This is a genomic window from Clostridium sp. LIBA-8841, from assembly GCF_057782475.1.
Map to the genome: position 1 here is coordinate 2,847,544 of NZ_CM173488.1, position 230,686 is coordinate 3,078,229.

A 230,686-nucleotide genomic window follows, 5' to 3' on the forward strand; every position below is an offset into this window, starting at 1 on the left:
TATTTTATCAAATACAGTATTTTAAATATCCTAACAGTAATAAATGTAAGGGATAAAATATATAAAATGTCCATTTAGTATTTTTACTTACCCCTAATTTTCCATTATATTGAGCTAGTAAAGGAATTGTAAGTAATAATCCTAACTGATAAAGTTCCCACCACCAAAGACTATTATTAATATTAACAAAACTTATGATTGGGCTACACAGCATACCAATTGAAACTATTAAAAAACCTATAATTTGGTTTTTAAACTCTCCATGATTTGCCCCAAAAACTAAAGTCCATAAAACTCCAGTATATCCCCAATCCCCTCCTATTGAAAATATACATATGATAAATATAAAAATTAATTTTAAGCATATATTGATTTTTTTATTATTCCAAATATTAAGAGCAATTAGTCCTAAAAGAAGAGTAAATATAACACTAGTGGGAAATTGTATTTGTATTCTTATACCATCATTAAAAGAAATGGGTGGCACCCCCGTTGCAAAAAAGAAAAAAGCATAATGAGCTATTATTGTAAAAATTGAAAGCCTCAATATATACCTTCTTATATTACTAGTTTTATAATATCCCTCTGCTATAAAATAACACATAATAGGCATTGTAATTCTTCCTATTCCATACATTAATTGCCCCATAAAACTTTCTTTAGGAACAAATACCACTGCAGTATGGTTAAGTACCATAGCCAAAATAGCTATAAACTTTAAATTATTAGCACTTAACCCTTTAGATATATATCTCTCATTTACATACTCCATAATTACCTCCGCATACCTTTTGTATTTTTATACAATTATAACTATATTTTCTAAATAAAAAACGAAGATAATTCTAAAGACTTTCTAAAGTTTTTTTAAATTTAGTATCTGTTTTAAACAATTATATACTATTGTGATATAGTTGTTTATTAAACTAACATAATGAATAATCTAACATTATGACGAACTAAAGTCCAGCAAGGATTGTTGCTGAACTTTTTATTCTAAAATACAATACATATAGATTATGTTATAGGTCTTATTTTTAAATAGTTTTTATAAATTTACTCTTGATAATCATATAGTTATTTAGAAACGCAATTTATATATAGTTAGCTAAAAATTTCAATATTTATAATTAAGCTAAACTTTAAATTCTACTGCATCAAGTTGAAATTGAAGCCCCTCTTATCCTACATAATGAGAGCTTTCTGTTTGTATTGATTTTCGTGCTGGATACTCGCCGTTAAATCTTTCCTTGATTGCTTTTTCCATCACATGTATATTCCAAATATCTCTAAATAAGCAATCAATCTTTACCACAGATTCTAAAGTTAAGCCGATTGCTTCCAGTCGTTCATTTAACTGGTCTAAGACACCATTAATTTGATTTTCAATTGGTTGATCAATGTTACCCACACAATAACTTATGAAAACAAAATCGCCAGCTTCAATAATTCCAAAGTTCGTCCACTCCTCATTTACATCACTTCTTACAAAGTTTCCTTATATAGTTTTCCTCCTTATAAATACAGCCTAAATTAATGAATCAAAGAGCTTTTAGCTTTATTAACTTCTTCATTTGAAATAATATCTTTTTCTTTTAGCATAGTAAGGTTTTCAATTTGCTCTGTAAGGCTAAATCCCGTTCTTAACTTTTTAACACTCTCTTCTTCTCTTTCCTTTGAAGTTTTAATCATTGAAAATATCTTTCTAAGAGATGACTCAGTTATTTCCGCAATCTCTAAGACCACTTCCTCGGAACATATTCTTATTTTTCCATAGCCAAAATCAAAATCACTCTCTATGTATTTAATTTGACTTAAAATAATTTCTTCTTGCTTTGTTTCTCCATAACGTTTCTCCACATATATAAGTCTTGAAGTCGTAAAAATTATCAACACATTGCTGTCCCCATATAAATCTGAAATAAAGTGTTGAACATTTTCTCCTTCCGGAAGCCCTTTTTCAAATTCTTCTAGTTCCTTATTGCTCTCTCTTCTCTTAATACTCTCAGTAAAGAAATCTTTTTTTGATTCACTCTTCCTTAATCCCTCTCCAAAACTTCTCATATCACAGCCCCCTTTTATTAACTATTTATTAACCATTATAACATTATATGGAATTTAACTGAAATACTTCATTTAAATATAGCTCACTATTAATGTTTATTCATTAGGACCTATTTATTATTTCTAAACCCTAGGCTTATATCATTTTTCATTTAATTCAAAAAGTCTTTGTGTTGGAAGATTATATTTAAGCTTAACAATGCCAGTCCTTCCATCTCTACACTTTGCAAAGTTAAGTTCTAAAACATCTTCATTTGAAATTTTCTTATCCTCTTTAGATTTATAATAACCCTTTCTAAAAAGTTTAATTATTATTTTTTTTTAATAGATTAATATTTGGGTTAAGCTTTTCAGTAGAACAGGGTTCCTCATTTGAGCTCACCCCTCTTTGCTTTTCAGCAGACTGCTTTTTTCTATTTGAATCTAACCCCATTTCTAAAGCCTTTTTTTGATTAAATCCTAAATAATTAAACTGCATAATTTTCCCTCCCAAAATAACACCTAAAAAATTTATACATTCTTATGTTAAACTCTCTTTCACTATATAAATACTTTTAACTTTGCCTTTCAGCTGTAAAAATCTTAAAAAAATTTATTTTTGTGATTTCTACCAAAAAAAATTCTGTAAAAATAGTCACGCACAAACTACTTTTACAGAATCTTTACTCTCTGAATTTATAATTAGCTTTACATAAATAATTCTTTTTTCTAATATATATGAACTTAAGTATTAGTACTATTGTTCATAATGCATTATAATAACATTATGAAAAAAATTACATAAGATTTAAATCTTAAGGAGAAAAATATGAAAAGAGTTAAAATCAAAGATGTGATGAGCATTTTTAAAAATGTTCTTTTAGGAAACAAAAGAAACATATTTCTTATATGTCTTTTAAGTTATTTTATACTATATGTATTATCAATAGGATCAATAAAAATAGCTAATTTAATTTTCAATCTTTTCGTTATTGCACTTACTATTGTAATAGATTGTGGTGTTATAGCTTCAATAGATAAGTGTTCTAAGGAAGATATTAAATTAAGCTTTAAAGACATTTTTATTTTTAGTAAATCTAAATTAAAGTTAGGGTTATTTTGGTATATACTTATAGCATTTTTAAATTCTATGTTAGGAGTTGTAATAGCAGCTCTACCATTTAAACCTACAATAATGGTCTTAAGTTTATTATATTTTTCAATAACTGCCATAATAACTCCACTTATGATTATATCAATATCAGGACATACTATAGTAAATAAAAAGAACTACATTTATGTTATTTTTGCAATGATATTTATTATTTGGGTTAATTTCCTTCCTTTTGTAGGAGAAATACTAAACTTTTTAATAAAACCTTTTATAATTCTTTATTTAATATCTTTATCTGAAGCAGAAAAAAAAGCTATAAATAACCTTTAAATTTAATAAATAAGGTATTATCAAATTTTTAACTTTTGATAATACCTTATTTTTGTTAATCTATAAATTAAAATAATAAATAAACCGAATATATTAAAGCTAAAATACCTAATACCTTTAAATAACTTTCATACATATCAGACATATTATCTCCACTAGAATCTTTTAAAGAAAAAACATGTTGAATTTCAAAAACAAATCTTGTAAATTTCACACAAAGAATTCCTATAATACTTAACGCTATTATTGCAATAACCTTAGAAATCATTAACTCTTTGAAATTCAAAGCTCCTACAATTAAAAGAATTAAGAAATATACTGCTAAAATACCTATTTCTAAATTTTTCTTTAGCTTTTCTTTATTTCTCAAGTTAATTTTCACATCATTACTTACTTTTTTATAATCATCAAATTCTCTACTAAAACACTCTGCGCTTTTACAGATTAAATTTTTATCTTCGTTTACCTCTCCACATCTTCTACATACTTTCATAGAACCTCTCCCCAATCCACTATATACCTAAATTTTATAATATAAAATTTAGTATATGTTTCTCTATCTTTTAATTTAACAATATATTTACACACTTGAAATTAGGCCATATCTTAAACTAGTGTTAATAATATAGTATATAAGTATTGAATTGTAAAATAAAAAATATCGTATATTCTCTTTTGAATAATACGATATTTTAATTATATTTAATGAGTATTTTTCAAGTTAGTTTCTATGCCAATAAAAAGTATAATGTGAATGTTGTTTAAAACCTATAGACTTATAAAAATCACTGTCTGAAATAACATATGCTTTTTTAGCTCCTAAATTATATGCTCTTTTTAATCCTTCCATAAGAACCAACTTAGCAATCCCCCTATTACGATACTCTGGAATTGTACATATAGGCTCAACATAAACATAATCAGTTTTCTCGCTATACCATAAGCCACAATATGCAACATATTCATCACGTTCATTTTTAGCTATTACATGTAATAAAGAATTTAAATGTGGTGCTGATAACATTCTCTTTTGCTTATTGATAGTTTCCTCATGAAGTGGTGCCTGTCCTTCATGATTAAATCCTTTCCATAACAACTCATGGTGTTTATATAAATCATTTTCTATATTAATATTTTTTAATTCTATGCCCTTAATTGGAGTTAAATTAAAATCCATATCCTCTAATGTGAGTTCAAGTATGTTTTCAGTTTCTTCACACTTAGAAAAACCATAACTTTGTAATAAATTTAAACTACTAGTATCTGTATTATTTACAGCAATACCAATTCCATTTTCATCACTAAAAGTTTCAATACTATATTCTAGCATCTCTTTTTCTAGCCTCTCAAACCCAGATTTCACTCCAAAAAATCCTTCTCCTAAATAGTGGTCATATGTTGCCACACCTATTAACTCTTCATCACAAAACCATAATCCAATCTTGTCTACTAAATTATTATTAAAGTCTGGATGATAAAACATCCATTCCCATCTTGCCCAATTCCAATTTATATGTATGAGATTATCTTGAGATAACTCAATGAAAAAATCACAGACCCTATGGTAATAAGTATCGTCAAATTTTCTAAAACTAATTTTCATCTTATCATTCCTCTCATCTAAAATAACTAAAGAGTAAATTTAAAAATAATTCTATACCATACAAATTCCTATATATAACCTAATTAATTATACCATTATTTTAAAATATATCCTGTTTTTTCTATTTAAACAAACTGCTAATTTATGCAATAATTTCAATATATATGTTAACAAAAATAAAAGTGATTGTATCAAAATAACTTATAAATAAAACTTATAAATAGTATGAAGAGAATATCTGAATAAGCTTTAGAATTTAAGCTATTACGTAGAAGATTTTACGTTAAAAAGCGAAACTGTTTGACCGAAGGGAGTTTTTCGCTTTAGTAAAATCTTCGGAGTAATTGCTATAAATTCTTAGTGAAATTCAGTAATTCTCGGAATATATTTATAAGTTTTATATTAGAGTTTTGATACAGCCCCTTTTATAGTAGTTGTCTACAGTATTAGCTATTAAGACTTAGCCAAACTTCCATAACTTTTTCTAGCTCTTCCATTAACTCTTCTTTTCTAGAATACAATCTATCAAGTTCTTCATAATGTATTTCTGGGTCAGCCATAGTTAAGTTAATTTCTTCAATTTCTTTTTCAAGTGTTTGGGCCTTTGCTTCAATTCTAGCTTTTTCAGCTTCCTTCTTTTTAGTTTCATCTATGATACTTTGCTTCTTAATCTTTTTATTATCTTCATTCCTCTTTGACTTATTAACTTTTTCAAGTTTATTTTTAGCCTGATTTTCTGCATTTATTTTTAATTCTTCTTGAAGCTCTTTATAGTAATCATAATTACCAGCATAGCTTTTAAAACCATGATTTTCAATAGAGACTACTCTTTTACTAATTTTATTAATAAAATATCTATCATGAGATATAAATAAGATTGTTCCTTTAAATTCTTCTAAAGCCTCTTCAAAGGTTTCTATTGAATCTATATCAAGATGATTTGTTGGCTCATCTAGGATTAATAAATTTACGTCCTCATATAGAAGCATAGAAAGCTTTAATCTTATTCTTTCCCCTCCAGATAAATTCTTAATCTTTTTAAAAACACTATTTCCAAAGAACATAAACTTTGACAAGTATTCACGAGCCTTTCCTTCTAATATAAAAATATCATCTCTAAAGGCTTGAAGAACAGTAAGATCCTCATTGTTAAAGGTAATAGCTTGAGGTAAATATCCTACTTTTACATTAGAGCCAAATTCAACTATACCTTTATCAGGAATTTCTTCCCCTAACAGCATTTTTAGGAAGGTAGTTTTACCACTTCCATTAGGTCCAATTAAGGCTACTCTTTCACTAAAATTTATTAATAAATCAACATCATTTAAAATAACCTTATCCTTAAAGACTTTAGATAGTCCTATAGCCTTTATGGCCTCATTACCTGATCTTTCACTGTCTTTAAAGCTTAGCCTCACAGTCTTTCTTTCAAACTTTGGTTTTTCAGTTCTTGCATATTTACCTCTAGTTCTATAACTACTATTTCCTTCAGTATCACTATTTTGCATTTTCTCAAGCTTTTTTTGTAAACTGGCAGCTCGTTTAAAGAATTTATTATTATCTGCCCTCATTGCCCAATCTCTAAGATCCTTTATAGTATTTTGTATATTTTTAATTTCCTTTTGCTGTTCCTTATATTTATGAACTTGCTCAAGGAGATCTTCTTCTTTTTGCTTTACGTAATCAGAGTAATTACCTTTATAAGTCTTACTTTCCATATCTTCAATTTCTATAATTTTTGTTACTACATTATCTAAGAAGTATCTATCGTGAGATACTATAATTACAATACCATTATAGCCTTTAAGATAAGCTTCAAGCCACTCAATAGACTCCATATCAAGATGATTTGTAGGTTCATCTAGTAGTAATATATCTGGTTTATCAATTAAAAGCTTCCCTAATATAACTGTAGTTTTTTCACCACCACTTAATAAATTAAATTCCTTATTTAAAAAGCTTTCAGTAAATTTTAATCCAGTGCAAATCCTAGCTAATTTCTCTTCAGTATTATATCCATCCTTAACCTCGTAAACCTGTACTAAGTGACTATACTGCTTTAATGCTTTATCTAGGTTATCCCCTTCTAAATACTTCATTTCTTCTTCTAGTTCACGCATCTTATTTTCAATGCTATAAACTTCATGAAAGGCTAGTTTTAATACATCAATAACCTTTATACTATCTTCATATTGAGGGATTTGCTCAAGATAAGCACAAGTAGCCTCCCTAGGCTTATTAATAAAACCTTCATCATATCCTGGACTTGTAGCTCCTGGATATCCCACACAATAATCCATAGGTAAACTTCCTGCAATTAACTTTAAAATAGTGCTTTTCCCACTTCCATTAACTCCAACTATACCAACCTTTTCCCCCGAATATACTTGAAAGTTTATATCCTTAAGCACAAGAGTTGCTTCCATATATTTTTTCACATTAATTAACGACAATTCAAACATAAATATTCCTTCTTTCATCCATTTTTCTTTAAATCTCCAAATAGATAAGGAAAGAAGCTTCCTAAACTTTATAATTTATTTATCTTAAAAACTAGGTTCCAAATTAATAACTATAAAATCATAAAACTATACCAAGGAGCTTAACCCCTTGTTTATTTACACTATAAAATTCTATATTAACTATTTATTCTTTTCATATTTCAATTATTTGATAAATAAAAAACTGTAAGAAGATTAAATCCTCCTACAGTCTGAAAATACATTATTATCCTATTAGTTTTAATGATAAAGCTATATCCTTATTAATTTTAGTTCTTAAAAATTATACATCATAGTATAAACATGCTGTTTACACTAATGCATAATTAATACAAATACACAATTAATAAAAATATCTATTAAAACATATATACTATAAACTATAATGCCTAAATTCAGTAAAGTAAGTTACCTTCTAAACGCCTTATTCCATAAAGAGCATCACAATAAAGCCTAAATAACTAGGCAAATTTTTACTCATTATAAAATACATATTAAATTAAAATAATTTTAAATTAATATTAGTAATTAGCTGGTGTCATAACTTACTTTCCCCTTTCAACATTTTTTCTCCATTATACCATATATTGTATAATATTGAAATAATTTTTAGCAATTGTTTTATCTAAGTCTAGCCCTATTCTTTCTTCTTTATTAAAATCATTTATAATTTCCATATCTTCTTCAGTTAACTCAAAATCAAACATATCAAAGTTATATTTAATTATATTTAAGCACAGCAATTCCTGAATAATCTTTAATAGTTTCTTTGTTTAATTCTAATTCTGAATACTCTTTTGCTTTTAGTCCTGAAGCCAAAATGAATTCATCAACCTTAGCAAACAAATGACCTTTTTCTCCTAAGGCCTCTGTTCTGTAGTGCATAGGTATAACAATTGTTGGCTTTAATTGCGACCTTACTTCCACAGCATCAAAAGGATCAATTGTATATCCTCCTCCAACAGGAACAAGCAATATGTCTACATTTCCTATTTCCTCTACATAATTAGAATTTAAAATATGTCCCAAATCACCACAATGACAAATATTAATTCCATCAATTTTAAAGTTATATATAATGTTTTTTCCTTTTTCGGCTCCTAAAACTTTATCATGAAATGTTTCCACACCTTTTATCTCTATTCCATGTTCTGAAAAGCAACCTTTTTCATTTATATGTACAAAATTACTATTTACTGCGTTTATATTATTATGATCACTGTGATCGTGACTTGTAGTTACTATGTCAGCTTTAATTTCCGGCAATCTATAATCCAGCATGTTATTATATGGATCTGTTAGTATTTTTGTCCCATTTTCAGAAGTTATAATAAAGCATGAGTGCCCAAACCATTTAATTTTCATTTTAAATCTCCGATCTTTTTAAATATTTTCTTTTCTATTCTACTACTAATTACTCATAAAATAATCGTATTGTCGTTAAAAGTATATGTAACATTTTTTTCATAAATATACCTTCTTTCATTAAATTAACACACCTTATTCATAGTATTTATTGGTATTTCTCAGAATGTTTATATGTATTATTTGCACAAAACCCACATAAAATAACTTAAATGGTCTTGTATATTATTTATGTAATATTTTTTATTTAATGAATGGGAGGTCTTGTATGAATTTAATAGCTTGTATTATTTCTTTATGTTGTTCTTCATGGATGTTTATTTATCTTTATGGTTTAAGTGCAACAAGTTCTTCTGCTTATAACCCAGTACTTTATATTTTCCCTTGTTTATTTTTAATCATATCTCTTTACTTATTTTATAAAATAGCCATAAAAGATGAAAAATAAAAAAAGAGTGTTTAAAGAAATTTCTAAGGATTTTAAACTTTGACTTTATTTTAAACTAGCTAAAAGTCAACATTCACCTAAAACAGAGCCTAAACTTTTATTAGTAATCCTTATATTATTTTCTTTAATCACTCTACTATTATCACTTAAACCTATATATTAATTCTCTAATTAAATAAGCTTTTTACTAAAAACTCCATCTAAATTAAGCTGAGATACTCTCTTTTGAATTTCTTCTTTATCCATAGTATAAAGACCCAACTTCTTCATTCTATCGAAATAAACTGAACCTGCAAAAGTATATCTAATTTTCTTTCCTTCTCTAGATTGTGACTCTTCATTAGCGAATGCTATTATATCTCCTAAAACAGTGGCTCTAGGAAGTATTAAAGAAGGCATACCTAGATATTGTCTTACTGCATTATGGCCTGCTAATGTTCCTGTAACCATGGCCTCTGTATGACCAACAAAAAGCCCTGATTTTTCTCCAGCACAGAATAAATTAGTAACACCTTTAACCTTCATATTATCATCTCTTGGTGCTACTGATAAATATCTTATGGAGTTACCCTTTCCACCTGCATATGGATCAATATATTTAACATTTTCAAGGCCCTTAATCTTTCTAAGCTTTTCAAGAGGATAATAAGTAGTCATAAGCTTAGCATGTCCTGTATCTAAAAGCACAACATTTTCTGCAAACTCTTTAAGAGCATATTGCTGACAAACCTTTGCATTTAACTTATCGTAATTTACATCTTCTTTTGGAACTTCAATAACTACACATCCCTTTTCATCAAGCTCTTTTCTTATTTCTTCTGAAAGTGTTTCCTTTGCTAGTTTGCAAGAACCACTAAATGCACCAAGTTCATCTCCAACTCTTTCCCCTTGAATATCCTCTACTCCACATCTAGCACTTATACTAATTCTAGGTCCAAAGGATGGACATCTTAATATACACATTGAACATCCATTTCCATATCTCAAACAATTCCCCATAGGTCCTGTTGAACCTGTTGCTTCAATAAAGATATCACCAGGATAATATTGACCATCACTAGTGTATATACCTAAAATCTTATCTTCCTCCTGTTTAATATCAGTAACTCTAGAAACCATCTTAGTTTCAATGCCTAAACTTTCTACGTATCTTTTAACCTCTCCTTCTATAAGGTTAACATCATAAAGCCAAGCATGCTCATGTCCTGGGAAAGGTATATTCTTATGCCTACTACACTTATCAGTTATTTCTATTAAATCTCCCCCTCCCATAGCTATAAGTTCTTCCGCAGCTGTATACCTTCCATTGTTTCTCATTATTCCTCCTACATTACCAAGACCTAGGAGTAAATCTGTTTTTTCAAAAAGCATTACATCTGCTCCCATTTTTTTAGCTTCAATGGCAGCTGCAACACCTGACCATCCAGCACCAATAACAATAACTTTCATAAAAACTCTCCCTTCTCTAAATAAGTTTTTTTGAAGTTCCCTAGCTAAAGTTCTTTAAAACCATTGAAACTTTAAGCTAATATAAATCAAAGTTATTTCATAACTTTCAACAAATTAAACTTAGCTTCATTAAACTTTTTTTAAATTCTTTAGCCTAATTCATTTATACATTAAATTTCAAACCGAACATTTTTACTTAGATTCTATTTTTAAATAGGTCTGAAAGTTTATCTAAAAATCATCCTTTACTTAAACCTATTAAATAAATCTTCTGTCTTCAAATATCTTTCTAGGATCACTTTGGGTCTTGCAAAGCCTCTTTACTTTATGTCCTGCAAATCTAGCTGTGCAGCTTCCACATACACCTTCTCCACAACACATCTTTGCATTATTACAACAAGATACCTTAGTAGTTTCATCACCTAAATCATTTAAATATTCAATAAGATTATAGGTTAAAATATCCGCTCCTGCACAATGAATTAAATCCGCTCCCTCATTTTTAATAAATTCTTTAGCTTCATCTGATATTTCACCTTTTGTAATTAAATTCATAGGTAAATATTCAACATCGTATTCCTCTAAATATTTTTCTATATGACTATTCTCAAAAGGTGCTTTATCTAAAAGAATTTTAACCTTATTTCCCTCATTGACTAGCTTTTTAATAACAGGTACTGCTGGTGCTAGTCCGATTCCCCTACACAGTACAAGGGCCTTCCCGTTCTTAGTTGAATCTATATTTTTAATTCCAAAAACTCCATTAAAATAAGGCCCTCTTATTGTTATTTCTCCACCAATCTCTGTATTTAAGAGCCTTTTAGTTTTTATTCCTCTAACTTCAATAAGTACTTTTATTATATTTTTATCTGCATCAGATTCTAAAACAGATATAGGTACATCAAAAAATGGATTATCCTTAGTCCTTATAAAAATAAATTTGCCCGGTCCAAGTAAGTCAATACAAAGTTTATGCGGTGCACTGAACTCAATAAATAAAAGTCCATCCTCAACTTCTAAGGCGTCTATAACCTTACAGATGAAGGTTTTTCTCCCTTCCTTAGCCTTAAATCCATTACTTGCAAATTCTTCATATATGCAAACTCCCTTCCAGTTTACACAATCACAAAAACACTTTCCATGAAGCTGCGAACAAAGTATGCACTCCCCTTCTTCTGCTAAGTGACAAGGACAAAATTCCGTACCAGCATCTATACAATCAATTACTTCATAATCCATAAAAACCCTCCCATATAAGTTCTTGCTATTAAAATATCCAATTGTATTAAAAATTGTTACAAAAATCCTATAATAAATATTTAATTCTTAAAATATTTTCCTAAATTTATCTAAAATTTGAAACTTTGACCTTTACATCTTAAAGGTTTTAACTGTTCTTTGTTATAATGAGAATAAAAGGGGATGATGATATATGAGAAACAAATTAATTATTGTTGAAGGGCTTCCTGGCTCTGGAAAATCAACCACAGCTAAGACTCTGTACAATATTCTAAGAGAAAAAGGAATAAACACTAAATTATATGCTGAAGGTGATTATAATCATCCAGCTGATTTTGATGGATTCGCTTATTTCACAAAAAAAGAATTCGTTAATCTTATAGAAAAATATAGTGATTATAAAAAATTATTAGATAAACTTAAAAAGGAATTTTATCATGGATATCTTATTCACTATAGAAAAGCTATTGAAGAAGATAATGTATATATTCCTAGTGATTTGCTTAATGATATTAAAGAAAAAGATATATATAATTTACCTTTAGAACTTCATGAAAAGCTAATATTAAAAAGATGGACTAACTTTGTTTCTTCTAGTAAGGATAAAGATGAAATAACAATTTTTGAATGTTGCTTTATTCAAAATCCAGTAACAGTTACTATGGTTAGAGATAATGCCAAAAAAGATGTTACTCTAAACTTTGTAAAAAAACTTGAAAAAATAATAACTCCTTTAAAACCAATTTTAATCTATGTAAATCAAGAAGACATAGAAGATGCACTTAGTAGAGTTATTGAAGAAAGACCAGAAGACTGGTTTGAAGGATTTAAAATATACTATACAGAACAAGGATATGGATCATACTTTGAACTTAAAGATTTAGAAGGTACTTTAGAAATACTTGAAACTAGAAAAGTCCTTGAGGATGAAATTTATAACGAACTTTCCCTAACTAAATATAAAATAAACAATTCAACTTTCAATAAAGAAATATTAAATAAAGAACTACAATGTATTTTACAAGAACATTTATAACAAACTTTAAAACAAAAATGGTGTTATATCAAAGCTTTATCTTAAGTTACTCTTGATATAACACCTTTTATTTTAAGAATAATTTTCTTTTACATAATTATAAATCTTTTCAGTAGTTTCCCATCTAGTTGGACAATTTAAAACAACTATAATTATGTTTCTTCCATTATGATCTACTGAACTTACTAAGCATTTTCCTGCTTGGCCAGTATAGCCTGTTTTTCCTCCATTGGCATTTGGTAATTTCCATAACATTTTATTTATGTTGTTGTAGTTTCTAGTAAATTCATACTTTGAAGCTTCAACTTCCTTAGTTCCTGATATCTCTCTAAAGAATGGTTCTTCCATAGCCTTTGCCATTAAAACAGCTAAGTCATAAGCAGATGAAAAGTGCATTTGGCTGTCTAATCCATGAGGAGATTGGAAATTCGAATCTTTAAGACCAAGCATTCTAGCAAAATCGTTCATAAGTATAGCAAATTCTTCTACGCTACCTCCAATATGCTCTGCAATAGCAATAGCTGCATCATTCCCTGATTTATACATAAGACCAAAAAGAAGTTCTCTCATAGTAACCTTCTCTCCAGCTCTAAATCCAACTTTAGATCCTCTAATACTTGCTGCTGTTTTTGATATAGTAACTTCTTCATCTAAATCACAATAATTTATAGCTACTAAGGCTGTAAGTATCTTGGTTGTACTAGCCATTGGTACATTTCTAAAAGCACTTTTTTCAAATAAAATCTTTTTATTTTTAGCATCATAAGCAATAGCAAAATGAGCATCTCGAGCAATATCTTTACAGGGTTTTCCCTCCCCATCTTTAACATCTAACGTTTGTATTGAAACTTTCTCAGGAATTTCAATTCCTTTTCCAAGAACAATAACATTAGTGTTCATAGATATTGCTATAAAAAAAATCATAAGAATTGAAATCTTCTTTTTCATGAAATATCCCTCCTTAAAACTAAGCTTTTTTCTCTATCAAATCTTCTTTTATTAGTTTTCCAAGTTATAAATTTAATAACCTAGTATATTCTTGGATAATTTAAGCTATTATTGACAATAATGTATAGATGTTAAGGAGGTTCATGGCGTGCTGAAATTTTTTTTATTTTTTATATTATTCCTACTTCTAGTTCTAATATTTTGTCCAATTAAAATTAAAATAAAAGTACTTGCTTCAGAAGAAGATCTAAATATTTATTTTTATAAATTCAAAGTATTTTCTTTACATAGATTTATTAAATATAAACATAAAAAACAGTGTAAAGAATACTGTGAAAAATCTCCTTCACAAAAATCTTCTAAGAAACCTTTAGATGAAAAAAAAAGGCTTTTAAAAACCGATTATGGAATAAATGTAACTAGATTAATCAAATCATTGATTGCAAATAGATTTAAACCTTCTTTTAAATTTTCATTTGATTTAACATATTCAACAGAAGATGCTGCTTTAACTGCTTTAACCTATGGATTTATACATCAAATTTTATCTTTATTATTTTTAATTTTTGATTCATTTTTTAACTTAAAAAAATTTTCTAAAGATATAAAACCTGAATTTAATGATAATAATTCCTTATCTTTTGAAATTGAAGGTATAATTACCACAAATTTCGCTCAAATTATATATATATGCTTTATATATTTAATAAGCTTAACAAAGTAGGAAATATTCTATTTTTAAATGGCATAAACTCAAAATATATTTTTGGAGGTTTTTAAAATGACAAACTCAAATCACCCAATAGAGAATTTAATGGGCACAACAATGGAAAATCTTCGTGACATGATAGATGTTAATACTGTGATTGGAGATGCAATTGAAACTAAAGATGGAAGCTACATAATTCCAATCTCAAGAGTATCTTTTGGTTTCGCTTCTGGTGGCTCAGAAATTCCAAATAAAGAGCAAGAAAAGCAAGAAAATAGATTTGCCTTTGGGGGAGGTTCTGGAGCTGGTGTTAGCGTAAAACCAGTTGCATTCTTAGTTTTAAAAGGAGATTCTGTAAGACTTCTTCCTGTAAATCAAACTAATACTTATGACAGAATAGTAGATAGTATACCACAAATAATAGAAATATTTAAGGACATAAATTATAATAAAAAAGATTTTAAAAAGGAGTCTTGTGATTGCGATTAAAGCGCCTGCTATAGCTTTATATAACTCACTAAATAGTTTCTAATAAAATATTCCTGATTTTATTTAAGAGTTCTCTATTATAGATAAATACCCTCTAATATAATAAAATCAATTAACCAAACTCCATAATAAAACAACCTAAAACCTAAACTTCTTACTTCGCAGGGAGTAAGAAATTAAGAAACTTAATAATTTAGTGAGTTACTTTTGCTATTAAAATACTAAAAGGTAGAGAAGTTTATTTCTTCTCTACCTTTTAAATTTATTCTTCTGTCGCTGCTACTTCATCTTCTTCATCACTAAAAAGTTCTATAGATGGAAGATCACCTAAATCATTTAAAGCAAAATGTCTTAAAAACTCATCTGTAGTTCCATAAAGTATAGGTCTTCCTGGTACTTCTAATCTTCCGGTTTCTTCAACTAGGTTCTTTTCAACAAGCCTTTGTATAGCACTTTCACTCTTAACTCCTCTTATTTCATCTATCTCTACTCTAGTGATAGGTTGCTTATAACATATAATAGCTAAACTTTCTAAAGAAGCTTGAGATAATGATTGTCTAACATTCTTTTTTAGAAGCTTTTGAACATGCTCACTATTTTTAGTTTTAGTAACAAGTTGATAAGTTCCATTTAAACTAATAAGCTTTATCCCTCTTGCTCCATCTCCATTATATATATTCATAAGCTCTCTCATTAAATCTTCTACATATTTAAAATCTTCTTCTACTATTCTACATATATCTTTTAAAGCTAGTGGTTCACCACTAACAAATAAAAGAGATTCTATAATAGACATAAGTTCATCTTTTCTAGAAATCTCGCTAAACTCTATTTGGTTTATATCACTCATTAACTATCACCTTCTCCATCATAATCTCTCCAAAGTTTTCATACTGAACAACTTTAACTTCACTTCTTTTAATGAGTTCAAGCATAGCCATAAAAGTAACAACTACTTCTAACTTACATTCACATTGTGGTATAAACTCAGAAAATCTAATAACACTCTTTTCATTTAGTTTGTCCCTTAGGAAATTAATTTTATCAGTAATCTTATACTTATCTACACTTATCTTTTTTTCCATGACATTTACGTTTTGTTTTTCACCGTAAATTCTCATTAAATTATTATAAAGCTGATAAAGATCAAGCATAGTTATATTTTTAAAGTAATCTTCATCAAGTTTGTTGTCCACTTCAACCTCAATAATTTCAGCTTTCTTCGTAAATACTTCTCCAGTAGAAAGTTCTCTTTCTCTTAAATAAGCACTTATTTTCTTAAACTTTTTATATTCTTGAAGTTTTTCCATTAACATCTTTTGAAGGTCTTCCTCATCAACCTCATCCTCAACTTTCATCTTAGGAAGTAAGGACTTAGATTTTATCTCTATTAAAGTGGCTGCCATAACTATAAACTCTGAAGTTATCTCTAAATCAAGTTCCTTCATTAAGGCTATATATTCTAAATACTGTTTTGTGATTTCATGAATCTTTATCTCAGTAATACTCATTTCATTCTTTTTGATTAAATGCAAAAGCAAATCAAAAGGTCCATCAAAGTTTTTAAGTTTGATAATTGGCATCTCCATAGTTTATTTTTTCTCCTACTATTCAAAACTTCACATAATATCATAACAACTATCCCCTAAAAAAGCAATGAACATCACTGATAAAGCTAAAGTTACCATTAATAACCTTATCCTTTTTTAATCTATTAATATACCTTTATATAGTTTACTATATTTGAGGCTAGTGTTGATTTTTAGATAGAACTGTAAGACCATCTTAATGAGCATCTAGTATTGCATTCATATACGTAGGAATAATAGCGTTAAGAAGCTTTTTCTGTTTGAGCGTAGCGAGTTTAAAAGCTTTAGCTATTATTCTGGAGTAGATGGTTGCAATACTTTGCAAAATTAAGTAGTTCTGAAGGGCTATCTAAAAATCAACATTCACCTCAAATATAGACTTATAAAAAAACAACTGGCATAGGTAGACTATATGCCAGTTGTTACTCTTTTTAGCTAATGAATATTTATGTTTAATTCTAAATCAAACCACTCAAAATGTCTAATAATTTAAAAATCTAATTATTTTTATTTGTTTTACTTTTATCTTTTGCTCTCTTATTCAATAATTCAACTAAATTTTCAAGTTCTTTTCTAGTTACATTTTTATCTTTCATAATAATTCCCTATCTTAATATAACTTAAATATATTTTTAGTCTTCTTCAGCATTATTTTTTTCGTCTTGTTTTTTATCATCTGTCTTTGCATCTCTTATCTTTTCTGCTTTTTCTTCTTTAATTTTTTTATCTTCTTTTTCCATACTTGGAGCATTTGCTTTTTCTTCTTTTATATCATTTTTATTTTTAGACTTATCATTTTCTACTTTTCCGTTAGTCTTTTCATCTTCTTTCTTCTCTTCTACTTTATCTTCCTCTTCACTATTAAAGAAATTCTTAACCTTAAATTTAACACTGTCAATAATTCCACCTTTTTTCATGTCTCTATCTGAATATAGATCCACTTTACCTAAAAGTTCTCCATCTAAATAATATTCACAGTATCCAACAGTCTCAAATTCCTTAACCTTTGTCTTGCTTTCATCTAAAACAATTTTCTTTTCTACTTTATCACCCATGCCCCTTGGATAAACTATGGTTAAATCATCTTTAGCCTTTCCTATGATAAACTTATCACCAGTTTTACTCATAGGGATTTGTTCAACGTCACTGTCTTTTTTAGCTACTTGCTTACTTTCAAATTTAGAAAAACCATAGTTCATAAGCATACTAGCATCTCTATTTCTGATTTTAAAGGTTGGAGCTCCCATTATTACGGAAAGCATTCTAACTCCATCCCTAGTTGCAGTAGCTGAGATACAGTATTTAGCATCATTAGTGAATCCAGTTTTAAGACCATCGCATCCCTTAAAGAATCTAACTAATTTATTATGGTTAACAAGTTCAATAGGGGATTTTCTTCCTTCTGATATAGTTTCCATATAAGTTCCTGTATATTTTAATATAGTAGGATGTTTTAAAAGTTCTCTAGACATTATAGAAATATCATATGCAGTTGAAAGATGTCCATCAATAGGAAGTCCTGTGCAGTTTTTAAATGTAGTATTTTTCATTCCAAGCTCTTGAGCTCTTTTATTCATCATTTCAACAAAGCCACTTTCACTTCCACCTAAATATTCAGCCATAGCCACAGCTGCATCATTACCAGAAGCAATACCAATTCCCTTTATAATCTCCTCAACAGTTCTGATTTCTCCAGTATCTAAAAGCATGGTACTTCCACCCATTTTCTTAGCTGTTTCACTAACTGTGATTTGATCTGAAAGTTTCATTTCTCCTCTATCTACTTTCTCCATGGCAAGTAGCATTGTCATGATTTTTGTTACTGAAGCAGGTGCAAATTTTTCATTAGCATTTTTCTCATAAATTATTTTCCCTGTACTAGCCTCCATGAGAAGTGCTGATTTTGCTTCTACATCTATTGCTTCTTCAGCTTTTACGAGAACAGAAGAAAACATGCTAAATAAAGATAAAAATATTGCAAATGCTGCTATTTTTCTTATGTATTTTTTCATAATATCTCCTCCTTTCCTGCTTATTTTCTCCTAAAAGAGATAAATTATAAGCAAAAAAGAAAAAGTTATCCTATACTAAATTCGTATAAGATAACTTTTATGAAAAAATCTATAATGAGCATCTAAAATTTAAATTTCTACTCCTCTTAAAACTATTAAATATAATAATAAGACTTTTGAAATTTATTTATATAAAGCAAGTTGGGTTCCTTGTTAGATATGGTTTCAAAGATTGTGATGCGTAACTATAATCTAAGCTATACCTAACAAGAATCCAACAAGCTTTACAGCTATTTTATTAACTAAATACTATTTAACTATATCGTATATTAATGGGATATCTTTTACTGAATCTGAAATTTCATAGTTAGCTAGTATTCCATCTACTGCTTTCTTACCTTTTTCTTCATCATCAGCATGAATATATGCTATGATATCTCCTTCATTAACTTTATCTCCTCTTTTCTTTTCAAGAACAATACCAACAGCTAAATCTATTATACTTTCCTTAGTAGCTCTTCCTGCTCCAAGTTCCATAGCAACTAATCCTATGTTCTCAGCATGTATTTTGCTTACCACTCCTGATTTAGTAGATTTAACTGGAATTACATATTTAGCATTGTGGAAGTTTGATATGTCATCAATAACAGATGCATCTCCACCTTGAGCTGTTACAAACTCTTTTAATTTTTCAATTGCTTTTCCTGAAGTTATTGTTTCCATTAACATTTTTCTAGCCTCATCAGTATCTTTAGCAACACCTGCTAAAACAACCATGTTGCTTCCAAGTGTTAAACAAAGTTCTAAAAGATCCTTAGGACCATTTCCTCTTAATGTTTCTATAGCTTCTTTAACTTCTAAAGCATTACCTATAGCAAATCCTAAAGGTTGATCCATATCTGAGATTATGGCAACAGTATTTCTTCCAACATGTTTACCTATACCAACCATTTCAGTTGCAAGTTCTCTAGCTGCCTCTGGAGTTTTCATAAATGCTCCATCTCCAACCTTAACATCTAGTACTATAGCATCTGCACCTGCTGCTATCTTTTTACTCATAATACTTGAAGCTATTAATGATACATTATCAACAGTTCCAGTAACATCTCTTAAAGCATAAAGCTTTTTATCAGCGGGAGCTAAATCTCCTGTTTGTCCACCAACTGCTAACTTTATATTATTAACATTATTTATAAACTGATCCTTAGTCATTTCTACTGAGAATCCATCAAAACTTTCTAATTTATCTATTGTTCCACCAGTATGTCCAAGACCTCTTCCTGACATCTTAGCCACAGGAATTCCTAAAGCCCCAACCATAGGTCCTAAAACTAAAGTAGTTGTATCACCAACTCCACCTGTTGAATGCTTATCTACTTTTATACCGTGAATTTCACTTAAATCTAATATATCTCCTGAATTAACCATAGCCATAGTTAAGTCTGAAGTTTCTCTCTTATTCATTTTTTGGAAGTATATCGCCATTAATAAGGCTGCTACCTGATAATCTGGTATTTCACCATTTGTATATTTATCAACAAAGAAATTTATTTCCTTTGTACTTAATTCTCCGCCATTTCTCTTTTTTAATATTAAATCATACATTCTCATAAGTTTTTCCTCCATATCATCACATCATGGTAACCTTTTCACAACTTCATTTTATCAAAGAGAATCCCTATTTACAAGTACTTTCCCGTATTTATTTATAATATATTTTTAAACAATTAATCAATTATTCTTTTTTTAATTATAAAATCGTAAAAATTTCACAAATTTATTTATCAAATACCAATTTAAATACTCTAAAAATTACAAAAAGAAAAGACTTTTATGAAAGCCTTTCCTCTTTTTACTATTACTTATCTAATTCAGCTTTAGCTGCACTTGGCACCTCATCAGGTTTAACTTCTTCATAGCTAGTAATCTCATTTACAGAATTATCTTTTACATCTTTAACCCTTATTTCTAAATAGGCATCTTTTCTCAATTGCTTTTTATCTGATGAAAATCTAACCTTTATTCCTTTTCCATCTTTATCATAAGCACTTACATCTTCATATTGATAATAAATGAAATCCTTTTTTTCACCATCTCTAATATATGGTTCTTTATGCTCTTTACCATCCTGTATTATCTTAACATAAAATTTTTCAGTATTTATTTCATTAAGCCTTGTACATCCAATCATTCCTGATAACATTGATACTGCAAAAATACCTATAATTAATCTTTTTATGTACTTCAAACCTCATCACACTCCTTTAATAATTCTTCTTTGAAGCATTTATCTTAATCACTAAATTCATTATAAATTCAAAGTGAAAATTTTAATATTTATCTTTATTACATTACTCTTACATTTTTGTAATTAAGAATAAAGTATATCTAATAAAATATTTATCCATAAATTAAAGCAGTTATCTATTATAGATAGCTTTTTAACTACTAAATAATAAATAACTGCATTAAATTTTTATGCTCTAGGGTGAGCCTTTCGATATATATTATTGATTTTTTCATTATTTATAATATCATAGTACATATCTATATAAGTCATTACTTGATTTCCAAGTAATTCTTGTACTACTTTAGCATTAGCTCCATTTTGTAATAAGTGCACCGCAAAAGAATGTCTAAAGGTATTTAAATTAATATCTTTACCAATATTTGCAATTACAGCATATTCCTTAACAATTCTCCAAACTCCTTGCCTAGTTATAGGCTCTCCACTCATATTTAAGAAAAGCTTGTCTGATCCCTTAGAATTATCTTCTCTAACAACTATATATCTTTTAAGAGATTCCTTTGCTGCCTTTCCTATTGGTATAAGTCTCTCGTATCCTCTACTATCTCTACAATTTACAAAAGATGAATCCAAATTGACATCTTCAACTCTTAAAGATATAAGCTCTGAAACCTTCATGCCAGTTGCATACATAAGTTCTAGTAAAGCTTTATCTCTTATCCCCTTTTCAGTTAAAGCATTTGTGGAGTTCATAATTTTGTTTATCTCGTCAACAGTAAGAACTAAAGGTTTCTTCTTTTCAACTCTTTCTTTTTTCATAGTCAAATTTGGAACCTTCTTTAAAAATTCTTCTGCCACTAAGAAATTATAAAAATTTCTTAAAGATATGATAGTTCTTTGGATTGATGATGGAGACTTGTGACTCTCTTTTAGATGTTGTACATAAGATACCAAAGGATATCCATCCTCATCTACCTTAAGCCCTTTTTCCTCTACAAAATCTAAATACATAGAGACATCTGTAATGTATGCACTTACGGTATTCTTTCTCTTTCCTATTGATTCTAGATATACTTCGTATTTGCTTACTAAATCTTTCATATTAACTCCTAACCAAAATGTTATTACATAATTATTTATATTACAGAAATCACCTACTAATTACTAATCTTATTAAATTAGGTGAGATATATGTTTCAATTAATATTCCTGATATGATAATTAGGCTCAAAAGTCCTTGAAAGTTTAAATATGTCTTACTAATATCAAGTTTTATTCTGTCTCTAGCTCCCCCCATTTTAAGCTTAGTCATGGAATGTTTTATAGCTAAAACACTAATTAACATTATTATTGGAATAAAAATTAAATTTTGAATCATTAAACCTGATAATACTAACATAAGTCCTTTGCCACCTAAGATGCTAACTATTAAAGAAAAGGTAAATCCAATAACATAACCTTTTGCCAAATCCATCATAAGAATTACAGGAATTCCTACAGCTGTATAACCTAATAAAATTATTATTACTACCATTGGTAAAACATTCTTAATACTATCAGCAAGAATACTTGTATAAGCCACTGAATTTCCATTTAAGAATCCTAAGAAGTTATTAAAATAATTAGTAATCTCAACCCTATTAAAATCACTCATGTAGTAAACTGTATAGGACCCTAAAACTATACCAACTAAAAAGAATAAAAGTACCCATAAAAAAGTGATTTTATTTTCCTTTAATGACTCCATAAGCCCACTTAAAAACATCCTCATAAATCCTCTCTCCCCTTCCATTAAGCTATCTATTAAAGAATATGATTAACATAATAAAAAGATACGTACTTTTTAAAATTTATTTTTAGCCTTATAAAAAGCTAGCTAAAATATTCTAACTAATTATTTTATTAGAATATATTTTTAATTTAGTCTGTATATTTTAATATAAGATTTAATAGGAGTTATTTATATTGAAAAAAAGATTATGTTTCATATCTATTGGCATCCTAACTATACTTTTTAGCAATAATATTTATGATTTTTTCTATAGTGGTTATGGTGAGACTTTTAAACTAATAAAAACTTTTTCTTTTATGCTAATTGGCTTAGCATTAGTTTAAATTGGTCTTTTTTTAGATTTTAATTATTTTATGAAAGAATAAATTCTAAAAAAATAAGAACTAAAGTAAATTCAAATACTTTAGTTCTTATTTCTAATTATTTTATATTTTCATAGAAAAATAGGCACGCTATTGTTTTAGCATCAGTTATTTTTCCTTCTATAATCATCGTTTTAACTTTTTCTAAGGAATACTCCTTTAAATTTAAAAATTCATCATCATCAAAGTTTGTTTGTCCTTTTTTAAGTTCATGGGCTTTATATAAGTGAACTACTTCATCACAAAACCCTGGTGATGGAGCTATTTTCCCTAAGTATATCACGTTATTAGCAGAGTATCCTGTTTCTTCTTTAAGTTCCCTTAAAGCTGCCTCTTCTAAGTTTTCTCCTTGATCAACCTTTCCTGCTGGTAATTCTAAAAATACTCTATCAAATGGCTTTCTAAACTGTTCTACCATAAGAATATTTCCATCCTCATTAAATGCAATAACACAAACACCATGTGAGTGTTTAACAATATCTCTTTCAACCTCATTGCCATCTGGTAACTTAACTTGCTGTTTAATAACCTCCATAAAGGAACATTTAAATACACTCTCTTCATTTAAAGTTTTTTCGTATAAATCCATAACTCTCACCTTATTATAAATATTTTTGACTCTGTTTTAAGCTAGATCTGAAGAGCTAACTTAAAATCAACATTTCTTTAAAACAGAACCATATTTTTAATTATTACTATATTTTAAAACTGTTATCAAATTTCTACTCCTATGAAATTATAAATCTCCAAATGATAATTGAGAAAAATCACTATTCATAGTATTATCAATTTTAATATTTTTTCTTCTTAACCTTTTTCTTTTTCTCATAATCCCATTAGGACATCCTTCAATGTGCTTATTCTTAGGTAATGTATAAAAATATTTACCATCTCTTATCTTTTTTACTTCTCTAAACCCAAGTCTTGCTTTACATCCATCTATTGGACAAGATAAGTTACCCTTATATATTTTTTCATACTCCGACTTAGTTATACAATTAGCCAATATAATTTTCTTTTCAACACCTTCTATATATAAGGCTTTTCTCATATTAATCCCCTCCTATCTATACGTAAAATTTATTTTTAATCAAGACTATATCTTAATAAAAAAGTAATTTAGGATTATTTAATATGACTACTTCTTGTTTCTACAAAAAAGCACTTTTTACCACGCAAGAACTTAGCTGATAAAAAGTGCTTTTTCTATGAATATAAACATAAAAACTATATTTATACTAAAGTTAATTCTAATAAATTTTTTATATTATGATACTTTATTTTTAAGTCTTAATTTATCTGCAACCATAGCTATAAACTCTGAGTTTGTTGGTTTACCCTTATCATTGTGAATAGTATGTCCAAATATTTTATTTATAGCATCTATTTGGCCTCTTCCCCAAGCAACCTCTATAGCGTGTCTTATTGCTCTTTCAACTCTACTTGCAGTAGTGTTGTATTTCTTTGCTATTGAAGGATATAACTCCTTAGTTATAGCTGATAATAATTCCATATCATTAACAACCATAGTTATAGCTTCTCTTAAATACATATATCCTTTTATATGCGCAGGAACTCCTATTTCATGGATTATACTAGTTATTTCAACCTCTAAATCCATTGGCTCCTTGTTATCTTCTGAAACTGACTCTTCATTTTTTTTGCCTTCAAGAACACTCATTGTTGGCTTATTTGGAGCAGTCTCCTCTGAAATTGTGCTATTGAACATTTGTCTTATTCGTTCTGTGAATACATCCATGTCAAATGGTTTAACAACGTAATAATCAGCTCCTAAAGTTATAGCTCTCTGAGTTATCTTATCTTGTCCAACAGCAGATAATACTATTACTCTTGGTGCTTTTTCTAATCCTAGAGAATTTATTCTCTCAAGTACCCCTAATCCGTCTAAATGTGGCATAATTATATCTAATACAACTAGATCTGGTTGTTTTTCTTCTATAAGTTTTAAAGCTTCTAATCCATCCTTTGCTATTCCCGTAACAACAATATCTCTTTGACTTAATAAATAGTCATTTAGAATATTGCAAAACTCTTTGTTATCATCAGCAATTAATACAGATATTTTTGATTCTTTCATGCTTCCCTCTCCTTAAACAATTCACTATATCCATTTTTTTACATTCTTTATACCTTAACTATATTCGACAAAACTTATTTATTTCCTTTTTAAAAAAAATAAATACTAAAAAATTCAGTTAATTTTCTAGTATTTATTATAACACATATTTACATTAATCTCACTTATTTTCTATTGTATAATTTGAGCATCTTTTAACATCCATTCTATATATATCCCATATCCAATTTCCGGCTTGTTAACTAAAACATGTGTTACAGCACCAATTATCTTATCACCTTGTATAATTGGACTTCCACTCATACCTTGAACAACCCCACCAGTTTTCTCTAAAAGTCTTTCATCAGTAATTCTTATGATCATACTCTTAGTACTAATAGTATCTTGTTTATTAAGTTTAACTATTTCAATGTCATATAATTTAGGTCCCTCTTCATCTATAGTTGTAATTATTTGAGCTGCTCCTGGTTGAATTTCATCTCTCCATCCAACCTTATAAGTCTTATTGTTAATATTTTTAGAACTTTCTTTATTCATACTACCAAATATTCCACACTGAGTATTTCCTGTAACATCTCCTATAGGTGTTTTTTCATTAGAAAAAATTCCTCTTAATTCGCCTGGATTACCTTTTACTCCTTTTTTTATGCTTATTATTGATGAATTTAAAAGATCTCCATTTTTAATTGATAGAATTTTATCTGTTTCACTATCTGTTATTGGATGACCTATTGCACCATATTTCCCACTTTCCTTGTCATAAAAAGTAAGTGTACCTACACCGGCAGTAGAATCTCTAACCCAAAGACCTATTTTATAATCTCCATCTTGATTTTTTGCTAAACTTATATTTTTGGTTATTTCTTCACCATTTCTCTCTAACAATATTTCAACATTTTCAGATTTATTTTCATTAATTTTTTTTGATAGATCTTTTGAACTCTTTATTTTCTTTCCATTTACAGATAAAAGTCTATCACCAATTTGTATGCCACCATTTTGAGCTGGACTTGATACTTCTCCATTAGCTGTTGTTAAATCTGAATACCCTACTGCTAATACACCATCTGTAGACACCCTTACACCAACTGAGTTCCCTCCAGCGCATAACTCTATATCTTTTTTTTCTTGTTCCTTATTTACTAGAGCTACGCCATATCTGTTCTTAAACTTTTCATCCTTATTATTTGTTCTAGAACTTAAAGAATAGAAATTAGTACTTGCAAAAACATTATTACTTCCAGAATAATCCCTTGCAAATAATACAGAGGATAAAAGTAATATTAAAGAAATCATTATTATTGATATACTTTTTATTCTTTTATTAATATTTTTCATTAACTATCTCCTCCTTTTCTATTCTTAATTTGCCCCTTTCAAAATCATAATATCCTGTATTAACTTTGTTATTGTAGCCAAATCAAATTAAAATATACTAAAATTCTCATATTATATACTAAAATTCTCATAATAGTTTTAAAATAAAAAAAAATAGAACTGTTTAACAGTTCTATTTTGTATTAAAAACCACATTATTATGTATGAAAAGTCTTAATTGTTTCTTTTTTTGTATTTGCTAACTCTATCATTTCTTTAGCACTCAGTAATGTATTACTTGTCATCTCAACGCCGCCTAGCATTTTACCAACTTCTTCTATTTTTTGCTCGTAACTTATAGGTTCAACCTTTGAAAAAGTTTTATTATCTATAACATTCTTTCTAACCATGTAATGATTATCAGACATACTTGCTATTTGAGGAAGATGTGTTATGCAAAAAACCTGATGCTTTGTAGATATTTCATACATCTTTTCTCCAACAGATTGCGCTATTCTTCCACTTATACCTGTATCAATTTCATCGAAGATAACAGTAGGAATCTTATCTTTATCAATAAATACAGCCTTTAAAGCTAACATTATTCTTGAAAGCTCACCACCAGAAACTATTCTTTCCATAGGCTTTAAAGGTTCACCTGGGTTTGTTGATATAAGAAACTGAACCTTGTCCTTTCCTTTGGAATTAAAAGTTTCATCCTCTTCAATAAGAACTTCAAACCTACATTTTCCTAATCCAACATAAGCTAATTCCTTGTGAATATTCTCTTCTAATACTTTAGCAAGTTCTTCTCTTTTTACATGAATTCTACTTGCTATTTCACCTAAGACAATTTCAACTTTGCTTTTATTATGTAAAAGCTCTTCAATTATTTTTTCTGAATTTTTAATATTATTTATTTGAGATGAAATATTCTTTTTATACTCTAAGATTTCATCTATGCTATTTCCATATTTCTTCTTTAAAGTAGCTATTTTAAACATACGGCTATTTATATCTTCTAACTCATTACCATCATAAACACTTTCATCACATATATCTCTAAGTTCTCTTGCCATCTCTTGTATTTCATAATACATTTCCATCATCTTAGAATTTATGTTTTTTATTTTTTCTAAATGTTCTTCAACATTTGAAAGTTCTCTATTTACTACTGATAAGGAATCTAAGACACTATTTTCAACTCCATTTAAAAGGTTATAGGAGATCCCTAATGAATTTTTTATTTTTTCTGCATTAGATAAAACATTAAATCTTTCAGTTAATTCTTCCTCTTCTCCTTTTTTAAGTTTAGCCTCTTCAATTTCATTTAACTGATATTCTAAATAATTTAAAAGTTTTTCATCCTTACCTTCATTACTTAACTCACTGATTTGTCTCTCAATTTCTTTAAGCTCTGAAAATTTTCCGCTATATTCCTTTAAATCTCCACTTAGTTTATCATCTCCAAAATCATCTAAATATATTATATGATTTTCTTTATTTAATAAATTTTGATTATTATGTTGACCATGAATATCTAGGAGTGTACTACTAATTTTTTTTAATGTAGTTACTATTATACTCCTACCATTTACTTTTATATTGCCTCTACCATTAGTAAAGGTTTCTCTAGAAATTATTAAAGTATCATCATATTCTATTTCTAGTTCATCTAAAGTCTCTTTTAATCTCTCATTGTCATCTATAGAAAATACAGCCTCTACAAAAGTCTTTTCTTCTCCAGTTCTAATTAAGTCCTTGTTAAACTTACTTCCTTGAACATAATTTATAGCATCTATAAGTATAGACTTACCTGCTCCAGTTTCTCCTGATAAAATAGTAAATCCTTCTTTAAAGTCTAAAGATGCTTTTTCTATTAAAGCAAAGTTATTTATAGTTAATTGTAAAAGCACACTTCTCCTCCTTATTTACCCTTCTATCATTTCTAGTATTCTAGAAACTAGATTTTCTGCTTTCTCTAAGCTTCTAGCTAATATAAATATTGTATTGTCACCAGCTATAGTTCCTGCAATCTCTCCTAAATGAAGCGTATCTATAGCCTCTGCAGCAGCTGGCGCTGATCCTGAAAGTGTTTTAACAATAACCATCTTATCAACATTTTCTGCTGAAGTTACAGTGTTAGCTAATATATTGCTTAATCTATCGCCCATTTCATTTTTTTCTTCTTCTATTATAGTGTATCTATAACGTCCTTTATTATCTTGTTTTTTAACAAGCTTTAAGTTTTTTATATCTCTAGATACTGTAGCTTGAGTAACATCAAAACCAGCTTTTTTTAATTCTTCTGCTAATTCTTCTTGAGTTTCTATAACTGTTGACTTTATAATCTCAATTATCTTAGAATGTCTCTTAGATTTCATTTCAACTCACCTTCATCTTATTTATTCTATCTTAAACAATTTTTTTCTTAGAACCTTAAAATAGCTCTTGTTATCAAAAGAAATTATTCTAAAAAATTCTTTTGCTTTTTTTATTAAAACTTCATTATGTTTTTCTAACTTTAAAGCTTTTTGTCCATCTATTGTAACAAAGACATCTGATTCATTAATGAGAGGTTTAACTCTTATTGTATTGTTTCCGTCTATTATCATAGGTCTTGAATTTGGTGTATGTGCACATATAGGAACTATTGATATTATTTGCAAATCTGGCATTATAAGAGGTCCTCCAGCTGAAAAAGAATATGCTGTTGATCCTACAGGTGTAGAAATTATGACCCCATCTCCTTTAAAGGTAGCATAAAGTTCATCATTTATAAAGACCTCATATTGTGCCATTCTAGATAAAGTACCTCTAGCAACAACAATATCATTTAAAGCTCTCTCTTCTGAACAGGTTGCACCTTCTATTGTACAAGAAAGTAACATTCTCTCTTCCACCTTATAATCTCCGATTCTTATTCTATATAAAGCTTCTTCTAACTCACTGATTTCAGCTGTCACTAAAAATCCTAAATTTCCAATATTAATACCTAAAATTGGAGTATCTATAACTGTGGAAAATTTTCTAGCAACTCCTAAAAGTGTTCCATCTCCGCCAAGAACTATTAAAAGATCTAAAATTCTTAACTTTTCATAGTCACCCTTATAAAACTGATCTATGACCCAAACCTTATCTGGTTTTAAATACTCTTCAACCTTAAACATGACTAAGTCTAAAATTCTATTTTCTTTATCTTTTTTCTTATTAATTATAATTCCTATATTTTTCATGCCCCAAAACCACACCTTTACATTCACTATGTAATTTATTTAAAGAAATTATAAAACTAAAATTTAATGTATAATAACTTATTTCTATAAATCACTGTGAGACTTATCAACTACTTCATCTATAATACTATTGTCAAATTCTTCTACATTATTAGTTTTCTTTAAGTATATTAAATACTCTATGTTTCCCTCTGGTCCTTTTATAGGAGAGAAATCAAGGCCTAATATGTTCATCTTATGAGATAAGGCAAAATCAACAATTTTCTTGATTACTTCCTTATGTGTAGAAGCTTCTCTTACAACACCTTTTTTACCTACTTTTTCTCTTCCTGCTTCAAACTGAGGTTTAATAAGTGCCATAACTTCTCCATCTTCTTTTAAAAGATTAATTACAGCCGGTAAAACAGTTGTTAAGGATATGAATGATACATCTATTGATGCAAAATCACATGGTTCTCCTATTTGCTCTGGAGTTACATATCTTACATTAGTTCTTTCCATACACACAACTCTTGGATCTACTCTAAGTTTCCAAGCAAACTGTCCATATCCAACATCAATTGAAAATACTTTAACAGCATCATTTTGAAGCATACAGTCAGTAAATCCGCCAGTTGATGCTCCAATATCTAAGCATCTTTTTCCTTTAAGATCTATTCCAAAGGATTTAACTGCCTTATCAAGCTTAAATCCCCCTCTACTAACGAAAGGTAACTTTTCTCCTCTAAATATGATATTTGAGCTTACAGGAACTTTTTCTCCTGCTTTATCAACTCTCTGTTCACCTATAAATACCATTCCTGCCATTATATATCTTTTAGCTTTTTCTCTTGACTCTGCAATACCTTGTTCAACAAGAAGTACGTCAAGTCTTTCTTTTTTCTCTTTTTTATCCGCCATAATGTTCTCCTTTAAAGTAATTCAATCAACGTGTTTTTTATTCCTTCTGCATCTAATCCATTGATCTTATATAAAATATCAGGCTTACCATGTTCTATAAATTTATCATTAAAAGCTAAAGTTATAACTTTTTCTTCATGTCCAATTTCATTTAAATATTCTAGAACACCTTCTCCGAAACCGCCTTTTTTAATATTATCTTCAATGGTTACAATCCTAAATCCATTCTCTGATAAAGATTTTAAAAGCTCTTTATCCATAGGTTTTATAAATGTTGCATTTATTATTAAAATATCTACGTTCTTTTCTTCTTTTAGTTTTTGTGCAGCTAACATAGCGTGTTGAACCATTTTCCCTGTGGCTACCACAGCTATTTTTTCTCCATCTTGTATCTTCTCCCATTTACCATACTCTATTTTGCTTAAAGGTGTTAAAGGAACATCCATATCTCCACCTCTAGGATAGCGTATAGCTAGAGGTGCATTAAATTCACTTGCCCATTTTAATATAACTTCCATCTCATCTATGCACTTAGGTGCCACAATAGTCATATTAGGTATTGGAGATAAGTATGAAATATCAAAGACACCTTGATGTGTTTCTCCATCTTCTCCAACAATTCCAGCTCTATCTAAACAAAGAGTAACAGGTAACTTTTGTATGCATACATCATGTAAAACTTGGTCATAAGCTCTTTGTAAAAATGTTGAATAAACTGCAAAGAAAGGTTTTAATCCCTCTGCTGCCATTCCTGCTGCTAAAGTAACAGCATGTTGCTCTGCTATTCCAACATCAAAGAATCTTTCAGGAAATTCTTCTCTAAATTTCTTAAGCCCTGTTCCATCTGGCATCGCTGCAGTAATTGCTACAACTTTTTCATCATTTTTAGCTAGCTTAATCATTTCCTCTCCAAAAGTAGATGAATAATTTCTACTTGCAAATTTAGAAATCACACCTTCTTCTAAATTAAAAGGTGATACTCCATGATACTTATTTGGATTTTTTTCTGCTAACTCATAGCCTTTTCCTTTTTTAGTTACAGTATGTATTATAACTGGTCCCTTTCTCTTCTTAGCTATCCTTAAAACTTCGTTTAGTTCCTTAATATTATGTCCATCTATAGGGCCAAAATATTTTAAGCCAATATCCTCAAAATACATACTTGGTACAACAAACTTTTTAACTCCATCCTTTAATCTAGAAAGAGATTGTTTTACACGCTTTCCAAAGGAAGTAGTCTCTAAAGTAGAACCTATATCTGACTTTAATTTGTTATAACTATCGCCCATTCTAAGCTTATTTAAGTATGTGGCAAGACCACCAACATTTTTACATATTGACATTTGATTATCATTTAATATGATTATAAGATTATCTTTTCTATATCCAATATCATTTAATGCTTCTAAGGCTATTCCTCCAGTTAATGCACCATCACCGATTACAGCAATAACTTGATTATCTTTCCCAAGTAGCCTCTGCGCTCTGGCCATACCTGCTGCTGAAGATAATGATGTACTACTATGTCCTGTAGCAAAGAAATCATATGAGCTTTCCACTCTTTTTGGAAAACCACATAATCCCCCATATTGTCTTAAAGTATCAAATTTATCTTTTCTTCCAGTTAAAATCTTATATGCATAAGATTGATGACCTACGTCCCATATTATTCTATCTTCACTAAAATCAAAATTTTTAAAAAGTGCTACTGTTAAATCAACAACTCCTAAATTTGAAGCTAAATGCCCTCCAGTATTCGAAACACTTTCTATTAAAAACTCTCTTAAATCCTCAGATAATGCCTTTAATTCATTTTCATTTAAATCCTTTATTTCCTTAGGATCAGTTATTTTCTGTAGAATTTCACTCATTTAAACCAAATCCTTCATTATTAAAATTTTCTCTCTAAAAGCCCCATAGTTAATTCCTTTAAAGGCTCTGTATTTCCTTCTATTGAACTTAATATCTCTATACATTCCTCTGTTAAGTTCACACATTTATCTTTGCACTCTTCTAATCCAAAAATGGTTATATAGTTGTTTTTATTACACTCTTGGTCTTTGTGAACATTCTTCCCTAAATCTTCTGCATTCCCTACTACATCTAATATATCATCTTTTATCTGAAATGCTAACCCTAATTTATATCCAAATTCCTCTAATTTTTTAATATCCTTATCTGAAGCTCCTGCTAAAACTCCTCCAGCCAGTATTGAAGCCTTTATAAGCTCCCCTGTTTTCTTTAAGTGCATGTAATTTAATTCATCTAAAGAAATTTCTTCCTTTTCTTCATTTATTATATCAACAATTTGGCCACCAATCATCCCGTCTGATCCAGCAGCATCAGCAATTATCTTAGTTGCTCTTAAAGCATCTCTTCCTTCCTCTAAGGAATAATCCACTAAAACTTTCATAGCTTCATTTAAAAGAGCATCTCCTGCTAAAACAGCAATTGCTTCTCCAAATACTTTATGATTTGTTGGCTTTCCTCTTCTTAAATCATCATTATCCATACATGGTAGATCATCATGTATTAAAGAATAAGTATGTATCATCTCAATTGCCATCGCTGGTGATAATACCTTCTTATAATCACTCTTATATATATAATAAGACAAAAGCATTAATATAGGTCTAACTCTTTTTCCACCTACATTTATGCTATATGCCATTGAATCATATAAAACCTTATTGTATTCTCTTTCTCTGTCAAAATAAGCTTTTAAAGACTGGTCAACTTCCTCTTTTAAGCTCTTAATATTCATTGCTGTATCCTCCAAAGTCTTCCTCTTTTTCATCCTCAACAACCTTTATTTTTCCTTCTAAAGTGTTAAGTTTTTTATATAATTTATTTATTATTTTAACACCATTTTCATAATTCTTTATAGACTCTTCTAAAGTCAACTCTCCATTTTCAAGCTGCTTCACGATTTCATTCAATTCACTAACCATACTCTCATAATTAGTTTCTTTTCTAGCCATCTCTCTGCTCCTTACTCATTAATAATTTTTATATCTATATTAACGGAACCATCCTTCATTATCACTTTTACCATATTATTCTTTTTTAATTCACTTACTTCATTGATTACCTTACTGTTTTTATCCATTATAACTGAATATCCTCTTCCTAAGGTATTTAAAGGATTTAAGGTCTGTAATATGCTATTTAAAGCAACAAGCTCATCTTTAGCTTTATCAATTTTTCTTTTACCTAAAAAATTAAGTTTTTCTTCTAATCTATTGACTTCCTTAATTCTCTTTTCAATTATGCTTTTAGGATTATTACTTTTAAGTCCTTTATAAAGTAAATCCACATTATTTTTTGCATTTAAAAATTTTCTATCTACGGCTCTTTGTAAAAACTCTTTTTTATTTAATAAATCATTTATCATTTCCTGTAATGATGGAGAAACTAATTCTCCTGCCGCTGATGGTGTAGGTGCTCTCATGTCACTTACAAAATCACTAATAGTAAAATCTACTTCATGACCAACAGCTGATACAGTAGGTATTCTACTATTAAAGATTTCATATGCTAACTCTTTATTATTAAAAGCCCAAAGCTCTTCAATAGATCCTCCACCTCTACCTAATATTATAACGTCAACTGATTTTTCATTATTAAAATATCTAATACCCTCAATTATTGACTCAGCTGCATTTAATCCTTGAACCTTAGCTGGATATAATACAATATCTAAGGCCTTATTTCTTCTTTGTATAACATTTATTATGTCTCTTACTGCAGCTCCAGTCCTTGCTGTGATTATTCCAATTCTTTTAGGATACTTAGGCAAGGCTCTTTTATATTTTTCATCAAAAATTCCCTCTTCACTAAGCTCTTTTTTTAATTTATGAAACTCTTCAAAAAGCTCTCCAATTCCTGCTTTTTTTATATTTTCACAATAAAGCTGATAAGTTCCTTCTTTATGATAAACACCTAATCTAGCCTTTATTTCAACCTTCATTCCCTCTTCTAGTCTAAAATCTAAATTAACTGCATTATTTTTAAACATAATGCAGTTAATCTTGCTATTTTCATCTTTCAATGAAAAATAAATATGACCACTTGAATGGAATTTTAAATTAGATATTTCACCTTTGACATTAAGATTCTTTAATATAAAGTCATTTTCAACTAATTTTTTAACATAGTTATTAACTTCACCAACAGATAATGTCTTTAGTTTCATTCTAATCTAACTCCTTACAAACATTTTTCAAAAGAAGAGTTGTAGTTAAAGAACCTACCCCTCCTGGAACTGGTGTAATAAATGATGCCTTCTCATAAACATCATCAAAGTTAACGTCGCCTGTTATCTTGCCGTCAACTTCACTAGTTCCTACATCAATAACAACCGCTCCTTCTCCAACATAAGAAGAATCTATAAAGTTAGCTTTTCCAATAGCTACCACCAATATATCAGCTCTTCTGCAAACTTCTTTTAAGTTCTTAGTTCTTGAATGACATACAGTAACTGTGGCATTTTCATTTAAGAACATTTGAAAAAGAGGTTTTCCAACGATGTTGCTTCTTCCAACAATAACAACTTCTTTTCCCTCAATCTCAATATTATAAGCCTTTAAAAGGGTTATTACACTGTTTGGTGTACATGGCAAGAAACATTTTTCACCTTTATAGAATCTACCAACACTAATTTCTGAAAGACAATCTAGATCCTTATTTGCATCTATTAAATTCGTAACAGTTCTTTCATCAATATGTTTTGGCAAAGGTAATAAAAGCATTATCCCATTTACACTTTCATCCCTATTTAGCTCTTCTATTTTCAGTTTAAGTTCATCCTGTGAAACATCTTCTCTTAACTTTATTTTATCAAATTCTATGCCTAAATTATTAGCTAATTTTTCTTGGAAGTTTTGGTAATATACTGAGCCTCCATCATCCCCAACTAGTATAGACGATATTTTTAAAGTCTTTCCAGAAGCCTTTAATTCCTCTGTATAATTCTTTATTTGCCCCTTTATGTCTATAGCTACTGTTTTTCCGCTTAAAATTTTATCCATTACCTGCCCCTCCAAATCTTCTTACTCTAGTAAATATAAACTTTAACTACTAGTTCATGCTCTTATATATTTTATCTAAAACACCATTTATAAATGAAACTGATTTGTTATCAGAATATTTTTTACATAATTCAATAGCTTCGTTTATTGATACTTTTCCCGGAACATCTTCTGCAAATAACATTTCATAAACAGAAATTCTTAATATTGATAAATTAACCTTTGATATTCTGTTTAATTTCCACTTTACAAGTTGAGCTTCTATTAAAGAATTTAACTTTTCTTTATTTTTTTCTATTCCTAATAATCCTGCTTTTATGTATGCTAAATCTAAATCGCTTTTAAGAATCTCTTCATTCTCCACAAAATCATTAAATGTCTGTAATGCAGATTCTGAAGTTATTTCCATTTGATAAGCTAATTGTAATAAATGTTCTCTTGATTTTACTCTATTCATTATATCCTCCTATGTTTTGAAAATACTCTATTTAGTATTATTGTCTTAATTTATATTATTAATCATATAATTAATGATTTAACACAATGAAACACCCTCTGAAATCAGAGGGTGACTACTATTTTTTTCCTATTTCATTTTTATCTTCTTCTTTTAAGATAACTATGTTTTGCACATATATGTTCACTAGTGCCACCTTAAGTCCAGTTATAGCTTCAACAGTCCTTCTTACGTTTTCCTGCACTTGAGAAACTACATCAGGAATTTTAATTCCATATTGAACTGTAACGCCTATTTCAATGATAGCTTCACCGTTCTCTACATTTACTTTAATTCCCTTGCCTAAACTTTTCTTTGAAAATTTATGTCCTATTCCAGTGCTATTATTATGATTTATCTCAAGTATTCCATCTATCTCAGATGCAGCTATACCAGCTACGACACCGATAACTTCATCAGATATATTAACTATACCTAAGTTAGCTTCATCTCTATTCAATTCATTCATAAAGCTGAACCCTCCTACTAATTTTCACGAAACTTAATTAGTTATAGGTTCATTATAGCAAATAACTAATTACAATACAATTAATTATTTTTTTTCTATATCAACGTCATAAACTTTTGATACATTCATAACTATATCTTGAATTTCAACCATTTTCTCTTGAGTTAAATCTTCGTCAGTTTTAACTACAACCTTAGCGTTATCACCATCTATAAAACATATTACATCTTCATAACCTTTACTCTTTATGCTAAGTTCTATTCTTGTTTCATAATCTCTTGCCATAGTCTTTTCAGTTAATTCTTTCTCAGCTTCTTCTTTTTGCTCTGCTGATGTGTTCTTATCTTCTACTATAGCTTTTAAGTTATCGATAGTCTTAGAGTCTTTTTGTTCTCTTAAGTTTCTTGACTCATAGAAGTAATCTGAAGATGTTTCTGTAGCTTTTTCATCATTTTCTCCAAAAGCAGTTGGAACTTCTCCCATGCTCTCTTTTATTTGGTTGTTAACTCTAGTTGCCAAGACGCCAGTACAAACTATTAATGCTAAAAGTGTTAAAATTATCCCTGCTTGCTTTTTGTTCATAATGAACCCCCCATAAATTTAATTATTTATTTTTCCATAGCCAATACATTTACCTTATCTACACTTATGTTATATAAGCTTGATACTGCTTTTGTTATTTCATATTTTATTTTGCTATCTTCTGCACCTTCAGCCACAACCATGACTCCTATAACATTTGGTTTTTCTGTCTTTAATATAACTGGTTCACTTCCATCAGAACTGTTTGACATAACAATCTTATCTCCATCAGTTTCTTGTGAATTAACCCTTGTTCCTCCTTCACTATCAGTCTCTTCTGTAGTACTTTTTTGAGAAGAATTATCTACTGCTGGTACCTTGACCTCACTACTTTCAAAATTTATTACTACATCTACTGCTCCCACTCCACTGATCTTTCCTAATATCCTCTCTAAATTTCCCTCTTGTTTTTCTTGATAACTTAAAACTTCTGAGTCCTTTGGACTCTTATTATTCATATCTTCTTCAGATATTTTCTCTGAATTAGTCTTCTCACTTTTAGATATATTGTTTACTCCTGTAAAATATGACACAACTAAATAAAACATTATGACTAGCAAAAGTATTATTATTAAGTTGGCAATATTCTTTTGTTTTAGAACTTTAGACATCTTGTCCTTTAAATCCTGTGACCCCATACTACCTCCTAAGCATATGAAACAATTATATTTTCATGAGAAATTTCAAGTTCTTTTTCAACAAACTTTTCAACCTTTTCTAAAAAAGAATCTTTTTTTTCCTCTTTATTAAGCTTTTCTTCTCCAACAACAACCTTCTCTACCTTTTTTACCTTTTTTTTATCTAAAACCTTAATTTCTGCCTCTTCAATATCTACCATAACATCATCAAAGTCCACTTTTCCTATTAAATTAACCTCAAATTCATTTTCATAAAATTCGTCCTTTAAAGCCTTTTCTAAATTTCTCTCTACATTTTCTAAAATGGCTTTTTCCTCATATAGTGATACCTTTTCCTCTTGATTTTCCACAGCTCCATCTATTTTGTTTTCAAAAGCATTTTCATCTATTTCCTTATTAAAATTTAGTAATCCTATTATTGGAGATAACATTACCGAAAGTATTATTAATGAAAATACAAACTTAACATGCTTTTTCACCGATGAATTAGGTAAAATTATGTTAGCAATAGATATGATGACTATTACAACACAAAGAGTTGAAATCCAATTTTTTAAAAGATCCATCATATTTCTATCCTCCTACAATAAAATTACCTGCCGTGGCCATCATAGCAGCCATAATAAAGAACATAATGCTTACACTTATTATGCATGATAAAATCATGAACAATGCTTCTCCCACAGTTTCAACACTACTTGATATTTTAGAATCAACAACAGGTTCAATAACCGCTGCTGTAAGTTTAAAACAAATAGCCATAAGTCCTATTTTTATTATTGGATAAATAACAATCATCACAAGAACTATTACCCCTAAGGAAGTTATTACACTTTTCATAGCTAAGGAATATCCAGCCACAGTAGTTATTGCATCTGAAAATGCTTTACCTACAATAGGTACAAAGTTATCAACTGCGAACTTAACAGTCTTAACTGTCACTGCATCTAAGGTATCTGCCGTCATTCCTCTTAAAGTCAATATTCCAACAAATACAGTTAATATAAACCCTTGAGATATAATAACTATCTGTTTTATGAACTTACACATCCTATCTATTTTAAATTCATTAGAAAGATTATTAACAAACTGTAAAGTAAAATAAGCTAATATTAAAGGAAATAAAAAATATGTGTAAATTCTAGGTGTTAATGAAACAGCTCCTAAGACAATAGGATCTATGGTTACAGCTGAGGTCACTCCCCCTGAAGTTGCTATAAGCATTATAATTACTGGTACAATAACATTCATAAAATCTATAATTGAAGCTAAGACTTCTTTTCCTAAATCAAGTGATATAAAGAAACTCTTAGTCAAAAGCATTATTAAAAGAGCATAACAAGCAAAAAAGGCTACTTGAGTCACTCCCTCTTCTATGTTAAAAGCATCTTGCAAATTCTTAAGCAAAGCACTTAAAAGAGCAATTACTAATATTGAGGCAATAAACTTTAAAACTATGTTAAGTTCTCTAAACATATAGCTAAGTATTGAAGCCCCTATTTTCTTTAAGGTTATTGGATCTTCTCCACTTTCTAAATAATTCTTTATATATTCCTTAGCTGACATATTGCCTAGTATGTCCTCTTCTGTTTCTAAATTATTTATATAATCATAAAATCTTTCTACTCTTGAGTCATTTTCTATTTTTTCCTTTGAACTCTCTAAATTCTCATTTGCCAAAACATTTAAGTTAAAGCAAAATACAAAAGTAACTGATAATAATATTATGTTTATTAACTTTTTCATATTTTAGCCCCTACATTATACTTAAAATGGAATTCAAAATATTAACCATTATTGGTATAGCTAATAAAAGTATCATAATCTTCCCTGTAAACTCTACTTTTTTACCCAATACGGTAACCCCAGCATCATTACATATATAACTACAGAAAGTTGAAAGGTATGCTATGGCAATAATTTTCATAACTATGGCAATATAGGATGAATCCATTCCTGATTCTCTCGCTATATTCTGCATGAAAGTTATTATTTCATTGACATAAGGCATTACAAAAAGAAAAATTATAATCCCAGCTACTAAAAGAAGCATAACTGCGAAAGTACCTTTTGTTTCCTTTAAAAATAAATATAAAAATAATGTTATTAAAGAAAAACTTATTACTTGCATCAATACATCCATTCTTGCTTTTGTCAGAAATCTTCAAAAATCAATAATTTATTTCTTATTGATTTCTATAGATTACTGCCCTAGTTCACCTCCTCCTGTTCTAATTCATTTTTACTATCTTAAAATAATCTTTTTAAATTAATATGTTACCCTAGATATGAAATCCATCTAAAATAAAAACATTGATCTAACAGAAGAAAATAATCTACTTATAAGCTGAATCATCATAGTAAGTATTATTACTATACCAACGATATTGGCTAAGGCTGCATACTCTTTCTTGCCACTTTGGTCAAGAACTTTATCAAGTATAACCAGCACTATTCCTACTCCTGCAATTTGAAAGATTAAAGATAAATCCGACATATATGGCCTCCCCCTAAAATTCTAATCTTATTAAATCCCCTTTTTATAACCTAAAATCCTTTTTATGATTAACTATTATGAAAGTCTATAAATTAAACAAGAAAAATGGCTATCATTGCTCCTACTGAAACACCTAAGTATCTATAAACCTTAGTATTTTTATTACATTCATCTTCTGCTATTAATAACTCAGAATCTAATTTTTCTTTAGCTAAATTAAAAATTTTGATTTGTCCTTCTACGTTTGTCTCTCCTAAAGATTTTGAAAGATCTAATAAAATTTCAAAGTCTTTATCTTTTAAATTCATTTCTTTCTTATGTTCATTTATACTTTCACTAAAAGCCATATATACATTTTTAACCTCATTATTTTTCAGTTTTAAAGAAATTGCATTTAAAAACTCACTAATTGGACTTTTAGCTTTCAATGCTATACTCTCTATACTCTCTGGCAAAGGAGTATAGGTATAAACAATATCATTTTCAAAATCTATTAAAGCTCTTTTAAGTTCTCTAAGCTGATTAAGTCTATTTCTAAAGCCTTCTCCATATAAATATCCAATTAAAGAACTAAGTAGAACTATAATAACCAGAAAAAAAAACCTCATTTTCCTCCTCCTTTTTACACATTATTCTTTTCTTAACTCTTTATATTTAGGCCCTGTTTTAAACATCATAAATTCCTTCTATTGTTCCAACTCCTTTTTTAGCACTAAGAATTACAACTTTATCTATGACATTATTCTCTACTATGTCTCTAAAAACTGGTCTTCTATATAATTCTTCTATATTTCTTCCATGTAATGTAGCTATAATGCTTACTCCAGAGTTATATGCCATAATAAGACCTTCCATGTCTTTATATGTTCCAATTTCATCACATATAATAACCTCAGGAGAAAGTCCCCTAACTGCCATCATCATTCCATCACTTTTAATACAGTTATCATATACATCTGTTCTTATTCCTACATTCATTTGGGGAATTCCATTATAACAAGCTGCAATTTCACTTCTTTCATCAATTACAACGGTCCTTTTTCCTTTTAACCCAATTTGAGATACTCCATTGGATATATTTCTTGTTATATCTCTTAAAAGTGTTGTCTTTCCACATTTAGGAGGAGATATTATTAAAGTATTATTTACTCTATTATTTTCAGCCAAATGATTCATAAGACTATTAGAACAGCCTATAACTTCTCTACATACCCTTATATTTAAAGAAGTTATATTCCTAATAGTTTTAATTGAATTATCTTCTATAACGCATTGACCAGCTAATCCAACTCTATGTCCTCCTTGAATAGTTATATACCCTTGCCTTATATCTTCCTCGAAGGCATACAAGGAGTAGTTACTTATCTTTTGAATTATTGCTTTAACATCATCTCTTGTTATTACATAATTAAAAATTGTTTCATTGTTATCCATAACAATACTAAGAGGTTTTCCAACCTTAACTCTTACTTCTTGGAGTTTATTTAAATTACTTCTATCCTTTAAATAAGAATTTATCTTTTCTGGTAATACAGCAAATATTTCTTTCAAAGTACCTCCTCTCCTTTCTATTTAAATCTATTAGTTTACATAAGAAATTATTCTAATTATTTTTAAATTTATTAATTTTAATTTTGGGCAAAAAAAATAAACCGTACCCTTATAGGCACAGTTTATTAAACTTCAAATTCATTTCCACAATAAGGACAAGGTATATTTTCAGATCTGTCTAATATATCTTTTTCTATGTATATAGGTTTATGACACTTATCACAAACTACCTCACAGTATTCATCATCGTATTCTTCAAGCTCTTCTAAAGTTAGCTCTTCAAAAAGTTCATCCTGTACTCCACTTAAATCATCATTTAGTAAAGTAACATTTTCATCTAAAGTTTCAATATTCACTTGTAATTCTTCAACCTTCTCAACTAAAGATGAAATTACATTAAGTAAGGAATCCTTAAATTCTTTATCTAACTCAGTGTTTTTATCCATAGCCTTAAGTAAGGTACTAATGTTGTTTTTAATATCCTTCACTGAAATCACTTCCTTATATTAAATATGCTAAGCTTTAAAAGCTTAGCATAAATTTATTTTATCTAATATTTAATAGATAAATTTAGCTTAAATCCAAGTAAGAATAAAATTCTTTTTGAATTAAGTCTAAGTTTTTATTAAACTCTTTCCATGTACTCGCCAGTTCTAGTATCTATTCTTATAGTATTTCCTTCTTCAACGAACATAGGAACCATAACTGTTGCACCAGTTTCAACAACAGCTGTTTTCATAGCTGTAGTAGCAGTATTTCCTTTAACACTTGGCTCACACTCAGTGATTAATAACTCAACAAAGTTTGGAGCTTCAACTGAGAAAGCTTCTCCTTTGTAGAATTTGATTACAGCGTTCATGTTCTCTTTTAAGAATCTTATAGCATCTTCAACTTTTTCATGGTTTAAAGGAATTTGCTCGAAAGTTTCTTGATCCATGAAGTAGTATAATTCTCCATCTGAGTAAAGGTATTGCATTTCTTTTCTTTCGATTATTGCTTCTTGTAATTTATCAGTTGGGTTGAAAGTTCTGTCTGTAACTCCACCCATTATAACGTTTCTTAATTTAGTTCTAACGAAAGCAGCACCTTTTCCTGGTTTAACGTGTAAGAAGTCTATAACTGTATATACTTGTCCATCCAGTTCAAAAGTAGTTCCTTTTCTTAAATCACTTCCTGATATCATTAAGTATCCCTCCAAAATCTATTAATTCATTTTATATTATAACCCTTTAAGATAAATTAATACCCTCTAGAGCTACCTTGTTACTTATTTACTATTAAAGCTTAAAACAACAATCATATTTTATCAAATGCTAATAATAAATGCAATTATTTTCATTAAATTTACAAGACTATACAGCCTTAATCTCCAAAAAGCACTTTAATTCTCCTGCTTTTTCAATTTTATAATTTTTTACATAAATATTATTCTTTTTTAATAAATCAACATAATTAACTAAACTTTCTAAATTCCCTGTAAATAAAAGATTTCCTTTCCATACATCCTCATATTTCATCTGAAGAATAGTGCAGTTTTCCTTTTCCACAATTTTAAGAATCTCATCTAAATCCTTACTATAATTTTCTATAGAAGTTACAACAGGGATCTCATAATTTTTTAAATAAATAAGCCCTGACCCTTGGAATATCAATAAAAATAAAGAAACACTAATTAAAACCATGTCTATCCTAATCTTTTTCATTTAAGTACTCCCTTTATGGTATTAATATTATCAACCTCATTTAAATTTATTTCTTCTACAATTCCATTTATCTCTTTAATTTCTCTAAGTACAATTTCCTTATAATCATTATGAATTTCTATTGTAAATTCATTTCTTTCAAGATTAAACTTTAAAACTTCTTCATTCTCCAATAATTTTTTCAAACTATTTATTCTATTTATAAATTCTTCTCCTAAGGATTTCTCAACCTTAATCGATTTATTTTCATTTAAATATTTTTCAATTCTATTATTCTCTTTTATGATTTCTGCATAAAACACTAAATTAAATAACAGTAAAAATAATATGTAGATATTAATTCTTTTTTTAACACTTTTATTGTATGGTTCAACATACTCTACTGGTAAAAACCTTTTATATTTTTTGATATAAATTATCCTCACCTCTAATCTCACTTAATTTAGCATCTTTGAAACTTTCTTTTAATTCATCAGTTATATATTCTTTGGAAATAATGAGATTAAAACTTTTTATTGATATATTAAAAGTTTCTTCTAAATTTTTAATTTCATCCTTTATATCTTCTATAACACTCTGCTCTTCAATATTTCTTAATAAAATCAACCTTTTTTTAAAATAAACCTTTATCCTAGAATTTCTAAGAACAATTTCTACTTTGTTAAAAATATAAAAATTCTTCTTTTGAAGATCATAAGGTATTAAAGAAAATTTTTTTCTTTCACATAGTAATTTTTTAAACCTTTCATCGCACCCAATAAAATATATTATTAAAAAAAGTTTTCTTCTGACTCTTAATTTCTCATAGTGTACTAAAGGAATATAATCAGAAAACATATCTTTTATAAGCTCTTCTATTTTTTCTTCAATATTATAATAATTATTAACCTTAAGTACTTTTATTAATATACTTTCATTTAGAAGAATTATTTTTATTCTTTGATCCTTTGATTCTTTCAATTTTAAAATATCATTTGTATTATTAAGTACTAAATTTTTAGTTAGTAAACTCATAACATCTCCTTTTTGATAAAGTAATACTTTCATCCTCACTGAAAGCTATATCATAATAGGTATTTTTTAAAACTCCAGTCCTATTATTCTTATTTTTAATATGTAAAACATCTTTAGTAGAATCATAAGTTACACTCATATTATCTAAGTTAAAATTCAACTCTTCTATTTTCTCCTTATTTAAAATATTTTCTTTTATAATATATTTTAAAAATTCCTCTTCATCTTTAAACATCTCTATATTATCTTTTATAAGACCATAACTTCTGTTAACTTCTTTCCTTCTTTGAAATGAACTATCCATAAGAATTGTAACAATAATGCTACATGCTAAAGAAATCAGCATAACTTCTATTGAGGCAAAACCTTTACCCTTTCTCATAACAATAAACCCTTTCATCTTGATTCTTAACTTTTAATCTTATATAAAACAAATCTCCTTTTTCAATAACATCAAATTTTTCAATATTATCTAACAAAGCATGCGAATAGTATTCACCATACCTTATAAAACTAAGACTTAATGTATTTTTTCTTTTTTCTATTTTATCCTCTAAAAGTTTTTCTTCTTCCCAAAACTTTATACTTATGTAGTCCTTATGAGGATTTACAGTTACTTCCTCAACTCTTCTATTTAAAAATCTATAATCTAAATACATCTCTGCATTTAACAAATAATTAAATTCTTTTTCATTATCCAAAAAACTCTTATACTCTTTAACATAAAAAATTAAATTCTTTGTTAGACTAAGAGTTATAATGCCTAAAGCGCCTAAATAAATACATAATTCAATTAATAAATATCCTTTTTTCTCTATTTTTGCATTATTCATTCTAAAAATTCGTATATTTTAATCTCCTCACTTTCACTTATAAAAGGAAAATCATTTTTATAAAAAATATTAACTTCACTTTCATAATCATCAATGTGGTTTATGGTTATACTCCATCCCAATTCATTTAAACCTGGATTATTTAATTTAAGCTCTTCTCTTAAAAAATTATTAATTTCCATACCTATTAATTTATTTATGTCTAAATCACCTAATCCATATTCTCCACTTGGAAATGACCTTATATCACCAAAAGCTATATTATGCTTTATTTCCATTACTAAGCTATTCATACTTTCTCTTACTTCTACTTTTTCCCTTGTATAATGTTTATTCTTAAGATAAATGCTATAACTCTTTCCAATACCCAGAAAAAGAATAGATATTAAAGCCAAAGCTAAAACCATATCAACTAATAAATATCCCTTCTTAGCCGAGCCTTTATTTCTCATTTTTTCTCCTTTTCCCTTAATATTTATTTAATATAAATTTCCTTAGCTTTTTAATTAAGCTCTGTTTTAAACTAGTTTTAATTTTTAGATAGAACTGTAAGACCATCTTAATGAGCAACTAGTATTGCATTTCCTATAGCTAGTAACTCTAAGATTCCAGCTTATCCAAGCTGTCATCAAGAGTTTCTATGCTTTAGATAAATTCGGCTAAAATTCAGAGTCCGTATTAAGCTCTCTCTGAATTAAGTCTCATTTTATCTACGTAAGAATAATAGCGGTAAGAAGCTTTTTCTTATTTTTATAAGGAATACAATCTCACCATGTTCAATTGTATAAGTTCAAGATACCAAATTAAAATTTGGACTTTCACTTAACCTTTAGCTATTATTCTGAAGTAGATGATAGCAATACTTTGTGAAATTAAGTTAGGTCTGAAGGGCTAGCTAAAAATCAACACTCACCTAAAACAGAGTCTTATTTAAAATGTCACTTAACATTGATTTTTCCTAAACCAACAGTTATTGTTATTTTTCTCTGATTATTATTTTTATCAGTTATTAATATGGTTCCTGCATTATTTATCATTCCCATATTACTTATGGCAATAACATTATTCATATTGTTACTTACCTTCACAGCTTCAAGCTTTAAAAATGAATTGCTAATTTTATTTCTATATATTAATGTATTTTCTAAATTATCAAAGGTTATTTCTCCATAAGAATTATCCTTTCTAGATAATTGTTTTGCTTCCATAAGAAAATCATGAATTGCATTTATTTCACGTTCAACTTTTAACTCATAAGTTCTTTCTTTTATCAACATAAAGGAGGTTGGTAAAGCTAAAATTAAAGTTGTTATACCTAAATATATTATTATTTCACCAAGAGTAAATCCTTTTTTCTTTTTATACATACTTCATTCCCTCAAAAGTAGGTATTAATACTAAAAGCATCATAGCTGAAATTACAAACCCTAAGACTATAAACATTGCAGGCTCTATTTTCCCAACTGTTTTGTTTAGAGTTCTATCAAAATCTTTTTCCCTTATTTTTAATAGTTCCTCTATATTTTTATTAAATAAGCCACTTTCTTCTCCTGTAATTAAAAAACCTTTTGATATATGAGAAATTACATTTATACTTCCAATGCTATTACTTAAAGTTTCTCCTTTAAGAAGCTCTTCATTTATCTTTCTAACATATTCTCTCAGCTTTTTATTACTTAAATTTTCTCCAAATATGCTTAAAGCATTTGTAAGGGATATACCACTTGTTATTATCATGTTTATTAAAAATAATATTCTAATTTCATAATACATCCTATAAATTTCTACCTTCTCTAGCATTTTCTCAAAATTTATTATTTTAAAGATTAAATAACCTGCTATTAAAATACAAAGAAAGTAACAAAAAGCTATTACCTCCACATTATGATTATCTTCAATAAACCTAATATAAGAGTTTAAAACAGAAATTAATTTAGATGTTTCCTTATCCCCTAAATCATACATATCAACAAATTGTGGAAGTATGTAGGTTGCATAGCAAAATATCATTAATAATAGCCCTATAAGAAGAGAAACTGGATATCTTAAAGATTTAATAACCTTATTTTCAACTTCTTTTTCGGCTAATATATTTTTTGCACATTTTTCTAAAACTTCTTCTAAATTCCCACTTTCTTCCCCGATCTTAATCATATCCACCATAATATCTGGATATAAATTTCTTTCTTCTTTGAAAGCCTTAGACAAACTTTCTCCCTTAAGAACTTTTTTCTCAACTCTTTCTATTGATTCCTTATATTTTTTATCTCTTACAGTGCCTTTTATTAATTCTAATGAACGTCCTATGGGCATTCCCGACTTTACATAAGTACTTAAATTTAAACATATATAGGAAGCATCATCCTTAAAACCAAACATCTAATCCCTCACATTCCTTTAAAAGATAGTATTCTTCTAAAGCAACTTCTCCATTTGATACTAAGGTAAAACAAGATTTTAAAAGTTCTTCACCCCAAGAAATCTCCTCTAAATTTTTATATTCCTTGGGAAATATTATTTCACAAATTGCTTTCCTTCCTTTTGTGCCTGTCCAATTACACATATGGCATCCATTTCCCTTATAATAAGTGTTTAATTTGAATTCTTCTTTCTTTACCTTTTCAACTAATTCATCTTCTAAATATATTTTTTCTCTACAGGCTTCACAATTTTTTCTTACTAATCTTTGAGTTATTATTACACTAACTCCCTCTTTTACTAAATAGCCTTCTGCTCCCATATCCAAGAGCCTATCATATATTTCCTTTCCACTATTAGCATGGATTGTTGAATAGACTTTATGACCTGTTATAGATGCTCTTATAGCTATTTTAGCCGTCTCTTCATCTCTTATTTCTCCAATCAATATTACATCAGGGTCTTGTCTTAAAATATGCTTTAATCCATTAGCAAAAGTTAACCCAACCTTCTCATTAACATTTGTTTGAGTTATACCTTTGATTGTAAATTCAATAGGATCTTCTATGGTGCTTATGTTTACTCCATCTTTATCTATAGAATTTAAAAGTGCATAAAGAGTTGTTGATTTTCCACTGCCTGTAGGTCCATTTACAACAACCATACCATGCTTCTTCTTAAGAATCTTATTAACCTTTTTCTTTTGAAATTCCATTAAGCTTAAACTATTAATATTTATAAGTTCATTCTTTTTGTATAATATTCTAATTACTAACTTTTCTCCAAAAACAGTAGGAATGCTAGAAACTCTTAAATCAAAATCATTTTCTTCATCTTTAAATGACAACTTTCCATCTTGTGCTCTTAATTTATCACTTATATTCATATCAGCCTTTAATTTAACCTTATTAACTAAGTTTTCATAAAGATTCCTTTTAATCTTCTTCATAAGTATTAGTGTTCCATCTATTCTAAATCGAATATTAGCCCAATCTCCTAAGGGTTCAATATGCATATCACTAGCATTCTTCTCTATTCCTAATGCTATTAAACTTTTCAACTCTTCTTCTGTGAATTCATCCTTAGAAAAATTTTTACCACCATAACAGTCTTCTATTAATTTTTTTATTTCATCCTTATTTCCTAAGATGAAACTTATTTCTTTATCTCTAAATAATAAAGATAAATAGTCTTTTTTATCTTTATCTTCACTACTCGTATGAAACAATATCTTTCCTTCATTATCTTTTAAAGCAATTAAGTTCATTTCTAATGCAATTTTCTTAGGTATCTTTTTCATAAGTCTCATATCAATATCTTTAATACTGTATTTCACACTTTCACCTCCTTATAAATAATAATTGACAAGCCACTTATTTTTTAAACAAAAAAAGTTCTAGATTATTAAAAAATTTTAACAATCTAGAACTTTTAACTATTCTATAATAATATACTGCCCTTTGTTACTATCTATAAGTTTAATGCTTCTATCATTTGGATCATACATATATAATGCATTTTTTTCTTTATTGTCATTAAATCCAGTAAAATATATCTTACCATCAATCACTATTAAACTTGATTTTTCAGATATATTTTTAGGAAAATCAAATACTAATCTATGAAGCTCATTATTAGTAGTGTTTATTGAATATAAGCTTCTTGTTTCATTACCTTTTGTACCAATAAAATACACCATATCACCTATTTTATGCGATGATTCTATCTCTCCTACTTCATTAGATATAAGAGACTCTTTTTTACTATCCAAATTATATATATAGCATTCTTTCTTTCCGTCAATACTGCTTTGAGTGTATAAAACAACTTGATTTTCTATTAAATCAATATAGTCTATAAAAGCTTTGACAATTTGCTTCTCTAAAGTGTAACTTCCATCCTTTATATTGTATAAGAATATTCCACTTTTTTTCTCATTTAAGTCTACTCCATATAGAACTAATTGGTCTTCATTTGCGAATTTAACATTCTCCCCAGAAATAGCTAAATTCTCGTTAAAATCAAATTCCTTAAAATTTTGTAAGTCTAAAACCTTGTATCCTATTTTATCACCAGAACTATATTTATATAAAAGCTTAGTCCCACCAGGACTCATAATCAAGTCTTCTATATTTCCATCTACTGATATTTTATGTTCTTTAACCCCATTTGTAATTATTAAGTCAGTTCCCTTACTAGTAAATTCCCTATAAATAACTAAACCTAACTCCTTGCTATAAATTTCCATATGACCTTTTATATCTAAGTCAAGTTTCTTTAGCGATTCCCCTTCTATTTTGTAATATTCAACATTATCCTCTGAAATTGTAGACACAATATTCTCAGAAAGTTCTAACTTTTTTCCCTTATGATCTTCTCCATCAGTTCCTTTATTGAAATTACATCCTACAAGGGCTATTGATAAAATAACTAATACTAAACTTAAAGCAGCAGCTTTCCTCATTTACTTACTTCCCTCTCTAAAATAAATATGTGCCATCACAAATAAATGATGCATCTCCTATCATTTTTACTCCATCATCTTCAATATTAACTTTTAATTCTCCACCTGGAACTATTACCTTTACTTCATTATCTACTAATCCTAACTTATTAGCAGCTATAACTGAAGCACAGTTTCCTGTTCCACATGCTAATGTTGGACCAGCTCCTCTTTCCCAAGTTCTAACTTCCATAGTGTTTCTATCAATCACCTTGCAGAAGTTAACATTTGTTCCTTGAGGAAATAGTTCATACTTTTCTATACCTTTACCACATTCTATAGGATATTTTTCCTCTTCAAAGATAATAGTATGCGGAACACCCATAAGTAAAGATGTTATTTCATACTTTTCATTTCCTACACTTATTTCTTTTTCTATTATTTCCTCATTACATAATGAAGGTATGCTTTTAGGATTAAAATCTCCAAATCCCATATTTACATTAATGGTCTTTACCTTATCATTCTCAATCTCTAAGAAAATTCTTTTAACTCCATCACCAGTTAAAACATCTAAAACATCCTTCTTAACTATGCCTTTTTCATAAACATACTTAGCAAAACATCTTATTCCATTTCCGCACATAGCAGCATAAGAGCCATCTGAATTTATTATTACCATCTCTATATCACAATTTTCGTTCTTCCTAACTATTAAGATTCCATCTGCACCAATTCCAAATCTTCTATGGCACATTTTTTGAGCAATTTCTCCCTCTTTACCTAAATACTCATTGTTTAAATCTTCTATAACTATAAAATCATTTCCATTCCCATGCATTTTTGAAAACTTCATATTATCACCTCAAATTACCTATTATTGATACTTTTTATTATAAGATGTATACTAACTGTAAGTTCAATCAATTTAGAAAGGAAAGAAAATCATGGCTTTAGACGGTATTTATTTATATAACTTAATAAATGAACTAAAAGGTTCATTAATAAATTCTAGAATCGACAAAATAAATCAACCTGAAAAGGATGAAATAATAATAAATGTACGTGGAAAGGAAAATAAAAAACTTTTAATTTCCTCTAGTTCCAAATACCCTAGATTACATTTTACTACAATAAATAAGAATAATCCATTACAACCGCCTGTTTTTTGCATGGTATTAAGAAAATATTTAACTGGTGGAAGAATAATAGATATACATCAACAATCTACTGATAGAATTGTTTCAATAGACATAGCAAATAAAGATGAACTGGGCTTTGATAGTGTATACACTTTAGTCATCGAAATAATGGCTAGACATAGTAATATATCTCTTGTAAGAAAAAGAGATAATAAGATTATGGAATCAATAAAGCATATAACAGCAAATAAAAACAGCTTTAGAGTTCTTTATCCTGGTGTAAGCTATGTGTTTCCTCCTGCTTCTGAAAAATTAAATCCTTTTGACTTTTCTAAAGAGGATTTAAAAAATGCATTAAGCAAAAATAACAATGAACTAGATGAGAAGATTTTTTCCAAACTATTAACTGGTGTGGGCAAAAGTTTATCTCTTGAAATGTATTCATTATTTACAAAGCACTTTGGTGATTCTTATGTTTTTGATGATATATTTAACTTTATCTCTGAATATTTCAAAAATATATTTAATGACATACAAAATATTATATTCTATAAAAACGAAAAAATTATAGATTTCTATTTTAAAGATTTATCTACTTTAGATAACTGTACTAAAGAACTTTATGAAAATAGTAGTGAGCTTTTGGATGCTTTCTTTGCTAACAAAGATAAACAAGACAGACTTCATGCTAAAAGTGCAGATATACAAAGATTAGTAAACACAAACATAGATAGATGCTTAAAAAAGATTAAAGTTCTTGAAAAGACTTTAGAAGAATGTGATAAAAAAGATGATCTTAAAATTAAAGGAGAACTTCTAACATCTTATATTTATAGTGTAAAAAAAGGTGATAAATCCGTTGATGTTTTAAATTATTATATTGACAATGAAGAATATCTAACTATTCCTCTTGATGAAAATAAAACACCATCTGAAAATATCCAATTTTACTTCAAAAAATATAATAAGCTAAAAAAAGCTGAAGAATCTGCTTTAGAGCAACTAGCTATAAATGAGGATGAACTTAAATACTTAAACTCAGTATCCTCAAGCATACAAGTTGCAGATAACTATGAAGATATAGATGCAGTAAAAAATGAGCTTATAGAAACTGGATATGTAAGATTCAGAAGAAATAACAATGGTAAAAAGAAAGAAAAACAATCTAAGCCTTATCACTATGTTTCTTCCGATGGAATAGATATTTATGTAGGTAAAAACAATATTCAAAATGACTATTTAACTTTAAAGTTTGCTGATAAAAACGATACTTGGCTTCACACTAAAGATATACCTGGTTCTCACGTAATTGTTAAAAGCTCAGATGTTCCAGATAAAACTTTAGAAGAAGCTGCCAACTTAGCTGTTTTCTATAGTAAAGGAAAAGGTGGAACTAAGATTCCTGTAGACTATACATTAGTTAAAAATGTAAAGAAACCTTCTGGTTCAAAACCTGGAATGGTAATCTATTCAACTAACAAAACAGTCTATATGGATTCACCAAGAGAAATAACTCTAGAAAAACTAAAGTAATAACTTATTAAGGCCTATAGCAGAATTTAATAAAAAACTTATAAATATATTCCGAGAATTACTGGATTTCACTAAGAATTTATAGCTATTATTCCGAATATTTTACTAAAGCTCAGAACTCCCGTTGGTCAAACAACTTCGCTTCTTAACGTAAAATCTTCTCCATAATAGCTTAAATTCTAAAGTTCATCCATATATTCTCTTCATACTATTTATAAGTTTTTTTAAACTATTTTGCTTATAGACCTTTTTTGCTGTTAAGCTATAATTAGATTATTATCTCTTACTAAAGATAAATTCAACTTTTATCTAGTATAAAAATCCTACAAATAAAAGCTTATTGACTTCTTCTATTTATAGGATGTTATTTAAATTAGACTATGTTTTCAACTAATGTTGATTCTTAGATAGAACTGTAAGACCATCTTAAAATCAATATTCACCTAAGCCAGAGCCTTATATTATTTTTTTAAGTTATTATCTAAGTATTGGTAGTAGTAACATAGAATTCTACCATTATAAAGTTTTCTGTTCTTAGTAGCTTTTCTACTAAATTCTTTTTGGAAGTCTGGAGAAGCTGTTAGGATATTAAAATCCCAAGTATCTAACTTTTCTTTAATTTCTCCGAAATGCTTATTAAGTTTTGAAACAACTTCTTTTTCACCTATTCTCTCACCATATGGTGGATTTGTAATCATATATCCATACTTTTTCTTAGTTGAAAAATCAAAGAAGTTTCTTTTTTCTAATGTTATGCAGTCAGTTAATCCTGCTTTTCTTACATTATTTTTAGCTGTACTTAATACCCAACTATCTATATCATAACCAGTTATATCTAAAGGAATTTTCTTAATAGATCTTTCTGCTCCCTCTCTAACTTGATCCCATATTTCTTTATCCATTGAAGGCCAAGTTTCAGAAACAAATTTTCTATGTAAACCTGGTGCTATATTTCTAGCTATCATAGCAGCCTCTATTAATATTGTTCCTGAACCGCAACATGGATCTATAAGAGTTTGCTCACCTCTCCATTTTGATAATAAAACCATAGCAGCTGCTAGTGTTTCTTTAAGTGGAGCTTGCCCTGAGTGCTCTCTATATCCTCTTTTATGTAATCCCTCTCCAGATGTATCTATTGTTAAAGTTACTACATCCTTTAAAAGACCAACTTCTATCTTATAAACTGGACCATCTTCTGTGAACCAATCTTGACCATAGCTTCTACTCATACTCTTAACTACAGCCTTTTTAACTATTGATTGACAGTCTGGAACACTGAAAAGTTTTGACTTAACAGATTTACCAATAACATGCATCTTACCATCTACAGGTATATATTGGCTCCAATCAATTTCTACAGTTTTATTAAATAACTCTTCAAAGCTTTCAGCCTTAAATTCAGCCACTTTTATTAAAACTCTATCGGCAGTTCTAAGCCAAAGGTTTGAAATTGCAATATCCATTTCATCCCCTTCAAAGTGAACTCTTCCGTTTTCTGTTTTTAGGTCTTCATAACCTAATTCTTTTAATTCTTTTGCAACTACAGCTTCTAATCCAAAAGTCGCAGTAGCTATTAAATTATAATCCATAGCTTTACTCCTTAGTTTTCATTTTCATATATTTCAACTGAATCAACACCATCAATTTCATTTATTTGAACTCTTATTATTTCATCCTTTGATGTAGGTATATTTTTACCAACATAATCTGCTCTTATTGGTAATTCTTTATGCCCTCTATCTACTAAAACAGCTAATTGAATGAATTCTGGTCTCCCTTGATCCATTATAGCATCAATAGCAGCTCTAACTGTTCTACAAGTATATAAAACGTCATCAACTATAATAACTTTTTTTCCTCTTATGTCAACATCTATTTTAGGATCATTTAAGCTTGGTTTATCACTAATATTAGTTAAATCATCTCTATATAATGTTATGTCAACACTTGCAACTGGAACTTTTACCCCTTCAAATTTTTCTACAAGTTTTGCTATTCTTTCAGCTAACGGGTATCCTCTTCTTTTAATTCCAACAAGAACAATATTATCTACGCCCTTATTTTTTTCTATTATTTCATGTGAAACTCTTGTAAGTGCTCTTCTTATAGCATTTTCATCTAATAAACTTGCCTTAAGATGCATTTTAGCAACCCCCTAATTTTTCTATAATTTTTTCAAAGTACTCTGGTAATTCAGAATTAAATTCAACATATTCTCCAGTAGTAGGATGAATAAATCCTAATGTTTTAGCATGAAGAACTTGCCCTTCTTGACTTAACTTCTTTTGCTTTTTTAAACCATAAACAGTATCTCCAAGTAATGGATGACCTATAAATGCCATGTGAACTCTTATTTGATGAGTTCTTCCTGTTTCTAAGTTACATTTAACAAGTGAACATGAATTAAAAACTTCAAGAACCTCATAATGAGTTACTGCTCTTTTTCCTTCTTTAACCACAGCATACTTTAATCTATCTCTATGATGTCTTCCTAAAGGCGCATCTATTGTGCCACCTTCTTTTTTAAATCTTCCCTCAACAATAGCATAATATTCCCTTTTTATACTGTGATCTTTAAACTGCTCAGCTAACTTTTGGTGAGCATTATCATTTTTAGCAACAACTAATATTCCAGAAGTGTCTTTATCTATTCTGTGCACTATTCCTGGTCTTATAACTCCATTTATACCAGATAAATCATCACAATGATGTAATAATGCATTAACTAAAGTACCTGTATAATTACCTGGCGCTGGATGAACAACCATTCCCTTTGGTTTATTTACTACTATTATATCTTTATCCTCATAAACTATATTTAAAGGTATATCCTCTGCTTCAACTTTTAATTCCTCTGGTTCTGGTATTTCTACCTCAACTTCATCTCCAACTGAAAGTTTATATTTTCCTTTTTCAGCTTTTCCATTAATTAAAATTTTTCCATCATCAAAAAGGCCTTGTATAAAGTTTCTTGAAACTCCATCTATCTTTGAAGCTAAAAACTTATCTGCTCTTATGCCTTTTTCTTCCTCTGTTATTTTTATCACTTCTTTATTTAAACTCATAGTTTTATTTGCTCCATTCTAAAGTAAATATTTAAAGCTATACCTTAAATATTATATAATAACATATTAAATTTCAACAATTAATTAAACAAAAAGAAAAATCTCACCTTAAATTAAAGTGAGATTTTCTAATAACTAATCTTCAGCAAAGAAACTCTTAATTTCATTTACATCATCAAAATGTGTTTCTTCTTCATAGATGTCCTTAAGCTCAGTTTGTTCTTCTTCATTAGAATCAACTTTTATTCCTTGCTCTTCTTCATCTTCTGGTTTAGTTATATTAAAATTCTTTACGAAATCTTTCTCTAAATCATCAAAAGTATCTATTTGGAAGTTCATAAAACTTCTAAACTTAGCTCTGAATTTTGTAAACTCTTGCTTAACTCTATCATACTCATCATTGATTTGTATAACATCGTTATGAGCTTTATCTAGTATTCTTTGAGCTGTATCATTAGCACTCTTGATTATTACATCAGCTTCTTTTTGAGCATTAGCTTTTGCTTGCTCCGCTGTGTTTTGAGCTAATAATAAAGTATTTTGAATTGTATTCTCAATTTTACTATAATGCTCTATTTTATCATTAGAATTTTCAAGCTTCTCTTTTAATGAAGTGTTTTCTTTAAAAAGAGTCTCGTATTCTTCGACTATTTCGTCTAAGAATTCATCTACTTCCTCTGGACAATAACCTCTTAAAACCCTTTTGAACTCCTTGTTGTTAATATCCATTGGGGTCAATTTCATATAATCACACTCCTATGTATACTTAAATACTGTCAATTTTAATCTACCACTCTTCGTTGTCCCAAAAATATTACTTATCTTAAATTTTCCAAGGCCTCTTATTGTAAGCCTAGAATTTTCGGAAACTTCTTTGCTCTTATCTTTTGTTACTCTATAGTCTAGAAGAACACTTCCTGAACTTATTGCATCTAAAGCCTTACTTCTTGATATGTTCCCCAAGGCTGCAACTATACAATCTAACCTTTTAGAGGTTACTATTACACTTTTTTCTTCATAGCTAGGTTTAGGTATCTCTTCTAAATCATAAATGATTTCACATTTACAACTTAGATTTCTTATTTTGTTTAAATTATTAACTAAAAAATCAATTATACTGTGATGAACAGCAACATAGCAGCCATCTTCTTTTAGAATTAAGTCACCTATTTTGTTTCTATTTATACCTAAAGCCATAATAGATCCTAAATAGTCCTTGTGCTCTAATTTTGAAAACTTAGTATTGCATTGAATCTTTAAAAGACTTATTGGAAACTGGTCATACTCCTCTTTATTGAAGGCGATAACCCGTCTTTCTCCATCCTCAAAAAATCCAAAACTCTCAATATTTACATCAAAGAAATTAATTTCTTGAAGAGTGCTCCATACATCTGGAGTATAAAACTCATCAGTAAACACTGAAATATTTTTTGTCCTAGCTAAATTAAATCTTTCGAAAAGTTTTAATGCTTCAAACTCTTCTAAATTTAATAAATTTATAAATTCTTTTTTATTCATATTACTTTGAAGCCCAGTTGAACATTCCTTTGTTGCTTAACTCGCTCTTTAATTCATTGCTTACTTCAACGTTTGAAGGTGATACTATAAATACTCCCTTTTCAACTTCTTGAAGTTCTCCACATAATGCATAGCAAGCTCCACCAACGAAGTCTATTAATCTTTGAGCTGTTCTAAGTTCTAATGAAGTTGTGTTTATAACAACTATTTTTCTATTTTTTAATGCAGTACATATTTCAGTTGCATCATCATAAACTAATGGTTTAGTTATCATTAATTTAGCTGTATTAGCTGTATGAATATTTACAACTTTACCATTTTTCTTAGAAGATAATACTGGAGCAAAAGCTTCTTCCTCTTCCATTATCTCTTCTTCTTCCATTACTTCATCTTCATCTTCAAATTCATCAAACCCTAAAAAACTCTTCATTTTACTAACTACTTTAGACATAATCATATCCTCCCAATCTTATTTATATATTCTTTCGCCAAAAATTCCTTGGCCAACTCTAACCATATTGCTTCCTTCTTCAATAGCAATCTCAAAGTCACCTGACATTCCCATTGAAAGTATATCCATTTTTATGTTTTTAAAATTTCTTTCTTTTAAGCTACAAAAAATCTTATGTGTCTTATGGAAATAATTTCTACATTTTTCTTTTGTTCCCTTTGGAATTATAGTCATAATACCTAAAACATTAACATTGTTACAAGCTTCAATAGCTTCTATAAGTTCATCTAACTCTTCTTCCAAGATACCATATTTTTGTTCTTCTCTTCCTATGTTAACTTGAATTAAAGTATTGGCAATTTTATTATGTTTACCATATACTTTTTCTATTTCTTTTAATAATTTGACACTATCTAATGATTGTATAAGATGTACTTTATCAACTATGTATTTCACCTTATTAGTCTGAAGATGTCCTATTAAATGCCATTCTACATCTTGATGAAACTCGTCAAATTTTCTTAATATCTCTTGAACTTTATTTTCACCAAATTTTCGAATACCAAACTCATAGGCTTCTTCCATCTCTTCAATAGTTCTTGTTTTAGATACAGCAATAAGTTGAACGTTAGCTGGAATTTTTTCTGTAATTTTTGTTAAATTTTCTTTAATATCCACTTTTACTGTCTCCTTTAATTATATATTACATTATATTCTTCTCTATAGGAATAGAAAATCCTTCTTTTTTGTACAATTTTTTCACAAAATTTGTTTATTATTTCCCACTAGATTTCATATATTTAGGATTCATATCACTTATATATGCCGGCATGGTAATATCGTCACTTTTTGTTATTTGAACCTTTATTCCTCTATTCATAAGAGTCTTAATATAACTTCCATCTCTCATAATTTGATTTTCTATTTTTTCTGGATCACCTATAACATTAACATAAAATGGAGCTGGTATTTTAACACCATTCATTCTTAAAAATTGTCCTCCACAATATATTTCAGTGTTATATATGATTCTTTGGTTATTTATAGATATGGCTTCAGCCCCTGCAGCTTTTAGTTCATTTATGACCTTAATCATATCATCATCATGAATAGTTCTTAAAAGTCTCATAAAGTCATCAACTACTTCTCCATTAAAAGCTTCTCCACCATCCTCTAAGACGATTTTCAAACCTGATCCTTTAACATCTGACAAACCCGCAATCATTAAGTTATTGTTTAATTCTTCTACCATATCATTAGAAACCTTAATACTAGACTCATCACTTTTAGAATAATTATTTATTTTCTTTTGTAATTCTCTATTATTCTCTTTTAACTTTGATATTTCATTATAAAGACTGTTCCGTTTATTATAAGCATCCTGATATTCTTTAGCATTTAATACCTTAGTGGTTTCTGTACCATCAAAATTTATATTCATAGATATTAAAAGTCCTACTATAACAGAAGCTATAAATATAAAAATAGTAAATTCTCTATTTTTCAAAGCCCCACCTCTTTATCGCTCTTTGCTCTTCTCTAATAATATCCTTCTTATAGCTGCAAAGTTATTAAATATTCTACTACCAAAAACAATAACAGCTGCAAAATATAGTGGTATTCCTAATTTATCTCCTAGGTATGCTAATAGAGCCGCTAAAGCTGCATTTCCAAAAAAACCTGATATAAAAACATCTGCTTGAAACTCTTTTTTCAAACTAGCTTTTATAGCCCCAAACACAGAATCTAAACAAGCAACTATTGCTATAGATAGATATGGTGAAAATTTATCAGGTATGCTTCCTGGAAATATAACGCCTATTATTATACCTGCTAAAAGCCCAATAAATACTATCATTCAATTGCCCTCCTAATCAACCTTTTTTAAATACTCAGAAGATAGGTTTTGAGTGGTTTTAGGTATTGTAATTGAATCCTTCTTCTCATATTTATAATCATAATTACCGCCTAATACTCCATAGTCCATTTCTCCTGGAAAATCTATTCCCTTTATTATGTTATCTTGGTTTCCTATAACCTTTATTGTTAAACTCTCCTTTGGAGAAATTCTTTCATTATTTCCTATCCATATAAAGTTACTTGCATTTTTTATTCCTGTCTGAGGAGTTATTCTAATATCATTAACTGCAATAGCTTCTGCTCCTGAGAAAGCTAATAAATTTAATATATGAATTATCTCCTTTTCACTTATATATTCAGGATTCTTTGAAGTAAGTAATGGTGACTTTGGTGTTATTGATAAAATTATTCCCGGTCCATTAACCTCTTCAGTTCCTAGTATCATTCTAGTTTCATCTAACTGTTCTTTTATTTTATTATTTACATCACCTTTAGATGTAGCTGCATCCTCTATCTCTTTTAATCTTTTATTTAAAGAGTCATTATTTTTTTGAAGCTCTTCTTTTTCTTTTTTAAGTCCATCTATTTCAGCCATTATGTCATTTTGATTATAATTTTCTATTATATTTTTTTCTTTATTATTTATCATTTTAAATTGATAAGTTAATAAAAAACCTAACAAGGCACAAACTATTCCAATGATAATTTGTGAAGACAATTTTTTCAAAAAACATTCCTCCTTACTTTTCTTTGTATATTACAGGGTTCCCATTAAAGCTTATGTTTATATATCCTTTTTCAAAATTTCCTGCTGGGTCATTTAATATATTAACCATCTTATTTAATTTTTCTCCTAATTCATCTGTTCCCCCTAGAAGTATTTGAACCTCACCTTTATTCATAACAATATTGTTAAGGTTAGATACATCTATAGAGTTAACTTTTACTTTGCTTTTATTTAAAACTTCTCCTATTTGTTTCAAGACTTCAACTTTTTCTTTGTCAGTACTCATAGGTTCTCCTAAGAATCTATTTTCAACATTTAATCCAGTTACTACTGGTAGTTGTAACCCCTCTGCAGAATTTTTCTTTTCCATTATAACCAGATTTTCATTTAACACATAGAAATCTGCACCATCATTTACGATGAAAGTTGCATTTCTTTCTTCCACCTTTATTGTCAATTCGTCTGGAAGTTTTCTTGATATCTTAACATCTTTTATATATGGATTACTTAATATTTTCTTTTTTAAAGCTGATGTGTTAAGTAAAAATATATTTTGATTTAAAACATCATTTTCTTGTATTACCTTTTCTTTAGTTATAATATTATTGTTGTTTATATTAACCTTTTTTATATTGAAATAAGGTGTTTTTAGTAGAATTAAACCTAATACAACAATAAGTATTATACTAATCAATATGACCTTTTTTCTAATCTTTTTTCTTTTCTTTTTTAATATATAATCATTTATATTTGTATTCATAATTCTCCTTAATACTTTATTTTGCATTTCAATATCAATAATATCATTTTACTGGATTTTTTTCATTAATTTTTTAAGAAAATATTAATAATAATAAAAACATTACTGTAAGAAATTCCACATATTTTCCCCCTATTTTTCTAAAAAAAATAAAGGCGTATAAAACGCCTTTAATCAATCTTTTTATTTCCCTGTCTTGATATATTAAGTAGAATTCCCATAGCCATAAGGTTAAATACTAAAGCAGTTCCTCCATAACTTATAAATGGAAGCGGAACTCCTGTAACTGGCATTGAACCTGTTACAACGGCTATATTAATTATAGCCTGTACTCCTATGATTGAAGTGATTCCTACCGCTAATAAAGTACCATATTCATCTTCAGCACTCATAGCTATTTTTATTCCTCTGTAAACGAATATAACAAATAATAAGATTACTACTGTACACCCTATTAATCCTAATTCTTCTCCTATTATTGAGAATATAAAGTCATTGTGTGGCTCTGGCATGTATAAAGTCTTCTGTCTAGATTGACCTATTCCAAGCCCAGTAACTCCACCTGCTCCTAAAGCATAGAAAGATTGAATAAGCTGATATCCATCACCAGCAGGATCTTTCCAAGGATTTATAAAGTTCATCATTCTAGCTACTCTATAAGGCTCTATTAAAGCAAAGAATAATCCTGCTACAATCATTCCTGGTGCTATTACACCAAACATAAATCTTTTTCTTGCTCCAGCCACAAAAACCATTATGAAAGTAACAAAACCTGTTACAGCTGCTATACTAAGGTTCTTTTGTGCAAGTATAAGAACTGCAAAGAATCCTCCAACTAAGAAGCATGGAACTATTCCCTTCCAAAACTCCTTAATCTGCTCCCCCTTATTGGTAATCATATAAGCAAGTATTATAACTACTGCATACTTAGCAAGCTCAGATGGTTGGAAAGATAGTGGTCCTAATCTTATCCATCTTTGAGCTCCCTTTACTGCTGGGAAAGCATAAACGGCCACTAATAATACAGGTGTTACTATGATTAATGGTACTGTAAGTTTTTTAAGCTTATGGTAATCAAAGTTTGCTATTACAAACATAGCTATTAATCCAATAATAGCGAAAAGCCCTTGTTTCTTTAAGTAAGCCATACTATCGCCTTCATTTACCATAGCGAAATATGAACTTGCACTATAAACCATAATTACACCAATAGCAAGTAATATAACTATTGTGTATAAAAGACCTAGGTCCATTTGACCATATCTAGATTTAGTAGTCTTTTTTTTCTTCATTTAAAAACCTCCTATTTAGGGATTTTCTAAAGTGAAGCAAAAGCAATGAAGCAAAATACCACTGTTATTATAGAGAATACAGAAACTATCTTTGTTTCACTCCAACCTAATTGTTCAAAATGGTGATGTATTGGAGCCATTTTGAATATTCTTTTACCTGTAAGTTTGAATGAAGCAACTTGTAATATAACAGAAAGTGTTTCTATTACATATATAATTCCTATGAACACTAATATTAAAGGCATTTTTAATATTAAAGCTATCATTGCTACAGCTCCTCCTAAAGCAAGAGAACCTGTATCTCCCATAAATACTCTCGCTGGAAACGCATTAAATCTTAAGAATGCAAGTAATGAACCAGCTAAAGCAACACAGAATATTGCTAAACTTATGTGTCCTAAATTATAACTAACTATTCCTAAAAATGTTGTTACTAAAACAGTAACTGATGTAGCTAACCCATCTAATCCATCTGTTAAGTTTACTGCATTTGTTACCCCAGCAAAATAGAATACTACAAATGGTATATAGAATAATCCTAAGTTAAGTTGACCATCTAAGAATGGTATGTTAATGCTAGTTCCTATATATTTATAAGCATACCAAGTTAAAAAGCCTGATACGATTAATAGTAAAATCATTTTTTGTCCTGATGTTAATCCTTCATTTTTCTTCTTAATTATCTTTAATAAGTCATCTAAGAATCCTACAAAACCAAATCCTATAAATGCATATAAAGCTACCATCGCTTCATCTGTTGGATTACCAACCATAATAAACATTGTTATAATAGTTGCAAATATAAATATTAGTCCACCTATAGTTGGTGTTCCAGCTTTTTTAAAATGACTCTTTGGTCCCTCTGTTCTAATGTTTTGTCCAAATTTTAGTTTATGTAGTAGTGGAATTATAATAGGTCCTAGTATTGATGCTACTATAAAACTTATCACTATTGCCATTACTATCTTGGGATCTATCATCGACTTCAAAATTTCCATAAAATTCTGCTACTTAAACCAGTAAGCAGCTTCACCTCCTTAGTTACATTTACTTCTCTAATAATGCTTTAGTTATTTCTTCAAATTTTAAACTTCTTGATGCCTTAACTAATATAATATCCCCTTCGCATATTATATTAAGTAAAGTGCTTATTAATGCTTCTTTATTTGGATATACAGTACATCCCTCTCCATATCCCTCTTTAATGTTTTCTGAGAACTCTCCACAGCAAAGTATTTTATCTATTCCATTTTCCTTTGCATACTTACCTACTTCTTCATGAGCTTCCTCTGATTTATGTCCAAGTTCCTTCATCGTTCCTAAAACTGCTATTCTTCTTTTGCCTTCTATATTCTTCATAACATCTATAGAAGATTTAACAGCTACTGGACTAGAGTTATAGCAATCATTTAGTATTGAAAATCCATCTTTTTTAATAAGTTCTAATCTCATTGATGTTGCCTCAATATTGTTTAACCCTCTCTTCATTTCTTCAAATGAAAGGCCTAACTCTTTTGCTATAGCAACTCCTAGCATAAGGTTGCTTATATTATGTTTCCCTGGCATATCTAAAGAAAACTCTATTTCTTTATCACCGTCATATACTGTGAAAGTAGATGAAAGCTCTTCTAAAGCTATATTCTTAGCTCCTATTTCAAAATCTTCTCCAACTCCAGTTTTAACTATTTTATACTCTGCCTTAGGTAAAGCCCCTAGAAAATCATCATTTCCACAAACAACAAGAGTATTATTCTTATCAAAGAAAGTTGTTATTTCCATTTTAGCTTTTAATATGTTTTCTCTAGTCTTTAATATTTCTATGTGAGAAATTCCTATATTAGTTATAATACCTAAATCAGGAGATGCAATTTCTGCAAGTTCTCTAATTTGACCAAGACCTCTCATTCCCATTTCTAGAATAGCTACATCATATGTACTATCTAGCTCTAAAATCATAAGAGGTAATCCTATTTCATTATTGAAATTTCCCTTTGTCTTAAATACTTTGTATTTATCACTTAAAACAGCAGCAACTAAATCTTTAGTAGAAGTTTTTCCTGCTGATCCAGTTATTCCAACAACTTTTAATCCTAATTTTTCTCTATAAAATTTAGCTAAATCCATTAAGGCTCTTCTTGTATTTTCAACCTTAATTAAAGAAACTCCATCTTTTAGCTCATTTATATCACATTTAACTTCATCAACTATAGCAATCTTAGCCCCTTTATTGAAAGCATCTAGAACATAGTTGTTTCCATTGAAATTTTCACCCTTTAATGCAATAAATAAAGTTCCTTCTTCTATCTTTCTTGTATCTGTTGATACTGCCTTTATTTCTTTTACATCAGCTTCTTTTAATAAAGTTCCTTTAGTGGCTTTTACAATCTCTTGTAAATTTAATTCTAGCATTCTTTAACACCTCTACTTGCCTTCTAAAATATCATATACAACTTCTCTTTCATCAAAGTGTATTGTTTCATCTTTTAGTATTTGATAAGTCTCATGACCTTTACCAGCTATAACTATAACATCACCCTCTAAAGCCATATTCATAGCTTTTCTTATAGCTTCTTTTCTGTTAACTTCAATTTCAAAGTTATCATACTTAAGTGGCTTTACTATGTCATTTATTATATCCATAGGTTCTTCACTTCTTGGATTGTCAGAAGTAATTATTACAACATCTGATAATTTACAACCTATTTCACCCATTTGAGGACGCTTAACTTTATCTCTATCCCCACCACAACCAAATACAGAAATCATTCTATTCTTAGTAAAGGCTTTTACTGTACTTAAAATATTTTCTAATCCGTCTGGTGTGTGTGCATAATCTATTATTATGCTATAAGGTAAATTTTTTTCTTTTGCAACTAGTTCACATCTTCCTGGTATTACAACATCACTTAATCCTTCCTTAATTTTTTCTACAGGAATATTTAAGTTATATGCACATATTATACAGCCTAATGAGTTGTATATATTATATTCTCCAGGAATATTTATAGAAAATTCTTCTATTTTATCTAAATTCACCTTAAATTCTGAACCATTTGAGTGGCTTTTAATCTCAAAAGCTTTAAAATCTGAATCTTTTTCAACTGAGAAAGTAGAAACTTTTGTCTTTACTCCTCTTTTTTCTATATCTTCTATTATGTTAGTACCATATGGATCATCTAAGTTTATGATACTATGATTACTTCTTTCGAAAAGTTTAAATTTAGCATTATAATAGTTTTCAAAGGTTTTGTGAAAATCTAAATGATCTCTAGTTAGATTTGTAAAGATTCCCTCTACGAATTGAACCCCATATACTCTATCTAAATCTAGAGAATGAGATGAAACCTCCATAACGCAATATTCAACTCCAGCTTCAACCATATTTTTAAATAATTCATGAAGCTCATAAGATTCTGGTGTTGTTCTAACAGCATCAACTTTCTTGTTTCCTATATAGTTTGCTATAGTTCCAATTAATCCTGTTTTACATCCTGCTTTTTCTAAAATTGATTTAATCATAAAAGCAGAAGTTGTTTTTCCGTTAGTTCCTGTTATTCCGATTATTTTTAATTTGTCTTTTGGATTTCCAAAATAATTTGAGGACATTAATGCAAGAGCTTTTCTAGTATCTTTAACTTTTATTATTGTTATGTCTTCTGAAACACTTACATATTCCTGAACTATTATTACCTTAGCTCCCCTTTTAACAGCATCACCTATAAAGGAATGTCCATCTACTTTAAAACCTTTTATACAAACAAAGATATCTCCTTGTTCTATCTTTCTGTTATCATATCTTATGTCTTGTATTTTTGACTCTTCATTACCTTTTATAACTTCATAATCTAAGCCATTTAATAAACTTTTAAGAATCATTTTTTTCACTCCTTAAATACTATGCACTAAACAAGCGTTAAATTCACAAAATACTAGCATGTGAATTTACTCACATGCTAGTTTTTTAACTATAATTATTTCTTAGCTAATTTAAACTGTATTGTTGTACCACTTTTCACTACATCGCCTTGAGCTATACTTTGCTCTTTTACATTTCCTTCTCCTTCAAATGTACCTTTCAAACCAATTTTATCAAGAATTTCTTTAGTTTGTTCCATTGAAAGACCATTAAAATCTGGTACTACAACATCTTTATTATAGTTTGAAGTAGTTTTAGTGTAAAGTTTAATTTCACTTCCTTCTTTTATTGTGTATCCTGGTTTAGGATTCATATCCACTATAGAACTTCCTCCATCTTCTATGGAGTATTTTATATTATTTTGGTCTAAAATAGCCTTAGCTTTATCTAAACTCATACCTCTTACTTCTGGTATAACTACTTCTTTAGTTTTATTTTTATCTAAATTTGAAGTATCTAATTGCATATAATTAAATATTTCACTAAATAAATCATGTGCTAATGGAGCGGCTACTAATCCTCCAAAATATTCACCTTTTGGATTATCAACTGATATTAAAACTGAAATTTGAGGATTATCATATGGAGCAAATCCCGCAAATGATGCTACATATCCTGCACCATATCCACCGCCTTCTTTAACTTTTTCAGCTGTACCAGTTTTACCAGCTATCTCATAGCCTTCTATATATGCTCTTTTAGGTGAACCATAATGAACTGTTCTTTCTAAAGCCTCAGCTACTCTTCTAGCTGTTTTTTGATCTATTACATTTTGAACTTTTTTAGGTTCAAAAGTTTCATCTACAACCCTTGTTCCATCTTTATCTTCATGACTTATTTCCTTCATAACATGAGGTTGAATCCATGTTCCTCCATTAGCGATAGTGTTCATAGCAGCCATTAATTGCACTCCACTTGCACTATCTGTTTGACCAAAAGATATTGTAGCAAGTTCTACTGGTCCTATTTTATCGTTAGGAAGTACTATTCCTGAAGTTTCACCTGGTAAATCTATTCCAGTAGCTTTTCCAAATCCAAATTTTTGTATATATTCATTTAATTTTTCTTTTCCAAGCTTCTCACCTATATCCATGAATCCTACGTTACAAGAATTCTCTAATATTTGGTCAAATGTTTCAGTTCCATGTCCTTCTGGTTTCCAACATTTTATATAAGTCCCTGAAACATTTTTTCCTCCTGGACAATAATAAGTTTCATCTCCACCAGCTATTCCTTCTTGTACTGCTGCTGCTGAAGTTACCATCTTAAATATAGATCCTGGTTCAAATGTATTTGACACAGCCGAGTTTTTCCACATATTCTCAGTCTTTTGTGTTTCATTATCACCCGGGAAATTTTTATATCCTTCATAAGGATTATTAGGATTATAATCTGGTTTATTAGCCATAGCTAGAACTTCCCCATTTTGAGGATTCATAACTATTATACTAACTCCTTCTGCTTGATATTCTTTCATACCCTTTTCTGCAACTTTTTCAGCGAAATATTGTATTGTTTCATCAATAGTTAGTGTAACATCTTTTCCATCTACAGGAGCTGCAAATTCAGCATTTGAATAAGGGATCCCATTACTATTTCTTGCAACTTCTGATATCCTCATTCCTGGAATACCTGATAATTCTGCATTGTATTCACGTTCAATCCCACCTTGACCAACTCCATCTTGATCAACTCTTCCTAAAACTTGAGCTAAGAAATTATTGTCTGGATAATATCTTTTTGTATCTTGAGAAACTATTACCCCTTTTATTTTTAAAGCCTTAACTTTATCAGCTTTATCCTTTTCTATTTTTCTAACTAAGGTTGCTGATGTTGCTGGCACTCCTGATGGTAAAGTTGTGTTTAATTTATCATACACATCTTCTTTTGGCATATCTAAAGCAGTTCCTAACTCTTCTGCTATTTTATTAAGTTTTGCTTTTTTTTCATCATCTGTATCATCATTCTTAAAAGCAATTTCTTTTAAAGTTTTAAGGTCTAAATCTACTCTATAAACATTGGCACTAACAGCTAATTGGCCACCATTTCTATCTAAGATATCTCCTCTTTTAGCAGCTATTTTCACTTCATTTTTCCATTGCTCTTCAGCCATGGTACCATATTCTTTATGCTTAAAAATCATTATATACGATAATCTTAATACTAAGACCGCTAATAATCCCCATATGACTAACATAATCCAATAAGATCTTCTATTCGTAAGCGACTTTGTTATTTTATAATCTTTAAATCCTTTGTTCTTCTTTTTATTTTTCACACTTAGCCCTCCATATTAAGTCAAATAAAATGAGCCTTACATTCAAAAAGTTATCTTTAGAAAACTACTAAACTTATTAAGTTTATTTTTAAAAAATCAAATTAATAAATCTATAGCCATTATATAAAAAATTATGGATGCACTCTTAAAACAATAATAAAAGTGCACCCTAATTTATTCCCCTATTGCTTCCCTTCAGTAGTTTGGTCACCACTTAACTTAACCATATCATCCTTAGTTGGCAATATCATTTTTAGTTTGTTTTTAGCGACATCCTCTATTTTATCTAAAGAACTTGCTTTTAATATTTGAACCTTTAAAGCTTCATTTTCTGTTATGACAGAATTTATTTGCTTATTCATTGAATCCAACTGTTGCTGAGTCTTATAAACTTTTATATCTCTACTTATTGTTACCCCACCAACAACTAATATTAGAAGTACTATTTGTAATACACTTTTTCTTACTCTTTTGTCTTTTTGCTTTTTTCTTCTCTGTTGTTCGATTTTTTTCTTTTTCTTATCGTAGGTTTTTCTACTTGGTACAGTTTGCTCTTTTCTTTGTGGTTTAAGTGCAGAACTTCCATTATAATCAAACTCTTTTACAATCATCTCTTATCCCTCTCCAATTAATTTTTATTCCCCTTACTTAAAAAAATCTACTTAAACATTTGTTTCTAAAATATCATATTATAATTTCTCTATTACTCTTAGCTTAGCACTTCTACTCCTTGGGTTAAATTCTAATTCTTCTTTACTAGCATCTATAGGTTTTCTTGTTATAAGTTTAACTTCTGGCTTTCTATTACAAACGCATACTGGAAACTCGCTAGGACACGTACAAGGATTAGCTAATTCCTTAAATGCATTTTTAACAATTCTATCCTCTAAAGAATGGAATGTTATTATAGCCATTCTTCCGCCTTTGTTAAGTTTCTTAACTCCATCAAAAATAGTTTTGCTTATTATTTCAAGTTCTTTATTAACTTCTATTCTTATAGCTTGAAATGTTCTTTTAGCTGGATGTGGTCCCTCTCTTCTAGCCTTAGCTGGAATAGCAGACTTTATTATTTCAACCAATTCTAAAGTAGTCTCTATATTTTTTTCTTCTCTATTTTTAACTATAAAATTTGCTATCCTTTTAGCAAATTTTTCTTCCCCATATTCCTTTATTATTCTGTAAAGCTCTTCTTCTGAATATGTATTAACTATTTCATATGCTGAGAATTCATTATCTCTATTCATTCTCATATCTAAAGGAGCATCTTGCATGTAACTAAATCCTCTTTCTCCATTATCTAACTGATAAGAAGAAACTCCTAAATCCATAAGAATACCATCTACTCCCTCAATTCCTAAGTCAGTTAGGACATCATATATAGCATAGAAATTACTATGTACATAGGTAACATTTTCATACTCTTTTAATCTTTCTCCTGCTGCTTTTAAAGCATCTTTATCCTGATCAAATCCTATTAATCTTCCTTCACTTGAAAGCCTTTTAACTATTTCGCTTGAATGCCCTGCACCACCTAATGTACAGTCTACATATATACCATTTTCTTTTATATCTAAAGCATCGATGCATTCATCCAGCAAAACCGAAACGTGTTTAAATTCCATATAAATACTCCTTAATTTTTTAATTAATTATCATCTTTTGATTATTAAAATCATATTATATATCATCAATATAACTAAATTTATCTTCTTTGTTTTTATCAATAAATATTCTTAAACATATTTATTAATTATTAAATAATATGTAAATTATTATGCCTCTTACTAATTTACACTAGAATATCATATTATTGCAACTATTTTCCCATTATATATATATTTTATTATACATTATTCTATAAAAAATTAAAAATTCCTTTCAAAATTTATTATTTATAAATTAATACTATTAAAATACCCTTAGAAAAAAATTTGACATTATATTTATTTTGATGTAAAATTTTAAAATACTATGGGAGTAGATAGGGGCTGGTGTCTCTACAGGTCTTCAACACCTAGTTATGGTGCTAATACCATCATGGGTGGGTTCGATTCCCACATACTCCCGCCACAAAGCAAAAAGCTATTTGAAATTAACTTTCAAATAGCTTTTTTTCGTCTAAAAATGCTGTTTAAATTTGATGTAAAAAAGTTTCTATTTTTTACTTTTAAACTATACGTTGAATCTGAAGTTAACTATGTCTCCATCTTTCATTACGTATTCTTTACCTTCTAATCTATAAACACCTTTTTCTTTAGCAGCTGCTTCTGAACCACATTCTATTAAGTCATCATAAGAAACTACCTCTGCTCTTATGAATCCTCTTTCTATATCAGAGTGAATTTTACCTGCAGCTTGTGGAGCTTTAGTTCCTTGTTTTATTGTCCAAGCTCTAACTTCTTGTACACCTGCTGTTAAGTAACTCATTAATCCTAATAATTTATAGCTTGCTTCAATAAGTTTATCAAGGCCTGCCTCTTCTAATCCGTACTCAGATAACATTTCAGCCTTTTCTTCGTCATCTAATCCTGATAATTCTTCTTCAAGTTTAGCACAAACAACCATGATTCCTGAATTCTCTGATTCAGCATATGCTCTTACTTTTTGAACATATTCATTGTCTAAATTTCCTTCCATCATATCATCTTCTGATATGTTGCAAGCATATAAAACTGGTTTTGAAGTTATTAAGAATAAGCTCTTAACGAAAGCTTCTTCATCTTCAGTTACTTCTAAAGTTCTAGCTGGTTTATTTGCTTCTAAGTGAGCCTTTAATCTTTCCATTACATCATACTCAAACTTAGCAGTTTTATCACCTGATCTCACTAATTTCACAGTCTTTTCCATTCTTCTTTCAAGAACATCTAAGTCCGCAAAAATAAGTTCTAAGTTTATAGTTTCTATATCTCTTATTGGATCTACAGAACCTTCTACGTGAACAACGTTCTCATCATCAAAACATCTTACAACATGAACTATAGCTGCAACTTCTCTTATATGTGATAAGAATTTGTTTCCTAATCCTTCACCTTTACTAGCACCTTTAACTAATCCTGCTATATCATAAAACTCTATTGCAGTATATACTTTTTTCTTTGTGTTATATATTTTTTCTAAAACATCTAATCTCTTATCTGGTACACTTACAACACCTACGTTTGGCTCTATTGTACAGAAAGGATAGTTTGCTGATTCAGCTCCTGCTTTCGTAATAGCATTGAATAATGTACTTTTACCAACGTTTGGTAATCCAACCATTCCTAATTTCATCTATGTACACGTCCCTTTCTCATATTTAATTTCATACTTAATGATTATACTCTAGCTTAATATATATTTCAACAACTGTATTATGTTTCCTAATTATCCACCTAAAAATACAAATTAATCCTAATATATAACACATAATAAATTCGAGGTGATGTTTTATGATTAAGAAATTTTTATCATTATTTTTTTCAACAATGATAATTTTATCTCTTTCTTTAAATACAAAAATAGCAGCAAAAGAAATCAATAGTCCTTGCACAAAAGAATTTAACTGGTATTACTCTTATAACAAAGAAGAAGGAATCCCTCATGGCCCTAAAGAAACACCATATATATCTAAATATAAGGTACTTTATTGTGGAGATACTTCAAAAAAAGAAATTTTTCTTACTTTTGATGAAGGATATGAAAATGGAAATACAGGAAAAATACTTGATATATTAAAAGAAAACCAAGTACCTGCTGCCTTCTTTGTAACAAGACCATATATAAAAGATTATCCAGATCTTATAAAAAGAATGGATGAAGAAGGTCATCTTGTATGTAATCACACTTCTCACCATCCATCAATGGCTAAAATTCTTGATAAAGAAAAGTTTAAAAAGGAATTTACTGAGGTTGAAGAAGAGTATTTTAAAGTAACAGGAAAAGAAATGCCTAAATTCTTTAGACCTCCAATGGGAAAATACAGTGAGCAATCTCTAGCATCAACTGAAGAACTTGGTTATACTTCTGTCTTTTGGAGTTTTGCATATAGAGATTGGCTAGTTAATGAGCAACCTTCTAGAGAGGCTGCTAAGAAGAAAATATTCGATAAGCTTCATAACGGTGAAATAGCCTTACTTCATGCTGTATCTGATACAAATACTGCTATTTTAGATGAGCTTATAAAAGAACTTAAAGCTGATGGATTTGAATTTAAATCTTTAAATGACATAACACCTAAACAAGAATAATCTTTCTTCATAAAATCCTAAATATATTTAGAGGTCTAGCATAAACTAAAACACCTAGTCTACGCTAAACCTCTATAATATTTCTAAATTATTTAAGATTTAATACATATAAAATATAGATAAATTTAACTAAAGTTATCATTAATCTTGTAAGAAATTATTCTCTTTTAAAATTTCTTCTTTTAATCTAGTACTTTCATGTCTTATATGTAAAATTTCTTCTTTTATCTTTTTCACAAATTCCTCATCCTTTAAAAAGGCTAAGTTTATTTCCACATTAACTACAGAGCTATCTATGCAAGCACTAAGCATTATTGCACTAACAATTGCATCAGAAACTAAATTTCTATTTCCATACTTTGCAGCAAACTTTACATTATCAAAAAACTTTAAAGCCTTTCTGCTAAGTTTTAAAGGAACTATCATTGCACCCAAAGTACATTCATCTATTTTTTCACTTCTTAATTTCTTTTCTTCCTCTGTATCCTTAGGCAATTTATAACAGTCCATTAATGCACTAAAAGCCTCTTCGTCCCTATTCATGAAATCTAACATTTCATCATAGCTTTTTTTAGCCTCTTCAAGATTCTTGTCTAGAATCCTTTTATTTTCATCACTTAAAGATTCATAAACTTTTTTACCAACAGTTAAGCTATAAACCATTGAAGTTAAAGCTACTCCTACTGCTCCAACAATACCTGCCGCTGCCCCACCGCCAGGTGCTGATGAACTTGATCCTAAGTCTTCTATAAAATCTTTTATTGTTTGGTTTTTCATTAATTACCCCTCCATCAAATATTATTGCTTATTTTAATTTAAGTATATTATTTAATTTTTTTCCTATGCTACTCCATTCATATTCTTCATTAGCTTCAAAACTCTTACCAGAATCAATTAATTCTCTGCATTTATTTAAATCATCTAATATAGCTTCATATTTATTTTCACTAACTATACACTTATCCTTATTACTTATAACATTCTTTATAGGATCATTTTCATCACCTAGTATAACCATAATAAGATTTTTTGTTCCTAAGTAATCATATATTTTAGCAGGTATTTGTTTTGAATTTTTATTTCCTAAAACAAGAAGAACATCCCCATGAATCATATATCTTAAAGCTTCTTTATAATCAATTCTTCCATTAACACTTACATTGGAAAATTGTTTTAATGCTTCTTTTATGTTTTCATCATCTATATTTCCAAAGAATATTATGTTTAATCTATTAAATAATTCCTTATTGCTTATTTCTAATTCTTTTAAGGCTTTTATGAAAGGTCTTAAATCTCTAATCTTACTAAAAATCTCTCCAGCATAAATTAAATTTATCTTATCCTCTTTTAAAAGCTCTGGTTTCTCTTCTCTTTCAATCTCTTCATATATAGCTTTATTATATCCTCTAGTTACAATAAACATTTTATCATCTTTAACATTATACTTTTCTATAAAGTCTTTTTTGTTCTCTTCAGTTACAAATATATGTCTATCACCATTTAATACTACAGCTTTTTCCTGTTTACCTTCTATAAACTTTCTTATAAATCCAATATCTTCTCTTGATGGATCCTTAAGCCATGGATCACTCCAATATAAAACCCATGGTATATCCTTAAAAGCTTTTTTTATTCTTAAAGCGCAAAGATGACTTGAAGGTGGTTCATGCATAGAAAAAATGACATCAAACTTCTCTTTTTCCATAAGCTCTTTTCCATACTTTGAGGCCTTGAAGCTCCAGTTGTAATACATATCAGGAAAAATTATTTTATTTTTAATATTCCTCATAAGCTTCATCTTGCCATTAGCTTTTGTATTAGAAGGAACTTTACTTACTTCTTCATTATTAGGTTTTTTAGGCATTATCTTATTAAATAATTTTCCACCCTCAATTGCATGGACTTTTACCTTACTATCTAAAAGCTTAAGAATTTCTGCATCATAATAAATAGAGTTTTTAGGAAAATCTACTGTTAAAAGATGAACATTATTATTATCTATGTTACATAAATTATTTAAGTACATAAGAGTCTCAATAGATGCAGAATTATTAATCATTGGTGAATAGCAGGCTATAAATAAAATCTTCATTATTTTTTACCTCTTTCTTTAACTGATAAAAGTAAAAACTTTGGTATAGAGCCTAATCTCTTTATTCTCCAAGGTTCCTTAGCTACTCTATAAAGCCACTCCATGCCAATATTAATCATAAATTCCGGTGCTCTATTTACATTACCAGCCATAACATCAAAACTACCACCAACACCCATAAAAACTTTACAGCAAAGTTTATCTTTATATTTTTCTATAAATATCTCTTGTCTTGGAGCTCCCATTGCAACAAAAATTATATCAGCTTTGCTTTCATTAATTTTTTCTATTAAATCATTGCAATTTTCTAAATCAAAAAAACCATTATTACTTCCAACTACATTTATTCCTTTATAGTTATTCTCTATTTTTTCTTTACATGCAATAAGAGTTTCTTCTTTAGCTCCTAATAAAAATACTTTTAATCCACTTTCTTTAGCTTCCTCTAAAAGCATATTCATAACTTCAATACCAGCTATTTTTTCTTTTATTTCTATGCCGTTTATCTTAGCTGCAAGAAGTGTTCCAACTCCATCTGGAATTATTAAGGCATCTTCTTCAGTAAAGCTATTTCTTAAAAATTCATTGTTTATACCATTAAATAAAACCTCTGGATTTCCAGATATTATGTTGACTCTTTCTTTATTTTTTATTTCTTCTAAAAGTTTCTTTTTATCCTCTGAAAATATCCTATATCCTAATAACTCCCTATACATATCTCGCTCCTAAAGGCTATTTAATATTATTATTTTTCATAAATGTTTCTATTTCTTTTACTATCTCATCATCCTTATTAATAGCTTTAGCTATATCTAAATGCTGTTTAGCATCTTCAATCATCCCTGCATTTAAATAACAAACTATTAAATTAGTACAAATCTCTATATCTCTTGTACTTTCAAAGGCTTTTCTTAAGTATTTAACAGCCTCATCATATATACCTAATGAAGCATAGTTTATTCCCATTTCATTAACAGCTTCAACTATACTATCATCAATAGCTAAGCATTCATTTAAATAATAAATTGCCTTTTCAAAATTCCCTAATCTTCTATAAGCTGTAGCAATATAGTATCTTAGTATAGCATTATCTTGAAACTTATCTGCTAAAGGAATAAGTCTTTTTAAAGCATCTTCTGGCTCTTCTAATAATTCTTCTTTTCCTTCTTCATAATCAGCTGAATCCTTTATTTCATTATATAAAACCTCAACTATTTCGTTTCTTTCTCCACCCTTAGCTAAATATTCATTTATATCAACATAAGCCTTATCATATTGTCCCATATCATTGTAAGCTATTGCTGAATAAAGGTATGGAAGTGCTAAGTCACTTCTATGAGCCTTACATTTATCACATATTTCTAATTGAGTTTCATTATAAGACTTATTTTTCTCTCTTAAGGATTCACATATTAATAAAAGATTTTCATAAACATCAGTATCATCAGAAATCTCGTTTAATCCTTTTAAAAGCATGAAAGCCTCAACCATATTTCCATCTTTAACCTTATCAGCTACTATTTTTTTCACACATGGAATAGCATCATCTATTAATGGAATTAACTTTTTATAATCTTCATTAAATCTAAAATCTTTATCTCCGCCTAAAGCAAAAAACATGCCTTCAACTAAATAGTTTATTTGTAGTGATTCTAACTTATATCCACTCTTTATATCACTTGATAAATGTCTTGGATCTATAGGAACATACAATTCTTTTATATTTACTTCCTTTTGATCTTTACCTAAACTTTTAATAAGCCCATTCCCATCTACTTCTAAAAATAAAAGTTGTGATAACTTCTCTTTTGCAAATGTATTAAAACTCATATCTCTATCTCCTTAACTAACTTTTACTAACTATTTTAATTCTATCTAAAAATAAAATTTATAAACCTAAATTTATTATACATCATAAATTTCGAACTATATTTTATCACAAAATAAAATTTAGTTCACCTTAATATGTATTAGTTATATATTATAACACTTTAATCATCTCTTTGGTGTAGTCCTATTTAAAAATATAAAAAGAGCTGTATAAAATATACAGCTCCTTATCTCACCTAGACTATTTTAGCTTAGTATTGATTACTTCCATTATAGCATTTTTGAAAGTTTCAGTTTTTTCTTTTGAATCCTCTAAGCTTGAACCTTTTACTGATAAGTAAACTTTCATCTTAGGCTCTGTGCCTGAAGGTCTTACAACAAACCATGAATCATCTTCTAAAACATATTTTAAAACATTTGACTTTGGAAGATTAATCTCTTTTTCTTCTCCTGTTAAATTATTTACTTCTTTGCTTAACTTATAATCAAAAGATATAACAACCTTAACACCATTTATTTCTTTTAAAGTTTCATTTCTTAAGCCATCTATGCACTTAGCAATTTGTTCTTGTCCTTCTTTTCCTGCAAGCTCTATTGATACTAAGCTTTCTTTGAAATAACCATATTTGTTATAAAGCTCTATTAAACCATCATAAAGAGTTTTTCCTTGCCCTTTATAGTATAAAGTCATTTCAGCTATTAGCATTGAAGCTACAACAGCATCTTTATCTCTAGCAAATGTACCTGCTAAGTATCCATAACTTTCTTCAAATCCAAATAAGTATTGATTTGAACCTGACTCTTCAAACTCTTTTATTTTTTCTCCTATATATTTAAATCCTGTTAATGTGTCTATTAATGTTACACCATATTCCTCAGCCATCTTTCTAACTGATTCTGTAGTAACTATAGTTTTTATAACAGCTCCATTTTCAGGTAACTCATTCATTTCTTTTAATGAACTTAAAATGTAATTAGTTAATAACATACCTGTTTGGTTACCACTTAAAACTTGATATTCTCCCTCATTGTCCTTAACAACAACACCTATTCTATCACAGTCAGGATCTGTTCCAAATATTATATCTGGTTGAATTTCTTTAGCCATATCTAAAGCTAATTCAAACACTTTTGGATCCTCTGGATTTGGATATGGTGCAGTTGGGAAGTTTCCGTTTGGTAATTCTTGCTCTTTAACAACGAAAACATTCTCATATCCAAGCTCACTTAATATTCTTCTTACAGGAATGTTTCCTGAACCATGGATTGGAGTATATATTATTTTTAAATCTTTAGCATGCTCTTTAACTAGTTCTTTTCTTATAGTTAAAGTTTTTAAAGCATCCATATATTTTTTATCTATTTCTTCGCCAATGTAAACTAAAAGACCTTTTTCTAAGGCTTCTTCTTCACTCATTGTTTTTATGTTGGCATAATCTGTAATTTCATTAACATATCCAATAACAGCTTTAGCAGGAGCATCTGTTAACTGACATCCATCATCTCCATAAACTTTATATCCATTATATTGCTTTGGATTATGTGATGCTGTTATAACAATACCACCATTACAATTTAATTCTCTAACTGCAAAGGATAACATTGGAGTTGGTCTTAAAGATTCAAAAAGGTTAACTTTGATTCCATTTGCACAAAGAGTTAATGCTGCTGCCTTTGCAAATTCCTTAGACATATTTCTTGAATCATAAGCTATTGCAACTGATTTATTTCCATCATAATTATCATTTAAATAATCAGCAAACCCTTGAGTAGCTTTTCCAACTGTATAGATATTCATTCTATTAGTTCCAGCACCAATTATTCCTCTTAATCCACCAGTACCAAAATCTAATTCTTTGTAAAATCTATCTTCAATTTCTTTTTCATCTGATATCGTTCTTAATTCATCTTTTATTTCTTCTGAAATACTACTAGAGTTTAACCATTCTTCATATCTTTCTTTATACACTGCGCTCTCTCCCCTTTTGTATTTTATTTCCACAGATATTATACTACATTATTTTATAATATGAAAATAAAAAAATTGAGAATGGAATTATTTTACTATCAATTCCATTCTCAATTTATTAATATTAATTCTCTTTTTTAGCTCTATTCTCTTCTACTTGTTGATCCACAACTTCTTGAGTTATTATTTTTTGATCATAGCTTATAGAAGCCACTACAGAATCGAAATCATCAACTACTGTTATCTCACTTCCACATTCGATATCAGAAACCTTGAACTGATCTCCTTTTTCGGCCTTTTCTACATTCAGTTCTACACACTTTGGAATATTATTAGGTGAACATTTTATCTTTATGCCCTCTTTATTTTTTTGTAGTACAGCATCTATGTTATTTACATGAGCCTCACCAATATAATTTATAGGCACAGTTGTTACTATTTCTTCGTTTCCATCAACCTTTTCTAAATCTATATGTACAACCCTTCTACTTACAGGATCTCTTTGAACTTCTTTTATAAGTGTATTCATTTGTCCCTCTTGTGAATTTACATTTAAAACTCCATGCTCTCCAGCTACAGCAAGTGCATGATTAAGTTCTAGCTCTCCTATTTCAAATAAAAGATTATTCATTCCTTTTCCATATACAACTCCAGGAATTAATCCGTGTCTTCTGCTTCTTCTACTTGAATGTCCAGTCTTCTTTTCTCTTTGATTTACATTTAAATTTTCCATAATCATCCCTCCTTTTAAGTATTATTTCCGAAAAGGCTCTTATTATTCACCTTAAAAGTAAAAAAAGAAGAGACTATATCAAAAGTTAAACAATAAAACTTATAAATAATATGAAGAGAATATCTAGCAATTCTCTGAATATATTTATAAGTTTTATTTTAAGTTATTTTTGATACAGCATCTTCTATTAATTATTATTTAGTTTAATGCTTTACGACTTGTAAAATCTAATTCATAATGATCTATTTTTTCATCTTTATTTAAATCATATTTTTCAATAGTTTCCCATTCGTCAGCATTATCTGTTGAATTCTTTCCGTAATGTTTAGAAACCATAGCTAAATCACCGATTTCAAATTTACCATTTTCATTTAGATCACCTGTAGTTCCAGTTATTTTTAGACTTTCAAATTTTTCTAAAGTAGCATTTAATGAAAGTTTAACATTTTCTTTCTCTTCATTTGAAGATTCGCTATTATTATAAACTTCCTCTGCTAAAACTATAGCCTTTTCTAACTCACTCTTAGAGCCACTATGATATTCTCCAACATTAACTCCTTCAACTGCATTATTGTGTATTTCCTTAGCATTATTTATTAATGTTCCTAATTCTTCATCAGCAACCTTAACCTCATAAGTGAACATTGCATTGGCCCAATCAGTATGATCTTCCCAGTCATGTCCATTCTTTAAAGTTTTTAGAGTTATCTTAGAAGCTCCTTTTATATCTAGCTTAATATTCTTAGATCTTTCTCCTGGTTTAACAACACCACTATCATATACTTCTTCACCATCTACTAAAACTTTGAATATAGCTCCATCACTCTTAGAACCTGTTTCAGTATCTAAGCCAATGTAAGATTCAAAATAATCATAATCTTTACCTGAAACATCGTAGACAATAGTTGAATCTGTATGTGTTCCTAATCCTTTTTCAAAACTCATAGACTTTAATCCATCAGTTAATCTTATTTGATTTCCATCAACTGAAGTATCTTTCTTTGGAGTACTCCATCCTTGATTTGCACTTTCCCAATCTAAATCACTTGCATATTCTCCTCTAGCTACGTTAACCGTTGCAATAGTTTCAAGGTTTTTACCATTAACCTCAGCTACTCCATTAACTTTTATTACCCCTTCTTTTGAGTAATCCTCTTCTAAAATTTCATCCCAAATTACATTAGTAACTACCTTCTCACCGTCAGTATAAACTATTTCTACTGAATTAGGTAAAACTGGTTCTTTACCTATTATTGTTTGAACATCTATTTTATCAGCCTCAACAATATCTCTAACAGTTATATTAGCAGTTATTTTATTTGAAGTTCCCTTAATTGTTCCTTCTACTTGGAAAGTTCCAATCTTACTGTATGACTCAGGATCTATTTCATTCCAAGTTATGCCTACTTCTTTCAATGCTCCATCAGTAAGTTCTACCTGTGTTTTCTTTGGTAAAACTGGTGCTTCTCCAACTAAAGTTTTTACTTCTATACTTTCCTGTTCTCCCTTAACCTCGTAAGGAGCATCTAATTTATTTAATTCCATCGGTGATTGAGCCTCTGTATTAATAGGTCTTAACACCATTCTATATACGTAATCTTGATTTGGATAAAGAGTATATTCTGGTTTTGGTCTAGCACCCCAGGCATCATCTCCACCTACTCCCATTTGTCTATAGTTAACATTAACCACAACATCCTCTGATTTTACAAGTTCATGAGGATGCTTCTTACTTCCAAGTTCCTCTTCTGTGTAATGAAGAGCTGATGCTTCTACATAAGGATCTCCTGAAACCATTAATCCAACTCCATCATTATTAGTAAGAGTCATCCATCTTATATCAGTTTTATTTCCCATTTCTGATGGCTCTATATATTTAAAGAATTGATCTTCTACAGTTGAACTATATACTCCTACATGAGCTCCTTTATTTCTATCCCAATAGTTTTCTTGAGGTCCTCTTCCATACCAGTCTAAGTTTTCAAATTCAGCTGGCATATTAAATTCCATTCCAATGGCAGGAATCTCTGGTAGATTTGAAGCTCCTGGATTAAGTTCAGAAGTTATAACAACCTCTCCATCTCCATAAACTTTTATTATATTTTTATAGTTTGAAGCCGTTGTAGTCGGTAAAGTAGCACTTGCTTCTATTGTTACAAACTTTCCACTTTCATCCTCTGTAACAGTAACATTACCTATTGTTCTATTTTTACCTGCATTCTTCCATGTTCCTGTTCTATTTGGCATTCCATTTTCTTTATCATTATCAACTGGCGCTCTCCAAAAATCAGGTTCTATTGGAGCACTTAATAATTCTTTTCCATTGTTTTTGAAAGAATCAATGTTACCTTTAACCTTATTGAAGTTTAATTCGAAATCAGTTCCTCTTAAAGTTAAATTAGTATCATCGTTATTAGTTATTTCAACATCATTCATTGAAGCAACATCTACTACATCCTTACTTTCCTCTGAAAAATCAATTCCAAATTGTTCTGTAGCTATTATATGCCCTGCATTAGCCCACTTTTCATCCTCTAAAGTTTCAAATCTTATATTTAACCAATACTCTGCTCCATTATCTATAGATTCTGGTCTATTTAAATCAATCTGAACATTGGTTCTTTCAAGTGGACTTATATCTAAGTTCATTTCTCCACTTTGAACAACTTCATCATCCTTATTTAATTCCCAAACCATCTTATATTCATTAAGATTAGTAAATAAGAATTCATTTTCTATCTCTATTAATCCTTCAGCAGCATTTACATTATTTATTTCTATATTTTGATAACCATACTTAACCTCTTTAAGTTGTGGCTTTTCTTCTCTCTCAGCTGTAATCATTCCATTTGCACAGAAGTTATCATCATTAGGATTATCTCCCCAATCTCCGCCATAAGCTAAATACTTAGTTGATCCATCTTGAGAAGTACTTTCTTCCTTCCACTCTTCAAAGTCCATCCATAAAACAGTGTTTTCATCTGGCTTTCTATTTTCATCATTTAATTCATCTTTGCTTAAGGCTCTATTGTATACACGTACAGAGTCTATAGCAGCATTACTTCTACTATTCTTTTGAGCATCTCCTCCTATTGTTAATGGATAATTACTCGCTGTAATTGAACCTGTGTAGTTTGTCGATGCAACTTCCTCTCCATCTATATAAAGTTTAAGTTGGTTTCCATCAAAAGTACCTGCAATCTTATGCCAATTATTTACCCAATCACTTGGTATCTCCATAGTCTTAGCAGCAACCCACTCACTTCCATTAGCATCATAAATAAAGAATTCTATTGCTCTCTTACCAGTATGTTGGAAGTTAGCTGTTTCCTTTATAGCAAATTGAGTATCTCCTTTTGCTACAAAAACATTGTCTTGATTACCACCTTCCGGTTTAACCCATGCTTCTAAGGTTACTCCTTTTCCAGTAACATTTAATTCATCAGCTTGATCAAAAGTCATATAACCTTTAAATCCTTGTCCATCTTTTCCCTCAACAGCTTCTCCTTCCTTAGGAATTCCTTTAAAGCCATTAGAACTAGAATCAGGTGAGTATTTAATTGTCTCTACATCTTTATATAAAGCTTGGTCAACCCAGTCCCATATAAATCCACCTTGGAGATTATCATACTTTTCAAAGGCCTCCATGTATTGATCAAAGTTACCATTACTATTTCCCATAGCATGAGCATATTCACAAAGTATGAAAGGTTTGCCCCCTTGCTTTCCTATGTTTTCAACCGCATTTGGACTTAAATACATGTGACTATATATATCAGAAACTGTAGGATCACTATAATCTCCCTCGTAATGGACAGGTCTTGTTGTATCATTATCGTGTATCCAATCAGATAAAATATTAAATGTTTCTCCTCCACCAGCTTCATTTCCTAAGGACCATATGACAATAGATGCATGGTTTTGATCTCTTTGAACCATATTTTTAACTCTATCTAGACAAGCTCCAAACCATTCTGGCATATCTCCTGGTAGATAGTTTCTAACTCCATGAGATTCTATATTAGCCTCTCCAACTAGATATAATCCATACTCATCACATAATTCTAAGAATGCTGTATTATTTGGATAATGAGATGTTCTAACTGAATTTATATTATTTGCCTTCATTAACTCAATATCTTGTATCATACTTTCAATAGAAACAGCTCTTCCGTCATTTGGATCTGTTTCATGCCTATTAACCCCTTTAAACATTATAGGCTGTCCATTTATAAGCATTTGCTCTCCATGTATCTTGAACTCTCTGAATCCTATCTTTGTACTTGTAGCCTCAACTTCATTTCCATCCTTATCTTTTAAGGATAAAACCATAGTATATAAATTCGGATCTTCTGCTGACCATTTTTTAGGATTTTTAACGTCTACATTAGCTGTTAACTTAACTTTAGTGGCTTCACTATTATAATCTGTTGCTCCATTGAAATCGGTACTCATTGTTATTGGAGCATCTAAAACCTCTTCATAATTTTCATCATAAAGCTTAGCCTCTACAGTGTACTCTTCATTGTTTTTCAAATAATTTGTAAGCTCCACATCCAATTTTAAGTTGGCATCTGTATATGTGTCATCTAACTCCGTTTCTATTTTAAAATCTCTAATTTTAACTTCTGGTGTAGAATATATTGAAACATCTCTAAAGATACCACTTAATCTTATAAAATCCTGATCTTCTAGCCAGCTACCATCACTCCATCTAAATACCTGAACAGAAACAGTATTTTCACCTTCTTTTAAGTAGTCAGTTATATCAAAATCATCTGCAGTGTAACTATCTTCTCCATATCCTACTTTATGTCCGTTAATCCAGAGGTAAAAAGCAGATTCAACTCCTTGGAAAGACATATAAACCCTTCTGCCTTCTTTCCAATTATCAGGAACTGTAAATGTTCTCTGATAAGTTCCTACTGGATTATATTCAGTTGGTGCATTAGGTGGCTTAGGATTCTCTCTTCCTGTCCAAGGATATGTTGTATTGGTATATATAGGATAGTCAAACCCTTCAGTTTGCCAGTTGCTTGGAACTTTTATCTTAGTCCATCCTGATGTTTCAAAACCGTTTTCATCAACTGCCGTAGGTCTATCTGCAGGCTTATCTACAATATTGAAATCCCACTCGCCATTTAAAAGTTTATGGTACTCTGTATCAGTTCTTACCCCTCTCTCATTTACAGGTTTCTTAGAATCCTCTAAAGCTAATTCACTATTACTAAAAGAAGTGAATGATGCATGAGATTCTTCTCTATTAACTTGATAAATCTCAGGATTATTATTCCACTCTTCTCCGGTAAATTCCTCTCCTATAGTTGGCATTTCACTATCTGGATATTCCCTTGCATCTACACTCTTTCCCCCCAAAAATAATTGGTGTGATGTTGTAGCTAAAAAGCTGCCTAAAACAACTAGGGCTACAGTTCTCTTGCTCCCTTTTAACAAATTCTTCTCCCCCTTTTAAATTTTTTTATATACTAGACAAAGTATTAAACTTTTAGTCAATATAAGCTTAATTTAGATTAAGATGAATAAAATCTCATTCTAAATCCCCTCTCATTTTGCAAAATAAAAAAGCTCTCTATTATATTAATATTCATAGAGAGCTAATTTTATTTCTAATTTTTATTCCTAATTTTTACTTTAAAATTTCACTAGATATAAAGTTTATTTCATATTCACCTACTAATCCATCACCATCTAAGTCAAACTCACTGTTATTAGAACCAAAATTCTTAGAAGCTAGGGATAAGTCTCCTAAATCTATTTCTCCATTTTTATTAAAGTCTGCTCTTAATGGATTGCTTTCCTCAACAGTAAAATTAATAGTATAAACTTTCTTTGTACCATCTTCTGCTATAACTTTTATTTTAGTAACTCCAGGTGCAAATTCAGTATTTTCTATTTCAATAGTAGCATTTGAATCTTCTGATGTTGCCGTTACTTCTGGAGCATTAATTGTTCCCTCTGGTAACTTGACTTCATATTCTAATACATCTTCTTGGAATTCATCCATAGATTCTCCACTAATAGAAATACCACTTAAATTAGCATTACTACTAGCAACTCTACTTTCTATTGAAGAAATAGTTAAATTGTTTAATTTTCCTTTTAACTTATCATTTCCATTACCATCTGCACCTATAACTAATGGTAGATCACTAACTTCTAAGGTTGCACTTGGTTTTACAGTCTTATCTAACTCTCCATTTATATAGATGGAAGCCTCTCCTTTTGAATGTTCAAATACAACCTTTATATTAGTCCATTCATTTAAAGGTATTGCTTTATTAGATACAAATTGAGTTATTGATCCTTCAGCATGGAATCTTAATTTTCCTTGAGGAGATACATCTATTAAAAACCCACCTTTACCAGTTCCATTATTTATTTTTTGAGCTATCTTTTGCCAATATCCTGTATATTCATCTAAATAAACCTCTGTTTCCACAACAATATTATCAGTTAACTTTAGTGAATCATTACTTTCAACCTTTATATATCCATCTCCAAAGTCTGCAGCTTTTCCATCCTCTGAATCTACTTGAGTTATATTTCCAGTTATTACTCCATGGAAATTATTTTCTGAACTATCTTCTCCTAAATTTAAAGGATTTTCAAAGTCATAATCAACAATGATGCTCTCATCCACAATTACATATGGCTTTATTGCTATTTTATATTCTCTATTCATAGTTCCATCTTTAGATGTAACTTTTATTAATGCCTCTCCTGGAAGTTCTTCTGGCTTTATAATTTCAACATTGGCACCTGGAGACATAGCTTCTGCCTCAATGTTTAAATTTTGTAGGTTTTCTCCCTTTTTAAATTCATAAGAGTACTCATAATTACTTCCATTAAATCCTTCTAAACCATTTCCATTTATTGCTACGGATTTAAGTTCTGCATTACTTGTTGCATGAACCTTTGTTAACTTAGCATCTCCAAAACTTCCATGGTCAGAACCTATACCATTTCCACCATCTTTAACTACTAATTTAAGAGTTTCTTTTCCAGCTATAGGAACCTTAACATGCTTTTGTGGAGTATCGCCTGTCATTAAACCACTATCAAAAACTTTTTCATCATCTAAATACACTTCAAATGATATAGATGCTACTGAACCAGCCATCTCTTGATCTACTCCAACAAAAGTTTCAAAATAATCATAATAGTCTAAACCATCTAAGTTATAAACTATTTCTGAATGAGCATGAGTTCCTATTCCTTTATCATAAGAAACTCCCTCTCCATTTTCACCTTTTAATGTTATTGTATTTCCATCACAGCTAGCATCCTTCTTTATTGTTCCATAGCCTATTGAAGCGCTTTTCCATTCTAAATCACTTAAATAAACACTTGTTTCAACTGCAACATTCTCTGAAGCTTCTCCTACTCCTTCTGAATTCTTTGCAACTACATAATATACATAAGTGTAATCATCATCTGAAGGAGCATTTTCATCAATATATTCTTCTGTTTCTATACTTTCTGCTATTAATTCAAATTCTCCTTCTCCTTTTCTATAAACATCATAGCTTTCTGCAAATTTTGCTTTATTCCACTTTAATGAAACTGAGTTATCACCACTTCTTAAGGCCTTTAATCCTTCAACCTTTACTGGTTTTTCCATAGGCATTCCTTCAACTTTGTATTCTCCACCAACTTCTGTAGGGAATTTAACTACATTTTCTGAAACAACCTCTGGCTTAATCTCATTTCCATCTGCATCTGTTATAACTGCTTCTGTTATTCCTTGATATTCTAAATAACAGTCATTACCTGATCCTGATTTAATCTTTAAAAGATTTAATGAATTATTATTCCAATTAGCTGAAACCTCAAAGTTTCCTCTAGCTTTTAATCCATCAAAGCTACCATCTTCCCAAGCTGCTGGTAAAGCTGGTAATGGATTAATTGTACCTAAATGACTTTGTATAAGCATCTCAGACATTCCAGATACAGCTCCCATATTTCCATCTATTTGGAAAGGTGGATGAGTATCAAATAAGTTATCTAATGTACTTGTAGTTAATTGATTTTTTAACAAACTGTGAGCTCTATCTCCATCTAATAGTCTAGCCCAAAGATTTATTTTATTGGCCTTAGACCAACCTGTTCCTCCATCACCTCTGTGGTTCATTGTAACCCTAGCAGCATCATATAATTCTGGAGTATCCTTTTGGTTTATTTGAGTTCCTGGATAAAGTCCTACAAGGTGTGAGATATGTCTATGCTTATTATTTGGATCATCTATGTCATCCTTCCACTCTTGTACTTGTCCATATTTACCTATTTGTGGCTTTAAGAGTCTCTCTCTTTTATCTTCTAACTCTGCTCTAAATTCCTCATCCACTCCTAAAGTTTCACTAGCTTTTATAGTATCCGTGAATAACTGCCAAATAAGCTCTTGGTCAAAAGTTGTTCCAACAGTCCTTGGTCCTTGTTCTGGAGAATAACTTGGTGATGAAACTAAATATGTTTTTCCATCACTATGAGTATATTCAACTAAAAACTGAGTCCAAAACTGAGCAGCTTCCTTCATAATAGGATATATATTATCTCTTAAATAATCCACATCATCAGTGAACTGATAGTGTTCCCAAAGATTTTGACTTATCCATGCATTTGACGTTGGAGCCCATCCCCAATCGAACTCCCAACCCATAGCTGTGAATCCAAAAGGATTATTCATGGTATTTACTGTCCATCCATTTTTCTTTTCTGGTGCATCTTCTATTCCACAATGCATTTCTGCAGTAACTCTTCCAGGCTCTCTTAAACTCTCTACATATTCAACTAAAGGAATAGCAGTTTCAGATAGATTCGCTACCTCTGCTGGCCAATAATTCATCTGTAAATTTACGTTAAAATGATAGTCTGAGCTCCAAGGCGGATTATTAGAATTATTCCAAACCCCTTGTAAGTTAGCTGGTAAACTTCCCTCTCTAGAAGAGGAAATTAAAAGATATCTTCCATATTGGAAAAATAAAGTTTCTAAACTGTTAGATGGATTTGTTTTATATTCTTCAAGCATATCATCAGTTGGCTTGTCTAATTTAAGTTCTCCTAAATTTAGATTTACTCTATCAAAAAGCTCCTTATAATCCTCTAAATGTCTGTTTTTTAGCTCATCATATCCTAAAGATATAGCATTATTTACTCTTTCTGTTACTGCATTATGAGGATCCTCACCCTTATAAGTTGGATATTCATTTACATAATCAGTTCCTACACTCATTATTATTGTCACTTCGTCAGCATTTTCAACACTTATTTTGTCTTCTTTATCTTGAATTGAACCTCCACTATTAATCACCTTAATTTGAGATTCATATTTCATTCCATTGTCTGGTATAGCTCCACTTAAAGTTAATGTATTATTTTCAACTGAAAGTTGCTTTCCATCATGAGCACCCTCATTTCTTACATCAACAGTTATTGAAGATCCCTTATCAGCCTTTAGTTTGATAACCATTACATTATCAGGATAACTAGTGAAATATTCTCTTTCATAGTTTACTCCATTATAAGTGTATTTAACTGTAGATAAAGATTCCTCAATATTAAGCTCTCTTCTATAGTTAGTAACCTTACTACTTTCATGAGATTTGAAATCTAAGAAAATATCTCCAAAATTTTGGTAAGCTCCATAAGCTCTTTGATCTCCACATACCCTTTGATATAATTCATTTGATGGAGTACCACCTTCGTCTAATATTCTTCTTATCTCCTGTACAGCTTCCCAAGCTCCCTCTTTGTTTCCTCCATTATAATCTTCCCAAGCTCCTGGTCCACCTGACCATAAAGTTTTTTCATTATATTGTATTCTTTCGCTTTCCACACTTCCAAAAATCATTCCACCAATATATCCATTTCCAATTGGAAGCGCCTCATTTTCCCAATCCGTAGCTGGCTCATCATACCATAATGCTAACTTATCTAAATCAATGTTTTCATTTGAAATATTATTTCCTATTTCATTGAAGCTACTAGTTTTAGCAAAGGAATATACAGATTGACCTACTACCATTAAGGAAACTGCTAAAGCTACTTTCTTTAAAAATTTTCTTTTCATGATTCCTCCCCCTTCTATAATTTTCTTCTTAATCATAATAACATATTCTTACATTAATTGTAATATTTGTAATTAAAAAAAAGCTGTATCTTTACTTAAAATTTAATAAAGTATTTAAAGAGTTTTTCATTATATACTTTATTATTTAAGTATTATAGATACAGCTTAAAATTTTTACTTTAATATATCTTTCATTATTGCATTTAACTCAAATTCATCAACAATTCCATCACCATTTATATCATATTCTTTAATATTTTCGCCGTAGTGTTTAGAAGCTAATGATAAGTCCCCAATATCAACTTTACCATCTTTGTTTAAATCTGTTGTAGGTCTTTCTGGCTCAATCAACTGATCTTCACTAGTATCTACTAAAGCATAATTAATTTGACCATCTGGTCTACCCCCATGAGGATTTTCACCCTTTAATCTAAAGCTTAAAGTATGCTCTTCACTAGGTAATACTCCACTTTCATATACAACTTGATTTGGAGTTCTATTTTCTGCATAAGGATCAACCTCTACAAATTCTCCTCCATCTATTGAAATCTCATATATACCATGGTTAGGGTCCTTAGCTCCTACTAAAGAAATTTGCTTTCCTTTAAATTTAATAGAGAAAGTAGCATTCATGTCCTTAGTCCATACAGCTCCTTGCTCTACATTCCAGCCTTCTGAAAAGTTAAATTGATGTAATCCATCTCCAACTTCAGTTGTCTCTATTTTAATCTGCTCATCATCAATAATAGTAACTGTAGCTCTTGGATTAAATCCTAATATTCCCCCTATTGGATCACTTAATTTTACATAGAATTCCTTAGACTCCTCTTTTTCTTTATCATCTATAATAGTTATATCAAAAGTTTTTTCTGTCTCCCCTTCATTAAAAGCTAAGGTACCAGACCAAGTTTGATAATCAACTCCATTTAAAGCAGTTCCTGATAAGGTATCATAATTCACTTCAAGTTTTCCATTACTTCCACCTTTTCTTACAACTTTAAAAGTTGCAGTTCCTATACCTTCACTAACTTCATAATTAACTTGTTCAAATTCAACCATACCTTTTCCATCATTGTCTAATACATAAGCTCCATCTAAATGAGCAGCTGTTCCTCTAGCATTTGAATTCTTTCTACCTGTACATTTAACAGTAACTTCATGTTCTCCATTAGTTAAATCTTCACTTTCAAAAACTATCTGTTTAGATTTTCTATCAGGAGAATATAGATCAACTTCTACAGGATTTCCTCCATCTATGGAAACTTCCATTATTCCATGACCTGGTTCCTTTGTTCCTGATAAGAAAAATTTAGTACCATTAAATTTAATATTAACTGTAGCATTTGATTTAGTTGTATAATGAGCATCTCCACCTAAATCATTATCACCATGAGCAGTTTCATATACCCATCCATCACTAAAATTAAATTGCTCTAATTCATTTCCCTTATTATCATCATTTAATACTTTTAATCCTGCTGGTGGACCTGCTGGTAATTCTATGTTTGCAGGTTGTTTATAAACTCCAATATTATTTATTAATGGAACCTCTAATGAACCTGTTATATTTATTCTTATTTTTTGACCCTTAGTTGGCGGTATTCTAATAAGTCTCTTATATCCTACAGTCTCTCCTTCATAAACCTTATTCCAAGTTTCTCCTTGTAATACTTCAACATTAAAACTAGATATTCTTTGTCCTAATGGAATATATTCCTGTATTGAAATAACGTCGAATTCTTTACTTTCACCTAAATCTATTTCAATAGCACCAGTTCTACTTCCATTATCAGGAGCCCAATAAGTATCATAATCTCCATCTACAATTTTGCTAGCGCCATAGGCTTCATCATTATTGACAAAACTATCAACAGTTATTTCTTTATTTAATACTAAATCCTCATCAAAAGTATCTCTAATTGTATTTCCAAACTCATTTAATCTATTAACATCATTTTCATGTAATCTTCCTTCTTTGTTAGGAGGTACATTTAATAACAATACTGAATTTCTTCCAATTGATTTAAAATAAATATCCATCATCTTCTCTAAGGATTTGACCTCATTATCTTGAGAATCGTGATAGAACCAACCTGGTCGTATTGATACATCAGACTCTCCAACTACCCAATCTGGTCCACCTTCTTCTCCATGATTTAAATAAGTTGGATTTTCTCTTTCCTTCATTTTTTCAATGTCTATAGTTGACCAACAAGGTTCGCCTGCATATCCTTTTTCATTTCCAATCCATCTAATGTCAGGTCCTTGTGGACTAAATATTAAACACTCTGGTTGTAACTCTTTTATAAGATCAAACCATTCTTCAAATTTATATTCTTGTTCTACATTTGATCCCTTAGCTCCATCCATCCAAACTTCAGCTATAGGACCATAATTCGTTAATAACTCTCTTAACTGGTTCATATAAAACTCATTATAATCTCCACCATTACCTTCTCCATAATTCTCTGAATTTTGGTCCCATGGTGAAAGATAAACTCCAAATTTTACACCATATTTAGCACAGGCCTCAGAAACCTCTTTTACAACATCACCCTCTCCATTTTTCCAAGGACTGCTTGCCACATCATGATCTGTATAAGCACTATCCCATAAACAGAATCCATCATGATGTTTTGCTGTTAATATTACTCTTTCAAAACCAGCTTCAGCCAAAGTACTTACCCACTGATCTGCATCTAAATTAGTTGGATTAAATATTTCTGGGTTTTCTGTGCCATCTCCCCACTCTCTACCTGTAAATGTATTCACTCCAAAATGTATAAATGCTGTAAGCTCTTCTTTTTGATAATCAACTTGTTCTTTCGTTGGAATTGCTCCAAATGCTTCTGTTACATATTTCATATTATTCTTAGTATTTGCCTTAGTTAGTACAGCTCCTTGTCCAACACTAACCAGAAAAGTCATTGCCATTGTAGTTGCTAAAAAACTTTTTATAGCTTTAACTTTCATACTTCCTCCTCAAATCATATTTTTCCTATATATGTTTATTCAAATAAAGCCATGTTTATTACAACAAATAAAATATGTAAAGCTAAATTTTTCTAAAAAATAAACATAATAAAATGAATAAAAAATTTTAAGTAAGTAATAATATTTTTATCATTTATTTTAAGGAGGTGCATTTATGAAATTTAAAAAATTCACTCTTACTTTATTAGCTATGCTATTGTTTACTAGTGTGCTTGTTTCTTCTAAAGAACTTAAACCTCCACTGTTTATGGGAAGAGTTCTTGAAGTTAATACTGCATCCGATGGAAAAACTCTAATGGTAAGAGTTAAAGGCTATCTAAAAAGCTGCTCTGTTTACGAAGAAGAACTTATAGCTATAGTAGGAGATCAAACTGAGTACTTGAAAGGTTGTGAAACAAATACTTCAAATGAAAAACCTACTATTGAAAAGGGTGATTATGTTTTTATAGTTCTTAGTAATGCCTTTACTAATTCTATACCGCCTCAATCATCAGCACAAAAAATTCTTGTTTCTAAACCCCCAAAACAATAAAAAAAATATCTAGGATTAAAATATCCTAGATATTTTTTTATTTTAAATACTCTAATGCTTTATCTGCATAATCAGTAAATATAGCATCTACTCCATAATTTTTTAACTTTTCAATATCTGCCTCTTCATTTACAGTATAAACATTAACCTTTATTCCTACTTCATGAGCATTTTTCACTAATTCTTCTGTTACAAGAGATTTGGCTGGATGTATTGCATAAGCTCCTAATTCCTTAGCATATTCAATTATGTTAGGTATCTCTTCTTCATAAAGAACTCCTAGTTTTGCATCATGCTTCAAACTCTTGAATCTTTCTAATGCCTTATGATTAAAACTTGAAATAAGTATTTTACTCCAACATTTATATTTATTTATTAACTCTAGTATATCTTTTTCAACATACTCATAATCTATTATGTCATTTTTAATTTCTATATTTAAAATTACATCTTTATTCCTTATAAGCTCAAAGACTTCTTCTAATAATGGAATTCTGCACTCATTATTATTTTGAAAGCCTTCTTTTTTACAATTAAACTCTCTAAGCTCTTTAAATGTATAATCCTTAATTTCTCCTTTGCCATTAAAGGTTCTTTTAATATCCTCATCATGTATAACTACTAATTTTCCATCCTTACTCTTATGAACATCAAGCTCTATCCCGTATATATGAAAATTTAAAGCTTCTTTAAATGCTAATAAAGTATTTTCTGGATATTTGCCACTAAGCCCTCTATGTGCAAAAACTTTCATATAGTTTTCCTCCATAAATTTTATAACTTACTTTACTTAACAATAAGATATTTTTTAACTAGCTTTAAAATACTTTTGATTTTCACACAAATAAATCTCTGTGTGAAAATCAAAACCATACAAAACCTACTTTTTATAGATAACTCTATTGTCTATATTTTCTATTGAATTGCATCCTGTTAATACCATTGCTGATTTCAATTCACCTTTTAAGTCATTAACGTACCCTTCTACACCTTTAGCTCCATCAGCAAAAGTAGCTGTTATAAATGGTCTTCCTATTAAAACACCATCTGCTCCTAAAGCTATCATCTTTAATATATCAACACCAGTTCTAACTCCACCATCAACTAAAATCTTAACTTTTCCTTTAACTCTAGCTGCTATCTCAGGTAATACTTCACAGGTCGCTGGTGTTTGATCTAAAACTCTTCCTCCATGATTTGATACTACTATGGCATCTACTCCTGCTTCTACTGCCAATTCAGCCTCATCTGGTGTCATTATTCCTTTTAATATAAAAGGTAAATTAGTTGAATCAACTAATTCTTTTATTTCTTCTAAGTTTTTAGGTTCAACAGGCTTTCCATGCATAGCTAAAGTTATAAGACCAGCTGCATCAATATCTACGCCTATAGCTAAAGCTCCTGCTTTTTCTGCCATCTTTATTTTCTCTATTACAACCTCATTTTTCCATGGTTTTATAAATACAATTCCTTGTCCATTGTACTCTTCTATTACTTCTAAGTTAGTAGTTAAGCATAAATCAACTGCAGTATCTCCCACCATAGGATATATACCTGCATCTAAGCATCCTTTAACAACGCCCTCAATATACTCTCTTTCACTAACTTTTCCACCCATATTTAACATTGTTCCTGTTATAGGAGCTGCAAAAAGTGGTAATTCCATTGTCTTTCCGAAAAACTCAGTAGATGTACTTGGATTTTTTGCATTGTGAATTGTTCTCATATTAAGCTTTATTTCTTCTAATGCCTTAACATTTCTTATAAAAGAATCACCAGTTCCCTTTCCCCCCATGCCAGGAACTTCCCCTGCACAAGCTACTCCATTACATACCTTACATACTCTACAACTTCCATTGTAAAGTTCTCTTGCTTTATCTCTCATATCCTTATTCATTTATATATACCTCCTAAAAATCATTTTCTGTTTTAACTTTAAATCCATTTTGAAGTAAAAGTTCACAGGTTACACCATTCCCTTGTTTTTTTTCCCCATTAAACTTTCCTGAATATATTTCTCCTAAGCCACAAGATGGGCTTCTTCCTTTCAATATAACATACTCTGCATTTATGTTCTTAGCAATATTTAAAGTTTCATAAGCGCCTTTAAGAAATTCCTCTGTAACATCGGAACCATCCTTACCAAGTACCTTAGCTTTACCGTCTAGAACTTCTTTACCTGTTCCACCAACAATTTCACTTGGTATTCTTGGTGTTTTTAGTCCTCCTAATTGTTCAGGACATACAATAACTGCTTTTCCTTCCTTAAGAAGTTCTAATATGTTCTTATTCAAATTATTTCCACCATCATATTTACAGTTGACTCCACATAAACATCCACTAACTAAAATCATACAATTCGCCTCCCAAACAATTATTAAAACTAAATAAAATTCATATACATCTTTTACTCAAAATACAGCTTAATATTCAAATATCTAATATCTAAAAACCATCTTAATTTTAGATTAACAAATCTTATTTTATTATAATCCTTATAATTGTATAAAAAAAGTATTTCTCCTAGAAAGACTTTTTAAATAGCAAAAGGACTTTACTTAGAACCTTTAATTTCACAAGTCAAAGTTCTAGTAAGCCCTTTAGATAATAACCTTCTAAATTTAAAGAGAAATTTTAATTTATAAACATATCTTATTTTCCTAAAGTGAATTTAATCTTATCTCCAATCTTTATTATCTCACCAGCTTTTATGCTCTGTTCTTTGATCTTTCCATCTCCTTCAAATTCACCTTTTAGTCCTAATGATTTTAGTATCTCTTCTACTTCAGCCTTTTCGAGACCTCTAAAATCAGTCATTACAACTTCTTTTTCATTTCTATCAAATCTACTTCCAGCATACAAAGTTATAGTATCTCCTTTTTTAACTTTGTACCCAGGTATAGGCTTCATAGAGGTAATAAAAGTTCCATCTCCCTCTATCACACAATTTATCCCTAATTCTTTAGATATTTTATCAGCATCAGTTACCTTATTTCCTCGTAAATCTGGTATTATTACACTTTTATCTTCTGCTTCTAGTTCTCCCTCATTTAAAGAAATATAATTAAAAATATTATTAAATAATTCTCCAGCAAAAGGAGCAGCAACAATTCCACCAAAATGTTCTCCATTCTTAGGATTATCTATTATTACTAATAAAGATACCTGAGGATTATCATAGGGTGCAAAACCAGCAAAAGATGATATATAACCAGCTCCATAAGTCCCAGTCTCAGGATCAACCTTTTCTGCTGTACCAGTTTTACCAGCTACCTTAACACCTTCAATTCCTGCATCCTTTGATGAACCATTTGATACAGTAGATTCTAAAGCCTCTTTAACTCTTATAGTACTTTCTTCACTTATTATATTTTCTTCTATTTTTGGCATGAATACTTCATCTATAATCTTTGTTCCATTATCATCCGTATGACTTAGTTCTTTCATAGCATGAGGTTGTATTAAATCTCCTCCATTTGCAACAGCATTTAAGGCGGCCATAAACTGAATAGCATTTACTGTGTTAGTTTGTCCAAATGATATAGTAGCTAAATCAACGGCACTTATATCTTCTGTATCCTTCACTATTCCAGTAGCTTCTCCTGGTAAATCAACTCCTGATTGAGTTCCAAAGCCAAAAATTTTAATATATGCATTTAATTTTTCTGCTCCTAACTTTTGTCCTATTTCCATAAAGGCAACGTTACATGAATTTTCTAATGTCTGATTAAAGTTTTGTATTCCATGACCTCCTGGTTTCCAACATTTTATGTTTCTTCCTGAAACATTTAAACTTCCATCACAATAATAAACTTCATCTTCTCCAGCTATATCCTCTTCCACAGCCGCTATAGAAGTTATTATTTTAAATATAGAACCTGGTTCAAAGGCATCTGAAACTATTGTGTTTCTCCACATGTTTTGAAGCTTAGCAGATTCATTTTCTCCCTTAAAATTCTCACTTCCATCATAAGGATTATTAAGATCAAATCCTGGTTTATTGACTATTCCAAGTATCTCTCCATTATTAGGATTCATAACTGCAATACTAACAGAATCAGCATCATGTTCTTTTAATGCCTTTTCAGCTACTGTCTCAACAAAATATTGAATATTTTCATCTATAGTTAAACTTACATCTTTTCCATCTACAGGTGGAGTAAAGCTTGATTCTGAATAAGGATTAGAAGAACTATCTCCTGAAACCTCATTTACTCTTACCCCCGGTATTCCCATAAGTTCTTCATTATAATAAAGCTCTATTCCACTTAAACCTTCTCCATCTGCATTAGTTGTCCCAAGTGTATGTGAAAGAAAATCTCCATTAGGGTAATATCTCTTAGTATCTTCTGATACTATAACCCCTCTTATTTTTAAGGCTTTAACCTTATCAGCCTTTTCCTTCTCTACCCTTCTTATTAAGGTTGCAGAGTTTGCCGGATTTCCAGAAGGGTAAGTATGCTCTATTTTTGATAAGACTTCTTCCTCATCCATTTCTAATGCTTGAGCTAATGATTTAGCTACCTCAATATTATCTGTTTCTTTATTCTCAATATATTTTCTTAAAGTCACTAAATCTAAATCTACTCTAAATACATTTGCAGTAACGGCTAACTCTCTGTTATTTCTGTCTAATATTCGCCCTCTTCTAGCATCTATTTGTATTTCATTAGTCCATTGTTCCTCTGCCATAGCCTTATAATCCTTAGATCTAAATAGTGCTATATAAATCAACTTTCCTACTAAGCTTAAGAATATTATTGCTATTGCCAATAAAAAAATTAGTACTCTACCCTCATTAAGTCTATTCTTTTTACCACGCTTTTTTTCTTTCACCTAATTTCCTCCTATATAATTAATTTTACATAATTTTCAAAGTTTAAATTGATTATATCATAAATACTTATGCCCTTTTTTTAATAAATTGTATATAAAAAGGAGTTTATCAAAAATTCCTTATAGAAAGTTTAAAAGTTCCTTACTTTCTACTAAAATTTTAGATAAACTCCTAATATAAAAATTCTATTTTAAAATTACAACAGTAACCCCTGTTCCACCTTCTCCATACTCACCTAATCTATGAGATTTAACATGAGGATGTTTTTTAAGCATTTCATTTATGGCTTTTCTTAAAACTCCTGTACCTTTTCCATGAACTAAAGTTACTTCGCCTCTACCAGCAACATAAGCATCATCTAAATACTTATCTGCATTATAACAAGCCTCTTCTGAATCCATTCCTCTTAAATCTATTGATGGATCAACCTGTCTTAAGTTTAATCTTGCTTCTCTCTTCTTAATTTTCTTTTCTTCTTTAGTTTCCTTAGCAACTCTCAAGTCCTTAGCCTTAACATTTATTTTCATAATTCCAGCTTGAACTTGAACTTCACCTTTATTATCTGGTTTAGAAAGAACTATAACCTTTTGGTTTATAGAAGGTAATAATGCTTCCATTCCAACCTCAATCTTCTTAAGCTCTTCCCCTTGCTTCTCTTCTTTTTTCTTTTGAAGTCTAGCCTCTGCATCACTTATCTTATCTCTAAGCTTTCCTCTTTCAGCTTCAAGTTTTCTTCTAGCATCACTAGAAATACCCATTCTTTCTAGCTCTCTCATATTTTTAAGAATAGCATCAGCCTCTTCCTTAGCTGAGTCTAATATCTGTTTTGCTTCTCTTCTAGCGTCTGCATATACATTATCTCTTACGCTTTCAATTCTCTCGAATTTTTCTTTATATCTATTCTTATATTTTTCTGCATCATTTCTTAATATAGCAGCTTCTCTAGCATCATTTTCTGCTTTTATACTCTTCTCTTGAAGTGATTGTATTAAATCCTCAAATTGAAGTGATTCAGTAGAAATAACTTCCTTAGCTTCCTCTATTACTTCATCTTTAAGACCTAATCTTCTTGAAATTTCAAAAGCATTAGACTTACCTGGTACTCCTATTAAAAGTCTATAAGTTGGTCTTAATGTTTCAACATTAAACTCAACAGAAGCATTCTCAACATTTTCAGTCTTTAATGCATATCCTTTTAATTCACTATAGTGAGTTGTAGACATTATTCTACATCCTCTTGCTCTTAAATTTTCTAATATTGAAATAGCAAGTGCAGCTCCTTCTGTAGGGTCTGTTCCTGCTCCAAGTTCATCAAAAAGCACGAAACTCTTACTATTTGCCTTCTCCATTATTCCGACTATATTAGTCATATGAGAAGAGAATGTTGATAAACTTTGCTCTATACTTTGTTCATCTCCTATATCTGCAAATATCTCTTCAAAGAAGCTTATACTTGAATTTTCACTGGCTGGTATTAAAAGACCACTTAATCCCATAAGTTCAATAAGTCCTGTAGTTTTTAATGTTACAGTTTTACCACCAGTATTTGGACCTGTTATAAGTAGTGTTGTAAATTCTCTACCTAAATAAATGTCAGAAGAAACAACCTTATCCTTAGGAATTAGTGGATGTCTTGCATCCATTAAATCTATTATTCCCTCTTCATTTACTATAGGCATTGTTCCACCTAAATCACTTCCATATTTAGCTTTCGCAAATATGAAGTCTAATTCAACTATTATATTAAAGTTAACCTTTATAACATCAATATTTTTATATACTAAAGCTGATAATTCTGCTAGTATTCTTTCAATCTCAGCTCTTTCTTTTAGCATAAGTTCTTTTATTTCGTTATTTAAATTTACTAAAGCTGTTGGTTCTATAAAAAGTGTAGCCCCTGTAGAACTTTGATCATGAACAAGTCCTGGAACTTGAGATTTATATTCAGCCTTTACAGGTATAACATATCTATCTCCTCTAACTGTATATAAAGCATCTTGAAGATATTGAGCATTACTTCTTACTATAGAATTGACCTTATCTCTTACAGATGAGTTCTTTTCTTTTAAGCTTCTTCTTATACTATAAAGTTTATCACTTGCTGAGTCTGCAATCTCCTCTTCACTTACTATAGCTTTTGATATAGCACTTTCAACACCTCTAAGTACTATAAGACCTTCTCTCATCCCTTCTAGGATTCTATGCTCTTCTTCCTCTTCTTTTCTAGCTAGAAATTCAGAAAGCTTTCTTGTTACAGATAGCATATTTCCTATTCTAAGTAATCCCTCTATACTTAATACTCCACCTTTTCCTGCTCTTGTTATGGCTTCTTTAACATCATAAAGCCCCTCAAAAGGAGGATTTCCTTTTCTCATTAAAATATCTAAAGCTTCTTTTGTTTCTTCTAAGTGTTCCTTAACATCGTAAACAGAATCATATGGTTTAAGATCTAAAACCATCTCTTTAGCTGATTTTGTAATGGCATATCCCTTAACCAATTCTTTAATTTTATTAAATTCTAAAACTCTTAAAACTCTATCGTTCATACTTTAATCCCCTTTACTCAACGCCTCTTTTAAAGTGACCTTTAGTATAATCCTTTAATCTTAAAGCTTCTTCCTTATTTAGAGCTTCCATTACCTGTCTAACCTCTTCATAGCTTTCATCCACAAAATCTAATCTAAAGGAATTTACTCCTAAAGATTTTATCTCATCAATTTCCTGAATTAAGTTAACAGGTACTGTATTGTATATGTGTGATCTACAGAATATATCAGTTCTTATAACAAAATCCTGATTCATTCTATCTCTCAAAGTAAATGTACTGCTTACGCATTGGTTATCACAATTTTTTGAAGTACATTTTCCACCAAAGGTACTTCCTATTGGACAGTATTCACTAACCATAACCTCTGGTCTTCCATAAACAAACATTTGAGCTCCATTAGAATACTTTCTAAGCATTTTATTTAATTCTTTCTTATTTAACTCTAAGCTTAAACAACTTCCCATCATATGTTCATTATAAAACTTCATACCATAAGAATTGAATATATTAAGCTTATAATCACCTATAATATTTGTTTTATCCTTAAATCTATTTATTATTCCAGTATTAGCTGTAACTAAACCTTTTATTAAATTAAGATTTTCCTCTATTATATTGCTTATTATTTCAAACTCTTCTTTTATTATTGTAGGTGCTTTTATGTAAAGATTAATTCCCTCACCTTTGAATTCTTTTATAGCATTTTTATTAAGTTGCCCTTCATTTTTTCCAAAGATATCTAAGGCAATGTCCTTAATTCCACAATTAATAGCAGCTTTTAGTTGTTCTTTAGTATTTACAACAACTAAAACTGCTGGCATTTCACCAGTCTTTTCATCAAGGTCTATATTCTTTTGTTTTTCTATAACCCTCTTATACTTTTTAATTTCAGAGTTTCTTATCTCCTCTAAAACTTCTCTTCTTAGGTTATTTATTGAAGATACAGCTGAGAATCCATCCTCAAAGTCTACATATTCTATTTCATTTATTTGATATGGAATATCTCCTGATTTTCTTAAGTTCTTTTCAACCTTTTCCTTATCCATAGGTCTGTTTACTGCAACTTGAACAACATCTCCTTCTTTTGTGAAGTAGTTTCCATTGTATTCTACAGTAAGTTCCATAGGTTCATTAACCTTAAATTTCATATAAGCTTTTAAATTTATCTTTCTCTCATATGGATTTTCATAAGCTACCTTTAACTCATTTAAAAGCTTAGTATCTGAAGTCTTATAAAGTTTATCATTAGCTTTATATTTTTTAGGAAATATTTTTACTTTATCTCCTTTTTTAGCTTCAGTAACTTCTTGATTTCCAATAAGTATTTTGCTTACAGTGAACCCATCGTCATTAGTTCTTATTCCATCCTTTAATGAAAGGTCATCTAATAAAAGTACTTCTCCAGATTTTAAAACCTCACCAAGTAAAACCCCTGTATTTCTTGGAGTTTTAAAAGCCATCATATCTTTTCCTACATTTTTATACATGTATGCAGTAGAAAAACCTTCTCTATTAAATAACTTTTTAAGTTTAAGTTTATTTCCTTCTTGTGATTTTTTAATATTTCTATAAGAATTATCTATAGCTTCTCTATAAGACTCTATAACTCCAGCAACATACTCAGGTCTCTTCATTCTTCCTTCAACCTTTAATGAGCTAGTTCCTGTCTTTATTAAATCTCCTACATTTTCAATAGTACAAATATCCTTAGGACTTAAAAGGAATCCTTTAGTTTCTTTTTTATCCTTTTCTCTAATTAATGTATATGGAAGTCTACAACTTTGAGCACATCTTCCTCTATTACCACTTCTACCACCTATTAAACTACTCATTAAACATTGTCCTGAGTAGCAAACACATAAGGCTCCATGAACAAATATCTCTGTTTCTATTCCTAGATCTTTTGATATATACTTTATCTCTTCTAAAGTAAGCTCTCTTGATAAAACAATTCTAAAAAATCCGTTTTCTCTAAAGAAAAGTGCTCCTTCTCCATTATGTATGCTCATCTGAGTTGAAGCGTGTAATTCAAAATCTGGATATACTTCTCTTATTCTTTTAGCAAGACCTACATCCTGAATTATTAAAGCATCAACTCCTATTTTATATAAAACTCCTATGTAGTCTATAGCTTCTTGAAACTCATTTTCCTTAATTAAAGTATTTACTGTAACATAAACCTTCACTCCATAAGTATGAGCATAATCTACAGCCTTTTCCATTGTTTCATTATCAAAGTTAGAAGCATATGCTCTTGCTGAGAATTTACTTCCTCCTAAATATATAGCATCAGCACCTCTATTTATGGCAGCAATTAAACTCTCCATACTTCCTGCCGGTGCCAGTAATTCTATTCTTTCCATAAAATTCATCTCTCCTAAAAGTCAACTAGGGTTTTCCTTAGTTAATTTACTCAATACTTTGTATTATACACAATTACACATTACAATGCTACATTTCACTATTTCTCTTTCTATTAATTAATATTAATTTTTAACAATACTTTTAGTTATTATTGCATTAAATACATAGCTCTATTTTTGGTGAATCTTAGTTTTTTAGCTAGCCCTTCAGATCTTCTTAATTTCGTAAAGTATTACACCATTAAGAGTGTCCTACAGTTCTATCTAAAAATCAACACTGGTTTAAAACAGAGTCAAATAATTAAATTGATATTTAAATTAACCAAAACTTTAAAATATGTTTTAATATAATGCTTGCTTAATATTAACTTTAATATATTACCCTAAAACGTAATTATCAAAAACCATTTTAAAAGTAAGTTAAAAAAGCTTATTTCTCTTAATATATTTTTCTATTGTGATAAAATTAAAATGTAGAAATATTTATTGGGAGGTAACTCAATGCTTTACGATTGTCACATGCATACAGAGTTTTCAGCTGATTCTAGGTTAAAAATTAAAGATATACTAGAAAAGGCTAAAGAAAAAAATATTGGAATACTGACTACAGAACATTTAGATTATAATTTAACAACTCACCCTCAATTTGCAGAACTTGATATTGATGGTTATCTAGAAACCTATGAAAAATATAGAGGAAAAAATATGCAACAAGGTGTTGAACTGGGACTTGCTATGAATAATATTGATGAAAACTTTTCTTTTTATGAAAAATACAAAGATAGATTTGATATGATAATAGGTTCTATTCATTCCATAAATGGAGTTACTCTTTCTAGATTTTTAAAAAGTGATACTAGACCAAAAGAAATTGTTTATGGAGAGTACCTTGATAATGTACTTAAATGCATAGAATTTTATGATATCTTTGATACATTAGGACATATAGATTATCCTTGTAGATACAGTGTTTATGATGATAAAGAAATGACTCTTAAAGACTTTAAACCTAAATTCGAAGCCATATTCGAAGCTTTAATAAAGAAAAATAAGATTCTTGAGCTTAATACAAGTCGTTTAGATAATGAAACCTCATTTAAAAATATGATAGAGATTTATTCATATTATAGAGAACTTGGTGGAAATTATATAACACTTGGATCAGATTCTCATATGCTATCTCATATTGGAAGAAATTTTGATAAAGTTAATAAATTTTTAGAAGAAACTAAATTAACCCCTTGTTACTTTAAAAATAGAAAACTTATTCCTTGTCCCATTTCCATCTAAAAATTAAGTCTATTTTAAATTATATATAAAAAAAAGGCTGCATCAAAACTTTAAATAAAAAAACTTATAAATAGTAATTCTCAGAATATATTTATAAGTTTTTTTTAAAGTTAATTTCGATACAGTCCCTTTTCATTATCTTTTCTTTAATAACACATTATCTTTTTTCTTTGTAGCAGCCAATTTCACTTGAGAATCTAAATATTTGTGTTCTAAATCTAAAAGCTTATATTTTGCCGTTTGCCAATTACGTCTTAACTCTTTATTGTTTTCGAATAAAAGAGTCTTTTCTTTCTTTATTTTCTTAGCTTCTTCTTCTAAAATATCCATTTCAGCTTTAACTCTTTGAATTTCTTCTTTTAAAGAATTTATTTCTTTAGTCATATCTTCTGAAATTCTCTTTCCTAAGGCATCTTTTTCTTCTAAAGCTAACTGAAGATTTTCTTCTAATTCCATTAATTGCTTCTTTAGACTACTATTTTGATCTTTAATCCAATTCTTTTCTTTGCTTAAATGCTCTGAAATTTCTTTAAGTTCTACATTTTCTTTACTTAAATCTTCAAGTTGCTCTTCAATCTCTTTACAATTAACCTTTAAATTTTCCTCTTGTAAAGTCAACTTATCATTTTCTTCTTTTTGAGCCTTATTTCTTTCCTTTAAGCTATGAATTTCTTTATTTAAATCTTCTAAATTTTTCTTTGATTCATTAACTATATTACTTAAACTAGTATTTTTCTCTCTAAGATTTCTAAGCTCTTTTTCTGAATTACTGTTTTTATTTCTTAAATTGTTAAGTTCGGTATTTAAATTTCCTTCCTTAACCTTTGAATCATTTATAGCTTTAGTTAATTCAGTATTCTTTTCTTTAACTTCTTTAAATTCCTTATTTAATCTTTCAACTTCATTTCTATTTTTATCTCTAGAAGCTTTTAGATTGTTATTATCATTCTTTAATCTCTCTATTTCTTTTTTTAGATTAGAGATTTCAGTTTTTGAATTATTGAAATTATTTTTTGAAACTCTTAATTCTTCTTTGATATTAGAATTTTCACTATTTAACTTATTACATTGACTCTTTAGTTCTTGTCCACTCTTTTCAAGTTCTTCTTTTTCCTTTTGCAACTCACTAATAGTCTTTTCTAGTTCATCTTTCTCTAAAAGAGATTTTTCTAACTCTTCCTTTATAGAAAGACTTTCACCTTCTAATTTTTTTAGTTCTTCTATTTCTTTTTTTGACTTCTCTAATTCAACTTTAACTTTCTCATAATAGTCTATTAGCTGATCATACTCCTCATTTCCTTTAAATAATTCATCTGCTATATTTAAAGCGGATAAAGATAATACCCCAAGAGCACTTAACTTATTGTTTTTTATTGCCATCTCTTGTGTTTTTTCTTCTACGTATTCAGCTACTTTTTTTAAATATGTTCCATCTTCATGGCCTTTTAAATTATATTCAACGCCGTTTATTGTTACCGTAACAGTCGCCATATTTCCTTAAACACCTCTTACTTCCATAATAAAAAATATGTTATGTACATTTTAACATATACATAACATATTTAAAACTATTATTGCTCTCTTAATTGAGCTCCTAACTTATATTCTAAAGATCTTAATATTTTATCATGAACTTTATTTATATCTTTATCTTTTAAAGTTTTGCTAGGGTCTCTATAAGCTATAGCGTAAGCAATACTCTTCTTACCTTCTGGTATTTGAGCTCCCTTGTAAACGTCAAATAACTCAACCTTTTCAACTACTTGACCACCAGCTTTTCTTATAGTCTCTTCAATTTCTTGAACTAAAACAGCATCATCAACAAGTAAAGCTATATCTCTAGTTATTGCCGGATACTTAGGTAATGGCTTATAAGCTTTTTCAGTTTTTGAGAAATTGTACATAGCATCTAAATCTAATTCCGCTACATAACAAGGAACATCTATTCCATAGTTTTCATTAACATCTGGATGAATTTCTCCTAAAACTCCTAGTGAAGTTCTTCCTAAAACTAATTCAGCAGTTTTTCCTGGATGGTAGCTTGGATTTTCACTCATTCTCTTGAATGATGCACTCTTAAGTCCTAATGTATCTAGTAAGTTTTCAACTATTCCTTTTAAGTCGAAATAATCGCATTGTCCATATATACCGATTGTTAATATGTTTCTTTCAGTTGGTAATTCATTTTCATCTGCATTTGGAGTATAAGTTTTACCTATCTCAAATAATCTAACTACATCATTACTTCTTGAGGCGTTTCTAGCTAAAGACTCCATCATTGAAGGAAGTGTTGAAGTTCTCATTACACTATAATCTTCTCCTAGTGGATTCTTTATCTTAACAACATTTCTAAGTTCACTATCTTCTGGTAAGCATATTTTATCAAATACCTTTGGACTTACAAATGAATAACTTATAGATTGGTTTAACCCTGATGCTAACATTGCATCTATAACTTTTTCATCTAATAATTGTTTTTTGTCCTTAGCTTCTTTTTCTGTACTAGTTGATATTAATGTAGTTGGAATATTATTATATCCATAAATTCTTGCAACTTCTTCAGCAACATCTTCTCTTATATCAACATCTATTCTAAATGTAGGCACTAAGATTTTTAATGTATCTCCATTTATAGTAGTTTTTAAATCTACGCTGTCTAAACATTTTTTCATTTCTTCTGTTTCTAATGAAGTTCCTAAGAATTTATTTATCCAGCTAGCACTTACTTCAAGAGTCTTTTCCTCTTTAACTTTGTTATAGACATCTATAGTTCCTTCCATAACTTCTCCACAGCCTAATTCTTCAACTAAAGCACATGCTCTGTCTAAAGCTAAAACTGCTAAGTTTGGATCTATGTCTTTTTCAAATCTTGATGAACTTTCAGTTCTTAATCCTAAATTTTTAGAATTAACTCTTATATTAGTTCCATCAAAGTTAGCTGATTCAAATACTATTTCAGTAGTATCATCTTTAACACCTGAGTTTAATCCACCCATGATACCAGCTAAAGCAACGATTTCTTCTCCATCTTTTATGCAAAGAACATCTGAAGTTAATTCTCTTTCAACCTCATCTAAAGTTGTGAATTTTTCTCCATCTTTAGCTCTTTCAACTACTATGTGAGAAGCTTTTAATTCTCTTCTATCAAAAGCGTGCATTGGTTGGCCAAGCTCTAACATAACAAAGTTAGTAATATCAACTATGTTATTTATTGGTCTTACACCAGCATCTAATAATCTTTCTTGCATCCAAGTTGGTGATGGGGCTACTTTTACGTTCTTAACTCCTCTAGCCATATATCTGTTACAAAGTTCATCATTAACTGTAACTTTTATTTCATCATTTATGTTTTTATCACATTTAACTTCAAACTTAGTATTTGGCATTCTATAAGTTTTTCTTGTTGTTGCAGCTGTTTCTCTAGCCATTCCAAGAACACTTAAACAATCAGGTCTATTTGAAGTTATTTCGAAATCTAGAACTTGTTTATTAAGTCCTAAATATTCTTTTATGCAAACTCCTATTGGAGCATCCTCTGGTAAAATCATAAGTCCTATAACTTCTTTTCCGTCAGCGATTCCTAGTTCTTCTTCTGAACAGAACATTCCGTTAGAAACTTCTCCTCTTAATTTACCTTTTTTGATTTTGCTTCCATCAGCTAATATTGCACCATGTAAAGCTACTGGAACTTTATCATGTTCTTTCATATTATCTGCAGCTGTTACTATTTGAATCATTTCTGACCCTATGTTTACTTGACAAATTTTAAGTTTTTCAGCATCTGGATGCTGTTCTATCTTATCTATTTGACAAGTAACTATATTTTCTATTTCTGCTCCAGCAGTTACGACCTCTTCTACTTTTGATCCTGATAAAGTTAAAGCATCGCCTAACTCTTCTGCTGTCATATCTATATCAACGTAATCTTTAAGCCAATTAAATGGTACTTTCATCTTTTTTACCTCCTATTTTAAAACTAGAATTGATTTAAGAATCTCATATCACTTTCGTATAATAATCTTATGTCATCTATTCCATACTTAAGCATAACCATTCTGTCTACACCAAAACCGAAAGCAAATCCACTATAAACTTCTGGATCTATTCCACAGTTTCTTAAAACTTGAGGGTGAACCATACCACAACCTAGTATTTCTATCCAACCTTCTCCTTTACATACTTTACATCCTTTTCCGTTACACACAAAGCATGTAGCATCCATTTCAGCTGATGGCTCAGTGAATGGGAAATGGTGTGGTCTAAACTTAGTTTTAACCTTATCACCAAACATCTTTTTAGCAAATAATTCTAAAGTTCCTTTAAGATCTGCGAAAGTTACATCTTTATCTATAACAAGACCTTCCATTTGATAGAATATTGGTGAGTGTGTAGCATCAACTGCATCTGATCTGAACACTTTACCAGGTGATATCATTTTTATTGGTGGTTCTTGTTTTTCCATAACTCTAGCTTGAACTGGAGAAGTTTGAGTTCTTAAAACTACATTATCATTTATGTAGAATGTATCTTGCTCACTTCTAGCTGGGTGATTTTTAGGAATATTTAAAGCCTCGAAGTTGTAGTAATCTTTCTCAACTTCTGGACCATCCTCTATAGCAAATCCCATTGAAACAAATATTTTCTTCATTTCATCTAAAGTTTGCTCTAATGGATGTTTCTTTCCTATTGTTTGTTTCTTTCCAGGCATTGAAATATCTATTACTTCATTTTTTAACTTTTCTTGTTTCTCAGCTTCTTTAACAGCTTTTATTACAGCTTCTAACTCAACTTCTAAAGCCTCTCTTACTTCATTAGCTAATTTACCAACTACTGGTCTCTCCTCTTTAGATAGAGCTCCCATTCCTCTTAATATAGTTGTAAGCTCTCCCTTTTTACCAAGATATTTAACTCTTATTGCTTCAATAGTAGAACTATCTTTAGCTTCTTTAATTTCCACTAAAGCTAATTCTTTAATTTGATTTAACTTATCTTGCATTTTCATTCTCCTTTCCTGATATATACTTAATATATTAGATTTTATCTTAAAGCTCTTAGAAACTTTAATATTCCTATTAAACTTTCTATTTGCCTAGATAAAGTAAACCCGAATTCAATATAATTAAAAACCTCTACTGAATTAAAGTATGTTTTATCTAAATATAAAAATCTTCTTTTATTAAATTAGCCCTTATTTTAAGTGTTGTAAGGTTATATGGCTCTTTTATTATCACTTTCCTAGTATTGACACAATTCCAAGAAAATAAAATAAACCCCATCCCTATAAACACAAGGGACGGGGTATTCATATCCGTGGTACCACCCTAATTAGCACTAAAATAAATTAGTACTCACTTAATTTAAAATAACGACTATGCCGCTAACTACTACTTTAAATTTCACAGTTAGAACTCCAGAGTGAACTTCAATATAGCTTTCTTAAAATGCTTTCAGTCTTTGGCATTTTTTCCCTGAAAAGAAATTACTACATCTACTCTCTCTATCAATGTTTTTATCTATTCAATTCAAAGTATATTATACATATAATAGTATGCATAATCAAGGTATTTATTATATTTTAACCTTTTATGATTCATATTTCCTAAAATAACAACTAAAGCCTAAAAAAAATTAAGAGGAATTATATTCCTCTTAATTTAACTTTAATTACTTAGCTATCTCTTAAACTAGTGTTTATCTTTAGCTAAATCTAAATGGCTAACTAAAAATAAAATCCTCCTCTAAAATAGAGCTAATTATTTAAATGATTGTCTTATTTTTTCATATATCATTACAGAAGTAGCTACAGCTACATTTAGTGATTCTGCCTCACCTGGCATAGGAATTTTAACCTTTATATCAGCAATTTCATATACCTCATCACTAACACCATTTCCCTCATTGCCAACAGCAATCATAATCTTTCCTTGTAGATTTTCCTCAAAGAAATTATTTTTCCCTTGAAGAGAACTTACCACGAGTCTATATCCATTCTTTTTTAATGATTTTACATATTCTAAAGAATCATCCTCAACAACTGGAATATAAAAGATTGAACCCATTGTTGATCTTAATGTTTTATCATTATATATATCAACAGTACCTTTAGTCATAACTATTCCAGCTGCCCCTGCTGCATGAGCTGTTCTTATAATTGTTCCCATGTTTCCTGGGTCTTGAACTTTATCTACTAAAACAACAAGCTCCCCACTTTTTAATTCCTTGTTTTGCATGTTTACAACACCAACAACTCCTTGTGGATTTTCTGTTGAACAAAGTTGTTTTAAAAGAGCCTCATTCATTTGTATAAGTCTTATATCCTGATTAATCTTTAGGAAAAACTCTGGATTTTTTTCTTTAAAACCTTCTGTAAATATTATTGAATCTATGGATACCTTACTTTTAATAGCTTCTTCTACAAATCTTAGACCTTCAATAAGATATTTATTACTTTTTATTCTATGCTTCTTTTCTTTTAATTTTTTTATCTCTTTAAATAAGTTATTATTTTTACTTTCTATTTCTAACAAAGCAAATAATCCTTTCCTAAAAGACATTAATGTTTAAATATCTTTCCTTCTAATTTTGTTAAGTCCTCTGCTGAACCTATAGCCACAACTATATCGTCCTTATTAATAACATCATCTGCATCTGGAGATATATTAACTTCATTTTGTCTCTTAATAGCCATTACGTTTATTCCGTATTTACTTCTTAAACTTAATTCTTTCATAGACTTTCCATACCACTCTTTTGGACTTTCTATTTCAATTATAGAATAGTCTGGTGATAGTTCTATATAATCTAAAATACTTGAAGAAACTAAGTTATGAGCTACCCTAACACCCATATCTTTTTCAGGTAAAATTACTCTGTCTGCTCCTATTTTATATAAAACCTTAGCATGTAAGTCACTATTACCTTTAGCTATAATATATTTTATTCCCATTTCTTTAACAAGTAATGTTGCCATAACACTAGCTTGTATGTTAGCTCCTATAGTAACAACTGCAACGTCAAAGTTTCTTAATCCTAAAGTTCTTAAAGCATTTTCATCTGTTGCATCCATTTGAACTGCATGAGTTACACTATCTGATATTTCTTGAACTAAATCTTCATTAGAATCAATTGCTAAAACATCATGACCTAAAGCATACAAAGTCTTAGCTACTGATGATCCAAATCTTCCTAATCCTATAATAACGAATTGTTTACTTGACATAAGCCTTACACTCCTAACTTATCCTATTAATATTTTGTCTTCTGGGTATTTGTATGCACTAGGTTTCCTTCTATTAGTTAAAGCTAGAACTACAGTCATAGGACCCACTCTTCCCAAATACATAGTTATCATTATTATTATTTTTCCTATTGCTGAAAGGTATGGAGTCATCCCCAATGTTAAACCAACTGTTGCAAATGCGGATGTAACTTCATACAGTATATATTCTAGTGAGAATCCTGGTTCTGTAACTGCTAAAACTAATGTTCCAAGTACGACTATACCAAAACCTATAAATAAAACGGCAAAAGCCTTATATACTAATTCTTTTGAAATTCTCTTCTTAAATACTTCAGTATCTTCTCTACCTCTTATTATAGAGATTAAAGTAAGAACTACTATACCAAATGTTGCTGTCTTTATACCACCTGCTGTTGACCCTGGTGAACCACCTACAAACATTAATAATATAGTTAAGAATTTTCCTGCTAAAGTCATATCAGTAGTAGATACTGAGTTAAAGCCAGCAGTTCTTGTTGTTGCCGAAGCAAAGAAGGCATTAGTAACTTTATCGCCCCAACTCATATTTTGAAGAGTGTTAGGATTATTATATTCAAAAATGAACATAAGAATAGTTCCACCAATTAAAAGAATTGCTGTTATCATTATTACAACCTTAGAATGTAAAGATAATCTCTTATATCCTTTAAAATTATATAATTCTGACCAAACAGTAAATCCTAATCCACCAATAATAATTAAGGCTGCAATTGTTAGTACTACAGTTTTATTATCAGCATAGCCAACTAAGCTATTTCCAAACAAATCAAATCCAGCATTACAAAAAGCTGAAACTGAATGCCAAATACTATAATAAACTCCTTTTAGGAATCCAAACTTAGGTATAAACTGAGTTGATAATACTAATGCACCTAACATCTCTACTGAAAATGTAAATGCTAGTATATATCTAATCATTCTAACTAATCCCTGTATTCCAAATGTGTTCATAGCCTCCTGTATAAGGAGTCTTTCTCTTAATGTTATTTTTTTCTTAACCATTAAAGCAAACAAGGTTGTAAATGACATGAATCCTAATCCGCCTATTTGTATTAAGATTATTATTATAGTTTTTCCAAAGTAATTCCAATGTTCTGCCGTATTCAAAGTTATAAGTCCAGTAACACACACTGCTGATGTTGAAGTAAATAAACTATCTAAAAATGCAGTAGCTTCTCCACTCTTAGAAGATATTGGAAGACTTAATATTATAGCACCTAAGAAAATAACAATAAAAAATCCTAAGGCTAAAATCTGAACAGCACTAAATTTTATTTTTTTTGTCAGTTTAATGTACATAATTAAACCCCCAACTTAAACTAAATATTCTATCTTTTATTTTTATTATATCTTAATTTTAATTTATATATGTAAAGTTGTCTTATTTTTAGAAGTCAAAAGTAATTTTTATTTAATTGTAATTGCAAATAAGTTTAATTTTATTCAGATAAAAATTCTGAATAAAATTAAACTTATAAAATATAAATAGTATATAAAAAAAATGCGAGATAAACTCGCATCTGATATTAAGCGTTTATTTGCTTCTTAGCTAATTCAACTAAATCAGCAAATGCTTTTGGATCATTTATAGCTATCTCTGAAAGCATTTTTCTGTTTATATCAACACCAGCTAATTTCATTCCGTTCATGAATCTTGAATATGAAAGACCATTCATTCTTGTAGCTGCGTTTATTCTAGCTATCCATAATCTTCTGTAATCTCTCTTCTTTAATCTTCTTCCAACGTAAGCATTTCTTAATGCTCTTATTACTGACTCATTAGCAGTTTTGAATAACTTGCTTTTTCCACCATAGTATCCTTTTGCAAGTTTTAAAACTTTTTTATGATTTTTACGAGCATTTACCGCTCTCTTAACTCTTGCCATTTTCTAGACCTCCTACTCCGTGTTTTATCTTATAGATATGGTAATAATTTCTTCATTGCTTTTTCTTGTGCAGTTGAAACGTAAGCACCTTTTCTTAAATTTCTTTTTCTTTTAGCACTTTTCTTTGTTAAGATATGGCTAGTGAAAGCGTGAGCTCTCTTTAACTTTCCAGTTCCTGTCTTTCTGAATCTTTTTGCTGCACCTCTATGAGTTTTCATTTTTGGCATTGTAAGTATCCTCCTCTCAAGTTACGCTTTTTTAGGAGCTAAAATCATTATCATGTTTCTACCTTCTAATTTAGCTGGTCTTTCTACTGTGCATATTTCTTCAAGTTGTGATAAGAAATTATCTAATATCTTTTTACCAACAACACTTGCATGCTCAGCTTCTCTACCTCTAAATCTTACAGTTATCTTGACTTTGTCTCCAGCTTCTAAGAATTTCTTAGCATTTTTAGATTTTATTTCTAAGTCATGCTTTTCTATAGTTGGGCTAACTCTTATCTCTTTAACACTGATAACCTTTTGCTTCTTTTTTGCTTCTTTATCTTTTTTGGATTGCTCATAAATAAATTTACCGAAATCCATTATTTTGCAAACTGGTGGTTTAGCATTTGGCGAAATCATAACTAAGTCTAACTCAGCTTCATCTGCCATTCTTTGTGCATCTCTTCCAGATACAACACCCAGCTGCTCTCCTGTGCTAGAAATTAATCTAACCTCTTTTTCTCTTATTTCTTGATTGATTGCAAAATTTTTACTAATCTTGTTCACCTCCGATAGAATTTAGCCAACACAAATATATAAATAAAAAAGGACGGCTTTAAGCCGTCCTCTATTACCAAAATCAAAAGTAATAAAATTCATGACCTAACTAGCATTTTTAGCTGTAAGGTGAGAAACGGCTGTTTCTTCTTGACATCAGTTATCTTATCACTATTTTTTTTTATTGTCAACATAATTCATCAATTTCTTTTAAAAAATATTATTACTATTTTTTATTTTCTCTATTAATTTATATTTTAATCATTTAAACTCTAAAATTGCTCTTATATATTATTTATTTTTTTATAATATCGTTTAAATTATAGCTTTTGTGTGTTTCTACTCTATCACCAAAAACACTTTTTATTGTTTGTAAAAATTCCTTATTTAAGCATTCCTGCTCATTATATATTTTTATTCTTTTAGGAGAGTTAGTTATTAATCCACTAATAATAACATCTTCTACATTTACTATTCCCTCTTCAGACATATCTGTAATTTCATTTAAAAATTCTTTAAACACATCTGCTCCAAAATCATCCTTAACTTCATAAACTCCATTTTCTTGAATTACAATATTTACTTCTTCTAGTTTACATTCTTGTATATCAACAAAATACTTTAGCAATTTTATAAATTCATTATATTCTTTTTCAATCATATATTCTTCTACAACTTTATCAATTATACACTCGATATCTTTTAATAAAGATTTCATCCTAAATGTTATAAAACCTTCTATATTTATATAGTCATTCTCTAATATAAAGGCTTTTATGTTTTCTATAATGTCATTTACTTTATTTAAACAATAGAAATCTTTATCACTACAAACCTTTTGTTCACCTTTTAATATTTTACTTATTGTTAAATCAATTTCTAAGATTTCATCATGCTTTAAAAAGAAATAATTTTCATTCATATAATGAAGCATTTCCTTTTCTCTATAGTGTTCAATTATAACATTATATATAACATTACTTATATATAACATTATGGTCTCTCTTTCTTTTTCATCAAAGTGACTATTTTCATAGTATATTTTAACGAAGTGAGTTCCATCCGAGATACTTTCTGATACTCCAATTATAATATCTTTGCTTTTTAAAACATTTTTAATACTTTGTATATCTTGTATTAAATTTTTTTCATCCTCACAACATAATGTCATTAGAAGCATTCTTCTCACTCCTTTCTTTACTTTTAGTATGTATTAATTCACATCTAATATTCAAAAAGCTAACTTTATTAATCGACAATTTATTCAATTTTTTAGTAAAATTAGAGTATAAAAAGTTTAACAAGGAGATTATTATGAGAAATTGTTTTGTCGATTATAGAATTTCAGAAATAGAAGAAAAAAATTTAAAAAAATTAGGCATTAACCTAATTAAGGTACCAAAGCATCCTAATCTATATGATGCTATAAACGGACACCCAGATATTCAAATAAATATTATAAATAAAAACACTTTAATATTGGCTAAAAACTCATCAAAGGAATTATTTGATTCTATTCCTCAAAACCTTAATGTTATAAAAAGTTCTTGCCAATTAGAAGATGAATATCCTAAAAATGTATCTTTAAATGCTGTAAATTTAAAAGATTATTTTATACACAACTTAAAATTTACTGATAAGAATTTACTTGAAAAAATTAAAGAAAAAAAATTAATAAACATAAAGCAAGGATATTCTAAATGCTCCATAGCAATAGTTTCAGAAAAAGCATTAATAACTTCTGATAAAGGAATTTATAAAGCTTTAACACCTTATGGCTTTGATATTCTTTTAATTCCTAGTGGTGATATATCTCTTCCTGGATTAGACTATGGTTTCATAGGTGGAACTTGTGGCTTGATTTCAAAAGATCAAATGGCTTTTTTCGGCAATTTAGAAAAACATTCTTATGGAGATGATATAAAAAACTTTTTAGTTAAATACGGTGTTAAACCAATTTATCTTTCTAATTCAAAGCTAATAGATCGAGGAAGTATTTTAACCCTTTAAATTTGGAATATATTTTAAACTAATGTTGATTTTTAGTTATATCTGAAGAGCTAGCTAAAAATCGACATTCACTTTAGGCAGCTCCTAATCTTTTAATAATCAATATATTTTACTCAAGATAGTAATAAATGTTAATAAATTAGCATATAAATATTATTTTTATATTTATCACATTTATTGTTACAATTTTAATGTATTTTTTTCTAATTTGAAGTGAACAAATTTAATGTTTTTTGAATTATTTTTTACTTTAATTCATACTTTCCTTTTTCCATTGATTACCTAATTAATAATATAGTAAAATAAATTAAAGTGGTAATTACAACTATAATTAAAAGGGGGAGAACTATGTTTTATTTAGGTATTGATGCTGGTGGAACAAAAACATCATTTATGCTTATAAACCATTTAGGAGATGTTTTATCAACTTACAATAGTGGTACATGTCATATTCATCAAGTAGGATTTGATGGATTTAGAAAAGGTATTGAAGAAGGAATAAATACAGTTTGTAGTCAAATTAATATTTCTAAAGAAGATCTTAATTATTCATTTTTAGGGTTACCTGCATATGGTGAAAATGAAAATGAAAAATTAGAAATGAACTCTATAATAGCTGAAATTTTAGGAGAAAATAAATTCTCTTGTGGAAACGATGTAGAAGTTGCCCTAGCTGGATCTTTAGCTGGCAAACCAGGAATATGTATAATCTTAGGAACAGGAGCTATTGCTGCTGGTATAACTGAAGATTTAAAAACAACTAGAACTAGTGGTTGGGGACATATTTGTGGCGATGAAGGTTCTGGATACTGGATTGCTAAAAAAGGCGTTGAAATCTTTGGTAAACAATCTGATTATAGATTAGAAAGAACCGCCCTATATGATATATTTAAAAAGGAATTAAATTTAAAAAATGATTTTGACTTAATATTCCTTATAAAAGATGAATATAACCAAGACAGAACTAAAGTTGGTAAGCTTGCAATGTTAGTTTATGAAGCTGCCCTTAAAGGAGATAAATACGCTTTAGATATTTATAAACAGGCTGCTAAAGAATGTCTTCTAATGGTAAACGGAATAACAAATCAACTTGATTTTAAAGGAATATTAAACATTTCTTACTCAGGAAGTGTTTTTAGCTCAAAAGATTTTATTTTAAAACCATTAAAGAAATATCTTCAAGATAATTATACCGCCTTTAATTTAAAAGCACCTATTTTACCACCTATTAAAGGAGCTGCATTAAATGCTTTAAAACTTCATACTGGTGAAATTCCAGAAGGTGTAGTAGAAAACTTAGCTAGAGAACCAAAAGAAATTCTAGTTTAATAAATAAATGCTGTATGAAATTCCTTAGAAACTTCATACAGCATTTTTCTTTTACATAAAAGTTAAAACTAAAGCAGTTTTTATAGATACATTATTATCTTCAACAAATTTTTTTGCCTCTTTAATAGGAATCTTACAAACTTCTATTTCTTCGTTCTCCTCTAAATTTTCAGTTGATACCTCTCCATGAACCTTCATTTTAACGACGGCTACAGCTTCATCTGACATTCCAACAGAGGTATAACTAGGTTTTATTAGGTATTCACATTCATTAGCTAAAAGCCCTGTTTCTTCAAAAAGCTCTCTTGTTGCAGCCTTTATAGCATCTTCACCTTCATCTATAAGCCCTGCTGGGAATTCATATATATAATCATTTATAGCCGGTCTAAATTGTTTTATTAAAACAAACTCATCTTCTTCGGTTATTGGAATAATCATAACTCCATCTGCTTTATTATGATTGTTAACAACACAGCTTAAATCTTCTTTCTCTCTTCTACTTGCAATAAAATACTCTTTAGAATTTCCAACCTTATTCTCAATATCTAATTTATATAAGTTTAAAAATTTGCAATCAGTTAATTTCTTTATATCTTTTATTTTCATTTCAATACTCCTTTCATACTACTGTTAAATAATATATATTAATTTTACACATAAAAAGGATAAATATAAAGTTCCCCTTACATTTATCCTAAAAAATACTATATATTCTTTTATTAAGATAATTCATCTTTTAAGAAAATCATTTTTCTTATCTTCAATAAAAATCATTTCATCTTCTTTGCTAACCCTCATAACAATATATCCACTAGAAAATTTCAAATAAAACTTACTCACTAATGAGTCTATAATTTCTTCTTCCCAAGACCATATATGCTTTCCAAGTATTCTTTTTATAATGTTATAAGTGTTTAAATTTATTATTTCATTATTTTTTAAAGAAGCATATGCTTTAATTTCTTTTGGCTTTTCTTCTATAGATAGAAATTCTAAACATAGAAATTGTAAATATATTAATTCATTTTTACTCTTTATATAAAATCCATCGTTATTGTTATCTATAATCTTTGCATTTTTATCCATTAAAATTATAGTGTTTTTTATCAATTCTTTTAAACGCATTTTTTCTAAATCAATTCGATTTTCAAAGCAACTTATTCTTAAGTTTATATAGGGTGTGGCTTTCCATCCTTTATTTATGTTTTTCTTAATCTTCCTGTTTTCATTTGCATCTTTTACAATTAAATAAGTTAAAAATAAACCTAAGATAATTATAATAACCAAAGACATTTTTATTCCCCCTAACAAGTTCATTTTTATATTATAGCTACTAAAATTTTAATTAATAACTTATGTGACTTACTTTTTAATCAGTATCAATAAATAGATTCTTCTAAAATTTAAATACAATAAATATTATCTTATTATTAAGTGTATTTTTATATAAACATTGATGTAATTTTCTAACATTATAAAACATATTATATTGTGAGTTACAATCTAATATATTATATGCTTGTAACTTCACTTTATTGATAATTTACTACGTTTTTGTAAACCTTTACCCAAATTCATCATTTTATTGTAGGGGGATATTTTTATGAAGAAAGTTATGAAACTTCAAAAAAAAGTTACAAACGATTTAGGAGAAAAAAAGAATTTAGATTTGCTAATAGCTATTGATAATGTAAAATTAATTCAATACACTTGTCCTTCAAATGAATTTTACTCAGTATCTCATAAAGATTTAATAGTATTTCAAGAAGGAGATTCTTTTAAAACCTCTGAAAAACCGGTAGATAAAGATGTTGTTGCCGTTTTAACTTGGTTTAAATATCGAGATACTCAAGTAATAAAGCTTTTCTTAAAAGACTCTTTTATAGATTTTGTAGATAATGAAATTATTTGTGATCTTACATTAAGAAAGGTATTTAAAGAAACTAACTTCTCTAATTTTGGTGAAAAGTTAATAAAATCTTTGATCTAAAAAAGAAAAACATCTATAAGTAATCTTATAGATGTTTTTTTGGAGGCGCCACCCGGATTTGAACCGGGGAATAAAGGTTTTGCAGACCTCTGCCTTACCACTTGGCTATAGCGCCATATGGAGCGGGTACCGGGAATCGAACCCGGGTATCCAGCTTGGAAGGCTGGTGTTCTACCATTGAACTACACCCGCATTGGAGCGGAAGACGAGACTCGAACTCGCAACTTTCACCTTGGCAAGGTGACACTCTACCATTGAGTCACTCCCGCAATAATGGTGGCTCGAGCAGGAATCGAACCAGCGACACGAGGATTTTCAGTCCTCTGCTCTACCGACTGAGCTATCGAGCCAAATGTCTTGAGCTCTTCAAGACATTTATTATTATATTAACTTAAATAAAATTTGTCAACTATTTTTTTAAATTTTATTTATTCTCTTCTTTTTCCTTTTCCTCTGCCTTTTTCATTTCTTCTGAAACTTCATCAGCAATAGCATTTTCTTTTTCTTCTAATAACTTACCTATATCTTCTTTTGTAAACTTATATGATTTATTACAGAAGTGACATTTTAATTCTTCTTCTTTACCCTCATCATAAAGTTCTTTTAAATCCTTATATCCTATGCTTAATAATGCTCTTTCTACCTTTTCTCTTGAGCAATCACATTTATATTTTGGAGTTTCTTCTTCTAAGATTTTTAAATCCATTCCATCAAAAATGAACTCTATAACCTCTTCTATAGTTTTTCCTTCTGATAACATTGTAGTTAATGAAGGTATTTCATCTAATCTATATGTTAATAAATCTCCTAAAAGTTCATCTGCACCTGGTAATAATTGAATTATGAATCCACCAGCTTTTTTTATTGAATGATCTCTATCTACTAACACTCCTAAAGCAACGGCTGAAGGTATTTGTTCTGAAGCTGTGAAATAATATGCTAAATCTTCAGCTATTTCACCACTATATATTGGAACTTGTCCTACGTATGGATCTTTCAATCCTAAATCTTTTATTACTGTTAATCCACCATTTTTACCAATAGCTTCTCCAACATTTAATTTTCCATTCTCTGTGTTTAAAGGTAAATCAACATGTGGATTTCCTATATATCCTTTAACACTACAATCTGAGTAAGCAGTAACAGTTATTCCCTTAGCCATTCCACCACCGTTTATTTGTAGTGTTACAACTTCTTTATTAGATTTTAACATTGCACCCATCATAGTACCAGCTGTTAGCATTCTTCCTAAAGCAGCAGCTGCTGTTGGTGTACAATCATGTATTTTTGATGCTTCATCAACTAACTCTGTAGTTTCTACTGCAAATATTCTTATCATACCATCTTTAGCTATGGCTCTTATTAATTTATCACTCATATTTAATCCCTCCGTTATTTTTTTACTATATAAACTATTCTTTCAGTATCTGGTGTTACTTTTTCTTCTGTATAACCATTATGCTTTTCTTCTATTTTAAAGCCTATTACCTTAAGAATGTTTTCTATTTCACTTTCCTTATAAGCTCTTTCTTCATGAACCTCTGTAAATCTTTCATATGTATCTCCATCTTTTATGAAGAAATTTAAGTTCATTTCTACTATTTCATCTTCAAAGATATTTTCCCAAGCATAAAATAATTCTTCACTATCATATGTGTAGACATTATTGCCTAAAACTTCTGATATCTTATAGTATGAATTTATATCAAATACAAATAAACCATCCTCTTGTAAATGATTATATACTCCTCTTAAATAATTTTCCACACTTTCATCATCTAAAATATAATTTGTTGAATCTAAAACACATGTTATTAAATCAAACTTTCTATTTAGTTCTAATTCACACATGTCTTGACATACTATTTTACCTCTAACCCTATTTTCTCTAAGCTTCTTATCAGCTTCTATAAGCATATCTTGAGATAGATCAACAAAATAATTTTCTTTGAAGGATTTTCCTACATGAACACCAACATTTCCAGTTCCACAAGCTAAATCTAAATACATTTCCTTGTTAACACCATATTTATCACACTTTGATAAAGCATATTCTGCTATGTTCTCATAGTTTACATCTTCATATATAAGTTCATCATAAACTTTTGCCATCATTTTATAACTCTTCATAATAATTTAAATCCCCCATGTATTATTCTACCTAAAGATTATATACTTTTTTTACTTTTCGTCAACGGAAGGTTTCTTTCTACCTAATATTTCATCATTACTAGGCAATTTTAACTCTTTTTTCCTCTTAGTCATTAATCCACCGATTCTTCCTGTTTCCTCTGCGGTTAATCCTCCCCATCCAAGTTTATCTACCTTATCGCTTAAGCCTAATTCTCCAGCTATTTCATATTTCATTTTTTCTCTTAGCTGTTCTGCAGGACTTAACTCTTTATTGGATTTTAATTTTCCTTTTATTATTTTTTTTAATGGTGTATTACTCATTTTCTTCCCCTACCTTAAATTTATTTTTAAAACTATTATTTACCCCTATAAGCTTAAATATTCATATTTTGTTAAATATGAAAGTTAACTTACTTAAATCCTTCAAATTAATCTTAAAATAAACTTGATAAAGTGTTTGTTCTTGAACTATATTTAATATATAGAAATACAATATATTAAGATTAATTTTAGGAGGGATAACGTGTATAACGTAGCAGTAGTTGGGGCAACAGGAAATGTAGGAAGAAAATTCCTTGAAATCCTGGCAGAAAGAGATTTCCCAGTTAAAGAATTATATTTATTTGCATCAAAGAGATCAGCAGGAAAGACTTTAAAATTTAAAGGTGAAGACTTAGTAGTTGAAGAATTATGTGAGGCTAATATTGAAAATAAAAAAATAGATTTTGCATTATTCTCAGCTGGTGGAAGTGTAAGTTTAGAATTCGCTCCTATTTTCTCTAAACACGGAGCAGTAGTTATAGATAATAGTAGTGCTTGGAGAATGAATAAGGATGTTCCTTTAGTAGTTCCAGAAGTTAACCCAGAGGATGTTAAATGGCATAAAGGAATTATTGCAAACCCAAACTGTTCTACAATTCAAGCTGTAGTAGCTTTAAAACCACTACATGATAAATATGGAATTAAAAGAATAGTTTACTCAACTTATCAAGCAGTTTCAGGAGCTGGCCTTCAAGGTATATTAGATTTACAAGAAGGAACAACTGAAAAATTCTCATATCCTATATTAGGTAATATAATTCCTCATATAGATGTATTCTTAGATAACGGATATACCAAAGAAGAAATTAAAATGATTGAAGAAACAAAAAAAATACTTCATGATGATAGCCTAAGAATAACAGCTACAACAGCTAGAGTACCTGTTTTAAACTCTCATAGTGAAAGTATAAACGTAGAACTTAATTCTGAATTTGAAGTTGAAAATATAATTGATTTATTTAACTCTTCAAAAGGATTAATAGTTCATGATGATGTAGCAAACTTAAAATACCCTACTCCACTTGAACTTAGTGGAAGAGATGAAGTATTTGTTGGAAGAATAAGACGTGACTTTAGCTTAGATAACGGTCTTAACCTTTGGGTTGTGGCTGATAATATAAGAAAAGGTGCTGCTCTTAATGCAATTCAAATTGCTGAAATACTAATAGAAAAATAAATTTATTTTGGAGGTAATATTATGTTTAAAGGTTCTTGTGTAGCTTTAATAACTCCATTCACTGAAGACGGGGTTAATTATGAAGAGCTAAGAAATTTATTAGAATGGCACATAAAAAATCATACTGATGCAATATTAGTTTGTGGAACAACAGGTGAAGGTTCTACTATGACTTTAGAAGAGAAAAAAGAAGTTATAAAATTCTCTGTTGAAGTTGTAAACAAAAGAGTTCCTGTAATAGCTGGAACTGGTACAAATAATACTAAAGCTTCAATAGAACTAAGTCAATACGCTGAAAAAGTTGGCGCTGATATGGTATTAATAATAACACCATACTATAATAAAACTTCTCAAAAAGGATTATTTGCTCATTTCCAAGCAGTAAATGATGCAATAAATATACCTATTATGCTTTATAATGTTCCAGGAAGAACAGGAATGAATATAACTCCATTAATGCTTGATAAGCTTGCTGACTTAGATAATGTTGTTGCTATAAAAGAAGCTAGTGGTGATCTTTCACAAGTAGCTAAAATGGCTGAATTATGTGGTGATAGAATTTCTATCTATTCAGGTAATGATGACCAAATAGTTCCAATCCTTTCACTAGGTGGAGCTGGTGTAGTTTCAGTTTTAGCTAATGTTCTTCCGGAAGAAACTCACAATATATGTGAAAAATATTTCTTAGGAGAAGTAATTGAGTCTCGTAATCTTCAACTTAAATATCTTTCATTAGTAAACTCTTTATTCATAGAAACTAACCCAATCCCAGTTAAAACAGCTATGAATTTAATGGGCTTTAACTGTGGACCTTTAAGATTACCTTTATGCGAAATGGAAGATTCTAACCTAAAAATATTAGAAGAAAATTTAGAAGTTAATGGTTTAATAAAATAATCTATTATATAATAAGCATAATCACCTACAAAGTTACAGGTGATTATGCTTATTTAAAAATGAATATCGGAGGTACCAATTATGGTTAAAGTTATATTAAATGGTTGTTCTGGAAAAATGGGTAGCGTAATTTCAAACTTAGCTGAAACAAAATTCCCTAATGTTGAAATAGTTGCTGGTATAGATAATAATACTCAAGCTCAAAGACCATATCCAATTTTTGCAAAACCAGAGGATTGTAATGTTGAATATGATGTATTACTAGATTTTTCAAGAGCAGATGCTTTAAAAAGCTTAATAGCGTTTTCGAAGAAAACTAAGAAGCCACTTATACTATGTTCAACAGGATATACTCCTGAAGATTTAAATTTCATAGAAGAGTCTTCAAAAGAAATTCCTCTATTTAGATCTGCTAATATGAGCATAGGTGTTAATTTAATAAATAATTTATTAAAGAAAGTTGCCCCTGTTCTTTATGAAAACTTTGACATTGAACTTGTAGAAAGACACCACAATCAAAAAGTTGATGCTCCAAGTGGAACTGCTCTTTTATTAGCTCATACTATTCAAGATTCTCTTAATGAAGAAACAAACCTGATCTACGGAAGAGAAGGAATGGCTAAAAGAGAAAAAAATGAAATATGTGTCAATACAGTAAGAGGTGGCGGAATAATAGGTGATCATGAAGTTATCTTTGCTGGAGATGGTGAAGTTATAGAAATAAATCACAAAGCTATTTCAAGAGATGTTTTCGCTATAGGTGCTTTAAAAGCATGTGAATACATGGCCGATAAAACTAAAGCTGGAAAATATTCAATGGACGATGTCCTTCAATTAAACTTCTAATAAAAAGGTTGTATCAAAGCTTTAAATAATAAAACTTATAAATATATTCCGAGAATTACTAGATTTCTCTTCATACTATTTATAAGTTTTATTTTAAATTAACTTTGATACAACTTATTTTGTTTTTAACTATTTTTTAAGAGTGTTTATAAAAGCCTCTAATTTATCTAAAGCTCTTTCAAGCTCATTTTTACTATAACAATATGATATTCTAATGTACCCTTCGCCACCTTTTCCAAAGGCGTCTCCTGGCACGCAAGCAACTCCACCTTCTTTAAGAAGTCTTTGACAAAACTCCTCTGATGTTAATCCAAACTTGCTTACATTAGGATAAATATAAAAAGCTCCCTTAGGCTTTTCTACATCTAATCCCATATCTACTAATCTTTTATAAGTGAAATTCATTCTTTCTTTAAAAGATTCCTTCATTTTTTCAACATTATTCATACAGCTTTTTATCCCTTCTAAGGCTCCCCATTGAGCTATAGAAGTTGCACATGAAACATTATATTGATGAACCTTTATAATTTGATTATATATTTCCTTAACACTAGCTACATACCCAATTCTAAGTCCTGTCATTGAAAACATCTTTGAAAATCCATTTACATATATTAATTTATCTTTTATGTCTTTACATTGAGCCACTGAATAATACTCTTCTTCAAAACATAGAGATGAGTAAATCTCATCAGTTAATACTAAAATATCATTTTCTTTTATAATCTTTATAAGTTCGTCTCTACTCTCTTTAGTAAGTAATGCCCCAGTTGGATTACATGGATAAGAAAGAATTAATAGTCTTCCTCCTTTTTTTATACCTTCCTTTAAGCTCTCTATATTAACTGAAAAATCTTCATTTAATTCATAATTCACAACCTCACAACCTATTATTTTACTTATACTTTCATAGGCTGGATATGCAATTGATGGAACTAGAACTTTCTCTCCTGGATTTAAGACTGCAGTCATAGCAGCATATAATCCTTCACTTCCACCAACAGTTATTATAATTTCATCCTTATTAAAATCAATATCAAAAGTATTTTTTAATAAATTCGATATTTCATCTCTTAATTCAACTATACCTGCATTAGCAGTATAAGTGGTTTTTCCTTCCTCAATAGCCCTTATCATTGCTTCTTTAACCTTTTCTGGAACTTGAAAATCTGGTTGACCTAAAGTTAATGATATAGCCTCTGGGAATTTTACTACCTCATTATAAAATTTTCTTATCCCTGATATTTCTACCCCAATAACATTTTTATTCATTAAAATTCTATCCCCTCTCTTGCTGGAACTCCCTTTTTATAATAATGTTTAATTTCTCTCATCTCTGTAATTAAATCAGCCTTATCCATAATTTTTTCTGGCACATTTCTACCTGTAAGTATTAATTCCATATCTTTAGGCTTTTTCTCTATTAAATCTACAATTTCATCTTCTCCTATGAAACCTGCGGAAATTGCAGCCATTATCTCATCTAAAATTAATATATCACATTCTCTATTTTCAATTAGTTTCTTAACAAAATCAAAGCCTACTCTAACCTCTGACTTCAATTGAGCTAATTGCTCTTCATCAAGTTCCCAAGTAAAACCCTTAACTTTTTCAAATCTTAATATCTCTAAATTTTCAAATTTCTTAGCAGCCTCTAACTCTCCAGTTTTCCATGATTTAAGAAATTGAACAACTTTTACCTTCATATCATCACCAGCAGCTCTAAAAGCTAATCCCATTGCCGCTGTTGTTTTTCCTTTTCCATTTCCAGTGTATACCTGAACATATCCTTCTTTAAGTCTCGCCATATTTTATCACTCCTTTAAATTATATTTTATAATATATTTCATTTATTTACACAATCTATTTATTAAATAATAGAATTTTTCTTTTTTTCTCTTTTATTGATAATCATTTTTGTTTATAATAATTTATATTATGTGTTATATTTTAATAAATATATAAGACTAAAATGCATTATAAAAGAAAGGATGTAATTTGATATGAGTTATAACTTTACAGATCCATATGAAATTGCTAGATTCATAAAGGAAGTAAAAAAATCAACTCCTGTTAAAGTTTATCTTAAAGGTAACTTAGAAGGTATAGACTTAGGCTCAATAGAATGTTATGGAAATAATGGTTTCTATGTATTATTTGGTGAAAGCGATGAGGTTGCTACTTTATTAACTGAAAACAAAGAAAGAATTGAAAGCTTTAGACTTGAAAATGATAGAAGAAACTCTGCTATTCCAATGTTAGATCTTTTAAACATAAACGCTAGAATAGAACCTGGCGCAATAATAAGAGATAAAGTGTCAATCGGAGATAACGCTGTTATAATGATGGGTGCTGTTATAAACATAGGTGCCGAAATCGGTGAAAGCACAATGGTAGATATGAATGCTGTTATTGGTGCTAGAGGAAAACTTGGAAAAAGAGTTCACTTAGGTGCTGGTGCTGTTGTGGCTGGTGTTTTAGAACCACCTAGCAAAACTCCATGTATAATAGAAGATGACGTTTTAGTAGGAGCTAATGCTGTTATCCTTGAAGGCGTTAAAATAGGAAAAGGGGCAGTTGTTGCAGCTGGTTCAGTTGTTGTTGAAGACGTACCTGCTGGTGTTGTTGTAGCTGGAACTCCTGCCAAAGTAATTAAGTCTGTTGATGAAAAGACTAAAGATAAGACCGAAATCTTAGATGATTTAAGAAAATAATAAAAAAATAGCCATGAGAATTTTTTCTCATGGCATTTTTATTAAGATATTTCTTCACCAGAATCAGTTTGTTCTATTTCATCACTTACTTTTTCCATTTTAGAAATTGAAACTTCATATGCTATTTTCTTAATAACTTCTGTTTCAGATATTTTCTTTTGATATTCTCTACTTTGAAGTCTTCCCCAGATTCTTATGTTATCCCCTACGTCTAATGTTTTACAGAATCTTGAGTTTCTTCCCCATGCTATAGTTGGTATATAGTCTGACTTGTTATAAGATCTATTTACAGCTAATAATAAATCAGCAATTTCTCTTCCAAATGGAGTTGTTCTATAAATTGGTTCTTTACAGATGAATCCATCTAAGAAAATTTCATTAGGATTCTTGCTTCTTTCATCGCAGTATTCTATATTTCTTGCGAAAACTGTTAAGATAAGCTTATTATTTCCATCTATAAATTTGTTGTAACTTCTTAATTGTCCTTCAACAATTACATCTGTCCCTACTTTTAGATCCATTGTTGTTATTAATCTCTCTGATACAGTAATATTTAATAAGTCCTTTGAATCGCTTAACCTCATAACCTCTAAATTAAATGTATAGAACCCCTCTCCATACATTTCATGACTGAACTCTAGTTCTGATACTACAGTCCCTTCTAAATAAATTTTGTTGTTTAACATTAAATTATCCATTTTAACCTAAACCCCTCTCCCCATTAGTGTTTAATCATATAAGTTTAATATGTTTTTTTATATTTATCTGTATATCTAATAACTATTTCCATTATAATACATTTTGTTCAACGATTTCAACTATTATTTTGTTTCTGTTTAATTAACAATTGTTTTCCATTGTCATCTATTTCGTAACTATTTTCATATATTATTTCGCTTACCTTTACAAACTCATATCCATCCGCCTTTAATTTAGGTATAATTTCCTTTAAGTTGTCTACAGTATATTTACCATCATTATGATATAAAAGTATGGAACCACTTTTCACATTATTCATTACCCTTTTAAATTCTTTTTCCTTACTTTCTCCTTTCCAATCTACACTGTCAACATCCCATTGTATGCTTTTATACCCCAAATCCTCAATAAACTGTAAATTTTCCCCTCTATACGAACCACTAGGAAATCTAAACAAATTAGTTTTTATTCCTATTTCATTTTTTATAATATCTTCAGTCTTTTTGACCTCTTCAATAATTCTCTCTTTTCCTATATTCTTGAAATCTGGATGGGAATAACTATGATTACCTATTTCATGACCTCTTTTATTTATCTCTATTAACTTTTCTTTATTCCCCTCAGGATATATTATCCACTTTCCCATTACAAAAAATGTAGCTTTTATATTATTTTCATCTAGTAAATCTAAAATTTCATATATATGTTCTTTTTCTGCCCAATTTACATCAAAAGTAAGTGCTATTTTTTTATCATCTCTTTCTACAGAATAAATAGGTATCTTTCCTTTAGCAAAAACACTAATAGTTAAGGTAAATATGGTAATAATAACAATTAAAGTAATCTTAATACCAAAACTTTTATCAATAAAAAACTTATTAGTACATCTCAAGGTACTCACTCCTTAATCTTTAATATTAATCAAATAACTTTATTATCTTAAAACATATATGGTATAATAGGATTATTATTTCAAAACAGTTATGGAGGAAAACATAAATGTATGATAACACATTAGAACTAGCCGAGAATAAATTACTTCTTTTATATATAATAAAATCAATAAAATACCCTATATCTAATACTCAGTTAACAGATATAGTCTTAGAAAATAGCTTTATAAATTACTTCATGTTACAGCAATATGTATCTGAATTAATTTCTTCTGAGTTTTTAAAATATGAAACTCAAGATAATAATAAAGAAATTTTAGTACTTACTTCCAAAGGAGATAAGGTCTTGTTCTTCTTTAAGGATAGAATATCTCCAAATAAGCTAAAACTTATAGATGGCTATGTGCGTAAGCATGTTGAAAAAATAAAAAAAGAATTAAGTATATCTGCTGATTATACAGTTGGTGAAGATAGTTCCTTCATAGTAAATCTTAAAGCAATAGAAAATAATACTATAATAATTGATTTAAATGTAAGTGTTCCTTCCAAAACTGAAGCTAAAGCTATTTGTAGCAAATGGCAAAGCAATTCTTCTGATATATACAATAAGATAATTCATGCTCTTATAGAAGATTAATAATCCTGCTATTATTATTAGCAAAAATCAATATAAAATTTATATACTTTAGGGGGAAATTACAATTGTTTAAAAAACATAATTTTCACTTTAATTGGCTCCCACTAATATTAATATCAACAGTTTTAATAATGTTAATTTTTAATATTAGAGGCATATTTAGTGAAGGGATTCAACCTTTTTTATCAGTTATAACACCATTTTTTTGGGCTTTTGGAGTAGCCTACTTAATAAATCCTCTTATGATGTTAATAGAGAGAAAATTTAAACTTAAGAGGGCTTTTTCATTAATAATAAGTTATATTTTAGTTATAATTTGTGTTTACATATTGATCGTTATTATTGTTCCTACAATAATCAATAGCGTATCAGAATTATTTAGTAATATTTCGGAATATGCTTCTTCTGCTGAAGAGTGGATTAATAACAGCTTAGCAAGTATGAATATTCCATTAGATTTAACTCATCTGAATACTTCTGCTGCAGAATTTATTTCTAAAACATCAGCATTATTATCTACTATATTTGGAGGAGTATTAACTCAAACTTTAAAGATAACTTCATCCGTTGTAAAATTTGTTTTCGGATTCATAATATCCATTTACATGTTGATGGATAAAGAAACTTTAATTTCAGGTTGTAAAAAAATTATAATTGCTGTTATGCCTTCTGAAAAATCATCAAGACTTTTTATTAGTTTTATGGGTCAGGCTCATACTGTATTCAGTAGATTTATAATAGGTAAAATTATAGATTCTCTTATAATTGGAGTTCTTTGTTATATAGGATTATTCTTAATGGGAAGCCAATATGCAGTACTTATTGCATTCATAGTTGGATTAACAAATATGATTCCATATTTTGGACCGTTCATAGGAATGATTCCAGCATTTTTATTAACACTTATTGTTCAACCATCTCTAGCAATATGGGTTCTTCTATTCATATTCATCCTTCAACAATTTGATGGTTGGTATTTAGGACCAAAAATACTTGGAGATCAAGTTGGAGTTTCTCCACTGTTTATAATATTTGCAGTTACAGTTGGTGGCGGACTATTTGGTGTTTTAGGAATGTTCTTAAGCGTTCCTATAATAGCATTAATCAAAATATACACTGAGAAATTTATTGAATATAGATTAGAAATCAAAAAACAGGACCTTAGTTCTTAAAGGAACCTTGTATTAAAAGGGATATACATTTTGTATATCCCTTTATTATTTAACTAATTGTTAATAATTTTTTAAATATGATGTTAAATTACCAATATTATGTTATTATTAAATACATTAAGTTTTGACAATTATTAAAACGTTTAAATAATCATTGAAAGGAAGTACTTATGGATAAAAAAAAGCGCTTTAATTTTAGTAATAAACAGAAAATAACTCTTTTTTCTTTATTAGCTATTCTAGCTTTAATAATTTCTGTAGGAGGCTTTTTTGTTTTTAGATTTTATAATCACTCTTATGAGGCCAAAAACGATCCTGCAAAAGTTAATGTTGTAGATGAAGATATTAAATTTACAGAGGTTCCTGGTATCACCAATATTCTTTTACTTAGTAGCGATGCTAGACCTGGTGAAGATGTCTCTAGGTCTGATTCAATAATGATATTAACAATAGACAATATTCATAAAAAATTAAAAGTAACTTCTCTAATGAGAGATATGCTAGTAGAAATAGATGGTCATGGTGAAGAAAAATTAAATCATGCCTTTGCTTATGGTGGTCCAACTAAAACTATTGAAACTATTCAGAATAACTTTGGTATAAAGTTAGATAACTATGTTATAGTAGATTTTAGTGGCTTTGTTAAAGTAATAGATGCTATAGGTGGAATTGAAGTTACTATAAAAGATTATGAGTTAGATGAACTTAATAAATATATTATAGATGGCGGTGGGTCAGAAAAAGATTTACTTCCCACCCCTGGCACATATAACCTTAATGGATATCAAGCATTATCTTACGCTAGAATACGTAAGGTTGGTGATGGAGAATATGAAAGAACTGAAAGACAAAGAGCTGTTATCCAGCTTGCTTTAGAAAAAGTTAAGGATATGTCTCCTGTTAAACTTGTTGCTTTACTTAATGAGTTATTCCCATATGTAAAAACTAATATTTCCTTGGGAGATGCTATGAATTATGGTTTCACAGCTTTAAATGTAGGAAAGCAATGTAACTTTGAAATAGAACAATTTAGAATTCCTCTAGATAGTATTTCTAAAGGCGGAATAATTGATAATAAGGGTTGGGTATTTGTTATAGATACGGTTGAAACATCTAAGGCTCTTCAAGAATTTATCTTTAATGATAATAAAGATTATGAGCCTGATACTAGTAATTTTAATTCAATTATAGACAAATGTTTTAATAGCTATGATATAAAAGATGATACTTCTCACCCTGATTATGAGTATATACCTAATAGCAATACAAATGGTAACTTTGAAAATAACAAAAAATCTAGTTCAAATAACAACAATAATTCAAATTCCAGTAATAATTCCAGTAATAAAGTAGAAAAACCTACTAATAAACCAAATACAGATAATGGTTCTAATAAACCTACTACTCCTGAGAAGCCTAATATACCAGTAGAGCCGGAAACTCCTCAGGAAAAACCTGCTACTCCACCTACTACTGGAAGTGGAAATGAAAATAATAATAATTCTTCAGATAATTTATCAAATGGGGAAAACCAATCTTCTGATAATGTAAATACAGAAAATAATACTTAATCTAATTAATAAAGAGCTGTATAAAAACTAAGTTTATTAACATAAGTTTTTATATAGCTCTCTTTTTATAATTTAAAGATATAATATTACAGAAAAGAAATGACTTACACTTCCTCCTATTACAAACAAATGCCATATAGCATGATTGTATGGCATTCTATCTAAAACAAAGAATATACATCCTAGCGTATAAAATAATCCACCTATAGCAAGCCATAATATAGCCATATGTGGCACTGCATTCCATAAATCCTTAACAACGAACAAAACAGCCCATCCCATAAATATATATAGTAATGTAGACAGCTTTTCAAACTTATTTATAAAGAAAGTTTTAAAGGCTATACCTAGTATTGTAATAACCCAAATCATAATAAATATTGCCATTGCCTTTTTATTATCTCTTAAGCATACTAAAACATATGGTGTATATGTTCCCGCTATTAAAAGATATATAGATGAATGATCTATTATCCTAAGAACTCTCTTTGCCCTTTTATTAGGAATACTATGATATAAAGTAGATCCTAAATACAATAGCACTAAAGTTATCCCAAATATAGTGAAACTTATTATCTTATAAATATCTCCACTTAGGGATGAAAAAACTATAAGTAAAACTGCTCCTGCAACTGCTAATACTGCTCCAATACCATGTGTTATAGCATTAGCAATCTCTTCTCCGGTAGTATAAAAGTCTAATTCTTCATTCAATGCTTTTAATCCCCCTTTATCATATTATTTCATATATTTCTTATTAAAAGTTATATTTGTAATTATACCATTTATGATTTATTATTAAACCATAATTTATAAATTTATTTGAAAGGTGAATTAAAATGAGTTACTTAGCTGATTATTTTATAAAATCATTAGACATGACTTCTCATCCTGAAGGTGGATATTTTAAGGAATCATTTGTTTCTGATAGTAAACTTGCTCCAAATACATTACATATAAACGAAGAAAGATATCTTTGGACTAGTATATACTTTCTTTTAAGAACTGGTGAGGTTTCTAACTTTCATAGATTAAAATCTGATGAAATGTGGTATTTCCATGCAGGAGAGCCTTTAACTATTTACATGATAAGCCCAGAAGGAGAACTTATAGAAAAGCAACTAGGATTAAACATAGAAAAGGGAGAATCTCCTCAAGTTTTAGTTCCTAAAGACTATATCTTTGGTTCTTCTATGAATAGAAAAGGCTTCTCTCTTGTAGGCTGTATGGTCGCTCCTGGCTTTAACTTTAAAGACTTTGAATTATTTGAAAGAGAAGATTTACTTAAGAAATATCCAAAACATAAAGAAATAATAGAAAAACTAACTAGATAAAAGAATAAGGAGCTGTATCAAAAGTAATTTAAAATAAAACTTATAAATATCTTCAGATAATTACTATATATTATCTGCATACTATTTATAAGTTTTATTATTTAAAGTTTTGATACAGCTCCTTTATGTATTTAGTATTAGTCACTCTTTAAACACATATCACAAGAAGCTTTTTTAGAAAGTTCATCATAATATTGAGATTCATCTGACTTACTAAAAATTATTTCTAATACATCTCCTGCTTGAATTTGTACTTCTCCATTTGGAATTATCTCTTTTGATTCTCTATAAATTGTTATTACTAGACTCTCTTTAGGCCATTTTACATCTTTTATATATTTTCCCTCTAATTCTGATCCTATTTTTACTTCAAAATCAAAAACTACTTTTTTCTTTACTCCTTCGTTAAGTTTTATATTCATTTTTCTTAATAATCTCTCTAATAAACTTTCATATATAGGTTTATTATTAAGCATATCAGAAACTAAGTATGCAACTGTAACTGTTATTGCTATAGGTAAAAGATGTTTAAGAGTACCTGTCATTTCTGTTATAAGCATTAATCCGGTTATAGGTGCTTTAACTATAGATGCAAATTGTGCAGCCATTGCTAAGACTATAAAGTTAGTTATTAAAGAGCTATCTATTCCAAAATACTTATTTAAAGCTAACCCATATATTGCTCCAACTAAAGCTCCTAAAGCTAATAACGGGAAGAATATTCCTCCTGGTACTCCAGATGAATAACTGAAGAAGGTAAATATAAATTTTATTACTAAAATTAATATTAATAATTTTATTGCTATTCCACCACTTATCACATTTTCAATTAATGAGTTTCCTCCATCAATTACCTGTGGTATAGTTAATGCTAAAATTCCAGTCATAATAAAAGGAATTATTGGTTTAAATTGTACTGGTATAAATTTTAAAGTTTTCTCATAAAAATCTTGTGTTTTTAAAAGTCCTTTATTAAATACACATCCAGTTAAGCCTAATATAACACCTAATATTAATAAAGTCCAATAATATTTTATTGGCAATGTATCTACCGTTGGAATTTGTATGGTAAACTGGTTTCCCAAAATAAAATTATCTATGAAAACACCAGTAAGCGAAGCTGATAATGCTGCTAACATTACAGGTAATGAAAAACTTCTATGAACCTCTTCAAGAGCAAATATAGCTCCTGATAAAGGTGCATTAAATATTACTGCAAGGCCAGAGCTTGCTCCCCCTGTTATAAGTAATCTTTTTTCAAAATCACTTCTTTTAAATATGTTAGCAAAGCCTTCTCCAATAGCGGCTCCAATTTGAACAGAAGGTCCTTCTTTACCTAATGAAAGGCCAGATGCCATACATATTATTCCTCCAATAAATTTATCTCTAAATACCTTTATCCAATTAATAGTTATTTTACCGCTGAGTTCTCCTTCAACCTGTGGAATACCACTTCCCCCTATCATTGGGTTATTCTTAACTATTAGACCAACTATATATGCCAATAATATAAGAACTAAAAATAAAGGTATCATAAATTTTGGATTATCTCTTGTATATGAATATACTTTATTAAACCAATCCATACCAAAACCTATAATAATCTTGTATATCATTATTATGATACCAACAATTAAACCTACAATTATTCCTTGTATTATTATTTTAAACTCTAAATTATTTAAACCTTTTATCTCTTTATCTATATCCATATTTAACCACATCCATAAACATTTTATGAATAAATTATATACCTTTTGTTAATAAAGATTCAAATTTATTAAATGCTATTTATCCAGTTAAATCTACTTTATCTACTTAAGTCTAGTACTTTATACTTCTTAAGAAAGTATTCTCCTTATTCCTTATGGCTTTTCTCATATCACCAACCATATACAGTGAACCACAAATTAACAATAAATCTTCCTTTTCTGTAAGACTATAAGCTTTTTCATAAGCTTCTCTATAATCTTTAAATTTAAAGGCTTCCTTACCACGACTTTTTATTTTCATATATAAGTCATCAATATCCTCTGCTCTATCACTATGTGGCTCTACAACAACAACTTTGTTAACTTCTGTTGTTATTTCATCTACCATATCTTCAACTTGCTTATCTCCTAGAACCCCTAAGATTAGCGTTATGTTCTTGAAATTAAAATACTTATCTATACTATTTCTTAAATTTTTTATTCCATCTATATTATGAGCTCCGTCTATTACAACTAAAGGCCCCTCATTTAATACTTCCATTCGTCCAATCCATCTTACTCTTCTCATTCCATTCTTAATAGCATCATCACTTATATTAACTCCATTTTTTCTTAAATTTAATAAAGTTCTTAATGCTACTAGGAAATTCTTTACTTGATGATCTCCAAGTAAAGCTAATTCTATTTCAAAAGTTTCATCATCCATTGAAACTTTAATTTTCTGAATATATTTTTGTTTATCTATAGTTACATTTTTTATATCATCAATATCTATTACTTCTAAATTACAATTTAATTCTTTACATTTTTTTTTGATTACCTTTAATGCTTTCTCTTCCTGTGTATAGGATACAACTGGAACACCAGCCTTTATTATGCCACATTTTTCTCCTGCTATTTCTTCTATGGTATTACCTAGAATATTCATGTGATCTAAACTTATTGAAGTTAATACAACTATTTCTGGTATAACTACATTAGTTGCATCTAATCTACCACCTAAACCAACTTCTAAAACAGCATAATCAACTTTTTTCTTTGAAAAATAGTAAAACATTAAGGCTGTTATTATTTCAAATTGAGTTGGACTTTCATATCCAAGATCTACTACCTTATCAATAGCTTCCTTAACATCTTCCATAAACAAAGCTAAATCATCTTTTTTTATATTTTCTCCATTAATTTGTATTCTCTCTTCAAACTCTTCTAAATAAGGAGATGTGTACATTCCAACCTTAAACCCAGCTTCTTTTAAGACTGAGCTTATCATAGCAGTAGTTGATCCCTTACCATTTGTTCCCCCAATATGTATAAACTTAGTATCCTTATGTGGATTTCCTAAAAACTCTAGAACTTTTTCTATTCTATCTAATCCTAAATTCATTCCAAATCTTGATGCAGTAACAATATACTCCATAGCTTCATCATAATTCATCATACCTATAGCCCTCCTAAATATAATAATAGAGTGTGTATCAAACTAACCCATTAAAGTTAATTATCAACACACTCTCTATTTTTAGCTAATATTTATTTTTTAACTAGAACGGAAAGAACATCTTAATGAGTAATTAGTATTTCATTTCCTATTAGCAGAAATACTAAGATTCAAAATACTTTTCATCAAGTATTTCTAAGCTACTAGATAAATTCGACTAAAATTAATAGTAAGCTAACGCTTCCTATTAATTAAGTCTCATTTTATCTATGTAAGAATAATAGCGTTAAGAGGCTTCTTCTGTTTTTCTTAGGAATACAATCTCACAAAAGTTCGATTGCATAAGTTCAAGATACCAAATTAAAAATTTGGACTTTCACTTAAGTTTAGAAGTCTTAGCTATTATTCTGGAATAGATAATAGCAATACTTTACGAAATTAAGTAGTTCTTGAAGTCTAGTAAAAAATAAACAACTTGCTAAAAACTATTTTAAAGCGTCTATTCTTTCTAGAACAGCTTCTAACATTTCTTTATATTTAACACCTTTTGCTTTTTCTTCATTAACAACAGCCTCAGGTGCTTTGCTTACGAATCTTTCATTAGAAAGTTTCTTTTCAACTCTTAAGATTTCTCCCTCAAGTTTAGTTTTCTCTTTGTTTAATCTTTCTAATTCTTTTTCTCTATCAACTAGATCAAGTAATGGTAAGAATAATTCTCCACCTTTAACAACTACTGATACTAAGTTATTATCTAAGTTATCTTTGTTATCTAAGAAAGTAACTTCTGATGCAGATGCAAGCTTTTCTAAGTAAGCTCCACCATTTATGAATGCATCTTTAGCCTCTTCTGAAGCATAAGCCATAACCTTAGCTTTTCTTGAAGGTGGTACGTTCATTTCAGCTCTTAAGTTTCTTAATGATCTTATAGCTTCCATTATGAATGTCATATCCTTCTCAGCTTTTTCATTATTTAAAGCTTCATCATATGTTGGCCACTCTGCTATAGTGATTGACTCAGTTTCAGTACTTAAGTGAGTATATATTTCCTCAGTTATGAAAGGCATTACTGGGTGTAATAATTTTAATCCTGTATTTAATACAGTGTAAAGTACATTAAATACTACTCCCTTAGCTTTTTCATCATTACCATATAATACTGGCTTAACTAATTCTATATAGTAATCACAGAACTCTGTCCATAAGAAATCATGTACTTTTTGAAGAGCTATTCCTAACTCGTATTTTTCCATATTTTCTGTAACTTCTTTGATTAATGAGTTCATTCTTGATAATATCCATTGATCTGCTAAGCTGTATTCTTTGCAGTCTTTGTATTTATCCATAAGCTCTCTGTCTAAGTTCATCATAACGAATCTTGAAGCATTCCATATCTTGTTAGCAAAGTTTCTTGCAGATTCAACTCTTTCAGGAATGTATCTTATATCATTTCCTGGAGCATTTCCTGTTACTAACATGAATCTTAAAGCATCAGCTCCATATTCATCTATAACTTCTAATGGGTCAACACCATTTCCTAATGATTTACTCATTTTTCTTCCTTGAGCATCTCTTATGATACCGTGAATTAATACTGTATCAAATGGAGTTTCTCCCATGTTATGAATACCTGAGAATATCATTCTAGCAACCCAGAAGAATATTATATCGTATCCTGTAACTAATGTTGAAGTTGGATAGAAGAACTCTAAATCATCAGTTCTATCTGGCCATCCTAAAGTTGAGAAAGGCCATAAAGCAGAACTGAACCAAGTATCTAGAACGTCTTTATCTTGTTCTATGTTTTCTGATCCACAGTTACAGCACTTAGTTGGATCTTCTAACTCAACCATAATTTCTCCACAATCTTGACAGTAGAATACTGGTATTCTGTGTCCCCACCATAATTGTCTTGAAATACACCAATCTTGAATGTTTTCCATCCAGTTGAAGTAAGTTTTTTCGAATCTTTCTGGAACGAATTTAGTTCCTTTATTTCTAACAACTTCTATAGCAGGATCCGCTAATGATTGCATTTTTACATACCATTGTTTTGATATGATTGGCTCAACAACTGTACCACATCTATCATGAGTACCAACATTATGAGTATGAGGTTTTATCTTAACTAATAATCCTAACTCTTCTAAGTCAGCAACCATTTGTTTTCTAGCCTCATATCTGTCTAAGCCTTTATATTTTCCACCTAAGTGATTAATTACACCACTATCATCCATAACTCTTATTTGTGGTAAGTTATGTCTCTTACCAACTTCGAAGTCGTTAGGATCATGGGCTGGAGTTATTTTAACTGCTCCTGTTCCGAATTCTACATCAACATAGTCATCAGCAACTACAGGGATTTCTCTATCAGTTAAAGGTAATTTTAACATCTTACCTACTAAATGAGCATATCTCTCATCATTTGGATTAACTGCAACAGCAGTATCTCCAAGTAAAGTTTCTGGTCTTGTAGTAGCTATTTCTAAGAATTCATCTGAACCAACTACTGGATATTTTATATGCCAGAAGTTTCCTTCTTTTTCTTCATACTCTATTTCAGCATCTGATAAAGCAGTTTGACACTTAGGACACCAGTTAGTTATTCTATTTCCTTGATATATTAAATCTTCTTTATATAATTTAACGAATACGTGTCTTACAGCCTTACTTAAGTTTTCATCCATTGTGAAAGCTTCTCTTGTAAAGTCTGCTGAGCACCCCATTTTCTTAAGCTGCTCTCTTATTCTTTCTCTGTATTCATCTGTCCATTCCCAAACTTTTTCTAAGAAAGCGTCTCTTCCCATTTCTTTCTTATAAAGACCTTCTTTTAAAAGTTCATTTTCAACTTTAACCTCAGTTGCTATACTAGCATGGTCTTGTCCTGGTAACCATAAAGTGCAATATCCTTGCATTCTCTTAAATCTTATAAGCATATCTTGAAGTGTATTATCAAGTGCATGACCTAAGTGTAATTTACCAGTTATATTTGGTGGTGGCATGATTATAGTGTAAGGTTTTTTACTCTTATCTATTACAGGAGTAAAGTACTTCTTTTCTTGCCAATTGCTATAAAGTCTTTCTTCAAACTCTTTAGGATTATACGTTGTAGAAATATTTTTATTATCCATTAGACTAACCTCCTTAAAATTCAAACACAGTTATGTATTTATTTAAAACACTCCAAAAACTATCTTGAAATGTCTTTTAGCGATTATTTTTAATTTAAAAGTAATTTTGGGCAATAAAAAAAGCCCTCATCCATAAAAGGACGAAAACTCGCGGTACCACCTTTTTTCCCTCAAAATAAGGGCTCTCAAAAACTAACGACTGAAATTGCCGTCTTTGATTACTTTAATAATTTCACCAAAGAAACTCAAAAGCTACCTTCAAGATATCAAACTTAGAAATCTTACACCCAAGGATTTCCTCTCTTAAAAGTTTTTCCTACCTTTACTCCTCTTTATCACTGTTTATATCACTATTCAAATTATAAATATATCTTATACCATTATTTTAACCTATGTCAAGGGAGTCTAATCAAATATATATATAAAATTTATAATATTTTCATCCTATGAATATTATTCCAAAATAAGTTAATAATTAAAATAGATATTTTCTAGGAGGTCAAAAATGAGTAATTTTTCTAAAGGTAACGAATTATACAACACTAGAAATTATTCTGATGCCATAAATTATTATAAAAAAGCCTTAGATAATGATGAATGCAAATGTCATAGCTATTATAATGCAGGTGTTTGCTACATAAAATTAAAGCAATATGAAAAAGCTATTGAAATGATTAATAAAGCTTTAGAGCTTCATCAAGACTCAAAGTACTTTTTTAATTTAGCCTATTGCTATTCAATGATAAATAATAATCCTAAAGCTTTAAGATACTTTAATTTAGCTTGGGCATTAGATAATGCAGATAACGACTGCGGAAAAGCTATAGATTTAATCCTATCAAAGCTTGAAAAATAACATTATACTCCTAACCCGATTCACTTTAAAATTATAAATTATCCCAACAAAAATAACCAAGCATTTTGCTTGGTTATTTTTTTACCACTCACCTATTATTTTGGCATTTCTATGTGAATCATTATTTTTTCTACTATCAAAATAGTTGCCGGCTTTTCCAAAGGTTGTATCAACAGTTATCCATTCATTTTTATCTGGTAAATAAACCTCATTCCATGAATGTGGTCCCCATTCTTTGCCGTTAAAGCCTTCTCCTGTTACCATCCTAACCTTTAGTCCAGCTTCTCTTGCCATGGCAACATAAAGACATGAATAATCAAAGCATATACCACTTCTAGTTTCAAAAGCTTCAATAGCACCAGACTTATACTTTGATGGTTCCTTACTTATATTTTCAGCTTTATTATCATCATAATTAATATTTTCGCTTATCCAAATATATATTCTTTTAGCTTTTTCTCTATCATTCTTTGCATTTTTAGTAAGTTCTCTAGCTTTTTCATTAATAGCTTCATTTGATTTTATACCTTGTTCTAGAGTTACTCCATTATAAAGATTTATAACATTACTATTATTTTCAACCACTTTTTCATTAATAGGTTCTTTATTGCTTTCCTCTGTAAATACATTTTTACTTATAGCATCTTTATATTCATCATGAAAAGCCTCATATTCTTTATTTAAAGCAGCATAATACTTATTATTGTTTATTATCTCATAAGCCTTTGAATTTAAAGTTAGCTTTTCCATTTTATTTCCTAAAAATCCGTTACTTCCTAAGATTACAATAACTAAAGCACTTATTGCCATATAGAAAATAGACTTTGGTATATTCATTATTAAAGCTGCACTTTTTCCAAAATTCTTTCCTCTTCTAGACTCTGCTTTTTTAAGCCATCTCAATATTGGATTTATAATAATCAAATTAAATATAATAAGTATAAATCTTACCACAAAATAAAGTACAAGTGTAAGAACCAATACTATTAATATTATTATCACCTGTGGTGATATATTAAATTTTGATATAAGAGAATTAAAATCCACTACAATAATAGAGAACATTCTTTCTATTATATCTACTTTCTTTATTACTATAAAACTTAAATATAAGGCTGAGAAGAATGCTATATATCCCCCTAGTTCCTCAATGCTATGCTTTATCTTAATAATATTAAACTTTCTTTTGTAAGCAACTATTAATGGCAGTATAAAAGAACAAACTATAATTATATCTACTAAGTTGAAATTCATTTTACCTACTCCATATATTCATTATTTGTTAATCTTCTGACTACACTATTACAACAGTCATAGTCATATCCCTTAGATAAAAGAAATCTAAATAATTTTTGAGATAATTTATATTTATCACTTTCTTTTTTCTTTAGTATATTATATTTTTTTTCTGCTAATTTAAAAGCAGTATCATTTTCATCTTCTTCATCAACATTAGATAACTTATCTAATAGTATTTCTTCACTAATGCCCTTTCTTATAAGAGCATATTTTATTTTATTTCTTCCTTGGGTTCTAAGTCTATCTTTTATATACATTTCTGCATATTTTTCATCATTTAAAAGATTATATTCCTTTAAGAAGTCTATAGCTTTTCTAATTGTATCCTCTTCAAAGCCTCTTCCTAAAAGTTTATCCTTCAATTCTTTTTCTGTTTTATATGTTTTTTCAACTGTTCTAAGTGCTGAATTCTTGCATTTTATGAACTCATCTTCTTTTACTATTTCCTTAATGGATTCAACATCTATTACAACATCTTTTTGTATTCCTTGCTTATAGATAAGTTCAGCATCACAAGCAAAAGTAAACACTTCATCTACATAAACATTTACCCTGTTTGTATTTCTCTTTTGAACTTCTATACTTGTTATTTTTCCCATTTTATCTACTCCATTGGTTTTAATATGTGTATAGTAGGATCGTTTAAGTATTTATCACAAACCCTATATATATCATCAACGGTCATCTTCTCTAGTTCTTCCATACTATCTATAAATTCTGTTATATCTTTTCCCGCCAAACTTTGTACTAGAACATACCCACAAAGACTACTACAATCTTCTAAAGTAGAAACAACTCCAGTCTTATGAGTTTTCTTCATCATACAAAGCATATCTTCATCAAAATTTATAACTTTATTTTTTATATCATCAATAGCTGTATCTATTACATCTATTACTTCATCTATTGATTCTTCTCTAACGGAAGTAAAAATATTCATTGTATTAACATTTTCATCTAAATCCATCTGACTATAAACATCATAAGCTAAACCACGTTCTTCTCTAAGTTCTCTAAATAATATTGAGTTTGAGCTTTCGCCTAATTTATAGCTTAATATTTTTAATGGAAGCTTATCCTTTTCTTCAACTTCTTCAAAAGTATAAAGATAAGTAACAGTCCCTTGTTCAACTTGAGATTTATATGTTGTTTTTGTTATTGGTTTATTTTTTTCTTTTATTATCTTTGCTTTCTTATGACAAGTTCCTTCCCATTTTCCAAAGAAATCTAAAATTATCTTTTGCATTTGTTCATGACTAAAAGCACTAACTGTTACAATGACACAGTTATCTGGAGTATAATATTTCTTATAAAAATCATAAACCTGCTTTCTTTTAAAGCCTTTAACATGTTTTTCTGTTCCTGCTATGGAATTTCTAAGAGCAGATTTATCAAAAGCGTATTCATGAGCTCTACTTAAACTTAAATCCTCAATATCATCCTTATCGCTTCTTATTTCTGATAAAACAACTCCCTTTTCTTTTTTCATTTCTTTTTCATCAAAGGAAGAGTTTAAAATCATATCACTTAATAACTCTATGCCCTTTTCAAATTCTTCATCTAAACAATTAACGCTATATACTGTTGATATATAATCTGTATATGCATTATAATCTCCACCTAAAAATTCTAATTCTCTATTTAATTCTTCATTACTTCTATTTTTTGTTCCTTTAAAAAGCATATGTTCAACAAAGTGACTCATACCTAATTCTTTTTCATCTTCATATAAAGATCCTATATTAACTCCAATATTTATAGAAGCTAATCTCGTATCCTTTTTTATTGTTATAACTTTTAACCCATTGGGTAAAATAATGGTATTTTCATCAAATGTCCATCTTTTCATTAAAAACTCCCCTAAAATTATTTATATAAACCTTAACTTTAATTATATAATATTAAATCCCTTGTAAAAACAAAATAAAATTAAACGTAAAGCTGTTTTCATTGTATAATATTAAGTAAGTTAAAACAATATTTTTTAAAGGTTGGTGGTTATATGAATAAAACGGTACTTATTGTAGAGGATGAAATACGTATAAGATTTCTTGTAAGAGATTACTTTAAAAAAGAGGGATTTAACGTATTAGAGGCTTCTGATGGTGAAGAAGCTCTTAGGGTATTTTCTGAAAATATAGTTGATTTAGCAATATTAGATATAATGATGCCAAAATTAGATGGTCTTGCTGTTTGTAGAAATATAAGGGAAGTTTCCAATACTCCTATAATATTATTAACAGCTAAAAGCCAAGAAGAAGATAAACTTTTAGGCTATGAACTTGGAGCTGACGATTATATGACTAAACCTTTTAGCCCTAAAGTCTTATTGGCAAAGGCTAAAGCACTGTTAAAAAGAACTGGTAATTTAAATGATAAAAATATTTTAGACTTTAATGGACTAACCATAAATAAACTTTCTCACGAAGTAAAATTAAATGGAGAAGAAATTCTACTTTCTCCTAAGGAATATGATTTACTTATTTACCTTTCTTCTAATGAAGGTATAGCACTATCTAGGGATAAGATATTGGATAATGTTTGGGGATATGATTACTTTGGTGATATAAGAACAGTTGATACAAATATAAAAAGACTTAGAGAAAAATTAATGGATAAATCTAATTACATAGCTACTGTTAGAGGAAGTGGCTATAAATTCGAGGTGAAATAGTGAAGAAAAGTATTTCAAAACGACTATTTATTATAACCTTTGGTATAATAATATTTTTAACACTATTTACTATGTTATTTCAAATGACATTTTTCCAAGAATTTTACTTTAAAAGAAAAAGTGCTGACTTAAGTAATGCAGTTTTAAAATTTAGAGCTCTTTACTCTTATGATATAAAAAATACTGGCTCCTTATATAATGCTTTAAGTTTTTTTGAGTTAGAAAATAATGCTAAAATAGGTATTTATTCAGTTGACAGTACCCCTAAATACCTTCCTAATACTGATAATCAGAATTCAGAAGCATCTGATTTATTAAATGATATATTCAATGAATTATATAGCGATCCTAAATTTGCTAAAACACTTTTGAACTCAGATTCTGGAGTAACAACAGTTTTTAATAGTAGAAAGTATGCCACAAAATACATTGTTTATATGGCTCCTTTCTCCTTCAATTCTAAGAATGATTCTATTATTATAGCAATAACCTCATTCCAACCAATTGAAGAAGCAAGTGTACTAATAAAAGATTTCTATAAATACATAATTATAATTGTTCTTATAATTGGATTAATTTTATCTTATGTATTTTCAAACTTAATTTCAAAACCTCTAGTTAAGTTAAATAAATCTGCTAAGAAGATGAGTGCTATGGATTTCTCTGAAAAATGTAATATTAATCGAGAAGATGAAATAGGCAGTTTGGCAAAAACCCTAAACTTTTTGTCAAAAAATCTTTCTAATGCCCTAGAGGATTTGAAAATTAAAAATAAGAAACTAGAAGAAGATATAGAAAAAGAGAGAGAATTAGAAAAACTTAGAAAAGATTTCATTGCAGGAGCCTCTCATGAACTTAAAACTCCAATAGGAATAATTTCTGGTTATGCTGAAGGTATAAAAGATGGAATAGTTGATGATAATGACAGAAGCGTCTATTTAGACATAATAATAGATGAAGCTGAAAAAATGAATAAATTAGTTATGGATATGCTTGAACTTTCAAAGCTTGAGGCAGGTAAAATTGATCTACATCTTATAGACTTCTCTCTTATTGACCTTACTGAAGAAGTTCTAGTAAAAAATGCTGTTGATATAAATAACAATAATTTAACTGTCATAAAGAACTATTCTCCTGATGAAGATTTCTATGTTGAAGGAGATGACTTTAAAATTGAACAGGTTCTAACTAATTTTGTGACTAATGCTATAAAATATTCAGAACCAAATAATCAAATAATAATAGACATAAAACCGATTGAAGAAAATAAAATTTATTTCTCTATTGAAAATACAGGTGCACACATTCCTGAAACAGAATTAAGTAAAATTTGGACTCAATTCTATAGGGGAGATAGCTCAAGAAATAGATGTGCTAGAAGTACAGGTCTTGGATTATCTATAGTTAAAAATCTTCTTCAAGCTCATGGAAGTGAATTCGGTGCTATGAATACAGAAAATGGAGTTAAGTTCTACTTTACATTAAAAAGCTCTAAAGAAGTAGATATAATAGAAGATGTTTAAAATAAAAGACTATTATGGAAACATAATAGCCTTTTTATATCTAAATTTTTTATAGCATACCACCATCAACAGTTAATATTTGTCCTGTTAAATATGATGAATCATCTGATCCTAAAAACACCGCTGTTCTTCCTACTTCTTCAACCTCACCAAATCTATTCATAGGTATTTCTTCTTCCAAACTTTCTTTTTCTTCCTGACTAAGCCATGAATTCATCTCTGTATTTATAACTCCAGGTGCTATACAATTAACTCTTATCCCCCACGGTGCAATCTCTTTAGCTAAAGCCTTAGTAAATAAATTTACTCCTCCTTTAGTTGTTGAATATAAAACCTCACAGGAAGCTCCTACATTTCCCCATATTGATGATATATTTATAATTGATGCATTTTTTCCTTCCCTTAATAAGTCAATAGCATCTCTTGTAAGCTTCATAGCTCCTATTAAATTAACATTCATAATAGAATCTATTTCCTCATCACTTGCATCCATAAATAATCCTATTTTTGATATCCCAGCATTATTAACTAATACATCAAGCTTACCAAATTTATTTTTAATAGTACTTATTATATTATTTCTCTCATCCTTATTTGTTACATTTCCTCCGAGAACCTCTCCTGTTCCCTCTAATTTCTTAATCATATTTAATGTTTCTTTGGCACCATCTAAATCACTATTATATCCAATTAAAACAAAAGCCCCTTCTTTTCCAAATTCCTTTGCTATTCCTCTTCCAATTCCCTTTGAAGCCCCTGTTATATAAACTATCTTACCTAATACTTTTTTCTCCATTAATCCTTCATCCTTTTCTTCACAAATATTAAAATCTCTCAAGAAGTTGTATAAAAATAACTTAATAAAGTTTTGATACAACCTATTTTATAATTGAATTATAAAATTATCTTAAAACATCTCTTATTATTCTCTTTGCATTTTTATAGAATATCTTTTCTATTTCATCCTCTTTAAAACCTGCTTTTTCTAAAGCATATAAAAGTAATCCCATTTTACTTGAATTAGTAATTTCAACCTCATTTTCTATTCCATCAAAATCAGAGCCTAACCCAATAACATCTATTCCCCCAATATTTCTTATATGCTTTATATGTCTAACCATATCATTTATCAAAGCTAAATCTGAATCATTTCCTTCTGTTTCTTTTAAGAAGGCATTACAAAAATTTATTCCTGTTAATCCTCCCTTATTAGCTAAAAGTCTAATCATATAGTCTGTTAAGTTTCTACTATGACCTGTTTGAATTCTACTATTAGAGTGAGATGCTATTATAGGATCTTTTGAATATTTTATAACATCATAAAATCCGCCATCTGAAAGATGAGATACATCAATTAACATACCCAATCTATTCATCTCTTCTACAATTTCAATTCCTCTTTTAGTAAGTCCATTATCTTTATATTTAAATTTATAATTTGGATACCCTAAATCATTTATATAATTCCATGTTAATGTTATCAAAGAAACTCCCTCGTTTTTAAATTCCCTTAACTTTTCAACTTCTCCTCTAAGAGCATCCCCTTCCTCAATTGTAATAAAGCCTCCTATCTTATTTTCTTTTTCTGCATTTTCTAAATCCAATATATTTCTACATAAAACTATATCCTTTGAATTTTCTTCAAACTCTTTTTTTAAATTTTCTAACATTCTTTTGCAATAATTATAAGTGTCTTTAGTGTACTCTTTGTCTATAAATAAGGCAAAAAACTGTGCTAAAGCTTCTCCCTCTCTTAATTTCTTTATATCAACTTTTAAATCATTTTGAAAAAGCTTTTTATTTCCTTGAAGCATAAGTGATGCTGTATCACAATGAAAATCTATAAATTTCATAAAAATCTTCATAGGTAATTTTCCTATGAAAGTTCACCTCTTTCATCTAACTAGTATAATTTTATTCACAATATAAAATATATCAAAAATCTCTCTTTTTTTAAATTATTGCCTTGTACTAATATTATTATTTAAAAATTAAAGCCATGTTACAAATTTTAATTGTAACATGGCATATAAATTATCTATTATTTACTTATTAATATAAAGGATATTTATCACATAAAGCTTTAACTCTAGATTTTAATGGCTCTAAATCCCCATCTTTTTGTTCAATAGCATCGTTTATTATAGACGCTATTTCTCTCATTTCTTCTTCTTTAAATCCTCTAGTTGTTATAGCAGGTGTTCCTATTCTAACTCCACTAGTAACAAATGGGCTTCTTGTTTCATTTGGTACAGTATTCTTATTTAAAGTTATTCCTATACTATCTAAAAGAATTTCTGCATCCTTACCTGTTATATCTTTATTAGTTAAATCAACAAGTATTAGGTGGTTATCAGTTCCATTTGAAACTAACTTAAATCCATAAGATTCTAATGCCTCTGCTAGAGCCTTTGAATTTTTAACAACCTGCTCCATATATGTTTTAAAACTTGGTTCTAATGCTTCTTTAAAACAAACGGCCTTACCAGCTATTATGTGCATTAAAGGACCACCTTGAATTCCTGGGAATATATTTTTATCTACTGCCTTTGCAAACTTTTCTTTACAAAGTATTAATCCTCCTCTTGGACCTCTTAAAGTCTTGTGAGTTGTTGATGTTACAAAGTCAGCATAAGGAACTGGTGATGGGTGTAATCCTGTTGCTACAAGACCTGCAATATGAGCTATATCTACCATTAAATAAGCTCCTACCTCATCAGCTATTTCTCTTAAAGTTTTAAAATCTATAGTTCTTGAATATGCACTAGCTCCTGCTACTATTAATTTAGGTTTATGTTTAAGAGCTAATTCTTTTACAGTTTCATAATTTATCATTTCAGTTTCTGGATCAACACCATATGATACGAAATTAAATAATCTACCTGAGAAGTTAACTGGTGAACCATGAGTTAAGTGACCTCCATGGCTTAAATCCATTCCTAAAACAGTATCACCTGGCTCTAATATTGAGAAATAAACAGCCATATTAGCTTGTGATCCTGAGTGTGGTTGTACATTAGCGTGTTCAGCCCCAAATAATTTTTTTACTCTTTCTCTTGCTAAGTCTTCAACCTCATCAACTACGTGACAGCCACCATAGTATCTTTTTGAAGGATAACCTTCTGCATATTTATTAGTTAAATATGATCCCATAGCCTCCATAACAGCTTTGCTAACAAAGTTTTCTGAAGCTATAAGTTCTATACTATTTTCTTGTCTTTCCTTTTCTTTTTCAACAAGATGTGCTATCTGTTCATCTTCTTTTTGTAAATTTTCAAAATTCATTTTCTTCACCCCAAACGTAAAATATATATTAACTATTATAAATTTATTAATTATTTTTATCAATAGAAAATAATTTGTTTGTAATATGATTAAACTAATATGAGTTTATATATCTTATTTTAACTTTTCATATGTTATAATTACTGTATTGATTATAAATTTACATAGGGGCGGATAATATGGATTTTGACAAGGTATTACATATTGCAACTTTTGCAGGAAGAATAATACTAGAAAGTGGTGGCGAAACCTATAGAGTTGAGGAAACTATATGCAGAATTTGTGCTGCTTATGGAGTTCGATATGCAGAGAGTTTTGTTACTCCAACGGGAATTATGGTTTCTGTATATGACGAGAATAATTATACAACTACATTAGTAAAAAGAGTTACTAATAGAACTGTCGATTTACAAAAGGTTCACTTAGTAAATTCACTTTCAAGAAGTATTTATACTGAAAAGTATTCTCTTGATGAGGTTCTAGAAAAATTAATAGATATAGACGAAAACTGCCCTAAGTATGATTTTAAAACTATCCTAATATTTTCAGCCTTAGGTGCAGCCGGGTTTACTACTATCCTAGGTGGTAATCTTGAAGATTGTTTAGTTTCTTTTTTTGTTGGAATGTTTGTAAAAATAGCTACTTTTAAAGCTGGTGAACTAGGAATAAATGCCTTCTTTATAAATACTTTAGGTGGAGCTATTGCAGCACTTCTATCCTTGATAGCATACAGCCTAGGCGTTGGTAGTAATTTAGATACAATGATAATAGGTAGTATCATGTTATTAGTTCCTGGTTTATCTATTACTAATGCTATTAGAGACACAATTGCTGGAGATTTAATATCAGGACTTATAAGAGCTGCAGAGGCATTTTTAGTTGCTGTTTCCATAGCTGTTGGAACTGGTATGGTAATGAGTATTTGGATTTACTTTGGAGGTGGTATATAATTGGTTTTAATCAAAGAAGTTTTAGCTACTTTTATAGCCACTATTGCTTTTGGAGTATTATTTAATATACATGGCAAAAATTTATTTTTTGCTGGAATAGGCGGTGCTATAGGATGGCTAGTATATAAGATATGCTTATATTGTGGATTAAGTGTTATATTGTCAATGTTCTTTTCAGCCATTGTATTTAGTGCTTACTCTGAAATATGTGCAAGAATTTTAAAAACCCCTGTGACAACAATCGTTGTTTGTGCTTTGATTCCTCTTGTACCTGGAAGCGGTATGTATAATACTATGTTTGAAGCAATACAAGGTGATGCAATGTCTACTTGGAATCAAGCAATAATGACAATTTCATCATCAGGAGCCTTAGCCTTAGGAGTTTTATTTGTCTCTACAATTACTCGTTTAATAAATACTAGAAAAAAACATTACACCCATGGTTCATTGAACCCTAAAAATATTTTACTATTTAAAAAATTAAGAAATAAAAAAAATATAAACTTTAAAAAGAAATAGACCACATTGGTGGTCTATTATTTTATGAAACTATTTAATGTCTTTATTAATTGTTCTAAGGAAGCTAATTCTTCTTCATTTTCTTCTCCTATGCCCATACAATTTCTAGCATAATTTTCTATAAGAAGAACTCCAACTTTGTTTATAGCGGCTCTTATGGCAGATATTTGAGTTAATACATCTCTACAACAAGTATCCTTATCCACCATCCCTTGAATTCCTTTAACTTGACCCTCGATTTTTCTTAATCTTACTAATATATCTTTTCTTAAAGCTTCATTATCATTCAAATTTTACACCTCATACAATTATAATAATTTACTATATAATATTTTTAATGTATATTATTATTTCATATTAATTACTTAATATACATTAATTTTTCCCTGAAAGTCAATAAAAATAGCAATCTAAAATCAAGATTTACATTTTTAACTGATAAGTTCATAAAAACTTTTACTTTTAAAAGTTTAAGTTTTGATTTTTACCACCTATATAAATTTTACTAAAATTAGCGTGAGTAAAAACCCACGCTAATTAAGCTTAATTTATTATCTCAAATTTAGATTGCTCAAAAATTATTCTGCCGTATCTTCTTTCTTTATTGTTTCAATTCCTAATTCTTTTAATTGTTCTTCATCTACTATATTAGGTGCTTCAGTTAAATAACAGAATGCATTTTGGTTTTTAGGGAATGTTATAACGTCCTTAATATTTTCAGTTCCCGCTAAGAACATTATCATTCTATCTAAACCGAAAGCTAATCCGCCGTGTGGTGGTGGTCCAAATTTAAATGCTTCTAATAAGAATCCAAATCTTTCCCAAGCTGATTCTTGAGTAAATCCTAATACTTCAAACATTTTTTCTTGAAGTTTAGTATCATGTATTCTTATAGATCCTCCACCTAACTCTTCTCCATTTAATACTAAGTCATAAGCTTTAGCTCTAACTCTTCCTGGATCAGTATCTAAATATTGAATATCCTCATCCATTGGCATTGTGAATGGGTGATGAGCAGCAAAGTATCTTCCTTCTTCTTCATCATATTCAAGAAGATCAAATTCTGTTATCCATGTGAAGTTAAATTCACTCTTATCTTTAACTAAGTCAAATTTTCTTGAAAGCTCTAATCTTAATTCTCCTAAAGCTTTAAGAACTACTGAGTTCTTATCTGCAACTATTAGAATTAAATCTCCTGTTTTAGCTCCCATAGTTTCGATTATTTTATTTAATTCCTCTTCTGAGAAGAATTTAGCTATTGGTGATTTAACACCTTCTTCTTTTAATTGAATCCATGCTAATCCTTTAGCTTTGAAAGTCTTAACGAATTCTCCTAATCTATCGATATCTTTTCTTCCCATAGAAGCTCCGCCTTCTAAGCATAAACCTCTAACAGAACCACCATTAGCTACAGCATCTGTGAATACTTTAAATCCACATTCTTTAACAACATTACTTAAGTCTGTTATTTCCATTCCAAATCTTAAGTCTGGTTTATCTGAACCGTATTTTTCCATAGCATCTTTAAATGTCATTCTCTTTATTGGAGTTTTTACATCAACACCTAAGACTTCTTTAAATACGTGTTTTATTAATCCTTCATTTAAAGCCATAACGTCATCTTGTTCAACGAATGACATTTCTAAGTCAACTTGAGTAAACTCAGGTTGTCTGTTAGCTCTTAAGTCCTCATCTCTAAAACATTTAACAATTTGGAAGTATCTGTCAAATCCTGATACCATTAATAATTGTTTAAATAATTGTGGTGATTGAGGTAATGCATAGAACATTCCTGGATAGTTTCTTGATGGAACAAGGTAGTCTCTAGCTCCTTCTGGAGTTGACTTTGTAAGTATTGGTGTTTCCATTTCTAAGAAACCATTTTTATCAAGATAATCTCTTATTGCTTTAGTTGTTTTATGTCTTATCTTGAAGATGTTTTGCATATCTGGTCTTCTTAAATCTAAGTATCTATACTTTAATCTAATGCTTTCTGCAGCATCTAAATCTTCTTTTATATATATTGGAGGAGTATCTGATTCAGATAAAATCTTTAATTCCTCAGCTTTTAATTCAACCATTCCTGTTGGCATGTTTGGATTTACTGACTCTCTCTTAACTATTTCACCTGTTACAGCGATACAATATTCAGGTCTTATTGATTTTGCTTTTTCTAGGATTTCTTCTCCTAAATCATCATTAAATACAACCTGTAAAATTCCTTCTCTATCTCTTAAGTCTATGAATTGAAGACCTCCAAGATTTCTGTTTCTTTGAACCCAACCCATTACGGTTACTTTTTGTCCAATGTGACTTTCTCTAGCTTCGCCACACATTATGTTACGCTTTAAGCCATTTAAAGCTTCACCCATTTTAATTCTCCTCCTGTCTATTACTTAACTATATTTACTATTTCATTTATATCTAAGCTGACTTCGAATTGTTCTCCATCGCTCATTCTCTTAATTTTAACTTTGTTTTCTTCTATTTCAGAATCACCTATAACAAAAGTAAATTTAGCTCCGATTTTATTAGCATATTTCATTTGAGCTTTAACACTCTTTCCTAAGTGATCTATTTCAGCCTTAACACCAGCTTTTCTAAGATTAAATGCTAACTTCATAGCTTCTAACTTAGCATTATCTCCCATTGATCCAATATAAACCTCACATCTAACAGGTTCAGGAATCTCTATTCCTTCCTCATCTAGAATTAAAAGAAGTCTTTCAAGTCCTAATCCAAATCCCATTGCTGGAGTTTTAGGGCCATCTATTTCTTCTACTAGGTAGTCATATCTTCCTCCACCACAAACTGTTAATCCATCTTTTATAACTTCAAAAACAGTTTTACTGTAATAATCTAATCCTCTTACTATTTGTGGATCTATATTATATTCTATTCCCATAACATCTAAGTAAGCTTTTAACTTAGTGAAGTGATCACTACATTCTTCACAGATGTAATCTAATATTGAAGGTGCTTCCTTAACTATTTCCTTACATCTTTTTTCTTTACAATCTATGATTCTCATAGGATTCTTTTCAAATCTTGTTTTACAAGTTTCACAAAGATTTTCATAGTTCTCTTTTAAGTATTGTTTTAAAGCCTCATTGAATTTAGCTCTACATGTTGGACATCCTAAACTATTTATATTTAAGCTTAATCCTTTTATTCCAAAATCCTCTGTTAATGCTCTCATAACTAAAGATAATATTTCTGCATCAATAGAAGCTTCTTGTGAACCAAAAACTTCTATTCCATATTGATGGAATTCTCTTAATCTTCCTTTTTGCATTTTTTCATATCTAAAGCATGGAGTAAAATAGAACATTTTTGTTGGTTGAGCATCAGCATATAAGCTATTTTCAACGAATGCTCTAACTGATGGAGCTGTTCCTTCTGGTTTAAGAGTTATACTTCTTCCACCTTTATCTTCAAAAGTATACATTTCCTTTTGAACAACATCAGTAGTTTCACCTACTCCTCTTTTAAAAAGTTCAGTTGCTTCAAACATAGGAGTTCTAATCTCTCTAATGCCATATTCTGCTGATATCTTTCTTAATTTGTCTTCTATATAATGCCATTTATAAGCGTCATTAGGTAACATATCTTTCGTACCCTTTTGAGCTTGTATCGCCATAAACTACTCCTCCTACACAATATTTAATTTTTATTTATATAAAGTATCAAGTAATTCTATCTTACCTTCAACCATTTCATCTATTCTTTTAACATATTCTTTTACATCTTTAACATTTGCAAATCTTTCTATACGATTTTTATTTTCATCTAAAAATACCACCTTAGAAACTGCATCTGCTCCTAATGCTATTATAGTTTGCTTATCTTCAATCATTTGAATGTTATAAATACATTCTTTATTAGCTTTTGAATATCCTACATTCTCCATATTACCAACCATATTCTTTTGTCTATACATATAATATGGGTGCATATTTAATTCTCTTCCTAAGACTTTACTCATTTCATACATCTTATTAAGATTTTTTTGATCTGCAATTGTTATAGTATTATGTAAAACTAAACTTTCATGAAGTCTTGAAGCTCTTTTAATAGACATTCCATGAATAGTTAAACTATCTGGATTAAGCTCCTTTATCATTGAACATGTGTTAGAAACTTCTGAAATATCCTCATTTGGAAGCCCTATTATAATGTCCATATTTATGTTATCAAAGTCTAGGCTTCTTGCCAAATTGAATTTATCCACTACATCCTCTGTTAAATGGCCTCTACCTATAGATTTCAAGGTTTTATCATTCATACTTTGAGGATTTATAGATATTCTAGATACTTCATATCTCTTCATTGTTTTTAACTTTTCTTCTGTTATTGAATCAGGTCTTCCACATTCAACAGTAAATTCTTTTATTTCTTTATCTTTAACAAAACTATCATATATATGTTTCATTAAGATTTCAAATTGTTCATTATTTACTGAGGTTGGAGTACCTCCTCCAAAATAAACAGTTTCTATGCTTAATCCTCTTTCTGTTACATACTTACTTATGGCTGAAATTTCTTTGCTTAAAGCTTCTAAATAAGGTTCTACATCTTTTTTACACCCAGCAATAGGATTAGCTGCAAAAGAACAATAAAGGCATCTAGTAGGACAGAAAGGCATACCTACATATATACTTATATTTTTTTCATCTTTGTTTACAAAGCTTTCTTCTCTCTCTGCAACCTCTATACAAAGCTTAGCTTTCTCTTCACTTGCCATGTAATTATCTTCAAAATATTTTATTATCTCTTCATCTGACTTTCCTTCTCTTATAAGAGATAGAGCAATCTTACTTGGTCTTATTCCAACTAAAGTTCCCCAAGGATATTCATCCTTAAGAGTGTCAGCTAAGAATTTAAATATTCCTTTTTTAAGTTCAGTTTTAAATCCGTATCCCTCTTTAAACTCATAAGGAAAACTATTCTCTTTATCTGATAACTTCACCATATTTTCAGATATAAAGACATCATAGTCTCTCTCTTCATCTTCATTTACAAACTTTAACTCCCTAAAAGTATAGAATATATTAAACATTTGATAAACATCATATCTATACTTTAAGTCGTTAAGATATATTTTAATATACATAAAAATCTCCTGCTAAAAATGGGTTTCTTTGTCTTTCGTGCTTTATTGTTGAGCTTGGTCCATGACCTGGATATACAGCAATTTCATCTCCTAATGGTACAATTTTATCCTTTATACTCTTAAGAAGAGTTGCATGGTTACCCCCTTCAAAATCACTTCTTCCAACAGACTCTCTAAATAAAGTATCTCCTGTGAATAAGCAATTATCTATTAAGAAACACATTCCACCTGGAGTATGCCCTGGAGTTTCTATACATTTTATTTCATAGTTATCTGATAACTTAAGAATATCTCCATCTTTTAAATATCCATTTGCCTTTGGAAGATTTCCAAAAACGTCAACATTTCTTGCTACCATTTCTTCATCTTTTTTATCTATATAAAAAGGTATTTTAAACTTTTCTGAAAGTTTTTTAACAGCTCCAACATGATCAAAATGTCCATGAGTTAATAAAATCATTTTTGGCTTTGCACCTAAAGATTCTATTACACGCTCTATTCTTGATGCCTCTTCACCTGGATCCACAATTACACAATCCTTCGTTTCTTCATCTATAACAACATAACAATTAGCTTGATACATTCCTACTGGAATTGTTTTTATTAACATATCAATCCCTCCTAAAAAATTAAGCTTAATTTAATATATATTTTACTGAAATTTAGCCGTATTTATAGGAGTTTAACCTAATAAGCTAAACTCCCACAAAACAAATAAATGTTTAACTATTCTAAAATCCTATATCTATTATAATGCTTTATTGCTAAAATAGTAATATTTGTTTAGAAATTCTTTTTACTATCTATCATTAAAGTTACAGGCCCATCATTTTCTATACTAACTATCATATGAGCTCCAAAAACTCCTGTTTCAACCTTTATTCCCTCTTCTCTGCACATGCTTACAAACTCATCAAATAGTTTCTTAGCATCATCACCTCCAAGAGCATTCATAAAGTTTGGTCTTCTTCCTTTTTTACAATCTCCGTAAAGAGTAAATTGTGATATAAGAAGTAGTTCTCCTTCCACATCTTTTAAAGATAAATTCATCTTATCATCTTCATCTTCAAAGACTCTTAGATTTAAAACCTTATCTTTTATATACTTTAAGTCTTCTAAGGTATCATCTTTCCCTATTCCAACTAATACATTAAAGCCTTTGTTTATGCTTCCAACTATTTCATCATCCACTTTAACAGAGGACTTATTTACTCTTTGAACTACAACTCTCATTATTACAGCCCCTTTTTTTATTTATTTACTCTATAAACATCTAATATTCCTTGTAATCTTCTTATTTTTTTCATTAAGTCTTTTAATTGTTCTATATTATCAATTTTGACTTGAATGTTTATATTAGCTACTCCATTTTTACCTGATTTAGCATTTAAAGAAAGTAGGCTAAGGTTAGAATCAGTTATAACTAACATAACATCAGATAATAAACACATTCTATCTTCTGCTTTAACTTCAAGTTCAGCCACATATGCAGCTCCCTTTTCAGTTCCCCAACTAACATCTACAACCTTTTCTCCTTGTTTTTCAACTATAGCCTTAAAGTTTGAACAGTCTTTTCTATGTACAGAAACGCCTCTTCCTTTAGTTATATATCCTGCTATATCATCACCTGGCACTGGATTACAACATCTAGCAAATCTAACCATTATATTGTTTAATCCCTTAACAGTAACTCCATAACTTTGTTTTTTCTTAGTTTGTCTTTCTGTCTTAGCTATTTGATCTTCAATATTCTTATTTAATTCTTCTTCACTAACTTGTTTTACAATATTTTCTTTAAGTTTTGATATTACTGTAGATGAAAGAAGTTCTCCCTCTCCAACAGCAACATATATTTCCTCAATGTTATTTAAATGATATCTTTTTAATAATTTTTCATATAACGACCCCTTGCAAAGGTCAGAAAATACTAAGGATTGCTTCTTACATTCTTTTTCAAGCATTTCCTTTCCTCTTTCTAAATTCTCATCTCTTCTTGCTTTTCTAAGCCATTGTTTTATTTTACTTCTAGCTTGATTACTATTAGCGATATTTAACCAATCTATGTTTGGACCTCTAGATGATGAAGAAGTTAGTATTTCAACTATTTCACCTGTTTTAAGTTTATAGTCTAATGTTACTATTTTTCCATTAACCTTAGCACCAACACACTTATTACCTACATCTGTATGTATCTTATATGCAAAATCAATAGGAGTTGCTCCAGCTGGTAAATTTATAACTACTCCTTTAGGAGTAAATACAAATATCTCATCTGAAAATAAGTCAAGCTTAAATCCTTCCATAAACTCCGTTGCATCAACAGCCTCTTTTTGCCACTCAAGTATATCTCTCAGCCATGTTAACTTATTTTCAAAAGTCATATCCTTTGAATCAGTTCCACTAACTCCACTTTTATACTTCCAGTGAGCAGCAATTCCGTACTCAGCTGTTCTATGCATATCGAAGGTTCTTATTTGTATTTCAAAAGTTTTTCCTTCACTTCCTATTACCGTTGTATGTAGGGATTGATACATATTCGGCTTAGGCATAGCTATGTAATCTTTAAATCTACCTGGTATTGGCTTATATATGGTGTGTACTATACCTAATACTGCATAACAGTCTTTTACAGTATTAACTAGTATTCTTATAGCCGTTAAATCAAAGATTTGCTCTATACTTTTATGTTTATTTACCATCTTTCTATATATGCTGTAGAAATGTTTTGGTCTTCCTTCTATATCACTATCTATATTAGCCTTATCTAAATTTTCGTTTAATTCTTCAATTATACGTGAAATAAACTTTTCTCTCTCTACCCTTTTTTCTGCTATTTTATTTACTAAATCATAATACTCTGTTGGATTTATATATCTTAAGCATAAATCCTCTAGCTCCCATTTTATTTTAGACATACCAAGTCTATGAGCTAAAGGAGCATAAATATCTAAAGTTTCTTGAGCTGTCTTCTTTTGTTTTTCTGGCTTCTTATGTTTAAGCGTTCTCATGTTATGAAGTCTATCAGCTAATTTTATTATTATAACTCTTATGTCTTTAGCCATTGCTAAAAGCATTTTTCTTATATTATCAGCTTGTTGTTCTTCTTTACTCTTGTATTTTATTTTACCTAATTTTGTTACTCCATCTACTAAGTTTGCAACTTCACTTCCAAAAATTTTACTTATATCTTCATAAGTATATTTCGTATCCTCTATAACATCGTGAAGAAGTCCTGCAACTATAGTATTTGTATCCATCCCCATGTCAGCTAATATCATAGCTACACTAACGGGATGAATTATGTATGGTTCTCCTGATGCTCTTTTTTGGTCTTTATGTGCTTCAAAAGCTAAATCATATGCTTTTTTAACTAAATCTATATCAACATTGTTCCCATTAGCTTTTATTTTAGAAATTAGTTCTTCTAACATACTGGATTATTCTCCCCTACTTAAAATTTCTTTTAATATATTATATTATTATATAACAAAAAAATAAAATAAACCAACAATAAAATTAATGGCTGGTCAATAAACCAGCCATTTAAAATCCTATTATAATATTTTACAAAATTCAAGAATCTTAAACATCATACTTAACTAATGATGTTACATCGTATCCTTCTAACTTATCTTTTCCTTTTAAGTCTGTTAACTCAATAGTAAATGCTAATCCAGCAACTTCTCCACCAGCTTGCTCTACTAATTTAGCAACAGCCGCTATTGTACCACCAGTAGCTAAAAGATCATCAACTATAGCAACTCTCATACCTGGTTTTATAGCATCTTCATGTATTTCTAAAGCATCTTTTCCATACTCTAAATCATATTCTACTCTAACTGTATTACCTGGAAGTTTACCTGGTTTTCTTACAGGTATAAATCCAACCCCTAAAGCATATGCTACAGGAACTCCAAATATAAATCCTCTTGCTTCTGGCCCAACTACAACATCTATATTTTTATCTTTAAAAAATGCTGCCATTTGATCAACAGATTCTTTTAAACCTTCTCCATCAGCTATTAAAGTAGTTATGTCTTTGAAACTTATTCCTTTTTTAGGAAAATCTTCTATAACTCTTATTTTATCCTTTAAACTCATTACTTTGCCTCCAAAATTAATAAATATATAAATTTTAATTACTACCTAATTTTTTCATTATAAATATACTTAGTTATCTGTTCCGCTCTATCTTTATCGTTTGTAGTTAATAATTCCACTATTATCCTAGCATTATCCTTTTTGCTAATAGCACCCTCTCTTGGAGTTATTTCATTAACTATTTTCTTTATACTATCTATATTTATATCACTTATATTAAAGAAACTCTTAATAGCATTCAATCCGATACTATTGGTATATCTTAAATATTGAATGCCTTCTTTTAATATTATTCCATTTTCCCCTTTATTCTCAACGTTTTTAGAAACGCTACCTATAAGTATTAAATCTAAATACTTATTTATTCTTTTCATATTATAGTATATCGCAATAGCTTGCATTAACTTAAAAGTTAACCCCGAGTTAGTCAAATCTTTGTATCTATATGAACAATTTTCTTCGCTTGGGTTTATATATGTTGAATCATATATGCATTTTGTGCGTTTATTTTCCATTATGATTAAATCTATATTAAATACTTTACAAAGATTTTCAACACCTTTATCTTCAAGGCCACAGCCTACGGTTATTAAAAGTTCTGCACCTAAAAAAGCGATATCCTCTTTTAATGTATATTCATCTATATCATAGTTTTTCTCTTCACAATCTGAACTTACACAATATTCAACATCAGCATTTAAATACTTAAGTATAAGCATTAAAGATGATATTGCACATATGGAATCCAAATCACATCCACCATATATAACTATCTTTTCTCTGTTGTTAATTGCAGATGCTAGTCTTTCTATTGCTTTATTCATATTTTTAATGTTAAAAGGGCTATACCCAGATATGTAATTAGTGCAATATATGTTTTTCCAAGCCTTCTGCATAATTTAACTCCTCCATAAAATTAAGAAAACAAGTATATTATAATTTAAAATTGTCTTTTTGACAAATACTTTTCAAATAAATACGTATTCATTAGATATTTTTATTATTTTTTAGCGTTTTTCTTTAAAATCTAGAAGATTTTAAAGTTAAAATAAAAAAATTGCTAAAAGTTTTATAACTTCTAGCAATTTTAAATTCTTACTTATTTCTTGCTTTTTTCTTTTTTTGTCTGTTAGTTATCATACACCATATTGGACTTGCTATAAATATTGAAGAACAAGCTCCTGATGCTATACCAACTATTAAAGGAAAAGCAAAATCTCTAACTGTTGGAACAAATATATAAACACAAACTATAGTAATTAAAGTTGTAAGTGTTGTATTTATAGATCTTGACATTGTTTGAGTTATACTCATGTCTGCAATTTCTTCTGTTGATTTTCCTCTAAGTTTATTTCTATTTTCTCTTATTCTATCAAATATAACTATTGTATCATTTATGGAGTAACCTACTATTGTAAGTATAGCTGCTATAAATGGAGTATTTATTGTTATTCCAAATATAGCGTAAACACTTATAGTTATTAATACGTCATGTAAAAGAGCTATTATTGCTGCAATACCAAAAGAGAATTCAAATCTTATAATTACATATATAAGCATACCTATAATTGCTATTATAAGAGCTATTATAGCGTTTGTTGTTAAATCTTTTCCTACTGAAGCACCTATCTCATTTTGAGATACTAAAGCTTCTTCTTTTAAGTCATACTTTTCTTGAAGAGCTTTGAATATTTCATCAACTTGAGTACTATCTAACTCTTTTGCTTTTATTTGAAGTTCAGTACCATTAACCTGATTTGTAACAGCATCCTTTGAATATTCTTCTACTATCTTGTCAACATCAGTTTTATTAAAATCTGTTCCCATGTTTATTACAACTTGAGTACCACCTCTAAAGTCGATTCCAAAGTTCATTCCTTTAGTAAACATAAATCCAAAACCTATAGCAATTACAAGAATCGATATAGTAAACCATATTTTTTTCTTCTCTACAATTTTAAGCATTATGTTTACCTCCTTTTATACGACCAAACATTGAAGGCTTATTTAATATTCCCATGTTGTATCCTAAGTTCATAAAGAATCTTGTGATTACTACGGCAGTAAGCATACTGATCATTATACCTATTAATAATGTTAATGCGAATCCTTTAACTGGACCTGATCCAAAGAAATATAATACTAAACCAGCAATAAGAGTTGTTATGTTAGAGTCAATAATTGATCTTAATGCATTGCTAAAACCAATTTTCATTGCTGATGTAATACTTCTACCATTTCTAAGTTCTTCTTTAATCCTTTCAAATATAAGCACATTGGCGTCTACGGCCATACCTACTGTTAAAAGGAATGCTGCTATACCTGGTAGTGTAAGAGTTACCCCTACTGATACAAATGTGTAAAGAACTGCTAATATATATACACTTAATGACATACATGCAATAAGTCCTGGAACTCTGTAGTATAATAGCATGAATATGAATATTATAGCTACACCTATAGCTCCTGCTTTCATAGCATTAGGAAGAGCATTCGCACCTAATTGTGCTCCTACAGTTTCAACTGAAACAGCCTTAACTGGCACTGGTAATGCACCTGCATTTATTATTCCAGATATTTTTTCTGCTTCCTCCATTGATCTATTTCCTGATATAATAGCTTCACCGTTAGTTATTATGTCATTTACCACTGGATCTGTTAGTGTTTCATTATCCATTTTGATTGCTATCTTTTGACCTTTATATTTTTCTGTTGCCTCAGCAAACTTTTTCTTTCCCTCTTCGTTAAGCTCTAATTTAATATCAGGCTTAGCTGTTTGAGGATCTATATATACACTTGATTTTTTAACATCTTTTCCTGTTAAAATTACATCATCTTCAGGACCTACAAATGTTAATTCTCCTGTTTTTTGAAGAGACTCAACTATAGCTTTAGAATCGTATTGTCCTGGAATATCAATTCTTATTCTGTTATTTCCCTCTGTTGTTACTACAGTTTCTGAAACTCCAACCTTATTAACCCTTAAAGATAGAAGTTCCTTTGTTGTGTTTAATTGATCTACTGATACGTCCTCACTTTGAATTTCCATAAGAACAGAAACTCCACCCTGTAGATCCAACCCTTTAGTTATAACCTCATTAAACGTTTTAAATTGATAATTCCCCAAAGTAAATCCTTTGAACCCTGCTAGAGCTAAAAAACTTATTACTGCTATGGAGATAAAGAATAATATGAAGCTACCTACTTTTGATTTCATGGTTATCCCCCTCTGTAAAAATTTCTCTGATAAACTAAATTATATTAAGTTGTTGCCATATAGTCAATATATGGCAACAATTGTTAATACTATATTATTATTCAGTTTCCATAGTCTTTGATTTTAGTGCAATAGCGCATTCTATTCTCTTTTTCTGCATCTCGCATCCAACTTCATATGGAACGTGAATATCGCCATTAAAGTTAAAGTTGTTAGCTTGGCATCCACCACTACAGTAGAATCTAGCCCAACATTCTTTACATTTTGGCTTGTTGTATATATGAGCTTGTTTAAATTCTGTTGAAAGGTCTTTTCTTATTTCTCCATCATAGATGTTTCCTAATAAGAAATCAGTATTTCCAACAAATTGGTGACATGGATATATTTCTCCATCTGGAGTTACAGCAATATACTCATGACCTGCTCCACAACCTGCTATTCTCTTATAAACACAAGGACCACCATTTAAATCAATGTTAAAGTGATAGAATTTGAATATGTTATCTCCCTCTTCTAATCTTCTCACCATTTCATCATATAGCTTATCGTATTCTCCAAAGATAGTTGGTAAATCTTCTCTTCTTAAAGATAGTTCATGTTCATCTGGTAATACAACTGGTTCTATTGAAATCTCAGTAAATCCTTCATTAGCAAGAGCCATTACATCTTGGAAGAAGTCTGTATTATTTCTTGTAAATGTACCTCTCGCATAATATTGTTTACTTGGATCTCTCTTTTCAACCATTTTCTTGATGTTTGGAAGTATTCTATCATAGCTTCCTGAACCATCAACTCTTATCCTAACAGCATCGTTAACTTCTTTTCTTCCATCTATTGAAAGAATTATGTTTCCAATGTTTTTATCTATATAATCAATTCTTTCATCATTTAAAAGAGTTGCGTTAGTAGTCATTGTAAATCTTACATTCTTACCTTCTTCTTGTCCTCTTTTCTTTCCATAATCAATTATTTCTTTTATAGTATCAAATACCATTAGTGGTTCCCCACCAAATAAATCAACTTCTATATTTTTTATTCCACCTGAATTTGCTAATACAAAATCAATAGCTTTTTTACCAACTTCAGCGCTCATTGGTTTTCTGCATCCTTTGTATTCTCCCTCGTCAGCAAAACAGTACTTACATCTTAAGTTACAATCATGTACAACATTTAAGCATAATGCTTTTATGTATGAAGGTGCCTTATCGCTTTCTTTAGCAACCTCCTCATATAAATCACCTGAGTATAAAGCGTCTTCTTCTACTAATTGAAGTAAATCCTCATAAGCCTCTTCTATCTCTTCAACTGGATATTTATCTTTTAACTTTTCAACTAAACATTCCTTACTGCTTAATTTATTATCATTATCTATCATATTGTAAATAAGATCATCAACAATATGAACACTTCCTGAGTTTACGTCTACTACGTAATACTCTCCACCTTGCATAAATTTATGAATTAATGCCACAATATTTCCTCCTAACTAAGAACTATGGCAGCAACTTTAAAAGTTACTGCCACTTAAAAAATTTTATAATTAATTTTCACAAGCTAAGTTTGCTACTGTAGCTGATGTTTTACAAGCTGATTGGCATGAGTTAGCACACTCTCTGCAATCTGCTGGTTTACATAAGCTCTTTTTTAAGCTTGACTTGTTTACTGTTTTTATACGCTTCATTTACTCTTCCTCCAATCAAAACTATCTTTAATATTATACCATGTGAAGGTTTAATTTTAAAGTTCTTTTTAGAAAGCTTTATTTGATTTACCATCCTTATTCTTTCACATTATAAAATAAAATTCAATACCTAAAACCAAAAAAATAGCTATTTCAATGCATTTTATGCATTAAAACAACTATTTTTTAATAATTATTAGTCAACCTTTGAACTTATACCTTGTTTTGAAAGCTCGATTTTAGTTCTATCTTGAGTTGTTTCTATTACAACGCTATCGTCTTTTATTTTTAATATTTTTCCTATGATTCCACCTCTAGTTATAATTTTATCATTAACTTTTAGCTCATCTAGCATAGCATCATATTTTTTCTTTCTTTTCTTTTCAGGTAAGATAAGTAAGAAATAAAATACACCAAACATTAAAATAAAAGGTAATACCATTGCTGCTATTTGTTGAAAGCCCATCTTTGCCACTCCCTTCTTTTATGTAATATTTATATTATTAAGCTCTTCCGTTCCACTCTTCTAACTTTTTAGCTTTGAATTCTGCAAAGTATCCGCCATCAATAGCATCTCTTATATCTTCCATAAGCTTATTGTAGAAATATAGGTTGTGAAGAACACATAATCTCATAGCTAACATTTCTTTTGCTTTGAATAAATGTCTTATATATGCTCTTGTGTAATTTTTACATGCTGGACATTGACATCCTTCATCTATTGGTCTAGCATCTAACTCAAACTTAGCATTCATTAAGTTTATTTTACCTTCTTTAGTAAACACGTGACCATGTCTTCCATTTCTAGCAGGTAATACACAGTCAAAGAAGTCAACTCCTCTTTCTACTGCTTCTAATATATTTGATGGAAGACCAACTCCCATTAAATATATTGGCTTATCTTCTGGTAAGTGAGGAACTACAGCATCTATTATTCTGTACATTTCTTCATGAGTTTCCCCAACAGCTAAACCACCTATAGCATATCCATCTAAGTCCATTTTTCTTATAGTCTTAGCGTGTTCTATTCTTATATCTTCATAAACTCCACCTTGGTTAATTCCAAAAAGCATTTGCTCTTTATTAACAGTGTCATCTAATGAGTTTAATCTATCCATTTCATTTTTACATCTTTCAAGCCATCTTGTTGTTCTTGCAACTGACTTTTCAACATATTCTCTAGTTGATGGATTTGGAATACATTCATCAAAAGCCATAGCTATTGTTGACCCTAAGTTACTTTGTATTTGCATACTTTCTTCTGGTCCCATGAATATTTTTCTTCCATCTATGTGTGAGTTAAAATAAACTCCTTCTTCTTTTATCTTTCTCATACTAGCAAGTGAGAAAACTTGGAATCCACCTGAATCTGTTAATATTGGTCTATCCCAATTCATAAATTTATGTAATCCACCCATTTGCTTTACAACCTTATCTCCTGGTCTTAAATGTAAATGGTATGTATTAGAAAGTTCTACTTGACATCCTATTTCTTTTAAATCCATTGAAGAAACTGCACCTTTTATAGCTGCTAAAGTTCCTACATTCATAAAAACAGGAGTTTGAACTGTACCATGAGGGGTTACAAACTCACCTCTTCTAGCTTTTCCGTCTTTTTTTAAAAGAGTGTATCTTTTTTTAGTCATGAAAAAAGTCCTTCCTTTTCCTTTTATTTTATAAACATTGAATCTCCAAATGAGAAGAATCTGTATTTTTCTTTTACTGCTGTGTTATAAGCATTCATTATGTTCTCTTGACCAGCTAAAGTAGAAACAAGCATTATTAAAGTTGATTCTGGTAAGTGGAAGTTTGTAATTAAATTATCAACTATTTTGAATTTATATCCTGGATATATGAATATATCTGTCCATCCACTTTGTTCTCTAACTCTTCCATTTTCATCTCCAATAGTCTCTAAAGTTCTTGTTGATGTTGTTCCTACTGCTATTACTCTATTTCCTAATTCCTTAGTTTTATTGATAATGTCAGCATTTTCTTTATCTAAATGATAATATTCTGAGTGCATAACATGATTATTAATATCATCAACCTTTACTGGTCTAAAAGTTCCAAGACCAACATGTAAAGTTAGATATGCAATGTTAACACCTTTAGCTTTTATTTCTTCTAATAATTCTTCAGTAAAGTGTAATCCTGCTGTCGGTGCAGCTGCTGATCCCTTTTCCTTAGAATAAACTGTTTGATATCTTTCTTTATCTTCTAGCTTTTCATGTATGTATGGTGGAAGTGGCATTTGACCTAATTCATCTAACACTTGTTCAAATATACCATCATACATGAACTCTATTATTCTATTTCCTTCTTCTCCAATCTCTCTTACTATTGCTTTTAGCTTTCCTTCACCAAAAGTGAAAACTGTTCCTACTTTAGCTTTTCTACCTGGTTTAGCTAAACATTCCCATTTATCACCTTCAATTCTTTTTAAAAGAAGAAATTCTATTTTACCACCAGTCTCTTCTTTTTCTCCTATAAGCCTAGCAGGTAACACTCTCGTGTTATTTAAAACTAAAGTATCTCCTTCTTTTAAATACTCTAATATATCATGGAATTTTTTATGTTCAATTTCTCCAGTTTCCTTATCTAAAACCATTAACCTTGAAGCATCTCTCTTCTCAAGAGGACACTGTGCTATAAGTTCTTCTGGTAAATCAAAATAAAAATCACTTACTTTCATTAATTACACCTTCTCTATTTTATTTTTCAAATAACGTACATTGTTTAGAATCTATTTTAGATTCATTAAATTTAACTCTTCCTAAATGTTTATATGCTTTATCTGTGGCCATTCTTCCTCTCGGTGTTCTAACTATAAACCCTTTTTGAAGTAAATATGGCTCATAAACATCTTCTATGGTATCTAACTCTTCTCCAACAAAGTATGCTAAGGTTTCTATTCCTACAGGACCTCCATTGAAGTTATCTATTATGGCTTCTAGAATTCTATTATCAATTCTATCAAAGCCTTCCCCATCAACCTCTAAAAGCTCTAAGGATTTTTTTGCAGCATCTTCTGTAATTTCATTATCATATAAAACTTCTGCAAAATCTCTTACTCTTTTTAAAAGTCTATTAGCAATTCTCGGAGTTCCCCTTGATCTTTTAGCAATTTCAAAGGCTCCCTCTTTAGTTATATCACAACCTAAAATCTCTGCGCTTCTAACTATTATCTCCTTTAATTGCTCATTAGTGTAATATTCCATGGAACACAAAACCCCAAATCTATCTCTTAAAGGTGAACTTAACATTCCAATTCTAGTAGTCGCACCTATTAAAGTAAATTTAGGCAAATCTAATCTTATGGATTTACTAGCAGCACCCTTACCAATAATTATATCAAGTACATAGTCTTCCATTGCAGGATATAGTATTTCCTCTACACTCCTATTTAATCTATGTATCTCATCAATAAATAAAACATCATTGGTATTTAAGGTTGTTAATATAGCAGCCAAATCCCCAGCTCTTTCAATTGCAGGGCCTGATGTTATCTTAAGATTCCCACCCATTTCATTAGCTATAATATTAGCCAATGTAGTCTTTCCAAGTCCTGGTGGTCCATATAAAATTACATGATCTAAAGCCTCTTCTCTTCTTTGAGCAGCTTTTATGAATATATTTAATCTCTCCTTGACCTTGTCTTGCCCTATATATTCATTAATTCTTTCCGGTCTCAAACTATATTCATTAGCCGAATCTATTCCTATCTCATTAGAGGTAACTAACCTTTCACTCATTTAATTACACCTCCTAACGCATTAAAAGCTTTAAAGACTCCTTTATCATATTTTCTAAAGATAATGTCTTATCGATTTTTTCTAAAGCTTTTTGAGCTTCTTTTTCTGTATATCCTAATGCAACTAAAGCACTTAATGTCTCATTTATATTGAAACTATAGTCAGTATTATCATCAATACCTTCTATTAATTGTCCCTCTTCTGAAACAAGTTCATCTGGTTTTAATTTATCCTTAAGCTCTAAAATAATTCTTTGAGCTGTTTTCTTTCCTATACCAGGTGCTCTTGTTATATGCTTTTCATCACCCATCATTATTGCATACTTCAAATTATTTACAGTACTTATTGATAAAAGTGATAAAGCTGCCTTAGCCCCTACTCCATTTATGGACAATAAAAGCTTAAACATTTCTAACTCTTCTTTTGTTGTAAAGCCATATAATCCTATAAAATCTTCTCTAACTATTTGCTCCAGATAAAGTAATACCTCTTCTGAAACCTTAGGCATATTAGAAATTGTATTTCCAGAAGTGAAAATTTTATATCCTATATTATTTAACTCTATTACAACATAATCCTTATTTATTCCTTGAAATTGACCTCTTATATATTCGTACATAATAATGCTCCTATGTATAATAAGTTCTTTAAATCTATATAATACTTTAACATGAAGAGGGAATATTATCAATGAATTCAACAAAATTTACTATTCATTAAAGACCCCTTAACCACTCTATTTTTCAAGGTTACAGTTTTATTTAATAAATAAAAAAAGCCATATCTAAATAAGATACAGCCATTAATCTACAGAATTATTATCTTCCTATATTATAGGATATATTAATTTTTAAAATACTTAAACTAACTTTACTATTAAGTGATAATATGTTTATAAATAAAGAAACTAAATTATCACTTTTATTAATTTCTTAGCTTATATAATTTGTTACTTCTTCTTCACATTCTTCTCTTGTATCATATTTCTTTTCAAAGTTACTTATCTTCTCTCTATCTACTTCTGGTAAATCATCTATTTTCTTCGTACTAACATCTTCTGGATTTTCGATAAAAGGTCTTCCATCTTCTCCAGCCTTAAATATTGCTATGTATCCTTCTTTTTCGCCAATATAATATTTTCCAGCGTCTAAAATTCCCATGTCATTTAAAAATATTGCTTCTTCTGAGTTAGATGAAACTAATTTATAACCATCTTTTTCTACAGCTGAAATAAGCTCATCTAGATTTTGCTCTTTAATTTCTTCATTCTTAATCATCTCTCCAATAGTAGTTTTATAATCAACTACGACATGATCATCTAAGGTTCTTCTTGTAAAGATTACGTCCATATCCGCCGCTAAAACTTCACCATCTTTTTTTTCTGTAATCTTCATATTAGTTTGTTGAACTTTTTTATTATTATAGAAATAAGCTATCATATAACTGCTTGAAAATATAAATATACCCAAAAGAATAAATATTAAAGTTTTCATTTTGTTGTTATTTTTTATATTACTGAAATTCATACCATCACCTCATTGGTGATTATTGACATTATTCCTATTTTTATACATATTATTTTTCTTTTATATAAATCTTCTATAATACATATATTATCTTCAAATATAAAAAGGGAGTGATTATATTTCACTCCCCTAAAATCACTTGCTATTAAGCAGCATTATTCTTTTTCTTTTTTAATACAACTAATCCACCAACTGTTAAGACTGTTCCCATAGTAGCCACAACACCTGTTCCAAATGGCATACCTGTGTTAGGTAAGTTGTCACCATTACCAGGATTCTCTGGGTTTTCTGGTTGTTCTGGATTTTCCGGATCAACAGTTGTGTCTTCACCTTTAGCTAATAAAGTAGATAAATCAGTTATAGGATTTATTCCATTTTCTTTCCAATGGTTTGTCATTTCATCTCTTATAACTAAGTTTGTATCTACAACATTCTTAGCAGCTGAGAAGTCATATGAATCTCCACCAACAGCCATGAAATCATTAGTAACAACTGTATAATACTTATCTTCTTCTATTTTAGTTCCATCTGCTAATCTAACAGAAGTTATCTTTTCTCCTCTTTCAGCATCAGGAGTGTACCAAACTTTAACTCCAGCATGTTGTCCCCATCCGAAGTTTTCTGGCTCTATTCCATGTTCTAAAACTTTTATTATATCTGAACCCTTCATTTCCATTGTAACTAAAGTATTATCAAATGGAAGTATTGTGTACATATCTCCAACTGTAACTGTTCCAGCCATTAAAGGTGCTCTAACTCCACCACCATTAGTTATTGCTATATCAGCATCAACTATTTGTCTCATAGCCTCTGCCACAGTTGCTCCCATAGGACTAACTCCAGTGTCTCTATCATGAGGTAAATCAACTGGTAAATCAGCAACCTTTTCTTTCATTATAGGACCTAACTCAGCATTGTATTTAGCTAATATATCTTCCATAGTCTTATCAACTGGAAGAGTATCTTTTCTCTTAGAAATATCATCAAGTTTAGTTGTAACAACTAATTCATCATTATAATCAAATTTTAAATTAACATAACCTAAGTTTCTACCATTTTTATAAGCTTGTATAATAGGTACACCATTAACTGTACCCTCAACCTTTTGATGGCTATGAGCTGATATTATAGCATCAACCCCTGGAACCTTAGCTATATCAACAACCTCACCAGTTATTTCTCCAGTTTCTCTATTTTGTTCACTTCCTAAATGGCTTAAAACAACAACAGCATCTACATTTTCTACATTTTCTAGGTAATCAACCCAAATTTCTGTAGCTTCTACTGGATCCTTAAACTCTAAATGAGCAACATTGTCTGGTTTAGTCTTATATGCAGTTTCAGGAGTAGCAAGTCCTATAAATCCAACTTTCTTTCCTTCTCTTTCAATAACACCATAAGGTTTAGACCACTCAACTGGCTCTCCAGTTTCTTTTTCATATATATTTGATGCTAAGAAATCAAATTCTCCAACCTTAGCCCAATCAGGTATATATTCATATCCCCAGTCAAACTCATGATTACCTACTGCTGAGAAATCTAATCCTATTTCTCTAAGCATTGCAGTAACTGGCTCTCCTTTAAGAAGGTTTGACATAGCACTTCCCTGATAAATATCTCCACCTGTAACAACTATAGTATTCGGATTTTCACCTTTTACTCTCTTTATTTCTCCAACTAATTTAGCAGCTCCAACCTCACTCTTAGATTCCTCTAAAGTACCATGGAAATCATTAAAAGTAACTATTGGTATTTCAACTTCCTTAGTTCCTAAAGCTTCTAATACATCATTCCAAGTTACAGATTTAACGTTTGGAGTTCTTCCATCTTCTGATACAGGTATTTTTATTTTACCTTCATTTATAAGCTTAACAGCTAAATCTCTTTGCTCTGAATCCCAATCGTTCCCTGTAATCTTCCAGTTATTATCAACGTTTTTAGTAACTTTTCCACCTTTTACATTTTGGATGTAATCAACTATTAAGTCTCTCATATCTGATATAGGATCATTGTTTGTATCATATATCTTTTCATGTTGACCTTCATCCATAATTCCAGCAGCTAAACCTGAGTTATATCTATAATCATTTACTGTTAAGTAAAGTACATCTGAATCTTCAACCACCTTACCATCTTTCTCGAATCTTAAATTTTCAATTCTTTGACCTGGCTCTTTAGATATGTTTATTTCATAAGTTATTCCATCAAACATATCATATTTATACATTCTAATATCTTCATTGAAAGATACTGTTAAATCGCCTTCTTTATAAGTATTATAATATTCAGCATTTTCTTCCATATATTTTTTAAGTTGTTTTCCAGTTGTCTTTATAGTATATAATTTATTATCATATCTATAAATCTTTGAAATATCTGCTTTGCTTATATTTCCTTCATAAAGATTTGATGAAGCACTAAATAAAGCTGCTCCTGAAACATGATAAACATTATCTGGATTTATATCTTTTGATTCTAAGTGCTTTCTACTATTATATAATTGTACTTCATTTATGAAATCAGTTATACCTTGATCTTCAACTAAAGATTGTGGTATATCTTTTATTTCATTTTTATCAGCAAGGTTTCCATCAACCATTTGACCAACCGGTGCTGTTGCATCAGCTATAGCTGTATTATGGAAATTAGCAAGTAAATCATTTAATTTTTGATCTTCTGCTACCCCTTTTGTACTTAATAATTTAGATTTTTTATCTACAACTTCTACATCTTCTCCATTTTTTCTAACAGTTAATTCTACTTGAGAAACATATTGTCCATTACTTGAAGGTTGAGTTACAATAGCATTTCCGATTTCTTTTCCTTGTTCAGTTGAATGGCTATGCCCTGCTAGTATTGCAGAAACCTCTGGATTTTGCTCAGCTATTGCTCTAGCACTATCTCCATCACCATACTCACTCTCTATTCCAACGTGTGAAACTACAGCGTACACATCTGCTCCACCTTCTGGTCTAGACTCTATTTCATCTATTACGAAACCAACTTCATCTGCTGGATTTTTAGCTTCATATCCTTTTAAGTTTTCAGAATCCCATTTCATTATGTGAGGACTTACAACACCGATTAGAGCAACTTCAACTCCATCTAGTTCTTTAGTTGTGTACCCTTTGTAAACTCTCTCTCCATCTTTATAAAGATTTGCACATAATACATCTAAATTATCATTAGCTTGACTTACCACATTATTTAGATTGTCCATTCCATAGTTAAATTCATGATTTCCTAAAGAGAAAACATCATATCCTATAGCATTCATTCCAGTAATCATAGGATTAGGACCATCTTTAAATAAGTGATTAAAGTTTCCTTGTATAGTGTCTCCATTATCAACAACTATTGTGTTAGGATTTTCTTTTCTAGCATTATTAACCAAAGTAGATATTTGATTTAATCCACCATCAGCTTTTTGATTACTAGCATACTCATAATTCATAAATTTACCATGAAGATCTGATGTACCTAAAATTTGAATAGTTACATCACCTTCATTTACATTAGTGTTCACCACTTCATTCTTCTCTAAGTTTTCTGGTGCTAAATTTTCAGTAGCTTTTACAGTAGTTAACGGTGATGCAATACCAAAAATCATGGACGTGGCCACTGCTAATGCTGTAAATTTCTTTTCCCTTACTTTTTTAAGCATATTTTTCCCCCTAATTTAGTTTACTATTGTTATAAAAGTAAATTTTATACAATATGTATTGTACATTATTTTACGAATATTTTTCAATCTTTTATTGTTAAATATCCGTTAACTTTATTTAACTTTTTTACCATAATATTAATCGTTAAATAAATCATATGCTTAAATACTTTTAATATTTTTGTTTAAATCCTTTAAATATAAAAAAAGCAGTAAAGTTTTTTTGCTTTACTGCCTTTTATATAACCCTTTATTCTTTTTTAAATCTAGTATTTTAACTTCTATTTTCTTATAAGAATTAATATAAATACTGATTTCTTAAAAACTCTATTTTTTCCTTATTTAGTCCATACTCTTTTAAAAAATATGTTTCATAACTACCATAGGTTTCCTTTATTCTATTTAAACTTAATTCTATAAATTTCTTTTTCACACCTAAAATATTTTCTATTAATTCCTTTATATTTTCATTGGATATATGTTTTTCATACGCTTGAAGTATTCTATGATTTTCTCCTTTTCTATATTCATTGCTTAGCATATAATCTTCTATTACCTTTTTCTCTGACACACCTAAAAGTAATAATATTAAGGCTGACCCTAATCCAGTTCTATCCTTTCCTGATGTACAATGCTGTAAGATAGCTAAATTTTTAGGATTTTCTATTGTTTTAATAAGTTCTTTAAAAGCTAAATTATTTAAAGGCATCTCAATATATCCATCCATCAATATTTTTTCAGGTGGTTCTTGATTACTATTTTTTGATAATATACCTTTTAAATAAGATTCCATATTTAAGTTTTGATTATCTAAATTTCTCATAGCAGATATATTTATATTTTTTGTACCTTCAACATTTCTGTCTGGACTTAGTTTAACTTCTTCCAATGATCTATAATCAAAAATATACTTTATGCCTAAAGTATTGAAATATTCTAAATCCTCTCCTTTTAATTTATTTAACGCTTCTGAACGATAGAACAATCCCCATTTAACCTTTCTTCCATCATTAGTTTCATATCCACCTAAATCTCTAAAATTACAAAACTTTTTAAATGGCAAAAGTCTTTCTGCTAAAATCAACTCTTCATCTTCACATTTTATGAAATAAAAAGTTCTATTTTTAGGATCTGGATCCTTAAATTCAAGCTCATTTTCTTTTTCTATATGTTTAATAAATTTTAATTCTCCATCTATCTTCTCTGAATAATATAAAGTACCAGTAACTTCTTTATTTAATGTTATCTTTAATAAATCCTTAGAGATTCTTATTAAATTTCCATTCAAACTTTTCATAAAATATCATCTCCTCATATAACCATATTTCTTTTTTTAATTATACTACTTATTTTTTTCAATTGTTAACTTTCTATAATACTCTATTTTTTCTTTGTTTTTATAAATACGAAAGTTTTTTTTACAAAGAGTTAATATTTTTCCATATTATGTATGTTAAAATATTGTTATATTATTTAACTATTAATGTATTTATATATACAAAATTCTATTAAGGTTTTACTTTATATAATTAAAAGATACTTTTTAATATAGTAATAAGTAAATTAGATTTAGAGCAAAAAATCCAATTAAGTTTAATTTTATTTATACTTAAGGAGGGCATATGGAATTATTATTTATATTAACTTTTTTAATAATGCTTATAACAGCTTTTTCAACCTCATTAAAAGAGACTAAGAAAAACTAAGAAAAATAAATACATTAAAGCTTAATATTTATTTTATCTATTGATAATAAGTAAAAGCAGTGATATTTATATAGAATTATTTAGTCATAAGTCTATTAAAATATTACTGCTTTTATTTTTTTATTTGTCTATATTTTAAATAAGTTTTGATTTTTAAATAGAACTGTAAGAGATCATTCTAATAAAAAATTATTATTGCATCACTTATACACTAATAAGCCTTAAAGCAATATAAGTTTTCAGTATTTATTTTCATATTGCTTAAAGCATTTATAATGTTAAACTTCTGATTATCAATAAGTAGAAATAATAAATATATTATACTTTTTTTCTTATGATTTTCTCCCTCCAAACTCCATTATTAGCTTATCCTATAAAAAGATTACCTCTAAAATCATTATGAGGTAAATATACTAATTTTGTATATTTATAAACTTAGTGTATAAACTAAATAAACTTTAGATATTATTAAAATATATTTAATATAATTCACATTGTAAATTTTAACAAATAATGGTAGTATTTAAACTATATTTCATATAAAAAGGGGAAAAGAATCTATGAAACTAAAAAAGTGGAAAAATCCAAACTTAACCTCATTAAATGTTAAAGAAACTTATGAAAATACCTTCGATTATCCTCATGCTTGGCAATGTCCTAAATGCGGCCCTACAACTGCAACCGAAGGTATAGATGGAGCATTTAGATGTGATAAATGTAAAACGATTTTAGGAAAAGGTGATTGGGTAGGAGATGGCCCCCATCCATCTTAAAGGTAAATAAAATAAAAAAGGTATTTTCTTAAGTAAGAAAATACCTTTTTATTTTAAATTGACTTTTTTAAAACCTTACTTAATGGTTTGTATAAAAATAATGTTGCAATTACTGTACAAACTGCATTTCCTAAAGAAACTTGAAAACCCAATAAAATAGTTACCCAAAGTTCTTTTACTCCTAATCCAGCTGTTAAAAAGTAAGGAAGCTGAATTAGTGAGCCCATTAAAAATGATAGTATAGCTCCAAAGAAAGCATATACATACTCCGACTCTGTTTTTTTAGCTATAAAATTATATATAAGTACATATTGTGGGAACACCACTATATACATGAGACTCCATGGCGCTAACCCTTTTGTTAATATAACTAAAATAGAAAATACTAAAGCAGAATACCACCCAAGATTTCTTGGAAGAGATGTTCCATAAAGTAAAATAACAAAGCTAACAAGTTCTAAATATGGAACAAAAGATCCCATAAAATAAACTGCATAAAGTATTGCTGCAAGTAATGCTCCTTGTGTAATTCTTTTAGTATCCATTACATTGATTTAGTAAATACGAATTGTACACTATCTCCATTTTGAATATTTATACTATCTACCCCTGGAGCCTCACCAATTTTATAATTTAAATTTTGTTCTGGTGATTTGTATGAATACATCCACCATGGACCTGTTTTCATATCCTTAGTTTCAATTCCTTCAAGTCCTACTACAAAACTTCCAAACTGACTAGTATCCATTTTAACCTTTAATCTATCTGTATTTTCCTTAAGAAATTCACCTAATGTTACTGCATTAGTTTTGAATTCCTCATTATCAACAATAACTTTATTATTTTCCTCATCCTTAATTGTTACAGTTATTGTTTTATCTCCCTTAGTTCCATTAGGTGCTGTTTTATTATTTATGTATTTGTATCCAAAAACAGCCCCTATTATTACTAAAATAGCTATAACAATCTTTATTAGTACTGACTTCTTCACTTTAGTCTCCACCTTTCCTTTGTATATATTTATTAATTTCTAATATTTATTAGATTAAGATTTTTAACGATTTAATATGATTTTGAAACAAAAACCTTTTCTTCAATTCCATTAATTCTATTTATTTCAAGAGAAAATACAAATAAAATATTTGTTATTAAGTTGCTAAAATCTAATAATATTTCAGGAACTTCTTTTCCTGAGTTTTTTATTTTGTATAGATTTCTACAAACCTTTTTAGCTTCTCCTCTAGCTACGTGATATTCACACGCTAAAGGATGACCTGTTGGGTAAACAAAGGAACTTATTCTATCCTTATTTAAATTTCTATATTTATTTAATATTTCTAATCCCTTTTCTATATCTTCAGGAAATATAGCAAGTCTTCCTCTTAAAGAACCGTTTAAATGAAGTACCCTATCCATCATCCAAAAAGTTTCCTCTTCTAAAGGAGTATTCATTGATAAAATTCTTCCTAAAAAAGAACTTAAGTGATCCGTCATAACCTCATGATCAACATATCCAAAATCTTCACTTAAAAATGGATATGAAATCAAATCTATGTTTTTACTCAAACTCTTTTCCTCCATGTTATAATATTTATTTACATGTTATAATATTTATTTAATAGTATTAATCTATAAAAAAAGCATCTTTGATTTTCTTTAAATTCCCATTCTTTATTAATCCATATATATTTATTGTTAAAGCTATTAGAAATATACTTCCACCTATTAAACTCAAATAAGTGTTTATATTACTACTTGAATCATCTCTACATAGCATTAAAAAAATTGATACTAATGTCATTTGGATACTAATAAGCATTATTTCACTAAAAGTTTTTTTCTTACAAAATACCTCTATAAATATAAATGATAATAATAGTATTATAATTAACCCCAAAATCATAAATGATATCACCATAGCTAGTGCTTGCATATTATCCCCCTATATTAAAAATACCTTTTGTTGTATCTTATGTACATCAAAAGGTATTTTTAAACTATCCAAACCTAAAAAATTAACTTTACTAATTAACATTTAAAGTAAGATAGTAAAATCTTACTCATCCCATCCTTCTGGGAATTCAGCATTGTGGTAAACCTCTTGAACATCATCATCATCTTCAAGTAAGTCTAACATCTTTTGGAATTTCTTAGCATCGTCTTCATTTATAGCAGTCTCAGTATCTGGTATCATTTTAACTGATGCTTCTAAGAATTCTAATCCTTCAGCTTCTAAAGCTTCTCTTACTGTACCAAAATCTTCTGGTGAAGTTGTAACTATAAATACTTCCTCTTCTGATGAGAAGTCCTCTGCACCAGCATCTAAAGCCATCATCATTATTTCGTCTTCATCTAAATCAGCTTTTTCTATTATGATTTCACCTTTCTTTTGGAACATGAAAGCAACACATCCTGATGTACCCATGTTTCCACCACCCTTAGTGAAAGCACTTCTTACATTACCAGCTGATCTATTTTTATTATCTGTTAATGCTTCTACCATAACAGCTACTCCTGATGGACCATATCCTTCATAAATTATTGATTCGTAATTTACTGAATCTCCTTCTCCAGCAGCTTTCTTTATTGCTCTTTCTATATTATCATTTGGCATGTTTGCAGCCTTAGCTTTTGCTACAGCATCTTTTAATCTTGAGTTTCCATCTAAGCTAGCTCCACCTTCTTTAACTGCAACAGCTATCTCTTTTCCTAACTTAGTGAATATTTTTCCTCTTTTGGCATCCATTTTACCTTTTTTAGCTTGTATATTATGCCATTTTGAGTGTCCTGACATCCTTATTCCTCCTAACATATATGTAAACTATAGTTTAAATTTCTTTGAATTTCTTTGAATAATACCTAAATATTATATCATAGAGATTTTTTCTCTTCAACTTAGCTATTCTCTTTACTTATGGTCTATTCATCGAAACTTTCATAAAGTCTATTTCCCTCTTTAAAATATATTGCTTCTAAATCCGTACTCATTATAGCCTTTCCATTTGTAGCTTCAGTAAAGCTTTTTTCTATTTCTGGAATAAGATCCTTTTCTGCTAATATATATATCTTAACATTATCAGTAAACTCTGTATTTTCTATATGCCAATTATTTTGACCACATATATATTGAATCTTTCCATAAAGATCATAATCTATTTCAGTACAAAGCATTTCTCCTTCTACTTTTTCTACAATACCAGCGGCATTTATAGCTATGGCAGCCCCTTTAGTATAAGCTCTAGTAAGCCCCCCTGTACCTAATAAAACTCCCCCAAAGTATCTAGTTACCACTACAGCACAATCTGTTATTCCTTGCTTTTTTATCACCTCTAATATTGGAATTCCTGCCGTCCCTTGAGGCTCTCCATTATCACTATATCTTTGTATTCCCATATTAGAGCCAATGACATAAGCATAACAATTATGTCTGGCGTCCTTATGCTTATTATTAATTTCAGCTATAAATTCCTTAGCCTCTTCCTCCGTTGTAACTCTTTTAACATATCCTATAAAAACTGATTTTTTCTCTTCGAATCTATCATCAGCTGCTTTTTTTACCGTTATATACTTCATAATATCTACCTACCTTTTAAAACATCGTATATATTATCTATCCCTTTTTCTATCTTATTATAATCTATCTGAGAAAATCCAATTCTAAAGCTTTTATCTCCATCCTTAGGATTTTTGAAGAATATACTACCTGGGGTTATTATGGTTTGTCTATCTTTTAATTCATAAAATAACTCTTTAGATGTTATGTTTATCTTCTTATTTATTTTCAAAAATAAATTAAGTCCTCCCTTTGGCTCTTGAAATGAAACCATGTTTCCTAATTTATTATTTATAAGCTCTTTTATAAAATTGTATCTTTTAGAATATTCCTTATTTAATATTTCTATATGCTCTTTCCAATATCCTTTTTCAATGTAATCCTGAAGTGCTCTTTGCATTAAACTTGAAGTAGCTATATCAGTATTTACCTTTAAAGCTTGAAACTCTTCCTTAAACTTATCCGGAGCTATTAAATACCCCATTCTTATTCCTGGAAGAAAAATTTTAGAAAAACTTTTTATATATATAACTCTCTCAGAATCTAAACTTCTATAAGGTATGTACTCTAAATCCTTTGAGTAAACTAATTCCGAAAGATAATCATCCTCTAATATATAGAAATCATATTTATATGATAACTCTATTATTTTTTTCTTCTTTTCTAAGGAACAACTTACTCCTGTTGGGTTTTGGAAATAACTCATTGTATAAAAACATTTTATTTTATTTCTCTTTAATAATGCTTCAAACTTTTCTATATTAGGGCCATCTTTCTCCATTGGAATCTCTAATATATTTGCTCTTCTAAGTTTAAAAACTAGAAGTGCTCCCCCATAGGTTGGTCTTTCTATTACAATATTATCATTTATGTTAACTAATGATTTACCTACAATATCTATTCCTTGTTGCGCTCCAGAAATTATAAGTATATTATCCAAATTATTTTTACCATTCCAAAACTCATCATTTATACTTCTTCTTAATTCTAAATATCCTAAAGGATCGCTATATATTAATGCTTCTACTCCATCTCTAACCAATACATTATCTAAAACCTTCTTAAGTTTTTCTACTTGGAAGAAGTTTGCACTAGTTGTCTCTCCAGTGAAATCTATCCAATTTTTTAAATCTCCAGAAGCTATTTTTCTAAAAATATCATTATAATCATGTTTGAAACTTCTTCCCACATCCTTATTTTTAGCATAAGTTCCACTTCCTTGAGATTGATATGCATATCCTTCTTGAGTAAGTTTTTTATAAGCATTAATTATAGTTATTTTATTTACCCCTAAAAAATCTGCTAATTCTCTTATGGTAGGTAACTTTTCTCCTTCTAATACTTTTCCTCCTTCAATTAGCTTTTTAATATTTTCATATATTATTAAGTATTTACATACACCCTCTGTAAAAACCACCCTAAATTTATTCATACTTCACACCTTATTTGATTTATTTAGATATTCTCTTTTATTAAGTACACCTTTTCTGTTATAAGCTTATGACCACATTCTGAAAATTTCTCTCTTCCACTTTTCTTTACTATATTTTTCTTACAAAGATATCCTAATATCTCTTCAAAATCTATTTTAAATCCTTGAAATTCTTCTGATTTCTTTATCTCTTCTGAACTTAAATAATCCTCTTGTTTTTTCATATAATCTATTAATGCTTTTATTATTCCTATAATATTTCTTTCTAAGAAACTTTCAATATAAAAATGTACATATTCTAAATCTTGTTTATCTGATGCTTTAAATATGCTATTAATCATATTTTCAAACTTCTCATCTAATTTCATAAGCATTCCAGTAGAACTCTTTGTGATTAAATATCCATTAAAATTTAAATAAAGTTTACTGAAGCTATCTACTGAGTACATAAGGGATTCAAAGGCAGCGTAAAAATTCTCATTATGAATACATTTTTTATATAAATTCATATCCTGTAGAAGTTCTGCAAAATAAACTAAGTTCCATTTTTCACTGTGAGCATCTATATAATATTTTATTGAAGTAAATTTATCTGCAATTTCTTGGTCCTTACAAAAAATCAACTTTGATGATATAAATTTTCTATGTATTGTACTTCCTGTAATCTCCTCTTGACTGAAATTAACTAAAAATTTCTTTGATATTATCTTCAAATGAAGAGATACCCCTAATTCTTCACCATAAACATCTTTTATCCCTTTAAACTCTCCATTTACAATAACAAATAAATCTATGTCGGACCCTTCCCATATATCTCCGTTTATTATACTTCCAAAAGCCGTAACTCCAATAACTTCATCATTCTCTTGAAGGTCAGATATAACTGATTTAAAAGAATTTTGATATTTTAATATTATTTCACTCAAGATTTTCCCTCCTTTAAAAACTTCACATTTCATATTTCATATATTTAATAAAATTTATAAACACTTACTTTTCTCTATCAAGCATGCTAAAGAATTTCTTAATAGGTCTAAGCTTAATTCTATTTGTTCTAGTATATCATAAGAAACATCTAAAGCCCTCTTAGTCTCTCCCTTTTTCCCATAAGTATTAGTTTGATATAAATTTGCGGCAGCAGCAGTATTTTGTACTGAAAAACTTAAGAGATAAATAATGTCTAATGATGGTCTAACAATTCTATCATAATAGACTTTATATTCATCACCTACAGCTAAAGTAGCTGCACTAGCTTGTATTGTTGATGCCTTTAAGAGAAGATCCTGAACTTGTGTGTATATTTTATTTATTTCATCTAAACATGGATTATTACATTCATCACTTGGAATACTTTGACTATTATTTAGAATTGGCCGTGTCGGTATTGTTTCATCAGTTAATCCACGATCACGCTCTCTAATTCCTCTTATATTATCATTATCTAAAGAATCATTTGTCTCCATATATAATCTCCCTAAAAATTAGTACTATTATTATTATACTTATATGTAGTATATTTTATGATGTAACTATTTTAAGAATAAAAGCTAAATTCAATTAGAATTTAGCTTTTATTATAGATTAAATAATAATATTATTATAACTCATACTCTCTACATCTATTTTCTACTTCCTCATCAACCTCTGCTTTCATATAAGTGCCTTCTTCTCTATATTCTTCTTCACTTACATTTGCATTTCTATGAAGATAAGCTACAACTTGTTGTGCTGTATATGGAATTATATATTCCTTACTTTTTAAAGTATATGGCAGTTCTTCGCTTATAGCATTTAATAATTCTTCTAAGTTTATTCTTTCCTTAGCAGAAACTTTTACTACCTTATTATATATTGAAGAATATTTTTCCTCTAATTCATTTAATTTTTCTTCATCAGCTTTATCAATTTTATTAAGAACTAATATTTTTGCTGATTCTAAGGCCTTTAATTCACCTAAGACTTTTTCTACAGCTACTATCTCTTCTTGTGCATTATCTGAAGATGCATCCACAACATGACATAGAAGATCTGAATATATAACCTCTTCCAAAGTTGATTTAAATGCTTCAACTAATTCGTGAGGTAATTTACTAACAAATCCAACTGTATCAGTTAAAGTTATATCTCTATTATCAGGAAGTTTTATGGCTCTTGTTGTAGTATCTAAGGTTGCAAAAAGCATATCCGCTTCAAAAACTTTATCCTTAGCTTGAGTAGCTAATGTTGAGGCAGATTCTTCACATAAAGTATTTCTTAAAGTAGATTTTCCTGCATTAGTGTATCCAACTAATGAAACTTGTGAAGTTTTATCCTTACTTCTTCTTTCCCTTTGAGTTTCTCTTATTTTCTTAATCTTTTTAAGTTCTGCTTGAAGATCATATATTCTTTCTTTTATATGTCTTCTATCTATTTCAAGTTTCTTTTCTCCTGGTCCTCTTGTTCCTATTCCACCACCAGTTCTAGACATTACAGTACCAAGCCCCATAAGTCTAGCTGCTCTATATTTTAACTGAGCAAGCTCTACTTGAATTTTAGCCTCTCGTGTTTTAGCTCTTCTTGAGAATATTTCTAAAATAAGAGTTGTTCTATCAATTACCTTAACTCCTAAGTTAGCTTCAAGATTTTTAACCTGTGCTCCTGATAACTCATCATCAAAAATTACTAAGTTAGCTCTTGTTAACTGCCTTATATTAGCAATCTCTAAAACCTTACCTCTTCCTATATAAAAGGCAGCATCAATTTTACTTCTATTTTGGAATACTTTCTCTAAAGTAGGGATATCACAAGCCTTAGCAAGTTCTTCTAACTCATCTAAACTTTCTCTTGTGTCACATCCAACTAAAATAGCTCTTTCACTATCATCTTCCTCAACGTTGCTTGTTTTAATAACTTCTTCAACATGGTTGATCTTATCTAAAATATTAATTTGTAGACATTGATCTATAGTTAAATGAGGATACTCTTCATTTATAAGAAGCTCATTTTCTACATAACAAAATCCTAAAGAAGCATCTTTAGCCTTTCCTTCTTCCACAGCTATAGCCATTATTACATCAAGTTTTAATTTCATAAGTGCAGATATGTCTAAAGCTGAAAGTCTACAAACTCCACTTGGATGAGTATGTATTATTCTAATTCCAGATAATCTTTTTTCATGTATATCTATTAATGGAATCTCTACACTTGAAGAGTCTCCTATAGCTACACTGATTACCTTTCCTTTTCTATTTATTCCTACACTAATTTCTCTTTCTATTTGAGAAGATAATCTAGAAATAATATTTATTATATCTTCTGTACAAACACTATATTTAGGTACGTTTAATTTATAAAGTTCTTCTAATTCTTTTAACACTGAATTCCTTATACCATCAGTATTTCCATGTATCATATATTACCACCTCGTAATATTTATTATGTTTCTTGACAATTTTCATTTAATTTTATACTATAAATACAATATTGTAAATAATACGGAATAGTTAGGGGAGAAAATCATGGAAGATAAGAACAGAAATATATTACTTTCTGAAGAACAAATTAAAGAGCAGATAGCTGTTGTAGGAAAAAAAATAACTGAGGATTATAAAGATAAGAATCTTTATGTTTTATCTTTATTAAGAGGAAGTTTCATATTTGCAGCTGACTTAGTTAGAGCAATTGATACTAAAACTCAAATAGGATTTATGACTACTTCAAGTTATGGTCACGGTGAAGAAAGTACTGGAATAGTTAAAGTTGTAAATGATATTCCAGATAACATTGAAGGTTTAGATGTTCTAATAGTTGATGATATCATAGATTCAGGTATAACAATGGATTTTGTTATAAACCATGTAAAATCATTAGGTGCTAAATCAATTCAAACTTGCACCCTTTTAGATAAACCATCTAGAAGAAAAGTTGATTTAAAACCAGATTATTGCTGTTTTGAAATCGAAGACTTATTTGTTGTTGGTTACGGATTAAACTATGGTGACCACTACAGAAATATTCCTTACATATTTAACTGGGAAAAATAATTAAAAGGAGGATTTTCCTCCTTTTTTAACGCCTAATTATTATCTTCCACATTTTCATTAATTCCTTGGAGTATATTGCTACCCCACATACTCTTCGGAACCTCTCCTACTATAACTGTATCAGAGATCGGAATTTGATTTACCACTTCAACCTCTTTAGATTGGAGTGGTAATATTATTTTAAGATTAGTTTTTACATCTACTAAAATTTTATGCCTAGTCTGATTTATGCCTGCACTCTCAAAAATAGAGTCATAAGACACCTCTACTCTTCCTATTGGTTCCATCTTAACAGTTATACTTGGTCCCCAATAAGACATTATATTATTTTTAGTTATATAACCAATAGGCATCTTAACTCCTATTGAACCAATCTCCTTTATATCAGCTTGTGACTTTATAGCCACCTCTGTTGCTAAATCATTTAACTTTATTGTATCTGCCTTAAGCATTTTTATATCTCCTAAAGAATCTTTTTCAACATTTATCACATTATCATAATCAAACTTTTCTGTATAAACCTCAACTATATTTTTATTTATAACATCTAATGTTTTAGCTCTCATTTCAGAATCTGCTACAAGTAAAACTGTAGGAGCAATTATTTTATCAAAAGCATATATAAAACTTATAAAACCGGCAATAATGATTATTATGATTATTATTAAATATTTTTTAAAATCTATATTTATATGTTTATTTTTTTTTACATAATACAAAGGCTACACCTCTTATAAATTGGTTTACTCTTAATATTATTATGCTATAATAATATATAATATTTCTTTAAATATATAATAATATAATCATTTAGTTTTTTAGAAATAGAAAGTTTTATTATGTTAGGAGGAAAAAATGACTGACAAAAAAAGAGAGCATAAAGATAGAAAGCAGAAGAAAAAATCAGATAAAAATCAATCGAAGGTGAAAAAATTCTTTAAATGGTTCTTTATAGGAATTCTGCTTCTAGGGATAACTGCCGCAACAGTAGTTGGAGTTTACGTTCTTTCAATTATACGTTCTGCTCCAGATTTAGATGTTCAGGCAATTCAATCTCTAAATCAGCCATCCATTCTTTACGATGATCAGGGAAATTTTATGGATAATGTTATTACTCGTGAACAACGTTATGTAGTTACATCTGAAGAAATCCCTGACAATTTGAAAAACGCTTTTGTAGCTATTGAAGACGAAAGATTTTATGAGCATAAGGGAATAGACATTAGAAGAATTTTTGGGGTTATAGTTTCTAATGTTAAAAATAAACTATCAGGAAGTAATACGGTTCAAGGGGCCTCAACTATTACTCAACAGCTTATAAAAAATGCAGTCCTTACAAACGAAGTTAGTTACGAAAGAAAAATAAAAGAAATGTACTTATCTTTAGAATTAGAGAAGCACCTTTCAAAAGATGAAGTTCTTACTACGTATTTAAATACAATACCAATGGGTGGATATCAATATGGTGTTGGTGCCGCTGCACAAAGATTTTTCAGCAAGAATGTTTCAGATTTAACATTAGTTGAATGTGCTTATTTAGGAGGACTTACTCAAGCACCTACTGCTTATGATGGTCTTTCAGAAGCTAATAAAGCTGATCCAAGTAGATATTTAAATAGAACTAAATCTGTACTATTTAAAATGCATTAACTAGGATATATTACAGACGAAGAATATAACAATGCAATAAATGAAATTGATACAAATGGTATTAAATTCACCCCTAATACTAAATTAAGCAAAACTAACTTTGAGTGGTTTACAAGACCTGCTATAACACAGGTTAAACAAGATTTAATTACTAAATATAAATACACTCAAGAGGAAGTTGATAAACTTATAGCTAATGGTGGATTAAAAATCTATACTTCTATGGATAGAAATCTTCAAAATAGTGTCCAGGAAGTCTTAGATGATCCAAGTAACTATAAAGCTATAACAGGTAACCCTAATGAACAAAACGAAGAAGGGGTTTATAAACTACAAGCATCAGCTACAATAATAGACTATAGAACTGGTCATGTTAAAGCTTTAGTAGGAGGAAGAGGTGAACAACCTCCAATGTCTCATAACAGAGCTTACTACGATTTAAAATCTATAGGATCAGCAACAAAACCATTAACTGTTTATGGGCCTGCTATTGATTTAGGTCTTGGTGGTGCTGGTTCTGTAGTAGATGATTCTCCATTAACAAATAAACAATTAGCTTCTACTGGTTACAAAGAACAACCTAAAAATGAATATAATAGCTACAAAGGTTATTTAACATTTAGAGAATCAATAAAAATTTCTAGTAACCTAGGTGCTATAAAAGTTGCTAATGACGTTGGCACTTCAAACTCTATAGCTTACGGAGAAAAACTAGGTATGGTTTATGGACCTAATTCTAGAGGAGTTTCAACAACAGCATTAGGTCAATTCCAAAATGATCCTAATAACCCTGATGGTGGAAACACATATACTCTTGCTTCTGCATTCGGAGTTTTTGGTAATAACGGAGTTAAGACAGATGCTAAATTATACAATAAAGTACTTGATTCTCAAGGAAACGTACTTCTTGATTCAAGTACTCCAGAAGAAATAAAAGTATTTAGTCCTCAAACTGCATATATAGTTTATGATATGCTTAAGGAACAAGTAGACTCTGGTTCTGCTAAGCCAGCTAAATTTGGTAACATACCTGTTGCTGGTAAGACTGGAACAACTACTGGAGATAAAGATTATCTATTTGCAGGATTAACACCATATTATTCTGCAGCCATTTGGATTGGATATGATCAACCTAGAGAAATGAAAACTAGTAGTGGTACTGTTACTTCTCCAATATTCGGAAAAATAATGGGTATAGCTCATAATGGATTGGAATATAAAGAAATTCAACAACCAAGTGGAATAAGCAAGGTTGCTGTATGTAAGGATTCAGGCCTTAAGCCAACTTCACTTTGTGCTCAAGATCCTAGAGGTAGTAGAGTTTATTATGATTGGTTTGTTGATGGAACTGCTCCTACTCAATACTGTGATAATCATGTAAAAGTAAGAGTAAACAAATTAAATAATAAGCTTGCTTCAGATAGCACTCCAGCTAGTCTTGTAACTGAAAAAGTGTTCTTAAGAAGAAGCTGGGCTTTAGGTCAAACATTAGATTCAAAATATATGGCTCCTGGTTCATATGATAATACTACTTCTTTACCAGCAGAAGAAAATAAACCTAATGAAAACAAACCAAATGATGGTAATAATAATGCTAATGAAAATAAGCCAAATGAAAATCCTAAACCAGAAGTTCCAGGTGATAATTTAAGTGACAATAATGGTAATATTAAACCTCCATTAACTCCACCAGGAGATAATTCAAATAATAACGGTGGTAATAATACTACTCCACCTGGAAATGTAAACAATGGAAATAATACAAACCAAAATGATCACAATAATAATATTACGCAATAAAGCTAAATCTTTCTTGCATTTTAACTATCATTAAAATAAAGCCACTATGAAATAAAAATTTCATAGTGGCTTTATTTATCTCATACTACTACCTTAACCTATGTAATTTTCTAACTTTTAATGAATAATCTATTAATATTTCATTCATATTCTAACTTATTCCTCTCCTTTCAAATATCACACATATGAATAACGAAATATTAGTTCTTGCATTTTTTTATTATTCATATTAAAATTAATTATAAATGCAACGTAAAATTTAAAATGTTATATCAACAGAAGGAGGAATTTATGGAAATAATAAACAATATGATAGTTAGCGTCAATGATTTTCTTTGGGGTAATATATTAATCATTTTATTAATTGGTACAGGTCTTTTCTTTTCTTTTAAAACTAAATTCGTTCAATTTAGATACATAAAAGAAATGTTCCGTCTTTTAGGTGACGGTATAGGAAAGTCAACTAAAGAAAAAGGTGGAGTTTCTTCATTTCAGGCTTTTTGTATAAGTACAGCATCAAGAGTTGGTACTGGTAACATAGCTGGTGTTGCTATAGCAGTAGCCGTAGGTGGTCCTGGTGCAGTTTTTTGGATGTGGCTTATAGCTTTAATAGGTTCTGCATCTAGCTTTGTAGAGAGTACATTAGCTCAAATATATAAAGTTAAAGATAAAGATTCTTTCAGAGGTGGTCCTGCTTACTACATGGAAAAAGGACTTGGAAAGAGATGGTTAGGAATTATTTTCTCAATTCTTATTACAATCTGCTTCGGATTCGTATTTAACGCAGTTCAGGCTAACACAGTAAGTATTGCATTCAGTAGTGCATTCGGTATTTCACAAGCTGCTATTGGTATTATCTTAGCAATAGTAACAGCCGTAGTTATCTTTGGTGGTATTCATAGAGTTGCTAAAGTTTCAGAAATAATCGTTCCTGTCCTAGCGGTTCTTTATATACTTATCGCTCTTGTAGTTGTAGTTTTAAACATAACTGAAATCCCATCAGTATTTAAACTTATATTTGAATCAGCCTTTGGAATAAAACAATTAACAGCCGGCGGACTTGGTGCTGCAGTTATGCAAGGTATTAAGAGAGGTTTATTCTCTAACGAAGCTGGTATGGGTAGTGCTCCTAATGCGGCTGCAACAGCAGATGTTTCACACCCAGTTAAACAAGGTTTAATACAAACTTTAGGTGTATTTACTGATACCTTATTAATCTGTTCATGTACAGCCTTCATAATATTAGTTTCTGGTCAATATGCTGATAGTACATTAACAGGTATAGAATTAACTCAACAATCACTTGTATCTGAAATAGGACCTTTCGGAGCTTATTTTATAGCAATCTGTATATTACTATTTGCCTTTAGTTCTATTGTAGGTAACTTCTATTATGGTCAAACAAATATAGAATTTATGAACACAAAAAAATGGCTATTAAATGCATACAGAATTCTTGTTATAGGTATGGTTTTATTTGGCTCAGTTGCAAAAGTTGATTTAGTTTGGAATTTAGCGGATCTTTTCATGGGTCTCATGGCTATATTAAACATAATAACTATACTATTCCTAGGAAAATACGCTTTCCTTGCTCTTAAAGATTATACGGCTCAAAAGAAAGCTGGTATTAAGGAACCTGTATTTAAAGCATCTTCTATACCTGGATTAGAAAACGTAGAAGAATGGCAATAATAAAAAGCTTTGAGATTTCATTCTCAAAGCTTTTTTATATTAATCTTTCAAATATAACTTTTTTTTCAATACTTAAATCTTCTTGATTTATTGTAATCTTAAAAATTTGAGGGCAACCCTCTTCTCTCCACTTTTTCATATAAGCTGGTGTAGCTTTATAACTATAATAATAAACTTCCTCATATTCGTCTGAAAACTCTAATACCTCTTTTTTACTGTCTTCACTTAAGCTTAATATTTTCTTGTCCATATTATTTAATATAGGCCAAAAGTATTTCATTGGTATGTTATACTTAAATTCATTATTAACTACTCTACTCTCAAATAATGCTCTTTTTAATATTCTATCTTCTTTATGGCACTCATCTATATTCGCTCTAAATATAACCTTGCCTCTCTTATCTTCATCTAACTTTATGTTTATCATATAATAAACAACTCCTATTCATAATACTATGAAATATAGCATTCATTTAAAATCTATAAATCAAACTTACTTAAAATTGATTCTCCAAACAATTTTTTTATAATATATTTTATTCCTTCCACTTCAAGAGACTTTTTCTTAACCATTATAAGCCTTCCATTATCAATAATATCTTCCTCTGAATAGGTGGTTAATGCTAATTCTTCCTTTATATCTTCAATCCATTCTTGAGAATAATAAGTTTTTAACCCTCTTAGAAACTTATTTTTTATAAATGGTATTATACTATTTCCTAATACAAATACTATTTCACAACCATTGATATTCATTAAAAGACTATTAAAATCATCATTTTCTTTAAAGTTATTACTCTTATTTCCTGGAACAATTATAACATCTAAATCCACATCTTCTATAGATTTTAAATTTTCAAAATTTATATTATATATTCCGCTATTTACTATATTCTTTTGCGTTCCTACTAATTCTACAGAAATTATTTCTCTATTTAAGGTTTTATTTATACTTTCAAAAATTTCTAAAAATGAAATAACTGTACTAACAACCATTTGATCATAAACAAAAATTCCAATTTTTCTTTCTTTTAAAGCCTTAACATTTGTAGTAAAATCCTCTCTAGATAATCTATATGAATATCCATCCTTGTTTTTATACATAATCTTAAAGCCTATTTTCTCTAACCTCTCTCTTTTACCATCTAAAGAAACTGTATCTAACATATATAATCCACCGAACTCATAAAAGAAACATTCTAATATAAGTTGTACAGCTTCAGTTCCATATCCTTTTCCTCTATGTGAATTTTCTATTCTAACATTTAATCTAGCAGTTTTAGTCATAGAATCATACCCATGAAAACTTGCTTCCCCAACTGGATTATCATCATAATCAAATACTAAACAATAAAGATTTCTTCCATCTGTAGGACTCACCATCTTTTTATAGAAACTATCCCACTTATACCTAGGAAAAGATATTATTTTACCTACGTCAGTCATACTGTCCATATCTCCCCATAATCTTTCAGTATAGCTTAGTTCTTCCAAGTACGGTGTTCTTATATAAACTTTTCTTCCCTCTCTTCTATAGCAGTTTCTTTTTTCTATCACATTACCACACCAATCATTTATTAATTCAAGAGTATTTTATCATAAATTACCACAAGCTGTGAAACTTTTTTACCAGTATTTAAGAATTATTCTTTTCTTGTTTAGTTATACTAAATTTAATAATAAACTTATCTAAACTGCATAACATATATTTCCTTTCAAAGTTGCTAGTTTACTCTTTTTGAGGGATATATCATTTCAAATATATTTTTTCATTTTTTTATTGATTTTTATTTCAAAAGTATTTATAATTATTTATGTTTGTTTAGTAATTTTAAACTTAAAGTTTAGTAAAACTTATAGTTAATGAAATTGAGGTGTAAAACTTGGAAATAGGAGATAAAATCAGAAGTCTCAGAGTGGCCAAACAGTTAACTCAAGAAGAATTAGCAAATAGATGTGAATTATCTAAAGGATTTATTTCTCAACTTGAGAATGACCTTACATCCCCATCTATAGCTACCTTAATAGATATATTAGATATATTAGGAACTAATTTAACTGAATTCTTTAGTGAGGATACAAATGAAAAAATAGCCTTCTCAAAGGATGATATGTTTGAAACTGAAAATGAAGAATTAAAGTACAATCTTATGTGGCTAGTTCCTAATGCTCAGAAAAACGATATGGAACCTATAATGATAACTCTTGAGCCAGGAGGTCAATATATTGAAGAAGAACCTCATGAAGGAGAAGAGTTCGGATATGTTCTATCAGGAGCAATATATCTTCATTTAGGAGATAAAAAAGTAAAAGTGAGAAAAGGTGAGAGTTTTTATTTTAAACCTAAGGCTAATCACTACATTTCTAATGCAGGGAAAGTCTCTGCAAAAGTTATTTGGATAAGTACTCCACCATCATTTTAATATAAACATTTAGAAAGCAGAGGTGTTAGATTTGAAAGATAATAATATTATTGAATTAAAAGGAATAACTAAATCATATGGAAAAGATACAATTTTAGATAATCTTTCCTTAAACATTAAAAAGAATGAATTCCTAACTCTTTTAGGACCTAGTGGATGTGGTAAAACAACCACTTTAAAAATTATAGCTGGCTTTGAAACGGCAGATAGTGGTCAGGTGGTCTTTGAAAATAATATTATTAATGATATACCACCTTATGAAAGACAGTTAAACACTGTATTCCAAAAATATGCTTTATTTCCTCATATGAATGTATATGAAAATATAGCTTTTGGATTAAAATTAAAAAAATTACCTAAAAATGTTATAGATGAAAAAGTTAAAGAAATGCTTAAATTAGTTTCTCTTGAAGGATATGAAAAGAGAGATATTGAAGCACTTAGTGGTGGACAACAACAAAGAGTTGCTATAGCTAGAGCTTTAGTAAATGAACCAAAAGTCCTTTTATTAGATGAGCCACTTGGCGCATTAGATATGAAACTTAGAAAAGGTATGCAAATAGAACTTAAAAGAATACAACAAAAATTAGGTATTACCTTCATTTTTGTAACACATGACCAAGAAGAAGCTCTAACAATGTCAGATACAATAGTTGTTATGAATAAAGGAGAAATCCAACAAATGGGTAGTCCAGAGGATATATACAACGAACCTGCTAACTCATTTGTAGCAAAATTTATAGGTGAAAGTAATATAGTTGATGGAACTATGTTAGATGACTTTAAGGTTGAATTTGCAGGAAAAGTTTTTGACTGTGTTGATAAAGGTTTTGAAAAGAATGAGTCTATTGAAGTTGTAATAAGACCAGAAGACTTTGAAATGGTTAAATATGAAGAAGGTATGCTAAAAGGAACTGTTACTTCAGTTATCTTTAAAGGTGTTCACTATGAAATGGAAGTAAAGGATGAAAACTACACTTGGATATTACACAATACAAAACATGCTGAAGTTGGAGCTAAAATAGGCTTATCTCTTGACCCTGAAAGCATACATATAATGAAAAAAGAGAGTGATGTTTAGAAATGAAAAGTAATAATAAAAATTTATCCTTTGCAGCTTATCCATATGTCGTATGGAGTGCTATATTTATAGTTATACCTTTACTTTTAATAGTTTTCTTTAGTTTTACAAGTAAAGTTGATGGAAGATTTGTATTCTCTCTTGAAAACTTTCAAAGATTATTTGAGCCAATATATTTTGGAGTTTTTGTGCGTTCTATATGGCTTGCAGTTTTATCTACAGTATTATGCTTAATTTTAGGATATCCAATAGCTTATATAATTTCTAAGCTTCCTATGAAGAAAAGGAATATTTTAATACTTTTATTTATATTACCAATGTGGATGAACTTCTTACTTAGAACATATGCATGGATGGCTATACTTGGTACAGATGGTCTTATAAATACACTTTTAGGCTATATAGGTATAGGTCCTATAAAAATGCTATATACTGATGGAGCAATTTTACTTGGAATGGTATATAACTTCTTACCATTTATGGTTATACCAATATATACTGTACTTATAAAAATTGACAAAAACTTAGTTAATGCTGCTTATGATTTAGGAGCAAACAAGGCTCAAGCTTTTAGAAAAGTTATATTACCACTTAGTATTCCTGGAATAATTTCTGGAATAACAATGGTATTTATGCCAGCAGTTTCAAACTTCGTAATTCCAAACCTTCTAGGTGGAGGAAAATACATGCTAGTTGGTAACCTTATAGAACAACAATTTACAACTATAGGTAACTGGAACTTCGGTTCAGCCTTATCAATTTTTATGATGATATTAATATTAATTTCCATGGGATTCATGTCTAGATATGAAAAAAGTGGTAAAGAAGGAGGTAAACAGCTATGGTAAAAAAGTTAGGTGATTTTATTTCTAAATTTTATTTAGCTATAGTCTTTATATTTTTATACGCACCAATAGTAACTCTTATGATATTCTCATTTAACAGTACTAAGTCTATGGCTGTTTGGGGTGGATTTACTTTTGAGTGGTACACTTCCCTACTTCAAAATGAAAGAATATTAGAGGCACTTTACTATACTGTATTAATAGCAGTACTTGCTTCTGTTATAGCTACAATAATCGGTACTATAAGTGCTATAGGAATTAATAATATGAAAAGAGGTCCTAGAGCCTTACTTTTAAACGTAAACTACTTACCAGTATTAAATCCTGATATAGTTACTGGTGTTTCATTAATGACTTTATTTGCTCTTGCTGGCGCATTATTTGGTCTTAAGCCTGGTTTTGGAACTATGCTTTTAGCTCATATAACATTTGATATTCCTTATGTTATATTATCTGTTTTACCTAAGTTAAGACAATTGCCTCCAAACCTAACTGATGCGGCTTTAGATTTAGGAGCTACACCTTCTTATGCTTTAAGAAAGGTAATAATACCTCAAATAATGCCTGGTATAGCAGCGGGATTCTTAATAGCATTTACAATGTCAATAGATGACTTTGTTATAAGTTTCTTCACAACTGGGCCAGGAGTTTCAAACCTTTCTATAGAAATTTATTCTATGGCTAGAAGAGGTATTTCTCCGGAAATAAATGCACTTTCAACATTAATGTTTATTGTTGTCTTAGCATTACTTCTTATTGCTAATAAGAAGCAATCTTTAGTGAAAGGAGAGCGTTAATATGAAAATGAAAAAATTCTTAGCATTAGCTTGTACAACACTACTTTCAGCTTCTCTTTTTATAGGTTGTGGGCCAAAAAAAGATGAAGAAGTCACTCAAGATAACAATAGTAACGTTCTTTATGTTTATAACTGGGGAGACTATATTGACCCTGATCTTATTACAAAATTTGAAGATGAAACTGGAATAGATGTTAAATATGATGTTTTTGATACTAATGAGATAATGTATCAAAAACTTAAGAGTGGTAATGTATCTTATGATTTAATAATTCCTTCTGATTACATGATAGAAAAAATGAAAAGTGAAGATATGTTAGCTAAAATAGATTATTCTAACATTCCTAACTATAAATATATTGGTGAACAATTTAAAAACTTAGCTTATGATCCAACTAATGAATACTCCGTACCTTATATGTGGGGAACAGTAGGTATTATATATAATACAAAAAAAGTTACTGACCCAGTAGACAGCTGGAATATACTTTGGAACACTAAGTATAAAGATCAAGTAATAATGCCAGATAGTGTTAGAGATGCTATGGCAATTGCTGAGAAGAAACTTGGATACTCTCTAAACACTGAAAATCTTGATCAAATAGAAGCAGCTAAGAATGAACTTATGACTCAGAAAAAAGATGGCTTAATCTTAGCTTATATGGTTGACCAAGTTAAAGATGCTATGGTTGGCGGAGAAGCTTCTCTAGCTGTTGCTTGGTCTGGAGATGCCGTTACAATGATAGAAAGAAATCCTGATTTATCTTATGCTATTCCTAAGGAAGGTTCAAACAAATGGTTTGATGCCATTGCAATACCTAAAAATGCTCAGCACAAAGAAAATGCTGAAAAATTTATAAACTTCCTTTGTGAGCCTGAAAATGCTGAACAAAATGTAGAGTACATAGGATATTCTACTCCTAATACAGCGGCATACGATTTATTGCCTGAAGATATAAGAGACGATAAGGTTGCTTATCCTGATGAAGCTTCACTAAAAAACTGTGAGGTATTTGTTGATTTACCATCAGAAATACTTAGAAAATATGATGAAGCTTGGTTAGAAATCAAGTGTACCTATTAAAAAAATGCATGTGCTTTGCACATGCATTTTCTATTACCCACAAATTTCTTTACAAAAAACCTCTGGAAACCATAACTTTATTTCTCTATCTGCACTTTCTATTGAATCAGATGAATGAACTGAATTTTCTGTACCACTTAATGCAAATCTTCTTCTTATTGTTCCAAATTCAGCTTTCTCTGGATTTGTTGCACCATTCAGGGTTCTTACTTTTTTTATAGCATCTTCTCCTTCAAGAACTAATGCTACAAGAGGACTTCTTGTTATATATTTAATTAAAGAATCAAAGAAATGCTTACCCTTATGTTCTTCATAATGTTTTTCAGCAAATTCTTTAGTTATACGCTTCATTTCTATAGCTTTTATCTTTAGTCCTGCTCCTTCATAAACCTCTAATATTTTCCCTATTAAATCCCTTTCAACAGCATCAGGTTTTATTAAAACAAGACTTTTTTCTAACCTCATCAAAATTCCTCCTCAAAATTATTTCCCTTAGATATATTATACATATAATTTCCTATTTATGTAAACATTCACAGAGAAATTTATATAATTATTCATTGTTAATTTATTATTTCCATATTAAATGTAAAAATACATACTTTTTACTTAATATTCTAATTATAATATTATTTATAGGAGGTGTTTTCCATGATTAGAAAAGATTTTTTAGTAAGAGGTAGAGTTCAAGGGGTTGGCTTTAGGTTCTTTTGTAAATATCAAGCAAGCTTATTGTCCTTGACAGGTTATGCGAAAAATCTAGAAGATGGTAGCGTATTTATAGAAATACAAGGAGATGAAACCTCAATAAAAAAATTTAAATCAAATATTTTAAAAGGAAATGGTTTTTCTAAAATAATATCAATTGATGAAAAAGATCTACCTGTTGATTCACGTGAAAAAAGATTTTCTACATACTAAAAAATAAAGGGTAAATCAAAACTAGATTTACCCTTTATTTTTGTATCAACTAAATATCACAAGTATCCTGCTCTCTTCCATACCTTACACTACCATTAGTATCAAACTCATCACTTTTTTTGTAATAAACATAAGATAGATTATAAATTCTCCCACATATCCTCTATGCTATCATAGTCATCTAAAACTTCATCCATTAATTCTAAAGCATCTTCATTATTCCAAGTTTCACATTTTCTTATTTTATTTACCTTTATTATATTATCTTCTTTTCCTTCTTTCATAAGTACACATTCTTCACAAAGCTCTTTGTACTTTTTTAAATCTTCTCTTATAGTATTTTCCACCTCAATAGTTTTAACTCTATTATTATCCTCGTCTCTAAAATCTATAAGTATATTTTCTGAGTTAATTAAATTATTTAAAAACTCAAAATGCCAGTTAAATCCATAATTTAGCCATAAATCATAAGTATTTTCTTCATTATCCTCAAATCTAATCATTATAAGAAGTAAATCTAATTTTTTATTGCTTATAATACTACTCTTTAAGGCTACTAAAACATTGTCTCCAATCTCTTTTAAAGCATATAAATAATCTTTAACGAAAATTATTGGAACTACTCTATCATTAACTTCTACTAAAAGTGGTATTAAAGTTCCTACTTCACTTTCTTTTAAAATATCATCTACAGTTAGAACTGCCATAATATCACATCCTAAATATTAATTACTTGAAATATCTTATATTATATAAGATATATACCATAAATGCCATAATTAAAGCTTTACACCTCCACTCTTATTATTATTGTTATTATCCCCCATAGATGTTATAATTAAAAAAGTTTAATGAGACTTTAAAAATTAGGAGAGATGAAAATTGATTAAATTTAAGAAAAAGCTTTTAAGTTCACTATTAGTTGCTTTATCAGTATCATTATTTTCACCAGTAAAGACAACTGTACAAGCTGCTGAAACTCCTCAGCCTGATATAGTTGGTAAATATGCTGTCACAATTGATTACGATACTGGAGAAATTATTTATGCGAAAGGAATTGATGACAGAGCCTATCCAGCTAGTACAACAAAGGTAATGACAAGCCTTATCTTTGCTGAACATGCTACAAAGACAGATTCTTTTCCATATACTGCAGAAGCCAAAAGCCAACAACCATACACATTAAATGATAGCTTTGGTCCAATACCTGTTGGTGAGGGAATGAATGCTGATGATTTAATGAAAGCTTTACTTATGTTCTCAGCTAACGATTCAGCCTACGTAATTGCACAAGGTGTAGCTGGAAGCGCGCAAAAATTCAGTGATATGATGAATGAAGAAGTAAAAAAACTTGGGTTGAAAAATACTCATTTTGTTACTCCAAACGGATTACATAATGATGATCACTACTCAACAGCTTATGATTTAGCTGTTATTTTACAAAATGCTTATAAGAACCCTTGGGTAAGCGAAACTATGGGACTTAAAGAAAGTTCAATAACTGTAAACGGGAAAAAAGTACTTTTAGAAAATAGAAATAAAGAACTTGGTATCGACGGAAATATTGGTGGTAAAACTGGTTTTACAACTCCAGCAGGTAGATGTTTAGTATCAGTTTACGAAAGAAATGGTAGAAAAATAATAGGTACTGTTTTAGATTCTCAATATGATGCTAAGGACGAAATTGTATTTAATGATATGAAGAAAATTATTGATTATAGTTATTCTGTAGATAAAGTTCCTTACATAAAATCAGGAACAACAATAGATACTATTCCTGTTGAATACAAACTTTTCAGATGGTTTGGACCAACTAAAACAATAGATGTACCTTTTGTTGCAACTGAAAATATAGACTATTATGATAACTATGTAAATGAAAAAGAAACTTCTAAGTCAATAAACTTAAAAGGTATGAATGCTTGGCAATTAGCTTCTCATCCTGATTCAGCAGCTGTTACTGTAAAAGAAAGAGCTTACACTAAGGATTATCCTGTTAAAGCTGATATAGGTACATTTACACTTATAAAAGCTAACTTCTTAAGCTACTTAGGAATATTTGTTATAGCTGTTGTTATAGTTATATTAATATTACTTATCATAAGAGGAATAAACTTAAGAAAACGTAGAAGACGTAGAAGAAATATATTTTAATTTTAAATAAAAAAGATTTAGTCTAAGACTAAATCTTTTTTTATTATGAATTTAAATCTTTAATAAGCTTTAATATATCTAAAGGCTTGTCTACATAAAAATCCGGCTTACTTTCCTTTAATTTTTCTAGAGGTAATGCTGTGTATGTAACACCACATGTTTTAACTCCAGCATTTTTACCTGATAAAATATCATAAGGTGAATCTCCTACCATAATTGCTTCATCAGGAGTTACTCCTAAATCACTACAAGCCTTTAATACTGGCTCACTTTCTGGCTTATGTTTTTTAGTAACCTCAGGTGTTATAAAGGCATCAAAATAATCAAATATACCCATTAACTTTGCACCACGCTCTGCCATGTCTCTCTTTTTTGATGTTACCACAGCAAGTTTAATTCCATTACTCTTTAGAGTTTTTAACATTAAATCTACTCCATTAAAATCCTTACATTCATCATCATGTAATTCTAAATTTATTTTTCTATAACAATCTATCATTTCTTCTATTCTATTTTCATCATAAGCCTTAAAAGTTTCTTGTAATGGCTTACCATAATTCATGGTAATTTCTTCAACTGTTGGCTCTAAATTTAACATTGTTTTAAATGTATGTTGAAATGACTTTAATATTAACTCATTAGTATTTATCAGTGTTCCATCTAAATCAAATAGTACTGCCTTTATCATAAGAGTCTCCTTTTCTAACTTAAAAATTTGTATTATTTTCAATAATTATATCATAAAATTAAAAAAAATTTTAAAAACCCCTTCACAAATTAAGATTTATAGTATATATTAATTATTAAATAAACAAATTGTACAAAGCATTGATAGGAAGAAGTAATCCTGGGAAAGAGTTGCAGCGATTGAGGGACGGTGGAAGCCTCATACTATACCTTTGATGAAAAACATCCTTGAGCTTCTAACCGAACTTCAAAATTTATTTTGATTAGTAGACTTAGACGGGTTTCTTTCCGTTAAAAGAAGGACAGTGTTAAGATGCACTGTTATTAAGTGAGTGCTTTTGTACTAACATAGGTGGTACCGCGGAGATGATTATACAGCCTTCGTCCTATTAATATAGGATGATGGCTTTTTTTATTGTCTTCTTTTAGAAATTCAGTAAAACCACATATTGAATTTCATTCTTTTTTATACGTATAAAAACATTTTATAAATTTTAAGAACATGTTTGGGGCCAAACAAAAAGATTTATTTAAAAATAAGGTGTAGTAAAAAATCTATACATATCTACACTATTTAATTAAGGAGTTGTTTTAAATGGAAAAATTATTTATACCACAGGGCTATAAACCTTTATTATCACTTAGAGAAACTGAAGTTGCTATTAAGGAACTTAAGGACTTTTTTGAAGATTCTTTAGCGAAAAACTTAAACTTAACAAGAGTTTCTGCTCCACTTTTTGTAAATGAGTGTTCAGGATTAAATGATGACTTAAACGGAATAGAAAGACCAGTTAGCTTTGATATGAAAGCTATGCCAGAGCTTAACATACAAATAGTCCACTCTCTTGCTAAATGGAAAAGACTAGCCCTTCATAGATATGAGTTTGAACATGGTGAAGGTCTTTATACTGATATGAATGCCATAAGAAGAGATGAAGATTTAGATAACATTCACTCTATTTATGTTGACCAATGGGACTGGGAAAAAATAATAACTAAAGAAGAAAGAAATCTAGAAACTTTAAAAGAAACTGTAAAATCAATATATAAAGCTTTTAAAGATTCAGAGGATTTTATTGCCTCTAAATATCCTCATATAGAAAAAATTCTTCCTAAAGAAATTAAATTCATAACATCACAAGAGTTAGAGGATCGTTATCCAACCCTTACTGATAAAGAAAAAGAGACTGCAATATGTAAAGAATTTGGAGCAGTATTCATAATCGGAATAGGTGGAAAGCTAGCTTCTGGTAAAAAGCATGATGATAGAAGTCCAGACTACGATGATTGGACATTAAATGGAGACTTATTATTCTACTACCCTCTTTTTGATGAAGCAATAGAACTTTCATCAATGGGAATACGAGTTGATGAAGAAAGTCTTTTAAAGCAATTAGAAATTGCAGGCTGTGTGGATAGAAAAGATTTACCATTCCACAAAATGCTTCTTGAAGGAAAATTACCATACACTATTGGCGGAGGAATTGGTCAATCAAGAATTTGTATGTTCTTCCTAAGAAAAGCTCATATTGGAGAAGTTCAATCTTCTATGTGGGATGAAGATATGATAAGAAAATGTGAAGAAAACAACATACATTTATTATAATATTCTAGCATTTTTTTAAGTTAATTTATAAAATAAGTTATGTTTTGAACCAGTGTTGATTTTAGGAATATAATTTCACTATATTGAATTGCATAAGTTTAAGTTGTCAAATTAAAATTTTGACTTTCACTTAACTTAATCTTTTAAATTAACTTTAATATTTAAAAATTCAATATTATCCCTCTTACAAATATAGTATAATCTTCTTAATAAGCTAATATTTAAAAGGGGGATAATCATTATGAAAAAATCTGGTTTAAAAACCTTACTAAATGTTTTAGCAGTAATTGCTATATTTTTCTTAATGGTTAAAGTAAGCTTGCCAATGGGGAGCATCTTACTTGTATCATTTATAATATTTAAGATAACAATAAACAAACATCTAATACATATGTTTAAAGGAGCCAAACAATTAAAAGCTAATAATTTAGAAGAAGCTTTATCTTGCTATAGAAAAGCTGCTCTTTGTTCTAGCTCTAATGTAAAAGCCATAAAAACCTATGTATTCTTAGAATTAAAGACAGGTTCTTACGAGGAAGCTTTAGAAACATTAAAATCAATAATATCTAAAAGAAAATTCCTAGCAGATGCTGCCAATCAACTTGACTTACTTCAAGCAATACTTTATTGGAAACTAGGAGATATTAAAACATCTCTTCAAATTCTTGATGATTTAAAGGCAAATAATTTTAATTCTCTTGATTTCTATGAAGTTTATGGATATGTATTAATCCAAGATGAAAATTTTGAAAAAGCAATTTCAATAAGTAATGAAGGATTAAAAATTGATGATTTAAGTCAAATAATAAGAGCTAACCTTGGAGAAGTTTTTTATAAAATTGGTGATATTGAAAAAGCCTGCTTTTATTTCAACGAATTAATAGATGAATGTGCAAATTTTTCAGAACCTTATTATTTTATGGGAATTATATCAAAAGAAAAAGATGATTCTTACAAGGCTAAAGAGCTTTTAAACAAAGCTATTAAGTATGATGAGTCTATTCTAAGTAACCTATCAAAAAATGATATAGAAAACGCTTTAATAAGTATAAATCATTAATTATTGTGATATTTCATTATAGCTTAAATTTTAATTTCATTCTATAATGTATAAGGAACTTAAAAGTGGTTCCTTATATTTTTTTATTTAAAAAGGAAGTGATTATCTCGTGAAGCTTTTAAGAGAAATGCTTATTGTAGTATTTATATACTTTTTAGGAGAATTTATTTCTAAAAGTTTTATACATAGTGTGCCTGGTAATATTATAGGTATGTTAATATTATTAGTTTTACTATGTACTAAGGTTGTTAAAGTAGAAGCTATTGATTCTGTTGCTCAATTCTTCTTAGACCATTTGGCCTTCTTCTTTGTTCCTGCAGGGGTTGGACTTATGACATCCGTTGGGCTATTAGAAGGAAATATTCTTAAATTATTATTTATATGTATAGCTTCAACTTTTGTTGTAATAGGAGTTACAGGTTTAGTTGTCCAAGCTTTAATAAGAAGAAAAGAAAAAAAATTACTAGGAGATGAAGTTAATGAACAGCATTGTTAGTAACCCTTTATTCGGAATTTTATTAACTCTTTTTGCTTTCGAAATTGGTATGACCATTTATAAAAAGACTAAAATTCCAGTATTAAATCCTCTATTAATAGCGATTGCTATTGTAATTGCAGTGTTAGTTACTTTCCATATAAGCTTTGAAACTTATAATATTGGTGGTAACTTTATAAACGCATTTTTAGGACCAGCCACTGTAATTTTAGCAGTTCCATTATATAAACAGTTACAACTTCTAAAAGATCATTTTGTACCAATAATGACTGGAATCATTGTAGGAAGCTTAGCTTCTATGTGTTGTGTAGTTATAATGGGATATTTTTTAGGAATAAACCACGAGCTTATAGCTTCTTTAGTTCCAAAATCAGTTACAACTCCAATAGGTGTTGAAGTAGCTAGTGGACTTGGTGGAATACCATCAATTACAGTTATAGCTATAATAATAACTGGTATAACAGGTGCAGTTATAGCTCCTATGGTATGTAAAGTTCTTAAAATTGAGCATGAAGTTGCTATGGGTATTTCTATTGGAACCGCTGCCCATGCTGTTGGAACAACTAAAGCATTAGAAATAGGTGAAACTCATGGTGCTATGAGTTCATTATCTATAGGTGTAGCTGGATTAATAACAGTTTTCCTTGCACCACCAATATATATGCTAGCAGCATTCATATTAAAATTTGCCTAAATCCTAAACAGTGATAAAAATTCACTGTTTTTTTTATTTTTAAAGACTATATTCCTTAATTATAGAAATACTAAAAATATAAATCTATAAATTAAGGAGAATTAAAAATGAAAATATTAAAAAAGTTTTTAGGATTTTTTGCCTTAGCAGTCCTTTTAAATCCCAATACTCTAACCTTAAATGCAAGTACATTTCAAAAGGAATCTTCTTCTCAAAACAAAGAGATTCTATATGAAATCACAGCTTTCACAACAGAAAAGAATACTTTGAATCTAATAATTAATGAGCTATTCAAGGAAGATAACGCACTCTTTATAGATGCTTATTTTTTAAACACAACTGAAAGTACCACTTTCGAAAACTTAGAAAACTTTAATATCTCAGTTTATGATGCTAATGATAAAGAAGTTTTAAATAAAACCTTTAAAAGTGTTGTTATCCCTAAAGGTCTTCCCCCTCAACAGGGAAGAAAAATCTTATTCCCTATAGAAAAGGATTTTTACAATTTACAAGATAAGGACTTATCAAAATTATCTTATAAATTCACTTTTGATTATATTTAAAAACTTATAATAAAAAAATCTATAAATAGTCTAAAGAGAATTTCCGTATAAATTTTAGAATTTAAGTAATTAAGAAAAGCCTTTGCCTTAAGCCAATGAAATTTTATTAGTATTAAACACTTTTTCTTTTAATAAAAATATATTAAGTTTAAGATACAAAATCAAAAATTTGTATTTACACTTAAGTTTTCAATGGTTAGCAAAGCCTTTAAATTAATTGCTATAAAATCTTAGAAAAATATTATAATTCTCTTAAATATATTTATAGATTTTCTTTATACTCTTTTAATATTTAAATCTCTATTTATTTAATTTCCTCTATAAAGTTATTCACTTAAATAAACTCCATTCTCCATGTGAAATAACCTTTTTCCTCATCTTTTTCATATATGAAATATGCTGCAAAAGTATTTCCCTTTCTACTTTTTAGATTTCTAAACCCAACCTTTCCATTAGCTAATAGAAGTCTTACCATTTGAGGAGTAACTTGTTTTCCAAAGGAAGTTATATACTTATCATTTTTCCATATAGTATATTTACATCCATTTTTCCAGTTTACACATCCAAAGCCTTTTTCTCCTTCTACAACAGGATTTCCACAGTTAGGACAAGTTCCCAAAACCTCTACTCCTTCCGGTGCCTCAACCTTAAAATGCTTTGCCATAGAATCATCTTTCTTTATAGCATTAACACCTTCTATAGTAAAGCTTCTTATAAGTTCTAGGAAATCTTCCTTTTTAACCTTCCCTCTTTCTATATCTGAAAGGGTTTTCTCTAACCTTCCTGTGTACTCTAAGTCTAGAAGTTCCTTAACAGGGAATATTTCAACTATTGTTCTACCAAGCTCTGTACAAGTTAAACTCTTACCTTTTGTAGTAATATATCCTACGTCCTTAAGCTTTTTAATTGTCTCAGCTCTAGTAGCTGGTGTTCCTATACTAAATCCACTTAATATTGAAGCCATCATTTCTTCACTATCTTCCTCTGCATCTTCTTTAAAACTCTTACCACAAGTCTCCATAACTCTAAGTAATGTCTTTTCTGTATGCTTTTTAGGTGGTTTTTTAGTAACCTTATTTATTTTACTATCTACTAAATCAACTATTTCTTTTTCATTTACCATTGGAAGTATTGTATCTTTACTATCTATCTTTTCAACAACTCTCCATCCCTCAATAAGCTGAACTTTTCCTTTTGAAATAAATACCCCTTTAACTTCTGAATCATTTACCTTTGAAGTTATCTTAGTCTCTTCAAATTCAGCTACAGGCATAAACTGCATTAAAAATCTATTTTTTACTGCCGTATAGACTATTTTCTCATCTTGAGTTAAATTATTAGGTTTCATATATGTTGGTACTATAGCACTATGGCTTTCAACCTTTGAATTATCAAAAACTCTTTTACTTTGAACAAACTTTATTTGATTCTCATAAGGTAATCCAACCTTAAGCTTCTCAAGGACATTTCTAGTCCTATCAACTAAACTTTCTTCTAAGGCCATACTTCCTGTTCTAGGATAAGTTATAAACTTCTTTTCATATAAAGACTGAGCTACTTTTAAAACCTTATCTGAAGTCCATCCTTTATATTTACTTGTTACATATCCTTGAAGATTAGAAAGATTAAATAAGAATGGTGGATATTCTTTTTTTCTTTCTGTTTGCTTCTCAATTATCTCGGCATTCTTATCTTTTATTTTTTCTTTTATTTCATCTAGAACTTTTTTATCTTCAAACTTCTCAGAGTTATTTTCATAATAAGTTCCTTCAAATTCCTCATTTTTTGAAGTTTTAAATGTGCCATTTAACTTATAATAAGCACTTGATTTAAAGTTTTCTATTTCTTTATCTCTATCATAAATTATTTTTAAAGTAGGTAAAAGTACCCTTCCTATGTTTAATATTTGTCCGTCATTTAATTTATACTTTATGGTTGTAACAGAAGTTAAGTTTATTCCTATTATCCAATCTGCCCACTGTCTTCCTATACCAGCATCTTGTAATGATTGCATATCTTCATTAGGCTTTAACTTCTCCATTCCTTTTTTAACTTCATCCGGTGTCCATTCATTTAATAAAAGTCTATAAACAGGTTTCTTTTCCTTGAAATACAGGAAAATTTCATCTGCAATTACTTGTCCTTCTCTATCAAAGTCAGTAGCAGAAATTACTCCATCTACATCATCTCTATCTATAAGTCCTTTTATTATCTTTATTTGCTTTTCGGCACCCTTATCAATCATATTTCTATTTAAAGAATCTTGTTTTATTTTATATTTAAATACCTCTGGAATGAAAGGAAACTTTTCCATCCTCCATCCCTTCATGTTCTCATCATAATCCTTTGCATCAAATAACTGCAATAAGTGTCCAAAAGCCCATGTTATAAGATATTGTTCGCCTTCAAAATATCCATCTTTTCTTTTTTTTATGTTAAAAGCATCTGCAATATTTCTAGCAACAGATGGTTTCTCTGCAATTATTACCTTCTTCAAAGTATCACTCCTAATTATCATCCTTTTGTTCTATGAATCGTTATGTACTCCCTATTATCTATCTTTGACATATTTAAAAATTTATTTCACTCTATTGAAATAATAAACTCACAGCCTACAAGACTGTGAGTATTCATTTATCTAAAATATATTAATTCTATGCTATGGTTTAAACTAAATTCAAAACATTATTTATTATAATATAAAATGACGTTTATTCATAGTCTTTATAAACTACCTCTCCATTTATAATTGTATAAATGGTTTTTGTAGCTATTTCAAAAGGACTTCCATCTAAAATTACTAAGTCCCCATCCTTATCTTCTTTTAAGCTTCCAACTCTTTCATCTATGCCTATTATTTCAGCGGGATTTATTGTTATTGCTTCTAATGCTTCATTAAAAGTAAGTCCCTCTTTCATGGCCATGGCTGCACAAAGTGGTAAATTATCTATTGTTACTACTGGATGATCTGTAGTTATGGCAATCTTAATGCCTTTTTCAACTAATGCCTTCGGTGTTTTAAATGTTTTATTTAAAGTTTCTGCTTTTCCATTAAAACTTAAAGTTGGACCAACTATAGCATCTAGATTTTCTTTCTTAATATAATCACTTATTAATTGTCCTTCTGTACAATGATCTAAAGTCAATTTAAGATTAAACTCCTTGGCTATTCTTATAGCAGTTAAAATGTCATCTGCTCTATGTGCATGAGCTTTCATAGGTATTTCTCTATTAAGTAATGGAAGAAGAGCTTCATATTTTAAATTCTTATTGAAATCTTTATCCTCTATTTCAGCATCAATCTTTCTATTTTTATAATTAATGGCCTCTGTTAATGTTTCTCTTAATAAAGCTGCAATAGCCATTCTTGTATTAGGCATCTTATTCTTTCCTGAATAAACTCTTTTTGGATTTTCTCCAAAAGCAACCTTTATTGCCACAGGCTCTTTTATAACCATATCATCAATACATATTCCATTTGTTTTTACTGCAGCAAATTGCCCACCTATTATGTTAGCACTTCCTGGTCCAATTACAGCTGTAGTAACTCCTGCCTTTCTTGCACATTGAAATCCTCCATCAAATGGATTTATTCCATCTATAGCTCTCATTTGTGGCGTTATAGGATCACTCATTTCATTTGTTCCATTTCCAGCTCCCTTATTCCCCTCTTCATGTAATCCAAGGTGACAATGAGCCTCTATAAAACCTGGAAAAACAAATAATCCATGGGCATCAATAACCTCTTCATCCTCTATGTATTGACTTAAATCTTCCGCAATTTTATCTATTTTTCCATCCCTAATTAAAATATCACCCTTCTCATACACTTTACTTTGTTCACAGGTAAATATCTTTCCATTTCTAATTAACATCTTTTCTCCCCCTTTTATTTATTAATTATAGCACTAAATAATTAATCCCTCTTATTCTATAAAAATAAAAGGGATTTTTAATTACATTTCATTTAGCATCCATATGAAAAAATTCAATACTCCAGCAAAAGAAACCCATATTATATAAGGAATCATTAAAATTCCTGCTATTTTATCAAATTTAAAAAACTTAATTGTGGTTATAACTATAAATATTAATAGTATTATAAGTTCTATAAATGCTAATCCGTATAGTTTAAAGTAAAAAAATACTATGCTCCATGCAAAATTTAATAGGAGTTGTACAATATAAAACCAAAGTGCAGCCTTTGTCTTTTCTCCTTGTTTATGCCTTAAATATATTCTGTAAGCTGCGATTCCCATAAGTATATATAAAATAGTCCATACTATTGGGAATACCTCTGATGAAGGAGCAAACCATGGTTTATTGAGGTTATCGTATATTTCTGTACTTCCTTTTATAAACCTTCCAATAACAAATCCGCCACCTAGTGTTATTAATAAACTTATTATGATATCTCCTAAATTGAATTTTCCATTGACCTTAAAGATATTCACATATATCACCTCTCAGGTAATTATATGTGTTTCTTCTGATATATATTATATGTATATATCAGAAAATTCAATTTCAGCTTTTTCCATTAAATTATAGTAATTATTATTAAATACATGTTCTATTCTTTCAGTTTCCTTAAATAAATCTACATCATAAAAATACAATTTAAATCTATTACCATAATCTCCATGTATTTCTACCCTTAAATCTCCTCCTTGCATTTTCATTAAAGACTTACTTATATAAAGTCCTAATCCACTGCCTTCTTGAGTTCTATTTAAAGCTTTATTATTTTTTGTAAATTTGTCAAATATATATTTTTGCTCATCATAGCTTATAGCAATTCCATCATTTTCTATCATTATTACAAGGTCTTTCTCTTCAAAATATATCTTTACATATATATTTCCATTTACTTCTCCATACTTAACTGAATTAGACAATATATTTAATATTATTCTTTCTAAAAACTCTCTATCAATAGCTACAAATATTTCTTCAAAATCTGGATCAAAAATAAAATTAATTTTTTTCTTTTTTATATACTCTGCGGATGCATCTAATATATTTTCAACAACATCAACTATATTAAGAACCATAACATTAGCTTCTATCTGCCCTTCTGATATCTTATTAGCATCAATAAAATTATTTATTGTTCTTATAAGTCTTAAACAATTCTGTTTAATTACTAAGTTATTTCTTTCTATAGATTCAATATTTTGCTTTTCTATATTTAAATTATTTAGTTGAAGAGCTGAATTTATTACATTTATAGGAGTCCTTAATTCATGACATATATTAGTAAAGAATTCTCCCTTTATATTTTCTTCCTCTAATTTTTCTGTTAAATATTTATTTATTCTTAAAATATTATTTTTCTTCGTAACATCATTTATAATTATAAATTCATAATTATCTCCAAAAGGTATTTTATAAACTTCTCCATTAGAATATCCACCATTAATATTCTTAAAAATTATTTCTTTGTGCGAATCTATACTACTCTTTTCTTTTGAATAAACTTGCTTTTTTAATATTCTTTTCTTTAAAACTTCCATACTTTCAGATAAAATAAATTCTCTATCACTAATTCCTAAAAAATTCAATGCTTCATTATTTAAATAGAACAGTTTCTCTTCTTTAAAAATAAAGATATAATCTCCAATTATAGAAACTATTTTATTAAATAATCGTTCTTCTCTACCTAGAAGCCTCTCTAACTCTTTTAGTTCATCTATTTTCTTCTGTAAATACCTTTTATTCTTTTTATATTCTTCTCTTTTTAAGATCATTATTTTATTAATATCATTAAAATTCTTATTTAATGAGAATCTTATTATTCCTTCTACTAAAATATAAAAGGCTGAAAAATCTAATATTTGACTAAAAAAAACATCTAATATACTTGTATTTTTGATATCATCAAGATTATTTAAAAGTATAATATTACCTACTGAAAATAACAAAATATATCCAATTAAGTAATAAAAAAATTTATCAGATGTATTACCTTCATCCATAAAAATCATTATAAGTAATACTACAAATAAAAGAACAACAAATATAAACATAAAATTATTTATATTTACCTCCTTAAGAATAGCTCTCATTAATTTTACGTTATTTGCTATAATTACATAAATAATATTAAAAACAATATTTGATATTAATAAAATAATATTTAATTTTTTAAAGTCTATATTCTTTTTCTTACCTAGAATTATTACAAGCGTAACAAAGTATTGAAGTAGTACACTTATTACTTTATAAATTACCATGCTATCCGTTACGTATGCTTCTGCTTTAGTAATCAAATAAAAGAATTTCGGTATAGTGAACCAATAAATTCCTATATTAACAAAGTAAATTAAATTATTTTTATTATTTATCCTACTACTTATTCCTATTAGTAATGTAGTGCCTAACATTACAACTGTAGCTAAATCTAGAAATTTATAAAATGAGATATATTTTTCTGTTCCTCTAAACAATAATGCTGATATTATTATTATTATATATATTAACCTTAAGATATAATATTGTAACTTAGGATTTTCATATTCTACTTTATATTCCACATTCTTTCTCCCTATTAAATTCCAATCTTATATTTGTTCCTGTATCCTTAATTGAATTTATCTTTATAATTCCATTTTGTAATTCAACTAAGTTCTTAACAATATATAGCCCAATACCTGTGCTTTTGTTTTTCAAACCCTTTTTATTCTTATTTCCCTTGCTATATCTTAAGAAAGCTCTTTCTAAGAACTCCTTATCCATGCCTTCCCCTGTATCTGTAAAGCTAATAACAACTTTATTTTTGCTTGCTTTAATCTCTACTCCAATTCCACCTTCAATTGTATGCTTTATTGAATTTGAAATTAAGTTTAAAACTATTCTCTGAATAAACTCTTGATCACACTTAACATACACTTCTTCTTCATTAGTATCGAAAATATATGTTAATTTTTTTTCCTTGATATATTCAGATAAATTCCCAATTGAATCTTCAATCAAAGTTACTATATTATAAATTTTTAAATTTGGTTTCAAATAATCATAATTAATTTTCGATGAATCGATTAAATTGTTCGCTAATCTCATCAAGGTTATGCAATTTTCTTTATTAACTTGATTATAATAATCAACTTTTTTAATATTCTTCTCAATATAAAACTTTTCCTGTACCTGAGCTGACGAATATATAACATTTATAGGAGTTTTTAAATCATGAGAAATACTTGATAAAAAATCATTTTTTATTTGTTCCTCTAAAGTCCTTTTCCTTAAATTATCTTTTATCTTTTCTGAACATTTTAATTCAGTTATATTTTTTAATGCTATTATTAAATAATCCTCTTTGTCCATTAAAACTTCTAATTCCCAAAATACTTCTACTCCACAAACCACAAGTGAAGCTTCTCCTTTTCTTGTTAACAGAAGCTCTTCTTTATTCCTAACATTTATTATTTTAAATAAATTTTTATTTATAATCTCTCTTTTATTTTTTAACTTTAATTCATGTAATAATTTTTTGTTTACTGTAAAAATTCTATAATTACTACTCTTCAAAATTACCATAGACATAGGTATACTATCTAAAAAATTCTTAAAATAACTTTCCATATCCCTTACTTTCTTCTTAAATTCTTTAAACTCATTATTACTTTCTTCCATACGCTTATTTAATATTTCAAGCTTTTGATTTTTATCAATTACATCCCTATGTAAAGTCTCATAGGGCTTTCTAATCATCATATCTGAAATCCAAACATATACAATAAAATATACTAATATTTTCAATATATCATTTAATAAAATCAAAAATTCTAAACTAAATCTATAAGTCAAAAAATCTAATATTATTAATAAGAAGTTTGTTAAAACTAATAGCTTTAAATGATTTAATAAATTATTTTCGTAGAGCTTAAAATCTCTCAAAACATATAAAATCATTGAAAGTAATACTATGGATATACTCCAAAAAATATACATATTATTAAAAAATATACTAATGAAAGCAATACTAGCTAAAAAATAAATTATTTTCTTAGTTTTTGATTCTATATTTTTTACATATGTTATAACTAGAAAACAATATATACTTTCTAAAATAACACATACAGAAACACTTTTTAACTTAGTATATTCCAGTATTTCATACTCTCTAAAAGATATTATTAAATATATTAATGTATTAAACTTTGATAAAGCAATAATCAATAAGTAAATACTTATTAACTTAAAAATCTTCTTATTAGAAAATTTAAACACTGTTGTAGCAATAAACGTTGTAGCAAACATCAATATAGTTTCAATAATTGTAGATATATCAATAGCAGCATATGGATTAAAAATATATAATGTACATAAAAGAAATATTATTCCAATAAAAATATTAATTAAACTACGTACTTTACTCAAATTTAAATACATATAATCATTTCCCATACATTCCAACATCTTCACTCCCTCTTAAAAATAATCATACAAATATACATTATCATAAAAAGCAAATGAAATTATTTATTTTTTTGTAAATTATTGTATTAAATTGTAATTAATAAAAAGACGTTAATACTGGTCTTAGCCAATATTTAACGTCTCTAAAAAACCTTTAAATTTATTACTATTTCTTACCTCAATTAGATCATTATCCTTATTTATATATTTAACAAAATCAGGATATAATTCAACTGCCTTAATCAAATCATTTGTAGCATCATCTAAATCTTTTCCTAAAATAGCCTTAAAACAACTCCTATTGTAATATAAGAAATGATTTTCTGGATTAAATCTTAAACCTAATGATAATATATCTATTCCTTTTTCAATATTATTCTCTTCTTTATATATTACAGCTAAATTTAAAAATGTATAAGCATATCCAAAATTCTTCTTTATTGATTTTTCATAAAACTTCTTAGCCTTATCATAAACATTTAGCCTCTTATATATTACTCCCATATTAAATAGTGCTAAATAATGTTCTCCATCTATCTGAAGTGCTTTAGAAAACATTCTATATGCTTCTTGAAGCATATCTTGCTCTTCATATATTGATCCTAAATTTGTATATGCCCAAAAATCTTCAGGACAAACTTCTATTGTTTTTTTATAATACTCTATAGCACCTTCCTTATCTCCAACATTATCTAATGAATTTGCTAAAAAGAATATAGCTCTATCATATACTGAATTTATATCAATAGCTTTTTTATATAATTCTATAGCTTTTCTATAATTTTCTTTTTCATCATATATTACAGCTAAACCATAATAAGCTCTAAATTCACAATTATTTATACTTAAAGCCTCTTCATATTTTTCTTTAGCTTTCTCAGTATCACCTAATTCATCTAACATTAAAGCTATACTTATTATTAAATCAATATCCTTTTCTTCCCCTAAAAGCTCCTCTGCTCTTAAATAATAATTTAATGCCTTTATTAAATTACCTTCATCATGTGCTTTATCGCCACTACGTATATAATTATCTATAACTCTATAATCATTATCCATATCTTCTCCTATTTTTTAATCTATTTATATTAATCTATTATATCAAATTTTTTTTAATTTATAGAAATTAAAAAAGGAGGTATCAATCTTTTGATACGCTCCCATTAAAACTCTAATTTATTATATATATCTTTTAAATATTTTTCAACATCCATGCAATGGTATCTTCCATAACATCTATTTTATTTTTTTCATTTAACATTTCATGTCTACCATTTTCATATAGTTTATACTGAACATTTTTTACTCCGAACTCTTTTAATTTATCTCTTAAGTTAATTATACCTTTCCCAAAATTACCAACTGGATCTTTATCACCAGCAAAAATATATATAGGCATTTCTTTATTTATTTTACTCATATTTTCAACTTTATGTATGCTTCTTAACCCTCTTAATAGATCATAATAGAATGAACTTGAACATATAAATCCATATCTTTCATTATCTATATATTTGTCCACTTCTTCCTCTACACTACAAAGCCAATCAAAGCTGGTTCTACATGGTTTAAAATTTTTATTAAAACCTCCGAAAATTAAGCTATCCATTAATTTGCTTTTATGCTTTTTCCCCTTTAACTTACTTTCTATTTTAGCTATTACTTCTCCAATAGGAGCTAATTTGTCTGGCTCTCCATTAGTTCCTGATAAAATTAACATATCTACTAAATCATTATACTTTTGAACTAATCTTTGACTTATAAATGAACCCATACTATGACCAAAGAGTATTATTTTATATCCTTTATGTTTTTCCTTAGAATTTTCTATTAGTATTTTGGCATCCTCAACCATCCATTCAAAGCCTTCATCATCAGCAATATATCCTAAAGAATCCAATTCCTTTGCAGTAAAGCCATGCCCTCTATGATCATGAGAATAAACTAAAAAACCTTCCTCAACAAGTCTTTCTGCAAACTCATCATACCTAATTGCATCTTCTGTCATTCCATGTAATATGTGCACCACCGCTTTGAACTCTTTACCATCACTCCATTTATATCCTTGTAATTCTAATCCTTCACTATCTTTAAATGCAAAACTTTCTCTCAATTTCATCAGCTCCCCTTTTAGACTATATAGTTTAAAAATCTTCTTATGTATAAGATACTACTTAATTCCGCTCCCTTAAACAACTAACTTTATTAATTTACTATTTTTTAAAAATTATTAATATCTCGTTGATAAGTTTTTTCTTTCTGCATATTCTTCAAACTTATTCTTCCAAACTAAAGCTCTCTTTTTATCCATCTTAAAAAGATAATTTAAAAATCTATCTAGTTCATTTCTTTTATAAAGCCCTTTAAAAAGATGTCTTGGATAAGATACTCTCTTCTTATAATTATTTTTAGGATCTATTATTTTAAGTGTATAGTCATTTTGTATATATATATCTTTACATCTTATATCAATTCTCTTAAATCCTAGTTTTTCAAAGTCCAAAATCATTAAATATAGTTCTTTACATAAACTTTCATCTAAACTATTTCTTCTTAAGTATTTATCTAAGCGAATTCCTTCAACATATTCTCTAACAATATATCCTTCCTTAGATTCATACATTTTAGGGAAAAATCTAGATTTTCCAACTCTTTTTAAAATACTACTTTCATCATTCCAAACAGTAACTCTTCTAAATATTTTTATAACCTTATTTTCTTCAAGCAAAAATACTACTCCGTTATGTCCTTCTCCTAAAAATGAACCCTCTCTTAAAGATTTTTCTAATGTATAGCTTAAATTTTTAAGACTATAATCAAAGTTTTTGCTCATTTTACCCCTCTTATTAATAAGTGCTTAATACTATATTATACATTTAATAAAATAAAAAATGACTAATTTCTATAATTAGAAATTAGTCATTTGGTGCAGATAGCGGGACTTGAACCCGCACACCCTTAGAGCAATACCCCCTCAAGAGCCTTATTAAATAATTCTTTATCTCCAATATAATTTGCTATTAAAGCTACATTAGAATATATTGATGGTGATTCAACCTGTGATGTTGCTTTTCCACTCTTTGAATCATAAGTAGCTACTAAAAATCCATCCTTTTTAAATTTTTCTTTTATCCAATTAATAGATGCATCTTCATTTTCTCCAACTTCAATTCTATTTAAAATTACTATTGTAGATAATAATAAATCAATATTTTTATCTTCATCATATTTTTGAGTTTCCTCATAAAATACTTTTCTGTATAAAGGCAAGTTCTCTGATATTCTTCCATTCTCTATTATTGAATTAGATTTTTCATAAATGCGTTCCCATTTCCTATCAACTTGACTTAATAATTTCATAGTTGGCAAATCTAAATAGCATAAAGTCGTTGTATTTCCTTTTCCGTAATTATCTATATAATCTACTAATGTTCCATTTTCTTCTGCATGTTTTAATAAAGAATTACCAATGTTTATGGCATAAAACTTATAGTAAAAGTTTCCCCATCTGTTATTTGCTAAAAGAAGTGCCTTTATTATTCTAAGCTCATCTATTGTTGCAGAAGAAGGAGAGTTTTCACTTCCATCTTTTCTCCAACTTATAAGTCCATTTTTTAATCGCATATCTTTAACTATATCAAAATGCTCATCAAATAGCTCTTGATTATTAGCATTTACTGCATAAAGCATCATAAGTCCTTCTGATTCTGATAAAACTGAATGACCTTTAGTTATATCACCTTCAGAACTCTTATCTAAATAATTTGTATAGATTCCATATCCAGATTCGCTTAAATCATTCTCTATAAAATCAAACAACATTTTTTCCTGTGGTGGATTAAAATTATCATTCCAATCTACTGTCATATGTACTGGTTTTAAATATTCTCTATTTAAAAATAATACTCCTATAGCTATTATTACTATTACACATATAGCTATTCCCCGTTTTTTCAAAATATCACCTCCAAAATTAGCGGTAACATATTAAAAATATAATACCTAAAATACTAAGAATCTTTATATTATTTCTATGTATATTAAAAAACATACATATAGGTCACTTAAGTATAAAGTGACCTATATATATTATAATAAACATTTACTTTTTTTACATATTTATCAGTTTCTTTAAATGGTATGTAAGTAAGATTTTTTCCATCATTAGAATGCTCATTACTACTTAACCATTCTTGAACCCGCCCTCTACCAGCATTATAAGCCGCAATTACGAGATCCCAATTATTAAACTCTTCATGAAGATTGTTTAAATACCAACATCCAAACCTTATATTAACCTCAGGTTCTGACAATAAGTCAGTATTAAAATCAATAATCCCTTGCTGTTCAGCTATCCATTTTCCAGTAGATGTGGTTATTTGCATAAGCCCTCTAGCGTCCTTATTTGATTTTGCCTCTTCATTAAAATTGCTTTCCGCCTTCATTACAGCTAGAACGAAATATGGATCCAAATCATATTCTTTACTATATCTCTCTACATAATTCATATACTTTAATGGAAATACAACATTTCGTAATATATATCCGCTCCCTAAAAACAACAAATATATGGCTAAAACAATTATTACTAGCCTTATAATTTTCTTCATATAACTCTCCTATTGATACAAAGTAAAAAACTCTAATAAATCATCAATTTGTTCCTTTGTCTTCATTAAATTACCACTATTATCAATTATTAAGTTAGAATACTCTTTCTTCTTCTCAAGACTTAACTGAGAATTTATTCTATTTATAGCTTCACCCTTACTCAACTTATCCCTAAAGCCTATTCTTTCTATTTGACTATTTTTATCTACCCAAACTAAAACAACCATATCCATATCTTTATGCATATTATTTTCTATTAGAGTTGCCCCATCTATTACTACTAACTTAGTACCTAATCTTTCATATTCATCAAGCTTCATAGCAATCTCATCTTTTATATATGGCATTATTATTTCTTCATATTTTAGTCTTTCCTTAGGAAATCTAAATATGTGGTTACCAAATTCTCTTCTTCTAAAGTCACCTCTCCAATCAAAGAAATGATCTCCAAAAGTAACTCTTACCCTTAAAAGTATATCAGGGTATTTTTCTAATACTTCTCTCGCAATAATATCTGCATCTATAACTGGTATTCCTGTATCCTTTATCATAGAGGAAATCGTACTTTTACCTGAACATATTCCTCCTGTAAGGCCTACTTTAATCATAGAATTAGTACCCCCTTATTTTAATTTGTACCAATCTTCTCCAATATTAACATCAACATCTAATGGTACACTTAATTTAATCGTATTTTCCATTTCTTCTTTAAGAAGTTTTTTGACAACCTCTAATTCTCCTGGAACAACATTTATTATAAGTTCATCATGTACTTGTAATATTAATCTACTATTTAAGTTTAATTCTCTTATTTTATTATAAACATTTACCATAGCAAGCTTTATTATATCTGCTGCTGTTCCTTGTATTGGAGCATTCATAGCAAGTCTTTCTCCTAAAGCTTTTACTATTTTATTTGAAGCATTTACTTCTGGTATGTATCTTCTTCTATTTAACATAGTTAATACATATCCCTTTGTTTTTGCTTCTTCAATAACATTTGAAATATACTCTTGTATTTTAGGATATCTTTCAAAATATATATCCATGTATTCTTTAGCTTCTTTTCTTGAAATATTTAAATCTTGTGAAAGACTAAAATCACTAATTCCATATACTATACCAAAGTTTACGGCCTTAGCTCTACTTCTCATTAATGATGTTACTTCCTCAACTGGAACCTTAAATACTTCTGAAGCTGTTTTAGTGTGTATATCTGAGTGGTGATTAAATGCATTTATCATATTTTCATCCCCTGAAATATGAGCTAGTACTCTAAGTTCTATTTGTGAGTAGTCAGCTGATATTAATAGGTCACCTTCTTCTTTTGGTATAAATACCTTTCTTATTTCTCTACCCATTTCATATTTTATAGGTATATTTTGAAGGTTAGGCTCTGTTGATGAAAGTCTACCTGTAGTAGTTACTGTTTGATTAAATGTTGAATGTATAGAGCCATCTGTATCTATAACAGCTTTTAATCCTTCAACATAAGTTGAATATATCTTTGAAAGCTGTCTAAAATATGTTATTTTTTCTATTATAGGATGTTTGTCCTTTAGCTTTTCTAAAACTTCTGCATTTGTTGAATACCCAGTTTTAGTTTTCTTTATAACTGGTAAATCTAACTTTTCAAATAATATTTTACCTAATTGCTTTGGAGAATTTATGTTAAATTCTTCTTCAGAAAGTTCAAATATCTCCTTTTGAGTCTCCTCTATTTCTCTTTTGAACTTAATAGATAACTCATCTAAAATATCCTTATTTACTTTAAATCCTATTGATTCCATAGAAGATAAAACTGTTTCTAAAGGAAGCTCCATGCCATACATTAATTCTTCCATTTTTTCTTCTTCTATTTTTTTCTTTAGAACTAAAGTTAGATCTTTCATAAATGAAATTCCAACTAAATCTTCTTCTCCTTCTTTTATATTAGGGAATTTTGAAAGATAATTATTTATTAGTGATAAAAGATTATATTCTCCTTTAGATGAATCTATTAAATATGCTGCTAGTTCACAATCAAAAGCTAATCCTTTAACTTCTATTCCTAATTTTCTTAAAGCAGTTAAAGCATTTTTTATGCTATAGCCATTCTTTAATATCTCTTCATTCTCAAAGAATTCCTTAAATAATTTAGTATTGTTTTCTTCCTTAACTAATTCTTTAAAGCTAATTGAATAATTTTTACCATCATAATTAATAAATATTTTATCGATTTCTAGAGTAGAATACTTTTCTTTATTTAAGTAAGTAAAGTTAATGTATACTTCACCCTTTATATTTTTAAGTAAAGCATCTAATTCTTTACGCTCCTCTATATTAGTGATTTTAACTTCTATTTCTGGCTCTTCCTCTTCTCCATTTGATAATTTATCTAAGATTGATTTCATTTGAAGCTTTGTGAATAAAGCCTTTAATTCATCTTTATTATAGTCATCCTTAGATTTAATCTCATCTAAGTCAAAATCTATAGGAACATTAGTCATAATAGTAGCTAACTTCTTAGAGAATATAGCCTGTTCACTATATTCAGTTAAATTTTCTTTTAACTTTTTACCACTTATGTTATCTATATTTTCTAAAACGGCCTCTACTGAGCCATACTCTTTAATAAGTTTAAATGCTGTTTTTTCTCCGACTCCTGGTACTCCTGGAATATTATCTGACTTATCTCCCATAAGACCTTTAACATCTATAAATTGAGTAGGAGTTACCCCATATTCTTCTACCATTCTGTCATAGTTATAAACTTCCACCTCAGAAACACCTTTTTTAGTTATGCACACATTTATATCTTTTGATGCTAATTGAAGTGCATCTTTATCCCCAGTCATAACATAAACTTCTATTCCTTCATCCTCAGCAAACTTAGCTAAACTTCCTATTATATCATCTGCCTCAAATCCATCTAACTCATATGTTGTTATTGAAAATAATTTTAGCATTTCCTTAACAATAGGAAACTGCTCTGCTAATTCAGGAGGCATTTTCTTTCTACCAGCCTTATAATCCTCATACTCTAAATGTCTAAACGTTGGTGCTTTCTTATCAAAAGTACAAACTATATAATCTGGTTTTATATCATCTCTCATTTTGAAAAGCATATTTGTAAAACCATAAATGGCATTTGTATGAGTTCCCTCACTATTACTTAATAAGGGCACCGCATAAAAGGCTCTATTTAAAAGACTGTTACCGTCTAATATTAATAATCTTTTCATTCTAATCCTCCAATATATTCTATTGATCTAATAAAAAACTTTATCCCCAATAAATTCTACTTCTAATCTATTATATAAAAAGTGGTTAAAATAAAATTATAAATGGTATGACAAGAATATCTAGATAAATTTTTAATGAAGCCTAGTAATTCTCAGAATATATTTATAATTTTATTTTTAAAGTTTTTAAACAATCGTCTCTTTTAATGATTTTTCCCATTAGTTCTAATAATATTAACATACTTTAGAAAATACTTAAATCTAATTCTTCAGATAAATCCTTAATTACATGTGTTCCTGCTATACTATTTCCTTTGTCATCTAAAGAAGGTCCAAAGATTCCTATTCCCATTCTTCTTGGAACGGCAGCCATTATTCCGCCACCAACTCCACTCTTAGCTGGAATTCCTATATGTACTGCAAATTTACCTGAATCATCATACATACCACAAGTAACCATTATAGTTTTTATTATTCTACATATTTCTCTAGATATTACTCTTTCTCCGTTCCAAGGTAATACCCCATCATTAGCAAGCATAGCTCCCATTCTTGCTAAATCCTTAGCATTAACCTCTAAAGAACATTGCTTAAAATATAAATCTAATATATCATCTATATTTCCCTCTATAACTCCGTTACTTTTCATAAAATATGCCAATGCTCTATTTCTATCACCAGTTTCTTTTTCTGATAAATAAACATCTTCATTTAATTCTATAGTATCGTTTCCTGTTACTTTTCTAGTAAACTCTAAAATTCTATTAAATTTTTCTTCTTCTGTATCCCCTTCTATTAAAGATGTTGTTAAGATTGCTCCTGAATTAACCATTGGGTTAAAAGGCTTTTTAGAAGGTTTTCTCTCTAAACTTACTATACTATTGAAACTATCTCCAGTTGGCTCAACACCTACCCTAGAAAACACTCTATCTTTTCCATTATCTAAAATTGCAAGCATTAAAGTTATGACTTTTGATATACTCTGAATAGTAAATTTCTTCTCATAATCTCCTGCTCCTACCTCTTTTCCATCAAGAGTAACTATATATATACCTAAATCTTCTTTATTTGCTTTTTCTAACTCTGGAATATATGATGCTAATTTTCCATGTTCTACATACTGTCTATTATTTTCTATTAAACTCTCAAGAAAATTTTTCACTTTAGTTCGCTCCTTAGTCTAAAATTTATAGTGTAATAACTTAATAATTAATATATAAACATTATAACATTTTAAACTAATTATTATAAATTTTTTCATATACTTTTGATACTTATCTCTAATATAATAAAAAACTTTAACAACTTATTTTTTTCCTAGTTAAATAACTCATATCTTAAGCAACTTTTATTAAACCTCACTCATAGAATATAATAAAAAGCTTTGAGGTTTGTTATTATGAATATAAATAATCTTAATATACTAATGGAATATTTAAACACTGTTCCAATGAAAGAATATAAAAAAAATCTTACTTTTTTAGGTGAAGGAATTGCAAGAAAAGTTTTTGCTTTAAATAAAAATTTAGTTATAAAGGTAGCTAAAAATGAAGATGGCTTACACCAAAACTTTGTTGAAGCATATGTTTTCAAAAATGCTCCTTATAAGCTTAAACGCTATTTATGTCCGGTATTACTTTATGATAAAAGAATTCTAATCATGCCTAGGGCAGAAATTTTTCCCTATGTAAAAAGAAACTCTTTTGTTGATTTAAAGGAATTAAGAGAAGAAGACTCTGTTGAAGATGATATAAGTACACTTGGAGATAAATATTTTCTTTTTAAAGAAGACTTATATGTCCATAGTTCTTGGGGAATTGTAGATGATAATTATTATTTAATTGATTATGGCTGTACTTCTGAAGATGGAGACCTATATTATTACTCTCTTATGAAAATAAAAGGACTTTTATAAAATAATATTTCTTACTCAATTGTTTTATAATTTTTAGTGCATTATAATAATAGTAAGAATTTGTAAAGAAAGGTCTGATATTATGAACACATTTGAAAGTATGTTAGAGAATTATGCAAAACTAGCTACTCACATAGGAGTAAATGTCCAAGAAGGGCAAACCCTTGTTATATCTTCTCCTGTAGAATGTGTAGATTTCACAAGAATGCTTGTTAAATCTGCTTATGAAAAAGGAGCAAAAGATGTTGTTGTTCAATGGAATGATGAAATATGTGGTAAGCTAAAATACGAGTACTCTCCCTTAGAAGTTTTTGAAAGCTTTCCTGATTGGATGAAAGAATCAAGGCTAAGCTATGCTAAAGAAGGAGCTTGTTTCTTAAATATATCTGCCTCTGATCCAGAACTTTTAAAAAATATAGATCCCTCTAAAATAGCAGCTTTTAGAAAATCTTCAAGCACAGCTTTAAGAGAATTCAGTGAACTTTTAATGAGCAATAAAAACGCTTGGTCAATAGTATCTATTCCAACTAAAGCTTGGGCTAAAAAAGTTTTCCCTGATCTATCAGAAAAAGAAGCTGTAGATAAATTATGGAATGAAATTTTCAAAATAGTTAGAGTTGATAAATCTAATCCTGTTGAAGCTTGGAATAAACATAAAGAAACTTTAAAGTACCATATGGATTATTTAAATAAAAAGAATTTAAAATCTCTTCATTTTGAAAATTCACTTGGAACTGATTTAACTATAGAATTACCTGAAAATCATCTTTGGGCTGGCGGAGCTGAATATACTCAAGGCGGAGTTGAATTCATAGCTAATATGCCTACTGAAGAAGTATTCTCTATGCCTTCTAAATTTGGAGTTAATGGAACAGTATTTAGTTCTAAACCTTTAAACTATGGTGGAAACTTAATTGATAACTTCTCAGTTACTTTTAAAGACGGAAAAGTTGTTGATTTCTCAGCTGAAGAAGGATATGAAACTTTAAAACACCTTTTAGATACTGATGAAGGAGCTAAATATTTAGGAGAAGTTGCTCTTGTTCCTTATGATTCTCCTATATCAAACTCAGGAATAATCTTCTTCAACACTCTATATGATGAAAATGCATCATGTCATCTAGCTTTTGGTAAAGCATATTCTCTTTGCTTAAAAAATGGAGAAAACATGACTAATGAAGAACTTGAAAAAGCAGGTGCTAATGACTCACTAACTCATGTAGACTTTATGATAGGCACTAAAGACTTAAAAATCACAGGTTTAACTCATGATAATGTTGAAGTTCCTGTATTCAAAAATGGTAACTGGGCATTTTAAGTAAATTTTTTAAATAAAAAGCAGAGAGTAGTTTATTTAACTTCATAAACTACCCTCTGCTTTTTTTGTATATTTAAGTATTCTATCTACATAAAAAATCTCTAAAGGAATATCCTTTAGAGATTTTAAATTGTTTATAATAAACTTTTATTTATTTCCTTTAGAATCAAAGTATATTCTATGAAGTTTTTTTCCATTTACAATTGTTGCAAATCCATTAGAATACATTTGTAAGAATTCACCTTCATATTTATACTCTTTTCCGTTCTTAATATCTTTAACTAAATTTTGACTTGATTCTAAAACATATATTTCTCCATCTTCACCTATATATATGTCTTTTAAATCTAAGGTCTGTTCTAAAGGTATCTTATTCCAACTATCAATTGGCTTTTCAACATCACCATAAACTATCTTAAATACCTTGTCCTCTTTCACTTCACCAAAGTACACATTTCCAGTTTCATCAACCCCTAAAAGTCTAACTTTATATGATGGATTAATACCTAACTTTTTATTTGGTTGTGTAAGATATATTCCAGATCCCTTTTCACTATCATATACCAATCTATCTGCTCTTGGCATTATTTCAATATTTCCTGGTGTTTCTGTTACTAAACTTACATCAGTTACATCATCATTGTTATCTATTCTCTTAACTATAGATTCTTTTGTATCCTCATTAGTAAACTTAATATATATAACTCCGGTCTTAGTCGATGCCGTTATTTCACTAACTTTATAAGCTGAGTTTACATTTCCAATTTCAATTTTCTTAGTTTTATTGGTATCCACATCAACAGAATATAAATTTACTGTATTATGTCTATTATTATCTTTAGTAGCTGTAGTTACAAGCAATCTATTTCTATCTCTAAGCCAAGTATAATATGATGCTTTTTCGTTTTCTAAATCCACATTAACTTCTTCTTCTTTAATTGTATCAAATACCTTAAGATCTTGATTTTTATTAAAATATGCTACATATTCTCCATCATAAGATATTTTCTTATCTAACATATCACTTGGTAACTTTACATCCTTATTTTCCTTTGTATGCTGACTAGCTATATCTATTGCTTTTACATTTACATTAGAATTCAACTTAAAGTAAAATTTATCAAAAACAAATAAAACCAAGCATTGTAAAATTATAGACAAAAGTCCCCACTTTATAAACAGCTTCAATTTATTCATAAAACTCTCCTTTGTTATTTTACTATCACAGCTGAAGGAATAGATCTTTCCCCTACATTAGATGCTGGATTATTTACAAGTTTTCCATTTAAATACATTGTGGTTGATTTACCACCATCAAGGTTTATAGCCGTAACAACATCACAAGTATTTAACAATACCTCTTGCAATTCTTTTAAAGTTGCTCCACCACTTGTTAAGCTTCTACCGTCAATAACTAACATTACTATTGCTCCATCGGCTCTTTGTCCAATAGCTGTTCTTGGTGCAACTCCCCATCCGCCATCACCTTTCATAGGTGTAGGTTCTCCATCTTTGACTAAAACTGGTCCAAAGCTTACAGCTTCTTGGACATCTAATTCCTTAAGATCATTTACTGAATACATGCCAGCAATCATTTTTCCTGATTTAGTTATTCCGACTAGCTCAATTTTTTTATCATCTGGAACATCTTTATATACAACTTTACCTTCAGACATAACTATACCTGCTGGAGTTCCTCCATTACCAGTCCACTGTGCTGTACTAGATTTATCCGTAAAGGCTCCTCCATTTATAGCTGCAACAGCATTATTTTCTTTTGCTATTTCTGAAGTAGTTTGTCCTTCTTGTCCAAGATATTTTGAAACCCCTATTTTTACTCTAGTAGGATCTTTTACTACAATATAGTATCCACTATATTTAAAGTTATCAAAAGAGTATAATTCTATACTATTATCATGTTTAGTTGGCAGATTAACACTTGTTTTAGCATTTTTATAACTTGCACTTGTCTCTTCAACATTAGAGTTTAATATCTCGTTAATTTTTTCATTTGATAAAAATGTAGTTGCCATCCATTGATGGCTAAAACTTGTCATGGCTGCCCCTACATATGTTCTCTTAGCATTTTGAAACGGTCCATATAAAAGTATAAAAGGTGCTGTAATAGCAGTAAAGATTAATTCAAAAGCAATAAACATTGCTAAGGTCTTCCACTTCTTTTTACTTCTCCTCTTTTTTCTATTATCTTTCCCCATTGCTCCTCCTTAATTTAAAATAATCCATTTTCATTTGTAACCAAAACCAATTTACCCGTACACTTTGTTCTTTTTTACAGTATCACTTATCCATTATACATTATTTTTTATACAATATTATTACAAAGTTTTATCTTTATACAAATTTCTCTACTAAATTTTCATATTTTTTTAAAATAAAAAGCTCATGAACCTTCCATAAGCTTTCAAAATTACAATATATTCCATTTTATAAATTAAATTTTCTTTCATCATATCCTAAGAACAAAACAAAAAATATAACTTGTATAACCTCAAATATCTTCTTCATTTGTTTCAACTCCTTTTAATATCTTACAAAATAATTATATATTTATTAGATATGTAATCATATTTTTCTAGATTACAAATTACTTTCAAATTTGTAATCTCCTCTATTAGATATATCCAATAAACTCAAATTAATACTGTAAGATAAAAGGCAATTAGGAAATAAATAACTAGTGTATTTTTTATATTTTTTTGTAAAATAAAAAACACTAGGTTATTTACCTAAGTGTTTTCAAAATACGAGATAAGTCTATAAGCCGAGTTCTGTATTCGACAATCATCTATCTAGGCCTACCGTTGCCGATAGGCTCAAGCGACACACCCGAGGACGGGACGGGCAGCCCCTATATGTCCTCCTATTTGGTCTTGCTCCGAATGGGGTTTACATAGCAGTATAGTCACCTATACACTGGTGAGCTCTTACCTCACCTTTCCACCCTTACCTAGATAAATCTAGGCGGTTTATTTCTGTTGCACTATCCTTAGAGTCACCTCCACTGGACGTTATCCAGCATCCTGCCCTATGGAGCTCGGACTTTCCTCTCCTAGTTCTAAGACTAGCAGCGATTGTCTGGCTTACTCGCAAGATTAATATTAACATATAAAATTATTTTTTTCAAATTATTTTTTTTACCATTTACTACAAATAACAGCAATAGCTATTATTGCAATGAGAATAAAAGCTAGAGGTATTCCTATTTGACTCATTATTAATAATGTTAAAATTGCTCCTACAGCAGCCCATTTTAAAGCATTCTTAATGCTATTATTCTTCTTTACTCTTCCACAGTTACAACGATTTCTTTTAAAATTTTTAATCAATTTACAAAAATCATCTTTTAAGTCTTTAAAACAATCATTATTAGAATTTTTTCTTGAATTTGACCCCATAATATTCAATCCTAAGTATTATTTATACATTATTATATGAAAAATCACCTACTTTATCCATAAAGCAGGCGATTTTTTTCTTTATTTGAAGCTATTAATTAATTCTAATCTCCAACTCCAAAATCAGTATTTTCAAATAATACTTCTATGTTATTATTATTTTTCTTTAAGAATGAATACTCATTCTCAAACCATTTTATAAGTTCTTCATCTCTTTTAAAATTAGTTGTATTCTCAGTCCATATATTAACTGTTCCATACTCAAAATTATTTAAAAGAATTTCCATATCTCTTTTTATCATCTCTTTGGTTTGTCCTTTTATACCAACCATTAAGCATATTGATTTGAAATATTTTTTTATTTCTTCTACATCTTTAAATCTAGCATTTTTATTTAAAACATCATTTCTAAATTCATCATCAAAGGTTTCTATTCCTGTCTTAAATATTATAGGAACTCCGAAATATTCTTCTATTTCCTTTAATCTATTTCTATAACACCAATGTGCCTCAAAAAAAATCTTCTTAATATTCTTTTTTATAACAATCTCTTTTATATCTTCTAATGTTTCCTTTGGAAGTTCAAAGACACTTCCTGAATTTATAACTTCTAAAACTCCATAAATTCCTTTGACCTTACTAAGTACTTCTTTATTTAACTTAATTATTTCCTCAGTATTTTTTGAGTTATCTTCTATGTAATCACAAAAGGCACATTTTCCCCATACACAAGGAAAAGATTTTAAAAGAACTATTTCTCTATTATTTTTATTATCTATAACATTATATCTATCCAATTCTTTCATCTCCAATTATTCATTCTGTGCTCTTAATAAAATATTCTTAGGTAATCTTCTTACAACTTGCACCATTATTAAAACAGCTACTAACTTATCACAATAGTCTGTTAAGAATTGAGTTATAAAAGCACTAACTACAGGGTTAACCCCTAAATTATTTAAAATCACTATTATGTAACTAGATCCTGAAGAAGTTATTCCTCCAAATATATAGGCTGTTAGAACAGCTCCAGTAAAACTTACAAATATAGTCATTATAAGTACACTTAAAAATATTTTTTTCCCCTTCATAAGACCTTTATCATAAAAATATCCTGCAAAAAATCCAGTAAATATTTGAACTGGTGCAAAATATAAAGAATATATATCAAATGTTATTCCACTAACTACACTTCCTAATATACCTGTAGCTACTCCATAAGCTGGTCCTAGTACAAATCCAACCATTATTGTACCTAAAGAATCTAAATAAATTGGTAACCTTAAATTTAAAGCTATAAAAGCACCTATTATATTTAAAGCTATTCCAATTCCCACTATTGTTAATTTTAAACTTTTTGAACTTCTCATCTTAATATCCCCCTATTAAACACCATATTTTTCGTTATTAATTACATTTTTAATATCCTCTTTATGATGAAGGAATATTTTACTTAGAAAACTAAGCATAAATTCTTTACTATTTACTTTTTCTAAAACAAAAACATTTTTTCTCTTTTTATAAAAATCTGCAACATCTACAAGGCTTTGTCCCATAGCTATATCCTCACAAGCTACATCTACATAAGCCTTGAAACCTTCACAAAGGTTTCTATTTACAAAATATTCTACAGCTAATGGATCATTTATAACACAACCAAGAGTTCTCTCTTGAGCCCAATGAAAATCAACATAAAATCTAGTAATATCACATATAAAATCACCAACTTCATCTTTAAATTGATGTATAATCTCTCTTAAATTTGGTGTTAAAACTATCTCTCTCGTAACATCTAAACCAACCATGGTGAACTCGCCATTAAACTGATTTAAGAATTCCTTTGCTCCATGAGGATCTACCCAGTAATTGAACTCCGCTACTGGAGAACAATTCCCATGACTTTTATAAGCTCCTCCCATTGAAACAATCTCTTTAACTCTATGAAAAACCTCTGAATTTTTTCTTATAGCCATGCACAGATTTGTTAAGGGTCCCAAAGCTATTATGCTAATATTCTCCTCATTTTTTAAGGTATTCAAAATAAAATCTACGGCCCCTTCTCTAATATACTCCTCAGAAATTTCTGGAATGAAAGTTTCTCCTA

Annotated in this window: 215 protein-coding genes, 5 tRNA genes, 1 other RNA gene, 2 pseudogenes and 4 other annotated features (1 of these 227 cut by a window edge); of the genes and pseudogenes, 44 read left to right on the plus strand and 179 right to left on the minus strand. The window is 29.1% G+C overall.

What is annotated here, in order from left to right; all coding sequences use genetic code 11:
- Nucleotides 1-7 precede the first annotated feature (7 nt).
- From AC2A4K_RS12400 to AC2A4K_RS12415, 4 genes are all read right to left on the minus strand, one after another.
- Nucleotides 8-772 (minus strand): TraX family protein, encoded by a 765-nt coding sequence (locus AC2A4K_RS12400; RefSeq protein WP_322502802.1) that lies wholly within the window; start codon nt 770-772, stop codon nt 8-10.
- Between the two features lie 408 nt (nt 773-1,180).
- Nucleotides 1,181-1,450 (minus strand): RidA family protein, encoded by a 270-nt coding sequence (locus AC2A4K_RS12405; protein ID WP_322503252.1) that lies wholly within the window; start codon nt 1,448-1,450, stop codon nt 1,181-1,183.
- A gap of 83 nt (nt 1,451-1,533) precedes the next feature.
- A complete protein-coding gene (locus AC2A4K_RS12410) occupies nt 1,534-2,064 on the minus strand; it encodes a PH domain-containing protein (RefSeq protein WP_322502803.1) in 531 nt (176 codons plus the stop codon).
- A 304-nt stretch (nt 2,065-2,368) separates the two neighbouring features.
- Nucleotides 2,369-2,542, minus strand: coding sequence for a hypothetical protein (locus tag AC2A4K_RS12415; protein ID WP_322502804.1), 174 nt, complete (start codon nt 2,540-2,542; stop codon nt 2,369-2,371).
- Nucleotides 2,543-2,872: 330 nt separating this feature from the next.
- Between AC2A4K_RS12415 and AC2A4K_RS12420 the strand changes: the two genes are divergently transcribed.
- The gene (locus AC2A4K_RS12420) at nt 2,873-3,487 is read left to right on the plus strand and encodes a hypothetical protein (RefSeq protein WP_322502805.1); all 615 of its coding nucleotides are present in this window, start codon (nt 2,873-2,875) and stop codon (nt 3,485-3,487) included.
- A 67-nt stretch (nt 3,488-3,554) separates the two neighbouring features.
- Here AC2A4K_RS12420 and AC2A4K_RS12425 read toward each other — a convergent pair whose 3' ends face one another.
- From AC2A4K_RS12425 to AC2A4K_RS12445, 5 genes are all read right to left on the minus strand, one after another.
- Nucleotides 3,555-3,980, minus strand: coding sequence for a hypothetical protein (locus AC2A4K_RS12425; RefSeq protein ID WP_322502806.1), 426 nt, complete (start codon nt 3,978-3,980; stop codon nt 3,555-3,557).
- Between the two features lie 228 nt (nt 3,981-4,208).
- Nucleotides 4,209-5,090: a GNAT family N-acetyltransferase gene (locus AC2A4K_RS12430; RefSeq protein ID WP_322502807.1), complete on the minus strand. Its 882-nt coding sequence runs from the start codon at nt 5,088-5,090 to the stop codon at nt 4,209-4,211.
- Between the two features lie 446 nt (nt 5,091-5,536).
- Nucleotides 5,537-7,552 (minus strand): ribosomal protection-like ABC-F family protein, encoded by a 2,016-nt coding sequence (abc-f, locus tag AC2A4K_RS12435; protein ID WP_322502808.1) that lies wholly within the window; start codon nt 7,550-7,552, stop codon nt 5,537-5,539.
- Between the two features lie 614 nt (nt 7,553-8,166).
- Nucleotides 8,167-8,298, minus strand: a complete 132-nt coding sequence (locus AC2A4K_RS12440; protein WP_322502809.1) for a hypothetical protein — start codon at nt 8,296-8,298, stop codon at nt 8,167-8,169.
- Nucleotides 8,299-8,311: 13 nt separating this feature from the next.
- A complete protein-coding gene (locus tag AC2A4K_RS12445) occupies nt 8,312-8,956 on the minus strand; it encodes an MBL fold metallo-hydrolase (RefSeq protein WP_322502810.1) in 645 nt (214 codons plus the stop codon).
- Nucleotides 8,957-9,224: 268 nt separating this feature from the next.
- On the opposite strand from AC2A4K_RS12445, the gene AC2A4K_RS12450 reads away from it, so the two are divergent.
- Entirely contained in the window at nt 9,225-9,404 is a 180-nt protein-coding gene (locus AC2A4K_RS12450; RefSeq protein WP_322502811.1) for a hypothetical protein, read from the plus strand.
- A 171-nt stretch (nt 9,405-9,575) separates the two neighbouring features.
- Here the strand turns inward: AC2A4K_RS12450 and AC2A4K_RS12455 are convergent, their stop codons facing one another.
- Complete coding sequence (locus AC2A4K_RS12455; protein WP_322502812.1) at nt 9,576-10,853, minus strand: FAD-dependent oxidoreductase; 1,278 nt, start codon at nt 10,851-10,853, stop codon at nt 9,576-9,578.
- A 258-nt stretch (nt 10,854-11,111) separates the two neighbouring features.
- Nucleotides 11,112-12,092 (minus strand): sulfide/dihydroorotate dehydrogenase-like FAD/NAD-binding protein, encoded by a 981-nt coding sequence (locus AC2A4K_RS12460; protein WP_322502813.1) that lies wholly within the window; start codon nt 12,090-12,092, stop codon nt 11,112-11,114.
- A 193-nt stretch (nt 12,093-12,285) separates the two neighbouring features.
- On the opposite strand from AC2A4K_RS12460, the gene AC2A4K_RS12465 reads away from it, so the two are divergent.
- A complete protein-coding gene (locus tag AC2A4K_RS12465) occupies nt 12,286-13,128 on the plus strand; it encodes a P-loop NTPase family protein (protein ID WP_322502814.1) in 843 nt (280 codons plus the stop codon).
- A 72-nt stretch (nt 13,129-13,200) separates the two neighbouring features.
- On the opposite strand, the gene AC2A4K_RS12470 is transcribed toward AC2A4K_RS12465, so the two are convergent.
- Complete coding sequence (locus AC2A4K_RS12470; protein ID WP_322502815.1) at nt 13,201-14,076, minus strand: D-alanyl-D-alanine carboxypeptidase family protein; 876 nt, start codon at nt 14,074-14,076, stop codon at nt 13,201-13,203.
- A 148-nt stretch (nt 14,077-14,224) separates the two neighbouring features.
- Here AC2A4K_RS12470 and AC2A4K_RS12475 point away from each other — a divergent pair, with 148 nt between their 5' ends.
- Together AC2A4K_RS12475 and ytfJ are read left to right on the plus strand one after the other, a co-directional pair.
- Nucleotides 14,225-14,800: a DUF2953 domain-containing protein gene (locus tag AC2A4K_RS12475; RefSeq protein ID WP_322502816.1), complete on the plus strand. Its 576-nt coding sequence runs from the start codon at nt 14,225-14,227 to the stop codon at nt 14,798-14,800.
- Nucleotides 14,801-14,857: 57 nt separating this feature from the next.
- Nucleotides 14,858-15,274 (plus strand): GerW family sporulation protein, encoded by a 417-nt coding sequence (ytfJ, locus tag AC2A4K_RS12480; RefSeq protein WP_322502817.1) that lies wholly within the window; start codon nt 14,858-14,860, stop codon nt 15,272-15,274.
- 262 nt (nt 15,275-15,536) lie between these two features.
- Here ytfJ and scpB read toward each other — a convergent pair whose 3' ends face one another.
- The 43 genes and pseudogenes from scpB to dapF form a co-directional block, all read right to left on the minus strand.
- Nucleotides 15,537-16,124: an SMC-Scp complex subunit ScpB gene (gene scpB / locus AC2A4K_RS12485; protein WP_322502818.1), complete on the minus strand. Its 588-nt coding sequence runs from the start codon at nt 16,122-16,124 to the stop codon at nt 15,537-15,539.
- The gene (locus AC2A4K_RS12490) at nt 16,117-16,863 is read right to left on the minus strand and encodes a segregation/condensation protein A (protein WP_322502819.1); all 747 of its coding nucleotides are present in this window, start codon (nt 16,861-16,863) and stop codon (nt 16,117-16,119) included. Before AC2A4K_RS12490 ends, scpB begins: the two co-directional genes overlap by 8 nt.
- An 803-nt stretch (nt 16,864-17,666) precedes the next feature.
- Nucleotides 17,667-18,875: pseudogene (locus AC2A4K_RS12495) on the minus strand (D-alanyl-D-alanine carboxypeptidase family protein); the annotation flags it as partial.
- A 309-nt stretch (nt 18,876-19,184) separates the two neighbouring features.
- Nucleotides 19,185-20,486 (minus strand): pyrimidine-nucleoside phosphorylase, encoded by a 1,302-nt coding sequence (locus AC2A4K_RS12500; protein ID WP_322502820.1) that lies wholly within the window; start codon nt 20,484-20,486, stop codon nt 19,185-19,187.
- A 247-nt stretch (nt 20,487-20,733) separates the two neighbouring features.
- Entirely contained in the window at nt 20,734-21,123 is a 390-nt protein-coding gene (locus AC2A4K_RS12505) for a YxeA family protein (protein ID WP_322502821.1), read from the minus strand.
- Between the two features lie 228 nt (nt 21,124-21,351).
- Entirely contained in the window at nt 21,352-22,224 is an 873-nt protein-coding gene (locus AC2A4K_RS12510) for a site-specific tyrosine recombinase (RefSeq protein ID WP_322502822.1), read from the minus strand.
- A 49-nt stretch (nt 22,225-22,273) separates the two neighbouring features.
- Nucleotides 22,274-22,894 (minus strand): stage II sporulation protein M, encoded by a 621-nt coding sequence (spoIIM, locus tag AC2A4K_RS12515; protein WP_322502823.1) that lies wholly within the window; start codon nt 22,892-22,894, stop codon nt 22,274-22,276.
- A gap of 441 nt (nt 22,895-23,335) precedes the next feature.
- Nucleotides 23,336-23,866: an NUDIX hydrolase gene (locus AC2A4K_RS12520; RefSeq protein ID WP_322502824.1), complete on the minus strand. Its 531-nt coding sequence runs from the start codon at nt 23,864-23,866 to the stop codon at nt 23,336-23,338.
- 147 nt (nt 23,867-24,013) lie between these two features.
- Nucleotides 24,014-24,328: a hypothetical protein gene (locus AC2A4K_RS12525; RefSeq protein ID WP_322502825.1), complete on the minus strand. Its 315-nt coding sequence runs from the start codon at nt 24,326-24,328 to the stop codon at nt 24,014-24,016.
- Between the two features lie 216 nt (nt 24,329-24,544).
- Nucleotides 24,545-25,375 carry a sporulation transcription factor Spo0A gene (spo0A, locus tag AC2A4K_RS12530; protein WP_322502826.1) on the minus strand — a complete coding sequence of 277 codons (831 nt, stop codon included), beginning with the start codon at nt 25,373-25,375 and terminating at the stop codon, nt 24,545-24,547.
- Nucleotides 25,376-25,546: 171 nt separating this feature from the next.
- Nucleotides 25,547-26,713, minus strand: coding sequence for a SpoIVB peptidase (gene spoIVB, locus AC2A4K_RS12535; RefSeq protein ID WP_322502827.1), 1,167 nt, complete (start codon nt 26,711-26,713; stop codon nt 25,547-25,549).
- Nucleotides 26,714-26,910: 197 nt separating this feature from the next.
- A complete protein-coding gene (recN, locus tag AC2A4K_RS12540; RefSeq protein ID WP_322502828.1) occupies nt 26,911-28,608 on the minus strand; it encodes a DNA repair protein RecN in 1,698 nt (565 codons plus the stop codon).
- Nucleotides 28,609-28,623: 15 nt separating this feature from the next.
- Nucleotides 28,624-29,076: an arginine repressor gene (locus tag AC2A4K_RS12545; protein WP_322502829.1), complete on the minus strand. Its 453-nt coding sequence runs from the start codon at nt 29,074-29,076 to the stop codon at nt 28,624-28,626.
- A 21-nt stretch (nt 29,077-29,097) separates the two neighbouring features.
- Nucleotides 29,098-29,928, minus strand: a complete 831-nt coding sequence (locus tag AC2A4K_RS12550) for an NAD(+)/NADH kinase (protein ID WP_322502830.1) — start codon at nt 29,926-29,928, stop codon at nt 29,098-29,100.
- Between the two features lie 84 nt (nt 29,929-30,012).
- Nucleotides 30,013-30,828, minus strand: coding sequence for a TlyA family RNA methyltransferase (locus AC2A4K_RS12555; protein ID WP_322502831.1), 816 nt, complete (start codon nt 30,826-30,828; stop codon nt 30,013-30,015).
- Between the two features lie 11 nt (nt 30,829-30,839).
- Nucleotides 30,840-32,699, minus strand: coding sequence for a 1-deoxy-D-xylulose-5-phosphate synthase (dxs, locus tag AC2A4K_RS12560; protein ID WP_322502832.1), 1,860 nt, complete (start codon nt 32,697-32,699; stop codon nt 30,840-30,842).
- Nucleotides 32,700-32,719: 20 nt separating this feature from the next.
- Nucleotides 32,720-33,592, minus strand: coding sequence for a polyprenyl synthetase family protein (locus AC2A4K_RS12565; protein WP_322502833.1), 873 nt, complete (start codon nt 33,590-33,592; stop codon nt 32,720-32,722).
- Nucleotides 33,582-33,809 (minus strand): exodeoxyribonuclease VII small subunit, encoded by a 228-nt coding sequence (locus AC2A4K_RS12570; RefSeq protein ID WP_322502834.1) that lies wholly within the window; start codon nt 33,807-33,809, stop codon nt 33,582-33,584. Before AC2A4K_RS12570 ends, AC2A4K_RS12565 begins: the two co-directional genes overlap by 11 nt.
- Nucleotides 33,810-33,820: 11 nt before the next feature.
- The gene (xseA, locus tag AC2A4K_RS12575) at nt 33,821-35,023 is read right to left on the minus strand and encodes an exodeoxyribonuclease VII large subunit (protein ID WP_322502835.1); all 1,203 of its coding nucleotides are present in this window, start codon (nt 35,021-35,023) and stop codon (nt 33,821-33,823) included.
- A 1-nt stretch (nt 35,024) separates the two neighbouring features.
- Nucleotides 35,025-35,858 (minus strand): bifunctional methylenetetrahydrofolate dehydrogenase/methenyltetrahydrofolate cyclohydrolase, encoded by an 834-nt coding sequence (locus AC2A4K_RS12580; RefSeq protein WP_322502836.1) that lies wholly within the window; start codon nt 35,856-35,858, stop codon nt 35,025-35,027.
- A 49-nt stretch (nt 35,859-35,907) separates the two neighbouring features.
- A complete protein-coding gene (gene nusB, locus AC2A4K_RS12585; RefSeq protein WP_322502837.1) occupies nt 35,908-36,315 on the minus strand; it encodes a transcription antitermination factor NusB in 408 nt (135 codons plus the stop codon).
- 118 nt (nt 36,316-36,433) lie between these two features.
- Nucleotides 36,434-36,823, minus strand: a complete 390-nt coding sequence (locus AC2A4K_RS12590) for an Asp23/Gls24 family envelope stress response protein (protein WP_322502838.1) — start codon at nt 36,821-36,823, stop codon at nt 36,434-36,436.
- 84 nt (nt 36,824-36,907) lie between these two features.
- The gene (locus tag AC2A4K_RS12595; RefSeq protein WP_322502839.1) at nt 36,908-37,405 is read right to left on the minus strand and encodes a SpoIIIAH-like family protein; all 498 of its coding nucleotides are present in this window, start codon (nt 37,403-37,405) and stop codon (nt 36,908-36,910) included.
- A 26-nt stretch (nt 37,406-37,431) separates the two neighbouring features.
- Nucleotides 37,432-38,043, minus strand: a complete 612-nt coding sequence (gene spoIIIAG, locus AC2A4K_RS12600; protein ID WP_322502840.1) for a stage III sporulation protein AG — start codon at nt 38,041-38,043, stop codon at nt 37,432-37,434.
- Between the two features lie 8 nt (nt 38,044-38,051).
- On the minus strand, nt 38,052-38,612 hold the full coding sequence (gene spoIIIAF / locus AC2A4K_RS12605) for a stage III sporulation protein AF (protein WP_322502841.1): 561 nt from the start codon (nt 38,610-38,612) through the stop codon (nt 38,052-38,054).
- A 4-nt stretch (nt 38,613-38,616) separates the two neighbouring features.
- Nucleotides 38,617-39,789 carry a stage III sporulation protein AE gene (spoIIIAE, locus tag AC2A4K_RS12610; RefSeq protein WP_322502842.1) on the minus strand — a complete coding sequence of 391 codons (1,173 nt, stop codon included), beginning with the start codon at nt 39,787-39,789 and terminating at the stop codon, nt 38,617-38,619.
- A 10-nt stretch (nt 39,790-39,799) separates the two neighbouring features.
- Nucleotides 39,800-40,174 (minus strand): stage III sporulation protein AD, encoded by a 375-nt coding sequence (gene spoIIIAD, locus AC2A4K_RS12615; protein ID WP_322502843.1) that lies wholly within the window; start codon nt 40,172-40,174, stop codon nt 39,800-39,802.
- A 168-nt stretch (nt 40,175-40,342) separates the two neighbouring features.
- Nucleotides 40,343-40,540 carry a stage III sporulation protein AC gene (gene spoIIIAC / locus AC2A4K_RS12620; protein WP_322502844.1) on the minus strand — a complete coding sequence of 66 codons (198 nt, stop codon included), beginning with the start codon at nt 40,538-40,540 and terminating at the stop codon, nt 40,343-40,345.
- Between the two features lie 92 nt (nt 40,541-40,632).
- Complete coding sequence (gene spoIIIAB / locus AC2A4K_RS12625; protein ID WP_322502845.1) at nt 40,633-41,148, minus strand: stage III sporulation protein SpoIIIAB; 516 nt, start codon at nt 41,146-41,148, stop codon at nt 40,633-40,635.
- Between the two features lie 58 nt (nt 41,149-41,206).
- Complete coding sequence (gene spoIIIAA, locus AC2A4K_RS12630; RefSeq protein ID WP_322502846.1) at nt 41,207-42,091, minus strand: stage III sporulation protein AA; 885 nt, start codon at nt 42,089-42,091, stop codon at nt 41,207-41,209.
- A gap of 125 nt (nt 42,092-42,216) precedes the next feature.
- Entirely contained in the window at nt 42,217-42,579 is a 363-nt protein-coding gene (locus AC2A4K_RS12635) for a CD1247 N-terminal domain-containing protein (RefSeq protein ID WP_322502847.1), read from the minus strand.
- A 137-nt stretch (nt 42,580-42,716) separates the two neighbouring features.
- Nucleotides 42,717-43,274, minus strand: a complete 558-nt coding sequence (efp, locus tag AC2A4K_RS12640) for an elongation factor P (protein ID WP_322502848.1) — start codon at nt 43,272-43,274, stop codon at nt 42,717-42,719.
- A gap of 169 nt (nt 43,275-43,443) precedes the next feature.
- Entirely contained in the window at nt 43,444-43,794 is a 351-nt protein-coding gene (locus tag AC2A4K_RS12645) for a hypothetical protein (protein ID WP_322502849.1), read from the minus strand.
- Nucleotides 43,791-44,219 (minus strand): hypothetical protein, encoded by a 429-nt coding sequence (locus tag AC2A4K_RS12650; RefSeq protein ID WP_322502850.1) that lies wholly within the window; start codon nt 44,217-44,219, stop codon nt 43,791-43,793. Before AC2A4K_RS12650 ends, AC2A4K_RS12645 begins: the two co-directional genes overlap by 4 nt.
- A complete protein-coding gene (locus AC2A4K_RS12655) occupies nt 44,191-44,808 on the minus strand; it encodes a hypothetical protein (RefSeq protein WP_322502851.1) in 618 nt (205 codons plus the stop codon). Before AC2A4K_RS12655 ends, AC2A4K_RS12650 begins: the two co-directional genes overlap by 29 nt.
- On the minus strand, nt 44,792-45,190 hold the full coding sequence (locus tag AC2A4K_RS12660; protein ID WP_322502852.1) for a type IV pilin: 399 nt from the start codon (nt 45,188-45,190) through the stop codon (nt 44,792-44,794). The genes AC2A4K_RS12655 and AC2A4K_RS12660 overlap by 17 nt, the downstream gene beginning before the upstream one ends.
- Nucleotides 45,177-45,641, minus strand: a complete 465-nt coding sequence (locus AC2A4K_RS12665; protein WP_322502853.1) for a hypothetical protein — start codon at nt 45,639-45,641, stop codon at nt 45,177-45,179. Before AC2A4K_RS12665 ends, AC2A4K_RS12660 begins: the two co-directional genes overlap by 14 nt.
- Nucleotides 45,638-46,093, minus strand: a complete 456-nt coding sequence (locus AC2A4K_RS12670; RefSeq protein ID WP_322502854.1) for a type II secretion system protein — start codon at nt 46,091-46,093, stop codon at nt 45,638-45,640. The genes AC2A4K_RS12665 and AC2A4K_RS12670 overlap by 4 nt, the downstream gene beginning before the upstream one ends.
- A 486-nt stretch (nt 46,094-46,579) precedes the next feature.
- Entirely contained in the window at nt 46,580-47,008 is a 429-nt protein-coding gene (locus tag AC2A4K_RS12675) for a type IV pilin (protein ID WP_322502855.1), read from the minus strand.
- Nucleotides 47,001-48,020: a type II secretion system F family protein gene (locus tag AC2A4K_RS12680; protein WP_322502856.1), complete on the minus strand. Its 1,020-nt coding sequence runs from the start codon at nt 48,018-48,020 to the stop codon at nt 47,001-47,003. Before AC2A4K_RS12680 ends, AC2A4K_RS12675 begins: the two co-directional genes overlap by 8 nt.
- Nucleotides 48,007-49,395 carry a GspE/PulE family protein gene (locus AC2A4K_RS12685; RefSeq protein WP_322502857.1) on the minus strand — a complete coding sequence of 463 codons (1,389 nt, stop codon included), beginning with the start codon at nt 49,393-49,395 and terminating at the stop codon, nt 48,007-48,009. Before AC2A4K_RS12685 ends, AC2A4K_RS12680 begins: the two co-directional genes overlap by 14 nt.
- A 99-nt stretch (nt 49,396-49,494) precedes the next feature.
- Nucleotides 49,495-50,523 (minus strand): beta-propeller domain-containing protein, encoded by a 1,029-nt coding sequence (locus tag AC2A4K_RS12690; RefSeq protein ID WP_322502858.1) that lies wholly within the window; start codon nt 50,521-50,523, stop codon nt 49,495-49,497.
- A gap of 16 nt (nt 50,524-50,539) precedes the next feature.
- Nucleotides 50,540-51,358 carry a diaminopimelate epimerase gene (dapF, locus tag AC2A4K_RS12695; RefSeq protein WP_322502859.1) on the minus strand — a complete coding sequence of 273 codons (819 nt, stop codon included), beginning with the start codon at nt 51,356-51,358 and terminating at the stop codon, nt 50,540-50,542.
- 91 nt (nt 51,359-51,449) lie between these two features.
- Here dapF and AC2A4K_RS12700 point away from each other — a divergent pair, with 91 nt between their 5' ends.
- Nucleotides 51,450-53,177 carry an Rqc2 family fibronectin-binding protein gene (locus AC2A4K_RS12700; RefSeq protein ID WP_322502860.1) on the plus strand — a complete coding sequence of 576 codons (1,728 nt, stop codon included), beginning with the start codon at nt 51,450-51,452 and terminating at the stop codon, nt 53,175-53,177.
- Between the two features lie 461 nt (nt 53,178-53,638).
- Here the strand turns inward: AC2A4K_RS12700 and AC2A4K_RS12705 are convergent, their stop codons facing one another.
- From AC2A4K_RS12705 to rsmH, 18 genes are all read right to left on the minus strand, one after another.
- Nucleotides 53,639-54,766, minus strand: a complete 1,128-nt coding sequence (locus tag AC2A4K_RS12705; RefSeq protein ID WP_322502861.1) for a THUMP domain-containing class I SAM-dependent RNA methyltransferase — start codon at nt 54,764-54,766, stop codon at nt 53,639-53,641.
- A gap of 11 nt (nt 54,767-54,777) precedes the next feature.
- Nucleotides 54,778-55,320 (minus strand): bifunctional pyr operon transcriptional regulator/uracil phosphoribosyltransferase PyrR, encoded by a 543-nt coding sequence (gene pyrR / locus AC2A4K_RS12710; RefSeq protein ID WP_322502862.1) that lies wholly within the window; start codon nt 55,318-55,320, stop codon nt 54,778-54,780.
- Nucleotide 55,321: 1 nt separating this feature from the next.
- Nucleotides 55,322-56,242 carry an RluA family pseudouridine synthase gene (locus AC2A4K_RS12715; protein ID WP_322502863.1) on the minus strand — a complete coding sequence of 307 codons (921 nt, stop codon included), beginning with the start codon at nt 56,240-56,242 and terminating at the stop codon, nt 55,322-55,324.
- Between the two features lie 135 nt (nt 56,243-56,377).
- Nucleotides 56,378-56,986 carry a DivIVA domain-containing protein gene (locus tag AC2A4K_RS12720; RefSeq protein WP_322502864.1) on the minus strand — a complete coding sequence of 203 codons (609 nt, stop codon included), beginning with the start codon at nt 56,984-56,986 and terminating at the stop codon, nt 56,378-56,380.
- A 12-nt stretch (nt 56,987-56,998) separates the two neighbouring features.
- Nucleotides 56,999-57,760, minus strand: coding sequence for a YlmH family RNA-binding protein (locus tag AC2A4K_RS12725; RefSeq protein ID WP_322502865.1), 762 nt, complete (start codon nt 57,758-57,760; stop codon nt 56,999-57,001).
- A gap of 1 nt (nt 57,761) precedes the next feature.
- Complete coding sequence (locus AC2A4K_RS12730; protein ID WP_322502866.1) at nt 57,762-58,211, minus strand: cell division protein SepF; 450 nt, start codon at nt 58,209-58,211, stop codon at nt 57,762-57,764.
- 18 nt (nt 58,212-58,229) lie between these two features.
- Entirely contained in the window at nt 58,230-58,889 is a 660-nt protein-coding gene (locus AC2A4K_RS12735) for a YggS family pyridoxal phosphate-dependent enzyme (RefSeq protein WP_322502867.1), read from the minus strand.
- A 97-nt stretch (nt 58,890-58,986) separates the two neighbouring features.
- Nucleotides 58,987-59,718, minus strand: a complete 732-nt coding sequence (locus AC2A4K_RS12740) for a DUF881 domain-containing protein (protein ID WP_322502868.1) — start codon at nt 59,716-59,718, stop codon at nt 58,987-58,989.
- 12 nt (nt 59,719-59,730) lie between these two features.
- Nucleotides 59,731-60,069, minus strand: coding sequence for a small basic family protein (locus tag AC2A4K_RS12745; protein WP_322502869.1), 339 nt, complete (start codon nt 60,067-60,069; stop codon nt 59,731-59,733).
- 12 nt (nt 60,070-60,081) lie between these two features.
- Nucleotides 60,082-60,798, minus strand: a complete 717-nt coding sequence (locus AC2A4K_RS12750; protein ID WP_322502870.1) for a DUF881 domain-containing protein — start codon at nt 60,796-60,798, stop codon at nt 60,082-60,084.
- 13 nt (nt 60,799-60,811) lie between these two features.
- Nucleotides 60,812-61,558 (minus strand): cell division protein FtsQ/DivIB, encoded by a 747-nt coding sequence (locus AC2A4K_RS12755; RefSeq protein WP_322502871.1) that lies wholly within the window; start codon nt 61,556-61,558, stop codon nt 60,812-60,814.
- Between the two features lie 170 nt (nt 61,559-61,728).
- A complete protein-coding gene (gene spoVE, locus AC2A4K_RS12760) occupies nt 61,729-62,850 on the minus strand; it encodes a stage V sporulation protein E (protein ID WP_322502872.1) in 1,122 nt (373 codons plus the stop codon).
- A gap of 26 nt (nt 62,851-62,876) precedes the next feature.
- Nucleotides 62,877-63,848: a phospho-N-acetylmuramoyl-pentapeptide-transferase gene (mraY, locus tag AC2A4K_RS12765; RefSeq protein ID WP_322502873.1), complete on the minus strand. Its 972-nt coding sequence runs from the start codon at nt 63,846-63,848 to the stop codon at nt 62,877-62,879.
- Between the two features lie 49 nt (nt 63,849-63,897).
- Nucleotides 63,898-65,259 carry a UDP-N-acetylmuramoyl-tripeptide--D-alanyl-D-alanine ligase gene (locus tag AC2A4K_RS12770; RefSeq protein ID WP_322502874.1) on the minus strand — a complete coding sequence of 454 codons (1,362 nt, stop codon included), beginning with the start codon at nt 65,257-65,259 and terminating at the stop codon, nt 63,898-63,900.
- Between the two features lie 12 nt (nt 65,260-65,271).
- Nucleotides 65,272-66,726, minus strand: coding sequence for a UDP-N-acetylmuramoyl-L-alanyl-D-glutamate--2,6-diaminopimelate ligase (locus AC2A4K_RS12775; RefSeq protein ID WP_322502875.1), 1,455 nt, complete (start codon nt 66,724-66,726; stop codon nt 65,272-65,274).
- A gap of 95 nt (nt 66,727-66,821) precedes the next feature.
- A complete protein-coding gene (locus AC2A4K_RS12780; protein WP_322502876.1) occupies nt 66,822-69,044 on the minus strand; it encodes a stage V sporulation protein D in 2,223 nt (740 codons plus the stop codon).
- Nucleotides 69,045-69,226: 182 nt separating this feature from the next.
- Nucleotides 69,227-69,655 (minus strand): cell division protein FtsL, encoded by a 429-nt coding sequence (locus AC2A4K_RS12785; RefSeq protein ID WP_322502877.1) that lies wholly within the window; start codon nt 69,653-69,655, stop codon nt 69,227-69,229.
- Nucleotides 69,656-69,733: 78 nt separating this feature from the next.
- Nucleotides 69,734-70,666, minus strand: a complete 933-nt coding sequence (gene rsmH, locus AC2A4K_RS12790; RefSeq protein ID WP_322502878.1) for a 16S rRNA (cytosine(1402)-N(4))-methyltransferase RsmH — start codon at nt 70,664-70,666, stop codon at nt 69,734-69,736.
- A gap of 351 nt (nt 70,667-71,017) precedes the next feature.
- Here rsmH and AC2A4K_RS12795 point away from each other — a divergent pair.
- A tRNA-Sec gene (locus AC2A4K_RS12795) sits at nt 71,018-71,114 on the plus strand.
- A 102-nt stretch (nt 71,115-71,216) separates the two neighbouring features.
- Here AC2A4K_RS12795 and ychF read toward each other — a convergent pair.
- Nucleotides 71,217-72,314, minus strand: a complete 1,098-nt coding sequence (gene ychF / locus AC2A4K_RS12800) for a redox-regulated ATPase YchF (RefSeq protein WP_322502879.1) — start codon at nt 72,312-72,314, stop codon at nt 71,217-71,219.
- Between the two features lie 158 nt (nt 72,315-72,472).
- Here ychF and pdaA point away from each other — a divergent pair, with 158 nt between their 5' ends.
- The gene (gene pdaA / locus AC2A4K_RS12805) at nt 72,473-73,270 is read left to right on the plus strand and encodes a delta-lactam-biosynthetic de-N-acetylase (protein ID WP_322502880.1); all 798 of its coding nucleotides are present in this window, start codon (nt 72,473-72,475) and stop codon (nt 73,268-73,270) included.
- 141 nt (nt 73,271-73,411) lie between these two features.
- Here pdaA and AC2A4K_RS12810 read toward each other — a convergent pair whose 3' ends face one another.
- From AC2A4K_RS12810 to AC2A4K_RS12850, 9 genes are all read right to left on the minus strand, one after another.
- Complete coding sequence (locus AC2A4K_RS12810; RefSeq protein WP_322502881.1) at nt 73,412-74,047, minus strand: cyclodeaminase/cyclohydrolase family protein; 636 nt, start codon at nt 74,045-74,047, stop codon at nt 73,412-73,414.
- A 28-nt stretch (nt 74,048-74,075) separates the two neighbouring features.
- On the minus strand, nt 74,076-75,362 hold the full coding sequence (locus tag AC2A4K_RS12815; protein ID WP_322502882.1) for a glycosyltransferase: 1,287 nt from the start codon (nt 75,360-75,362) through the stop codon (nt 74,076-74,078).
- Nucleotides 75,362-76,078 (minus strand): WecB/TagA/CpsF family glycosyltransferase, encoded by a 717-nt coding sequence (locus AC2A4K_RS12820; protein ID WP_322502883.1) that lies wholly within the window; start codon nt 76,076-76,078, stop codon nt 75,362-75,364. The genes AC2A4K_RS12815 and AC2A4K_RS12820 overlap by 1 nt, the downstream gene beginning before the upstream one ends.
- A gap of 16 nt (nt 76,079-76,094) precedes the next feature.
- Nucleotides 76,095-77,192: a tetratricopeptide repeat protein gene (locus tag AC2A4K_RS12825; protein WP_322502884.1), complete on the minus strand. Its 1,098-nt coding sequence runs from the start codon at nt 77,190-77,192 to the stop codon at nt 76,095-76,097.
- Nucleotides 77,193-77,433: 241 nt separating this feature from the next.
- Nucleotides 77,434-79,161, minus strand: coding sequence for a phospho-sugar mutase (locus tag AC2A4K_RS12830; protein ID WP_322502885.1), 1,728 nt, complete (start codon nt 79,159-79,161; stop codon nt 77,434-77,436).
- 124 nt (nt 79,162-79,285) lie between these two features.
- Nucleotides 79,286-79,894 carry a 50S ribosomal protein L25 gene (locus tag AC2A4K_RS12835; RefSeq protein WP_322502886.1) on the minus strand — a complete coding sequence of 203 codons (609 nt, stop codon included), beginning with the start codon at nt 79,892-79,894 and terminating at the stop codon, nt 79,286-79,288.
- 198 nt (nt 79,895-80,092) lie between these two features.
- Nucleotides 80,093-85,348: a glycoside hydrolase family 2 TIM barrel-domain containing protein gene (locus tag AC2A4K_RS12840; protein ID WP_322502887.1), complete on the minus strand. Its 5,256-nt coding sequence runs from the start codon at nt 85,346-85,348 to the stop codon at nt 80,093-80,095.
- Nucleotides 85,349-85,541: 193 nt separating this feature from the next.
- Nucleotides 85,542-89,981 (minus strand): glycosyl hydrolase family 95 catalytic domain-containing protein, encoded by a 4,440-nt coding sequence (locus AC2A4K_RS12845; protein WP_322502888.1) that lies wholly within the window; start codon nt 89,979-89,981, stop codon nt 85,542-85,544.
- A gap of 174 nt (nt 89,982-90,155) precedes the next feature.
- Nucleotides 90,156-92,954 (minus strand): alpha-L-fucosidase, encoded by a 2,799-nt coding sequence (locus AC2A4K_RS12850; RefSeq protein WP_322502889.1) that lies wholly within the window; start codon nt 92,952-92,954, stop codon nt 90,156-90,158.
- Nucleotides 92,955-93,129: 175 nt separating this feature from the next.
- Here AC2A4K_RS12850 and AC2A4K_RS12855 point away from each other — a divergent pair, with 175 nt between their 5' ends.
- Nucleotides 93,130-93,507 carry a hypothetical protein gene (locus AC2A4K_RS12855; protein ID WP_322502890.1) on the plus strand — a complete coding sequence of 126 codons (378 nt, stop codon included), beginning with the start codon at nt 93,130-93,132 and terminating at the stop codon, nt 93,505-93,507.
- A gap of 37 nt (nt 93,508-93,544) precedes the next feature.
- Here the strand turns inward: AC2A4K_RS12855 and AC2A4K_RS12860 are convergent, their stop codons facing one another.
- From AC2A4K_RS12860 to AC2A4K_RS12885, 6 genes are all read right to left on the minus strand, one after another.
- Complete coding sequence (locus AC2A4K_RS12860; protein ID WP_322502891.1) at nt 93,545-94,261, minus strand: glycerophosphodiester phosphodiesterase; 717 nt, start codon at nt 94,259-94,261, stop codon at nt 93,545-93,547.
- 126 nt (nt 94,262-94,387) lie between these two features.
- Nucleotides 94,388-95,404 carry an alpha-hydroxy-acid oxidizing protein gene (locus AC2A4K_RS12865; RefSeq protein ID WP_322502892.1) on the minus strand — a complete coding sequence of 339 codons (1,017 nt, stop codon included), beginning with the start codon at nt 95,402-95,404 and terminating at the stop codon, nt 94,388-94,390.
- A gap of 13 nt (nt 95,405-95,417) precedes the next feature.
- Nucleotides 95,418-95,861 (minus strand): 2-thiouracil desulfurase family protein, encoded by a 444-nt coding sequence (locus tag AC2A4K_RS12870; RefSeq protein ID WP_322502893.1) that lies wholly within the window; start codon nt 95,859-95,861, stop codon nt 95,418-95,420.
- 298 nt (nt 95,862-96,159) lie between these two features.
- Nucleotides 96,160-98,343, minus strand: a complete 2,184-nt coding sequence (locus AC2A4K_RS12875; protein WP_322502894.1) for a stage V sporulation protein D — start codon at nt 98,341-98,343, stop codon at nt 96,160-96,162.
- Nucleotides 98,344-98,529: 186 nt separating this feature from the next.
- A complete protein-coding gene (locus AC2A4K_RS12880; protein WP_322502895.1) occupies nt 98,530-100,890 on the minus strand; it encodes an endonuclease MutS2 in 2,361 nt (786 codons plus the stop codon).
- A 13-nt stretch (nt 100,891-100,903) separates the two neighbouring features.
- On the minus strand, nt 100,904-103,255 hold the full coding sequence (locus AC2A4K_RS12885; RefSeq protein ID WP_322502896.1) for a U32 family peptidase: 2,352 nt from the start codon (nt 103,253-103,255) through the stop codon (nt 100,904-100,906).
- A gap of 501 nt (nt 103,256-103,756) precedes the next feature.
- Between AC2A4K_RS12885 and AC2A4K_RS12890 the strand changes: the two genes are divergently transcribed.
- Nucleotides 103,757-104,545, plus strand: a complete 789-nt coding sequence (locus AC2A4K_RS12890; RefSeq protein WP_322502897.1) for a histidinol phosphate phosphatase — start codon at nt 103,757-103,759, stop codon at nt 104,543-104,545.
- Between the two features lie 135 nt (nt 104,546-104,680).
- On the opposite strand, the gene AC2A4K_RS12895 is transcribed toward AC2A4K_RS12890, so the two are convergent.
- From AC2A4K_RS12895 to ytxC, 10 genes are all read right to left on the minus strand, one after another.
- The gene (locus tag AC2A4K_RS12895; protein ID WP_322502898.1) at nt 104,681-106,036 is read right to left on the minus strand and encodes a cell division protein ZapA; all 1,356 of its coding nucleotides are present in this window, start codon (nt 106,034-106,036) and stop codon (nt 104,681-104,683) included.
- Nucleotides 106,037-106,116: 80 nt separating this feature from the next.
- Nucleotides 106,117-108,498, minus strand: coding sequence for a phenylalanine--tRNA ligase subunit beta (pheT, locus tag AC2A4K_RS12900; RefSeq protein WP_322502899.1), 2,382 nt, complete (start codon nt 108,496-108,498; stop codon nt 106,117-106,119).
- A 23-nt stretch (nt 108,499-108,521) separates the two neighbouring features.
- Entirely contained in the window at nt 108,522-109,541 is a 1,020-nt protein-coding gene (pheS, locus tag AC2A4K_RS12905; RefSeq protein WP_322502900.1) for a phenylalanine--tRNA ligase subunit alpha, read from the minus strand.
- Between the two features lie 290 nt (nt 109,542-109,831).
- Nucleotides 109,832-110,058: a binding site (T-box leader), on the minus strand.
- Between the two features lie 240 nt (nt 110,059-110,298).
- Nucleotides 110,299-111,072, minus strand: a complete 774-nt coding sequence (locus AC2A4K_RS12910; RefSeq protein ID WP_322502901.1) for a TrmH family RNA methyltransferase — start codon at nt 111,070-111,072, stop codon at nt 110,299-110,301.
- A 26-nt stretch (nt 111,073-111,098) separates the two neighbouring features.
- Nucleotides 111,099-111,764 (minus strand): potassium channel family protein, encoded by a 666-nt coding sequence (locus tag AC2A4K_RS12915; RefSeq protein ID WP_322502902.1) that lies wholly within the window; start codon nt 111,762-111,764, stop codon nt 111,099-111,101.
- A gap of 18 nt (nt 111,765-111,782) precedes the next feature.
- Complete coding sequence (locus AC2A4K_RS12920) at nt 111,783-113,123, minus strand: TrkH family potassium uptake protein (protein ID WP_322502903.1); 1,341 nt, start codon at nt 113,121-113,123, stop codon at nt 111,783-111,785.
- 227 nt (nt 113,124-113,350) lie between these two features.
- Complete coding sequence (gene rplT, locus AC2A4K_RS12925; protein ID WP_300348683.1) at nt 113,351-113,710, minus strand: 50S ribosomal protein L20; 360 nt, start codon at nt 113,708-113,710, stop codon at nt 113,351-113,353.
- A gap of 29 nt (nt 113,711-113,739) precedes the next feature.
- The gene (rpmI, locus tag AC2A4K_RS12930; protein WP_322502904.1) at nt 113,740-113,937 is read right to left on the minus strand and encodes a 50S ribosomal protein L35; all 198 of its coding nucleotides are present in this window, start codon (nt 113,935-113,937) and stop codon (nt 113,740-113,742) included.
- A 21-nt stretch (nt 113,938-113,958) separates the two neighbouring features.
- Nucleotides 113,959-114,483, minus strand: a complete 525-nt coding sequence (gene infC / locus AC2A4K_RS12935; RefSeq protein ID WP_322502905.1) for a translation initiation factor IF-3 — start codon at nt 114,481-114,483, stop codon at nt 113,959-113,961.
- Between the two features lie 29 nt (nt 114,484-114,512).
- Nucleotides 114,513-114,632, minus strand: a sequence feature (ribosomal protein L20 leader region).
- A gap of 137 nt (nt 114,633-114,769) precedes the next feature.
- Complete coding sequence (ytxC, locus tag AC2A4K_RS12940; RefSeq protein WP_322502906.1) at nt 114,770-115,654, minus strand: putative sporulation protein YtxC; 885 nt, start codon at nt 115,652-115,654, stop codon at nt 114,770-114,772.
- 134 nt (nt 115,655-115,788) lie between these two features.
- On the opposite strand from ytxC, the gene AC2A4K_RS12945 reads away from it, so the two are divergent.
- Both AC2A4K_RS12945 and AC2A4K_RS12950 read left to right on the plus strand, forming a co-directional pair.
- Nucleotides 115,789-116,484 carry a DUF6873 family GME fold protein gene (locus tag AC2A4K_RS12945; protein WP_322502907.1) on the plus strand — a complete coding sequence of 232 codons (696 nt, stop codon included), beginning with the start codon at nt 115,789-115,791 and terminating at the stop codon, nt 116,482-116,484.
- Between the two features lie 348 nt (nt 116,485-116,832).
- Nucleotides 116,833-117,813, plus strand: a complete 981-nt coding sequence (locus AC2A4K_RS12950) for a BadF/BadG/BcrA/BcrD ATPase family protein (protein WP_322502908.1) — start codon at nt 116,833-116,835, stop codon at nt 117,811-117,813.
- Between the two features lie 51 nt (nt 117,814-117,864).
- Here the strand turns inward: AC2A4K_RS12950 and AC2A4K_RS12955 are convergent, their stop codons facing one another.
- Together AC2A4K_RS12955 and AC2A4K_RS12960 are read right to left on the minus strand one after the other, a co-directional pair.
- Entirely contained in the window at nt 117,865-118,419 is a 555-nt protein-coding gene (locus tag AC2A4K_RS12955) for an NUDIX hydrolase (RefSeq protein WP_322502909.1), read from the minus strand.
- Nucleotides 118,420-118,542: 123 nt separating this feature from the next.
- A complete protein-coding gene (locus tag AC2A4K_RS12960) occupies nt 118,543-119,106 on the minus strand; it encodes a hypothetical protein (RefSeq protein ID WP_322502910.1) in 564 nt (187 codons plus the stop codon).
- 310 nt (nt 119,107-119,416) lie between these two features.
- Here AC2A4K_RS12960 and AC2A4K_RS12965 point away from each other — a divergent pair, with 310 nt between their 5' ends.
- Complete coding sequence (locus tag AC2A4K_RS12965) at nt 119,417-119,803, plus strand: hypothetical protein (protein ID WP_322502911.1); 387 nt, start codon at nt 119,417-119,419, stop codon at nt 119,801-119,803.
- 40 nt (nt 119,804-119,843) lie between these two features.
- Here AC2A4K_RS12965 and AC2A4K_RS12970 read toward each other — a convergent pair.
- The 7 genes from AC2A4K_RS12970 to AC2A4K_RS13000 all read right to left on the minus strand — a co-directional run bounded on the left by AC2A4K_RS12970 (nt 119,844) and on the right by AC2A4K_RS13000 (nt 122,257).
- A tRNA-Cys gene (locus AC2A4K_RS12970) sits at nt 119,844-119,918 on the minus strand.
- 3 nt (nt 119,919-119,921) lie between these two features.
- A tRNA-Gly gene (locus AC2A4K_RS12975) sits at nt 119,922-119,995 on the minus strand.
- Nucleotides 119,996-119,997: 2 nt separating this feature from the next.
- Nucleotides 119,998-120,072 (minus strand) — tRNA-Gly (locus AC2A4K_RS12980).
- A 5-nt stretch (nt 120,073-120,077) separates the two neighbouring features.
- Nucleotides 120,078-120,153 (minus strand) — tRNA-Phe (locus AC2A4K_RS12985).
- Between the two features lie 74 nt (nt 120,154-120,227).
- Nucleotides 120,228-121,181, minus strand: a complete 954-nt coding sequence (hslO, locus tag AC2A4K_RS12990; RefSeq protein WP_322502912.1) for an Hsp33 family molecular chaperone HslO — start codon at nt 121,179-121,181, stop codon at nt 120,228-120,230.
- Between the two features lie 14 nt (nt 121,182-121,195).
- Nucleotides 121,196-121,933 (minus strand): class I SAM-dependent DNA methyltransferase, encoded by a 738-nt coding sequence (locus AC2A4K_RS12995; protein WP_322502913.1) that lies wholly within the window; start codon nt 121,931-121,933, stop codon nt 121,196-121,198.
- A 51-nt stretch (nt 121,934-121,984) separates the two neighbouring features.
- The gene (locus AC2A4K_RS13000) at nt 121,985-122,257 is read right to left on the minus strand and encodes an alpha/beta-type small acid-soluble spore protein (protein WP_322502914.1); all 273 of its coding nucleotides are present in this window, start codon (nt 122,255-122,257) and stop codon (nt 121,985-121,987) included.
- A gap of 202 nt (nt 122,258-122,459) precedes the next feature.
- Here AC2A4K_RS13000 and AC2A4K_RS13005 point away from each other — a divergent pair, with 202 nt between their 5' ends.
- From AC2A4K_RS13005 to dapB, 3 genes are all read left to right on the plus strand, one after another.
- Nucleotides 122,460-123,434: an aspartate-semialdehyde dehydrogenase gene (locus AC2A4K_RS13005; RefSeq protein WP_322502915.1), complete on the plus strand. Its 975-nt coding sequence runs from the start codon at nt 122,460-122,462 to the stop codon at nt 123,432-123,434.
- Between the two features lie 21 nt (nt 123,435-123,455).
- Nucleotides 123,456-124,331 (plus strand): 4-hydroxy-tetrahydrodipicolinate synthase, encoded by an 876-nt coding sequence (gene dapA, locus AC2A4K_RS13010; protein WP_322502916.1) that lies wholly within the window; start codon nt 123,456-123,458, stop codon nt 124,329-124,331.
- Nucleotides 124,332-124,412: 81 nt separating this feature from the next.
- Complete coding sequence (dapB, locus tag AC2A4K_RS13015) at nt 124,413-125,177, plus strand: 4-hydroxy-tetrahydrodipicolinate reductase (RefSeq protein WP_322502917.1); 765 nt, start codon at nt 124,413-124,415, stop codon at nt 125,175-125,177.
- Between the two features lie 129 nt (nt 125,178-125,306).
- Here dapB and AC2A4K_RS13020 read toward each other — a convergent pair whose 3' ends face one another.
- Together AC2A4K_RS13020 and AC2A4K_RS13025 are read right to left on the minus strand one after the other, a co-directional pair.
- On the minus strand, nt 125,307-126,449 hold the full coding sequence (locus AC2A4K_RS13020) for a pyridoxal phosphate-dependent aminotransferase (RefSeq protein ID WP_322502918.1): 1,143 nt from the start codon (nt 126,447-126,449) through the stop codon (nt 125,307-125,309).
- Nucleotides 126,449-126,985 (minus strand): cob(I)yrinic acid a,c-diamide adenosyltransferase, encoded by a 537-nt coding sequence (locus AC2A4K_RS13025; protein ID WP_322502919.1) that lies wholly within the window; start codon nt 126,983-126,985, stop codon nt 126,449-126,451. The genes AC2A4K_RS13020 and AC2A4K_RS13025 overlap by 1 nt, the downstream gene beginning before the upstream one ends.
- A gap of 195 nt (nt 126,986-127,180) precedes the next feature.
- On the opposite strand from AC2A4K_RS13025, the gene dapD reads away from it, so the two are divergent.
- On the plus strand, nt 127,181-127,891 hold the full coding sequence (dapD, locus tag AC2A4K_RS13030; protein WP_322502920.1) for a 2,3,4,5-tetrahydropyridine-2,6-dicarboxylate N-acetyltransferase: 711 nt from the start codon (nt 127,181-127,183) through the stop codon (nt 127,889-127,891).
- Nucleotides 127,892-127,932: 41 nt separating this feature from the next.
- Here the strand turns inward: dapD and AC2A4K_RS13035 are convergent, their stop codons facing one another.
- The gene (locus AC2A4K_RS13035; protein WP_322502921.1) at nt 127,933-128,589 is read right to left on the minus strand and encodes a single-stranded DNA-binding protein; all 657 of its coding nucleotides are present in this window, start codon (nt 128,587-128,589) and stop codon (nt 127,933-127,935) included.
- Between the two features lie 116 nt (nt 128,590-128,705).
- The gene (gene pdaB / locus AC2A4K_RS13040) at nt 128,706-129,482 is read right to left on the minus strand and encodes a polysaccharide deacetylase family sporulation protein PdaB (protein ID WP_322502922.1); all 777 of its coding nucleotides are present in this window, start codon (nt 129,480-129,482) and stop codon (nt 128,706-128,708) included.
- A 107-nt stretch (nt 129,483-129,589) separates the two neighbouring features.
- Here pdaB and AC2A4K_RS13045 point away from each other — a divergent pair, with 107 nt between their 5' ends.
- The 3 genes from AC2A4K_RS13045 (at nt 129,590) to AC2A4K_RS13055 (ending at nt 132,863) form a co-directional block, all read left to right on the plus strand.
- The gene (locus AC2A4K_RS13045) at nt 129,590-130,120 is read left to right on the plus strand and encodes a DUF4364 family protein (RefSeq protein ID WP_322502923.1); all 531 of its coding nucleotides are present in this window, start codon (nt 129,590-129,592) and stop codon (nt 130,118-130,120) included.
- Between the two features lie 65 nt (nt 130,121-130,185).
- Complete coding sequence (locus tag AC2A4K_RS13050) at nt 130,186-131,292, plus strand: AI-2E family transporter (RefSeq protein ID WP_322502924.1); 1,107 nt, start codon at nt 130,186-130,188, stop codon at nt 131,290-131,292.
- A 170-nt stretch (nt 131,293-131,462) separates the two neighbouring features.
- Nucleotides 131,463-132,863, plus strand: coding sequence for an LCP family protein (locus tag AC2A4K_RS13055; protein ID WP_322502925.1), 1,401 nt, complete (start codon nt 131,463-131,465; stop codon nt 132,861-132,863).
- Nucleotides 132,864-132,935: 72 nt separating this feature from the next.
- On the opposite strand, the gene trhA is transcribed toward AC2A4K_RS13055, so the two are convergent.
- Nucleotides 132,936-133,577 carry a PAQR family membrane homeostasis protein TrhA gene (gene trhA / locus AC2A4K_RS13060; protein ID WP_322502926.1) on the minus strand — a complete coding sequence of 214 codons (642 nt, stop codon included), beginning with the start codon at nt 133,575-133,577 and terminating at the stop codon, nt 132,936-132,938.
- Between the two features lie 125 nt (nt 133,578-133,702).
- Here trhA and AC2A4K_RS13065 point away from each other — a divergent pair, with 125 nt between their 5' ends.
- Nucleotides 133,703-134,197, plus strand: a complete 495-nt coding sequence (locus AC2A4K_RS13065) for a cupin domain-containing protein (RefSeq protein ID WP_322502927.1) — start codon at nt 133,703-133,705, stop codon at nt 134,195-134,197.
- A 137-nt stretch (nt 134,198-134,334) separates the two neighbouring features.
- Here AC2A4K_RS13065 and AC2A4K_RS13070 read toward each other — a convergent pair whose 3' ends face one another.
- The 3 genes from AC2A4K_RS13070 to AC2A4K_RS13080 form a co-directional block, all read right to left on the minus strand.
- Nucleotides 134,335-135,909: a ClC family H(+)/Cl(-) exchange transporter gene (locus AC2A4K_RS13070; RefSeq protein ID WP_322502928.1), complete on the minus strand. Its 1,575-nt coding sequence runs from the start codon at nt 135,907-135,909 to the stop codon at nt 134,335-134,337.
- A gap of 112 nt (nt 135,910-136,021) precedes the next feature.
- The gene (locus AC2A4K_RS13075; protein WP_322503253.1) at nt 136,022-137,344 is read right to left on the minus strand and encodes a bifunctional folylpolyglutamate synthase/dihydrofolate synthase; all 1,323 of its coding nucleotides are present in this window, start codon (nt 137,342-137,344) and stop codon (nt 136,022-136,024) included.
- Between the two features lie 488 nt (nt 137,345-137,832).
- Nucleotides 137,833-140,475, minus strand: a complete 2,643-nt coding sequence (locus AC2A4K_RS13080) for a valine--tRNA ligase (RefSeq protein WP_322502929.1) — start codon at nt 140,473-140,475, stop codon at nt 137,833-137,835.
- A 133-nt stretch (nt 140,476-140,608) separates the two neighbouring features.
- Nucleotides 140,609-140,823: a binding site (T-box leader), on the minus strand.
- Nucleotides 140,824-140,980: 157 nt separating this feature from the next.
- Here AC2A4K_RS13080 and AC2A4K_RS13085 point away from each other — a divergent pair.
- Nucleotides 140,981-141,331 carry a tetratricopeptide repeat protein gene (locus tag AC2A4K_RS13085; protein ID WP_322502930.1) on the plus strand — a complete coding sequence of 117 codons (351 nt, stop codon included), beginning with the start codon at nt 140,981-140,983 and terminating at the stop codon, nt 141,329-141,331.
- Between the two features lie 81 nt (nt 141,332-141,412).
- On the opposite strand, the gene AC2A4K_RS13090 is transcribed toward AC2A4K_RS13085, so the two are convergent.
- Genes AC2A4K_RS13090 through AC2A4K_RS13100 form a run of 3 tightly spaced genes read right to left on the minus strand, consistent with a single transcriptional unit; the run spans nt 141,413 to nt 144,479 of the window.
- Nucleotides 141,413-142,585: a transglutaminase-like domain-containing protein gene (locus AC2A4K_RS13090; RefSeq protein ID WP_322502931.1), complete on the minus strand. Its 1,173-nt coding sequence runs from the start codon at nt 142,583-142,585 to the stop codon at nt 141,413-141,415.
- 5 nt (nt 142,586-142,590) lie between these two features.
- Nucleotides 142,591-143,229, minus strand: coding sequence for a recombination regulator RecX (recX, locus tag AC2A4K_RS13095; protein ID WP_322502932.1), 639 nt, complete (start codon nt 143,227-143,229; stop codon nt 142,591-142,593).
- A 5-nt stretch (nt 143,230-143,234) separates the two neighbouring features.
- On the minus strand, nt 143,235-144,479 hold the full coding sequence (locus AC2A4K_RS13100; protein ID WP_322502933.1) for a M16 family metallopeptidase: 1,245 nt from the start codon (nt 144,477-144,479) through the stop codon (nt 143,235-143,237).
- A 153-nt stretch (nt 144,480-144,632) separates the two neighbouring features.
- On the opposite strand from AC2A4K_RS13100, the gene AC2A4K_RS13105 reads away from it, so the two are divergent.
- A complete protein-coding gene (locus tag AC2A4K_RS13105; protein ID WP_322502934.1) occupies nt 144,633-145,304 on the plus strand; it encodes a response regulator transcription factor in 672 nt (223 codons plus the stop codon).
- On the plus strand, nt 145,304-146,827 hold the full coding sequence (locus AC2A4K_RS13110) for a HAMP domain-containing sensor histidine kinase (protein ID WP_322502935.1): 1,524 nt from the start codon (nt 145,304-145,306) through the stop codon (nt 146,825-146,827). Before AC2A4K_RS13105 ends, AC2A4K_RS13110 begins: the two co-directional genes overlap by 1 nt.
- Nucleotides 146,828-146,876: 49 nt before the next feature.
- Here the strand turns inward: AC2A4K_RS13110 and ymfI are convergent, their stop codons facing one another.
- The 3 genes from ymfI to glyA form a co-directional block, all read right to left on the minus strand.
- The gene (gene ymfI, locus AC2A4K_RS13115; protein WP_322502936.1) at nt 146,877-147,623 is read right to left on the minus strand and encodes an elongation factor P 5-aminopentanone reductase; all 747 of its coding nucleotides are present in this window, start codon (nt 147,621-147,623) and stop codon (nt 146,877-146,879) included.
- Nucleotides 147,624-147,729: 106 nt separating this feature from the next.
- Nucleotides 147,730-148,692, minus strand: a complete 963-nt coding sequence (locus AC2A4K_RS13120) for a dipeptidase (protein WP_322502937.1) — start codon at nt 148,690-148,692, stop codon at nt 147,730-147,732.
- 187 nt (nt 148,693-148,879) lie between these two features.
- The gene (gene glyA / locus AC2A4K_RS13125; protein ID WP_322502938.1) at nt 148,880-150,112 is read right to left on the minus strand and encodes a serine hydroxymethyltransferase; all 1,233 of its coding nucleotides are present in this window, start codon (nt 150,110-150,112) and stop codon (nt 148,880-148,882) included.
- Between the two features lie 179 nt (nt 150,113-150,291).
- Here glyA and AC2A4K_RS13130 point away from each other — a divergent pair, with 179 nt between their 5' ends.
- Together AC2A4K_RS13130 and AC2A4K_RS13135 are read left to right on the plus strand one after the other, a co-directional pair.
- Nucleotides 150,292-151,062, plus strand: a complete 771-nt coding sequence (locus AC2A4K_RS13130; protein ID WP_322502939.1) for a threonine/serine exporter family protein — start codon at nt 150,292-150,294, stop codon at nt 151,060-151,062.
- Nucleotides 151,063-151,581, plus strand: coding sequence for a threonine/serine exporter family protein (locus AC2A4K_RS13135; protein ID WP_322502940.1), 519 nt, complete (start codon nt 151,063-151,065; stop codon nt 151,579-151,581).
- Nucleotides 151,582-151,598: 17 nt separating this feature from the next.
- Here AC2A4K_RS13135 and AC2A4K_RS13140 read toward each other — a convergent pair whose 3' ends face one another.
- The 21 genes from AC2A4K_RS13140 to AC2A4K_RS13240 all read right to left on the minus strand — a co-directional run bounded on the left by AC2A4K_RS13140 (nt 151,599) and on the right by AC2A4K_RS13240 (nt 175,935).
- Nucleotides 151,599-151,871, minus strand: coding sequence for a metal-sensitive transcriptional regulator (locus tag AC2A4K_RS13140; protein ID WP_322502941.1), 273 nt, complete (start codon nt 151,869-151,871; stop codon nt 151,599-151,601).
- Nucleotides 151,872-152,159: 288 nt separating this feature from the next.
- Nucleotides 152,160-153,953, minus strand: coding sequence for an aspartate--tRNA ligase (aspS, locus tag AC2A4K_RS13145; RefSeq protein WP_322502942.1), 1,794 nt, complete (start codon nt 153,951-153,953; stop codon nt 152,160-152,162).
- A 20-nt stretch (nt 153,954-153,973) separates the two neighbouring features.
- Nucleotides 153,974-155,221 carry a histidine--tRNA ligase gene (hisS, locus tag AC2A4K_RS13150; RefSeq protein WP_322502943.1) on the minus strand — a complete coding sequence of 416 codons (1,248 nt, stop codon included), beginning with the start codon at nt 155,219-155,221 and terminating at the stop codon, nt 153,974-153,976.
- A 30-nt stretch (nt 155,222-155,251) separates the two neighbouring features.
- Nucleotides 155,252-156,694, minus strand: coding sequence for a coproporphyrinogen III oxidase (locus AC2A4K_RS13155; protein ID WP_322502944.1), 1,443 nt, complete (start codon nt 156,692-156,694; stop codon nt 155,252-155,254).
- Nucleotides 156,684-157,304, minus strand: a complete 621-nt coding sequence (locus AC2A4K_RS13160; RefSeq protein WP_322502945.1) for an MBL fold metallo-hydrolase — start codon at nt 157,302-157,304, stop codon at nt 156,684-156,686. Before AC2A4K_RS13160 ends, AC2A4K_RS13155 begins: the two co-directional genes overlap by 11 nt.
- Before the next feature lie 173 nt (nt 157,305-157,477).
- On the minus strand, nt 157,478-157,927 hold the full coding sequence (gene dtd / locus AC2A4K_RS13165; RefSeq protein ID WP_322502946.1) for a D-aminoacyl-tRNA deacylase: 450 nt from the start codon (nt 157,925-157,927) through the stop codon (nt 157,478-157,480).
- Nucleotides 157,928-157,944: 17 nt separating this feature from the next.
- Entirely contained in the window at nt 157,945-160,125 is a 2,181-nt protein-coding gene (locus tag AC2A4K_RS13170) for a RelA/SpoT family protein (RefSeq protein ID WP_322502947.1), read from the minus strand.
- Between the two features lie 151 nt (nt 160,126-160,276).
- Nucleotides 160,277-160,795: an adenine phosphoribosyltransferase gene (locus AC2A4K_RS13175; protein WP_322502948.1), complete on the minus strand. Its 519-nt coding sequence runs from the start codon at nt 160,793-160,795 to the stop codon at nt 160,277-160,279.
- 41 nt (nt 160,796-160,836) lie between these two features.
- Entirely contained in the window at nt 160,837-161,691 is an 855-nt protein-coding gene (locus AC2A4K_RS13180) for a DHH family phosphoesterase (RefSeq protein WP_322502949.1), read from the minus strand.
- A 199-nt stretch (nt 161,692-161,890) separates the two neighbouring features.
- On the minus strand, nt 161,891-162,760 hold the full coding sequence (gene secF / locus AC2A4K_RS13185; RefSeq protein ID WP_322502950.1) for a protein translocase subunit SecF: 870 nt from the start codon (nt 162,758-162,760) through the stop codon (nt 161,891-161,893).
- Nucleotides 162,753-164,012: a protein translocase subunit SecD gene (secD, locus tag AC2A4K_RS13190; RefSeq protein ID WP_322502951.1), complete on the minus strand. Its 1,260-nt coding sequence runs from the start codon at nt 164,010-164,012 to the stop codon at nt 162,753-162,755. Before secD ends, secF begins: the two co-directional genes overlap by 8 nt.
- 97 nt (nt 164,013-164,109) lie before the next feature.
- Complete coding sequence (gene scfB / locus AC2A4K_RS13195) at nt 164,110-165,483, minus strand: thioether cross-link-forming SCIFF peptide maturase (protein ID WP_322502952.1); 1,374 nt, start codon at nt 165,481-165,483, stop codon at nt 164,110-164,112.
- Between the two features lie 69 nt (nt 165,484-165,552).
- Nucleotides 165,553-165,693 (minus strand): six-cysteine ranthipeptide SCIFF, encoded by a 141-nt coding sequence (gene scfA / locus AC2A4K_RS13200; RefSeq protein WP_003451489.1) that lies wholly within the window; start codon nt 165,691-165,693, stop codon nt 165,553-165,555.
- 196 nt (nt 165,694-165,889) lie between these two features.
- Nucleotides 165,890-166,159 carry a preprotein translocase subunit YajC gene (gene yajC / locus AC2A4K_RS13205; protein WP_322502953.1) on the minus strand — a complete coding sequence of 90 codons (270 nt, stop codon included), beginning with the start codon at nt 166,157-166,159 and terminating at the stop codon, nt 165,890-165,892.
- 37 nt (nt 166,160-166,196) lie between these two features.
- The gene (gene tgt, locus AC2A4K_RS13210) at nt 166,197-167,339 is read right to left on the minus strand and encodes a tRNA guanosine(34) transglycosylase Tgt (protein WP_322502954.1); all 1,143 of its coding nucleotides are present in this window, start codon (nt 167,337-167,339) and stop codon (nt 166,197-166,199) included.
- Nucleotides 167,340-167,362: 23 nt separating this feature from the next.
- Nucleotides 167,363-168,388 (minus strand): tRNA preQ1(34) S-adenosylmethionine ribosyltransferase-isomerase QueA, encoded by a 1,026-nt coding sequence (queA, locus tag AC2A4K_RS13215; RefSeq protein WP_322502955.1) that lies wholly within the window; start codon nt 168,386-168,388, stop codon nt 167,363-167,365.
- Between the two features lie 19 nt (nt 168,389-168,407).
- A complete protein-coding gene (gene ruvB, locus AC2A4K_RS13220; RefSeq protein WP_322502956.1) occupies nt 168,408-169,448 on the minus strand; it encodes a Holliday junction branch migration DNA helicase RuvB in 1,041 nt (346 codons plus the stop codon).
- A gap of 13 nt (nt 169,449-169,461) precedes the next feature.
- Complete coding sequence (ruvA, locus tag AC2A4K_RS13225; protein WP_322502957.1) at nt 169,462-170,067, minus strand: Holliday junction branch migration protein RuvA; 606 nt, start codon at nt 170,065-170,067, stop codon at nt 169,462-169,464.
- A 313-nt stretch (nt 170,068-170,380) separates the two neighbouring features.
- Nucleotides 170,381-170,974 carry a hypothetical protein gene (locus AC2A4K_RS13230; RefSeq protein WP_322502958.1) on the minus strand — a complete coding sequence of 198 codons (594 nt, stop codon included), beginning with the start codon at nt 170,972-170,974 and terminating at the stop codon, nt 170,381-170,383.
- A gap of 145 nt (nt 170,975-171,119) precedes the next feature.
- Nucleotides 171,120-174,638 (minus strand): multifunctional 2',3'-cyclic-nucleotide 2'-phosphodiesterase/3'-nucleotidase/5'-nucleotidase, encoded by a 3,519-nt coding sequence (locus tag AC2A4K_RS13235; RefSeq protein WP_322502959.1) that lies wholly within the window; start codon nt 174,636-174,638, stop codon nt 171,120-171,122.
- Between the two features lie 298 nt (nt 174,639-174,936).
- Nucleotides 174,937-175,935, minus strand: coding sequence for a tyrosine-protein phosphatase (locus AC2A4K_RS13240; RefSeq protein WP_322502960.1), 999 nt, complete (start codon nt 175,933-175,935; stop codon nt 174,937-174,939).
- A 969-nt stretch (nt 175,936-176,904) separates the two neighbouring features.
- On the opposite strand from AC2A4K_RS13240, the gene AC2A4K_RS13245 reads away from it, so the two are divergent.
- Nucleotides 176,905-177,117, plus strand: a complete 213-nt coding sequence (locus tag AC2A4K_RS13245) for a hypothetical protein (protein ID WP_322502961.1) — start codon at nt 176,905-176,907, stop codon at nt 177,115-177,117.
- 53 nt (nt 177,118-177,170) lie between these two features.
- On the opposite strand, the gene AC2A4K_RS13250 is transcribed toward AC2A4K_RS13245, so the two are convergent.
- The 10 genes from AC2A4K_RS13250 to hflX all read right to left on the minus strand — a co-directional run bounded on the left by AC2A4K_RS13250 (nt 177,171) and on the right by hflX (nt 185,493).
- Nucleotides 177,171-177,662 carry a hypothetical protein gene (locus tag AC2A4K_RS13250; RefSeq protein WP_322502962.1) on the minus strand — a complete coding sequence of 164 codons (492 nt, stop codon included), beginning with the start codon at nt 177,660-177,662 and terminating at the stop codon, nt 177,171-177,173.
- Entirely contained in the window at nt 177,662-178,108 is a 447-nt protein-coding gene (locus AC2A4K_RS13255; protein ID WP_322502963.1) for a hypothetical protein, read from the minus strand. Before AC2A4K_RS13255 ends, AC2A4K_RS13250 begins: the two co-directional genes overlap by 1 nt.
- A gap of 71 nt (nt 178,109-178,179) precedes the next feature.
- On the minus strand, nt 178,180-178,683 hold the full coding sequence (locus tag AC2A4K_RS13260; protein ID WP_322502964.1) for an ATP:cob(I)alamin adenosyltransferase: 504 nt from the start codon (nt 178,681-178,683) through the stop codon (nt 178,180-178,182).
- Between the two features lie 58 nt (nt 178,684-178,741).
- Nucleotides 178,742-179,050 (minus strand): hypothetical protein, encoded by a 309-nt coding sequence (locus AC2A4K_RS13265; protein WP_322502965.1) that lies wholly within the window; start codon nt 179,048-179,050, stop codon nt 178,742-178,744.
- 123 nt (nt 179,051-179,173) lie between these two features.
- On the minus strand, nt 179,174-179,911 hold the full coding sequence (locus tag AC2A4K_RS13270) for a YebC/PmpR family DNA-binding transcriptional regulator (RefSeq protein ID WP_322502966.1): 738 nt from the start codon (nt 179,909-179,911) through the stop codon (nt 179,174-179,176).
- A gap of 125 nt (nt 179,912-180,036) precedes the next feature.
- Nucleotides 180,037-180,690 (minus strand): YigZ family protein, encoded by a 654-nt coding sequence (locus tag AC2A4K_RS13275; RefSeq protein ID WP_322502967.1) that lies wholly within the window; start codon nt 180,688-180,690, stop codon nt 180,037-180,039.
- Nucleotides 180,691-180,695: 5 nt separating this feature from the next.
- Nucleotides 180,696-182,102, minus strand: coding sequence for an aminotransferase-like domain-containing protein (locus AC2A4K_RS13280; RefSeq protein ID WP_322502968.1), 1,407 nt, complete (start codon nt 182,100-182,102; stop codon nt 180,696-180,698).
- Nucleotides 182,103-182,125: 23 nt separating this feature from the next.
- Entirely contained in the window at nt 182,126-183,028 is a 903-nt protein-coding gene (locus AC2A4K_RS13285) for a nucleotidyltransferase domain-containing protein (RefSeq protein ID WP_322502969.1), read from the minus strand.
- Nucleotides 183,029-183,082: 54 nt separating this feature from the next.
- Nucleotides 183,083-183,565, minus strand: coding sequence for a hypothetical protein (locus tag AC2A4K_RS13290; RefSeq protein ID WP_322502970.1), 483 nt, complete (start codon nt 183,563-183,565; stop codon nt 183,083-183,085).
- Between the two features lie 134 nt (nt 183,566-183,699).
- The gene (hflX, locus tag AC2A4K_RS13295; protein WP_322502971.1) at nt 183,700-185,493 is read right to left on the minus strand and encodes a GTPase HflX; all 1,794 of its coding nucleotides are present in this window, start codon (nt 185,491-185,493) and stop codon (nt 183,700-183,702) included.
- 106 nt (nt 185,494-185,599) lie between these two features.
- Between hflX and hpt the strand changes: the two genes are divergently transcribed.
- Nucleotides 185,600-186,124, plus strand: coding sequence for a hypoxanthine phosphoribosyltransferase (gene hpt, locus AC2A4K_RS13300; protein WP_322502972.1), 525 nt, complete (start codon nt 185,600-185,602; stop codon nt 186,122-186,124).
- 32 nt (nt 186,125-186,156) lie between these two features.
- Here hpt and yunB read toward each other — a convergent pair whose 3' ends face one another.
- The gene (yunB, locus tag AC2A4K_RS13305; protein WP_322502973.1) at nt 186,157-186,843 is read right to left on the minus strand and encodes a sporulation protein YunB; all 687 of its coding nucleotides are present in this window, start codon (nt 186,841-186,843) and stop codon (nt 186,157-186,159) included.
- A 136-nt stretch (nt 186,844-186,979) separates the two neighbouring features.
- Between yunB and AC2A4K_RS13310 the strand changes: the two are divergent.
- Nucleotides 186,980-189,574 (plus strand): annotated as a pseudogene (locus AC2A4K_RS13310) (transglycosylase domain-containing protein).
- 291 nt (nt 189,575-189,865) lie between these two features.
- Nucleotides 189,866-191,266 (plus strand): alanine/glycine:cation symporter family protein, encoded by a 1,401-nt coding sequence (locus AC2A4K_RS13315; RefSeq protein WP_322502974.1) that lies wholly within the window; start codon nt 189,866-189,868, stop codon nt 191,264-191,266.
- A 34-nt stretch (nt 191,267-191,300) separates the two neighbouring features.
- On the opposite strand, the gene AC2A4K_RS13320 is transcribed toward AC2A4K_RS13315, so the two are convergent.
- Together AC2A4K_RS13320 and AC2A4K_RS13325 are read right to left on the minus strand one after the other, a co-directional pair.
- On the minus strand, nt 191,301-191,693 hold the full coding sequence (locus tag AC2A4K_RS13320; RefSeq protein ID WP_322502975.1) for a hypothetical protein: 393 nt from the start codon (nt 191,691-191,693) through the stop codon (nt 191,301-191,303).
- Nucleotides 191,694-191,746: 53 nt separating this feature from the next.
- On the minus strand, nt 191,747-192,823 hold the full coding sequence (locus tag AC2A4K_RS13325; protein WP_322502976.1) for a GNAT family N-acetyltransferase: 1,077 nt from the start codon (nt 192,821-192,823) through the stop codon (nt 191,747-191,749).
- 326 nt (nt 192,824-193,149) lie between these two features.
- On the opposite strand from AC2A4K_RS13325, the gene AC2A4K_RS13330 reads away from it, so the two are divergent.
- Genes AC2A4K_RS13330 through AC2A4K_RS13350 form a run of 5 tightly spaced genes read left to right on the plus strand, consistent with a single transcriptional unit; the run spans nt 193,150 to nt 197,496 of the window.
- Nucleotides 193,150-193,689, plus strand: coding sequence for a helix-turn-helix domain-containing protein (locus AC2A4K_RS13330; RefSeq protein ID WP_322502977.1), 540 nt, complete (start codon nt 193,150-193,152; stop codon nt 193,687-193,689).
- 31 nt (nt 193,690-193,720) lie between these two features.
- Complete coding sequence (gene potA, locus AC2A4K_RS13335) at nt 193,721-194,770, plus strand: spermidine/putrescine ABC transporter ATP-binding protein (protein WP_322502978.1); 1,050 nt, start codon at nt 193,721-193,723, stop codon at nt 194,768-194,770.
- A gap of 2 nt (nt 194,771-194,772) precedes the next feature.
- Nucleotides 194,773-195,618: an ABC transporter permease gene (locus AC2A4K_RS13340; RefSeq protein ID WP_322502979.1), complete on the plus strand. Its 846-nt coding sequence runs from the start codon at nt 194,773-194,775 to the stop codon at nt 195,616-195,618.
- Nucleotides 195,612-196,412 (plus strand): ABC transporter permease, encoded by an 801-nt coding sequence (locus tag AC2A4K_RS13345; protein WP_322502980.1) that lies wholly within the window; start codon nt 195,612-195,614, stop codon nt 196,410-196,412. The genes AC2A4K_RS13340 and AC2A4K_RS13345 overlap by 7 nt, the downstream gene beginning before the upstream one ends.
- A gap of 1 nt (nt 196,413) precedes the next feature.
- Entirely contained in the window at nt 196,414-197,496 is a 1,083-nt protein-coding gene (locus AC2A4K_RS13350; RefSeq protein WP_322502981.1) for an ABC transporter substrate-binding protein, read from the plus strand.
- A 33-nt stretch (nt 197,497-197,529) separates the two neighbouring features.
- Here the strand turns inward: AC2A4K_RS13350 and ndk are convergent, their stop codons facing one another.
- On the minus strand, nt 197,530-197,961 hold the full coding sequence (gene ndk, locus AC2A4K_RS13355) for a nucleoside-diphosphate kinase (RefSeq protein WP_322502982.1): 432 nt from the start codon (nt 197,959-197,961) through the stop codon (nt 197,530-197,532).
- Between the two features lie 186 nt (nt 197,962-198,147).
- Here ndk and AC2A4K_RS13360 point away from each other — a divergent pair, with 186 nt between their 5' ends.
- Nucleotides 198,148-198,417, plus strand: a complete 270-nt coding sequence (locus AC2A4K_RS13360; RefSeq protein ID WP_322502983.1) for an acylphosphatase — start codon at nt 198,148-198,150, stop codon at nt 198,415-198,417.
- Nucleotides 198,418-198,557: 140 nt separating this feature from the next.
- On the opposite strand, the gene AC2A4K_RS13365 is transcribed toward AC2A4K_RS13360, so the two are convergent.
- A complete protein-coding gene (locus AC2A4K_RS13365; RefSeq protein WP_322502984.1) occupies nt 198,558-199,124 on the minus strand; it encodes a hypothetical protein in 567 nt (188 codons plus the stop codon).
- 175 nt (nt 199,125-199,299) lie between these two features.
- On the opposite strand from AC2A4K_RS13365, the gene AC2A4K_RS13370 reads away from it, so the two are divergent.
- The gene (locus tag AC2A4K_RS13370) at nt 199,300-200,571 is read left to right on the plus strand and encodes a D-alanyl-D-alanine carboxypeptidase family protein (RefSeq protein ID WP_322502985.1); all 1,272 of its coding nucleotides are present in this window, start codon (nt 199,300-199,302) and stop codon (nt 200,569-200,571) included.
- A gap of 43 nt (nt 200,572-200,614) precedes the next feature.
- Here the strand turns inward: AC2A4K_RS13370 and ppaX are convergent, their stop codons facing one another.
- The gene (gene ppaX / locus AC2A4K_RS13375) at nt 200,615-201,259 is read right to left on the minus strand and encodes a pyrophosphatase PpaX (protein WP_322502986.1); all 645 of its coding nucleotides are present in this window, start codon (nt 201,257-201,259) and stop codon (nt 200,615-200,617) included.
- A gap of 131 nt (nt 201,260-201,390) precedes the next feature.
- Nucleotides 201,391-201,650 (plus strand) — a binding site (T-box leader).
- A 203-nt stretch (nt 201,651-201,853) separates the two neighbouring features.
- Between ppaX and asnA the strand changes: the two genes are divergently transcribed.
- From asnA to AC2A4K_RS13400, 5 genes are all read left to right on the plus strand, one after another.
- Nucleotides 201,854-202,864, plus strand: a complete 1,011-nt coding sequence (asnA, locus tag AC2A4K_RS13380) for an aspartate--ammonia ligase (RefSeq protein WP_322502987.1) — start codon at nt 201,854-201,856, stop codon at nt 202,862-202,864.
- A 241-nt stretch (nt 202,865-203,105) separates the two neighbouring features.
- Nucleotides 203,106-203,924, plus strand: a complete 819-nt coding sequence (locus AC2A4K_RS13385) for a tetratricopeptide repeat protein (RefSeq protein ID WP_322502988.1) — start codon at nt 203,106-203,108, stop codon at nt 203,922-203,924.
- A gap of 109 nt (nt 203,925-204,033) precedes the next feature.
- Nucleotides 204,034-204,420, plus strand: coding sequence for a CidA/LrgA family protein (locus AC2A4K_RS13390; protein ID WP_322502989.1), 387 nt, complete (start codon nt 204,034-204,036; stop codon nt 204,418-204,420).
- Nucleotides 204,404-205,114 carry an LrgB family protein gene (locus tag AC2A4K_RS13395; RefSeq protein ID WP_322502990.1) on the plus strand — a complete coding sequence of 237 codons (711 nt, stop codon included), beginning with the start codon at nt 204,404-204,406 and terminating at the stop codon, nt 205,112-205,114. Before AC2A4K_RS13390 ends, AC2A4K_RS13395 begins: the two co-directional genes overlap by 17 nt.
- 107 nt (nt 205,115-205,221) lie before the next feature.
- Nucleotides 205,222-205,677: a hypothetical protein gene (locus AC2A4K_RS13400; RefSeq protein WP_322502991.1), complete on the plus strand. Its 456-nt coding sequence runs from the start codon at nt 205,222-205,224 to the stop codon at nt 205,675-205,677.
- Nucleotides 205,678-206,011: 334 nt separating this feature from the next.
- Here the strand turns inward: AC2A4K_RS13400 and AC2A4K_RS13405 are convergent, their stop codons facing one another.
- The 13 genes from AC2A4K_RS13405 to glsA form a co-directional block, all read right to left on the minus strand.
- Nucleotides 206,012-208,174: a type IA DNA topoisomerase gene (locus tag AC2A4K_RS13405; protein WP_322502992.1), complete on the minus strand. Its 2,163-nt coding sequence runs from the start codon at nt 208,172-208,174 to the stop codon at nt 206,012-206,014.
- Between the two features lie 214 nt (nt 208,175-208,388).
- Nucleotides 208,389-209,552, minus strand: a complete 1,164-nt coding sequence (locus AC2A4K_RS13410) for an amidohydrolase (RefSeq protein ID WP_322502993.1) — start codon at nt 209,550-209,552, stop codon at nt 208,389-208,391.
- An 81-nt stretch (nt 209,553-209,633) separates the two neighbouring features.
- Nucleotides 209,634-210,131 carry a TspO/MBR family protein gene (locus tag AC2A4K_RS13415; RefSeq protein WP_322502994.1) on the minus strand — a complete coding sequence of 166 codons (498 nt, stop codon included), beginning with the start codon at nt 210,129-210,131 and terminating at the stop codon, nt 209,634-209,636.
- Between the two features lie 45 nt (nt 210,132-210,176).
- Nucleotides 210,177-212,213: a sensor histidine kinase gene (locus AC2A4K_RS13420; protein ID WP_322502995.1), complete on the minus strand. Its 2,037-nt coding sequence runs from the start codon at nt 212,211-212,213 to the stop codon at nt 210,177-210,179.
- Nucleotides 212,203-214,098 (minus strand): sensor histidine kinase, encoded by a 1,896-nt coding sequence (locus AC2A4K_RS13425; protein ID WP_322502996.1) that lies wholly within the window; start codon nt 214,096-214,098, stop codon nt 212,203-212,205. The genes AC2A4K_RS13420 and AC2A4K_RS13425 overlap by 11 nt, the downstream gene beginning before the upstream one ends.
- A gap of 123 nt (nt 214,099-214,221) precedes the next feature.
- Nucleotides 214,222-215,157 carry a tetratricopeptide repeat protein gene (locus tag AC2A4K_RS13430; protein WP_322502997.1) on the minus strand — a complete coding sequence of 312 codons (936 nt, stop codon included), beginning with the start codon at nt 215,155-215,157 and terminating at the stop codon, nt 214,222-214,224.
- Nucleotides 215,158-215,290: 133 nt separating this feature from the next.
- On the minus strand, nt 215,291-216,211 hold the full coding sequence (locus AC2A4K_RS13435; RefSeq protein WP_322503254.1) for an alpha/beta fold hydrolase: 921 nt from the start codon (nt 216,209-216,211) through the stop codon (nt 215,291-215,293).
- A gap of 117 nt (nt 216,212-216,328) precedes the next feature.
- On the minus strand, nt 216,329-216,931 hold the full coding sequence (locus tag AC2A4K_RS13440) for a hypothetical protein (RefSeq protein ID WP_322502998.1): 603 nt from the start codon (nt 216,929-216,931) through the stop codon (nt 216,329-216,331).
- 125 nt (nt 216,932-217,056) lie between these two features.
- A complete protein-coding gene (locus tag AC2A4K_RS13445; RefSeq protein ID WP_488458830.1) occupies nt 217,057-218,055 on the minus strand; it encodes a glycosyl hydrolase family 8 in 999 nt (332 codons plus the stop codon).
- A 107-nt stretch (nt 218,056-218,162) separates the two neighbouring features.
- Nucleotides 218,163-218,708: a lytic transglycosylase domain-containing protein gene (locus AC2A4K_RS13450; protein WP_322503000.1), complete on the minus strand. Its 546-nt coding sequence runs from the start codon at nt 218,706-218,708 to the stop codon at nt 218,163-218,165.
- Nucleotides 218,709-218,717: 9 nt separating this feature from the next.
- Nucleotides 218,718-219,317: a dephospho-CoA kinase gene (coaE, locus tag AC2A4K_RS13455; RefSeq protein WP_322503001.1), complete on the minus strand. Its 600-nt coding sequence runs from the start codon at nt 219,315-219,317 to the stop codon at nt 218,718-218,720.
- A 15-nt stretch (nt 219,318-219,332) separates the two neighbouring features.
- Nucleotides 219,333-221,933, minus strand: a complete 2,601-nt coding sequence (polA, locus tag AC2A4K_RS13460; RefSeq protein WP_322503002.1) for a DNA polymerase I — start codon at nt 221,931-221,933, stop codon at nt 219,333-219,335.
- 244 nt (nt 221,934-222,177) lie between these two features.
- Nucleotides 222,178-223,095, minus strand: coding sequence for a glutaminase A (gene glsA / locus AC2A4K_RS13465; RefSeq protein WP_322503003.1), 918 nt, complete (start codon nt 223,093-223,095; stop codon nt 222,178-222,180).
- 237 nt (nt 223,096-223,332) lie between these two features.
- Between glsA and AC2A4K_RS13470 the strand changes: the two genes are divergently transcribed.
- Nucleotides 223,333-223,848: a hypothetical protein gene (locus tag AC2A4K_RS13470; protein ID WP_322503004.1), complete on the plus strand. Its 516-nt coding sequence runs from the start codon at nt 223,333-223,335 to the stop codon at nt 223,846-223,848.
- Between the two features lie 82 nt (nt 223,849-223,930).
- Nucleotides 223,931-225,166, plus strand: coding sequence for an aminopeptidase (locus tag AC2A4K_RS13475; RefSeq protein WP_322503005.1), 1,236 nt, complete (start codon nt 223,931-223,933; stop codon nt 225,164-225,166).
- 147 nt (nt 225,167-225,313) lie between these two features.
- On the opposite strand, the gene AC2A4K_RS13480 is transcribed toward AC2A4K_RS13475, so the two are convergent.
- From AC2A4K_RS13480 to AC2A4K_RS13510, 7 genes are all read right to left on the minus strand, one after another.
- Complete coding sequence (locus AC2A4K_RS13480; protein WP_322503006.1) at nt 225,314-226,363, minus strand: hypothetical protein; 1,050 nt, start codon at nt 226,361-226,363, stop codon at nt 225,314-225,316.
- Between the two features lie 14 nt (nt 226,364-226,377).
- A complete protein-coding gene (locus tag AC2A4K_RS13485; protein ID WP_322503007.1) occupies nt 226,378-227,382 on the minus strand; it encodes a phosphodiester glycosidase family protein in 1,005 nt (334 codons plus the stop codon).
- A 545-nt stretch (nt 227,383-227,927) separates the two neighbouring features.
- Nucleotides 227,928-228,274, minus strand: an RNA gene (rnpB, locus tag AC2A4K_RS13490) — RNase P RNA component class A.
- A gap of 47 nt (nt 228,275-228,321) precedes the next feature.
- Complete coding sequence (locus AC2A4K_RS13495; RefSeq protein ID WP_322503008.1) at nt 228,322-228,582, minus strand: hypothetical protein; 261 nt, start codon at nt 228,580-228,582, stop codon at nt 228,322-228,324.
- Between the two features lie 104 nt (nt 228,583-228,686).
- Entirely contained in the window at nt 228,687-229,379 is a 693-nt protein-coding gene (locus tag AC2A4K_RS13500) for a radical SAM protein (protein ID WP_322503009.1), read from the minus strand.
- Nucleotides 229,380-229,394: 15 nt separating this feature from the next.
- On the minus strand, nt 229,395-229,952 hold the full coding sequence (locus AC2A4K_RS13505) for an ECF transporter S component (RefSeq protein WP_322503010.1): 558 nt from the start codon (nt 229,950-229,952) through the stop codon (nt 229,395-229,397).
- A 15-nt stretch (nt 229,953-229,967) separates the two neighbouring features.
- A protein-coding gene (locus AC2A4K_RS13510) for a nucleoside hydrolase (protein ID WP_322503011.1) crosses the window boundary here: on the minus strand, nt 229,968-230,686 show its 3' portion. The gene runs 262 nt beyond the window's last position; only the last 719 of its 981 coding nucleotides appear in the window; the start codon falls outside the window, past its right edge; its stop codon occupies nt 229,968-229,970.

Coding starts and splice junctions, on each gene's coding strand:
- AC2A4K_RS12400 (WP_322502802.1), bottom strand. CDS start 772: ATGGAGTATGTAAATGAGAGATATATATCTAAAGGGTTAAGTGCTAAT.
- AC2A4K_RS12410 (WP_322502803.1), bottom strand. CDS start 2,064: ATGAGAAGTTTTGGAGAGGGATTAAGGAAGAGTGAATCAAAAAAAGAT.
- AC2A4K_RS12415 (WP_322502804.1), bottom strand. CDS start 2,542: ATGCAGTTTAATTATTTAGGATTTAATCAAAAAAAGGCTTTAGAAATG.
- AC2A4K_RS12420 (WP_322502805.1), top strand. CDS start 2,873: ATGAAAAGAGTTAAAATCAAAGATGTGATGAGCATTTTTAAAAATGTT.
- AC2A4K_RS12425 (WP_322502806.1), bottom strand. CDS start 3,980: ATGAAAGTATGTAGAAGATGTGGAGAGGTAAACGAAGATAAAAATTTA.
- AC2A4K_RS12430 (WP_322502807.1), bottom strand. CDS start 5,090: ATGAAAATTAGTTTTAGAAAATTTGACGATACTTATTACCATAGGGTC.
- abc-f (WP_322502808.1), bottom strand. CDS start 7,552: ATGTTTGAATTGTCGTTAATTAATGTGAAAAAATATATGGAAGCAACT.
- AC2A4K_RS12440 (WP_322502809.1), bottom strand. CDS start 8,298: ATGTTTGATTTTGAGTTAACTGAAGAAGATATGGAAATTATAAATGAT.
- AC2A4K_RS12445 (WP_322502810.1), bottom strand. CDS start 8,956: ATGAAAATTAAATGGTTTGGGCACTCATGCTTTATTATAACTTCTGAA.
- AC2A4K_RS12450 (WP_322502811.1), top strand. CDS start 9,225: ATGAATTTAATAGCTTGTATTATTTCTTTATGTTGTTCTTCATGGATG.
- AC2A4K_RS12455 (WP_322502812.1), bottom strand. CDS start 10,853: ATGAAAGTTATTGTTATTGGTGCTGGATGGTCAGGTGTTGCAGCTGCC.
- AC2A4K_RS12460 (WP_322502813.1), bottom strand. CDS start 12,092: ATGGATTATGAAGTAATTGATTGTATAGATGCTGGTACGGAATTTTGT.
- AC2A4K_RS12465 (WP_322502814.1), top strand. CDS start 12,286: ATGAGAAACAAATTAATTATTGTTGAAGGGCTTCCTGGCTCTGGAAAA.
- AC2A4K_RS12470 (WP_322502815.1), bottom strand. CDS start 14,076: ATGAAAAAGAAGATTTCAATTCTTATGATTTTTTTTATAGCAATATCT.
- ytfJ (WP_322502817.1), top strand. CDS start 14,858: ATGACAAACTCAAATCACCCAATAGAGAATTTAATGGGCACAACAATG.
- scpB (WP_322502818.1), bottom strand. CDS start 16,124: ATGAGTGATATAAACCAAATAGAGTTTAGCGAGATTTCTAGAAAAGAT.
- AC2A4K_RS12490 (WP_322502819.1), bottom strand. CDS start 16,863: ATGGAGATGCCAATTATCAAACTTAAAAACTTTGATGGACCTTTTGAT.
- AC2A4K_RS12500 (WP_322502820.1), bottom strand. CDS start 20,486: ATGAGAATGTATGATTTAATATTAAAAAAGAGAAATGGCGGAGAATTA.
- AC2A4K_RS12510 (WP_322502822.1), bottom strand. CDS start 22,224: ATGAAAGATTTAGTAAGCAAATACGAAGTATATCTAGAATCAATAGGA.
- spoIIM (WP_322502823.1), bottom strand. CDS start 22,894: ATGAGGATGTTTTTAAGTGGGCTTATGGAGTCATTAAAGGAAAATAAA.
- AC2A4K_RS12520 (WP_322502824.1), bottom strand. CDS start 23,866: ATGGATTTATACGAAAAAACTTTAAATGAAGAGAGTGTATTTAAATGT.
- AC2A4K_RS12525 (WP_322502825.1), bottom strand. CDS start 24,328: ATGAGAAAAGCCTTATATATAGAAGGTGTTGAAAAGAAAATTATATTG.
- spo0A (WP_322502826.1), bottom strand. CDS start 25,375: ATGAAAGAATCAAAAATATCTGTATTAATTGCTGATGATAACAAAGAG.
- spoIVB (WP_322502827.1), bottom strand. CDS start 26,713: ATGAAAAATATTAATAAAAGAATAAAAAGTATATCAATAATAATGATT.
- AC2A4K_RS12545 (WP_322502829.1), bottom strand. CDS start 29,076: ATGAAATCTAAGAGACATTCTAAGATAATTGAGATTATAAAGTCAACA.
- AC2A4K_RS12550 (WP_322502830.1), bottom strand. CDS start 29,928: ATGAAAAATATAGGAATTATAATTAATAAGAAAAAAGATAAAGAAAAT.
- AC2A4K_RS12555 (WP_322502831.1), bottom strand. CDS start 30,828: ATGGCGGATAAAAAAGAGAAAAAAGAAAGACTTGACGTACTTCTTGTT.
- dxs (WP_322502832.1), bottom strand. CDS start 32,699: ATGAGTGAAATTCTACAGAAAATAACTGATCCTAAGGAAATAAAGGAT.
- AC2A4K_RS12565 (WP_322502833.1), bottom strand. CDS start 33,592: ATGAATATTAAGAGCTTAAAAGAGGAAGTTGACCAGTCTTTAAAAGCT.
- AC2A4K_RS12570 (WP_322502834.1), bottom strand. CDS start 33,809: ATGGCTAGAAAAGAAACTAATTATGAGAGTATGGTTAGTGAATTGAAT.
- xseA (WP_322502835.1), bottom strand. CDS start 35,023: ATGAAACTAAAGACATTATCTGTTGGTGAAGTTAATAACTATGTTAAA.
- AC2A4K_RS12580 (WP_322502836.1), bottom strand. CDS start 35,858: ATGGATAAAATTTTAAGCGGAAAAACAGTAGCTATAGACATAAAGGGG.
- nusB (WP_322502837.1), bottom strand. CDS start 36,315: ATGAATAGAGTAAAATCAAGAGAACATTTATTACAATTAGCTTATCAA.
- AC2A4K_RS12590 (WP_322502838.1), bottom strand. CDS start 36,823: ATGAATGAATTGAATAGAGATGAAGCTAACTTAGGTATAGTTAATATA.
- AC2A4K_RS12595 (WP_322502839.1), bottom strand. CDS start 37,405: ATGAACAAAAAGCAAGCAGGGATAATTTTAACACTTTTAGCATTAATA.
- spoIIIAG (WP_322502840.1), bottom strand. CDS start 38,043: ATGGGGTCACAGGATTTAAAGGACAAGATGTCTAAAGTTCTAAAACAA.
- spoIIIAF (WP_322502841.1), bottom strand. CDS start 38,612: ATGATGGATCTTTTAAAAAATTGGATTTCAACTCTTTGTGTTGTAATA.
- spoIIIAE (WP_322502842.1), bottom strand. CDS start 39,789: ATGAAAAAGTTAATAAACATAATATTATTATCAGTTACTTTTGTATTT.
- spoIIIAD (WP_322502843.1), bottom strand. CDS start 40,174: ATGCAAGTAATAAGTTTTTCTTTAATAACATTATTTTTATATTTATTT.
- spoIIIAC (WP_322502844.1), bottom strand. CDS start 40,540: ATGTCGGATTTATCTTTAATCTTTCAAATTGCAGGAGTAGGAATAGTG.
- spoIIIAB (WP_322502845.1), bottom strand. CDS start 41,148: ATGAGGTTTTTTTTTCTGGTTATTATAGTTCTACTTAGTTCTTTAATT.
- efp (WP_322502848.1), bottom strand. CDS start 43,274: ATGATATCAGGAAGTGATTTAAGAAAAGGAACTACTTTTGAACTGGAT.
- AC2A4K_RS12645 (WP_322502849.1), bottom strand. CDS start 43,794: ATGAAAAAGATTAGGATAGACATGGTTTTAATTAGTGTTTCTTTATTT.
- AC2A4K_RS12655 (WP_322502851.1), bottom strand. CDS start 44,808: ATGAGTTTACTAACTAAAAATTTAGTACTTAATAATACAAATGATATT.
- AC2A4K_RS12660 (WP_322502852.1), bottom strand. CDS start 45,190: ATGAGAAAGGGTAAAGGTTTTGCCTCAATAGAAGTTATGCTGATTTCT.
- AC2A4K_RS12665 (WP_322502853.1), bottom strand. CDS start 45,641: ATGAATAATGCAAAAATAGAGAAAAAAGGATATTTATTAATTGAATTA.
- AC2A4K_RS12670 (WP_322502854.1), bottom strand. CDS start 46,093: ATGAGAAATAAAGGCTCGGCTAAGAAGGGATATTTATTAGTTGATATG.
- AC2A4K_RS12675 (WP_322502855.1), bottom strand. CDS start 47,008: ATGTATAAAAAGAAAAAAGGATTTACTCTTGGTGAAATAATAATATAT.
- AC2A4K_RS12680 (WP_322502856.1), bottom strand. CDS start 48,020: ATGTTTGGTTTTAAGGATGATGCTTCCTATATATGTTTAAATTTAAGT.
- AC2A4K_RS12690 (WP_322502858.1), bottom strand. CDS start 50,523: ATGAGGAAAGCTGCTGCTTTAAGTTTAGTATTAGTTATTTTATCAATA.
- dapF (WP_322502859.1), bottom strand. CDS start 51,358: ATGAAGTTTTCAAAAATGCATGGGAATGGAAATGATTTTATAGTTATA.
- AC2A4K_RS12700 (WP_322502860.1), top strand. CDS start 51,450: ATGGCTTTAGACGGTATTTATTTATATAACTTAATAAATGAACTAAAA.
- AC2A4K_RS12705 (WP_322502861.1), bottom strand. CDS start 54,766: ATGGATTATAATTTAATAGCTACTGCGACTTTTGGATTAGAAGCTGTA.
- pyrR (WP_322502862.1), bottom strand. CDS start 55,320: ATGCATCTTAAGGCAAGTTTATTAGATGAAAATGCTATAAGAAGAGCA.
- AC2A4K_RS12715 (WP_322502863.1), bottom strand. CDS start 56,242: ATGAGTTTAAATAAAGAAGTGATAAAAATAACAGAGGAAGAAAAAGGC.
- AC2A4K_RS12720 (WP_322502864.1), bottom strand. CDS start 56,986: ATGAAATTGACCCCAATGGATATTAACAACAAGGAGTTCAAAAGGGTT.
- AC2A4K_RS12725 (WP_322502865.1), bottom strand. CDS start 57,760: ATGAATAAAAAAGAATTTATAAATTTATTAAATTTAGAAGAGTTTGAA.
- AC2A4K_RS12730 (WP_322502866.1), bottom strand. CDS start 58,211: ATGTCTAAAGTAGTTAGTAAAATGAAGAGTTTTTTAGGGTTTGATGAA.
- AC2A4K_RS12745 (WP_322502869.1), bottom strand. CDS start 60,069: ATGATAGTATTTATTGGGCTTTTAGCAGGTATAATAATAGGCGTTATA.
- AC2A4K_RS12755 (WP_322502871.1), bottom strand. CDS start 61,558: ATGAATACAAATATAAATGATTATATATTAAAAAAGAAAAGAAAAAAG.
- spoVE (WP_322502872.1), bottom strand. CDS start 62,850: ATGAAGAAAAAAAAGACTACTAAATCTAGATATGGTCAAATGGACCTA.
- mraY (WP_322502873.1), bottom strand. CDS start 63,848: ATGGAAATTTTGAAGTCGATGATAGATCCCAAGATAGTAATGGCAATA.
- AC2A4K_RS12770 (WP_322502874.1), bottom strand. CDS start 65,259: ATGCTAGAATTAAATTTACAAGAGATTGTAAAAGCCACTAAAGGAACT.
- AC2A4K_RS12775 (WP_322502875.1), bottom strand. CDS start 66,726: ATGATTCTTAAAAGTTTATTAAATGGCTTAGATTATGAAGTTATAAAA.
- AC2A4K_RS12785 (WP_322502877.1), bottom strand. CDS start 69,655: ATGATTGTAAAAGAGTTTGATTATAATGGAAGTTCTGCACTTAAACCA.
- rsmH (WP_322502878.1), bottom strand. CDS start 70,666: ATGGAATTTAAACACGTTTCGGTTTTGCTGGATGAATGCATCGATGCT.
- ychF (WP_322502879.1), bottom strand. CDS start 72,314: ATGAAATTAGGAATGGTTGGATTACCAAACGTTGGTAAAAGTACATTA.
- pdaA (WP_322502880.1), top strand. CDS start 72,473: ATGATTAAGAAATTTTTATCATTATTTTTTTCAACAATGATAATTTTA.
- AC2A4K_RS12810 (WP_322502881.1), bottom strand. CDS start 74,047: ATGAAAAACCAAACAATAAAAGATTTTATAGAAGACTTAGGATCAAGT.
- AC2A4K_RS12815 (WP_322502882.1), bottom strand. CDS start 75,362: ATGAAGATTTTATTTATAGCCTGCTATTCACCAATGATTAATAATTCT.
- AC2A4K_RS12820 (WP_322502883.1), bottom strand. CDS start 76,078: ATGTATAGGGAGTTATTAGGATATAGGATATTTTCAGAGGATAAAAAG.
- AC2A4K_RS12825 (WP_322502884.1), bottom strand. CDS start 77,192: ATGAGTTTTAATACATTTGCAAAAGAGAAGTTATCACAACTTTTATTT.
- AC2A4K_RS12835 (WP_322502886.1), bottom strand. CDS start 79,894: ATGGAAAATTTAAATGTAAATCAAAGAGAAAAGAAGACTGGACATTCA.
- AC2A4K_RS12845 (WP_322502888.1), bottom strand. CDS start 89,981: ATGAAAAGAAAATTTTTAAAGAAAGTAGCTTTAGCAGTTTCCTTAATG.
- AC2A4K_RS12850 (WP_322502889.1), bottom strand. CDS start 92,954: ATGAAAGTTAAAGCTATAAAAAGTTTTTTAGCAACTACAATGGCAATG.
- AC2A4K_RS12855 (WP_322502890.1), top strand. CDS start 93,130: ATGAAATTTAAAAAATTCACTCTTACTTTATTAGCTATGCTATTGTTT.
- AC2A4K_RS12860 (WP_322502891.1), bottom strand. CDS start 94,261: ATGAAAGTTTTTGCACATAGAGGGCTTAGTGGCAAATATCCAGAAAAT.
- AC2A4K_RS12865 (WP_322502892.1), bottom strand. CDS start 95,404: ATGAATAAGGATATGAGAGATAAAGCAAGAGAACTTTACAATGGAAGT.
- AC2A4K_RS12870 (WP_322502893.1), bottom strand. CDS start 95,861: ATGATTTTAGTTAGTGGATGTTTATGTGGAGTCAACTGTAAATATGAT.
- AC2A4K_RS12880 (WP_322502895.1), bottom strand. CDS start 100,890: ATGAACGATAGAGTTTTAAGAGTTTTAGAATTTAATAAAATTAAAGAA.
- AC2A4K_RS12885 (WP_322502896.1), bottom strand. CDS start 103,255: ATGGAAAGAATAGAATTACTGGCACCGGCAGGAAGTATGGAGAGTTTA.
- AC2A4K_RS12890 (WP_322502897.1), top strand. CDS start 103,757: ATGCTTTACGATTGTCACATGCATACAGAGTTTTCAGCTGATTCTAGG.
- AC2A4K_RS12895 (WP_322502898.1), bottom strand. CDS start 106,036: ATGGCGACTGTTACGGTAACAATAAACGGCGTTGAATATAATTTAAAA.
- pheT (WP_322502899.1), bottom strand. CDS start 108,498: ATGAAAGTACCATTTAATTGGCTTAAAGATTACGTTGATATAGATATG.
- pheS (WP_322502900.1), bottom strand. CDS start 109,541: ATGCAAGATAAGTTAAATCAAATTAAAGAATTAGCTTTAGTGGAAATT.
- AC2A4K_RS12915 (WP_322502902.1), bottom strand. CDS start 111,764: ATGTCAAGTAAACAATTCGTTATTATAGGATTAGGAAGATTTGGATCA.
- AC2A4K_RS12920 (WP_322502903.1), bottom strand. CDS start 113,123: ATGTACATTAAACTGACAAAAAAAATAAAATTTAGTGCTGTTCAGATT.
- rplT (WP_300348683.1), bottom strand. CDS start 113,710: ATGGCAAGAGTTAAGAGAGCGGTAAATGCTCGTAAAAATCATAAAAAA.
- rpmI (WP_322502904.1), bottom strand. CDS start 113,937: ATGCCAAAAATGAAAACTCATAGAGGTGCAGCAAAAAGATTCAGAAAG.
- ytxC (WP_322502906.1), bottom strand. CDS start 115,654: ATGCTTCTAATGACATTATGTTGTGAGGATGAAAAAAATTTAATACAA.
- AC2A4K_RS12945 (WP_322502907.1), top strand. CDS start 115,789: ATGAGAAATTGTTTTGTCGATTATAGAATTTCAGAAATAGAAGAAAAA.
- AC2A4K_RS12950 (WP_322502908.1), top strand. CDS start 116,833: ATGTTTTATTTAGGTATTGATGCTGGTGGAACAAAAACATCATTTATG.
- AC2A4K_RS12955 (WP_322502909.1), bottom strand. CDS start 118,419: ATGAAAATAAAAGATATAAAGAAATTAACTGATTGCAAATTTTTAAAC.
- AC2A4K_RS12960 (WP_322502910.1), bottom strand. CDS start 119,106: ATGTCTTTGGTTATTATAATTATCTTAGGTTTATTTTTAACTTATTTA.
- AC2A4K_RS12965 (WP_322502911.1), top strand. CDS start 119,417: ATGAAGAAAGTTATGAAACTTCAAAAAAAAGTTACAAACGATTTAGGA.
- hslO (WP_322502912.1), bottom strand. CDS start 121,181: ATGAGTGATAAATTAATAAGAGCCATAGCTAAAGATGGTATGATAAGA.
- AC2A4K_RS12995 (WP_322502913.1), bottom strand. CDS start 121,933: ATGAAGAGTTATAAAATGATGGCAAAAGTTTATGATGAACTTATATAT.
- AC2A4K_RS13000 (WP_322502914.1), bottom strand. CDS start 122,257: ATGAGTAATACACCATTAAAAAAAATAATAAAAGGAAAATTAAAATCC.
- dapA (WP_322502916.1), top strand. CDS start 123,456: ATGTTTAAAGGTTCTTGTGTAGCTTTAATAACTCCATTCACTGAAGAC.
- dapB (WP_322502917.1), top strand. CDS start 124,413: ATGGTTAAAGTTATATTAAATGGTTGTTCTGGAAAAATGGGTAGCGTA.
- AC2A4K_RS13020 (WP_322502918.1), bottom strand. CDS start 126,449: ATGAATAAAAATGTTATTGGGGTAGAAATATCAGGGATAAGAAAATTT.
- AC2A4K_RS13025 (WP_322502919.1), bottom strand. CDS start 126,985: ATGGCGAGACTTAAAGAAGGATATGTTCAGGTATACACTGGAAATGGA.
- dapD (WP_322502920.1), top strand. CDS start 127,181: ATGAGTTATAACTTTACAGATCCATATGAAATTGCTAGATTCATAAAG.
- AC2A4K_RS13035 (WP_322502921.1), bottom strand. CDS start 128,589: ATGGATAATTTAATGTTAAACAACAAAATTTATTTAGAAGGGACTGTA.
- AC2A4K_RS13045 (WP_322502923.1), top strand. CDS start 129,590: ATGTATGATAACACATTAGAACTAGCCGAGAATAAATTACTTCTTTTA.
- AC2A4K_RS13055 (WP_322502925.1), top strand. CDS start 131,463: ATGGATAAAAAAAAGCGCTTTAATTTTAGTAATAAACAGAAAATAACT.
- AC2A4K_RS13065 (WP_322502927.1), top strand. CDS start 133,703: ATGAGTTACTTAGCTGATTATTTTATAAAATCATTAGACATGACTTCT.
- AC2A4K_RS13070 (WP_322502928.1), bottom strand. CDS start 135,909: ATGGATATAGATAAAGAGATAAAAGGTTTAAATAATTTAGAGTTTAAA.
- AC2A4K_RS13075 (WP_322503253.1), bottom strand. CDS start 137,344: ATGAATTATGATGAAGCTATGGAGTATATTGTTACTGCATCAAGATTT.
- AC2A4K_RS13080 (WP_322502929.1), bottom strand. CDS start 140,475: ATGGATAATAAAAATATTTCTACAACGTATAATCCTAAAGAGTTTGAA.
- AC2A4K_RS13085 (WP_322502930.1), top strand. CDS start 140,981: ATGAGTAATTTTTCTAAAGGTAACGAATTATACAACACTAGAAATTAT.
- AC2A4K_RS13090 (WP_322502931.1), bottom strand. CDS start 142,585: ATGAATTTCAACTTAGTAGATATAATTATAGTTTGTTCTTTTATACTG.
- recX (WP_322502932.1), bottom strand. CDS start 143,229: ATGGGAAAAATAACAAGTATAGAAGTTCAAAAGAGAAATACAAACAGG.
- AC2A4K_RS13100 (WP_322502933.1), bottom strand. CDS start 144,479: ATGAAAAGATGGACATTTGATGAAAATACCATTATTTTACCCAATGGG.
- AC2A4K_RS13105 (WP_322502934.1), top strand. CDS start 144,633: ATGAATAAAACGGTACTTATTGTAGAGGATGAAATACGTATAAGATTT.
- ymfI (WP_322502936.1), bottom strand. CDS start 147,623: ATGGAGAAAAAAGTATTAGGTAAGATAGTTTATATAACAGGGGCTTCA.
- AC2A4K_RS13120 (WP_322502937.1), bottom strand. CDS start 148,692: ATGAAGATTTTTATGAAATTTATAGATTTTCATTGTGATACAGCATCA.
- glyA (WP_322502938.1), bottom strand. CDS start 150,112: ATGAATTTTGAAAATTTACAAAAAGAAGATGAACAGATAGCACATCTT.
- AC2A4K_RS13130 (WP_322502939.1), top strand. CDS start 150,292: ATGGATTTTGACAAGGTATTACATATTGCAACTTTTGCAGGAAGAATA.
- aspS (WP_322502942.1), bottom strand. CDS start 153,953: ATGGGTGAAGCTTTAAATGGCTTAAAGCGTAACATAATGTGTGGCGAA.
- hisS (WP_322502943.1), bottom strand. CDS start 155,221: ATGGCGATACAAGCTCAAAAGGGTACGAAAGATATGTTACCTAATGAC.
- AC2A4K_RS13155 (WP_322502944.1), bottom strand. CDS start 156,694: ATGTATATTAAAATATATCTTAACGACTTAAAGTATAGATATGATGTT.
- AC2A4K_RS13160 (WP_322502945.1), bottom strand. CDS start 157,304: ATGTTAATAAAAACAATTCCAGTAGGAATGTATCAAGCTAATTGTTAT.
- dtd (WP_322502946.1), bottom strand. CDS start 157,927: ATGAGAGTTGTAGTTCAAAGAGTAAATAAGTCCTCTGTTAAAGTGGAT.
- AC2A4K_RS13170 (WP_322502947.1), bottom strand. CDS start 160,125: ATGTTAGAAGAACTAATTTCTAAAATAAAAGCTAATGGGAACAATGTT.
- AC2A4K_RS13175 (WP_322502948.1), bottom strand. CDS start 160,795: ATGAGTTTAAAGGATAAAATAAGAGTTATAGAAGATTTTCCTAAAAAA.
- AC2A4K_RS13180 (WP_322502949.1), bottom strand. CDS start 161,691: ATGCAGAAGGCTTGGAAAAACATATATTGCACTAATTACATATCTGGG.
- secF (WP_322502950.1), bottom strand. CDS start 162,760: ATGCTTAAAATTGTAGAGAAGAAAAAAATATGGTTTACTATATCGATT.
- secD (WP_322502951.1), bottom strand. CDS start 164,012: ATGAAATCAAAAGTAGGTAGCTTCATATTATTCTTTATCTCCATAGCA.
- scfA (WP_003451489.1), bottom strand. CDS start 165,693: ATGAAGCGTATAAAAACAGTAAACAAGTCAAGCTTAAAAAAGAGCTTA.
- yajC (WP_322502953.1), bottom strand. CDS start 166,159: ATGGGCTTTCAACAAATAGCAGCAATGGTATTACCTTTTATTTTAATG.
- tgt (WP_322502954.1), bottom strand. CDS start 167,339: ATGACTAAAAAAAGATACACTCTTTTAAAAAAAGACGGAAAAGCTAGA.
- queA (WP_322502955.1), bottom strand. CDS start 168,388: ATGAAAGTAAGTGATTTTTATTTTGATTTACCAGAAGAACTTATAGCA.
- ruvB (WP_322502956.1), bottom strand. CDS start 169,448: ATGAGTGAAAGGTTAGTTACCTCTAATGAGATAGGAATAGATTCGGCT.
- ruvA (WP_322502957.1), bottom strand. CDS start 170,067: ATGTACGAATATATAAGAGGTCAATTTCAAGGAATAAATAAGGATTAT.
- AC2A4K_RS13230 (WP_322502958.1), bottom strand. CDS start 170,974: ATGAATTTCAGTAATATAAAAAATAACAACAAAATGAAAACTTTAATA.
- AC2A4K_RS13235 (WP_322502959.1), bottom strand. CDS start 174,638: ATGCTTAAAAAAGTAAGGGAAAAGAAATTTACAGCATTAGCAGTGGCC.
- AC2A4K_RS13240 (WP_322502960.1), bottom strand. CDS start 175,935: ATGAAAAGTTTGAATGGAAATTTAATAAGAATCTCTAAGGATTTATTA.
- AC2A4K_RS13245 (WP_322502961.1), top strand. CDS start 176,905: ATGAAACTAAAAAAGTGGAAAAATCCAAACTTAACCTCATTAAATGTT.
- AC2A4K_RS13250 (WP_322502962.1), bottom strand. CDS start 177,662: ATGGATACTAAAAGAATTACACAAGGAGCATTACTTGCAGCAATACTT.
- AC2A4K_RS13265 (WP_322502965.1), bottom strand. CDS start 179,050: ATGCAAGCACTAGCTATGGTGATATCATTTATGATTTTGGGGTTAATT.
- AC2A4K_RS13270 (WP_322502966.1), bottom strand. CDS start 179,911: ATGTCAGGACACTCAAAATGGCATAATATACAAGCTAAAAAAGGTAAA.
- AC2A4K_RS13275 (WP_322502967.1), bottom strand. CDS start 180,690: ATGAAGTATATAACGGTAAAAAAAGCAGCTGATGATAGATTCGAAGAG.
- AC2A4K_RS13280 (WP_322502968.1), bottom strand. CDS start 182,102: ATGAATAAATTTAGGGTGGTTTTTACAGAGGGTGTATGTAAATACTTA.
- AC2A4K_RS13290 (WP_322502970.1), bottom strand. CDS start 183,565: ATGGAGACAAATGATTCTTTAGATAATGATAATATAAGAGGAATTAGA.
- hflX (WP_322502971.1), bottom strand. CDS start 185,493: ATGATACATGGAAATACTGATGGTATAAGGAATTCAGTGTTAAAAGAA.
- hpt (WP_322502972.1), top strand. CDS start 185,600: ATGGAAGATAAGAACAGAAATATATTACTTTCTGAAGAACAAATTAAA.
- AC2A4K_RS13315 (WP_322502974.1), top strand. CDS start 189,866: ATGGAAATAATAAACAATATGATAGTTAGCGTCAATGATTTTCTTTGG.
- AC2A4K_RS13320 (WP_322502975.1), bottom strand. CDS start 191,693: ATGATAAACATAAAGTTAGATGAAGATAAGAGAGGCAAGGTTATATTT.
- AC2A4K_RS13340 (WP_322502979.1), top strand. CDS start 194,773: ATGAAAAGTAATAATAAAAATTTATCCTTTGCAGCTTATCCATATGTC.
- AC2A4K_RS13345 (WP_322502980.1), top strand. CDS start 195,612: ATGGTAAAAAAGTTAGGTGATTTTATTTCTAAATTTTATTTAGCTATA.
- AC2A4K_RS13350 (WP_322502981.1), top strand. CDS start 196,414: ATGAAAATGAAAAAATTCTTAGCATTAGCTTGTACAACACTACTTTCA.
- ndk (WP_322502982.1), bottom strand. CDS start 197,961: ATGAGGTTAGAAAAAAGTCTTGTTTTAATAAAACCTGATGCTGTTGAA.
- AC2A4K_RS13360 (WP_322502983.1), top strand. CDS start 198,148: ATGATTAGAAAAGATTTTTTAGTAAGAGGTAGAGTTCAAGGGGTTGGC.
- AC2A4K_RS13365 (WP_322502984.1), bottom strand. CDS start 199,124: ATGGCAGTTCTAACTGTAGATGATATTTTAAAAGAAAGTGAAGTAGGA.
- ppaX (WP_322502986.1), bottom strand. CDS start 201,259: ATGATAAAGGCAGTACTATTTGATTTAGATGGAACACTGATAAATACT.
- asnA (WP_322502987.1), top strand. CDS start 201,854: ATGGAAAAATTATTTATACCACAGGGCTATAAACCTTTATTATCACTT.
- AC2A4K_RS13385 (WP_322502988.1), top strand. CDS start 203,106: ATGAAAAAATCTGGTTTAAAAACCTTACTAAATGTTTTAGCAGTAATT.
- AC2A4K_RS13395 (WP_322502990.1), top strand. CDS start 204,404: ATGAACAGCATTGTTAGTAACCCTTTATTCGGAATTTTATTAACTCTT.
- AC2A4K_RS13400 (WP_322502991.1), top strand. CDS start 205,222: ATGAAAATATTAAAAAAGTTTTTAGGATTTTTTGCCTTAGCAGTCCTT.
- AC2A4K_RS13410 (WP_322502993.1), bottom strand. CDS start 209,552: ATGTTAATTAGAAATGGAAAGATATTTACCTGTGAACAAAGTAAAGTG.
- AC2A4K_RS13425 (WP_322502996.1), bottom strand. CDS start 214,098: ATGTTGGAATGTATGGGAAATGATTATATGTATTTAAATTTGAGTAAA.
- AC2A4K_RS13430 (WP_322502997.1), bottom strand. CDS start 215,157: ATGGATAATGATTATAGAGTTATAGATAATTATATACGTAGTGGCGAT.
- AC2A4K_RS13440 (WP_322502998.1), bottom strand. CDS start 216,931: ATGAGCAAAAACTTTGATTATAGTCTTAAAAATTTAAGCTATACATTA.
- AC2A4K_RS13450 (WP_322503000.1), bottom strand. CDS start 218,708: ATGAAGAAAATTATAAGGCTAGTAATAATTGTTTTAGCCATATATTTG.
- coaE (WP_322503001.1), bottom strand. CDS start 219,317: ATGATTAAAGTAGGCCTTACAGGAGGAATATGTTCAGGTAAAAGTACG.
- polA (WP_322503002.1), bottom strand. CDS start 221,933: ATGAAAAGATTATTAATATTAGACGGTAACAGTCTTTTAAATAGAGCC.
- AC2A4K_RS13470 (WP_322503004.1), top strand. CDS start 223,333: ATGAATATAAATAATCTTAATATACTAATGGAATATTTAAACACTGTT.
- AC2A4K_RS13475 (WP_322503005.1), top strand. CDS start 223,931: ATGAACACATTTGAAAGTATGTTAGAGAATTATGCAAAACTAGCTACT.
- AC2A4K_RS13480 (WP_322503006.1), bottom strand. CDS start 226,363: ATGAATAAATTGAAGCTGTTTATAAAGTGGGGACTTTTGTCTATAATT.
- AC2A4K_RS13485 (WP_322503007.1), bottom strand. CDS start 227,382: ATGGGGAAAGATAATAGAAAAAAGAGGAGAAGTAAAAAGAAGTGGAAG.
- AC2A4K_RS13495 (WP_322503008.1), bottom strand. CDS start 228,582: ATGGGGTCAAATTCAAGAAAAAATTCTAATAATGATTGTTTTAAAGAC.
- AC2A4K_RS13505 (WP_322503010.1), bottom strand. CDS start 229,952: ATGAGAAGTTCAAAAAGTTTAAAATTAACAATAGTGGGAATTGGAATA.